Here is a 207,297-nt window from a genome sequence, read left to right as displayed (position 1 = left end):
GGCCGAGCACCTGCAGCAGGCGATCTCGTTCTTCGGCTCGGGCGAACAGGATGTGGCGGTGCGCCGGAGCGCCCACGGCGAGGCGGCGCCACGCCGCGGCCTGCGCATGGCCGCGGTCGCCGGTGCCCCGGTGCCGCGCGCCGCGGGTGCCGGCAATTTCCGTCCCTATTGAGCGGAGGTCGGCATGACAAACCCCACGTCCACGAACGCCGGTGAAACCGCTGGCGGCCAGCAATTCCTCACCTTCCTGCTGGGCAAGGAGGTGTTCGCCATGGACATCCGCACCGTGCGGGAAATCATCCAGTACGGGCCCCTCACCTCGGTGCCGCTGATGCCCGACTTCGTGCGCGGCGTGATCAACCTGCGCGGCGCGGTGGTGCCGGTGATCGACCTGCACGCGCGCTTTGGCCGCCCGGTGGCCGAGATCGGCAAGAAGACCTGCATCGTGATCTTCGACGCGGTGCGCGAAGGCGAGCGCACCGAACTGGGCCTGCTGGTCGACGCGGTCAGCGAGGTGGTCGACATTCCGTCCGGGCAGATCGAGCCGCCGCCGAGTTTCGGCACCGCGGTGCGGCGCGACTTCATCCAGGGCATGGGCAAGCTCGGCGAGCGCTTCGTGATCATCCTGGCGCCCGACAAGGCCTTCGACGTCGACGACATGGCGCGCCTGTGCGAGGCGACGCAGGAATCGGCCGCCGCCTGACCCCTTCACCGACCCGACCGCTGCCATGAACCCGCTCCGCGACGACACCTACCGCCAGATCACCGGCCTGATGCACGAGGTCTGCGGCCTGTCCTTTGCCGACAGCAAGAAGCCGCTGGTGTCCTCGCGCCTGTCGCCCCGCATCCAGCGCCTGGGCATGGGCGGCTTCGAGGACTACCTCGCCCTGATCACCAGCGGCCAGGACCAGGGCGAGCTGCAGGTGGCGATCGACCTGCTGACCACCAACGAGACCTACTTCTTCCGCGAACCGGCGCACTTCGATCTGCTGCAGCAGGAGCTGCTGGCCACCCGGCCCACGTCGCTTTCGGTCTGGAGCGCCGCATCCTCGTTCGGCGACGAGGCCTACAGCGTGGCCATGCTGCTGGCCGACCTGCAGCTGAGGACCCAGGGGCCCGCGCAGTGGAGCGTGCTGGGCACCGACATCAGCGACCGCGTGCTGCGCAGCGCCGCCCAGGCCATCTTTCCGCAGGAGCGGCTGCGCCAGGTCTCCGACGAGCGGCTGCGCCGCCACTGCCTGCGCGGCGAGGGCGAGTCCGAGGGCCTGGTGCAGATCAAGGAGAGCCTGCGCCGCCGCGTGCATTTCGGCCAGGTCAACCTGTTCCACCCGATCGAGGGCATTGGCCCGTTCGACGTGGTGTTCCTGCGCAACGTGCTGATCTATTTCGACCCGCCGACCAAGACCGCCGTGGTGGACCGCGTGCTGAAGCTGCTGCGCCCCGGCGGCCTGTTCTTCATTGGCACAGCCGAAGGCCGGGTGCCCTGCGAGACGCCGCTGCAGGTGCTGGGCCCGGGCGCCTTCCGCAAGGGCGCGGTGTCATGACGCCCACACTGTCCAGGCGCTGTCCGGCCCCGGTGGCCCGGCCCATCGTGATGCCGCCGGTGCCCGTGCACACGCTGCATCCCGGCGATGTGGCCTGCGCCGAACGCGGCGAGCAGCTGGAGACCCTGCTGGGTTCCTGTGTCGCGGTGATCCTGACCGACCCGCGCCGCACCGTCGGCGCGATGTGCCACATCGTGCACGCCCACGACCCGTCGCACCGTACCCGTCCGAGCAACGCGCACGGTCCGTCCGCGCTGGGGTCGATGGAGCGGCTGCTGATCGCGCGCGGCATACAGCCGGGGCTGTGCGAGGCCTATGTGTTCGGCGGCGGCAACATGTTCCCCGACCTCTACCGCGGCATCCACATCGGCGCCGCCAACGCCGACTGGGTGTTGCGCGCACTGGCCGAGCGGGGCGTGCGCGTGCTGCGCGACGACCTGGGCGGACGCTTCTACCGGCAGGTGCGCTGGACCGTGGGCGAAGACGAGCCGCAGGTGCGCTGCGTGCCGCTGTAGGGAGACAAGATGGCGATCCAGGTGTATGTGGTGGACGACTCGGCGGTGGTGCGGCAGACGCTGCTGCACCTGCTGCAGGGCGACCCCGAGATCCAGCTGCTGGGCAGCGCGCCCAACCCGCTGATCGCCGGCCCGGCGATCCGCAAGAACCGGCCCGACGTGCTGCTGCTGGACATCGAGATGCCCGGCATGGACGGCCTGACCTTTCTGCGCCAGATCATGGAGGAATCGCCGATTCCCACGGTGATCTGCTCGACCCTGACCTCCGACGGCAGCCGCATGGCGATGGAGGCGCTGGCCGCCGGTGCGGTGGCGGTGGTGGCCAAGCCCCGGCTGGGGCTCAAGCAGTTTCTCGAAGAGTCGCGCCGCGAGCTGCTGCAGACACTGCGCACGGCCGCGCGCTCGCGCCCGCTGCGCAGCGGTGCCGCCCCGGTGGCGCGCGCCGCACCGCTGGCCGCGCCCCGTGCGCCGCTGGCGGGCCTGCACGCACTCTCGGTCAACAAGCCCATCGTGCTGGGGGCCTCCACCGGCGGCACCCAGGCCATCGAATCGGTGCTCACCACACTGCCGGCCGACAGCCCGGGCATGGCCATCGTGCTGCACATGCCCGAGAAGTTCACCGCGATGTACGCACAGCGGCTCGACGGCCTGTGCGCGATGGAAGTGCGCGAGGCGCGCGACGGCGACCGGCTGGAGCGCGGCGTGGCGCTGATCGCCCCGGGCGGGCGCCACATGCAGCTGCGCAAGAGCGGCGGCCAGTACTACGTGAACGTGGTCGACGGCCCGCCCGTGAACCGGCACAAGCCCTCGGTGGACGTGCTGTTCCGCTCGGCCGCCGAGTGCGCCGGCCGCGACACGCTGGCCATCATCCTCACCGGCATGGGTGATGACGGCGCGCGCGGCATGAAGGCACTGCACGACAAGGGCGCGCGCACGGTGGCGCAGGACGAGGCCAGCTGCGTGGTCTACGGCATGCCCAAGGAAGCGGTGGCCCTGGGCGCGGTGGACGAGGTGATGCCGCTGGGCCAGGTGGCGCAGGCGGTCATGGCGTTCGACGCGCGGGGCTGAGCCCGCCTCACTCCCGCTCCAGTTCCAGGTACGTCCGGCTCGCGTTGCCGGGGTGCAGCTCGGCCGCGTTGAGCAGGCCCAGCCAGGCCGTTGCATCGAACGCTTTGATCGCCGCGCCGATGTCCTCGCCGGTGCCCACCGCTTTCCTCATGTGCGTGCGCAGCGCCTGCAGGTAGTCGCGCGTCTGCGCCTGCGCCATCGGCAGCTCGCACACCTCGCCATGGCCGGGCACGATGCGCGCGGGCTGAAGCGCTTCCAGCGTGGCAAAGCTCTGCAGCCAGCGGCCCGTGTGGCTGACCGGGATCACGCCCAGCATGCGGTCCACGTAGACGATGTCGCCGCTGAAAACGATCTTCTGCTGCGGCAGCCAGACCATCAGGTCGCCGGGCGTGTGTGCGCCCCCGCGGTGCTTCACCTCCACGGTCGTGCCGCCCAGGTTCAGCGCCTCGTCGTTGCCGGTCAGCCAGCGCGTGGGCAGGGTGGGCACCGTGCCGTCGAGTTTTTCTTTCAGCTCGGGTTTGAGGGCGGCGAGGTGGTCGCCGCCGCGCGCTTGCATGTCCGCCCTGGCGCTGGCGTGGGCGATCACCTCGGTGCCCTGCGCGGCGAAGTAGCCATTGCCCAGCCAGCGGTGGTCCTGCCCGCCGGTGTTGATGACCCACTTCACCGGCTGTCCGGTGACCTGCTTCACCGCCGCATGGATCTGCCGCGCGCCTTTGAAGCTCGCGCCGCTGTCGATCAGCAGCGCGCCGGCCGGCGTCACCACCAGGCCGATGTTGGCGTTCAGCCCTTCGTTGCCGTAGGTGCGGCCGGACTTTTCGCCAATGAACGCATAGACGCCCGGCGCCACCGGCTGGAACTTCACCTCGACGGCGTGGGCGATGGTGGTGGCGCTGGCCCAGACGGCACACCACAGGAGGCGCAACAGGAGACGGGTCATGGGTTCACCGGTGGCTGCTAAACATCAGTGAGTGATTATGTGTGGCCAGTGCCACCACCGGGGGTAGTGCAAAGGCAAGATGGCCTGAGCCCGTCACCGCGACTGCTGTGCCAGGGCGGCACGCGGGGCAACGCGGGGAAGCTGTTGATTTTGTTGGGGTTGAGTTCGGGCGGATGCCGGGCGGTGGGCTGGCGGCAGGATCTGTCGCACAGGCAGGCGACCCGCCGCTAGACTGGCGCGCAGACGGGAAAGGCGACCAGTCAGGTTTGTCGGATCTGTTGTGCCTGTTTATGCGTACAGCCACGTGCTCTACAGGATTGATTTCAAACAAGTTCTGGGGATGCCATGCGACTTTGTTTGACGACTGCCCGCGGTGTTATCCGCCGTTTTGCCGGTTTAAATCAAAGTTAGGCATCACATTCACATATCTTCCTGGTCGCCATGTCCTTCAGCCGAATTCTCACGAACATCTGCGCCGACGATCTCGCCGCTTCCCGTGACTTCTACGTTCGGCTGCTGGGCTTCGAAGTGAAATACGACAGTGATTGGTACGTACAGTTGAGCTCCCCAAAGCCCTTGGAACTAGAGTTCGGCATCATCAAGCGGACGCATGAGCTTGTTCCGTCTGCCTTTCAGACAGCCCCATCCGGGATGTATGTGACCTTTGTCGTGCCGAATGTCGACGAGGTCTACAAGACGGCGCAGGCAATGAGCGCAAAGGTCGTCCAGGAGCCACGAAACGAGTTCTATGGTCAACGTCGTTTCTTAGTACTAGACCCAGCAGGTTGCCTCATCGATGTGTGTTCGCCATGGAGCGAGCAGGAGAAATGAGTCGCGGTGATGCCTAACCCCTCGCTCAAGCTGACCCGCTGCGGCAGGCTGTGTAAGCCCGGCCTGTGGCACATGGTGCATCATCACAGGCGGGGCTTACACAGCCTGCCTCCGCGGGCAGCTTAGCTCGAACGTTGAGCATCATGGGCCGAGTACCGATCCACCTAGAACCGCCCGAATCACATGTTCTCGCAAGTGACTTTCGCGTGATGTCCGGCGAGTGGAGCGCCGAACCTGGCTCAGCAACGGAACTGGCAACCGTGCACCTGGCGCGAGACGGCAGCAGCTGCACTTTCATGCCAGGGCCTCTGTGGCTTGCCGAGGGGTTCTTTCCTCAGGAGACTACGACCTTCACGTTCGAGGAGGTCAACTCGCTATGCAACGCTCCGGATTCATATTGCCCGCGATCTATTTATTCGCACCGGGCGCTGCAGGCAATTCGCCGAGCCTGTACTGCGCGATGGGCGGATTGATGCTCAACCCTTCGCTGCAGCGGGCGGCTTCGCCGTCCGCTGAGCTTGCACGTAGACCGCGCACTCACAGCTCTCTCTGATCATCGGACCCACCATTCATGAGTTCTCCCAAAGAGCACGTCGAGTATCACAAGGCTGGCACTGTCCGGGCACGCGGCCAAACTGTTGACGGTGCGTTGGCGGGGTATTGGGAGTGGTTCCGTAAGGACGGAACAAAGATGCGCTCGGGGTACTTTGAAGATGGGAAGCAGGTGGGTGAGTGGACGACCTATGACAGCACGGGGGCTGTCTACAAGGTAACTCAGGTGAAGGCCAAGGAATGAGCAAGTCGTGTCCGGCGCGCCCTAACGGGGTGTTCGACACGGACGCCCGACGGCGGGCCTTCGCTTCGCTCCGTTACTTCCCGCCAGTCGCCGGTGAACTTCGACGTTAGGCCTCAATTAAGACTTCCACAACGGACATGTTCCTAATGAAGAAGCCGCCACTAGCGCCATTGATTGCGGAGATCCCACAATCGCGATTCACTTCGTCGGACGGGACCAACCCAAAGATCGGCGACATTGTGCAACTCGATCAGGGGTTCACATTCCCTGACGGCGAACCAAGCTGTCTTGTGTACCTTGTGCGAGAGAATGGCCAATTTGGCTACGAGGCCATGGTCTACGAGTCGGAAATTGGGCCTGACATTGAGGCCTAGCATTTCATATATGGACTCCCCACAACAGCAAGAGCCTGACCGATTGGGGCCCTTGTACGAGTCATGTGGCTTCCAGTTGGCCCACCAGAGCCCCGGCACGCAGTGGGGGACCGTCATCAATGAGCAGCGCTCCGAACGAGAGGCCTCGCATCCATGCTTACCATCGGCTCCACTTCGCTCACGCTGGCGGGCCTGCTGGTCGTTGTCGCGTCGCTGGCGCACCTGGCCTGCATCGCGATCGGCGCCAGGGCCTATCGGTTCATGGGCGCTGGCGAACGGATGGCTCGGGCGGTTGAGGCAGGCAAGTCCAAGCCAACGCTGATCACCCTCGGCATCGCCAGTGTGCTGCTGGTCTGGGCGGTGTATGCCTTCTCGGGAGCGGGCCTGGTGCCCCGGCTGCCGTTCACCGAACCCGCGCTGTGTCTCATCAGCGCCGTGTTCCTCGCCCGGGCCATCGCATTCCCCTGGTTGCGGCCCAGCTTTCCCGAGAACTCCACCTCCTTCTGGCGGGTGTCCTCGGGCATCTGCCTGGTGATCGGTCTGCTGTATGCGGTCGGTTTCGCGGCGCTGTGGTCAGGGCAATGATGCAAAGTGCCGCGCCTGGGCGCGGCACCGATCTGCCCGGGTCTGCCCGGGTGTCGACAGCTTGAAGACATCGCCCGGCTAAAATCGCAAGCTCTCAAGGAGCGCTGCAGTGCCACCCCCTGCGGGCTGGCGTCAGGCTTGAGACAACGGGCGTCCAACGCCCCGCCGGCCCCGCCGGCTCCAACGGCGCTCACCAGTGTTTGAACCCTTTCTGGTGAGCTCCATGTCTGCCGTTGTTCCGTCCCCCGTGTCCGCCCCTGCCACTGTTCCCCCCATGCTGCTGTCCGGCCTGGAGCCGCTGCGCATCGGCGAGGGCAGCCTGTTCGTCAACGTCGGTGAGCGCACCAACGTCACCGGCTCCAAGGCCTTCGCGCGCATGATCCTCGAAGGCCGCTACGAGGACGCGCTGGCCGTGGCCCGCCAGCAGGTGGAGAACGGCGCGCAGATCGTTGACGTGAACATGGACGAGGCCATGCTGGACAGCCAGGCCGCGATGGTGCGCTTCCTGAACCTGATCGCGGGCGAGCCCGACATCGCGCGCGTGCCGATCATGATCGACTCGTCCAAGTGGAGCGTGATCGAGGCCGGCCTGCAGTGCATCCAGGGCAAGGGCGTCGTCAACTCGATCTCCATGAAGGAGGGTGTCGACGAGTTCAAGCGCCAGGCCAAGCTGATCAAGCGCTACGGCGCGGCCACGGTGGTGATGGCCTTCGACGAAAAAGGCCAGGCCGACACCTACGAACGCAAGATCGAGATTTGCGAGCGCGCCTACCGCATCCTGGTGGACGAGGTGGGTTTCCCGCCCGAGGACATCATCTTCGACCCCAACATCTTCGCCATTGCCACCGGCATCGAGGAGCACAACAACTACGCGGTCGACTTCATCGAGGCCACGCGCTGGATCAAGCAGCACCTGCCGGGTGCCAAGGTCTCGGGCGGTGTGTCCAACGTGTCCTTCAGCTTCCGTGGCAACGACCCCGTGCGCGAGGCCATCCACACCGTGTTCCTGTACCACGCCATCCAGGCGGGCATGGACATGGGCATCGTCAACGCCGGCATGGTGGGCGTGTACGACGAGCTGGAACCCGAGCTGCGCGAGCGCGTGGAAGACGTGGTGCTCAACCGCCGGCCCGACGCCGGCGAGCGCCTGGTGGAAGTGGCCGAGACCGCCAAGAGCGGGGCCAAGGACGAGAGCAAGAAGAACGAGTGGCGCGCGCTCCCGATCCGCGAGCGCCTGACGCACGCGCTGGTGCGCGGCATCAACGAGCACATCACCGAAGACACCGAAGAGATGTGGCAGCTGATCAAGGCCGATGGCGGCCGCCCGCTGCACGTGATCGAAGGGCCGCTGATGGACGGCATGAACGTGGTCGGCGACCTGTTCGGCCAGGGCAAGATGTTCCTGCCCCAGGTGGTGAAGTCGGCCCGCGTGATGAAGCAGGCCGTGGCCCACCTGCTGCCCTACATCGAGGAAGAGAAGCGCCAGCTCGAAGCGGCCGGCGGCGACGTGAAGTCCAAGGGCAAGATCGTGATCGCCACCGTCAAGGGCGACGTGCACGACATCGGCAAGAACATCGTCACCGTCGTGCTCCAGTGCAACAACTTCGAGGTGGTGAACATGGGCGTGATGGTCCCGTGTCACGAGGTGCTGGCCAAGGCCAAGGAGGTCGGCGCCGACATCGTGGGCCTGTCGGGCCTGATCACGCCCAGCCTGGAAGAGATGCAGTACGTGGCCGGCGAGATGCAGAAGGACGCGCACTTCCGCGAGCAGGGCATTCCGCTGCTGATTGGCGGTGCCACCACCAGCCGCGTGCACACGGCGGTGAAGATCGCGCCGCACTACGACGGCCCGGTGGTCTACGTGCCCGATGCCTCGCGCAGCGTGAGCGTGGCGCAGAGCCTGATCGGCGACGCGCGCCAGCAGACCATTGCCGAGCTGAACGCCGATTACGAGCGCGTGCGCCAGCAGCACGCCAACAAGAAACAGGTGCCGCTGTGGCCGCTGGACCAGGCGCGCGCCAACGCCACGCCGGTGGACTTCGCGAAGCACCCGCCGGTGGCGCCCAAGTTCATCGGTCGCCGGGTCTTTAAGAACTTTGACCTGGCCGAGCTGGAGAAGTACATCGACTGGGGCCCGTTCTTCCAAACCTGGGACCTGGCTGGCCCGTACCCGGCGATCCTGAACGACGAGGTGGTGGGCGAGCAGGCGCGCAAGGTGTTTGCCGACGCGCAGGCCATGCTGAAGAAGATGATCGAAGGCCGCTGGCTGACGGCCAACGCGGTGATCGGCCTCTACCCGGCCAACCGCGTGACCCACGATGACATCGCGCTCTACGCAGACGAAGCGCGCCAGCAGCCGGTGCTGACCTGGCACGGCCTGCGCCAGCAGACCGAGAAGGAGACCGTGGACGGCGTGACACGCCCGAGCCGGTGCCTCGCCGACTTCGTGGCGCCCGCCGGCACGGCCGACTACGTGGGCCTGTTCGCTGTGACGGCTGGCGTGGGCGTGGAGAAGAAGGAGCAGCAGTTCCTGGCCGCGCACGACGACTACAACGCCATCCTGTTCAAAGCCCTGGCCGACCGCCTGGCCGAGGCGCTGGCCGAGTGCATGCACGCGCGCGTGCGCACCGATCTCTGGGGCTATGCGGCCGGTGAGCAGCTCACCAACGACGAGCTGATCAAAGAGAAGTACCAGGGCATCCGCCCGGCGCCGGGCTACCCGGCCTGCCCGGACCACTCGGTCAAGCGCCAGATGTTCGAGCTGCTGCAGGCCGGCGAGATCGGCATGCAGCTCACCGAGAGCCTGGCCATGAGCCCGGCCGCCAGCGTCAGCGGCTTCTACCTGGCGCACCCCGAGAGCACCTACTTCAACGTTGGCCGCATCGGCGAAGACCAGGTGGCCGACCTGGCCGCGCGCAGCGGCGTGGCGGCCAGCGAGCTCAAGCGCTGGCTCGGTCCCAACCTCTGACCCGGCGTCGCCCGTTCGCCACGGCCGCCCGACAGCCCGTCGGCGCGCCGGGCGGCGGGGCCGGGGCTTGTGCTACAACGCCAAGCCCTCACAGCTCCACCCACTGATCGTCATGGCCATCGTGTGTCCGTCCTGCGGCAAGGAAAACCGGGACCAGGCCCGGTTCTGCCGGGGTTGCGCCAGTCCGCTGGACCGGCCGGGCGGCGATGCGGGTTCGGACGAGGTGGCCCGCGAGCGCGCCAACCGCGCGCTGCGCCGTGCCCGTCGGCGCAAACGCTCGGGCCAGCGCGCCGAACAACAGCCCGCCTGGTGGCGCTGGGCCGGCGCCATGACCGCGGGCATGCTGGTGCTGGCCATCGGCTGGTGGCTCGGCGCCCACCAGTCCGCGCCGGCGCCGGCCCAGGCGGCGCCCCTGGCGGCGGTTCCCGCCGCCCTGCCAGCGGCCGCGCAAACGGCCAACCCTGCGTCTTCGGTTACCGGTGCCCCATCGGCGGTTGCGCAACCTGCGGCGGGCGCAGAGGCCGTGACACCGCCTTCCACCCCTGAAGCCGCTGCCGCGGTCGACCGGCTGCGCCATTCGGTCGAGCTGCTGGAGCAGCAGGACCGGGAGCGCGCGGCCGCCCAGGAACAGTACCGCCAGAAGCTGATGCTGGAACAGAAACGACTGGACGACGCGCGGCGGCGGGCTGGCGCAACGCCTGCGGCGGCGGCCAGCACCCATTCGGGTGCGCCCGAGCCCGCGCCCGTGGCGACGGCCGCGCCCGCGGAGCCCGCGCCGGTGGCTGCTGCAGCGCCGCCACCGCCCCCCGCCGCGCGACCGGTCGCGAGCGTCGACCAGCTGTGCGCGGGCAGCGACAACGTATTCGCGCGCGACTTCTGCCGCATCCGCGAATGCGGCAAGGCTGCGTTTGCCAACGACCCCATCTGTGTGCGCTTCCGCCAGATGGACGAGGCGCGGCGCCGCGAGGCCGAGTACCGCTGATCCCGAACGGCCCGCCCGCCAAGGCCGGTGTGTGGCGAAAAAACCAAGCCTTCGATGTGGCTTGACATGTTATGTCGAGCCTCCTATTCTTGCGCTCACCCATCAACGCCAAGGACACCGGCACCATGAAGCAGCTGCTTGAAAAACTCCAGGGACTCGACGACATGATCGCGCAGGCCACCGGCGGCATGGTGGTGAACCTGCAACCCATTGCGGGCGATGTGCCAGTGGTGCAGGTCAGCATCGAAGGGCGGCAGGAGCTGCCCATCTTCGTGACCACGTCGGACTCGCAGCTGCTGTGCATGTGCTACCTCTGGGCCGACGACGAGGTGCGCCCGGAGCGCCGGGCCGAGCTGCTGCAGACCCTGCTGGAGCTCAACCCCGCCGTGCCGCTGTCGTCCTTCGGCCGTGTGGGCGATCGCTTCGTGCTCTTTGGCGCCCTCAGCCGCCAGGCTCGCACGCAGGACATCGCCGAGGAAATCGTCGTGCTCAGCGACAACGCCCTCGACGCGCTGGATGCGCTGTCCGAATTCCTCAAGTAATTCCCCCACCCCAGGAGTACGCCATGTCCGTGATGAAAAAAGTGATGACCTTGCTGCGTGGCAGCGTGCGGGAAATCGGCGAGACCGTGGTCGACGCCAACGCCACCCGCATCTATGAGCAGGAAATCCTGGACGCCAAGCAGAGCATCGCCCAGGCCAAGGACGACCTGGCCGGCGTGATGGCCAAGGAGATGCAGAGCGCGCGCCAGATCGAGAAGCTGCAGGCCGAGATCGAGCGCTACGAAGGCCTGGCCGTCGAGGCGCTGGACAAGTCCCAGGAGGCGCTGGCCGAAGAGGTGGCCGGCAAGGTCGGTGGCCTGGAGCAGGAGCTGCAGGAGCAGACCCGCGCGCACGCCGCCTACGCGGTGCAGGTGACGCGGCTCAAGGACCTGATCAAGCAGGCCGAGGCGCGCATCCGCGAGCACGAGCGCGAGATCGGCGTGGCCAAGACCACTGAGAGCGTGTACCGCGCCACGCGGTCGATCTCCGAGAACATCGGCCAGGGCGGCTCCAAGCTAATGAGCGCACGCGAGTCGCTGGACCGCATCAAGCAGCGCCACGAGGACCTGGCCGACCGCATGACTGCGGCCGAGCAGCTGAACAACGAGTTCGGCCAGGGCGCGCTGGAGAAGAAGCTGGCGGCCGCGGGCGTGGGCGACGAGGCCAAGCGCCAGAGCGACGTGATGGCGCGCATCCGCGCCCGCCGGGCGGCCCAGGGCGGCGACCAGCCGGCCGAACCCGGCGCCCAGTGATGGTCACCCGCAAGCCGGCGCGCTGGAGCGGATCGGACGAGGCGCTGCGCGCCGTCCAGGTGGCGTTCGACGTGGAGCTGGCGGTGATGGACGCGATCCGCACCGCCGCCTTCCACAACAATCTGTCCACCTCCGACCAGATCCGTCAGGTGCTCGACCTCTCGGTGTCGACACGCCCCAAGCGCCCCCGGCTGACGGTGTCGCTGACGGCCCACGACTACACCCTGCTGGCACAGCGCTACGGGCTTGAAGAAGGAGACCGCCTGGCGATCAAGGAACGCGTGACCCAGGACCTGATTCGGTTCGCCGGCTCGGCCAGGAAGCGCTAGAACACCACCCAAGCGGCACACAACACAATAAGCCGCACAACGTTTTGACAAGAGGGAGGAGCGGATGGAGCGATTGATCGAAGCCGCCACCGGGTACCCGACAGCCGTGCTTTCCGCGCTGCTGCTGGTGGTGCTGGTGTACTGGCTGCTCGCGCTGGTGGGCTGGGTGGACTTCGAGTCGTCCGGCATCGATGTCGAGCTGCAGGCCGACGGCGACCCGGGTGAGCTGTCCGCGCTCGCCGGATACGTGATGGCGCTGGGTCTCAACGGCGTGCCGTTCTCGGTGGTGGTGAGCCTGCTGGTGCTGGTGGCCTGGACCATCAGCTGCCTGGCGGGCGAGTGGCTGATGCCCTGGGTGCCGACGCTGGTGCTGCAGCTGCTGGTGGGCACGGGTGTGCTGCTGGTCAGCGTGGCGCTGGCCATCTTCGTCACCGCGCGCCTGATCCGCCCGCTGCGTGGCCTCTTCGTCACCCACCAGGCGGTGGGCAACGCCAGCTTCATCGGCCAGCCCTGCACCATCCTCAGCCTGAAGGTGGATCAGCGCTCGGGCTATGCCCAGGTGGCGCAGCGCGGCGCGAACATCCAGATCAGCGTCTGGACGCCCGACGCCAACCGCCTGACCAAGGGCGATGTGACGCGCATCCTCGACTACGACGAAGCCTCCGGTCGCTACCTGGTCGACGCGCAGCCCTGACGCGCCGCGCCCGCTTTCTTTTTTTGTTCCCGTTTCATTTCCCAGTCAGAAGGAATCCCATGGAGCCCATCCTCGTTTCCGCCGGCATCGCAGCCTTCCTGCTGCTGTGCTTCATCGCGATGTTCGCCAAGTTCTATCGCAAGATCGAACAGGGCCACGCACTGATCATCAACACGCTGCGCGCCGAGCCCGAGGTGACCTTCACCGGGCGCATGGTCTACCCCATCATCCACAAGGCGGAGCTGATGGAGATCTCGGTCAAGACCATCGAGATCGACCGCTCGGGCAACGAGGGCCTGATCTGCCGCGACAACATCCGCGCCGACATCAAGGTGAAGTTTTTCGTGCGCGTCAACAAGACCGCCGACGACGTGCTCAAGGTGGCGCAGTCCATCGGCTGTGAACGCGCCTCCAGCCAGGAGACGCTGGAAGAGCTGTTCTCGGCCAAGTTCTCCGAGGCGCTCAAGACCGTGGGCAAGGCCATGGACTTCGTCGACCTCTACCAGGCGCGCGACCGCTTCCGCGACGAGATCATTGCCCAGATCGGCAACGACCTCTCGGGCTACGTGCTGGACGACGCCGCCATCGACTACCTGGAGCAGACGCCGCTGTCCAAGCTGGATGCCAACAACATCCTGGATGCGCAGGGCATCAAGAAGATCACCGAGCTGACGGCCACCGAACACGTGCGCACCAACGAGCTGCGCCGCAACGAAGAGCTGCAGATCAAGAAGAAGAACGTCGAGACCCAGGAATCGCTGCTGGAGCTGGAGCGCCAGGCCGCCGATGCCCAGGCTCGCCAGTCTCGCGAAGTGGCCACCGTCAAGGCGCGCGAGGAGGCCGAGACGCTGAAGATCCAGGCCGAGGAAAAAACCAAGTCCGAGCTGGCCCGCCTGCAGGCCGAACAGTCGGTCTCGGTGCAGCAGGAGAACGTGCTGCGCGAGAAGGAAGTAGCCGAGAACAACCGCAAGCGCGCGGTGGCCATCGAGGAAGAAAAGGTGATCCGGGCCCGCGAGCTGGAGGTGGTGGACCGCGAGAAGGAGGTGACGCTGCAGAAGATCGAGAAGGACAAGGCGGTCGAGGTGCAGAAGAAGGCGATTGCGGACGTGATCCGCGAGCGCATCGTGGTCGAGCGCACCGTGGCCGAGCAGGAAGAGGCCATCAAGGAACTGCGCGTGGTGGCCGAAGCCGACCGCACCAAGCAGTCGACCGTCATCATGGCCGAGGGCCAGGCCGAAGAGAAGCTGATCCTCGAGGTCAAGGCGGCCGAAGCGCAGGAGCGCAAGGCGCGCCACAAGGCGAGCGAAGAGACCACACTGGCCGAGGCGCGCCTGAAGGTCGCCGAGAAGGAGGCTGAAGCGAAGAAGCGCGAGGCCGAAGGCCTGGAGGCCATCACCGCCGCGCCGGGCCTGGCGCAGGCCAAGGTCACCATGGTCACCGCCGATGCGGTGGAGAAGCAGGGCATGGCCGACGTGCACGTGCGCGCCGCCGGTGCCGAGGCCACGCTCAAGGAAGGCCAGGCCGAAGCCCAGGTGATCGAGCTGCGCTCGCAGGCCGAGGCCGTGGGCGTGCGCGCCAAGATGGAGGCCGAAGCCACCGGCAAGGAAAAGCTGGGCCTGGCCGACGTGCAGGTGCGACTGGCCGACGCCGATGCCGTGGTCAAGGCGGGTCAGGCCGAGGCCGCGACCATCGAGGCACGCTTCCAGGCCGAGGCCAAGGGCCTGCGCGAGAAGTTCGAGGCCATGAGCGCGATGAGCGGCGAAACCCGCGCCCACGAAGAGTTCCGCATGCAGCTGGAGAAGGCGCACGTGGAAACCGTCAAGGGCATCGACGCGCAGACCTCGATCGCACGCGAGCAGGCCGAGGTGCTGGGCACGGCCCTGTCCAACGCCAAGATCGACATCGTGGGCGGCCAGGGCGACTACTTCGACCGCTTCGTGGGTGCACTGGCCGTGGGCAAGGGCATCGACGGCGTGGTGAACAAGAGCAAGACGCTGCAGGTGGCGTTCAAGGACCAGCTGGCGGGCGAGCGCGATGTGGTGCCCGACCTGCAGAACCTGCTGGGCGCGCTGGGCAGTTCGTCCGGCGAGCTGCAGAACCTCACCGTGGCCGGCCTGCTGACCAAGGTCATGCGCGAGGGCAACGACAGCCAGAAGGCCGCGCTGCAGACGCTGCTGCAGGGCATGGGCAAGTCTTGAGCGCCCAGGAGGAAGCAAGCATGGCCACCACCTACCGCTGCGTCTGTGCAGCCGCTTCCATCCTGCGCCCCGAGGCGCTGGCGCCGGGTCTGAGCGCCGACACCTGCGGCGACTGCCACGGCCACTGGCTCGCCATGGACGACTTCCGCCGCTGGGTGGCGAACCAGCCCGAGCCGGCGGCGGCCGACGACGTCGACCTGCCTGCGCTGCGTCCCGCGCCTGCCGCTGAGGACAAGGCGCGGGCTTGCCCGTCCTGCCAGCGCTGGATGGAGCGCCTGCGCGTCGGCCGCTCGCCCGACTTCCGCCTCGACCGATGCAGCGCTTGCCAGCGCGTCTGGCTGGACGATGGCGAATGGGCCGCGCTGGCCGCGGCCGGGCTGGCCACGCGCCTGGGCGAGATCCTGTCCGACGGCTGGCAGCGCCAGTTGCGCGACGCCGACGCGCAGGCGCGGCGTGAGGCGGAACTGCGCGCGCGCCACGGCGACGCCTGCATCGACGAACTGGCGCGCATGCGCGCCTGGCTGGCCACGCAGCCGCAGCGCGAAACGCTGCTGGCCCTGCTGCGCAGCGGCTGGTGAACCCCATCGCAAGAGAACCCATGTCCGACGAACACACCGCCAGCGGCGCGCCCGCTGCAACCCAGGACGACGTCGAACGCCTGGTCGCCGAAGGCGGCAGCTACGAGCTGCTGAAGAAGCGCCTGCAGACCCAGGGCGATGCGCTGCTGGGCAAGGCCCAGGCCCTCAACGAGGCGCGCCTGGCCGCCTTCGGCCGCTCGGAACAGAAGCTGCTGCTGCGCACCCGCGCGCGCACCGAGAACAACTGCGTCGCGCGCGACCTGGTGCGCATCGGCGACGTGCTGCTGTTCGGCTACAACGTCTTCATCGGCCTGAAGAAGGAGACTGCGGTGGGCGACGTGTTCGCGCTCTACCGCCTGGCCGAGCACGACGGCGCCGACGAGCTGGAGGCGGTGCCGCTGGCCGGCAGCTTCCTGGACGACCCGCGCTTTCTGGCCGACTTCCGCGAGCTGCACGCCTACTACAAACACGCCACGCTGCTGCAGCTGCGCGTGACGCAGGACAAGCTGCTCGCGGCCTTCCAGATCGGCCAGCAGCTGCACGACCTGCGCGTGTTCCGCTGGAGCATCGAGCCTGGCGGCGCGGTGCGCTACGTGGACAACCGGGGCGAGCGCGACATGGCGCTGCCGCCCACGCACGACTTCGAGTGGACCGTCGCCACGCGCGAGGACCATGTGGGCGGCAAGCACCCGCACATCAACGTGCTCGACACCATCTTCGTCGAGACTCTGGGCGGCGACCTCACGGTCAAGATCGAGAACAACACCGAGACCGGTCTGGGCATTTACAGCGAGCCGGTGGAGGACAAGCACCAGGCGCTGGTGGACGCCGAGGTGGCCTGGGCGCGCCTGGGTCTGCTGATCCTGCTGCGGATCAAGCCCTACCGCGAGTCCCAGACGCGCTACCTGGTGTTCAACACCCGCACGCAGAAGGTCGAACGCATCGACGCCATCGGCGTCTCGTGTGTGCAGCTGCCCGAGGACCACGGCATCATCTTCCCGGGCGGCATGTACCTGCAGTCGGGTGAGTACAAGCGCTTTGACCTGCCGCCGGCGCTCAGCAGCAGCCTGCGCATCAAGCGCGTGCTGCGCTCGCCGCACGGCGAAGAAGTGCTCTATGTGTTCTACCAGCCGGGCGGCGGGCACTATGTGCTGTTCAGCTACCACCTGATCAACAAGACCCTGGCCGCGCCCATCGTGGCGCACGGCTACGCGCGCTTCCCCGACGGGCGCATGCTGGTCTTCCTGGCCGACAGCGAAGAGCCCACTCGCGTGCACCCGATGCAGCTGTGGCAGACGCCGTTCGCCAGCGAGGAGCACGCCGCCTCGCTGCCGCGTGGCACCGGCTTCTTCGTCAAGGTGGGCAATGCCGAGCTGGTGCGCGGCGTGTCCGACCTGATGGGCATCGCCCGCGCGGTGCGCGAACAGGTGCCCACGCGCACCGCCTACGAAGACCTGATCCGCCAGTGCACCCGGGTGGGCGACGCCTACTTCTGGCTGGCCGAGGCCGACGCGCAGCAGATCGGCACCGAGCTGCAGGCCATCGTCGACGGTGCGCGCCAGACCCTGGCCGAGTTCGAGAAGGTCGACAGCATCCGCCGCGAGACTGCGCGCGCCCTGCAGCAGGCCGAGGGCGAGCAGCACGCGCTGCTGACCGACATCGCCAGCACGCTGTGGCGCAAACCCGATGACTTCGTGCAGGCGCTGGCCCGACTGCGCGAGCGGCGCGGCCGCCTGCAGCCGCTGCGCGAGCTGCGCTACGCCGACACCGCCGCCATCGAGGCCATGGACCAGGCACTGCAGGAGCAGCAGCAGCTGGTGGGTCAGAAGGCCATGGCCTTCCTCGCCGACAAAACAGCGTTCGACGGCCACCAGCAGGCGCTGGTGCAGGCCACCGCCGCGCTGGCCCAGGCCAGCACCTCGCCCGCACTCGGCCAGCTGCTGGCCACGCTGGACGAACAGGCCGCCGGGCTGGACCTGCTGACCGAACAACTGGGCAGCCTGCCCGGTGGCGACGCGGTGGTGCGCACCGCGATCCTGGACCGCATCTCCGGCCTCTACGCCGACATCAACCGGCTGCGCGCCGAGGCCCGCAGCCGCCGCAAGAGCCTTGGCGCAACCGAGGCTGCGGCCGAGTTCGGCGCCCAGTTCAAGCTGTTCGGCCAGGCGGTGGAAAACGCGCTGGAGTTCGCCGACACGCCCGAGAAATGCGACGAGGCGCTGACCCGCCTGCTGGCGCAGCTCGAAGAGCTCGAAGGGCGCTTCGCCGATCACGAGGTCTTCATCACCGATGTGGCGACCAAGCGCGAGGCGGTGGTGGACGCGCTGGCCGCGCGGCGCCAGACCCTGGTCGAAGCGCGCCAGCGCCGCGCCCAGGCGGTGAGCGAGGCGGCCGGCCGCATCCTCGACGGCATCCCGCGCCGCGTGGCCGGCTTCACCGACCTCGCGCAGATCCACGCCTACTTCGCGGGCGACCCGCTGCTGGCCAAGCTGCAGCAGCTGATGGCCGACCTGCGCGGCCTGGGCGCCCAGGTGCAGGCCGACGACATCGCCACCCGCCTGAAGACCGCGCGCGACCAGGCGATGCGCTCGGTGCGCGACAAGGGCGAGCTGGTGGCCGCCGACGGCAACACGCTGCGCTTCGGCCGCCACGCCTTCACCATCCAGCGCCAGCCGCTGGACCTCTCGCTGGTGCCACCCCAGGGGGGTCTGAGTTTCCAGATCACCGGCACCGACTACCTCGCGCCGGTGCAGGACCCGCGGCTCGATGCCTTGAAGGCGCGCTGGGACCAGGCCCTGGTGTCCGAGACATCCGATCTCGCGCGCGCCGAGTACCTCGCCGGTTGCGTGGTGCAGGCCGCGCTGCAGGGGCAGGGCGGTCTGGACTGGTCCGGCCTGGTCGCCGCAGCCGCCGAGCCGGGCGAGGCCGCACCTGGCAACGAGGTCGCCGCGCCGCTGCTGGCGCTGGTGCAGCGCCTGGCCGCCACGCGCTACCAGGAGGGTTACCAGAAGGGTGTGCACGACCAGGACGCCGCGCGCCTGGTTGCCGCGCTGGTGCGCATGCAGGATGCCGCCGGGCTGCTGGCCTGGGGACCGACCGAGCGCACCCTGGCCTTGCTCTACTGGCAGCACGGCCGCTTCGTGAACGAACGCGATGCGCTGCAGCGGCGCGCCCGCGCCGCCCTGCAGATGCAGCAGCTCTTCGGCACACAGGACGCGCTGCAGGCGGTGGAGGCCGACTGCGCCGCCGCGCTGCAGCGTTTTGCCGACGAGTTTGAACCCGCGCTCGGTGGCGAGACCATCGACGCCGAACAGGCCGCCACGCGCTGCGCGCAGGCCGCCGCCTACCTGGTGCGCCAGCTCGCCGCCCACGACGGCAGCACCCCCGCCTGGGTGGTGTCCGGCCCGGCGCAGGATTTGGCCGACGCGTTCAAGCGCGAGCTGGAACGCAGCGGCCGCTGGGCCGACTGGCAGCGCGACCTGGACGCCTGCTTGCCCGCCGAGCGCTGGCACCGCGCCCGCGAATGGATGGGCGCCTTTGCCAGCGCCCACGCGCCGCAAGACCAGGGCTGGGTGGATGAAGCTGCGGGCGCGCTGTGCCTGCCGTTGCCGCGCGAGCGCCTGAACGCGGTGCTGCAGCAGCGCGTGGACGGCCTGCTGGGCGAACACCCGCGCGTGGCGCAGGGCGCTCTGGACCTCAACCTGAACGACTTCTGGCGGCGCTTCCTGCACCACCAGCAGCGCATCGTGCCCGCCTTCGAGGCCTGGCACCGCGTGCGCCACGAGCTGGTGAGCGAAGAGAAGAAGCGCCTGCGCCTGCACCAGTTCCAGGCCAAGCCACTGTCCACCTTTGTGCGCAACCGCCTGATCGACGAGCTGTATCTGCCGCTGATCGGCAACAACCTGGCCAAGCAGATCGGCGCCGCCGGCGACGCCGCGCGCAGTGACCGCATGGGCATGCTGCTGCTGATCTCGCCGCCGGGCTACGGCAAGACCACACTGATGGAGTACGTGGCCGACCGGCTGGGCATGGTGTTCGTGCGCATCAACTGCCCGGCGCTGGGTCACGACGTGGTCTCCATCGACCCGGCCAGCGCCGAACACAGCGCGGCGCGCCAGGAGCTGGAGAAGCTCAACCTCGGCCTGGCCATGGGCAACAACGTGATGCTGTACCTGGACGACATCCAGCACACCAACCCCGAGTTCCTGCAGAAGTTCATCGCCCTGGCCGATGGCACGCGCCGCATCGAGGGCGTGTGGAACGGCGAGGCCCGCAGCTACGACCTGCGCGGCAAGCGCTTTGCCGTGGTGATGGCGGGCAACCCCTACACCGAGTCGGGCGACGTGTTCAAGATCCCCGACATGCTGGCCAACAGCGCCGACATCTACAACCTGGGCGATGTGCTCTCGGGCCGCGAGGCGCTGTTCGCGCTGTCCTACCTGGAGAACGCGCTCACCGCCAACCCGGTGCTGCTGCCGCTGTCCTCGCGCGACCCCAAGGACGTGCACCGGCTGGTGCAGCGCGCCGAGGGGCAGGACGTGCCGTCCACCGCCTTCTCGCACCCCTACGGCGCGGCCGAGCTGGAGGAGTTGACCGAGTTGTTCAAACGCCTGTTCCGCGCGCGCGACCTGCTGCTGAAGGTCAACCTGAGCTACATCGAATCGGCGGCGCAGCAGGACGACTACCGCACCGAGCCGCCCTTCAAGCTGCAGGGCAGCTACCGCAACATGACCAAGCTGGCGGCACAGATCACGCCGCAGATGCGCGACGACGAACTCGACGCCCTGCTGCGCGATCACTACCGCGGCGAGGCCCAGACGCTGACCACCGGCGCCGAGGAGAACCTGCTCAAGCTGGCGCAGCTGCTGGGCAGCCCCACGGCCGACGAATCGCAGCGCTGGCAAGCGATCTGCGACGAGTTCGTGCGCCAGCGCAAGCTCGGCGGCAGCGACACCGACGCGGGCACGCGCATCACCGCGGGTCTGCTGGACGTGGCGCGCGCCGTCGACAGCCTCAAAAAGCCCGAGGACGCCGGCGACGGCAAGACCTCGGAAGCGCTGCGCCTGGCCGAGGCGGTGCTGGAGATTGCGGTGACCTACCGCACCATCCTGCTGCCGCTGATCTCGGCCACCGAGCGCCGGCTGAAGATGGACCACTCCATCCGCAGCGAGGTCGAGCGCGTGGCCCACCAGCTCGAAGAGGTCAAGGCCCGGCACGCCGAGGCGCAGGCGCAGAAGCCGGGTCGGCCACCCGCGTCCCAGCCATGACGGCGCCCGCCACCACGGTGCCACAGCTGCTCGACCAGCTGCAGCGCAGCCTGGCCGATGTGCGCCTCTCCGACGACGAGAAGCGCCTGCTGACCGAATCGCTGCGCTCGGCCCGCCTGCCCGAGGAGGGCCTGCGCCAGTTGCGCAACCAGGCCTTCGACCTGGTGCGCCAGCATCTCGACGAGGTGGACGCGGCCGACCCGCTGGCCCTGGTGCGCTGGCTCGAAGGCGTTGTGCGGGCGCTGGACGTCTCGCGCACTGCCGGGGGCTCGCACCGGTCCCAGGCCTGGTTCAGCCCCGGCGACGACTGCCTGCAGGCCATCACCGGCCAGCTGCGCGCCTGCCGCCAGCGCGCCGACCTCTGCGTGTTCACCCTCTCCGACGACCGCATCAGCGCCGAGGTGCTGGCCGCGCACCGGCGCGGCGTGGCGGTGCGTCTCATCACCGACAACGAAAAGGCGTTTGACCGCGGCAGCGACGTGATCGCGCTGCGCGAGGCGGGCGTGGCGGTGCGCGTGGACCAGAGCGCCGCCCACATGCACCACAAGTTCGCGCTGTTCGACCAGCGCTGGCTGCTCAACGGCAGCTACAACTGGACCCGCAGCGCCGCCGCCGAGAACGAGGAAAACCTGGTGCTCTGCAACGACCCGGCGCTGCTGCGCCAGTTCGGAGAGGCCTTCGACAGCCTCTGGCAGCAGCTGGCCACACGATGACAGGAGACGCTCCATGACCCGCCCCGACTACGGCTGGCCACTGCCCGAGGCCATCGAGCGCCGCCTCGGGCGCGAGAGCTACGGCGCGCAGCGCGCCATCCACGAGGACGGGCACCTGCTGCTGGTGCTGCACGAGCCGCCGCAGAACGCCGGGGGTGATCGCGAGCACGCGGTGTTCCTGCGCACGCCCGATGGCGCCTGGGCGTTCCATGGGCAACCGGGCGGCGAGCAGGTTCTGCGCCGGCTGCTGGACCGCTACCAGGAACAGCTGGCGAAGGGTCTCGCCGCCTACGACCAGGCCGACGATGCGGCCGACCTTTTCGCGTTGATGGAGCGCGTGCGGCCGGTGGCGCGTGCGGCAGGCAACCTGTACGCCGCATTGCAGGCGGCGCGCGAAGCGATCAAAGGGGACGCGGAGCTGATCACCGCGCGCGACCGCGCCGTGGACCTCCAGCGCGGCCTGGAGCTGCTGTTGGCCGACGCCCAGCTGGCGCTGAACTTCCGGCTGGCCCAGCAGGCCGAGGCGCAGACCCGCGCCGCACTGGCCAACCACCGCGCCCAGGAAAAGCTGAACACCCTGGCGGCCTGGACGGCGCCGCTGATGGCGGTGGGGGCCGTGTTCGGCATGAACCTGCGCAGCGGCGGGGAGGCCATGGACGCCTGGCTGTTCTGGGCCGTGCTGGTGGCTGGGATGGTCGTGGGCTGGTGGGTCAAGGCCTGGGTGCAGCGCCCGCCGCCGCCCGAGAAGAAGAAGGCACTGTCGTCCGCCAAGGCGCGGGCAGGGGGCAAGCCGGCGCGCCGCTGAGCGCTTCGTGCGCGGGGTGCGCCGATTGACAGCTGTGCAAACCGTCTGAGCACCTCCCCCTTCATACAATTCATTACATATCGGGCGCCTGCGTCGGAGCGCCGTCTTCAGGGGGAATAGGGATGGGTGGTTGGGGTTTGGCCGCGCAGGCCTTGGGTCTGTGCCGGTGGCTGTTGCGCCTGCAGGGTGTGCTGGTGGTGCTTGCGTGCTTGGGAATGGGTGCGTCCCACGCAGCCCAAGTGAGGCCAACGAAGGCACCGACGCCTGCCTGGGTGAAACCCGTCGCGCTGGAGGTGGACGCTTCCGCCCCGGTGGAGCAGATCCGCAGTGGCGTGTACTACCTGCTGGTGGATCGCCAGACCCGGGCCTCGGGAAGCGAGCGGCATCAGTTCAACCGGGTCGCGATCAAGGTGGTGAACGAGAAGGGGATGGAGCATGCGGCGAGCATCGACATCGACTTTGATCCCAGCTTCCAGCGGCTGCAGCTGCACACCCTCGCCGTGCATCGGAATGGTCGGGCCCTCTCGCAGCTGGCGACTGTGCCGATCCGGACCCTGCAGCGCGAGAAGGAACTGGAGGCGCTCGTCCTGGACGGTCGACTGACCTCCAGCCTTCTGGTGCAGGACGTGCGCGTGGGCGATGTCGTGGAGTACGCCTATTCCGTTCGTGGCGTGCATCCGAGCATGAAAGGTGGCCACTTCGGCGGCTTCGACATGCAGTGGCGCGACCCTGTGCACGCTGTGTACCAGCGCTTGCTGTGGCCGGCCGGACGCCCGATCACGTTCAGGAACATTAACCTGGACAACCTCGCTGTCGAAAGCGAACAGGGAGGTGTTCGGCAGTATGAATGGACAGCCAGGCAGGTGCCGGGGCTGCGCGTGAGCAACAACGCGCCGGTGTGGTTCGATCCCTATCCCTCTGTGCAGTGGAGCTCGTTCCGGGACTGGTCCGAGGTGAGCCGGTGGGCGGTGCCGCTGTACGCGCCGCCTGCGGTGCCTGGCGGCGAGCTGAGCCACGAGGTCGAGCGCATCCGGCAGACGCTGTCCGATCCACGCGACCAGGTGGCGGCCGTGCTGCAGTACGTGCAGAAGAACATCCGCTACCTGAGCGTGGACGTCGGTGTAGGCTCCTACACGCCCAGTCCGCCCGCGACGGTGATGGCGCGCCGCTTCGGGGACTGCAAGGACAAGACGCTGCTGACGCTGACGATGCTCAAGGCGCTGGGCATTGAGGCGCGGGCCGCACTGGTCAACACCCGCATTCGGGAAGGGGTGGCACAGCGTGTCCCGTCACCGGGCGCCTTTGACCACGTGCTGGTGCGGGTGCAGGTCAATGGCCAGATCTACTGGATCGATCCGACACGTTATCCGCAGATGGGGCGGCTGGATGACATGGGCCAGCCGTACTTCGGCGTTGCGCTGATCATCGATCCATCCACGCAAGACCTGGAACCCATGCCACGCAGCGACGCGACACGGGACGCGCGGAGCGTCAGCACCGTGTTTGACGCAACCCAGGGACTGGGACAGCCCGTCACCGCCACCATCACCACGGACTATCAGGGGCTGAGCGCCGAATGGATGCGCGACAGGCTCTCGCGCAGCAACCGGGACGAGCTGCAGCGCCAGTACCTGAACTTTTATGCGGGCTACTACCCTGGCGTCGTGGCCGAAGGCCCGATGACTATTGAAGACGATCAGTCGGCCAATGCCATCAAGGTGGTCGAGCGCTACCGCATCGCGGACTTCTGGACCAAGGGCCACACGCCGGGTGCATTGGAGGCCAGGGTCAGGACCCCCGACATGCTCAGCCAGCTGCAAGAGCCGGACGAACAGGTGCGCAACGCGCCCTTGGCCATTGGACACATCACCGAGGTCGACAGCATCACGGACGTGCACCTGCCGGAAGACTGGCAGGTGGAATCCGACCATTCGGAGGTCCGTCATCCGGCGTTCGAATTCACCTACACGCTGACCACAACGCCGCGCCTGCTCACGCAGGTCGGTCGCTATGTGTCGCTGAGTGATCACGTCAAGACCGAGGACATGGCCGACTACGTGAAGAAACTGGAGGAGGCGCGTTCGGTCATGTGGCTGAAGCTCACCTACACCCCTGGTGCGGCAGCGACCCCTGCGGTCGACACTGAGGCATTTGCGCGACTGGAGTCGTTTGGCTGGCCGGTGGCGGTCTACTTCCTGTTGTTGGCCGCTGCGAGCTACTGGATCGCCCGCAAGATGTACCGCTACAACCCGCAGCCAGCGCTGCCCGAGTCTTCGGCTCCTGGCCAGCCGCTGGGGGGCTGGTTGATCGTTTACGGCGGCCTGCTGGCGTTCGGTGTCGCCAGCGCGCTGAAGTACTCGTGGCCATTTGTCTCGGTGTTTCTGAGCGACGTCTGGGCCGTCGTTCGCTCAGCAGGTGCGCCTGGAGAGGCGCCCAAGACCACCTGGACCGATCTTTTTTCAATAGGTGTTGTGGTGATCGTTCTGACGCCCTACGTGGTGCAGCTGCCCTTGTACTTTGCGCGCAGAACCAGCGTTCCGCGGGTGACTTTTTGGTTGCAGGGTGTGCTCAGTATCTTGGGGTTGATTCTTGTGGCCGCCGCGTTCGCCTTCGGGGACCGTTCGATGAGCGGCTCGGAACTGGCGTGGGAACTGGTGGAAGCGACCCTCGGTTTGATCGGTTGCGTTTACATCCAGCGTTCCGTACGCGCGAAAGCCACGTTTGCGCGGCGCTATGGGGTCGCGCCAGGTCTTCAGCGCGAACCCCCGGTTCAACCGGATGCCATCGGCGCCTCAGCCCCCTGACCGCAACGCCCGCCGGTACTGCACCGCCTCGGCGATGTGCGAAACCCCCACGGACTCGCTGCCCGCCAGGTCGGCGATGGTGCGCGCCACGCGCAGGGCGCGGTGGGTGCTGCGGGCGCTCCAGCCCAGACGGGCCGCTGCGGTGTGCAGGAACTTGAGCGCGGTGGGTTCGGCCATCACGTGCCGGTCCAGGGCCTGGCCCGACAGCGCCTGGTTGCTCTGGCCCTGGCGCGCCTGCGCCCGCTGCCGCGCGGCGGCCACGCGCCCGCGCACGGTGGCGCTGGGCTCGCCGGCCGGGCTGTGCAGCAGGTCTGCCGGCGGCAGAGCCGGCACCTCGATGTGCAGGTCGATGCGGTCCAGCAGCGGGCCGGACAGGCGGCCCTGGTAGCGCGCGACCTGGTCGGGCGTGTCGCGGCAGGGCTGGGTGGGGTGGCCGAGGAAGCCGCAGGGGCAGGGGTTCATCGCGGCCACCAGCTGGAAGCGCGCCGGGAACTCGCTTTGCATGGCCGCGCGCGAGATGCGGATGTGGCCGCTCTCCAGCGGCTCGCGCAGCGCTTCGAGGGCGGCGCGCGGGAACTCGGGCAATTCGTCGAGGAACAGCACGCCGTGGTGCGCCAGCGAGATTTCGCCGGGCCGGGGCGGTGAGCCGCCACCGACGAGGGCCACGGCGCTGGCGCTGTGGTGCGGCGCGCAGGTGGGGCGCAGGCCCCAGGCCTCCAGCCGGAAGCGCCCGGCCAGCGAGGCCACGGCCGCCGATTCCAGCGCCTCGGTGCTGTCCATGGGCGGCAGCAGGCCGGCAAAACGCTGCGCCAGCATGCTCTTGCCCGAGCCCGGCGGGCCCATCATCAAGAGCGAGTGCCCGCCGGCCGCCGCAATCTCCAGCGCCCGCCGCGCGCCCGCCTGGCCCTTGACATCCGCCAGGTCGGGGTAGTGCTCGCGCGCGGCCAGCGGTGTCGGCGACAGGCGCGCCCAGCCCTTGTCGTCGGGCGGTGCATCGCCCGCGCCCGCGGCCCCTTCGGGCAGGAACTGGGCCACCACGTCCAGCAGGTGGCGGGCGCGGCACACCTGGGCCTGCGGCACCAGCGCCGCTTCCTCGGCGCTGCCCGGCGGCAGCACCAGCCGCGTCGCCGCGCCAGTGGAACCATCCCGGTGCAGGGCCAGGCTCATGGCCAGCGCGCCGCGCACGGGGCGCAGCTCGCCGCCCAGCGAGAGCTCGCCCGCGAACTCCCAGCCGACCAGCTTCGCGCTGTCGATCTGGCCCGCCGCGGCCAGGATGCCCAGCGCGATCGGCAGGTCGAAGCGGCCCGAGTCCTTGGGCAGGTCGGCCGGCGCCAGGTTCACGGTGATGCGCTTGTTGCTGGGGAATTCGAGCCCGGCGTTGGCAATCGCCGAGCGCACGCGCTCGCGCGCCTCCTTCACCTCGGTGTCCACCAGACCCACCAGCGTGAAGCTGGGCAGGCCGTTGGCCAGGTGCACCTCCACCTGCACCGGCCGCGCCTCCAGCCCGATCAGCGCGCGGCTGTGCACCAATGACAAACTCATCCGGTCCTCCATCCCTGTTTCGGTGCATGGCCCGCTGGACACCGGGATGCACGTGTTTGGTGCGGCTCTGCGGCCGCGGCGCGGGGATCATGTCATGAGCGCGGGTGGGACCGCAGCCCCCGTCGGGAGGACGTTTTCCCTCTGGGGCGGCGCCTTGGCGGCGGGGTGGGTGGCCTGCTGGCACGGTCCCTGCTTCAGGCTGTAAGCGATTGCATCAACCCGTGGTGTCACCCGGCCCCGACCCGACACCGTCCCACCCTAGAAGAGGTAACACAGCATGAAAATGGTTTCCGCCATCATCAAGCCGTTCAAGCTGGACGAAGTGCGCGAAGCGCTTTCCGGCATGGGCGTGCAGGGCATCACCGTGACCGAAGTCAAGGGCTTTGGCCGCCAGAAGGGGCACACCGAGCTCTACCGCGGCGCCGAGTACGTCGTCGACTTCCTGCCCAAGGTCAAGATCGAAGCCGCTGTCGACGACGCCCTGGTCGACCGCGTGATCGAAGCCATCGAAGGCGCCGCCCGCACCGGCAAGATCGGCGACGGCAAGATCTTCGTCACCCCCCTCGAACAGGTGGTTCGCATCCGCACCGGCGAGACCGGCAAGGAAGCCCTCTGATTCCCGCACCCGCATCAGAAAGAGCACCCAAATGAAAAAACTGATCGCTTCCCTGCTCCTGGGGGCAGGCCTTATGTTCGGCGGGTTCTCCGCCATGGCCCAGGACGCCGCCAAGCCCGCCGATGCACCGGCCGCCACCGCCCCTGCTGCCGAGGCCGCTCCTGCAGCGGCCCCGGCCGCCGACGCAGCTGCGGCACCCGCCGCTGCCGAGGCTGCACCGGCTGCGGCAGAAGCCGCGCCCGCCGAAGCCGTGAAGGAAACGGTGGACAAGGGCGACGTCACCTGGATGATGATCTCCACCATCCTCGTGCTGCTGATGGTCGTGCCCGGCCTGGCCCTGTTCTACGGCGGCCTGGTGCGCAGCAAGAACATGCTGTCCGTGCTGATGCAGGTGATGGTGGTGTTCTCGCTGATCTCCGTGCTGTGGGCCGTCTACGGCTACAGCGTCGCCTTCGGCGGCGAGGGCCTGATCTACGGCAACTTCGACAAGCTGTTCCTCAAGGGCGTCACCACCGATTCGCTGGCGGCCACCTTCACGGCCGGCGTGATGATCCCCGAGTTCATATTCATCGCCTTCCAGTGCACCTTCGCGGGCATCACCTGCGCGCTGATCGTCGGCTCCTTCGCCGAGCGCATCAAGTTCGGCTCCGTGCTGCTGTTTTGCGCCATCTGGTTCACCTTCAGCTACCTGCCGATCGCCCACATGGTCTGGGGCGCGGGCGGTTACCTGTTCGACAAGGGCGCGCTGGACTTCGCCGGCGGCACCGTGGTGCACATCAATGCCGCCATGGCCGGTCTGGTGGGCGCCTACGTCCTGGGCAAGCGCATCGGCTACGGCAAGGAAGCCATGGCCCCGCACAGCCTGACCCTGACCATGGTCGGCGCCTCGCTGCTGTGGGTGGGCTGGTTCGGTTTCAACGCCGGCTCCAACCTGGAAGCCAACGGTGGCACCACCCTGGCCTTCATCAACACCCTGATGGCCACCGCCGCCGCCGTGCTGGCCTGGTGCGTGGGTGAAGCCCTGGCCAAGGGCAAGGCCTCGATGCTGGGCGCTGCCTCCGGTGCCGTCGCCGGCCTGGTCGCCATCACCCCGGCCTGCGGCACGGTGGGCGTCATGGGCGCCATCATCATCGGTCTGGTCGCCGGCTTCCTGTGCCTGTGGGGCGTGACCGGTCTGAAGAAAATGCTCGGTGCCGACGACTCGCTGGACGTGTTCGGCGTGCACGGTGTCGGCGGCATCGTCGGTGCCATGCTGACCGGCGTGTTCTCCGCCGGTTCGCTGGGCGGCGTCAAGGGCGATGACTTCTCCATCGCCAGCCAGCTGCTGGTGCAGGCCGAAGGCGTGGTCATCACCATCGTGTGGTCCTCCATCGTCGCCTTCATCGCCTACAAGATCGTCGATCTGACCCTGGGCCTGCGCGTGACCGAAGAGCAGGAACGCGAAGGTCTGGACATCAGCTCGCACGGCGAAACCGCCTACAACCGCTGATACAGCGAACGATTGCCTCCTTTGGATGTTCGACCCGCGCGCCGCAAGGCCGCGGGTCTTTTTTCGTCTGGTGAATGCATCACAGACGGGGCCCGGAACAGCCGCGAACATGGCGGGCTGTCACACACACCGGGATGGAACCCATGTCTGCACACCCGCTGCCGCGCCTGGCCCTGCTGGCGCTCAACCTGGCCGTGGCGCTGCCGCTTCAGGCTGGCGGCGCCAGCCAGACGCCCAAGACCGAGCGCCGCCCGCCGGCCCGCGTCAGCTTCATCGACGCGCCGTCCAGCGAAACGCCCGCCGCGCGCGAGAAGCGCCTGAAGCGCGAATGCCGTGGCCGCCCCAACGCGGGCGCCTGCTTGGGGCATACGCGCTGATGGTGACGGCGCCGGGATTGCAGCCGGCCGTGCAAAAAATTCAAAGGCCGTCCGGGGCCCCGCCGCTACCATGGCGGCCATGCAGAACAGCCCCACGAACGACACCCCGCACGAGCTGATCGACCAGGTCCGCGCCGCCGTCTCGGCGCGCACGCCGCTGCGCATCCGTGGCGGCGACACCAAGGCCTTTCACGGCGAACCGGTGAGCGGCCAGCTGCTGGACACGCGCGGCTTCAGCGGCATCGTGGCGCACGAACCCAGCGAACTGGTGATCACCGTGCGCGCCGGCACGCCACTGGCCGAGGTCGAGGCGGCGCTGGGCGAGAAAGGCCAGCACCTGCCGTTCGATCCGCCGCATTTCGGTGCAGGTTCGACCATCGGCGGCGCCGTGGCCGCCGGTCTCGCCGGCCCGGCACGCGCCACCGCAGGCGGCGTGCGCGACTACGTGCTGGGTGCCCAGTTCATCAATGGCCAGGCCGAATGGCTCACCTTTGGCGGTCAGGTGATGAAGAACGTGGCTGGCTACGACATCAGCCGCGCGCTTGCCGGGTCGATGGGCACGCTGGGCGTGATCACCCACCTCTCGCTCAAGGTGCTGCCGGTGGCGCCAGCCGAGGCCACGCTGGTGTTCAACATGGGCCAGCACGACGCGCTGGAGCAGCTGCACCGCTGGGGCGGCCAGCCGCTGCCGCTCAACGCGAGCTGCTGGGTGAAGGACGACACCGCACCCGATGCGCCCGAGCTGCTGTTCGTGCGCCTGCGCGGCGCCGTGGCAGCCGTCGAAGCGGCCAGCGAACGGCTGGCGCGCGAGGCCGGTGGCCAGCGCATGGACAACGCCCAGGCCGGCCCCGACTGGGCCGCCTGCCGCGACCAGACCCTGCCGTTTTTCACCGCGCCATCGCCGGACCTCTGCCTGTGGCGCCTGTCGCTGCCGCAGACCGCGCCGGTGCTGGAGCTGCCGTTTGCGCAACTGATCGAGTGGCAGGGCGCGCAGCGCTGGCTCTGGGCGCCGGCCTCAGCGGCCACGCCGATCCGTGCGGCCGCGGCCAGGATGCAGGGCCACGCGACCCTGTTCCGTGCCGATTCCGATGGCGCACCCGGCGTGTGCCGCTTCGATGCCGAGAGCCCGGCGCTGCAGACGATCACGAAACGCCTGCGCGAGGCCTTCGACCCGCTCGGCCTCTTCAACCAGAACAAGATGGGCTGAACCCACGATGCAAACCAACCTCGCCCCTGAATTCCAAGGCACGCCCGACGGCCTGGCCGCCGAAGCCATCCTGCGCAAGTGCGTGCACTGCGGCTTCTGCACCGCCACCTGCCCCACCTACCAGCTGCTCGGTGACGAGCTGGACGGCCCGCGCGGCCGCATCTACCTGATGAAGCAGGTGTTTGAAGGGGCGCAGCCCACGCGCGCCACCCAGCTGCACCTGGACCGGTGCCTGACCTGCCGCAACTGCGAGAGCACCTGCCCCAGCGGTGTGGACTACGGTCACCTGGTCGACATCGGCCGCAAGGTGGTGGACGCCAAGGTGCCGCGCCCGGCGGGCGAAAAAGCTGTGCGCTGGCTGCTGAAGGAAGGCCTGACCTCGCCCGCCTTCGGCCCCGCGATGAAGCTGGGCCAGCTGGTGCGTGGTCTGCTGCCCGAGACGCTGAAGAACAAGGTGCCCGCCAAGCAGGACGCGGGCCGCTGGCCGACCGCGACCCATGCGCGCAAGGTGCTGATGCTGGCGGGCTGTGTGCAGCCGGCCATGATGCCCAACATCAACACCGCCACCGCGCGCGTGCTGGACGCCGCGGGTATCCAGACCGTGGTCGCGCCGGAGGCGGGTTGCTGCGGTGCGGTGAAGTTCCACCTCAACGACCAGGACGGCGGCACCGCGCAGATGCGCGCCAACATCGACGCCTGGTGGCCGCACATCGAAGCGGGCGCCGAGGCCATCGTGATGAACGCGTCGGGCTGTGGTGTCACGGTCAAGGAGTACGGCCACATCCTGCAGCACGACCCGGCCTATGCCGCCAAGGCCGCGCGCATCAGCGAACTCACCAAAGACCTGAGCGAGCTGCTGCCGGCCCTGGTGCCGATCTTGAAACCCAAGCTCGCGCAGCAGCCCGATGCGAAGAAAGTGATCGGCTTTCACCCACCCTGCACCCTGCAGCACGGGCAGCAGCTCAAGGGCGGTGTCGAAACCCATCTGACTGCGCTCGGCTTCACCGTGCAGGTGGCGCGCAACGAAGCGCACCTGTGCTGTGGCTCGGCCGGCACCTACTCGGTGCTCAACCCCGAACTGGCCTACCAGCTGCGCGACCGCAAGCTGGGCCATCTGAATGAGCTGCAACCGGCGGTGATCGCCAGCGCCAACATCGGCTGCATCACCCACCTGCAGAGCGGCACCGCCACGCCGGTGCGGCACTGGATCGAGCTGCTCGACGACGCCTTGCACGTCTGACTTGCGCGCCTGAACCTCTGCGGGGCGCGGGGGTACAGTCCAGCGCATGATCCCCTCGCTCGCCACCTTGCTGGTTTGCCAACTCATTGGCGAGGCGCTGGTGCGCACCCTCGCGGTCCCCGTGCCCGGCCCGGTGGTCGGCATGGCCGGGCTGCTGCTGGCGTTGGTGTGCAAACCCGCCTGGCTGGCCGCGCTCAAGCCCACCGCCGCGACCCTGCTGCAGCACCTCTCGCTGCTGTTCGTGCCCGCGGGTGTGGGTGTGATGCTGCACCTGCAGCGCCTGGGCGATGAGGCGCTGGCCATCGGCGTGGCGCTGGTGCTGAGCACCTGGATCGGCCTGGCCAGCGCGGCCCTGACCATGGCCTGGCTGATGAAGCGCGTGGCGCCGCCGGAGCAACGCCATGAGCGCTGAAGCGCCACTGATCCAGGTGGTCGCCGGCAGCGCCATCGGCGGCCGGCTGGTGGACGTCTGGGTCTACCTCTCGACCACGCCGCTGCTGGGCCTGGCGCTCACGCTGCTGGTCTACCAGGGCGCCTTCATGCTGTACCGCCGCAGCGGCTTTCACCCGCTGGCCAACCCGGTGGCGCTGGCGGTGATTGCCCTGGGCTCGCTGCTCTGGGCCACGGGCACGCCCTATGCCACCTACTTCGAGGGCGCGCAGTTCGTGCATTTCCTGCTCGGTCCCGCCACGGTGGCGCTGGCCGTGCCGCTGTACGAGCAGCTGCCGCGCCTCAAACGCCTGTGGCTGCCCATGCTGGGCGGCCTGGTGGTGGGCACGCTGGCGGCCACGGTGAGCGCCATCGGCATCGGCTGGGCGTTGGGGGCGGGCCCGGCCACCATCGCCTCGCTGGCGCCCAAGTCGGTCACCGCGCCGGTGGCCATGGGCATCGCCGAAAAGATCGGCGGCCTGCCCACGCTGACGGCGGTGCTGGTGGTCTGTACCGGCATCCTGGGGGCGGCCAGCGCGCGCAGCCTGTTCGACCTGCTGCGCATCACCGACCCGACCGTGCGCGGCTTCGCCCTGGGCACGGCGGCGCACGGCATCGGCACCGCGCGCGCCTTTCTGGTGAGTGAAGAAATGGGGGCCTTCGCCGGCCTGGCCATGGGCCTCTCGGCCCTGTTCAGCGCGGTCGCGCTGCCGCTGGTGGCGGGTGGGCTGCTGCGCTGGCTCTGAGCCGCGTGGTCCGCACCCGTGGCGCCAGTGGCACAGCCGCGGGCACTGCCGCACACGGCGGCCCCGGACCGACCCTTTGCGACGATTTGTCATGCTTTGGTGGCACATCGGCCGTTATGCTGTCCCTCCGAGGCCGAGCGCGTCCGGCCCGACACCTCCCTTCAATCGACGCCACAGGAGCAGCAGCATGGGTTTCTTCAGCAACATCCTCGAAAAACTCGGCATGAAGGACGCGGCCGCCGCGCCGGTCATCATTCCGCCCGCCGCCGCAGCCCCCGCACCCGCCCCGGCCGCCGCACCCGCCGCGGCCCCTGCGGCACCAGCCGCGCCTGTGGTCAATCCCATCGCCATGGTGGACGTGATGGCGCTGCTGACCGACAAGGCCGCCAAGCACCCCGAAAAGCTCAACTGGAAGACCTCCATCGTCGACCTGCTCAAGCTGCTGGGCCTGGACAGCAGCCTGGCCGCGCGCAAGGAACTGGCCAAGGAGCTGTACTGCCCCGACGAGCTGATGGCCGACTCGGCCAAGATGAACATGTGGCTGCACAAGAACGTGCTGGGCCACATCGCGGCCAACGGCGGCAACATCCCGCAAGAACTGCTCTGATGCGTTGATGCAACCGCTGACAGCCTGCTGCCACAGCGCTGTCAGCAGGGGGTCCGCAGACTCCGGGTTCTGTTCAACCACACCCTGGAGTCTTTCATGGCACACACCCTCAACTGGTTCGAAATCCCGGTCGCCGACATGGACCGCGCTGTGCGCTTCTACGAGGCGCTGACCCGCCAGTCCCTCAAGCGCGAAGCCTTTGGCGGCCCCGACCAGGAGCTGGCCGTGTTCCCCGGCGAGCGCGAGACCGACGTGCGCGGTGCGCTGTTCAGGAACCCGGTGATGCGGCCCGCCGACCAGGGCACCCTGGTCTACCTCAACGCCGGCGACGCGCTGGACCCCTGGATCGCGCGCGCCGAAGCCGCGGGCGGCCGGGTGGCCCAGCCCAAGGTGACCCTGCCCGAAGGCATGGGCTGTTTCGCGCACATCATCGACAGCGAAGGCAACCGCGTGGGCCTGCACGCGCTGGCGTGAAGGCCGGCTCCGGCACCGGGGCCGGAAGGTCCCGCGGTTCACGCACAATGAGCTCGCCACGTCGGCACAGGGAGACCCGATGACCACCGCCACCCACCCATTGCGCTGCCGCTGCGGTGCACTGCAAGGCCAGATCGAACGGAGCGGGCCGACCAGTCGCATGGTGTGCTACTGCAAGGACTGTCAGGCGTTCGCCCGCTACCTCGGTCCGGCCGGGCACGTGCTGGATGCGCAGGGCGGTTCGGATGTGGTGCAGCTGGCGCCGCACCGCATCCGGTTCACCCAAGGCATTGAACACCTCGCGGTGATGCGCCTGTCGCCCAAGGGCATGCTGCGCTGGTACGCCGCGTGCTGCCGCACCCCGGTGGGCAACACCATGACCAGCCGCAACATGCCGTTCACTGGTCTGCTCGTGCAGTGTCTGGACAGCGCGCCGCTGGAGGCTGCCTTCGGGCCCGTGCTGGCGAGCGCCAACACACAGAGCGCGCTGGACAACCCCAAGCCACGGGCATTCGGCCTGCCCGGAGCCGTGCTGCGGATCTTGCGGATCGTCGCCGGCAGTCGGCTGTCGGGGGCATACAAGGCCAACCCGTTCTTCGACGCAGCAGGCCTCCCGGTGGTCGAACCCACCGTGCTGACTGCGCAGGAGCGTGCCCGACTGGACACGGTGCCGACCACGGTCTGACGCCCAGCCATGCGCCGCGCCGATCGCCTTTTTGCCCTGGTCCAGCTGATCCGTGGCCGTCGCTTGTCCACCGCCGCCTGGCTGGCCGAGCGTCTGGAGGTCTCGGTGCGCACGGTCTACCGCGACGTGGCCGACCTGCAGCTGCAGGGCGTGCCCATCGAGGGCGAGGCGGGCGTGGGCTACCGGCTCGGCAAAGGCTTCGAGCTGCCGCCGCTGATGTTCACCGTTGACGAAGCGAGGGCCCTGGCGCTGGCCACCCGGATGGCGCAACAGTGGCTGGACCCGGCGATGGCGCTGGCCGCGGCGGATGCGATGTCGCGCGTGCTGTCGGTCCTGCCCGCTGGCGTGCGGGCCGAGGTGGAACGCCAGCCCTTGCTGATCGCGCCGGTGGGGCTGGAGCCCGCGCTGGGCCAGCGCCTGCAGGCGCTGCGCGAGGCGGCGCAGGCACGCCACCGGGTGACGCTGCGCTATGTCGACCAGGGCGAGCGGCGCACCGAGCGGCTGGTGCGGCCGCTGGGCTGTTTCTACTGGGGCCGGGTGTGGACGCTGGCGGCCTGGTGCGAGCAGCGACAGGACTTTCGCAACTTCCGGCTCGACCGCATGGAGGCGGTGCAGGTGGAGGCGTCGGTGTTCCCGGTCGAGCCGGGCCGGACGCTGGCCGACCTGCTGCGCCGCGAGACCGGGCAGAGCTTCTGGCCCTGATCAGGCCCGCACCGGCACCTCGCGGCGCCGGGTGACCTCGCCCTTGCTGTTGATGCTCTCCAGCTGCACGCCAAAGCCCCAGAGCCGGGCCACGTGCTTGAGCACCTCGCCCGCACTCTCGTGCAGCGGCCGGTCGTTGTGCTGCGTGTGGCGCAGCGTGAGCGAGCGGTCGCCGCGCAGGTTGACGTCCCAGACCTGGATGTTGGGCTCGCGCGAGCCCAGGTCGTACTGGCGGGCGAGCGACTCGCGCACACGCCGGTAGCCCGTCTCGTCATGGATGGCGCTGACCTCCAGCGTGTCCTGCTGGTCGTCGTCGACCAGGGCGAATAGGCGGAACTCGCGCATCAGCCGGGGGCTGAGGTACTGGCCGATGAAGCTCTCATCCTTGAAATTGCGCATGGCGTGGTCCAGCGCCGGCAGCCAGGGCGTGCCCGCCAGGTCGGGGAACCACTGCCGGTCCTCGTCGGTGGGGTTCTCGCAGATGCGCTTGATGTCGGTGTACATCGCGAAGCCCAGCGCATAGGGGTTGAGGCCGCTGTAGCGGCGGTCGCCGACGCCGGGCTGGAAGATCACGTTGGTGTGCGACTTGATCCACTCCATCATCACGCCGTCGGTGAGGAAGCCGTTGTCGTACATCTCGCTGAGCAGGCGGTGGTGCCAGAAGGTTGCCCAGCCCTCGTTCATCACCTGCGTCTGGCGCTGCGGGTAGAAGTACTGGGCGATCTTGCGCACGATGCGGATCACCTCGCGCTGCCAGGGCTCCAGCAGCGGCGCGTTCTTTTCGATGAAGTACAGGATGTTCTCTTCCGGCTCGGACGGAAAGCGCTTGGCCGCCTGGGCGTCGCCCTCGGCCTCGGCGCGCTTTGGCAGTGTGCGCCACAGCTCGTTGACCTGCTGCTGGGCGTAGGCCTCGCGGTCCTTGCGCTCGGCCAGTTCCTGCGCCAGCGACTTGCGGCTGGGCCGGCGGTAGCGGTCCACGCCGTGGTTCTGCAGCGCGTGGCAGGAGTCCAGCAGGTCTTCCACGGCGTCGATGCCGTGCCGTTCCTCGCACTCGGCGATGTAGTTGCGTGCGTAGACCAGGTAGTCGACGATCGCGCTCGCATCGGTCCACATGCGGAACAGGTAGTTGCCCTTGAAGAAGCTGTTGTGGCCGTAAGCGGCGTGGGCGATCACCAGCGCCTGCATCGCCATCGTGTTCTCCTCCATCAGGTAGGCGATGCAGGGGTCGCTGTTGATGACGATCTCGTAGGCCAGCCCCATGTGGCCGCGCTTGTAGTTCTTCTCTGTGACGATGAATTCCTTGCCGAAGCGCCAGTGGCGGTAGTTGACCGGCATGCCGACGCTGGCGTAGGCGTCCATCATCTGCTCGGCGGTGATCACTTCCAGCTGGTTGGCGTAGGTGTCCAGGCCGAAGCGGCGCGCGGTGCGTTCGATCACCTCGTGGTAGCGCTCGATCAGCTCGAAGGTCCAGTCGCTGGGGCCGGGCAGGGGCTCGGCCGGCCGGGGCAGCATCGGCAGGGGTTGCTGGAGATTGCTCACTGGACTACCCTCCGTGCTGCGCACTGCGGGGCTGAGCGCCTTGGGAACGGCCCGGCGGCGCTCATGCCGGCGCTCCTTCCTTGCGGAACAGGTCGCGGAACACCGGGTAGATCTCGGACGCGCCCGAGACCTTGCGCAGCGCGAAATTCGGGTGCGCCTGGCTCAGTGCCTCGTAGGCCTGCCACAGGTTCTGCTCCTCTTCGGTCACCTGGATGTAGGCGTAGTAGCGGCAGGCCGGCAGCAGGCGGGCGCTCAGCAGCTCGGCGCACTTGGGCGAATCGTTCATCCAGTTGTCGCCGTCGCTGGCCTGGGCGCCGTAGATGTTCCACTCGTGCGGGTTGTAGCGCTCGCGCACGATGCGGTCCATCAGCTCCAGCGCGCTGGAGACCACGGTGCCGCCGGTTTCGCGGGCATGGAAGAACTCGTCCTCGGTGACCTCCTGGGCCTGGGTGTGGTGGCGGATGAACACCAGGTCGATCTGGTCGTAGTGCCGGGTCAGGAACAGGTAGAGCAGCACGAAGAAGCGCTTGGCCAGGTCCTTGCGCTGTTCGTCCATCGAGCCGGAGACGTCCATCAGGCAGAACATCACGGCGCGGGCGCTGGGCACCGGCACCCGCACATGGCTGCGGAACTTGAGGTCGATCGGGTCGATGTAGGGCAGGCGCTCGATGCGCCAGCGCAGCTGCTTGAGCCGCGCCTCCAGCTCGGCCACCTGGCTGCGGGCCACCGGGTCGTCGCCTTGGCGGCGCAGCTCGGCGATGCGCTCCTCCAGTTCGGCGCACTCGCGCCGCACGGCGCCGCCCAGGGCGATGCGGCGGCCGTAGGCGCCGCGCATCGAGCGCACGATGTGCAGGTTGTTGGGCGTGCCGCTGCTGGTGAAGCCGGCGCGCCGGGTCTTGAACTCGGGCACCTGCGCCAGCTGCGTGCGGACCAGGTTGGGCAGGGCCAGGTCGTCGAAGAAGACCTGCATGAACTCCTCGCGGCTGAGCGCGAAGGTGAAGTCGTCTTCGCCCTCGCCGCTGTCGCTGGCCTGGCCGCTTCCGCTGCCCTGTCCGGTGCCGCCCTGGGGCCGCTGGATGCGGTCGCCCCTCAGGTACTCGCGGTTGCCAGTGTGCACCACCTCGCGCTTGCCGCCGGTGCCGTGGCGGAACTCGGGCTCGGACAGGTCGCGCTGCGGGATGTGGACCTCCTCGCCGCGCTCGACATCGCGGATGCCGCGCCCGCTGATGGCGCGCCGCACCGCTTCGCCGATCTGCTCGCGGTAGCGGCGCAGAAAGCGCTCCCGGTTGCCGATGGATTTGTTCTTGCCCGCCAGCCGCCGATCAATGATGGACTGCAGCATGCATGTTCCTGGTGGAAGTCGGCCCCCGTGATCAGCTGGACTTGCGCACGCGCAGGTACCACTCGCACAGCAGGCGCACCTGCTTGGGCGTGTAGCCCTTGGCCACCATGCGGGTGACGAAGTCCTCGTGCTTCTTGGCCTCGTCGGCGCTGGCCTTGGCGTTGAAGCTGATCACCGGCAGCAGCTCCTCGGTGTTGCTGAACATCTTCTTCTCTATCACCGTGCGCAGCTTCTCATAGCTGGTCCACAGCGGGTTGTGGCCGGCGTTGTTGGCGCGCGCACGCAGCACGAAGTTGACGATTTCGTTGCGGAAGTCCTTGGGGTTGCTGATGCCCGCGGGCTTCTCGATCTTCTCCAGCTCGGCGTTGAGCGACTGGCGGTCGAACACCTCGCCGGTGTCGGTGTCGCGGTACTCGTGGTCCTGTATCCAGTAGTCGGCGTAGGTGACGTAGCGGTCGAAGATGTTCTGGCCGTACTCCGAATAGCTCTCCAGGTAGGCGGTCTGGATCTCCTTGCCGATGAACTCGGCGTAGCGCGGCGCCAGCTGCTCCTTGATGAAGCCGACGTACTTCTGCTCCATTTCCTGCGGGAACTGCTCGCGCTCGATCTGCTGCTCCAGCACATACATCAGGTGCACCGGGTTGGCGGCCACCTCGGTGGAATCGAAGTTGAAGACCTTGGAGATGATCTTGAACGCGAAGCGCGTGGAGATGCCGTTCATGCCCTCGTCGACACCAGCGAAGTCGCGGTACTCCTGGTAGCTCTTGGCGCGCGGGTCGGTGTCCTTGAGGTTCTCGCCGTCGTAGACCTGCATCTTGGAGTACAGGGACGAGTTCTCCGGCTCCTTCAGGCGTGTGAGCACCGAGAACTGCGCCATCATCTTGAGCGTGCCCGGTGCGCAGGTGGCCTGCGAGAGCGAGGAGTGGCGGATCAGCTTCTCGTAGATCTTCACCTCCTCGGACACGCGCAGGCAGTACGGCACCTTGACGATGTAGATGCGGTCGAGGAAGGCCTCGTTGTTCTTGTTGTTGCGGAAGGCCTTCCACTCGCTCTCGTTGCTGTGCGCCAGCACGATGCCGTCGAACGGGATGGCGCCGAAACCTTCGGTGCCCTTGAAGTTGCCCTCCTGCGTGGCGGTCAGCAGCGGATGCAGCACCTTGATGGGTGCCTTGAACATCTCGACGAATTCCATCAAGCCCTGGTTGGACAGGCACAGACCGCCCGAGTAGCTGTAGGCGTCGGGGTCGTCCTGCGCATAGGTCTCCAGCTTGCGGATGTCCACCTTGCCCACCAGAGAGCTGATGTCCTGGTTGTTCTCGTCGCCCGGCTCGGTCTTGCTGACCGCGATCTGGCGCAGCACCGAGGGGTGGCGCTTGACCACGCGGAAGCGCCGGATGTCGCCGCCGTATTCCTCCAGCCGCTTGACGGCCCAGGGGCTCATGATGCGGTTGAGGTAGCGCCGCGGGATGCCGAACTGTTCTTCCAGCAGCGGCGCGTCTTCCACCGGATCAAACAGCCCCAGTGGAGACTCGTTGACCGGCGAGCCCTTGATGGCGTAGAAAGGCACCAGCTCCATGAGCTGCTTGAGCCGCTCGGCGATCGAACTCTTGCCGCCGCCCACCGGCCCGAGCAGATAGAGGATCTGCTTCTTCTCTTCCAGACCCTGCGCGGCGTGGCGGAAGTAGGACACGACCTGCTCGATCGAGTCCTCCATGCCATAGAACTCGGCAAAGGCCGGGTAGACCTTGATGACCTTGTTGGCAAACAGGCGCGAGAGCCGCGGGTCGTTGCGCGTGTCGACCATCTGCGGTTCGCCGATGGCCTTGAGCATGCGCTCGGCCGGGGTGGCGTAGGCCAGCGGGTTGCGCTTGCATTCGGCCAGATATTCCTCCAGCGACATCTCCTCTTCGCGGGTGCGTTCGAAGCGGGCACTGAAGCTGCTGATGACGTCCATGGCGACCTCCTGTGGGGTTGCAACGTTGGATCACAACGCAGCCCTCAGGTTCACAGAAATTCGGTCGCGTGAAAAGCCCCTGGTGTTGCGTATGGCGTGAAAGATCAGACACCGTGCGACATTGCACTGCCCCGCGTTCAGGCCAGCGCGGCCTCGATGTCACCGGCCAGCTTCTCGGGTGCGTCCTGCGGTGCGTAACGTTTGATCACGCGGCCGCCCCGGCCCACCAGGAACTTGGTGAAGTTCCATTTGATGGCCTTGCTGCCGAGCAGCCCGGGCGCCTCGGCGGTGAGCCAGCGGTACAGCGGGTGGGCCTCGGCGCCGTTGACATCGATCTTGCTCATCATTGGAAAGCTCACACCGTAGTTGCGCTGGCAGAACGTGGCAATCTCGCTGTCGCTGCCCGGGTCCTGGCTGCCAAACTGGTTGCACGGAAAACCCAGCACCACCAGCCCGCGGTCGCCGTAGGTCTTGTGCAGCTGCTCCAGACCAGCGAACTGCGGCGTGAAGCCGCAGGCACTGGCGGTGTTGACGATGAGCATGGGCTGGCCGCGGTACTGCGAAAGCGGTACCGGCTTGCCGTCGATCGACTGGGCCTGGAATTCATAGATGCTGGACACCGGAAGCGCTCCTCATGGGGTGGTGGGGATGTGTGGGCCGTTTCACGCGGACCGCACAGGCTGGAACTGTGTCACGTTGCGCCGTTCTGCATGCAAACCGGAACAGAGCCCGGGACGGTCGAGCGGGCATACTCTTGGCAGTTGGGTAGTCCCTTTGTATTCGGTGGAGAGGTGAATGGCAGGCTCATTTTCGTTGGCCCTGGTCGGTTTTCCCGAGAGCGAATCGGCCACGTTCGAATCGTTCTTCCGGCTGGCGGCGCGTCGACCGCCGGCCTACGTGGTGCAGGACGAGGTGCTGGACGCCCAGGTCCTGGTGGTCAATGCCGACAACGCCCAGGCCGTGCACCTGGTGCGCCACGCCGAGCTGCAGGGCCGGGTGCTGCTGATCGGCCACACCGATGCCGGCACCGGCTGGCCGCTGCAGCGCAAGCCGGTCAAGCTGGTGGGCGTGCTGGCCGCGCTGGACGAGCTGGTCGGCGTGCGGCCGCGGCAGGCCGCGGCACCCGCCGCTGCGGTGGCGCCGCGCCAAGGGGCTGATCGCGGCTTTGCCGCCACCGAACCACTGACCGGTGCCGTGGTGGCGCCGCCTGTGGCGCGCACGCGCCGCCGCTCGCCCGACACCGAGTTCCCGGCGACGCGGCCCATGGTTCGTGAGCGCCTGCCAAGCGCCGCGCCGCCGGTGCTGCGCCGCGAGATGACGCGCATGCCGCCCACCCCGTCCCAGCCGGTCGGGGTGGTGCGGGTCACCGACTTCGGGGCGCTGGACCCGGTGCCGGCACCCCCGCCGCCTTCCCGCGCACCGGCGTCCCGCTCGATGCGTTCCCGTAACAGCCGGACGGCGGCGCCGGTGCCGGAGGTCCAGCGCGGTGATGTGCTGCTGGTGGCCGAAAGCCTGGTGGAAGGTCGCATCCTGCACAAGCGTTTCAAACGCTACGGGCTGAACATCGACTGGTCGCGCGAGGCGCCCCAGGCGCTGGCCCTGCTCAAGGAGCATCCCTACCGGCTGGTGGCGATCGACCGCATCAAGGGCGAAGCCGATGCCTACTCGGTGTGCCGCAGCGCCAAGCAGCGCAAGCTGCCCAATGGCAGCGCACCGGTGGTCATGATGTTCGCGCCCACCGCCGGCAGCATGGACCGCATCAAGGCGGGGCTGGCGGGTTGCGACGCCTACCTCTCCCGCTCAGTGGGCGAGGCCGAGTTCTACAAGGTGCTGGCGCAGCACCGGCTGGTCAATCTGGACGGCTTCGAGCGCACCAACATCAACTTCTAGCCGTGCAGATCGTCCCGGCGGGCGATCTCCAGCAGCCGCTCCAGCTCCACACCGTGGTGCCGCTGGTTGTGCTGGTGCCACTTCATGATCAGCCACATGAAGCCGGCCACGATCAGGCCGAAGATGGTGATGGCGGCGAAGGCCGAAAGGCCCATGCCGGTGGAGAAGCTGTAGAGCGCGCCCAACACCAGGATGCAGGCCTGTTCGTTGAAGTTCTGCACCGCGATGGATCGGCCCGCGCCCATGAGGTTGTGGCCCCGGTGCTGCAGCAGCGCGTTCATCGGCACCACCAGGAAACCGCCCAGGCCGCCCAGCAGCACCAGGAAGGGCGCGGCCACCCAGACGTTGTCGATGAAGTTCATCCCGATCACCAGCAGGCCCATGCCGATGCCCAGTGGCATGACGCGGGTCGCCTGGTCCAGCCGCATGCGCATCGAGGCCACCACCGCGCCCACGGCCGTGCCCAGCGCCACCACGCCCACCAGGGACGACGCCTGGGTGGTGGTGTAGCCCAGCGCGGCGCCGGCCCAGGCCAGCACGATGTATCGCAGGTTGCCGCTGACGCCCCAGAACAGCGTGGTGGTGGACAGCGAGATCTGGCCCAGGTGGTCTTTCCAGAGCCGGCCGTTGCAGCGCCAGAAATCGGGCAGCAGCTCCAGCGGGTTCTTCGGCATCGGCCGCGGTGTCACCCCGGTGAGCGGGATGCGCAGGTTGAAGGCCGCGGCCAGCGCGTACACGCTCACCAGCACCGCGATGGCGGCCTCGGCCGGGTGGTCGATGCCGGTGGTCAGCCCGGGGGCGTCGACCGACAGCAGCAGCGATGAAAGGTAGGGGCCGACGAGCTGGCCGCCCAGCAGCACGCCCAGGATGATGGAGGCGATGGTCAGGCCCTCGATCCAGCCGTTGGCCTTGACCAGCTGGGACGGTGGCAGCAGTTCGGTGAGGATGCCGTACTTGGCGGGTGAGTAGGCGGCGGCGCCCAGGCCCACCAGGGTGTAGGCCAGCAGTGGGTGCACACCCATCAGCATCAGCAGGCAGCCCGCGACCTTGATCGCGTTGCTGATGAACATCACCTGGCCCTTGGGCCGTGCGTCGGCGAAGGCGCCCACGAACGGGGCCAGGGCGACGTAGAACAGGGCGAACAGGGGGACGAGGGCCGCGCTCTGCCACTCGGGGGCGTGGCGGCTGCGCAGCAGCTCGATGGCGGCTACGAACAGCGCGTTGTCAGCCAGGGAGCTGAAGAACTGCGCCGTCATGATGGTGTAGAAGCCGCGCTTCATCGAGGGTCTTGTTGTGGCCGGCGTTCGGGGTCCGGGGGGTGGCGGCTGCGGGGGCCTCGGGCTGTCTCCAACGATGCGGCGGTTATAGCACGCCACCCGGGCCGTTCCGCCCCGGTTCGGGACGGTGTTGCGCCTGGTGGCAGCGGCGCCGCCAGGAGTGGCGCCGGGTGTGTCAGTTTGGCGCAAGACCGGGCTGGAACGGGTCTTGCGGCCAGTTTCCCCACACCAATGAGGAGACACCCCACATGATCAGCATCGACAAGGCGCTGCTGCGGCAGCTGCTGTTGATAGAGCGCCCCTGGGAAGTTCGCGACTACCGCCTGGACGTGCGCAAGCGGCGCTGCGATGTCTGGATCGGACAGGAGCCCGAGCGCGGCTGGTTCGGCCGGCCCAAGGCGGCGCCGGCGGGGGAGGTGGCGGTCTGGCAGCACCTGGCGATCGGGCCGGTCCGCTTTCATCTGCACGTGAACCTGCCGCCCGGGGTCGAATCCAGGGGCATTGGCTGGATGGGCGAACCCGGCATGCCGTTCACCCGGGCGCTGGCGGCGCGGGTGTTCGCGCTGTTTGGCGAGGGCGTGCCGCTGCAGTCGGTGTGCACCCTGCTGGACCTGAGCCTGCAGGATGTCTGGCGCTACCGCTATGCGCTGGACACCGGCCGCGCCGGGGGCGCCGAACCCGTGGCGCGTACGACGGACCCGGCGCCAGCCCCGGTGGCCACGCTCGCCGAGCCGGCCCCGGCCAGCGCCGCCGTGCCCGATGTGACCGACCCGGTCTGGCTGCGCCTGCTCGACGGCGACCTGAGTCTGGACATCAAGGTGCTCAGCCTCAAGCTGATGCTGACCAAGCTGCGCTCGCAGCTGGACCTGATCCACGACGAGGAGGTGCGCCTGCTCAAGCTCAAGGAGCTGCACCGCTACTTCGTCAAGAACGAGCGCGTGCTCGCCCACGAACTGGACCAGCTGCGGCTGGGGTGACCCGACATGAACGCTTCCCGAACCCCACCGGCACGCCCCGTCAGCGGCACGCTGATGGACCTGCAGGACGCCCTGGTGGCGATCCGTAGCGGCGCCTACCTCACGATCGCGGCCGACGAGGCCCTGCTGCGCCGCCTGCCGCCGGGCAACTGGCTGGCCGGCAGCATCCCGTACTTCATGGCCCAGGACGGTGGCGAGACCTCGCGCCAGAAGCTCTTCGTCACCGAGTTGCCCACCCACGCCGGCACGCCGCAGCTGCGCTGGTACGACGCCGCCAGCCTGCCCAAGGTGGCGCTGGACGCGCCGGCCCACGGGCTGACGGTGCTGATCGTGCCCGCCTTCTCCGACGTGCATTCGCGCTTCGCCCGCGAGGCCCCGGCCTTCGAGGACATGTACATGAAGCCGCTGGTGGGCTGGATCGCGGGCGTGCACCTGGACGACCTGGGCCAGGCCGCGCCGGTGGTGGCCAACGGCCAGACCCTGGTGTTCAGCCAGGACCGCGCGCTGGCGGTGCACATTCCGCTGCCCGAGTCGATCTATCCGCGCATCGACATCCTCAACCTGTTCCGGCCAGGCGGCGGCGATGCGATCCGTTTTCCGTCCACCGGCTTCTCGGCGCAGGAGTGCTTCGTCAATGGCCAGCTGGTGAACCTGGCGCAGTACCTGACGCAGCACCACATCGACACCCGCCTGCCGCTGGTGGCCGACTATTCGGGCGCGATGATCAACGTCTCGTTCAAGGCGGTGGACGCGGCGGCCGGGCGCGTGGATTTCTATGCCCCGGTGTTCGACGACGTGGAGTACCGCATCGCCGAGCCGGTGCCCGACTACGCGCAGGCGTTTGCGCAGTCGCTGCCGGGTGATGCGCTGGGCGCGCGCTGGAGCTGCAACTGCATCCTCAACTACCTGTACGGCGGGCTCGAAGGCCAGCGCACCGGGCCGATCACCGGTCCCATGACCTTCGGCGAGATCGCCTACCAGCTGCTCAACCAGACCATGGTCTACGTGAACCTGGAGAGGCTGTAGAAGCCGCGCTGCTTCCACATGAATCGCCCTGCGGGGCCGTGGCGCCGGAGCGGGTTTGTGCGACAGTCGTCGCTTTGCGACTTCCCTCGCGCAAGCCCATCTGCCCGGTTCCGCCATGCCCCGCCCGATCCTCGCCACCGTCCACCCCGAAGCGCTTGAACACAACCTGAACCAGGCCCGCGTGCGCGCGCCCGACGCCCGCGTCTGGGCGGTGGTCAAGGCCAACGCCTACGGGCACGGCATCGAGCGCGTGTTCCCGGCCCTGCGCAGCACCGATGGCTTTGCCATGATCGACCTGGCCGAGGCCGAGCGCCTGCGCGCGCTCGACTGGCGCGGTCCCCTGCTGCTGCTCGAAGGTGTGTTCGAGCCGCGCGACCTCGAACTCTGCTCGCGCCTGAACATCTGGCACGCGGTGCACTGCACCGAGCAGATCGACTGGCTGGCCGCGCACAAGACACACACGCCGCACCGCGTCTTCCTCAAGCTCAACAGCGGCATGAACCGCCTGGGCTTCCGGCCCGAGGCATTCCGCGCCGCCTGGGCGCGGCTGAACGCACTGCCGCAGGTGGAAGAGATCTCGCTGATGACGCATTTCTCCGATGCCGACGGCCCGCGCGGCATCGCCCACCAGGTGGCCGCCTTCGAGGCCGCCACCGCCGACCTGCCCGGTGAGCGCAGCCTGTGCAACAGCGCGGCCATCCTGCGCCACGCGAACACTCCGCTGCGCGGCGCCGGTGTCAGCATGCTGGCGGCCGACTGGGTGCGCGAAGGCATCGCACTCTACGGCGGCGCGCCCGACCATCCTGAGAACACGGCCGCTGGCTGGGGTCTCAAACCCACCATGAGCCTGACCACCAAGGTCATCGGTGTGCAGAGCCTGCAGCCCGGCGACACCGTGGGCTACGGCTCGGCCTTCACCGCCGAGCAGCCCATGCGCGTCGGCGTCATCGCCTGTGGTTACGCCGACGGCTACCCGCGCCACGCGCCCACCGGCACACTGGTGCTGGTGAACGGTGTGCGCACCCGCACCGTCGGCCGCGTCAGCATGGACATGATCACCGTCGACCTGGCGCCGCTGGACGCCGCCGGCGTGCCGGCAGGCATCGGCAGCGAAGTCGTGCTCTGGGGTGTCTCGCCGTCCACGGGGGCGGAATTGCCGGTGGACGAGGTGGCCCGTTCCGCAGGCACCATCAGCTACGAGCTGCTGTGCGCGGTCGCACCACGCGTACCGTTCGCCGAGTCGGCTTAGAGCCCGGTTACCACACAGGTTCATTTGCAGGCCCCGCCGGACACCGGGGCGGTTCCCGGAAGACAATCGATTGCATTCCCGATTGAAAGCCTGATGTGAACCCCGTTTCCGCCTTCCTGGCCGCCCCGCTGAAAACCCTGCGCGGCCTCCCCTACGTCGCCTGGATCATCCTGTACTGCGCCCTCACCTGGGGCATCTTCGGGGCGCTGCTGGGGGCGGTGACCCCCAACCTGCGTGCCCAGATGGGCGTGTCCTTCCAGCAGATGGGCTGGCTGATGGCGATCTGGAGCGCCGGCGGTGCGGTCGGCTCGCTGCTGGGCGGCGCCATCGCCAAACGCTTTCCGCCGCGCCGCCTGCTGCGCGCCTACACCGCGGCCGTGGTGGTGGCGCTGGCGGGCGTGCTGCTGGCGCCCAGCTTCGGCTGGCTGGCCTTCTTCATGGTGACCATCGCCACCTTCGAGACCGCGCTGTTCACCGTGGGCCACGGCCTGCTGGCCGAACTGAGCGACGAGCCCGAGCAGCGCGCCCGCATCATCAGCCTGGTCGACGTCGGCTACAGCCTGGGCACCATGTTCTCGCCGCTGATGGCGGCCGCGGTGCTGGCGGCCAACCCGAACTGGCGCGGCCCCTATGTGGTGTTCGGCTTCATGGCGCTGGTGATGCTGCTGATGACGCTGCAGCGCCGCTACCTGCGCAGCGTGGCTTTTCGCAGCGACCACGCGCACGCCGAGGCCACCGGACAAGTGCACCAGCCGCTGGATTACGGCGGCCTGCTGCGCCAGCCATTGGTGCGCTGGGTGCTGTTCGCCGGCGTGTGCAGCGGCCTGTGCGAGTGGGGCCAGTACTTCTGGTTCGTGAGCTTCGCCACCGAGGCGCTGGGCGAGAGCGACCAGGTGGCCCGCATGGCCCTGGGCTTCCTGATGGCCGGCATGGTCACCGGCCGGGTCTGGCAGGCCTTCGTGCACAGCCGCTGGAGCATGGAACAGAAGATCCAGGGCCTGGGCGCGCTGGCGGCGCTGGCGGTCACGGGCGTCTGGCTGAGCCCGGCCGATGCGCCCTTCGTCTGGCTGGCGCTGTGCAACTACCTCACCGGCCTGGGCGTTTCGGTGGGCTTCCCCATCCTGCTGGGCATCGCGCTGCGCGGCTTCCCGCAGGAGGCGCCGCGCCTGTCGGCCCTGCTGATGATCTCTTTCACCGTCGGGGCCCAGATCGCGGCCCTGCTGATGGGCGAACTCGCCGAACACTTCGGCCTGCGCGCCGCCTACGCGGTGCTGGTGGTGGCGGCGCTGAGCTTCTTCGGGGCGGCCTGGGTGCTGGCGCGGCAGCGCCGCTGAGACGGGGCGGCCGCCGAAAGGCGGCGGGGGTCTTGTACCCCTGGGGGTATGTATGTATACTGCGGCAGGTATAGGAGATTGCCATGCCCGTCCATGCACACGCCCCGTTGTTTTCGTCCCTGAACCCTGTCCGCTCCGCGCGCCTGCTGCTGGCCTCCGGCCTGCTCGCCATGGGCGCCGCCCAGGCCGCCGATCCGGCCCCCGCATCGGCGGGCCCCCAGGTGCCCGTGGTCGCTGTGGGTGCGCAGGCGGTGGCGGGCAGCGCCGAGTTCGACGGCAGCCTGCAGGCGGTGCGCCAGAGCGTGCTGTCGGCCCAGGCCAGCGGCCGCATCGCCACGCTGTCGGTCAAGGCCGGTGACCGTGTCCAGGCCGGCCAGGTGCTGGCCGTGATCGACGACCGTGCCACCCAGGTCGGTGTGGCGCAGGCGCAGGCCGGCGTTGCGCAGGCCCAGGCCAGCCTGGCCAATGCCAAGGCGGCCTACGAACGCACCAAGGAACTGCGCGCGCAGGGCTTCATCGCCCAGGCTGCGCTCGATTCGGCGCTGGCGCAGTACCGCGCCGCCGAAGCCGGTGCCGCCGCCGCCCGCGCCGGACAGACCCAGGCCAGCGTGGCCCAGGGCTTCACCCGCCTGACCGCGCCCTGGGACGGCTGGGTGCTGGCGACGCACGCCGAGGCCGGCGCTCTGGCCATGCCCGGTGCGCCCATCCTCACCGTCTACGCGCCGCAGCCGATTCGCGCCGTGGTGCACGTGCCGGCCTCGCAGCAGCCGCTGGCGCTGTCGGTCTCGCAGGTCGAGGTGCAACTGCCCGGCACCGACAAATGGGTCAGCCCCGCCGCCAAGACCACCGTGCCCGCCGCCGACCCGGTGTCGCAGACGGTGGAGTGGCGCCTGAACCTGAGCGAGGCCGACGGCGCCGGCCAGGTGCCGGGGCGCCAGGTGAAGGTGCGCTTCGTCGGCAGCGCCGCCCAGGCTGCGCCGCAGCGCCTGGTGGTGCCGGCCACGGCCTTGCTGCGCCGGGGCGAGCTGACCGGCGTCTACGTCGTGACCGCCAAGGGTGACGCCGCGAAAGGCTTTGCGCTGCGCGCGGTGCGCACCGGCGCCACCCACGGCGACGGCGTCGAGGTGCTGGCGGGCCTGAAGGCAGGCGACCAGGTGGCGCTCGATCCCGTGCGCGCCGGTCTGGCCGGCGCCACGCCCGTGGCGAAGTAAGAGGCCACCACCATGAGCCACCCCAACGAACCTTCCACGCTGGAGAAGCTGGGCTTCTCCGGTTCCGTGGCGCGGGCCTTCCAGGCCAACGCCATCACGCCGCTGCTGGCGCTGGTCGCGCTGCTGCTGGGCCTGTTCGCCGTGCTGGTCACCCCGCGCGAAGAGGAGCCGCAGATCAACGTGACCATGGCCAACGTGATCATCCCGTTCCCCGGCGCCTCCAGCGCCGACGTGGAGAAGATGGTCGCCGCCCCGGCCGAACACGTGCTCTCGCAGATCCAGGGCATCGAACACACCTATTCGGTCGCGCGCCCTGGCGTCGCGGTGCTGACGGTGCAGTTCAAGGTCGGCGTGCCGCGCACCGAAGCGCTGGTGCGCCTGTACGACGTGCTGAACGCCAACCAGGACTGGCTGCCGCAGGGCCTGGGCGTGCTTACCCCCATCGTGAAACCCAAGGGCATCGACGACGTGCCCGTGCTCGCGGCCACGCTGTGGACCGCCGACGCGCAGAGCGCACACGACCTGGAGCGCGTGGCGCACGCGGTCGAGACCGAACTCAAGCGCGTGCCCGGCACGCGCGAGGTGGTCACCATCGGCGGTCCCGGCCGCGCGGTGCATGTGTGGCTCAACCCCAACCAGCTGCGCGAGCGCGGCGTGAGCGTGCAGCAGCTGCACGGCGCCATCGCGGCGGCCAATCAGGCGCTGCCCTCGGGTTCGGTGGTCAACACCAACCCGGCCCCCGGCGAGCCCGGCATGCTGTCGGTGGAAACCGGCGAGTTCCTGCAGAACGAGCAGGACGTGGGCGACATCGTGGTTGGCGTGAACGCGGGTCGCCCGGTCTACCTGCGCGAGGTCGCGCGCGTCGAAGCCGGCGCCCAGCTGCCGCAGCGCTATGTGTGGTTCACGCCCGGCGTGGCCGATGCGGCGCACGCTGCCCAGCAGGGCCAGAACCACCCGGCCGTGACCATCACCGTCACCAAGAAGCCCGGCGAGAACGCGGTGGACGTGGCGCGCGGCGCGGCCGAGCGGCTGGACAACCTGAAGAACACGGTGATCCCCGACGACGTGCAGGTCAGCATCACGCGCGACTACGGCCAGACCGCGGCCGACAAGGCCAACAAGCTGATCCAGAAGCTGATCTTCGCCACCGCCAGCGTGATCGTGCTGGTCGGCCTGGCGCTGGGCCGGCGCGAGGCGGTCATCGTCGGCGCGGCGGTGATCCTCACGCTCACGGCCACGCTGTTTGCCAGCTGGGCCTGGGGCTTCACGCTCAACCGCGTGTCGCTGTTCGCGCTGATCTTCTCCATCGGCATCCTTGTGGACGACGCCATCGTGGTGGTGGAGAACATCCACCGCCACCGCATGCTCACGCCGCACGATCCGCTGTCGGTCATCATCCCGCGCGCGGTCGACGAAGTGGGCGGCCCCACCATCCTGGCCACCTTCACCGTGATCGCGGCCCTGCTGCCCATGGCCTTTGTGTCCGGGCTGATGGGCCCGTACATGAGCCCGATCCCGATCAACGCCAGCATGGGCATGGCGATTTCGCTGGCCATCGCCTTCACCGTCACGCCCTGGCTCGCGCTCAAGCTGACGAAGGCCGACGGCCATGCCGACCACGGCCCGGGCAAGCTCACCAGCGCGCTGCAGAACACCTTCACGAAAATTCTGACGCCCTTCCTGGAGAGCGCCCGCAAGCGTTGGCTGCTGCTGGCCGGCATCCTCGCGGCGCTGCTGCTGTCCGTGGGCCTGGCCGTGGTGCAGTGGGTGGTGCTGAAGATGCTGCCCTTCGACAACAAGAGCGAGTACCAGGTGGTGGTCGACATGCCCGCGGGCACGCCGCTGGAAGGGACGACCGCGGCGCTGCAGGACGTGACGGCCTGGCTGGCCACGCAGCCCGAGGTGGCCAACGTGCAGGGCTACGCTGGCACGGCCAGCCCCATCACCTTCAACGGCCTGGTGCGCCAGTACTACCTGCGCGCCGAGGCCGAAGGTGGCGATCTGCAGGTCAACCTGGTCGGCGCGCACGACCGCAGCGAAAAGAGCCACGCCATCGCCCAGCGCCACCGCCCCGAACTAGAAAAGATCGCCGCCGCCCACGGCGCGCGCGTGAAAGTGGTCGAAGTGCCGCCTGGCCCGCCGGTGATGTCGCCCATCGTGGCCGAGGTCTATGGCCCCGACCAGGCCGGCCGTGCCGAGCTGGCGCAGCGCGTGGCCAAGGCCTTTGCCGGCACGCCCGACATCGTGGGCGTGGACACCTCGCTCAAGGAGAACGCGCCGCGCGCCTTCCTGCGCATCCAGCGCCAGCGCGCCGAGTCGCTGGGCATTCCGGTGCAGGTCATCGCGCAGACGGTGTATGCCGCGCTCTCGGGTTCCGACGCCGCCTACCTGCACGACGGCCACGCCAAGTTCGCGGTGCCGGTGCGCATCCAGCTGCCGCGCGAAGCCCAGGTGGGCCTGAACGCCGTGCTGGCCCTGCCGCTGAAGGCCGCCAACGGCGCCATGGTGCCGCTGTCCGAACTGGTCACCGTCGAGCGCGGCGTGATCGACCAGCCGCGCTTCACCAAAGACCTGCTGCCCGTCACCTACGTGTTCGGCGACATGGCCGGCAAACTCGACTCGCCGCTGTACGGCCTGTTCGGTATCCGCCCGGCCATGAAGGACGCCGCGCTGCCCAACACCGGCGAGATTGGCGAGTACTGGATCAGCCAGCCCAAGGACCCGTACCGCCAGTACGCGGTGAAGTGGGACGGCGAGTGGCAGATCACGTATGAGACCTTCCGCGACATGGGCGCGGCCTACGGCGTCGGGCTGATCCTGATCTACCTGCTGGTGGTGGCGCAGTTCAAGAGCTACCTCACGCCGCTGATCATCATGGCGCCCATCCCGCTGACCATGATCGGCGTCATGCCCGGCCACGCGCTGCTGCAAGCGCAGTTCACCGCCACCTCCATGATCGGCATGATCGCGCTGGCCGGGATCATCGTGCGCAACTCCATCCTGCTGGTGGACTTCATAGAGCTGGAAATGAAACGCGGTGTGCCCTTTGCGCAGGCGGTGGTGCAGTCGGCCGCGGTGCGCGCGCAACCCATCGCGCTGACCGGCCTGGCCGCCATGATGGGCGCCTTCTTCATCCTCGACGACCCGATCTTCAACGGTCTGGCCATTGCGCTGATCTTCGGCATCGCCGTGTCGACCATGCTGACCCTGGTCGTCATCCCTGTTCTCTACTACGCCATGTACCGCAAGAAGTACGAAGCGGCGTGACCCTGTGTGCTTCCATCTTTTTCAAGGAGTCTGAAATGACCATCGAACGCCTCATCCGCATCATGGCCGGCACCGTCGTGCTGGTCTCGCTTGCGCTGGGTTACCACGGCAGCCCCATCTTCGTCAGCGAGTGGTTCCTCGCGCTGACCGCCTTCGCCGGCTTCAACCTGGCGCAGTCGGGCATCACCGGCTTCTGTCCGCCCGCCATCCTGTTCAGGAAGATGGGCGTGCCCGAGGGTGGCTCGGCCTGCGGCACCGGAAAATGCGGCTGACCTGAACCCGTGCGAGCACCGAACACCATGTCCTCACCCACGCCCCTGAAGTTCCTCATGCCCGGCTGGTTCTCGCTGGTCATGGGCCTGTGCGGCCTCGCGCTGGCCTGGCACCGCGCAGGACCCTTGCTCGGCGAGATGGCCGAGGGGCTGGCGCTGGTGGCGGGGCTGTTGGCGCTGCTCGTGTTTGCCGTGCTGCTCGTGGCCTCGCTGCTGCGCTGGCAGCGCTACCCGGCGGCGCTGGCCGAGGACCTGAAGCATCCGGTGCGCCACGCCTTCGTGGCCGCGTTCCCGGTGTCGCTGCTGCTGCTGGCGACGGTCGGGGTGGCGCTGGGTGGTGCCTCGGGCGAACTGGCGCCGGTGTGGCGCGCGCTCTGGTGGGCTGGCAGCCTGATGCAGCTCTGGGCCACGCTGTGGGTGCTGGGCCGCTGGCTCGCGCCCGCGGTGGGTGCCACGCCAGGCAACACCGGGCTGTGGCCCTCGGTCACGCCGGTGCTGCTGATCCCGGTGGTGGGCAATGTGCTCGCGCCGCTGGCCGGTGTGCCGCTGGGCCACGGTGGCTGGGCGATGGCGCAGTTCGGCATCGGGGCCTTCTTCTGGCCGGTGGTGCTGGCGCTGATGCTGGCGCGGCGCATCGCGCACAGCCCGCTGCCCGACCGCCTGCTGCCGGCGTGGATGATCACCGTCGCGCCGCCGGCCGTGATCGGCCTGGTGCTGGCGCAGCTGGTCGAGCGTGGGCAGGCGCCGCTCTGGGCGGTGCAGGGTCTGTGGGGCATCGCGCTGTTCTTCCTGCTGTGGGTGGCGCCGGTGCTCAAGCGCGCGGTGGCACAGCCCTTTGGCATTCCGTTCTGGGCCCTGTCGTTCCCGCTCGCGGCCTTCACCACACTCACCCTGCGCCTGCTGGCGCTGCAGGAGCAGTCCGGCGGTCTGCTGCAGACGGCTGCCGTGCTGCTGCTGGCCGCCACGTCCATGGTGGTGCTGTGGCTGGGCTTTGCCACCGTGCGCGGCCTGCGCGACGGCTCGCTGCTCGCGCCCGAGCCGGTGGCCGCCATCACGCCGGTGTCTGCCTGATCCCCACCGAAACCCCCCATGACCGCGCCCCGCACCCTGGCCACCGAACGCAAGGCCGAGCTCATGCACCGGCTGCGCCGCGCCGAAGGGCAGGTGCGCGGTCTGCAGAAGCTGCTGGAAGAGGGCGCCGACTGCGCCAAGATCGCCCAGCAGCTGCTGGCCACGCGCCACGCGCTGGACAGCACCTACGTGCGGCTGAACCTCTCGCTGGCCGAGCAGGAGCTGACCGCCTGCGGTGGCGCCACCGCCGACCCGCAGACGGTCAGCGAGGTGCTGGGACGCCTGCAGGACAAGCTCGGCCGCTCGCGATAGGCCGCGCGCCCGCGGGGCGATGCATCTGGTTGCAGCTCGGGAACGGGGGGCTTTGGTATGCTGGCCTCCCTCTGAAAACCGACCTGTTCCATCCATGAAGACCGTCCTCGCCGCCGCCCTGCTGCTGTCCCTGGTTGCCTGTTCGTCCACCCCCAAGGCCGAGTGGGTCAAGCCCAAGGCCAGCAAGGACGACGCCTACACCCAGCTCTCCGATTGCCAGTACCAGGTCGGCCTGGCCAAGGTGCCCGAGGACGAGCGCGAGCAGATGGTGGCCCACTGCATGCGCGGCAAGGGCTTCCGCTACGTGGCCATCCCCGCTGCCAAGTGAGCCCGGCCTGGACCTCCTGAGCTCCGCGCCGCTGCTGGCGGCCGCCGCGTTCGGCGCGGGGGCCCTCAATGCCATCGCCGGCGGCGGCAGTTTCCTCACCTTTCCTGCGCTGGTGTTCACCGGCGTGCCGCCCATCGTCGCCAACGCCACCAGCGCGCTGGCGGTGAGCCCCGGGTATCTCGGCAGCACGCTGGGCTTCAAGGCCGAATTGCGCGAACTGCCGGCGCAGCGGCTGCGGCGTGAAATGCTGATCGCGGCCATCGGCGGCGTCGCGGGTGCGCTGCTGCTGCTGGTCACGCCCGCCAAGCTGTTCACTGGCATCGTGCCCTGGCTGCTGCTGTTCGCCACCGTGCTGTTTGCGGCCGGCCCGGCCATCGCCCGCCGTGCGCAGGCCGCCTCGGCCGGCGGCCATGGCCTGGTGCGCTGGCGCGAACCCGGCCTGATGGCGGTGGCCATCTACGGCGGCTACTTCAACGGCGGGCTGGGCATCCTGCTGATGGCGCTGTACACGGTGGCCGGCGAGACGCGGCTGAACACCGTCAATGCGCTCAAGAACCTCAACTCGCTGGTGCTGTCCTGGCTGTCCGTGGCCGCCTTCGTGCTCGCGGGCGCCATCGCCTGGAAAGAAGGCCTGCTGATGATGGTCGCGGCCACGGCAGGCGGCTACTTTGGCGCGCGCTGGTCCAAGTCGCTGCCGGTGGTCTGGGTGCGGCGCGGGGTGATCGTCACCGGGCTGGTGATGAGCGCGGTGTTCTTCTCAAGGCTCTAGAGTCCGAACCAGGTGCCCATGTGCTGCCAGGCCGCGAACGCCAGGTGGCCCACCGATATGGCGTAGCCCACGCCCACCGCGCCGGTGGCCGCGGACAGCAGCAGCGCAATGCCGTCGCGGAACAGCCAGCCCAGGCTCAGCAGCATCAGGCTGGTGCCGGGCAGCACATTGCCCAGCGGCAGCGGCAGGAAGATCAGCGCCGCCATCAGCGCGATCCACAGCGCCCACCAGAACCGGGCACGGCTGTGGCACAGCGCCTGCCAGCGCGGGCACATCCAGCGCTCGGCGCGCTCGTAGGTCCAGGCGAGGCCATGCAGGCAGCGGCGGGTCCAGGTTTCGTTGAGAGTCAGCCGCGCCAGCCGATCGGGCAGGGGCAGGGTGTCCCGCCCGCGCAGCCAGGCGCCGGCCAGGGCGAAGATGCCGAGGCTGAGCACCGTGCCCGCCCCGGCGATGGGCACCGTGCTCAGCAGCGCCATCAGCATCAGCAGCACCGCGCCCGAGCCCTCGCCGTGCAGCTGCAGCAGCTCCCGCAGCGACAGGCGCAGGGCCTGCGGCGCCCCGGTGGCCGCGCCGCGCAGGCGCTGCGCGATGCCCTCGTTCACCGGACACTCCCCCGTGTGGCGTTCATGCGCCCACGGGCCTCACGCCGGTCTGCTGCGCCGTGGCGCGTCCGACCAGCCAGTGCAGCAGGCCGGCGATGGCCAGCATCGGCACCAGCACCAGGCCCCAGCCGAACCACAGCAGCGGGCCGACCCAGGCCATCAGCGCGTCGCCCGAGGGCATCACCGCGCCCAGCCATTCCACCAGCGACACCACGAACGATTGCAGCGCGGCGATTGATGCGGTGTCGATCCAGGGCTCCAGCCAGGCGGGCACGGGCGGCAGCGCCAGGCTTCCGACCGTGCCTGCCGCGCCCTGCAGCGACCCGGCTTCGATGGCCGACAGCAGCCAGCCGGTGAGCTGGTGCACGACGGCGATGAAGCCGGTCCACAAGGCCGCCAGCAGGGCGGTGAGACTCCAGATGAGGGTTTTCATGGCGTCACACCAGCACCGGTCGGCGCCACGCCGCGCTCAGTGCATCCAGCAGCTCCACCTCGCCATCGGCCAGATGACCGTCGGACAGCATCAGCGTCTCGCACTGCAGCAGGATCAGGTCCTGCAGGCCCCGGTCCGTGACCTCGCTCATCAGCTGGTCGCGGATGGCGGGGTCGACCGCGCCGGTCCACTGCCCGCCGCCGGCCAGCAGCAGGTCCTGGCAGAAGTCGTCCACCACCCCCTTGAAGGCTTCGGGGCTCAGGCCCAGGCGCTCGGGCGCCTGTTGCCGGTCGAGGGCGCGGATCTCGGTCATCGAGTACTGGCCGTCGGCCAGCATGGCCATGGCCAGCACGCGGGCGGCGGCTTCGGGGCTGTTGACGGGATAGGCTTTCATGCGGGACTCCTGGTGGGTTGGGTTGCAGAAACGCTCAGTCGTTGCCGCCGATGCCAAACAGGCTCAGCAGGCTGGTGAACAGGTTGAAGGCAGAGACGAACAGGCCGACCGTGGCCAGCACGTAGTTGGTCTCGCCGCCGTTGACGATGCGGCTGGTCTCGAACAGGATCAGGCCGACCGACAGAAGGGCCACCATGGCCGAGACGGCCAGCGCCAGCGCGGGCATGGTGAAGAAGTAGGCCACCACGGCCAGCACGATGGCGATCACCATGCCGGCGAACAGGAAGCCGCCCATGAAGCTGAAGTCGCGCCGCGTGGTCAGCACGTAGGCCGAAAGGGCGACGAAGGTCGCGCCCGTGGCGGCCAGCGCGGCCACGATGGTGCCGGCGCCGCCGGGCAGTTCCAGCGTGCGCGAGAGCAGCGGGCCGAGCGTGTAGCCCATGAAACCGGTCAGGGCGAACACGGCGGGCAGCGCCCAGCCGCTGTTCTGCAGCTTGTGCACCGCGAACAGCAGGCCGAAGTAGCCCACCGGCGTGATGATCAGCCCGGGTGCGGGCCAGCTGTTGGCGACCGCGAGGGCCGCGACGCCGGCGGCGAACAGGATGGTCAGCGACAGCAGGGCGTAGGTGTTGCGCAGGACCTTCGCGGCCTGCGGACGGTCCAGCGACAGGGAGCTGCCGGTGGACAGGGAAGGGATGCGACGGACTTGTGCCATGAGGGTTCTCCTGAAAGGGAACAAAGGGAGGCTGAAAGATAGGGTTCCCACGCTCACATAAAAAGCAGACAATGGCGAAGAGTTTTTCCCAAAAAGGCGAAGAATGAATCAGGAACTCAATTACAAGCACCTCTATTACTTCTGGGTCACGGCCAAGGAAGGCGGCATGTCGCATGCGGCGGCCCGGCTGGGCATGGCTGTGCAGACCATCAGTGCGCAGGTGCGTCTGCTCGAGCAGTCGCTGGGCCACGCGCTGTTCAAGCCGGCCGGGCGCGGGCTGGCGCTGACCGACGCGGGGCAGGCAGCGCTGCAGGTGGCCGAGCAGATCTTCCACCTTGGCGAGCATCTGCGCGCGGCGGTGCGCGACGCCACCAGCCAGACCTCGGTGCGGTTGGTGGTCGGCATCTCGGACGGGCTGGCCAAGCTGGCGGTGCGTGAGCTGCTGGCGCCGGCGCTGGAGGAGCCGCGGCTGCGCCTGGTCTGCCATGAAGACGACTTCGACGACCTGCTGGCCGACCTGGCGCTGCACCGCCTGGACGTGGTGCTGTCCGACCGGCCCGCGCCGGCGAACCCCAACCTCAAGCTCTACAGCCACGCCATGGGTTCGTCGCCGCTCGGCTGGTACGCGCCGAAGGAGTGGCTGGCGCAGGCGCGCAAGGACTTCCCGCGCTGCCTGGCCGAGGTGCCGGTGCTGCTGCCCAGCGCTCACGCCTCGGTGCGCATGCGCATCGATCAGTGGTTCGAGCAGCAGGGGGTGCTGCCCAACGTGGTCGGCGAGTTCGAGGACAGCGCGCTGCTGGTCACCTTCGGTTCCTCGGGCATGGGGGTGTTCCCCGCGTCCGAGCGCATGCGCGAGAAGCTCTCCAGCGGCTACGGCCTCGAATGGTTCGCGCCCTGCGAAGGCGTGCAGGAGCACTTCTACGCCATCGGCACGGCGCGCAAGGTGCAGCACCCGCTGGTGCAGAAGCTGCTGGCGGCGGTGGTGCCCTGAGGGCCGTGCCGTTCTCGTCCGTAGAATGTTTTGCAAAGCAACACCACGTTTTTGGGGAGCAGCTGTTGGGTTCTGGGGTCCGGTTGATTGATCCGTGCCGATGTGGGGCTTGTGCCCGATGGCTGGCGAAGGGGGTGTGATGCAGGACGCGGCTTCTGTGCTCGCGCTGGCGCCCGATGAGGCCTCCGTCAAGGCCGCACGTGGTCTCGTGGCGCCCGCCAAATGGCCCATGCTGGGTGCCGATGCCGCGGCGGTTTGGGGGGAGTGCCAAGGCAGTGGGTCCAAGCCGTATCAGACGCAAGTGGATTTGTCGGGCCCCGCGTTCCGTTGCTCCTGCCCCAGCCGGAAGTTCCCCTGCAAGCACGGGCTGGCACTGCTGCTGCTTCGGGTGAGCGACCCGGGGCGCTTTCAGGCTGCCCGGCCCGCCTGGGTGGATGAATGGCTGGCTTCCCGGGAACAGAAGGAAAAGAAGAAAGAGGAACGGGAAGAGCGCAAAGCCCATGTGCCGCTGGCCGATCCGAAGAGCGCGGCCCTGCGCGAGACCCAGCGCTGGGAGCGGATCGAAGGGGCGGTCCAGGAGCTGCAGCGTTGGATGGCCGATCAGTTGGCCCATGGTCTGGGCTTGGTGATGGCCGATTCATTGGAGGGGTGGCGAAGCATGGCCGCCCGAATGGTGGACGGCCAGGCGCCGGGTCTGGGGCAGCGGCTGCTTCAGGCGGCCGAGCGGGTTCGCCAGGATGCTGACTGGCCCGAACAGGTGATGCACCGACTGGGCCTGCTGCAACTGGCCTGTGACGGCGTGCAACGCCGCACCAGCTTGCCAGAGGAGGTGCAGGCCGATTTGCGCGAGGTGGTGGGTTGGCCCATGGACAGGGATGGTGTGCTGGCGCGTGGGGACGCCGTCGAAGACGCCTGGTCGGTGCTGGGGGTGGTGCAGGAACAGCGCGAAGCCAAGCTGGTCGAGCGGCGCGTGTGGTTGCAAGGCCAGCACAGCCAGCGGCGCGCGCTGCTGCTGGAACACGCCTACGGAGGGCGTGGATTCGAGCAGGCCTGGATGGCTGGGCGCCAGGCCCAGGCGACGTTGCATTTTTTCCCCGGTGCCGCGGGCTTGCGCGCGCTGTGCAGCGAGTCTGAGCTGCTTGGAGCGGCGCACTGGCCCAACGAGACCTTGGAACAGGAATGGGACCGCATCGCCCGGCGCGTGGCCGCCTCGCCCTGGTCCTCCACGCACCCTCTGGTGTTGCGGGACGCAACGCTTGAGCGCACGGCGACGGGATGGCGCTGCGTGGCGCAAGGTCGTGATCTGAACGTCCGCACAGACGAGGCGCTGGGCTGGCAACTGCTCGCACGCAGCGGTGGGCATCCTGTCCACCTCGCAGGCGAATGGGATGGCGAGGTCTTTTCGCCCATGAGCGCCTGGCGTGACGATCTGGCGGCACCACTCTGGGTCCGGACGCTCACATGAGTGACCGTGTGTTCGCTCCGTTGCTGCCCATGGCGCTGGTGGGCACCGATCGCCACGCAGGGGGCTGGCCCGTCTGGCCGGGGGATCATGGCGCCTTGATCGCTGAGGCGATCGGTGGAGACACCCCGCCTGCGACCGGCTTGCTGCGCGTCGCTGGTGTGTTGGCACTCTGTCATCTGGCCGGGTCCATGGGACGGCCGGTGACCGAGCAGGCCCGACCAGGGGCCGATCCGGACGTTCTTTCCCCGCTGGAGGACATGCGTCTTGTGGCGCTGATGGAGTGGGTGTTGCAACAGGGGCCTGTGCGGCTGGCCGGCGAGTGCCTGGCCACGCTCTCGCAGCGCGGGTTGCGACTGCCCGCAGCGTTGCTGCCAACGGCACTCGACGCCAGTCGGCGGGTCATGGCCTTGAGGTCATGGCTGGCACCGGTGCTGGGCACCACGGGGTGCTGGCTGGCAGCGCAGCGCGAGGACTGGAAGCATGCCGTTGGCGTGCAGACCACCAGCCAGAGCGATGAGGTGGTGTGGCTCGAAGGCAACCTGGAGCAGCGCAGTGCCTTCCTGCGGCAGGAGCGCAGCACGGCGCCGGACCAGGCCCGCGAGCGGCTGATCGCCGTTCTGCCCGAGCTGGCGGCGCGCGAGCGCCTTGAACTGGTTCAGACGCTGGGCGTGGGGCTTTCCCTGCGGGACGAGCCGCTGCTCGAACGCCTTCGAACCACCGATCGCGGGGGTGAGGTGCGCCAGGCCGCGCTGAGCCTGCTGCTCCGCCTGCCCCTGGCCGCCCACCCCCGGCGCGCCATGGCCCGGCTGGCACCGCTGGTCACCCAGCACAGGGGACTGATTCAGAAGCGCTGGGTTGTCGAAGCCCCCGCCGCCGCTGCGGCCGACTGGGCGGCCGATCAGGTGGAGGCCAAGAAGCCCGCACACGAGAGTCTGGGTGAACGCGCCTGGTGGCTGTACCAGCTGGCCCGCCAGGTTCCGCTGGGCTGGTGGACCGAACACACCGGCATGGCGCCCAAGGATCTGCTGGCCTGGAGCGTCAAGGGCGACTGGAACAAGGCGCTCACCCGGGCCTGGTTCGAGGTCCTGCTGGCCACACCCGAGCCCGACTGGGCCGATGCCTTCGTCCATGCGCCACCGGACGCGGTCAAGGGTCTGGACACCCACCGGCTGGTGCCCATGTTGTCCCGCGCTGCGCGCGATGCGCGCTGGGAACATGTGCTTCAACAGGGGGGCGCTGGGGCCGCGGCCGTGTTGCCTGAGCTGGTGGCGGCCTGCCAGTTGCAACCCGGCAATGCCATGGCACGCCTGAGCCCGGGGGTTTCGAACCGCCTGATGGCCTGGGTCCAGGACCGCCTGGCGGCACAGGACGCCCACCAGCAGTGGGTGGTGCGCAACCACCTCCCCGATCTTTGCAGCATCGTCGATGCCTCGGCATTGCCGGCCCTCAGGGCGCTGCCGCGCAGCGCCGACGAAACCGCAGCCATGGCCGAACTCATGCATGCCCTGGCGCAGATCATCGACACACGAGAAGCACTGGAAACCATACGATGAACACCCTCACATCCTCCGCCCCGTCCGAAGCCGTGATGCGGCGCCACGCCGAACAGCAATACGCCGAAGAACTCGCCGAGCTGGCGCGCCAGGACCAGCGTGCCCGCCCCGCCAACTGGGCGCTTTCGCCCTGGGGCGTGGTGCGCTACCTCATGGGTGGGCGACTGGACAATGGTTTTGAAGTCAGCCCCAAGTACGTGGGCAACGAGCGTCTGATGGAAGTGGCGGTGGCCACGCTGGCCACCGACCGCGGGCTGCTGCTCTATGGTGTGCCGGGCACGGCGAAATCCTGGGTTTCAGAGCACCTGGCTGCGGCCATCAGCGGTGACTCCACACTGCTGATCCAGGGCACGGCGGGCACCAGCGAAGAACAGTTGCGCTATGGCTGGAACTACGCCCAGCTGCTGGCCCATGGCCCGTCTGAAAAGGCCTTGGTGCCCAGCCCTCTGATGAACGCCATGCGCCTGGGCAAGATCGCGCGGGTCGAAGAGCTCACCCGCATTCCCGCCGATGTGCAGGACACCCTGATCACCGTGCTGTCGGAAAAGACCCTGCCGATCCCCGAGCTGGGTACCGAGGTGCAGGCGGTTCGTGGCTTCTCGGTCATCGCCACGGCCAACAACCGCGACAAAGGCGTCAACGAGCTGTCGTCCGCTCTCAAGCGCCGCTTCAACACCGTGGTGCTGCCCGTGCCCTCGAGCGAGGAGGAAGAGGTGGGCATCGTGATGCGGCGTGTGGCCGACATGGGGCGTGCGCTGCAGTTGCCCGCGGAGCCGCCTGCGCTCAAGGAGGTGCGGCGCATCGTGCAGATCTTCCGCGAGCTGCGCAACGGCAAGACCGAGGACGGGAAGACCCAGGTCAAGTCGCCCAGCGCCACCCTGTCCACCGCCGAGGTGATTTCGGTCATCAACAACGGGATGGCGCTGGCGGGCCACTTCGGCGACGGCGTGCTGCGGCCGCACGACATGGCCTCGGGGGTCATCGGGGCCATCGTCAAGGACCCGGTGCAGGACGCCGTGGTCTGGAACGAATACCTGGAGGCCGTCGTCAAGGAGCGCAGCGACTGGAAGGACCTGTACCGGGCCTTCCGCGATCTGGGTTGACATCGGCCTGGCCCTGGAGACCTTGTCCACGATGAGTTCCTTGCACTACTTCGGCGTGCGCCACCACGGCCCCGGCTGCGCGCGCAGCCTGCGCGAGGCGCTGCATGCCTTGCAGCCGGACTGTGTGCTGATCGAGGGGCCGCCCGAGGCCGATGCCCTGGTGTCGCTGTCCATCGCCGAAGACATGCAGCCACCGGTGGCGCTGCTGAGCTACTGCCCCGACGAACCCGGGTTCGCGGTCTACCACCCCTTTGCCGAGTTCTCTCCCGAGTGGCAGGCCATGCAATGGGCTGCACGGGCGGGCGTTCCGCTGCGGTTCATCGATCTGCCACGCGCCATTGAGTTCGGCTTGGACAAGGCGCGCAGGGAGGCGGACGCCGAAGCTCCGGCCGCAGCTGGTGAGGTAGAGCCTTCCGAAGAAGACCCGGTGGCTGCCGACGACGACCCGCTGTCCTGGCTGGCCCGGGCGGCGGGCTTTGAAGACGGTGAGGCGTGGTGGAACCACCTCATCGAGGAACGGAGCGAGGCCGGGTCGCTGTTTCCGGCGATCAACGAGGCCATGGTCGCGTTGCGGCAGGAACTGGGCGATCCCGCGCGCGGCGCCGATCGGGCGCAACGCGAGCGGTTGCGTGAGGCGCACATGCGCCAGTGCATCCGCGCGGCACAGAAAGAAGGCTTCGAGCGCATCGCCGTGGTCTGTGGCGCCTGGCACCTGGCCGGGTTGCAGGCTGACATCAAGGCGCGCGACGATGCCGCGCTGCTCAAGGCCCTTCCCAAGCTCAAGGTCCAGGCCACCTGGGTGCCGTGGAGCCATCGCCACCTCACCCGCGCCAGTGGCTACGGCGCGGGCATCCACTCGCCTGGCTGGTACGAACATCTCTGGCGCCATCCGGGTCTGCCCTTGGCGCGGGCCTCGGCCTGGCTGGCGCGAATCGCCCGGCTCATGCGCGAGCGGGATCTGGATTGCTCCTCGGCCCACCTCATCGAGGCCACCCGGCTGGCCGAAGCGCTGGCCGCCATGAGAGGTCGCCCGGCGCCCAGCCTCGAAGAGTTGCAGGAAGCCACCCGCGCCGTGTTCTCCATGGGCGACGACGCGGTGCTGAGCTTCATCCGCGACGAGTTGCTGGTTGGCGACCGCCTGGGCCAGGTGCCCGCCAGCGTGCCCACGGTGCCGCTGCAGCGCGATCTGGAGCGGGCCCAGAAATCCTTGCGGCTGAAGCCCGAGGCCTTGCAGAAGACGCTCGACCTCGATCTGCGCCAGCCCACCGATCTCGCCCGCAGCCAGTTGCTGCACCGCCTGAACCTGCTGGACATCCCCTGGGGTGCCGTGGCCACCGTGGGCCGCTCGGCGCGCGGAAGTTTTCATGAGGTCTGGCGCTTGCAGTGGCAGCCGGAGTTTGCCTTGCGCGTCATCGAGGCCAGCCGCTGGGGACAGACCATTGCGCAGGCGGCGTCGGCGCGGGCGGTGGACCGCTGCGCGGGTTTGCAGCGGCTGGATGAGCTGGCGCGGATGGTGGACGATGCCTTGCTGGCCGATCTGGCGCCGGCGGTGGACGCCGCGACGCGCGCGCTGCAGGACCGGGCGGCGGTGAGCGGTGACACGGGGCAGCTGCTGTCGGCCTTGCCGCCGCTGGCCAACGTGTTCCGTTACGGCAACGTGCGTGGCACCGATGCGGCGCTGGTGGCGCAGGTGCTCGATGGCCTCATCGTGCGCGCGGCGATCGGCCTGCCGCTGGCGGCGAGCGCCCTGGACGAAGACGCTGCGAACGCCTTGCGGGAGAGCATGCTCGCGGCGCACCAGGCCATAGGCCTGCGCGACAGCGCGGAGCAGACCCGTGTATGGCAGCGCGCGTTGCTGCAGCTGGCCGAGATGGTGGGTGTGCATCCGCTGCTGCAGGGCCTCTGTCGGCGCCTGCTGCTCGACGCCGGCGTCAGCAGCACCGACGACGTCGCGAGCGCCATGTCCCTGCACCTCTCCCGTGGCGCCGATCCGGCGAAGGCCGCTGCCTGGCTCGATGGCTTTCTCAACCGCAACGCCACGGTCCTGCTGCACGATGCTTCGGCGTGGGGGCTGCTGGACACATGGCTGTCGTCGCTCAGCGAGGACCACTTCCTGGGTGTGCTGCCTCTGCTGCGGCGCAGCTTCAGCGCGTTCGAATCCAGCGAACGGCACGAGCTTGCGCAGCGTGCCAGCCACGGCACGACCGCCAGGCCGGTGACCACCGAGCTGGGCGAATGGGATGCTGCACGGGCGCTGCTGCCCCTGCCGCTGTTGCGTCAACTGATGGGACTCGGCGCATGAACGAACACCAACCGTCCGGTGTGGCCCCCGTCTCCGAAGCCGATCGCCTGCGCCGCTGGCGCCTGGTGCTCGGGCAGGAGGCCGATCAGGCGTGTGGCCCGCTGTCGGGCGAACTCAGGGAGATGGACCGCGCCCTGTCGGCCCTGTACGACCCCACGGGGCCGGGTGGACTGGGCACCCGGTCCCGTGCGGGAGGGCGAGAAGGTTCGTCCCCCAGCGTGGCGCGCTGGCTGGGCGACATACGCCAGTACTTTCCCGGCTCGGTCGTGCAGGTCATGCAGCGTGACGCGCTGGAGCGGTTGAACATGCGCGACATGCTGCTGGAGCCCGAGATGCTCAAGAGCATGCAGCCCGATGTGCATCTGGTGGCCAACCTGATTGCGCTGTCGAAGGTGATCCCGGCCAAGACACGGGACACCGCACGCATGGTGGTGCGCAACGTGGTGGACGCCTTGCTCGCCAGGCTCGAAGAGCCCATGCGCTCGGCCGTCAGCGGCGCACTCGATCGCAGCCAGCGCAACCGGCGGCCACGGCACAACGAGATCGACTGGAACCGCACCATCCGCGCCAACCTGCGGCATTGGCAGCCCGACTTCCGGACCATCGTGCCACAGACCCTGCATGGGTACGGTCGCAAGGCGCGCAAGCCGCAGCGCGAGGTGGTGCTCTGCATCGACCAGAGCGGCTCCATGGCGGCCTCGGTGGTTTACTCCAGCATCTTTGGCGCCGTGATGGCTTCGCTGCCGGCGGTGTCCACCCGGCTGGTGGTGTTCGACACCGCGGTGGTCGACCTCAGCGAACAGCTGGACGACCCCGTCGACCTGCTGTTCGGTGTGCAGCTGGGCGGCGGCACGGACATCAACGGCGCCGTCTCCTACTGCCAGAGCATCATCCGGGAGCCGCGCAACGCGATTCTGGTGCTGATCTCCGACCTGTACGAAGGCGGGGTGGAGGCCCAGTTGCTGCGGCGGGCCAACGAGCTGATCGAGAGCGGGGTGCAGTTCATCACCCTGCTGGCTCTCAGCGACGAAGGCGCACCCAGCTACGACCACGCGCTGGCCGCCAAGCTCGCGGCGCTGGGCGTGCCCAGCTTCGCCTGCACGCCCGATGCCTTCCCCGGCCTGATGGCCGCCGCCATTCGCCGCGACGACATCCACGCCTGGGCCGCCACCCAGGGCATGGTCACCAGCCCCAAGTCGCGCTGACGAGGGCTTGAGGCGCGCAGGGCGGGTGCCTGGGTCGTCAGGCGGTGGTGTCTTTCATCAAGGTGGTGAACCAGGTGCCCATGTCCTTGAAGTTGTCCTGGCTGACCGACGCGGCCTCGGTGGCGGTGGCCGCCACGCCATTGACCACCGTCTGACCACCGCTGCTGGAGATCTTCATGCGCCGGTCGACCGGGTCGTACTGGTAGACCGCTGTGAGCCACGAGGCGCTGCTGGCGGTGATGGGCGAATAGCAGGCCGAGTTGGCCACCGGCTGCGGATCGGGCTGTGCGCCCGTCATCAGCCGCACGATCGCGTCGGCGCAGATCTTGGCTTCCTGGTTGGCCACGTGGCCGGCCTTGGGCAGGCCGCACGACGAGGCGTCGCCAATGACGTGGATGCCTTCGGCGCCCACCAGCGTGGACTCGTAGCTCAGCACATTGACCATCGCCCAGCGGCCGTCGGCGCTGTTGTTCAGGCCGGCCTGCGCCAGCCAGCCGCCGGTCTCGCTGCCCGCCGCGCGGTGCGGCACGATTGGATTGACCACCTTGGCGTTGATCACCTGGGTGCCACCGACGGCATCGACGTAGGTCACCACCTTGGTGGCCGGATCGATCTGGATACCAGTGACGTTCGGGATGTAGCGGATCACGCTGGCGTGCAGCCCGGCGAACGCGGCCTCGAAGGTGTGGCGCTCGGCCTGGACGTTGGCGTTCTCGTCGAGCACGATCACCTGGCAGTTGCCGCGACCGGAGGTCTTGAGGTGGTCGGCGACCACGCAGGCGCGTTCGTACGGCCCCGGCGGGCAGCGGTAGGGCGCCTTGGGAATGGTCATCACGAAGATGTCCTGGTCCTGCATGGCCGTGATCTGCTGGCGCAGCAGCGTGGTCTGGGCGCCGCCGCGCCAGGCGTGGGGCGTGCGTGTGTCGTAGTCCGCCTGCGTGAGGCCGTAGGCGTCGTCGAAGCTGATGCCCGGCGCCAGCACGAGCCGGTCGTAGCCCAGGCTGCTGCCGTCGGACAGCGTGAGCGAACGGGCTTGCCGGTTGATCGCCGCCAGGCTGCCGGCTTTTGAGACGACGCCGTAGCGACGGACCAGGGCTTCCCGGCTGTACTGCAGGCCGGCGATTGTGCGGCTGCCGTTGAGCACGAGGTTGCTCATGATGCTGGAGGTGTAGAGCGCGTCGGGCTCGACCAGGGTGACCTCCAGGCCCTTGCCGCCCCACAGCCGCAGGTACTTGGCCGCGGTCATCCCGGCCATGCCGCCGCCCACCACCACCACCTTTTTGCCGGTGATGGAGGTGGTGGCCAGCGGGGCCGTGGAGGTGTTGGGTCGTCTGGATGGTTTGCGCTGGTCATCGGCCCGACCCGCCAGCGGGACCAGACCGGCGGCCAGGCCGCCCGCGGCCACCGCCATCCATTGGCGGCGCGAGAGATCGCTCGTGATCTTGAAGGTGTTCATGGAGGTCTCCCGGTTCATTGCTGGAGGTAGGCGATGATCTTTTGCAGCTGCGCGGGCGTGTAGCCCTGGGCGTGCGCGGCCATGATGTCTTTGCTCGCGGTCTTGGTGAGGAACTCGGTGATCTCCTCGGCCTCGCCGCCCCGGATGCTGTCGAACCCGCCGGTGCCGTTGGTGCCGTGACACTGGAAGCAGTTGGAGGCCAGCAAGCGCCCCTCGGTGCTGGCCGCGGTGGTGGCGGCGGGTGCCGCTGTGCTGGAAAGGGCTTTGGTGGTGGACAGGGACGGGCTGGATTTGGTCGTGGCCGCGGGGTCGTCCCCGCTGCCGCCGCCGCAGGCGGCCAGGACGGCGCAGGCGGCCACAGCCACCCACAGGGCGCCTCTCCCGTGCTCAACTTGGGTTTTCATCGCTTCTCCTGTTGTTCGTCTTGCGCGACTTGCGCTAGGTGAGGCTAGGCCCGGGGCGCTTAAATAACCTTATAGAGGACGTGGATTTGAGTAACAGGTGTTTCAAGCCTATTTCCGCATGTCTTGATGAAAGGAGCGCCGTTGTGCACGACACCGCAGTGACCACTCCCACCGCCGGGATGCCCTGGCCCGTGGCCAGCCCGTTTCGCATGCGGCCGGGTCTCGCGCGCCTGAGCCCCGCGACCGAGGCGCCGCCATCGCCGCTGTTCGTGCGGGACGGGCTGGCGTCTGTCTACGCCGCCCACAAGCGGGCGGTGCTGCAGACCCAACACAGCTTGTCACACATCGGCCAGGCCGACCCGGCGGTGCTGCAGGCCATCGCCCAGGCCTACGCTGTGCAGACCGGTGTCGGCATTGCAGCGGATGCGCGCGCCCTGGCAGAAGACCTGCAGGAAGACTTCGTGGTCCTGCACGACGAGCCGGGCGACGGCTTCCGGGCGCGTTTCCTCTCGGTGTGTTTCCCCTCGAACTGGAATCCGGCCGAGAAGCTGGGCCTGGACTTCACAGCCATCCACGCCCCGGTGGCCGACAACGCGCTGCTGCAGGCGGGCGCGCGCGGCATCGTCGACATGGCCTTTCGCCAGGCGCCGATGCTGCGCCACGTCTGGCTGCTCACGCCCAACGGCGACCTGGCCCAGCACCCCGAGACGCGCCGCGCCCGCTGGGAGGACGCGCTCGCCGCGGCCGACGCACCGGGCGCCACAGGCCGCCTGATCGATCAGGTGTTCTTCCGCGTCGAACGCCAGACCACGCTGCCGCTGCCCGCGCTGCAGCGGGGCGTGTTCTTCATCCGCGTGATGGTCGCGCCGCTGGTGGAGGTGCTGGCCGTGGCGCCCGGGCGGGCGGCCGAACTGGCCGAGGCGCTGGCCTCGATGAGCGAGGCCGTGGTGGCCTACCGCGGCATGGCCGCGGTGCGCGAGCGGCTCTGCGCCGAACTCAGGCCTTCTTGACCGTCGTGCTCGGACCGTTGGTCTGGACCGATTGGATGCCGTTGTCGCGGCCCGCGGCGTCCTTGTACATCTGGCTGGTGCCGATGACCTGGTGGTTGCCGGCCTTGAGGTTGAAGTAGCAGCGGCCGTCGGACGCGTCCTTGCGCTCGTAGCGGGCCTCCTGCGGGCTGTTGGTCTGGACGGACTTGATGCCGTTCTCGGCCGACGCCTGGGTGTCGTACTGCTCGCTGCGCAGGATCACCTCGCCGTTGCCGGCCTTCAGGACGAAGGAGAACGTGCCTTTGTCGTTCGAAGAGAGTTCGTACCAGCCTGCCATGTCAGCTCCTTGAAGTGAGAGAGAGAAGGGGATGTGCCGAAGCGGGCCCATCGTAGGCCGGGCACGCGGCGCTGGGAAGACGGTGGGCGGCCGACCGTGACATCCGCCCGCCGGTTGTGGCGGGGATGGACCACGGTCACGCTGGAGGCCCGCGTGCGCGACCACCTGGCCTGGAGGCCGGGGCGCGTCAGGCGCGCTCGTCGAACAGCGTGCCGAGCATCTCCTGCTCGGTCTTCACGACCTTGAGATTGGCGGCGAAGCTGTAGAGCGCCATCTTGCCCCCGACCAGGTCGTCGGCCAGGTGGCCCAGGTCACCGCCTTCGCCCGCGGCGCGGTCCTCCCGCTCGACGCGCGCGCTCACGCCGCCCGAATCGGGGTGGGCCGTCTGCACGACCTGCTGGCGCAGGAAGTCGGGCGTCTGCGCGTTGGCGATCTTGTGAGCGCCCACGTCCAGCCGCAGCTGCGCGGCGCGCATGCCGCTCAGGCCGATGGCGGAGGCAGAGGAACCGATGGTCGTGGTCATGGCGGGGTGGGGGTGTGGCCGGGCGCAATGGCCCAAGCAAGCTATCGGCGTGCGAGCCGGAAACTGTAGGGGCGGCCGCATCCCCGCCATCACGGGGCGTGTGCGTAGCGCTCCCGCACCGCCGCCAGTTCCTCCTGCACCCGCTGCCGCAGGGCCGGTGGCGCCAGCACCTCCACCTCGCTCCCGTAGGACAGCAGGCGGCGCGCACCATGGTCCAGCGATTCGACGGGCAGTTGCACCGTGGTCCAGTCCGGTCGTGACGTCGCACCCGCCGCCGCGTCCGGCACAAAGGGGTGGCGTTCGTTGCGCAGCCATTCCAGCGCCCGCGGCGAGACACTGACCACCGCCTGCAGCGGCCGCAGATCGGACTCGAAGCGCCGGATCGAGGCCTCCCAGTACGCGGCCAGGTCGAATTGGCGCGGACGCCGGAACCGGGAGGGCAGCGGGCGCAGGGACTTCACCGCCGAGATCCGGTAGGTGCGGACCGTGTCCTGTCCGCTGGTGCGCGCCGCCAGGTACCAGGTGCCGGCCTTCATCACCAGGCCCAGCGGTTCCAGCTCGCGCTCGTCCGTGCCGCGCCAGCTTTCGTAGCACACCGCGACGCGCTGCGCGTTCCACACCGCGTTGGCCAGCGTGCGCAGGTGTTCGGGCGCTTCGCTGCGGCGGTACCAGTCCACCGGATCGATGTGCAGCCGCGCGCCCACGCGGTCGGCCTGCTGCCGCCATTCCGCCGGCAGGGACGCGACCATCTTCAGCCGGGCCGACGCGGCCGCGCGACCCAGGCCCAGGTCGGTGGCCGCTGCCGGCAGACCCGCCAGCAGCAGGGCCTGGGACTCGGACTCGGTCAGGCCCGTGAGCTTCGTGCTCCAGCCTTCGCTCAACTGGAAACCGCCGGTCCGCCCTGGTTCGCCCCAGACCGGCACGCCGGCCGCCGACAGCTGGTCGATGTCGCGCAGGATGGTGCGGGGCGACACCTCCAGCATGCGCGCCAGCGCGGGCGCCGTCAGCCGGCCGTGCGACTGCAGCAGCATCAGGATCGAGAGCAGTCGGCTCGCTTGCATGGTGGAGAGGGATCGTGCGGTCTAAAACATGACATTAGTTGGCATGGTATGCGGCGCAGCATGCGTCTGTCATCCACCACCACCACGCTGTTCCATGGACACCCTGCTTCTCTCCGATCCCTCGCACCTCTGGCTGTTCTTTGTGCTGGTGCTGGGCATCATCGCCTTGCCGGGCATGGACATGGCGTTCGTTCTGGGCTCCACGCTGGTCGACGGCCGGCGTGGCGGCGCGGCTGCGCTGGCGGGGATCGTCGCGGGCGGGGTGGCGCACACGGCCATGGCGGCCCTGGGCGTGGGCCTGATGCTGCAGGCGGTGCCCGCCCTGTTCAGGTTGATGCTGGTGGGCGGCGCGCTGTACCTGGGCTGGATCGGCTGGTCGCTGGTGCGCGGCGCGTCGGCGCTGGGCGAGGTCCAGGCCGACCGGTCGCGCCCGGCCGCGACCACCTTCCGTCAGGGGCTGCTGACCTGTCTGCTCAACCCCAAGGCCTACCTGTTCATGGTGGCGGTCTTTCCCCAGTTCGCAGGCCCCGAGCACGGGCCGATGCTGGCGCAGGCGGTGGCCATGGGCACGATCATCCCGGCCACGCAGGCGGCGGTGTACGGCGCGGTGGTGTTCGGTGCGGCCCGTGCCCGGGAGGTCCTGCGCGGCAGCGGCCGCGCGCAGGTCCTGGCCGGGCGGACGGTGGGGTTCGTGCTGTTCGGCGGCGCGCTGTGGATGCTCGGGCAAGGGCTGGTGGCCGCCTGAGGCAGCGGCGCACCCAGCCTCAGGAGGGTGGCGCCAGCCGCTCGGTGCGGGTGAGCTGCCCCAGGGGGTTGTAGTGTTCCCGGATGTCGAGCACACCGTCCAGATCGGCATCGCGGTCGACATGGTCCAGCCGGCCCAGCCGGTAGACGTCGATGCGGGTGGGGCGGCCCGAGCGCGGTTCGAGGTACTGCGTGGTGGCGAGCACACCAAAGGCAAAGGTGCTGACCGAATCGATCAGGCTGTCGCCGTCGGTGTCGACTTCTTCGGTCTGCGCCTGGTTGGCCCGGAAACGGGTGAGGGTTTCAAACACGCCGTCGAAGTCGCCGTCGCCCTCGGCCGACGTCAGCTCGCCCTGCGCGTCGTACCGGTAGACCAGGTCCATGCGACCGTCGAAATTGCGGTCGAACTCACCGCCCACCGCGAAGTTGGCCGCCGAATACGTCCAGCGCTCGTCGACCCGCCCGTCGCGGTTGTGGTCGAACTCGTTCTGGCCGACCGGCACATGCAGCCAGGCCCAGCAGAGACCGGCACCCACCACCAGGCCGCCGAGTCCCCAGCGCCAGGACGCGCGGGTCGCCGCAGCGTTCGCCCGCGGCAGCGGATCGCTCACCTGGTTGGCCTCCCAGCGCTCTATCGCGGCCCGGGCACGCTCGAAATCCGCCTCATCGACATCGAGCCGCACCAGCCCCGCCGCTGGCAGCTCACCCATGGCGCCTGGAAGGTAGCTCCCCATCACCTGCGCCGCGACGCCTTCCTGCCGGAGCACGTCGGCCAGCATGTGGGCTTCCAGGGCGTTGGCGGCTTCGTAGACTGTTTTCATGCCGCGACTCTATCGAACACCCGTCGACCTGCCAGCCAACTGGCAGCCAGAACTGGCACGATCACGGCTTCGCCCCATTGCCACCGCCACCCGAGAGACTTCCATGGAACTCCCCGCCCACCAGCTGAGCATGACCGTGCTCATGACGCCCGACACCGCCAACTTCTCCGGCAACGTGCACGGCGGCACCATCCTCAAGCTGCTCGACCAGGTGGCCTACGCCTGCGCCAGCCGCTACGCGGCCACCTATGTGGTCACGCTCAGCGTCGACCAGGTGATGTTCCGCCAGCCGATCCATGTCGGCGAACTGGTGACCTTCCTGGCCTCGGTCAACCACACCGGCACCTCGTCGATGGAGATCGGCATCAAGGTGATCGCCGAGGACATCCGCACCCAGGTCAAGCGCCACGTCAACAGCTGTTTCTTCACCATGGTCGCGGTGGACGAGGACCGCAAGCCCACGGCCGTGCCGCCGCTGCGGCCCTTCACACCCGACGAGCGCCGCCGACACGAAGGGGCGGAGCTGCGCAAGGCGATGCGGCGAGAGATGGAGCAGCGCTTCGCCGCGATCCGCTCGCAGGAACACGCTAGCGGGGCGGCGTAGGCAGCGTGGCCGGCTCGCCAGGGCAGGGCCCCATGCCGGCCGCGGCCTCGCGCAGCAGGTCGCGCAGCCAGATCAGACCCGGGTCGCGGCGGCGGTACTTGTGCCACTGCATGGACTGCTGCAGCTTCTTCATCGACAACGGCACCGGCCGCAGTGCAATGGGCAGCGTGCCCTGCAGCAGCTGCGCCAGCCGTGCGTGCGAGGTGGCGATCAGGTCGGTGCCGACCACGAGGTGCAGCATCGCGCTGAAGTTGTAGGTGGTGAGGCCGATTTCGCGGCTCAGGCCGTGGTCGTTTGCCAGCCAGGTGTCGAACACCGGCAGGCCGCCGTCGGCCGGGACCATCGCGACGTGGCGCGCCTGCAGGTAGCGCTGCATCGTCAGCTCTTCCTGCGCCAGCGGGCTGTCCTGCCAGACCACGCAGACGAAACGGTCGTCGAACAGCGGGTCCAGCGGGTGGTCCGGTGAGCAGAAGTTCGACGGAATGATCAGCAGGTCGGCCTCGCCGCGCTCCAGGCTGCGGTGGGGCTGGCCCACCTGCTGCTTGAAGTTGAAGCGCACCCGGCTGCCGCGCTGGTGGGCCAGCGCCAACATCCCGGGCATCAGCACCTCCATCGAGTAGTCGGACACGAACAGCGTGAACTCGCGCTCCGACTCGGTCGGGTCGAAGGCGGGCCGCGCCGCGACGGTGGTGTCGATGCGCACCAGCACGTCGCGCACCGCCTCGTGCAGCAGTTCGGCGCGCGGCGTCAGCTCCATGCGGCCACCGACCTGCACCAGCAGATCGTCGTCGAAATACTGGCGCAGCCGCGAGAGCGCGTTGCTCATCGTGGACTGGCTCAGGAACACGCGTTCGCCCGCCCGTGTGACGTTTCTTTCGGTCAGCAGGGCGTCGAGTGCGACGAGCAGGTTGAGGTCGAGTTTCTTGAATCGCATGGTCGGCCGGTGGCGCAGTGTGCCTCAGGCCAGGGGGGCTCCGGTGGGCCCCAACAGGGGCTCCAAGGGTTTGCCCTGATATTTCAAAAGTGGATGGAAAGGATCGGAACAATCCATTTCACAGGGTATTGCCGGCTCCATAAAGTCGCGGCTCGTTTGATCTGGATCAAGTGGTCCAGGTCGGCGACAGCCCACGACAACAAGGAGACAAGCCATGCCGAATCGAGCGAATGCCCGGCCCGCCGCCCCGCGCCGGGCGCACGGATGCCGCACCCTCACGCCCCTGCTGCTCGCCCTGCTGGCCGCCCCCGCGGCCCAGGCGATCGAGATCGACACGGGGAACCCCGACTGGACCCTGCGCTGGGACAACACCGTCAAGTACAGCCTGATGCAGCGCCTGAAGGACGCCTCGCCCACGCTGTCCGCGCAGGTGCCGCTGACCGTCAACCAGGACGACGGCGACAACAACTTCAAGAAGGGCCTGGTCTCCAACCGGCTGGACCTGCTGACCGAGCTGGACCTGGCCGGCCCGGGCTACGGCGCCCGCGTCAGCGGCGCGGCCTGGTACGACAGCGTCTACAACGGCAAGACCGACAACACCGGCTTCACCGCCAACCACCGGCCCGGCACCGCGTTCGCCCCCGAGACCCGCGACCTCATGGGCCGCAAGGGCGAGCTGCTTGACGCTTTCGTCTACGGCAAGTTCGACCTGGGTGACCGCCCCGCCTCGGCCCGCCTGGGCCGCCACACCCTGCTCTGGGGCGAGAGCCTGTTCTTCGGTGCCAACGGCATCGCCGGCGGCCAGGCGCCGCTGGACCTGATCAAGCTGCTGTCGGTGCCCAACGCCACCTTCAAGGAGGTCGCCATGCCCACCGGCAAGCTCTCCGGCCAGGTGCAGCTGACGCCCGACGTGTCGCTGGGTGCCTACCTGGCCTACGAGTGGGAGAAGACCCGCCTGATGCCGGCGGGCGCCTACCTCTCCAGCAGCGATTCCCTGGGCCCCGGCGCCGAGCGCATCCTGGCCGGCCCCACCGCCAGCTTCGAGCGCCAGCCCGACCTGGACGCCAAGGACAGCGGGCAGGGCGGTGTGCAGCTGCGCTTCCGTGCGCCCTCGCTCGACACCGACTTCGGCCTCTACGCCATCCGCTACCACGCCACCACGCCCAGCAACATCAACACCGTGCTCAACGGCGTGCCGCCCGCGCTGGTGCCCAGCAGCTACCGCTGGATGTACCACGAGGGCGTGCGCGCCTTCGGCGCCAGCTTCGCCAAGTCGGTCGGCGAGTGGGGGCTGGCGGGCGAGGTCTCGGTGCGTCAGAACACGCCGCTGGCCAGCGCGGGCCAGGCCTCGCTCGCGACCATCCGCGTCAACACCGGCCTGAACAACAACAGCAACCCGGGCTACGCCGTGGGCGAGACGGCGCACGCCCAGGTCTCGTGGATCGCGTCCCTGGGCCCGTCGTTCCTGTCGCGTGAAGCCTCGTTCGTGGGCGAGGTGGCCTGGAACACGCGGCTGAAGGTCACGCGCAACGAGCAGATGCTCAACCCCAATGCCGACAAGTCGGCCGTGGCCACGCGCCTGGTGTTCTCGCCCAGCTACCGCCAGGTGCTGCCGGGCCTGGACCTCTCGCCCACGATCGGCCTGGGCTACGCCAAGGGCAAGTCCTCGGCCGTGGGGCCGGGCTTCGGCGTGGACGGCGGTGGCGATCTGAGCCTGGGGCTCAACGCCGTCTACCTCGGGGCCTGGAACCTGGCCATCAACTACGTGCACTTCCTGGGCAAGGCCGCCCCCACGCTGGACGCCGCCAACAACGCCGTGTACCGGCAGGCGCTGAAAGACCGGAACTACCTGACCGTGTCGCTGCGCACCACCTTCTGACTGAGGAGACCACCATGAAACAACCGCAACTGTGGACAGCGGCTGCGCTGCTGCTCGCCCTGGGCATGGCCCAGGCCGGCGTGACCGCCCAGGAGGCCGCGCGCCTCAAGACCGACCTGACCCCCCTGGGCGCCGAACGCGCCGGCAACAAGGACGGCAGCATCCCGGCCTGGACCGGGGGCTACACCACCCCCATCCCCGGCTTCAAGAACGGCGGCCGCCGGGGCGACCCGTTTGCGAACGAGAAGCCGCTCTACAGCATCACGGCCGCCAACATGGCCGAGCACGCGGCCAAGCTGACCGAGGGCACCCAGGCCCTGCTCAAGAAGTACCCGCAGACCTTCCGCGTCGACGTCTACAAGACCCACCGCACCGCGGCGGCGCCGCAATGGGTCTACGACAACACCTTCAAGAACGCCACCAGCGCCAAGATCGAAGGCGGGGTCGTCACCGGCGCCTTCGGCGGCATTCCCTTCCCGGTGCCCAAGACCGGCGAAGAGGTCATGGCCAACCACGAGCTGCACTGGCGCGGCGAGGCCTGGCAGGCCGACTTCCGCGGCTACCTGGGCACGGCCAGCGGCCAGCGGGTGCTCTCCGTTGAAGGGCGCGGCGACTTCCAGATGCCGTACTACGCCAACGGCGAGGCCGACAAGTTCGGCGGCGACTACTGGATGGTCCGACTGCTCAACAGCGGCCCGCCGGTGCGGGCAGGCGAGGCCATCACCGGCCGCCAGAACCTGGACCAGGGCAAGAGCGCTTCCTGGGTCTACCTGACCGGCCAGCGCCGCGTGCGCAAGTTGCCCAACGCCTGCTGCGACACGCCCACCCCGGCCAGCGCGGGCGTGGCCAGCTTCGACGAGATCGACGTGTTCGCCGGCCGCAGCGACGGCTTCGACTGGAAGATCGTCGGCAAGCAGGAGATGCTGATCCCCTACAACAGCAACCGCCTGCACACCCCGACCAAGGACAGCGACGTGCTGCTGGCCAACCACCTGAACCCGGACCACGTGCGCTGGGAGCTGCACCGCGTCTATGTGGTGGAGGCCACGCTCAAGGCCGGCCAGCGCCACCAGGCGCCCAAGAGCCGCTACTACGTGGACGAGGACACCTGGGTGGCCGTGCTGGGTGACCGCTGGGACGCCAAGGGCCAGCTGTGGAAGACCCTCTGGTCGCACCCGGTGGTAATGCCCGATTTGCCGGCCACCACGCCGCAGCAGCAATGGGGCTTCAACGACCTGATCTCGGGCGCCTGGTACGCCAGCGGCGTGGTCAACGAGCGCAACCAGCACTACAAGATCGTGCCGCGCCGTCCGGACAGCTTCTTCACCCCCGACGCCATGGCCGGCGACGGCGTGCGCTGAGCGGGAAGCACCATGCGTCTGTCACTTCTCCTGGCCGCGGTGTGCGCGGCGACCGGTGCGGGCCCCGCGCTGGCCCGCTCGCCGGTGGGCGACGCGCTGCAGCGCCCGGCCCTGGTGGTCAAGGCGCCGCAGCGGGCCGTGCTGCTGGCGGCGGCCCAAGCCGGTGCCCGCACCGTGGCGGTGGGTGAGCGCGGCATCGTGGCCCTGAGCGACGACCGCGGCGCCACCTGGCGCCAGGCGCCCAGCCCGGTGAGCGTGACGCTGACCATGGTGCGCTTTGCCGACGAGCAACACGGCGTGGCGGTGGGCCACGGCGGCACGGTGCTGACCTCTGACGACGCGGGCGCCAGCTGGCGCCTGCGTCTGGACGGCCGGCGCCTGGCCGAGATCGCCAAGGCGGCGGCCACCACCCCCGAAGCGCAGCGGGACGCCGAGCGCCTGCTGGCCGACGGACCCGACAAGCCCTTCCTGGACGTGCTGCAGTGGGACGCGAAGCGCCTGCTCGCCGTGGGTGCCTACGGGCTCGCCTTCTACAGCGACGACGGCGGCGAGCGCTGGACGCCCTGGATGGACCGCCTGCCCAACCCCAAGGCCCTGCACTGGTACGTGGCCCGGCGCGCGGGCGACACCTTGCTGCTGGCCGGCGAGCAGGGCCTGCTGGCCCGCTCGCTGGACGGCGGCCGCAGCTTTCAACCCATGCATTCACCCTACGCGGGCAGCTGGTTCGCCGGCGAGCTTCGAGCCGACGGCCAGACCGTGCTGGCGGGCCTGCGCGGCAACGTGTGGCGTTCCACCGATGGCGGCACCCAGTGGACCCAGCTGGCCTCGCCGGTGCCGGCCACCATCACCGCCATGGCGGTGGACGCCAGCGGCGGCCTGCTGCTGGCCAGCCAGGCTGGCGCGGTGCTGCGCCTGCAGGGCGACGCGCTGGTGCCGCTGAAGGCGCCCCCGGTGCCCATGCCCTCGGCCTTGCTGCCGCTGCAGGGCGGACCGCTGCTCACGCTGGGCGTGGCCGGCGTGGTGCCTGTCGATGCAGGAGCACTTCAATGAACGCCCACGCATTCGACCCCCGCTCGGGCTCGCTGATCGAGCGCGCGCTGTTCAACCACCGCGGCGTCGTGCTGCTGCTGTGCGCGCTGGTCACGCTGCTGCTGGGCTGGCAGGCCACGCGGCTGCAGCTCAACGCCAGCTTCGAGAAGACCATCCCCACCAGCCACCCCTACATCCAGAACTATCTGACGCACCAGAACGAGCTGAGCGGTCTGGGCAACGCAGTGCGCATCGCGGTGGCCCGCCCCGAAGGCAGCATCTACGACGCGAAGTACCTCGACACCCTGCGCCGCCTCTCCGACGAGGTGTTCCTGCTGCCCGGCGTGGACCGTGCGCGCATGAAATCGCTCTGGACGCCGACCACGCGCTGGGTCGGCGTGACGGAAGACGGCCTGGAAGGCGGGCCGGTCATCCCCGCCGGCTTCGACGGCTCGCCGGCCAAGCTGCAGCAGCTGGCCGCCAACGTGGCGCGCTCGGGCGAGATCGGGCAGACCGTGGCGCGCGACGCGCAGTCGTCGGTGATCTTCGTGCCGCTGCTGGCCAAAGACGCCGAGGGCCAGGCCATCGACTACGCGCGGCTCTCGGGCCAGCTCGACGCGCTGCGCACGAAGTACGAGGCCGAAGGCGTGCGCGTGCACATCACCGGCTTTGCCAAGATCGTGGGCGACCTGATCGACGGCGTGAAGGCGGTGCTGGTGTTCTTCGCCATCGCCGTGGCCATCGCCACCGCCATGGTGTTCTGGTACACGCGCTGCGTGCGCTCCACGCTGCTGGTGGTGGTCGCCTCGCTGATCGCGGTGGTGTGGCAGCTGGGCCTGCTGCCGCTGCTGGGCTACGCGCTGGACCCGTACTCCATCCTCGTGCCCTTCCTGGTGTTCGCCATCGGCATGAGCCACGGCGCACAGAAGATGAACGGCATCATGCAGGACGTGGGCCGCGGGCTGCCCAAGCTGGTGGCCGCGCGCTTCACCTTCCGCCGCCTGTTCCTGGCCGGGCTCACGGCCCTGCTGGCCGACGCGGTGGGTTTCGCGGTGCTGCTGGTGATCGACATCCAGGTGATCCGCGAACTGGCGGTTGCGGCCTCCATCGGCGTGGCGGTGCTGATCTTCACCAACCTGATCCTGCTGCCCATCCTGCTGAGCTACACCGGCGTGAGCGCCCAGGCGGCCACGCGCAGCCTGCGCGCCGAGCAGGCCGATGCCACCGGCGCGGCCAAGCACCCGATGTGGGCCTTCCTCGACCGCTTCACCCAGCGCCCCTGGGCGACGGTGGCGGTGGTGGCCGGCTTGCTGATGGGCGTGGGCGGTTTTGCCGCGAGCACGCAGCTCAAGATCGGCGACCTCGACCCCGGCGCGCCCGAGCTGCGGGCCGACAGCCGCTACAACCGCGACGTCGCCTTCATGAACGCCGCCTACGGCGCCGGCAGCGACGTGCTGGCCGTGATGGTCAAGACACCCGAGGGCCAGTGCTCGGCCTACGACACGCTCAACAAGGTGGACGCGCTGGAGTGGGAGCTGCGCCAGATCGATGGCGTGGAAAGCACCAACACCCTGGCGCTGCTCAACCGCCGCGTGCTCTCGGGCTTGAACGAAGGCAACCCGCGCTGGTACGAGTTCCTGCCCAACCAGGACATGCTCAACACCGTCACGGCCAGCGCGCCGCGCGGTCTGTACAACGATGCCTGCGGCCTGCTGACGGTCTACGTCTACCTGCGCGACCACAAGGCCGACACGCTCAGCCGCGTGGTGGAACACGTCGAGGCCTTTGCCCAGGTCAACAACACCGCCGACACGCAGTTCCTGCTGGCCGCCGGTTCGGCCGGCATCGAGGCCGCCACCAACATCGTCGTCAAGGACGCCTGGCGCACCATGCTGCTCATGGTCTACGGCGCCGTGGTGCTGCTGTGCTTCATCACCTTCCGCTCCTGGCGCGCGGTGGTGGTGGCGGTGCTGCCGCTGGTGGTGACCTCGTTCCTGGCCGAGGCGCTGATGGTGGCGCTGGGCATGGGCGTGAAGGTGGCCACGCTGCCGGTGATCGCGCTGGGCGTGGGCATCGGCGTCGACTACGCGCTCTACATCCTGTCCATCACCCTGGCCCAGCTGCGCGAAGGCAAGAGCCTGTCCGAGGCCTATTACCGCGCCCTGCTGTTCACCGGCAAGGTGGTGATGCTGACCGGCGTCACGCTGGCCGTGGGCGTCATCACCTGGGTCGCATCGCCCATCAAGTTCCAGGCCGACATGGGCCTGCTGCTGGCCTTCATGTTCCTCTGGAACATGCTCGGCGCCCTCGTGCTGCTGCCCGCGCTCGCGCACTTCCTGCTGCGGCCTGCGCCGCTGCGCGCCGCCGCGTCCGCTCCCCTTTCCAACCCCCTCCCAGCCCACTGATCCCATGTACAAATACTTCCCCACCAACTACGTCTGGAACCTCTCGGTCAATCTCGCCATCGAGATGGGCGCGCGCATGGGCGAGATCGAGCAGATGTGCGCCCCTTTGCTGGAGGCCGCCAAGGCGCCCGACGCCGCCGGCACTGTCGCCTTCCGCGAGACCTGGGTGAGCATGGCCGACCGGCTGTGCGAACTGGCGGCCGAAGACGAGGCCAAAGGCCGCCTGCTGTCGGCCGGCGAAAAGTACCGCCGCGCGTCGGGCTACCTGATCACCGCCGAGCGCCTGCAGGCGCACGACGCGCCGGGCCGCCTGGCGATCTACCAGCGCTCGCTGGCGCTGTTCCTCCAGGGCTCGCGCCTCGTGGGCGACCGCGTGCAGCGCGTGGAGATTCCCTACGAGGGCAAGCACCTCGCAGGCCTGTACTACCCCGCCGATGGCCTCAAGCCCGGCGAGCGCGCACCGCTGTGCGTGCAGCTCAATGGCCTGGACTCGATCAAGGAGATGAAGATGCTCGTGGGCCTGCCGGCCTGGCTCGCGAAGCGCGGCGTGTCCTCGCTGGTGCTCGACCAGCCCGGCACCGGCGAGGCGCTGCGCCTGCAGGGCCTGACCGCGCGCTACGACACCGAACACTGGGCCAGCCGCGTGGTCGACTGGCTGGAGCAGCACCCCGAGGTGGACCCCAAGCGCATCGGCTGCGAAGGCGTGTCGCTGGGCGGCTACTACTGTCCGCGCAGCGTGGCCATGGAGCCGCGCTTTGCCTGCGGGGTGGCCTGGGGCGCCAACCACGACTGGCGCGACGTGCAGAAGCGCCGGCTGGAAAAGGAAGGCGACTTCCCGGTGCCGCACTACTGGGCCCACGTGTGCTGGGTCTGGGGCGCCAAGGACATCGACGACTTCATGCGCATCGCCGAAAACGTGCATCTGGACGGCGTGGTCGAGAAGATCAAGGTGCCGTTCCTGGTGACGCACGGCGAAAAGGATTCGCAGATCCCGCTCAAGTGGGCGCACCGCACCTACGAGCAGCTGGTCAACAGCCCCAAGCGCGAACTCAAGATCTTCACCGACCGCGAAGGCGGTGTGCAGCACGCCAGTTTTGACAACAGCATCAACGCCGGCCACTACATCGCCGACTGGATCGCCGAAACCCTGGGTGGCCGCACGGCCGCCTGAACCATCACACACAAGGGACACATATGAACATCATCGGACTCGACGCCCTGGTCTTTGGCGTGGACGACCTCGCCGCCTGCCGCCAGTACCTGATCGACTACGGCCTGCGTGACGTGGGCGGCGACCGCTTCGAAGCGCTCGACGGCACCGCCGTCGTGCTGCGCGCGAAGGACGACGCCACGCTGCCGCCCGGCCTGGGCACCGCCAGCATGCTGCGCGAAACCGTCTACGGCGTGGCCGACGCCGCCACGCTGGAAGCGATTGCCGCGGAGCTGTCCAAGGACCGCACGGTGACGCACGATGGCGGCGTGGTGCGCGCGCAGGACGACCTGGGTTTTGCGCTGGCCTTCCAGGTCAGCGTGCGCCGCCCGCTGGACCTGCCCGCCGAAGCCGTGAACGCGCCGGGCGCGCCGGTCCAGCGGCCGGCGAACACGGTCGCCGTGGACCAGAACGCGCCGGCCCTGCCGCGCTCGCTCTCGCACGTCGTGTACTTCGTGCCCGACACCGAAAAGGCCGAGGCCTTCTACCGGCGGCTGGGTTTTGTCTGCACCGACCGCTTCACCGGCGTCGGCCCCTTCCTGCGGCCCGGAGGCACGCAGGAGCACCACAGCCTCTTCATGATCGAGACGCCGCCCTTCATGAAAGGCTGCGAGCACTTCACCTTCCACATGGGCGGCCCCACCGAGCTGATGCTGGCGGGCACGCGCTTTGTGGAGAAGGGCTACCAGAGCTTCTGGGGCCCGGGGCGCCACAAGTTCGGCAGCAACTGGTTCTGGTACTTCAACTCGCCGCTGGGCTGCCACGTCGAGTACGACGCCGACATGGACCAGCACGACGAGCACTGGTCGCCCCGCGAGGTGCCGATCAGCGCCGACGCCTCGCAGCTGTTCCTGTTCCAGAACCGCGAGAAGTGGGCGCCCTCCGGCCCGCCGCCCGGCGCCGCCGCACACTGAAGCACCCAAGGCCACCGACCATGAGGCTGTGCCACATCGACCAGCTGCCCGACGGCGCGTCCCGGGGCTTTGACCCGCACCAGGTGGGGCAGGACACGGTGCTCGTGGTGCGCCAGGGGGAGAGGCTGTTCGCCTACCGCGACGCCTGCCCGCACCACGACACGCCCATGGCCTGGCGCAAGGACGCCTACCTCGACGGCACGGGCCGGCACATCGTCTGTGCGGCCCATGGCGCACAGTTCGACATCGCCACCGGCCTGTGCACGCTCGGGCCGTGCCTGGGCGAATCGCTCACGCCCGTCACTTTGCAGATCCACAACAACGGCGAGGTCCACCTCGCTACCAACAACACCTTGGAGACACCCACATGACCCGCTCCGCATCCCGCATCCTCATCATCGGCGGAGGCTTCTCCGGCATGTCGGCCGCCATCGAACTGCGCAAACAGGGCGCCAAAGTCGACCTGGTCGAGATCGATCCCGGCTGGCGCAGCTACGGCGCCGGCATCAGCCTGGGCGGCGCCACCCTGCGCGCCCTTCGCAGCCTGGGCGTGCTGGACGCCTTCCTGGAGCACGGCAGCGCCGCCGACGGCGTGGACATCTGCCTGCCCCATGGCCCCAAGGTGGCCGAGCTGCCCACGCCGCGCATCGCGGGGCCCGACATTCCGGGCGGCGGCGCCATCATGCGACCGGTGCTGGCCCGCATCCTGGCCGAGGCCACCCGGGCCAGCGGCACGAATGTGCGCCTGGGCTGCACCTTCACCGCCATCGAGCAGGACGCCGAGGGTGTGGAGGTGGCGTTCACCGATGGCAGCCGCCAGCGCTACGACCTGGTCATCGGCGCCGACGGCCTGTATTCCCAGGTGCGCGAGGCGGTGTTCCCGCAGGCGCCCAAGCCCCAGTACAGCGGCCAGGCCGTCTGGCGCGCGGTGTTGCCGCGTCCACCCGAAATCGAAACCTGTGTCATGTGGATGGGGCCGCGCATCAAGCCCGGCGTGAACCCGGTCTCGAAGACCGAGATGTACCTGTTCGTCACCGAGCCGCGCCCCGACAACGAGCATGTCGACCCCGCCACCTTCGCAGACCACCTGCGCGGCCTGCTGGCCGACTTCACGGCGCCCGCGCTGCAGGCCATCCGCGACCAGATCGGTCCTGATTCGCGAATCATCTACCGCCCGCTCGAAGGCCTGCTGATGCCGCGCCCCTGGTTCAACGGGCGCGTGGTGCTGATTGGCGACACGGTGCACGCCACCACGCCGCACCTGGCCTCGGGCGCCTGCATCGGCATCGAGGACGCGCTGGTGCTGGCCGAGGAGCTGGCACGAGCGACCGCGGTGGACCAGGCCCTGGCGGCGTTCGAAAGCCGGCGCTGGGAGCGCTGCCGCATGGTGGTGCAGAACTCGGCCCGCCTGGGCGAGATCGAGGTCGCCGGCGGCGACAAGGAAGAGCACGGTCGCATCATGCGCGACACGCTCATGGCCCTGGCCCAACCCATCTGACCCGGAGATGCCATGAACACACGCTCCACCAGCACCTTCGGCCATGTGGCCCTCATCGTCGCGCACTGCGCCGGCATGGTCGACCTCGTCGCGCTGCCGGTCTGGGTTGGCACGCTGATCCAGCACTACCAGCTCGACCCGCAGCAGGCCGGCGGCCTGGTCACGCTGTTCCTGGTCGGCGCCGTGCTCTCCAGCGTCTTCCTGGCCTCGCGCTTCCAGCGCGTCAAGGGGCGCTGGGTGGCCGCGGGCGGCTACGCCATCGCCGCCACCTGCTTCGGCGTGCTGTCGCAGCCGCTGGACTACACCACCATGGCGGTGCTGCACGCGGCTGGGGGTCTGGCCGCGGGTGCGGCGCTGAGCGCCACGCACGGCACCACCGCCCGCAGCGCCAACCCGCACCTGAAGTTCGCCATGGTGGGCGTGGGCCTGGGCGTGTTCGCAGTGCTGTTCCTGGGCACCTCGCCCAAGGCCATCGCCGCGGCAGGCGGCTACCTGCTGTTTGCCATCTTCGGTGCGGTGATGCTGCTGGCGGCCCTGGTCTGCGCCATCGGCTTCCCCGAGCCCGAGCGCGCCGCGGAAGATCGCCAGGGAGTGCCGGTGGCCGCCATTCCGCGTGCCGTGTGGTTCGGCATCCTGGGCATCAGCGCCATGGCCCTGGTGCAGTCCATGACCTTCAGCTTCCTGGAGCGCGTCGGCAACGACCGCGGCTTCAGCCTGAACGCCATCACAGGCGTGCTGGTGGTGCTGGGTTTTGTCAACCTGCTGCCGGCGGCGCTCGCGGCCTTCTTCGAGAAGCGCTGGAGCGCGCGCCGCGTGCTGCTGGCCGGCCCGGTGGTCCAGGCCCTGCTGGCGGCCACCATCATGATGGCGCCCGGCTTCTACGCGTACGCCGCCGCGGCCTCGGTGTTCGCCGCGGTGATGATCTTCACCCACACCTTCGCCTTCGGCCTCATGGCCCGGCTGGAACCCAGTGGCCGCGCCATGGCCGCCACACCCGCCATGCTGATGGTGGGTGCGGCCATCGGCCCGGTGCTGGGGGGCACCCTTGTCAAGACCGCCGGCTACGGCAGTCTGGGTCTGGCGGCGCTGCTCATCGGCAGCCTGGCCGTCTTGTGCATGTCCCGCCTGCCGGGGCATGCACCTTCTTCTCTCGCACAGGAGCCGGCATGAAACCGCAGCGCCGCTTCGTCGACCTCTCCATCTACCTGGAGAACGACGTGCTCTCCGACCCGCCGCCCCTGGCGCCCAAGATCACCTACCAGAAGCACCAGGACACGCTGCACGAGTTCATGGCGATGATCCCGGGCACCCAGCCCGAGGACTACCCCGACGGTGAGGCCGCGGCCGCCGAATGGGTGACGCTGACCACGCACAACGGCACCCACCTGGACGCGCCCTGGCACTTCCACTCCACGCAAGACGCCAAGAACGGCGGCAGCCGGCCCAGCATCACCATCGACCAGGTGCCGCTGGAGTGGTGCTTCCAGCCCGGTGTGAAGCTGGACTTCCGCCACTTCCCTGATGGCTACGTGGCCACCGCCGCCGATGTCGAGGCCGAGCTCGCGCGCATTGGCCACACGCTGGAGCCGCTGGACATCGTGGTGGTCAACACCCGCGCCGGTTCGCGTTACGGCCACCCGGACTTTCTGGGGGCCGGCTGCGGCATGGGCTACGAGGCCACGATGTACCTGCTCGAACGCGGCGTGCGCCTGACCGGCACCGACGCCTGGAGCTGGGACGCACCGTTTTCGTACACCGCGAAGAAGGTCGCCGAGACCGGCAACAAGGCCCTGATCTGGGAAGGCCACAAGGCCGGCCGCGACATCGGCTACTGCCACCTGGAAAAACTGCACAACCTCGAAGCCATCCCGGCCACGGGCTTCACCATCAGCTGCTTCCCGCACAAGATCCGAGGTGCGTCGGCCGGCTGGACGCGTGCGGTCGCCATTTTCGAATCATGAAGCTGGGTGGCTCGAAAGTGCCTTGGCACAAACGTCCGATGGGTGTGCGCCAGCGCTTGTGGCTGGGTGTCGGTTCGTTGGTCGCGCTGCTGCTGGTGCTGGCTTGCGGAGGCGTGTGGCAACTGCGAGAAATGGGCGATCAGCTGAACACCATCGTGCAAGGCCACGGCCAGCGCAGCGATCTCGCACATCGGCTGCATTCCGCGCAGTTGAAATGGATGGAGCGGCTGCGGGCCATGCTGGTGCTCAGCGATGCCGAAGACCTGAGAATTCTTGTGGCTGAGTTGAAAGAGGCTGAGGACCAGTATCTTGCCGCCGAGTCCGCGCTTGCTGCCGCTTTGGTCGACGCCGATGAGGCGGCAGGTATGAGTGACGCGCTGGCGGAAGTGCGTCAGCTGCGCGAATCGATCACACCGGTATACCGGTCTGCGATGAACAGTATGCAGGGTGGCGCAGGGGGGGAGGGGGCGCTGGCGCTGATGCTGCCGGCTGAAACGTCCGAGGCCCGGTGGCGTGGGCTGATCGACACACTGGTGGACAGCGCCAGCCAGGCCACCCGTGCCGAGTTTGAACGGGCCATGCAGCGCCAGCGCCTGGCGACACTCGGGCTTGCTGGCGTCGGCGCATTGGCCATCGCAGCGGCGCTGTTGATGGCCATAGGACTGGTGCGTGGCATCACGCGGCCGATTGCATCGGCCGTCGGCGTGGCTGAGTCCATCGCCGAAGGCCGGCTCGATACACCGGTCGACACCGGGCGCCTCGACGAGTTCGGCCGTCTGGCCAGCGCAATGGCGACGATGCAGGACCGCCTGCGCATGACCGTGCGTGCCATGGCGGGCTCGGCCGATGGAGTGCTGGCTGCCAGCGCCGAGATCGGGGCTGGCAGCCAGCATTTGTCTGACCGAACCGAACAGGCCGCTGCGCATCTGGCCGAGACAGCTTCAGCCGCGCGCGGTCTGCGCTCGACCTTGGCTGCGGGAGTGGACGCCGCGCGTGAGGCCGCCGCCCTTGCGGGTGGCGCGCAAAGCGATGCCCAACTGGGCCACGCTGCGGTGGCACGTCTGAAGACGCAGATGCAGTCCATCGAGGTTGCTGCGCGACGCATCACGCAGATTGTCGAAGTCATCGATGGCATTGCCTTTCAGACCAACTTGCTGGCGCTCAATGCCTCGGTCGAGGCTGCGCGTGCGGGCGAGCATGGCCGCCGCTTCGCTGTCGTGGCGGACGAGGTTCGCGAACTGGCCAAGCGCGCGGCGGGGGCCGCAGGTCAGATCAGGGGTTTGAGTGCCGAGGCGTCCGAGCGTGTGGGCCAGGGCGCGGCCAGCGTGGTTGATGTGAATGACAGCGTGGACCGCCTGGTCGAGATCTCCCGCGGCGTGGCACAAACGGTGGAGAGCGTCGCCACCAAAACGGCCCAGCAGAGCGAGGTGCTGGCCCGCGTTGACGGCGCCATACAGCAGTTGGACGGCAGTACACAGGAGAACGCGGCACTGGCCGAGCAGCTGACGGCGGCCGCTACTTCGTTGCAACAGCGGGCCGCTGAGCTGCAGGGCGTGATCGCCGGTTTTCAGATCGGAGCGCAGGAGCAGGAAGCCCTGATCGTCGACGAGGCGGAAGAAACGCCTGGGCCTCTCCCCGGCCGAACCGGGCTGGCGGCATGAACGGTGTTCATGCACTTCGGGTGCTGCTGCACCTCAACCCGCTGGGCGTGGCCCGCTACGGCACCCTTGCACAGCCCGACGCACTGGGTGATTCCGGTCGTGAGAGGGTGTTGTTCGGTCTGACGCGCATCGCAAGCCCCTACCCTTCATCCGGATTGCCTCTCTAGATGCTGCCGGACGCTTCCGGCGCTGACCGCCGCGCCGGAGTGATGCGTCTGTCGAATTTGTCCGCCCACGACCCTATTCCAAAGGAGTTCCTCATGTCTTTTCCCCCCATCCACCGCGTCGTCACCGGTCACAGCGCCGACGGCAAGGCCGTCGTCGCCAGCAACGGCCCGCTGCCCACCGTGGTTGAGATCGCCGCCATCCCGGGCACGCTGTTCCACGAGGTCTGGAGCACCGCCGCCACCCCGGCCCCGGTGGACAACGGCGCCGACCCGACGCTCGGCCCGCTGATGCTGCCGCCGCCCAAGAACGGCACGCGCATGCGCTTCGTCGACATCCCGCCCGACACGGCCGAGTTCCTGTCGCAGGGCGCCGGGAAGATGAAGGGCGCCTTTGCCCAGATCGGCGACGAGAAGGCCTCGACCGTCAAGGCCGATTCGCCGCACCCGCTGATGCACCGCACCGAGAGCGTGGACTACGGCGTCGTCATCGAAGGCGAGATGACCCTGGTGCTCGACGAGGGCGAGGTGCAGCTCAAGCCCGGCAGCGTGGTCGTGCAGCGCGGCACCAACCACGCCTGGGCCAACCGCTCGGGCCAACCCTGCCGCATGCTGTTCGTGCTGATCGACGGCGTCTACGACCCGGCCATCGCCCAGTCCCTGGCCTGATGGCATTGAAGGACCTCCCATGAAATTCGCTTCCCTGCGCGACGGCCGCCTGCTGCTCGTCTCCCGTGACCAGACCCGCGCGGTGCACGCCGCCCCCGTGGCCAGCAGCCTGCTCGACGCCCTGCAGCGCTGGGACGCCGTGGTGCTGCCGCTGACCGGTCTGTACGAATCGCTCAACGCCGGTACCGCCGCTGGCGCGTTTGATTTCGACCCAGGCGCCTGCACGGCGCCCTTGCCCCGCAGCCCGCAGTGGCTCGACGGCTCGGCCTTCCTGAACCACGGCCGCCTGATGGAGCAGGCCTTCAACTCGCCGCCCATCCCGCTGTTCGACAGCGTGCCGGTGATGTACCAGGGCGCGAGCGACGACTTCCTGGGCCCGCACGACGACGTCCCGCTGCCCAGCGAGGCCGACGGCATCGACTTCGAGGGCGAGTTCGGTGTGGTCACCGGGCCGGTGCCGATGGGCGTGTCGCCGGAGGCGGCGCTGGCCTGCGTGCGCCTGGTGGTGCAGATCAACGACTGGAGCCTGCGCGCGCTGGGTCCGCACGAGATGAAGACCGGCTTCGGCTTCCTGCAGGCCAAGCCCTCCACCGCCTTCGCGCCCGTGGCGGTCACGCCCGACGAGCTGGGCGATGCCTGGCGCGACGGGCGGGTGCAGATGCGGCTGCAGGTGCAGTGGAACGGCGAGCGCTTTGGCGAGCCACACGGCGGCGAGATGAACTTCCACTTCGGCCAGCTGGTGGCACACGCCGCCCGCACGCGTCGGCTGACCGCGGGCTGCATCGTCGGTTCGGGCACGGTGAGCAACGTGGCGCGCGCCGCGGGCTCGGCCTGCATCGCCGAACGCCGCGTGATCGAGAAGATCGACCAGGGCGAGATCCGCACCGGCTTCATGAAGTTCGGCGACCGCGTGCGCATGCAGGCGCTGTTCGAGGACGGCCGGCCCGGCCCCTTCGGCGTCATCGACCAGCGCGTGGTGTCGGTGTGACAGAGGTCTTCTCATGCATGTGCTGATCACCGGTGCGGCGGGTTTTCTGGGGCGGGCGCTGGCGCAGCGCCTGGTGCCCGGCAGCCTGCTGGGCGGCCGGACCGTCGCTCGGCTCACGCTGCTGGACCTGGCGCTCGACGGCACTGCGCCGGCGGGCGTGCGGCACTGCGAAGGCGACATGGGCGACGCGGACTGGCTGCGCGGCGCGCTGGAGAAGGAGCCGCCCATCGATGCGCTGTTCCACCTCGCCAGCATTCCTGGCGGCACCGCCGAACAGGACTACCCGCTGTCCCGCCGCGTGAACCTCGACGCCACGCAGACCCTGCTGGAGCACGGCCGGCAGCAGGTGACCGCGGGCCACGCCGCGCCGGTGTTCGTGTTCGCCAGCTCCATCGCGGTGTTCGGCCACATGCCGGCGCTGGTGGACGACGACACGCCCACCCACCCGCAGATGACCTATGGCACCCAGAAGCGCGTCGGCGAGCTGTGGGTCGAAGACTTCAGCCGGCGCGGCTGGATCGATGGCCGGGCGGTGCGCATCCCGGGCGTGCTGGCCCGCCCGCCCGCGCGCACCGGCCAGCTCTCGGCCTTCCTCAGCGACCTCATCCGCGAACTGGCGGCGGGCCGCGCCTTCACCTGCCCCACCGCGCCCGGCGCCACCACCTGGGCGTCCTCGCTGCCCTGCGTGGTCCGCCAGCTGCTGCACGCGGCCACCTTCGACGTGGCCGCCAGCGGAGGACATCGCGTGCTGACGCTGCCCACCCTGCGCTTTGCCATGGACGATCTGGCGCGCGCGGTCGGGCGGGTGTACGGCACGCCCGCCGCCGACCTGGTGCGCTGGGCACCCGACGAGCGCATCGAGACCCTGTTCGGGCGCTTCCCACCGCTGGTCACACCCCATGCCGAGGCCGCGGGTTTCCGGGCGGACGCGGACCTGGAGACCCTGGTGCGGCAGGCGTTGCCGCTGGACTGAAGGAGGGCGGTTGCAGACCATCCTGGACGCCAAGTGGCACCTGTTCGCGAAGGTCGCGGAACTGGGCCGCCTCTCGCGCGCCTCGGCGGCGCTGGACCTGCCGCAGTCGGTGGTCAGCCGGCACATCGCGCAGCTGGAGACCGAGTCCGGCAGCCGGCTGTTCCGCAGGACCGGGCGCGGCGTGGTGCTCACCGAGCTGGGCGAGCGCATCTACCCCCGCGTCAAGGCGCTGATCCGCGAGGCTGAGCAGCTCGCCGACGACATCCGCACCAGCCGGGGCGTCCCCATGGGCGAGGTCCGCCTCGGCCTGTTGCCCTCGACCGTGGCGCTTCTGGCCGGCCCGCTGTTTGCCGAGGCCCGCCAGCGCTTTCCCGAGGTGCAGCTGCACATCACCGAAGGGTCCAGCGCGCAGCTGGAGGAGTGGCTCAACGAAGGCCGCCTGGACCTCGCGCTGCTGCTGCGGGAGGACAACACCGCGCGAGCGGACGAGCCGGTGCTGACCACGCTGCCGCTGCTGCTGATCGTGCCTCAGGGCCACGGGCTCGCGGGGCGCCAGTCCATCGCTTTCAGGGACGTGCTGGCGCTGCCGCTGGTGCTGCCCTCTCACCCCCACCCACTGCGCGCGCGGCTGGAGACCCTGGCGCGCCAGCACGGCGCTGCGCTGACCGTCGCCGCGGAAGCCGATTCCATCCACCTCCAGCACGAGATCGTGGCGCACGGCGGCGGCCTGGCCATCACCGCCGGCCGGCTCAGCGCGAACGAGCGCCAGCGGCTGGCCACCCTGCTCATCGTCGACCCTGTGCTGCCGCGCGCGGTGGTGCTGGGCACCACGCTGCACCGGCCCTCCACCCAGGCCCTGCGCGAGGTGTCGCGGTTGGTGCAGGAGATGGCGCCGGCTGTGCTGACGCCGTAAGGCCCGGGCCTGCAGCCGTCCGGATTCCGGATAGCTGCTTTCGCGTCCGCAGGCTCGCTCAGAGGAGCCTCCATCCCTAGCATGCGTCTCCATTCACAGGAGACATGCCTTGGGAACCACCCACCCCGACGCGGCCCTCGCGGTGCCGCCGACCCTCTTCCTTTCCGACGCCGACGTGGCCGGCCTGACCGACTGGCCCTCGGCCATCCATGCGCTGCGCCAGGCCTACGCCGCCAGCGTGCACCCGGCCATGGTGCCGCCGCGCTCCATGGCCCGCGGCGACGGCCTGTGGCTGCGCGCGCTGACCGCCGTGTCGCCCTCGGGCGGGCACCTGGGCTGCAAGCTGATCTCGGCGTCGACGACGCACCGCCGGGCCAGTTACCTCATTTCGCTCTTCGACCAGACCACGATGGGCCTGAGCGCCCTGATCGACGGCAACCGGATCACGGGCATCCGCACCGCCGCCACGGCCGCAGTCACCGTCGACCAGGCCGCGCCCCGGCGGCCGCTGCGCGTGGCCGTCATCGGCTCGGGCTTTGAGGCCCGCGGTCTGCTGCTGGCGCTGGCCTCCATCCGTGCTCTGGCGGGCGCCAGGGTCTTCAGTCCCACGCCCGCCAGCCGCGAGCGCTTTACCGCCGACCTGCGCAGCCAGGCGTCTCTGGATGTGGTACCCGTCGCTTGCGCGCAAGACGCGGTGCACGGCGCCGACGTGGTGCTGTGCGCCGCGCGCAGCCGCGACGAATCGCCCGTGCTGCGGGGCGAGTGGCTGGAGCCCGGCATGACCGTGGTGTCCGTCGGCTCCACCCTGCCCGAGCAGCGGGAGGTGGACGAACAGGTGCTGGCACGCGCCAGCCTCATCGTCGCCGACATGGTCGATGAGGTCGCGCACGACACCGGCGACCTGCTGGCCGCCAGCCGGGCCGGCATCGATGTGTCTTCGCGGCTGGTCTCGCTCGGCGACTTCGTCTCGGGAAAGGCCGCTCGCCAGAGCGCCGCCGACATCGTGGTCTACAAGTCGGTCGGCTCGGCCCTGCAGGACGTGGTCACCGCCGAGATGCTGCTGGCCCGCGCCCGCGCACAGGGTGTCGGCACACCGCTCGCCCACAGCATCGTCCCGGTCTCCAAGTAACCCCCTTCGCCTCCACAAGGAACACCATGGCTTCGTACCAACGCAAAGACGCCCGCGCCTGGGCCCGTGAACATCTGGTGGGCTGCTCCGCCGTCACCATCCCGTCCTACTCGGCCGACCTCAGCCGGCTCAACGAACGCGGCATCCGCCACGACATCGGGCTGGCCAAGAAGCTGGGCTACACCTACACCCTGCTGTGTTCGGAAGTGGCGATCACGCCGGAAGAGAACGCGCAGTTCACGGCCTGGGCCCGGGAGACCGGTGGCCCGGACTTCGGCCTGTTCTTCCACGCGGCCTTCGGCACGCTGGCCGAGAACATCCGCGCGGTGAAGCTGGCCGAACAGGCCGGCGCCGACATCGTGCTGCTGTCCTACCCGCCCCAGTTCTGGCCCACCACCGAACAGGAGATCCACGACTACACCAAGCAGTTCTGCGACGCGACCGACCTGGCCGTGATGCTGTTTCCGATTCCGCTGTGGGGCTTCGAGCGCGTGGACCCGGCGGGCATCTCCGTGTCGCTGGTGCGCCGCCTGCTCAAGGACTGTCCCAACATCGTGGCCATCAAGTCGGAGCAGGGCTTCCCGCTGCCGGCCGGCATCTGTGAGATGTACCACCACTTCCGCGACGAGGTGGTGATCAGCTGCCCCATCGAGGGCGACGCGATTCCGCTGATGAGCCTGATGAAGCTGCAGTTCTCGGGCACCAGCAACACGCAGTGGATGAGCGACTACTACCCCCGGGCCTTCGAGCTGGCCCGCCAGGGCGAGTGGGAAGCGGCCATGGCGCTGTACTGGAAGGTCAACCCCGCGCGCAGTGCCAACGGCGCGGCCGCGGCCTCGTACGCCGGCGGCACCGGGGTGTTGAACCGGACCATGTGGAAGTACCAGGACTGGCTGACCGGCTTCAACGGCGGTCCCCTTCGCGCGCCGGCCATGCGCATCCCCGACCGCTTCATGAAGCCGCTGCGGCAGGGCCTGGTGGCGTCCGGCCTGCCCGTGACCGACGACCCCGACAGCCAGTTCATGGTCGGCCGCTTTCCCTGCTGAACCGGGGGCAGAACATGAAGACATTGCTCAAAGACGCCGGCCTGTGGCGCGAAGCCGCGCTGATCGACGGCCAATGGATCACCGACACGCCGCACGGGGCCTCGGATCTCTTCAATCCGGCGGATGGCGCGCTGCTCGCTCGGCTTCCGCGCTGCAAGGAAGCCGAAACCACGCGCGCCGTGGAAGCCGCGGACCGGGCCTGGCGCAGCTGGCGCAAGACCACGGCCAAACACCGTTCCCAAATCCTGTACCGCTGGTGGCAGCTGATCGTCGAACACAAGGACGACCTGGCCACGCTGATCACGCTGGAGGAGGGCAAGCCCCTGGCCGAAGCCGGCGGCGAGATCGACTACGCCGCCGGTTTCGTGCAGTGGTTCGCCGAAGAAGCCAAGCGCGTGCGCGGCGATGTGGTCCCCGCCCCCAAGGAGACCCAGCGCATCGTCACGCTCAAGCAGCCCGTGGGCGTGTGCGCGGCCATCACGCCCTGGAACTTCCCGGCGGCGATGATCGCCCGCAAGGCCGGTCCGGCGCTCGCCGCGGGCTGCACCATGGTGGTCAAGCCCGCCAGCCAGACGCCGCTGACCGCGCTGGCCCTGGGCGAACTCGCCCTGCGCGCGGGCGTGCCCGGCGGCGTGTTCAACGTGCTCACCGGCAGCGACACGCGCGCCATCGGCGGTGTGCTGACCTCGCATCCCCTGGTGCGCAAGATCACTTTCACGGGGTCCACGGAAGTGGGGCGTGTGTTGCTGCAGCAGTCGGCCGCCACCATCAAGAAATGTTCGATGGAACTGGGCGGCAACGCACCCTGCATCGTGTTCGACGACGCCGACCTGGACCTGGCCGTCGAGGGCATCCTGGTGGCCAAGTTCCGCAACACCGGCCAGTCCTGCATCGCGGCCAACCGCGTGATGGTGCAGGACGGCGTGCACGACGCACTGGCCCGGCGCCTGGCCGCGCGGGTGGCGGGCCTGAAGGTCGGCCACGGGCTGGAGGAGGGGGTGCAGATCGGTCCGATGATCGACGCGGCCGCCGTGCGCAAGGTCGAGGCGCACGTGGCCGACGCCGTCGCCGCGGGTGCGCGCGTGCTCACCGGCGGGCGGCGCCACGTCCTGGGCGGCGGCTTCTACGAACCCACGGTGCTGGCCGACGTGAGGCCCCACATGGCCGTGGCCATCGAGGAGACCTTTGGCCCCGTGATGCCGCTGATCCGCTTCGGCACCGACGACGAGGCGATCGCCATGGCCAACGACACCGAGTTCGGCCTGGCGTCCTACCTCTTCAGCCGGGACGCCGCGCGCATCTGGCGCACGGCCGAGGCCATCGAGTCCGGCATGGTGGGCATCAACACCGGCCTGATCTCCACCGAAGTCGCGCCCTTCGGCGGCGTCAAGCAGAGCGGGCTGGGCCGCGAAGGCTCCCAGTACGGCATCGACGAGTTTCTTGAAATCAAGTACCTCTGCTGGGACGGCATCGGCCCCGTTTGACCGGCACGCGCATCCACCAATCCAACAAGGAGACTTCCATGACCCACACGTCCCGGCGCGACCTGCTGAAAACACTCGCCAGCGCGGCCGCGCTGGTTGCAACGGCTTCGGCCTCTGCGCAATCCGGCACCGGCCCCGCCATCATCAAGGTGGTCGTGCCCTTCGTGGCCGGTGGCATCACCGACCAGGTGGCACGCGGCATTCTGGACCGCGTGTCGAAATCGCTGGCGCAGACCATGGTCATCGAGAACCGGCCGGGTGCTGGCTCGCGCATCGGCTCGGAAGCCGTCATGCGCGCCGACCCCGACGGCACGACCCTGCTGTTCACCAACCCCAGCTATTCCATCCTCCCGGTCACGGACCCGGCGGTGAAGTACGACCCGGCGAAGGCGCTGGCGCCGGTGGCCCTGGCGGGCACGTACGGCCTGCCCGTGGTGGTGAGCGCCCGCCTGCCCGTCAACACCCTGGGCGAGTTCATCGCCCACGCCCGGAAGAACCCCGGGCAGCTGAGCTACGGCAGCGCGGGCAGGGGCAGCGGCGCCCACTTTGCCGGCGAGTTCTTCCAGCGGCTGACGGGCACGGAGATGGTCCATGTGCCGTACAAGTCCACCTCTGCCGCGCTCATCGATGTGGCCGGCGGGGTGATGGACCTGACCTTCGACGCCACCGCCAAGGCCTACGCCGACGCGGGCAAGGTGAAGATCGTTGCGGTCACGGGCAGCCACCGCGACCCGCGCCTGCCCAACGTCCCCACGGCGGCGGAAGGCGGCCTCCAGGACTTCGTTCTGGGTTCGTGGCTGGGCCTGTTCGCCCCGGTCGGCACGCCGGCCCCGGTGATGGACCGGCTCAACTAGGCGGTGCTGGCGGCGCTGGCCGACCCCGCGCTGGTCCGGCAGATGGCGGACCTGGGCATCACGCCCGCCAGCGGTGCGCCCTCGGCCCTGGCCGCCGCGGTCCGGCAGGACATGGTGCTCTACCGGCGGATCGCCACCGAGGCCCGGCTGACGTTCAAGGAATAGGCGGAATACGGCCGGCGGGTCAGGGCGCCAGGCCCAGCTGGCGGCGCACATGCGCCAGCAGCCCCTCGCTGCCGTCCTCCACCAGGTCGAGCACGTGCTCGAAGCCGTCCGGCCCCCCCTGGTAGGGGTCGGGCACGATGGGGCTGTCGTGCCGTTCGCAGAACTCGGCGAAGCGGCGCAGCTTGCGGGCGTGCTTCGGCGGGCACAGCCGCTCGGCCGCCACCTGGTTCTCCCAGTCCATCACCAGCACCAGGTCGAAAGCCTCGAAATCGTCCGCCGTGAGCTGGCGCGCGCGCTGGTTCGAGAGGTCGTAGCCGCGCCGCTGGGCGTGTGCCTGGCTGCGTTGGTCGGGCGGGGCGCCCACGTGGTAGTTGTGCGTGCCGGCCGAATCGACCTCGACACGCTCGGTCAGGCCGGCTTCGCGCACCTTGGCCTCGAACACGCCGTGGGCGGTGGGGCTGCGGCAGATATTGCCCATGCAGACGAACAGGATGCGGTAGAGGGAAGGGGTCAAAGCGGTCATGGCCTGCATTTGAACCGCAAACGCGTGACTTTTCCGGGTATTCAACCCCCGGGGCTCGGGGCTATGCTGTCCACTGGGCTTGGCTCGCCGCTGCGGTGTGCCGGCTTGGGCTTTCTCTTTTCTTTCTGACACCGGGACCGACATGGCCAGCGATCTGGACACGGTGCGCGTGCTGCGCGCCCTCTTCAACGACCTGCCGCGCGCGCCGCAAGGCCTGTCGCACGAGGCGACGATGGACTGGATCCGTCGCACCATGACCGACTACCCCGGCGGCGACCTGGCCTACACGCTGGAACACATCACCCGCAACTCGCTGCTGGACATCGTGCTGCGCCTGCGCGAGGACGGTTACCTCAAGGACGACGCCGCCTTCGACCAGGCGGTCGAGCAGCTGTCCAAACCCGAAGGCCGCAAGACCTTCATGGACTGGATCATCAACGCGCAGAAAAGTGTAGACGCCACCGCGCGCCTGCTCAACCGCGCCAAGCGCGCCTGGAGCGAACCCGAGCCGCTGTGCGTGGCCGACCCGGTGGCGGTCAACCGCTTCATCGACAACCGCCCGACCGGGCCGGGCGCCATGTTCACCGAGTTCTCGATGCGCGACGACGCGCGCGAGGTGGGCGTGTTCGACACCGAGCCGGACGCCATCCATGAGTTCGACTGGGGTTTCATCGCCGAGGAGCCCGGCGCCTGGAACATCTACGTGGCCGAGATCTGGCGCAAGGGGACGGTGGGTCACTTCGACCGCATGCTCGGCGCCTGGCGCCTGGAAACCACCCACGCCCTGCCCGAAGGCCAGCTGCGCGCACCCCACGTGCCGCTGGGCCTGACCGAGGACATCGGCATCACCCGCTTCTGCGCCTTCACCCTGCACGCCAAGACCAACCCGGCCGACCCAGCGGTGCGCCGCTGGGTCGGCGAGGTGTTCCTCACCCACATGCTGCCGGTGATGGCGGCGCGCGCGCTGGACGAGAACTACGACTTTCCGGCCAGAGTCATGGAGCTGAACTAGGCCCCCACGCTCCGCCGCTGCGCGGGTCGCTGCCCCCCGAGGGGGCGCGAATCCAGCTTGGGGCGGCCCGGCGCTGGATTCTTGGGCCTCACGCCTCGTACAGCTCCAGCGGCAAGCCGTCCGGATCGCTGAAGAACGTGAAGCGTCGGCCGGTGTATTCGTCCACCCGCACGGGCTCCACCGTCACGCCCAGCGACTCCAGCCGCGCCTTGCAGGCCGGCACATCGTCGACCACAAACGCCAGATGCCGCAGGCCCTGCGCTTCGGGGTAGGACGGGCGCGGCGGCGCGCCGGGGAAAGAAAACAGCTCCACCTGCGACCCGTCGGGCAGACCCAGGTCCAGCTTCCACGAATTGCGCGCTTCGCGGAAGTGCTCGGCGATCACCGTCAGGCCCAGGACCTCGGTGTAGAAGCGCCTGGAGCGCTGATAGTCGGAGCAGATGATGGCGGCGTGGTGGATGCGGGTGAGCATGGGCGTGAACAAGAGAGGATGCGCGGGTGAAAGCCTGGTTCAGGCCTCGCTTGCCTGCATTGGATAGAAGTGGCGGCAGCCGCGCCACTCCTGAACAGGCTGATCATCGATGTACGCGGTTGGCTTCGGGAGGAATCCGGTGAAGCAGTCCGAGAGACCCAGTTCCTGTGCAGTCTCCCGGCAATAGTCGCTTCCGCCCGAGCTCCACAGAAACAAGGTAGCGCCCTCTGCATGCAGCCGGCGCACCTGGGCGACAACCGATGGCATGGGAATCCGTTTGGTTCCGACGGATCTGACCAGAGTTTCGTCGACATCGATGAACACGACTTGCTGCTTCATGGGGGGCTCAGTTGGGGTTTTGAACGGCCAGTTCCTGGCGCAGTCGCTCCAGCAAGTGACCGAGCCGATTCTGCCCGGAGCCATCCTGACCGGCGCCCCAGAAGTGATCGAATGGCGAGGCCTCAACCAAGGGCCGACCCATCGTGCCCAGCAAGAGTGCTTGCAGCTCCGGCCGCTGGAATTTGAGGCGCAGCGCCTGGTACATCACGTCTTCGCGAACCGCCTCCCAGTCGGCGCGAATCGGAATGGCACGGCTCTGCCCCAGTGCTCGCGCGTTTCTTGGGCTGGACGCGCGCCGGATCCGTTCCCGGTGCTCAGGGGCGAGGAACTTCTGCGCTTGAAAGAAGTGCTCCATCGTTGGCCAGTAGACGCCGGCGCATTCGAATCCGAACGGAGCGAAGTTGGACAGTTCGTAGAAGGGGTCGTTCTTTGTGTAGAAGTACACGGGCTCTATCGTCATTCGTTCACCCTCGACCGTCAGCGGGCAGCGTGGCGTATCCGTCGGTAGGTTGTTGGAGACACTGGAGTGGGGGCTTCAGGCCACTGGATGGCCGAGGCGAGCGGCCTCGCCTTCGAACCACTGGAGAAAGGCGCGAATGGAGGCGGACACCGGAAACATCGAGGCGCGCAGAACGATGCCCTTGGGCGGAGGAAGGGACAGATTCAGGATGCGGACCTGCTGCTCGGGGGTACACACGATGAAAGATTTGCCGTCCCGATCGAACTGTTCGCCCCAGTTGGTAAGGAAGTTGAATCGGCCATAGGTCTGCGCATCCTGGATGAGCTGCTCCATCGTGCGGTTGTCTTCGATGGCGACATCTCCTTGATAGCCGTAGAGCTTTTCGTCCAGCAGATTCCAAAGGTCTCGGTCGGGCAAGTCGGCAAACTCTGCGCGCCACAGCGAATGGAGATTCGCCAGAAGTGACCGGAAGCTGTCATAGCTGTCGTACAAGCCGCAATGCTCTTCGGCAAAGTCGCCGATGCGGACATCCTCACACCAGATGCACAAGCGGCCCCACATCGCCGATGGTGCTTGCAGGTGTGGCTCCACCATGGCTTCTATTGCAAAGGTGCTTCGGTCTCCGAATAGCATGCTCAGATGGGGTGTTGTGCTGAACTGATTGTCACCCCCACACCGCATCCAGCGCCCCCAGCGCCGCCGCAATCACCGGCTCGCCCGCCCGCTCGGCCAGGCAGATGAAGCTCAGGTCGCATTCCAGCGCCACCTGATCCGCCACCACCAGCCCGTGCGCCTGCGCCTCGCGCATGGCTATCGCATCGCGCACCAGTGACAGGCCGACACCGCTCTTGACCAGGTCGAGCATCGACGCCTCCTGATCCACCAGCGCCACGCGCCTGGGCTCCAGTCCGGTCAGGGAGCCGGGGCCGAACACGCGGCGTTGCAGCCGGTGGTGCGCGCTGGCCGGGGGCGTGGCGAGCCAGGGCAGGGCGGCGAGGGCCTTCCAGTCTTTGCCTTTGACCTGCGGCCCCCAGCCGGCGGGCGCGAGTACGCGGTAGGTGAAGCGGGTAAGGGCGCGCAGCCGGTAGGGCGGGCCGAGCGGGTCGGCCGGCAGGTCGAGGAAGAAGCCGACGTCGAGTTCGCCGCGCGCGATGCGCGCCAGCACGTCGCCGCTCATGCTCTGGCCCAGTTCGGTGTGGACCTGCGGCGCGCTTTCCACCAGCTGCTTGAGGAAGGCGCCCAGGCGGGTGAACTCGGGGTCGAGGATGGTGCCGATGCGCAGCGTGCCGCGCACCGTCTGGTGCAGCGCGGCGGCGGCCTGGCCGAAGTCGGACAGGGCCGCCAGCGCGCGGTCGGCCAGCGGCAGCAGGGCGGCGCCGTCGCGCGTGAGCGCCATGCCCTGCGGCGTGCGGGTGAAGAGCTGCAGGCCGGTGGCTTCGGCCAGGGTCTTGAGCTGCAGGCTGACCGCCGGCTGGCTCAGGTGCAGGCGCAGCGCGGCGCGCGAGACATTCCCTTCGCGCGCCACGGCGACGAAGGCGCGCAGGGTCTGCGGGTCGGTGGCGGGCAGGCGGGCGGGGCGGGGGCTATTCATTATTTGGCGAGCTTATACCTGGGCTTGCCACTTTTCATTGGAAATCCATGTGCCAATCGGGCAAAGTGCTCGGCATTCAGCGGGTCGCATCATGAGCCCGGCCAATGAACAACGAGGAGACCTTGCGCATGAGCGACGCCACCACCTTTGACTATGTGATCGTCGGCGCGGGCACGGCCGGTTGCCTGCTGGCCAACCGGCTCAGTGCGGACCCATCGAAACGCGTGCTGCTGATCGAAGCCGGGCGCAAGGACGATTACCACTGGATCCACATCCCCGTCGGCTACCTCTATTGCATCGGCAACCCGCGCACCGACTGGCTCTACCAGACCGAGGCCGACCCGGGTCTGAACGGGCGCAAGCTGCGTTACCCGCGCGGCAAGACGCTGGGCGGGTGTTCGAGCATCAACGGGATGATCTACATGCGCGGCCAGGCGCGCGACTACGACCAGTGGGCGCAGCTGACCGGCGACAGCGACTGGAGCTGGAACCGCTGCCTGCCGGACTTCAAGGCGCACGAAGACCACCACCGGCTCGACCGCTACACCGAAGGCCAGGGCGACGCGGCCTTCGCCGCCCTGCACGGGCACCGAAGCGTGGCCAGCACCGGCGAGTGGCGCATCGAGAAACAGCGCCTGCGCTGGGACGTGCTGGACGCTTTCGCGCAGGCGGCGCAGCAGGCCGGCATCCCGGCCACGGACGACTTCAACCGCGGCGACAACGAGGGTGTGGGCTATTTCGAGGTGAACCAGAAAGCCGGCTGGCGCTGGAACGCGAGCAAGGCTTTTCTGCGCCCGGTGCAGCACCGGCCCAACCTCACGGTGTGGACGCAGACCCAGGTGGAGCGCCTGCGGCTGGAGCGGGACGCGGCGGGCGCGCTGCGCTGCACCGGCGCCGATCTGGTGACGCACGGCCAGCGCGTGCGCGTGGCCGCTGCGCGCGAGGTGGTGCTCAGCGCCGGCAGCATCGGCTCGGTGCAGATCCTGCAGCTCTCGGGCATCGGCCCGGCGCCGGTGCTGCAGGCCGCGGGCGTGGCGCCGGTGCACCAGCTGCCCGGCGTGGGCGAAAACCTGCAGGACCACCTGCAGATCCGCTCGGTCTACAAAGTGCAGGGCGCGAAGACCCTCAACACCCTGGCCAACTCGCTCTGGGGCAAGGCCATGATCGGGCTCGAATACGCGCTCAAGCGCAGCGGGCCGATGAGCATGTCGCCCAGCCAGCTCGGCGCCTTCACCAGGAGCGACCCGTCGTTGCCGTACGCCAACCTCGAATACCACGTGCAGCCGCTGAGCCTGGACGCCTTCGGCGAGCCGCTGCACGCCTTCCCGGCGTTCACCGCCAGCGTCTGCAACCTCAACCCCAGCAGCCGCGGCCACGTGCGCATCAAGAGCCCGCGTTTCGAGGACGCGCCGGCCATCGCGCCCAACTACCTGGCCACAGAGGACGACCGCAAGGTGGCGGCCGACAGCCTGCGCGTGACGCGCCGCATCGTGGCCCAGCCGGCGATGGCGAAGTACCAGCCCGAGGAGTTCAAGCCCGGCGTGCAGTACCAGAGCGACGAGGAGCTGGCCCGCCTGGCCGGCGACATCGCCAGCACCATCTTCCACCCCGTGGGCACGACCAAGATGGGGCGTGAGGACGACCCGCTGGCGGTGGTGGACAGCCATCTGCGCGTGCGCGGCGTGGCCGGGCTGCGCGTGGTGGACGCGGGCGTGATGCCGACCATCACCAGCGGCAACACCAACAGCCCGACGCTGATGGTTGCGGAGAAGGCCGCACGCTGGATCGTCGCCGGAAGGTAAAGATCCGGACACAGGCCCGCGGGTGCCGGGCGTGCTGCCTACACTGGCGCCCTCGCGGGCGCGATGTGGCTGTCCGCCCGGTTGCGCCCATGTCCGACTCCTCCGCTCCCTCCGCTTCCCCGATCCGCTGCCTGCTCGTCGACGACGACCCCAGCATCCGCGAACTGCTCACCGGTTTTCTCCAGCCCTTCGGCATGCGGCTGGATGCCGTCGCCGACGGAGCGGGCCTGCGCCAGCGCCTGCCCTCGGCCGATGTCGACGTGCTGCTGCTGGACCTGATGCTGCCCGGCGAGAGCGGGCTGGACCTGTGCCAGTGGGTCAAGCGGGTGCAGCCCGGTCTGCCGGTGATCATGCTCACCGCGCAGGGCGACACGCTCTCGCGCGTGCTGGGCCTGGAGCTGGGCGCCGACGACTACCTGCCCAAACCGTTTGAACCGCGCGAGCTGGTGGCGCGCATCCGCGCGGTGCGGCGCGGCACCTGGGCGCAACCCCAGGCCACGGCGTCGGCGTCCGTGCTCATCGGAGGCTGGCGTTTCGACCGCGTGCAGCGCCGGCTTTACGACCCCGAGGGCGTGATGCACACGCTCTCGGCGGCCGAGTACCGGCTGCTGGTGGCCTTTGTTGACCACCCCGACCAGGCGCTCTCGCGCGACCGGCTGCTGGAACTGACCCGCGCGCCGGGTGTCGAGGCCAACGAGCGCAGCATCGACCTGGCGGTCTCGCGCCTGCGCCACAAGCTGGGCGACAACGACGCGCAGCACGGCCTCATCCGGACCCTGCGCGGCACGGGCTACCTGTTTGCACCCCGGAGGGCCGCGCCGTGAACCTTTCTGCCTGGCGCGAGCGCCTGCGCCGCATCGACACCCTGTTCCTGCGCCTGTTCCTGCTGATGTGGGTGACCCTGGTGATCAGCCACCTGTTCGCGTTTTCGGTGGTGTCGCCGGCTGGCATGGGCTGGGTGGCCCGGCTGCCGTCCGAGGGCGTGTCGGCCCTGCCGCCGCTGCCCTCGCTCCCGCCGTTCGGGCCGCTGGATGCCGGCGGGCCGGGCGAGGGCGCGCCGCCCCCGCCCGGGGCCGCGCAGAGGCCCGCGCCGCGCGAAGGCGCACCCGGGCAGGGCATGCCCGCGCGCAGCCTCTGGCTTGATTTCGCGCTGCGCGCGCTGCTCATCGGCGTGGGCGCGGCCCTCGGCGCGCGCTGGCTGTCGGCGCCCATGCGGCGCCTGGCCCAGGCTTCGGCCACGCTGTCCCAGGGTTTGTCCGAAGGGCGCGATCCGCCCGCGCTGGACGAGCGGCGCGGCACCGCCGAGGTGCGGGCGTCGGCGCAGGCCTTCAACCGCATGGCGCAGGCGCTCAAGCAGCAGTTCGAGCAGCGCAGCCTGCACATGGCCGCCGCCTCGCACGACCTGCGCACGCCGCTCACCCGGCTGCGCCTGCGGCTGGAGCAGCTGCCACCGGCGGCGGCACAGGCGGCGGCGCAGGACATCCGCGCCATGGACGAGCTGATCGATGCCTCGCTGGCCGTGGTGCGCGAGCAGTCCACCGGCGCGCCACCCGCCCTGATGGACCTGGGTGCGCTGCTGCAGTCGCTGGTCGACGACCGCGCCGAGCAGGGGCAGGCGGTCACGCTGGCCGAACCTGCCGGCGATGCGCCGCCGCTGCGGGTGCGTGCGCACCCGGCTTCGCTGCGCCGCATCGTGGACAACCTGGTCGACAACGCGTTGCGCTACGGGCGTGTCGCGCGGCTGGACGCCACCGGGGCGGGCGGCGAGGTGCGGGTGACGGTGGACGACGACGGCCCGGGCATCGCACCCGAGCTGGTCCCGCAGGTGTTGCGTCCCTGGGTGCGGCTGCCGGGGGGCGAGGGCGCTGCCGGTCCTGCGGGCAGCGGTCTGGGCCTGGCCATTGCCCACGACCTGGCGCAGCGCGAGGGCGGTCGTCTGCTGCTGGAGAACCGGGCCGAAGGCGGTCTGCGCGCCACCCTGGTCCTGCCGGCGGCCTGACGCGTCTCGGCGGTGGGCGGCCTGTGTCCGGCCGGACACAAAGTGCCGATATCCGCTTCACAGGCGCGGACCAGCATGCGGGGCATGAACACCGTGCCCCATGCCTTCCCTCCCATCACCTTCCGTGAGGCCCCCGCCGTCGCAATTCGCCCGCCCAGGGCGTTGCTGGCGGTGCAGCCCACGCACCGCCCCTACCCGGTGCGCGAGTTCGTCGATGCGTCACCGGCGCGTGGCAGCGACCTGGCCCACCAGAGCCCCGGCGTGCCGCTGACGCTGGCGCTGCGCCTGCAGGACAGCAGCGGCCAGGCGGTCCAGCGCGCAGCGGTCTACATCTGGCACTACGACCCCTGCTGCTGGACCCTGGACACGGCGGCCGACGACCTGCGCACGGTGGCGCTGATGCGGGGTGTGCAGCTGAGCGACGAACAGGGTGAGCTGCGCTTCCACACCGTCTACCCCGGCCGCTACCTCGACAACAGCGTGCCGGTGTATCTGCGCGTCTATTTCAACGACGGGCGGCACGTGGTCGCGCGCGCCGACGGCTGCCTGCTGCTGCCCTCGCTGCCGCCGGAGGAGGACGAGGCGCTGCAGATCGCGCCGCTGGCCCTGCCCACGCTGCGCAAGCCGCCGTGTCTGGACATGCAGCACACCCGCACGCTGCGGCCGGACCGTTTGGTGGCCGATGGCGGCGGCGGCGGACTGCGCGCCGAGCTGACCCTGGGCCTCGCCCTGGACCATGCACCCGCCCCGCGCCACCACTGATGCGACCGGAACCTGAGATGAATTCGATGACCCCCCATGGATTGAGACACGACCTGGACACCCTGGCGCGGCAGCGCATCGACCGGCGGCGCAGCCTGCGCTGGCTCTCGGGCACGGTGCTGGGGGCCGCCCCGCTGCTGGCCTTGCCAGGCTGCGGCGGTGGCGACACCGAGGACGACCTCCTCGACTCGGGCATCGCCGGCAGCTGCAGCACCACGCCCGGCGAGACCGCCGGACCGTACCCCGCCGACGGCACCAGCGCCTCCGGCCAGCGCCTGAACGCACTGACGCTCAGCGGCATCGTGCGCAGCGACATCCGCCGCAGCGTGGGGGGCGCCGACGGCCTGGCCCTCGGGGTGCCCCTGACCGTGCAGCTCACCCTGGTCGATGTGTCGGCGTCGTGTGCGCCGCTGGCCGGCCGGGCGGTCTACCTCTGGCACTGCACGCGCGACGGCAGCTATTCCCTGTATTCGGGCGGGCACACGCAGGAGAACTACCTGCGCGGGGTGCAGGTCAGCGACGAGAACGGCGTGGTGCGCTTTTCCACCATCTTCCCGGGCTGCTACAGCGGCCGCTGGCCGCACATCCACTTCCAGGTCTACGACAGCCTGGACGACGCACTGGACGACACCACCACCGGCGACCACGGCCTGGTGTCCCAGCTGGCGCTGCCGGCCGGGGCCTGCGAGCAGGTGTACGGCGAGGCCGCGGGTTATGCGGCCAGCGTGAACCACTTCGCCGGCGTCTCACTCGCCAGCGACAACGTGTTCGGCAGCGACCGCGCGGTGCGCCAGCTCGCCACCGTCGAGGGCAGCGTCGGCGACGGATTCGTGGCGACGCTGCAGGTGGCCCTTATCTGAGGCGGCCGATGTAGCGCGCGCTGGGGTCGCCGGGCGTCAGGGGCGCGGGTGCCGACACCGGCGCGCTGTGCCGGCGCACCGGGATCACCAGCGACTCCAGCCGCTCGGCCAGGGGCAGCAGCTCCTCGAAGCCGTCCTCGTGCGCCCGCTGGCGGGCGAAGCTCACGACGGCCTGCGCATATTCCACGTTGTTCACCATCCACTCGGTGTCGGTCACGCGGCCGGTCTTGCGGCGCAACAACACGTGCAGGTGGGCGGCGGCGGCGAATGCATCGTTTTGCGACATGGTGTTTTCCTCTTCCAACGACACACCCTGCGCTGCATTTCCTGTGCCATCGGCTGTGGGCACCAAGGGAAAGCCCGTATGCACGGGTCTGGTGCGGGCGGCTACAGTACCGCCACTCGCAAACGGCGCCAGACGCCGCGACCGCGGGGGACCGAGGAGACAACCCAGTCCTATCAGAACAAATCCTTCAGCGTCCCAAGAGATGCACCGAATCATCAGCCGACCCCTGCGGGTCGGCTTTTTTTTGTCCGCTCGGCGGGCAGGGTGTAATTTTTGGGGTGGAAGACTATCTTCCAATTTGTTTCTGAAACCGGAAGGTTACTGAATACCCTGAGCGGTGGAAGGCGGCGGTGTCCTGCGTGTCTTTGAAAAAATTTGTTTCCTGACAAGGTCTTACGAGCCGCTGTTGGTGTTTTCCCTTGGTGGCCGGATCGTGGCCCGCGGATTGCGAACGGTCACACACCTGCCCATTCCCCTGAGGATGCGGGCGGGACCCGGATCCGCCCCACACAGCCCACGGAGACACCACAAGATGGAAACCTTTTACGAGGTCATGCGCCGCAAAGGCATTTCGCGCCGCAGTTTCATGAAGTACTGCTCGCTCACCGCCACCTCGCTGGGGCTGGCTCCGAGCTTCGTGCCCCAGATCGCGCACGCCATGGAAAACAAGCCGCGCACCCCGGTGCTCTGGCTGCACGGTCTGGAATGCACCTGCTGCACCGAAGCCTTCATCCGTTCGGCCCACCCCCTGGCCAAGGACGTGGTGCTCTCCATGATCAGCCTGGACTACGACGACACCCTGATGGCCGCCGCCGGCCACCAGGCCGAGGCCATCCTCGAAGAGATCATGACCAAGTACAAGGGTCAGTACATCCTGGCGGTGGAAGGCAACCCGCCGCTGAACGAAGACGGCATGTTCTGCATCCAGTCGGGCAAGCCGTTCATCGACAAGCTCAAGCACGTCGCCAAGGACGCCAAGGCCATCATCGCCTGGGGCTCCTGCGCCAGCTGGGGCTGCGTGCAGGCCGCCAAGCCCAACCCGACGCAGGCCACCCCGATCCACAAGGTCATCACCGACAAACCCATCATCAAGGTGCCGGGCTGCCCGCCGATTCCCGAGGTGATGACGGGCGTGATCACCTACATGCTGACCTTTGACCGCATCCCCGAGCTGGACCGCCAGGGCCGCCCGAAGATGTTCTACAGCCAGCGCATCCACGACAAGTGCTACCGCCGCCCGCACTTCGACGCCGGCCAGTTCGTCGAAGCCTGGGACGACGAGTCCGCGCGCAAGGGTTACTGCCTCTACAAGGTTGGCTGCAAGGGCCCGACCACCTACAACGCCTGCTCCACCGTGATGTGGAGCGAGGGCACGAGCTTCCCGATCAAGGCCGGCCACGGCTGCATCGGCTGTTCGGAAGACGGCTTCTGGGACAAAGGCTCGTTCTACGACCGCCTGACCGACATCCACCAGTTCGGCATCGAGGCCAACGCCGACGAGATCGGCGGCAAGGCCGCGGCGGTGGTGGGCGCTGCGGTCGCCGCGCACGCCGCCATCTCGGTGGCCAAGCGGGCGCGCGACACGTCCAAAGAGAAATCGAAGAACCACGCCTGAGGCCAGGAGAACACGACATGGGTGCTTACGAAACACAGGGCTTCAAGCTCGACAACACTGGCCGCCGCGTGGTGGTCGACCCGGTGACCCGCATCGAGGGCCACATGCGCTGCGAGGTCAACCTCGACAGCAACAACGTGATCCGCAACGCCGTCTCCACCGGCACCATGTGGCGCGGTCTGGAGGTGATCCTCAAGGGCCGCGACCCGCGCGACGCCTGGGCCTTCGTGGAGCGCATCTGCGGCGTCTGCACCGGCTGCCACGCGCTCACCTCGGTGCGCGCGGTGGAAGACGCGCTGGGCATCAAGATCCCGCTGAACGCCCACCTCATCCGCGAGATGATGGCCAAGACCCTGCAGGTGCACGACCACGCGGTGCACTTCTACCACCTGCACGCGCTGGACTGGGTGGACGTGGTCTCGGCACTGAACGCCGACCCCAAGAAGACCAGCGACCTGCAGCACCTGGTCTCGCCCTCGCACCCGATGAGCTCGCCCGGCTATTTCCGCGACGTGCAGAACCGTCTGAAGAAGTTCGTCGAATCCGGCCAGCTGGGCCCGTTCAGCAACGGCTACTGGGGCAGCAAGGCCTATGTGCTGCCGGCCGAGGCCAACCTGATGGCCGTGACCCACTACCTCGAAGCCCTGGACCTGCAGAAGGAATGGGTGAAGGTGCACACCATCTTCGGCGGCAAGAACCCGCACCCGAACTACATGGTCGGCGGCGTGCCCTGCGCGATCAACCTCGACGGCGACGGCGCCGCCGGCGCGCCCATCAACATGGAGCGCCTGAACTTCGTTGAAGCCCGCATCAAGGAGATGATCGAGTTCAACAACAACGTCTACATCCCGGACGTGCTGGCCATCGGCACCATCTACAAGAACGCCGGCTGGCTCTACGGCGGCGGCCTCAGCGCCACCAACGTGGCCGACTACGGCACCTACGAGAAGGTGCCCTACGACCACAGCACGCACCAGCTGCCCGGCGGTGTGATCCTGGACGGCAACTGGGACAAGATCCACGAGATCGACCCGCGCGACCCCGAGCAGGTGCAGGAGTTCGTGACCCACAGCTGGTACAAGTACGGCGACAACAACCAGGGTCTGCACCCCTGGGACGGCGTGACCGAGGCCAACTACCAGCCCGAGGGCCCGAATTTCAAGGGCACGCGCACCAAGATCGAGCAGCTCGACGAATCCGCCAAGTACTCGTGGATCAAGTCGCCGCGCTGGCGCGGCCACGCGGTCGAGGTCGGCCCGCTCTCGCGCTACATCCTGGGCTACGCCCACGCGATGCAGGGCAACAAGTGGTGCCAGCGCGTCAAGGAACAGGTGGACGCCTCGGCGGTCGCCATCAACAGCGCCATCCCCAAGGCCCTGGGTCTGCCGGAGACCCAGTACAGCGCCAAGCAGCTGCTGCCCACCACCATCGGCCGCACCCTGGCGCGCGCGCTGGAAAGCCAGTACGCCGCCGAGATGATGATGGACGACTTCCGCCAGCTGGTGCAGAACATCAAGGCCGGCGACACGTCCACCGCCAACGTCGAGAAATGGGACCCCGCCACCTGGCCCAAGGAAGCCAAGGGCGTGGGCACGGTGGCCGCGCCGCGCGGCATGCTGGGTCACTGGATCAGGATCAAGGACGGAAAGATCGAGAACTACCAGTGCGTGGTGCCCACCACCTGGAACGGCTCGCCGCGCGACGCCAAGGGGCAGATCGGCGCCTTCGAGGCCTCGCTGATGAACACGCCCATGGTCAACCCCGAGCAGCCGCTGGAGATCCTGCGCACCCTGCACAGCTTCGACCCCTGCCTGGCCTGCTCCACCCACGTGATGAGCGAAGACGGCCAGGAGATGGCCAAGGTCACGGTGCGCTGAACCCACGGAACAACGAGGAGAAACACATGCAAGCGAAACACATCCGTCGCGTGGCAGCGGCCGCGCTGCTGGCCGGTCTGGCCGGCGCTGCCCAGGCCCACACCGGCCACGGCACCCACAGTCTGATGGAAGGCCTGGTCCACCCCTTCGGCCTGGACCACCTGCTGGCCATGGTGGCCGTGGGCGTCTGGTCGGTGTCCGCCCTGCCGCAGGGCAAGGCCTGGCAAGGGCCGGCCACCTTCCTGCTGGCGCTGGTCATCAGTGCGGCGCTGGGCGCGGCCGGTGTCACCGTGCCGTACCTGGAGCACGCCATCTCGCTGAGCGTGGTGCTGTTCGGCCTGATGCTGATCGTCGCCCAGCGGGCGATGCCGGTGGTGCTGGGTCTGGGGCTGATCGCCGCAGCCTCGTCGCTCCACGGCCTGGCCCACGGCGCCGAAACGCCCGAGACCGGCTTCGCGGGCTACGCCGCCGGTTTCATGCTGACCACCGCGGTGCTGCACATCAGCGGCGTCGGGGTCGGCCTGGCCATCCGGCGCTGGCTGGCCGAGCGCTGTGGCGCTGTGCTGGGAGGTCTGGGTGCCGCCGTCGGCGCCGCCGGGCTCTACCTGTTCGGCCAGCTGGCCGCCTGACCGCCACCCCCTCGCACAGGAGATCACCATGTCCTCCCTGTCTGCACAAGAACTGGCGCAGCAGCGCCTGGCCGATGTCACGGGCATCGACGAGAGCGCCGTCTCGCACGGCCAGACCACCAAGTCGGTCTATGTGTACGAAGCGCCCGTGCGCATCTGGCACTGGGTCAACGTCGCCGCCATCACCGTGCTGTGCCTCACCGGCTACTTCATCGGCAAACCGCTGCCGACCATGCCCGGCGAGGCCAGCGCGAACTACCTGATGGGCTACATCCGCTTCGCGCACTTCACGGCCGGCTACATCCTGGCCATCGGCCTGCTGGGCCGCGCCTACTGGGCCATCGTGGGCAACCACCACGCGCGCGAGCTGTTCTGGGTGCCGCTGTTCCAGAAGGCCTACTGGGGCGAGATCTTCACCATGCTCAAGTGGTACGCCTTTCTGATCCCGCGGCCCGGCCGTTATGTGGGCCACAACCCGCTGGCGCGGCTGGCGATGTTCTCGGGCTTCCTGGTGCTGATGATCTTCATGATCCTGACCGGCTTCGCGCTCTACAGCGAGGGCTCGCAGGCCGGCTCGTGGCAGGACACGATGTTCGGCTGGGTCATTCCGCTGTTCGGCCAGAGCCAGGACGTGCACACCTGGCACCGCCTGGGCATGTGGGCCATGATCATGTTCATCACCCTGCACGTCTACGCCGCGATCCGCGAAGACATCATGGGCCGCCAGTCCATCGTTTCCACGATGATTTCGGGCCGCCGGACCTTCAAGGACTGATGCCGTGAAGAAAGTGGCCGTCAGCTGGTCGATCCCCCCGCGCGGTGTGCCGGTGCGTGCGCCGCTGCACCCGGGTCGCCTGCTGGCGCGCACCTGCCTGGCGCCGCTCTCGCTCAACCAGAGCGAGGCGGCCCGGCTGCTGGGCCTCTCGCGCCGCCGCCTGCACGAGCTGGTGCATGGCCAGCGCGCGATGTCGCCCGACACCGCCATCCGCTGCGCCCGTCAGTTCGGCATCGACGCCGGCTTCTGGCTCGCGCAGCAGGCCGCCTGGGACAGCTTCCACGCCTGGAAGCGCCTGTCCTCGGGCTCGGCCACGTCCCCTTCCCCCCGCTGAATTCACACAGGTTTGCCTGCCATGCGCACCACTCCGACCGAATCCACCTGTCACCCCAGTGGTGACACCCCGCCGGCCCGCATCGTCGTGCTGGGCATCGGCAACCTGCTCTGGGCCGACGAAGGCTTTGGCGTGCGCTGCATCGAAGCCCTGCAGCGCCGCTGGGAGTTTGCCGACCACGTGCAGCTGATCGACGGCGGCACCCAGGGTCTGTACCTGATCCAGCACGTGCAGGAGGCCGACGCACTGCTGATCTTCGACGCCATCGACTACGGCCTGGAACCCGGCACGCTGAAACAAGTGCGCGACGACGAGGTGCCGCGTTTCATGGGCGCCAAGAAGATGAGCCTGCACCAGACCGGTTTCCAGGAAGTGCTGTCGCTGGCCACGCTGACTGGCAAGTACCCGCAGCAGGTGTTGCTGATCGGCTGCCAGCCGCAGGAGCTGGAGGACTACGGCGGCAGCCTGCGGCCGGTCGTCAAGGCCGCGATGGAAGACGCGCTGGCGCTGGGTGTGGCCGAACTCGAACGCTGGGGTGCGCGCCCCGTTGAACGACAGACCCCGCTGGCCGCGCGCGAAGCCGTGACGCTGGACGAGCTGGCGCTGACGGCCTACGAAGCGCAGCGACCCGCCGCAGAGGAAGCCTGCCGCATCGGCGACGACCGGTTCCTGGTGAAGGACCTCTGACATGTGCATCGGCATCCCCATGCAGGTGATCGAGGCCGACGGCCGCTTCGCACTGTGCGAAGGCCGCGGCGAGCGGCGCCGCATCAACACCGCCCTGGTCGGCGAGGTCTCCAGCGGCGACTGGCTGCTGGTCTTCCTCGACGACGCGCGCGAAGCCATCGACGCCGACCGCGCGATCGAGGTGAACGCCGCGCTGGACTTGGTGCTCGGCGCCATGCAGGGTCTGGAGGCGCAGGAAGACGCGGGCTTCGCGCTGCCATCGCAGATGAGCCCCGAACAAATGAAAGCCCTCACGGGCGCCTGAACACAAGGAGACACCATGATTGAAACCACAGAAGCCCACGCCCCCCTGGTCCAGCGCCTCGCGCGCGAATTCGGCGCCACCTGGGTCGACGAGACCAGCGTGGCGGAATGGAGCGCCGGTGGCGGCGACCGCGTCGTGCTGCTGGCCGGCGACCCGGTGCGTTTTCCCGAAGGTGTGGACGTGGCGGCGGTGCTGCCCGAACTCATGAAGTCGTTCCCGAACCGCTTCCGGATCGCCGTGGTGCCGCGCGACAGCGAGGACGCGGTGGCGCGCCGCTACGGCTCGCAGCGCTGGCCCACGCTGCTGTTCTTCCGCGACGGCCAGTACGTGACGGCCATCGCCGGCATGCAGGACTGGGACGTCTACCTCAGCGGTGTCGCCGCCGCGCTGGCCATGCCGCCTTCGCGCCCGCCCACCATCGGCATTCCTGTCGTCAGCCAGACCGGCGGCAGCAGCTGCCACTGACCCCACCGACCACGCCCCACCGCCGCACCAGGAGCCTCTGATGAAAGCCTTTCCCATTCCCGTGGTCGCCCTCGGCCCCGGCACCCAGACCGAGGACGAGCACCTCGACTACCTGCCCATGCCCAAGGACATGGACACCTACCGCGCGCCCATGCTGCCCGAGCCGGAGGAGATCGCCGGCCGCGCGGCCGCGCGCGAGGTCCTGACCCGGGTGCTGGCGCTGCTCGACCAGGCCGCCGACGGCGGGGCGGGCGGGCAGGTGGGCCTGCAGGCCCTGCCGTCCGAAGACCGGCAACTGATCAACCAGGTGATGGGCGAGGGCGAGGCCAGCGCCATCGTGCGCGAGGAATCCTCGACGCTGGAGGTGCGCATCCAGGAATCGGTGTTCGCCGGCGTCTGGCGCCTGATGACCTTCAGCGACGGCGCGCTGGTCGACGACGTGGTCGAGGTCGGTCCGGTGCCGGCCCTGCTGCGGGTGGTGGCGGAAGAAGACGCCGAGCGCGAGTACCGGCCCTGGCTCGGACCGCTGCCGCCCAATGTGCAGAACGCCCCGCTGCTGGTGGACGAGGTGCGCGACCAGGTGGCGCGCTGGCAGCCGGGCCATACCTCGCACGTGGTCAACCTGACGCTGCTGCCGGTGACGCCCGAAGACATCGGCTTCCTCGATCACCAGCTGGGCACCGGCCGCGTGCTGCTGCTCTCGCGCGGCTACGGCAACTGCCGCATCTCCAACACGCGCCTGCCGCACTGCTGGCGCGTGGTGTACTACAACTCCATGGACAAGGTGATCCTCAACACGGTCGAGGTGGTGGACATGCCCGAGGTCGCGATGGCCGCGCCGGAAGACCTGCGCGATTCGCACGATCGGCTGCAGGACGTGCTGGGCTATCTGGAGCAGGCATGAGCGGCTTCGACGGCCAGGGCTTCGAAGGCTCGTACCTCGGCAACCGCGAGGTGCTGCGGCCCGGCTCGCGCCTGGAGTGCAAGATCTGCTGGTGGGTCTACGACCCGGCGGTCGGCGACCCGCAGTGGCAGATCCCGCAGGGCACGCCGTTTGCCGAACTGCCGCCGCACTGGCGCTGCCCCAACTGCGACTGCGATGCCGAGCAGTTTCTTCTGTTGCCGGACTGAGACCATGGAACACCGCGTGTCCGCCCTGGTGCAGTTCTACCGCCTCGTGCAGACCGAGCGCATGCAGGGCGTGCCCATCCTCAACCCGGCGCTGTCCGTCGAGGCGGTCGGCTTCCAGTGGGGCGACGACGAGCAGACCGTCGCCGAGGGCGTGCTGATCACGCCCTGGTTCATGAGCCTGGTGCGCCTGCCGCGGGCGGTGGAAGGCCATGGCGGCCGCGTCGCGCGCAAGGCGGTGCACGGCTTCGGCAGCGAGCGCTTCGAGTTCATTGGTGCGCACGACCCGGCCGTGGGCTACCACGAGACCTGCGCACTGTTCTCGCCCATGGGCGGCTTCACCACGCAGGCGCAGGCCGTCGAAACCGCCGAGGCCTCGCTGGCCCTGCTGCGGCCGGCGCCCACACCCGCGCCCGCCGCAGAACCCGTGCCCGCGCGCCGCGCCTTCTTCACCGGCCGCCGCGCCGCGCCCGGAGCCGCGGCATGAGCGCCGCGCTGGATCTGGCCGGCCGCCTGTGCGTGCGCCCCGGCGCACCGCTGGCGCAGGCGCTGCACAGCAGCCGGCGCGACTGGGCCGGGCGGCTCGGCCAGGGCCAGCCGGCCACCGCGCTGCCGGGCCTGCTGGCCAGCCTGTTCAACCTGTGCAGCCACGCGCACCGGCTCTGCGCCCAGCTGGCGATCCACGCGGCCCGCCCCGGCGCCGGGCCCGCACCCGCGGACGTGGCGCAGCGCCTGCGCCACGAGACCGCGCAGGAACATGTGCGCCGCATCGGCCTGGACTGGCCGCGCCTGCTCGGCCCCGCCGACGGCACCACCCAGGGTGCCGCGCTGCAAGCGCTTCAAACCTGCCCGTTGCTGCGGCCGGCGGCCAACGGCGACGAGCCCTGGCCGCAGGCGCAGGAGTGGCTGCAGCGCGAGTGCCTGCACATGCCGGCGGCCACCTGGCTGCGCGCATGGCAGGCCTGCGGCGCCGACTGGCTGCTGGACTGGAGCACGCGCCACGACGGCTGGCTGCCGGCCCTGGTGCGCAGCGCGCGCGAGGCCGACAGCGGGCGGGCGCTTGACATGGCGCGGGCCCTGCGCGCGCACGGCCAGGACGACCAGCTGCGCACGCTGGCCGCTGCGCTCGCGCTCAAGCCGGGTTTTGCCCTGCAGCCGCTGTGGCACGGCGCCTGCGCCCACACCGGCCCCTGGGCGCGCCTGCACAGCGCCGACGATGGCCTGCCGCTCACGCCCTGGACCCTGCTGGGCAGCCGCCTGGCCGAACTGGTGCGGCTGTGCCTGCCGGACGGCCCTGGGCAGGGCGACGGCTGGCTGCGCCATGGCGCGCTGCACACGGCCGACGGCCAGGGCCTGGCCTGGGTCGAGATGGCGCGCGGCCTGCTGGTGCACCAGGTGGAGCTGGAGCCCGATGTGCCGGTGGTGCACGCCTGCCGCGTGCTGGCGCCGACCGAGTGGAACTTCCACCCGGCCGGCGAGGTGGCCCGCCGCATCTCGGCGCTGGACAACACGCTGCCCGCCGCGCTGCGCACGCGCCAGCTGCACCTGCTGATGGCGGCGTTCGACCCCTGCGTGCCGTTCGAGGTGGACGCAGCGCCTGCGGTGGAAGGGGAGGTGGCCCATGCATGAAGCGAGTCTGGCCGGCGGCGTGCTGCAGCTGGTGGAAGACACCGCACGTCGCGAAGGTTTTGCACGCCTGCTGGAACTGCGGCTCGAAGCCGGTCAGCTGGCCGGTGTGGACATCCGCGCGCTGCGCTTCGCGCTGGAGAGCCTGGCGCCCGGCACCCTGCTGGACGGCGCGCGCATCGAGATCGACGAGCCGCCGGGGCAGGCCTGGTGCATGGCCTGCGCGCAGACCGTGGCCATCGCGCAGCGCGGCGACGCCTGCCCGGCCTGCGGCGGTTACCAGCTGCAGCCCACGGGCGGCATGGAATTGCGCGTGGTGGACATGCGCGTGAGTGATGATTGAAGCAGCGTTGAAGGAGACCGACCATGTGTGTCGTGTGCGGATGCAGTGACAACAGCCCGGCCCATGCCCGGCATGTGCAACAGAGCGCGGGCAGCGAGCCCGGCGTGATCACGGTCAACCCGGCCAACGGCGACCTGCACTTCGGCGCCGGCGCGGCCCGCGTGTCGGTGCCCGGCATGAGCCAGGAGCGCGCCATCAAGCTGGAGACCGACATCCTGGGCGCCAACAACCGCGTGGCGCAGCAGAACCGCGCGCACTTCGAGTCGCACGGTGTGACCGCGCTGAACTTCGTCTCCAGCCCCGGTTCGGGCAAGACCACGCTGCTGTGCGCCACCATCGAGGCGCTCAAGGCGCGCCAGCCCGGCCTGCACGTGGCCGTGATCGAGGGCGACCAGCAGACCAGCTTCGACGCCGACCGCATCCGCGCCACCGGCGCACCCGCGATCCAGGTCAACACCGGCAAGGGCTGCCACCTCGACGCGCCCATGGTGGCCGAGGCGTTTGCGCAGCTGCACAGCCACGAGCACTCGCACGACCATGGGCATGACCACCACGACCATGCACATGATCACGGCCACTCGCATGACCACCATCACCACCACGGCGACGACCACAGCCTGCTATTCATCGAGAACGTGGGCAACCTGGTCTGCCCCGCCGTGTGGGGCCTGGGCGAGGCCGCCAAGGTGGCCATCCTCTCGGTGACCGAGGGCGAGGACAAGCCGCTGAAGTACCCCGACATGTTCGCGGCCTCGCAGCTGATGATCCTGAACAAGATCGACCTGCTGCCGCACGTGAAGTTCGACGTGGCCCGCTGCATCGATCTGGCGCGGCGCGTGAACCCGGCGATTGAAGTCATCCAGTTGTCCGCCACCACGGGTGAGGGCATGGACGCCTGGCTCAATTGGTTGGATGGCGCCGTACACACCCACTGAACCATGTCCACCTCCGTGCTCGCCGTCGGCGCCTGGCTGAAAAACGCGGCCTGCCTTGTGCTGGACGGTCGCGTGCACTGGTCGCCGGTGCACGGCGACCTCAGCGACCCGGCGGCCTGCGACGCGCTGGAGCGCTCGGTGCAGGCGCTGGCGCGGCAGGCCGAGGCTGCTGCTGCGCCGGTGCAGGCCATTGCACACGACCTGCACCCTGACTTCTTCAGCACCCGGCTGGCGATCGCCACCGCCGACGCGCTGGGCGTGCCCGCCATCGGCGTGCAGCACCACCACGCACACCTCGCGGCGGTGGTCGCCGAACACGGCATCGACGGCCCGGTGGTCGGGCTTGCGCTCGACGGTGTCGGCCTCGGAACGGACGGCAACCCCTGGGGCGGCGAACTGCTCTGGCTCGACGGCCCGCGCTGGACGCGCCTGGGCCACCTGCAGCCGCTGGCCCTGCCGGGCGGCGACCGCGCCGCGCGCGAACCCTGGCGCATGGCGGCGAGCGCGCTGCATGCGCTGGACCGCGCAGACGAGATCGTGCCGCGCTTCGCGCCCGTGGTGGGCGAGGCCGTGGCGGCGGGCGTGCGTCAGATGCTGGACAAGGGCCTGAACTGCCCGCTGACCAGCAGCGCCGGCCGATGGTTCGACGCCGCGGCGGGTGCGCTGGGCCAGTGCCACCACCAGCAGGACGAGGCGCAGGCCGCGATCGCGCTGGAACAGGCCGCGGCTCGCGCTCTCTCGGTCCGGCCCGATCTGCCGCCGCTGGCCGGGGCGCTGCAACACGACGACGGCCGCATCGACCTGCGCCCGGTGCTGGCGCAACTGTTCGACGCGCCCGATGCCGACGTGACCGCCGCTGGCTTCCACCTGGCGCTGGCCGACGCGCTGGCCGGGGCATTGATCGCCGTCGCGCGCGGGCGCGGCGTCCACACCACCGTGCTGGGCGGTGGCTGCTTTTTCAACCGCATCCTGCGCGATCGCACCGTGCGACGCCTGGTGGATGCGGGACTGACCGTGTACCTGCCCGGTCCGCCCGGCTGCGGCGACGCCGGGCTGGCCATCGGCCAGGCCTGGGTGGCGGCGCAGCAGCTTCAGACATCACAGACAACATCCCCCGTTGAGGAGACCACCCCATGTGCCTAGCCATTCCCGCGCGCCTTGTCGAGAAGCGCGACAACGACCAGGCGGTGGTCGATCTGGGCGGCATCCGCAAGCCCATCTCCATCGCCCTGGTGCCCGAGGCCGAGGTCGGCGACTACGTGATCGTGCACGTGGGCCACGCCATCGGCATGATCGACCGGGAGGAGGCCGAGAAGACCCTCGCCTTGTTCGCCGAGATGCAGGCCATGACCGGTGCGGAGGTACAGCCATGAAATACATCGACGAATTCCGCGATGGCGAGCTGGCCAAACAGATCGGCGAGCGCATCTGCGCCGAGGCCGACCCGCAGCGTTCCTACAGCTTCATGGAGTTCTGCGGCGGCCACACGCACGCCATCAGCCGCTACGGCGTGCTCGAACTGCTGCCGTCCAACGTGCGCATGGTCCACGGCCCCGGCTGCCCGGTGTGTGTGCTGCCCATCGGCCGCATCGACCTGGCGATCCGCCTCGCGCTGGAGCGCGACGCCATCGTCTGCACCTACGGCGACACCATGCGCGTGCCGGCCAGCGACAGCCTCTCGCTCATCAAGGCCAAGGCGCGCGGCGGTGACATCCGCATGGTCTATTCGGCGGCCGACGCGCTGGCCATCGCCCGCGCGAATCCGCAGCGCGAGGTGGTGTTCTTCGCCATCGGCTTCGAGACCACCACACCGCCCACGGCGCTCGCCATCCGCGACGCGCAGCGCGAAGGCCTGGCCAACTTCAGCGTGCTGTGCTGCCACGTGCTCACGCCCTCGGCCATCACCCACATCCTCGAATCGCCCGAGGTGCGCCAGTTCGGCACCGTGCCCATCGACGGCTTCGTCGGCCCCGCCCACGTGAGCATCGTGATCGGCTCCGCGCCCTACGACTACTTCGCCGAGGAATACCGCAAGCCGGTGGTCATCGCCGGCTTCGAGCCGCTGGACGTGATGCAGGCCATCCTGATGCTGGTGCGCCAGGTCAACCGCGGCGCCGCCCATGTGGAAAACGAGTTCACCCGCGCCGTCACGCCCGAGGGCAACCTGCGCGCGCAGGCCCTGGTGTCCGAGGTGTTCGAGCTGCGGCCCAGCTTCGAGTGGCGCGGCCTGGGCGAGGTGCCCTACAGCGCGCTCAAGATCCGCGAGGCCTTCGCGGCCTTCGACGCCGAGCGCCGCTTCGACCTGGCCTACCAGTCGGTGCCCGACAACAAGGCCTGCGAGTGCGGCGCCATCCTGCGCGGCGTGAAACGGCCGACCGACTGCAAGATTTTCGGCACCGTCTGCACACCCGAGAACCCGGTCGGCTCCTGCATGGTGTCCAGCGAAGGCGCCTGCGCCGCGCACTACACCTACGGGCGCTTTCGCGACATTCCCATCGTCGCCGCCACCGCCACCGAGGAGGTCACCCCATGAGAACCGAACACGACCAGGCCGGTGCCGGTGAGGCGCCCGCCCCCAAACCCGTGAAGAAGAACTACATTCGCCCGTTGGACATCAAACACGGCCGCATCGACATGGGCCACGGCGCGGGCGGCAAGGCCGCGGCGCAGCTGATCGAGGAGCTGTTCCTGGCGGCCTTCGACAACCCATTCCTGCGCCAGGGCGACGACGGCGCGGTGCTGGCGCTGCCGGCCTTCGACCCGGCCGAGGGGCGGCTGGTGATGGCGACCGATGGCCACGTGATCTCGCCGCTGTTCTTCCCCGGCGGCGACATCGGCTGCCTCTCGGTGCACGGCACGGTCAACGACGTGGCCATGAGTGGTGCGAAGCCGCTGTACCTGAGCGCGAGCTTCATCATCGAAGAAGGCTTCCCGCTGGTCGACCTGCAGCGCATCGTGCAGAGCATGGCCGCGGCGTCGCGCGAGGCCGGCGTACCGGTGGTCACCGGCGACACCAAGGTGGTGGAGCAGGGCAAGGGCGACGGCGTGTTCATCAGCACCACCGGCGTCGGCGTGCTGCCGCCAGGCGTGTCCATCAGCGGTCGCAACGCGCGGCCGGGCGACGTGGTGCTGGTCTCGGGCAGCATCGGCGACCATGGCGTGGCCGTGCTCTCGCAGCGCGAGTCGCTGGCCTTCGAGACCACCATCGAGAGCGACACCGCTGCCCTGCACACCCTGGTCGCCGCCATGCTCGCGGCGGCACCCGGCGCGGTGCGCGTGCTGCGCGACCCCACGCGCGGCGGCCTGGCGACCACGCTCAACGAAGTCGCGCGCCAGTCCGGCGTGGGCATGCTGCTGCAGGAGGCGGCGATTCCGGTCAAGCCGCAGGTGGACGCCGCCTGCGAGCTGCTGGGCCTGGACCCGCTCTACGTGGCCAACGAAGGCAAGCTGATCGCGGTGGTTGCGCCCGAGTCGGCCGAGGCCGTGCTGGCCGCCATGCGCGCGCACCCGCTGGGGCAGGACGCCGCGTGCATCGGCGAGGTCACTACCGACCCACACCACTTCGTGCAGATGGCCACGCGCTTCGGCGGGCGGCGGGTGGTGGACTGGCTGAGTGGGGAGCAACTGCCCAGAATTTGTTGACCCCCCTGCGCCGCTGTGCGGCTTCCCCCCGCTCTGGCGCGCCTTCGGCGCTGGGCAGGGGGACGGCACCTGAGGCCCGGCGGAGCCGGTTCCTCGGTGCCCCTCGAAGGGGCACCTCGCTCTGGGCGGGGTCGGATGAAAACAAGAGACGAGGAGACGTGGGATGTCGAGTCTGGTGTTTCGCAAGACCGAAAGCGGCAAGGCCGAGATCGCGCAGCGGCAGGCCGGGCTGGCACCGGCCACACGGCAGCTGCTGATCCTGGTGAACGGCGTGGACAGTGTGCAGGCCCTGCTGACCAAGGGGTTGGGCGATGTGCGCGGGCATCTGGACACGCTGCTGTCGCTGCGCCTGATCGAGCCGGTGCCTGCGGCGCCCAGGGCCGCTCCATCACCACCACCTGCCGCGGCGGCACCCGTCCCATCAACCGATCCGTCGCCCGCCCCTGTGGTCGAAGCGGACGACCCGCAGCGCCTGCTGGCCCTGCAGCGCCGCGCCTGGCAGACCCTGCAGCCGCACTTCGGCCCCGACACGCCCACCGTGGCGCAGGACCTGCTGGCCGCGCGCAGCATCGCGCAGTACCTCGCATCGCTGGACGCCATCCAGGCCAAGCTGGCCATCTACATGGGGCGCAAGCAGGCCGAGCGCGAGGTGGACGCCCTGCGCCGCTGAACACCCCGAACCCCACGCCATGTCCCTGCGCATCCTGCTGCTCTGTCACAGCTTCAACAGCCTCAGCCAGCGGCTGTACGCCGAGCTGCGCGCGCGCGGCCACTTGCTCAGCGTCGAGCTGGACATCGCCGACAGCGTGACCGAGGAGGCGGTGGCCCTGTTCCGGCCCTACCTGGTGCTGGCGCCGTTTCTCAAGCGCCGCATCCCGGCCTCGGTCTGGCCGCGCGTGCCCTGTTTCGTGGTGCACCCCGGCCCGCCTGGCGACCAGGGGCCGAGCGCGCTGGACTGGGCGGTGCGCGACCGCCAGCCGCACTGGGGCGTGACCGTGCTTCAGGCCGACGGCGAGTTCGACGCCGGCCCGGTCTGGGCCCACGCCGCGTTCGACATGCGCCCGGCCACCAAGGGCAGCCTGTACCGGCGGGAGGTGACACGCGCCGCGCTGCAGGCCACGCTGGAAGCGGTGGAGCGCTTCGCGGGCGGCGAGCGCACGGCGCCGCCGTCGGACCTGCCCACGCCGACATGGAATCCGCCCATGAAGCAATCCGACCGAGCGGTGGATTGGTCGCACGACGACACCGCCACCGTGATGGCCAAACTGCGCTGCGCCGACGGCCAGCCCGGCGTGCTGGACGCGCTCTGGGGCCAGGCCTGTTACCTCGGTGATGCGCACGAGGCCAGCGCCGCAACCCTGGCCGAATTCGCCGACCGCACACCGGGCGAACTGCTGGCGGTGCGCGACGGCGCGCTGCTGCGCCGCACGGTCGATGGCGGCGTGTGGATTGGCCAGGCCAGGCTCGCCGACCCGCCCGGCACCGCGCCGGGCCAGGGCCATTTCAAACAGGCGGCGGCCGAGCTGTTCGCCACCGATGCGTCGGCGCTGCCGCAGCGCCCCGCGCCGCTGGTGCGGCCCGACGACGAATGGGCCGAGCTGCGCTACACCGAACACGGTCCCGAGGGCGCGCGCGTGGGCTGCCTGAGCTTCGACTTCTGCAACGGCGCGATGGGCACCGAGCGCTGCGAACGCCTGCGCGCCGCCCTGCTGGCCGTACGCGAGCGCCCCACGCAGGTGCTGCTGCTGATGGGCGGCGAGGGCTTCTTCAGCAACGGCATCGACCTCAACCGCATCGAGGCCGCCGCGCACCGCGCGGGCGACAGCGCGGCCGACGAATCCTGGCGCAACATCCAGGCCATGGACGACGTGGCGCTGGCCGTGCTGCAGACCACCGACCGCCTCACGGTCAGCGTGATGCGCGGCAACGCCGGCGCGGGCGGCGTGTTTCTGGCGCTCGCGGCCGACCAGGTCTGGGCGCACGAGGGCGTGGTGCTCAACCCGCACTACAAGAACATGGGCAACCTCTATGGTTCGGAGTACTGGACCTACCTGCTGCCGCGCCGCCTGGGCGAGGCCGGCGCGCGCGAGCTGATGGCCGGCCGCCTGCCGCTGCGGGCCGCCGACGCGCAGCGTTTGGGCTTGATCGACGCCTGCGACGACGGGCTGCGCGAGGGCTACGAAAACCGCGTCATTCAACGTGCGCTGGCGCTGGCCGGCTCCTACAATCATTCCGAACAGGTGGCGGCCAAACAGGCCCGGCGGGCCGCCGACGAGGCGCACTGCCCGCTGGCCCGCTACCGCGAACAGGAACTGGCGCGCATGCACCGCAACTTCTACGGCTTCGATCCCAGCTACCACGTGGCCCGGCACCACTTCGTGCACAAGCTGCCGCACGCCTGGACGCCGCGCCACCTCGCCACCCACCGATGACCCCACCCCCGTTCCACGACCTCTTGCCCACCGTGCTGGTGGTCGACGACGAAGTGCGCTCCCAGGACGCGCTGCGCCGCACGCTGGACGAGGACTTCACCGTGTTCACCGCCAGCAGCGCCGACGAGGCGCGCGGCCTGCTGCAGCGCCAGCCGGTCAGCGTGATCCTGTGTGACCAGCGCATGCCCGGCATGACCGGCGTGAACTTCCTCAAGGAAGTGCGCGAGCAGTGGCCCGACATCGTGCGCATCGTCCTCTCGGGCTACACCGACAGCGAAGACATCATCGCCGGCATCAACGAGGCCGGCATCTACCAGTACATCCTCAAGCCCTGGTCGCCCGACCACCTGCTCGACGCGGTGCGCAACGCGGTGGAGGCCCAGGTGCTGCAGCAGCAGACCAGCCGGCTCGACCTGGAGCTGCGCACCAGCACCCGCGTGCTGCGCCAGCGCACCGCCACGCAGATGGCGCAGGCGAAGAGCCACTTCGGGTTCGAGCGCATCGTGCGCGCGCCCGGCAGTCCGCTGGACCTGCTCTGCCGCATGGCCGAGCGTGCCGCGCGCTACGACATCCCGGTGCTGGTGCTGGGCGAGTCGGGCACCGGCAAGGAGCTGCTGGCGCGCGCCATCCACTACGCGAGCCCGCGCCTGACCGGCCCCTTCGTGGTGGAGAACTGCGCGGCCATCCCCGACACCCTGCTCGAATCCGAGCTGTTCGGCCACAAGCGCGGCGCTTTCACCGGCGCCTTCGAAGACCACGCCGGCCTGTTCCAGCGCGCCGACGGCGGCACCGTCTTCCTCGACGAAATCGGCGAGACCTCACCCGCTTTCCAGGTCAAGCTGCTGCGCGTGCTGCAGGAGGGCGAGGTGCGGCCCGTGGGCGCGGCGCGGCCGGTGCCGGTGGACGTGCGCATCATCGCCGCCACACACCGCAACCTCGAACAGCGGGTGCGCGAAGGCCTGTTCCGAGAAGACCTGTACTACCGTCTCTCGGCCGTGACGCTCACGGTGCCGCCGCTGCGCGAGCGTGTGGCCGACATCCCGCCGATCGCGCGCCAGATCGTGCAGGACGTGGCGGGCGAACTCGGCCACCCGGGCGCTGCGCTCACCGACGAGACCCTGGCCTGCCTGCTGGCCTATCCCTGGCCAGGCAACATCCGCGAGCTGCGCAACGAGATCGGCCGCGCGCTGGCGCTGCACGAAGGCACCGAGCTGCCACCCGAGGCGTTTTCGCCGCGCGTGCTGCAGGGCCGCGCGGCCGGTGGCGGCGGTGACCTCACGGCGGCCCTGCCGGCCAGCGGCAGCCTGACCGACCGCCTGGACGTGATCGAGGCCATGGTGCTGCGCGAAACCCTGCTGCGCCACCGCTGGAACAAGACGAAGGCGGCGGCGGAACTGGGTTTGTCCCGTGTCGGGTTGCGCGCCAAGATGCAACGCTTCGGCCTGGACAAGCCATGAACCCCCACGCTCCACCGCTGCGCGGGTCGCTGCCCCCCGAGGGGGCTGATCCGGCTTGGGGCGGCCCGGCGCCGGATCGCGCGTTGTACTCACACTTCGTCGCAGCCGACGCGGTGCTGGCGCGCTGGCAGCACGATCCGCACGCTCTGGTGCAGGTGCTGCGCGAAACGCAGGCGCAGACGCACTGGCTGCCGCGCGAACTGCTGGGCCACATCGGCCGTGCGCTGGGCCTGACCCTAGCCCATGTCGAAGGCGTGGCCAGCTTCTACCGCTTCTTCCACCTGCGGCCCGTGGGCCGGGTGCGTGTGCTGTTCTCCGACAACATCACCGACCGCATGGCGGGCAGCGACGCGCTGATGGCGCGGCTGTGCGAGCGCCTGGGTGTGGCCCCCGGCCAGGTCGATGCGCAGGGCCGCTTCAGCGTGGACCGCTGCTCCTGCACCGGCCTGTGCGACCAGGGGCCGGCCCTGCTGGTCAACCACCACCAGGTGGTGACGCGGCTGGACGCGGGACGCATCGACCAGCTGGCCGAGCTGCTGCTGGCCGGTGTGCCGCCCAAAGACTGGCCGGCCGAATTGTTCGCGGTGCAGGACCACATCCGGCGCGCCGACGTGCTGCTGCAGGGCCTGCCTGCCGATGCACCATCACCGCCGACCGTGCTCGCCCGCGCACCCGCCGAGCTGCTGGCCGAGGTCGAACGTTCGGGCCTGCGCGGCCGCGGTGGCGCGGGGTTCCCGACCGCGCGCAAGTGGCGCGCCTGCGCCGAGGCCGACGCGCCCGACGGCCAGCGCTGTGTGGTCTGCAACGCCGACGAAGGCGAGCCCGGCACCTTCAAGGACCGCGTGCTGCTCAGCCGCCACGCCGACGAGCTGTTCGACGGCATGACCGTGGCCGCACGCGCCATCGGCGCGCAGACCGGACTCGTCTACCTGCGCGGCGAATACCGCTTCCTGCTGCCGCAGCTCGACGCCGCGCTGCAGCGCCGCCGCGCGGACGGCCTGCTGGGGCGCAACGCGGGCGGTGTGGCCGGGTTTGATTTCGACATCGCCATCCACCTCGGCGCGGGCGCCTACGTCTGTGGCGAGGAGTCGGCGCTGATCGAGTCGCTGGAAGGCAAACGCGGCACGCCGCGCATCCGCCCGCCCTTCCCGGTGCAGCGCGGCTACCTCGGCCGACCGACCGTGGTCAACAACGTCGAGACCCTGGTGGCGGTGGCCCACATCGCGCGCCGCGGCGGCGCCTGGTGGGCCGGCCTCGGCACGCCCGGGTCCACCGGCACCAAGATCCACTCGGTCTCTGGCGACTGCGAGCGCCCCGGTCTCTACGAATACCCGCTGGGCACGCCGCTGGCGCAGATCCTGGCCGACTGCGGCGCGCGGAACCCGCAGGCGGTGCAGGTGGGTGGTCCTTCGGGCAGTTGCGTGCCGGTCAGCGGCTTCGATCGTGCCATCGCCTTCGAGGACCTGCCCAGCGCCGGCGCCCTGATGGTGTTCGATCAGACGCGCGACCTGTTCGAGGTCGCGCGCCACTTCGCGCGCTTCTTCGCGCACGAAAGCTGCGGCCTGTGCACGCCCTGCCGCGTCGGCACCGAACTGGTGGTGCGCCGGCTGGACAAGCTCGCCCACGAACGCGGGGCAGGCCGCGGCTCGGCCTTCGACATCGCGCGCCTGCACGAGCTGGACGCGCTGCTGCACAGCGGCACGCACTGCGGCCTGGGCGTGTCGGCCTGCAACCCGCTGCGCGACACCCTGGCCCACTTCGGCCAGGCCTACGCACAGCGCAGCACGGCGGCGCAGTTCCAGCCCGGGATCGACCTCGACGCCGAGCTGTCATCGGCGCGTCGGGTGACCGGGCGGACCGACACCGGTGCGCATCTCAGCACGGAGCACGGCGCATGACGACCTTCGACTTCGACGGCCAGCCCGTGCCGCTGCAGCCCGGCGACACCATCCTGCAGGCCGCCGAACGCGCCGGCCACGAGTTGCCGCACCTGTGCTGGCACGAAGGCGTCTCGGCCAGCGCGTCCTGCCGGCTGTGCACCGTGGTGGCCGACGGCCGACCGGTGGCGGCCTGCGTCACGCCCGCGGTCGCGGGGCAGCGCGTGGAATGCCAAACCGAGGCCTTGAAGACGCGGCGCCTGCACCTGCTGCAGATGCTGTTCGTCGAGGGCAACCACTTCTGCCCCGGCTGCGAAAAGAGCGGCAACTGCCAGCTGCAGCACCAGGCCGAGCGCGCCGGCATGACCGACCTGCACTACGAGCCGCTGCACCCCGAGCGCCCGGTGGACGCCAGCCACCCCGACGTCTGGTTCGAGCCCAACCGCTGCATCCTCTGCCAGCTTTGCGTGCGCGCCAGCGACGAGCTCGACGGCAAACGCGTGTTCGCCATCGGCGGTCACGGCATCGGCGCGAAGCTGCTGATCGATAGCGAAAGTGGCCGGCTCGGCGACAGCGCGTTGTCGGTGGACGACCGCGCGGCCCACATCTGCCCGGTGGGTGCGCTGCTGCCCAAGCGCGTGGGTTTTGCCCAGCCCTACGGACAGCGGACCTTCGACGACGCGGAGACGCGCGGATGAACACCGAAGCCACCCCCCGCAAATGGCGCGTCGCCACGGTTTCGCTGGCCGGCTGCTTCGGTTGCCACATGTCTTTTCTCGACATCGACGAGCGCCTGTTCGGCCTCATCGAACACATCACCTTCGACCGCTCGCCGCTGACCGACATCAAGACGGTCGGCCCCTGCGACATCGGTCTGATCGAGGGCGGCCTGTGCAACGCCGAGAACGTGGAGGTGCTGCGCGCCTTCCGCGACCAGTGCCGGGTCCTGGTGGCCGTGGGCGCCTGCGCCATCACCGGTGGCCTGCCGGCGCTGCGCAACCACCTGGACGTGGGCGAGATGATGAAGGCCGTCTACGGCGAGGTGCCGAACGACCCCGAGCTGCCGCTGCCGCTCAACCGCGTGCGGCCCATCCACGAGGTGGTGCCCATCGACCATGCGCTGCCCGGCTGCCCGCCGCCGGCCGATGCCTTCTGGCAGCTGCTGCAGGACCTGATGGCCGGGCGCGAGCCTCAACTCAACAAGGGCTTGATCCGCTATGACTGACGCCGCCCGCCCGCTCGAAACCGCGGCCGACCCGCAGGGCCTGCGCCGCATCGTCATCGACCCGGTCTCGCGCGTCGAAGGCCACGGCAAGGTCACGCTGCTGCTGGACGAGCAGCAACGCCTGCAGCAGGTGCGGCTGCACATCGTCGAGTTCCGCGGCTTCGAGCAGTTCATCGTCGGCCGGCCCTACTGGGAGGCGCCGGTGATGGTGCAGCGCCTGTGTGGCATCTGCCCGGTCTCGCACCACCTGGCCGCGTCCAAGGCGCTGGACCGCGTGGTCGGCGGCTGGCCGGTGCCCGAAGCCGCGGATCGCATCCGCCGCCTGATGCATTACGGCCAGATCGTGCAGAGCCATGCGCTGCATTTCTTCCACCTGTCCTCGCCCGACCTGCTGTTCGGCTTCGATGCCGAGGTCGCGCAGCGCAACATCGTGGGCGTGGCCCTGGCCCACCCCGAGGCCGCGCGCCAGGGCGTGATGCTGCGCAAGTTCGGTCAGGAGGTGATCCGCATCACGTCGGGCAAGCGGGTGCACGGCACCGGCTCGGTGCCCGGCGGCATGAACCGCGCCGTCACGCGCGAAGACCGCGACACGCTGCGCGCGCAATTGCCCGAGGTGCTGGCCTGGGCCGAGGCGGCGGTGGACCTGGCGCAGCGCCTGCACACCGGTCTGCCGCCCTCCTACGAGCACTTCGGCGAAACGCCTGCGGCCATGATGTCGCTCATCGGCCCCGGCGGCGCGATGGAGCTGTACGACGGCGCGCTGCGCCTGCGCGAGGCCGACGGCCGCATCGCGGTGGACGGCTTCGAGGACCAGCGCTACCGCGAGCTGATCGACGAGGCGGTCAAGCCCTGGACCTACATGAAGTTCCCCTACCGCCGTGCGCTCGGGCCCGAGGCCGGCTGGTACCGCGTCGGCCCGCTGGCCCGGCTGCAGAACTGCGACCACATCCCCACACCGCGCGCCGAGGCGCGCCGCCAGGCCTTCGTGGCCGCGCACGGCAGCCACCCGGTGCACGCCGTGCTGGCCACGCACTGGGCGCGCATGATCGAGCTGCTGCACGGCGTGGAGGTGATCGCGCAGCTGCTGGACGACCCGGTCATCCTCGGCGGCCCGCTGCAGGCCACGGGCGAGCGCCAGCGCGGCGGCGTCGGCATCATCGAGGCGCCGCGCGGCACGCTGATCCACGAGTACGAAGTGGGCGACGACGATCTGGTGACGCGCTGCAACCTGATCGTCTCGACCACCCACAACAACCAGGCCATGAACGAGGCGGTGCGATCGGTCGCGCTGCAGTACCTGGACGGCCAGACCATCACCGAGCCGCTGCTCAACCACCTCGAAGTCGCCATCCGCGCCTACGACCCCTGCCTGTCCTGCGCCACGCACGCGCTGGGCCAGATGCCGCTGTCGGTGACGCTGCGCGGACCGGATGGCGAGGTGCTCGACCACGTGCTGCGCTCGTCCACCGGCGAGACGCAGCGCGGCGCCATGCCACACCCCATGGAGCGCGCGCAATGAACGACCCGGTGGCGCCGCTGCTGGTGCTCGCCTGGGGCAACCCCAGCCGCGGCGACGACGCGCTCGGGCCGCTGCTGGCCGAGCGCCTGCAGGTCCATGCGGAGGCGGCTTCTATGGCCGGCCGCGTCGAGGTGCTGACCGATTTCCAGTTGCAGGTCGAACACGCGCTGGACCTGGTGGGTCGGGAGCGCGTGCTGTTCGTCGACGCCGCGCTCGACCTCGCAGAGCCGTTCACCGTGCGCCCGCTGCAGGCCGCGCGCGGCGGCGGCATCGGCAGCCACGCGCTGGCGCCCGAGGCGGTGCTGCAGGTGTACGAGGACCTGCATGGCCACGCGCCACCAGCCTCGACCCTGCTCGCCATCCGAGCGTCCGCGTTCGAGCTGGGCACCGCTCCGAGTGCTGAAGCGCTGGCCGATCTGGATCTGGCCATCGCCTGGGCCTGCCGCTGGCTATCCGGTGAACCCATCGCCGAGGAGGTGTCCGCATGAACGTCCTGTGGCTGCAATCGGGGGGCTGCGGCGGCTGCAGCATGTCGCTGCTGTGCGCCGACACCACCGACTTCCAGGGCCATCTGCGCGACGCGGGCATTCACATGCTCTGGCACCCCTCGCTGTCGCTCGCCAGTGGCGAGGACGTGCTGGCACTGCTGCAATCGGTCATCGACGGCGGGACGCGTCTGGACGCGCTGTGCGTCGAAGGCTCGCTGCTGCGCGGCCCCAACGGCACCGGCCGCTTTCACATGCTCGCGGGCACCGGCCTGCCCATGATCCACTGGGTTCGTGAGCTCGCTGTGAAAGCGCGCCACGTGCTGGCCATCGGCAGCTGCGCGGCCTGGGGCGGCATCACCGCCGGTGGCGACAACCCCACCGACGCCTGCGGCCTGCAGTACGAGGACGACCGCCCCGGTGGTCTGCTGGGGGCGGACTTCCGCAGTGGCAGCGGCCTGCCGGTGATCAACGTGGCCGGCTGCCCCACGCACCCGAGCTGGGTCATCGACACGCTGATGGCGCTGGCGTCCGACGCCTTCGGCGCCGAGGACCTCGACCCGCTGGCGCGCCCGCGCTTCTACGCCGACCAGCTGGTGCACCACGGATGCACCCGCAACGAGTACTACGAGTTCAAGGCCAGCGCCGAGAAGCCCTCCGACCTGGGCTGCATGATGGAACACATGGGCTGCAAGGGCACGCAGGTGCACGCCGACTGCAACATCCGGCCCTGGAACGGCGAGGGCAGCTGCACCCGCGGTGGCTACGCCTGCATCGCGTGCACCGAGCCGGGCTTCCAGGAGCCCGGCCACCCCTTCCACCAGACGCCCAAGATCGCCGGCATCCCGGTCGGCCTGCCCACCGACATGCCCAAGGCCTGGTTCGTGGCGCTGGCCTCGCTGTCCAAGAGCGCGACGCCGAAACGGGTGAAGCACAACGCCACCGCCGATCACCTTGTGGAGAAACCGGCGATCCGCCGGACCCGCCTCAAATGACAACACGTCTGCTCGTCGGCCCGTTCAACCGCGTCGAAGGTGATCTCGAAGTCGCGCTGACCATCGAGGGCGACCGTGTGCGCGAGGCCCAGGTCAACGCCACCATGTACCGCGGCTTCGAGCAGATCCTGCAAGGCAAGGCGCCGCACGACGCGCTGGTCTATGTGCCGCGCATCTGCGGCATCTGCTCGGTCTCGCAGTCGGTGGCGGCGGCGCGCGCGCTGGCCGACCTCGGCGGCATCGCCATGCCGCCCAACGGGCAGCATGCGACCAACCTGATCCTGGCGACCGAGAACCTGGCCGACCACCTGACGCACTTCTACCTGTTCTTCATGCCCGACTTCGTGCGCCCGGTCTACGCCGACCGGCCGTGGCACGCCGAGGCGGTACGGCGCTTCGCGCCCGACAGCGGTGAGCAGGTGCGCGCGGCCACGGCGGCGCGCCAGCGCTGGTTCACGCTGCTGGGCACGCTGGGCGGCAAGTGGCCGCACACGCAGTCGGTCGAACCCGGCGGGTCGACGCGGCCCATCGACGCCGCCGAGCGCGTGCGGCTGCTGGCCAAGCTGCGCGAGTTCCGCGGCTTCCTGGAGCGGCAGCTGATCGGCGACGCGCTCGAAGCCTTCACCGCGCTGGACGGCGAAGACGCGCTCTGGGCCTGGCACGCGCGCGATCCGCTGGGCAGCGACCTGCGCTTCTTCCTCACCCTGGTGCAGGACCTGTCGCTGCAGGCTTTGGGTCCGGGGCCGGGGCGCTACCTGAGCTTCGGCGCCTACGCGCAACCGGATGGCTCCCATGCGCTCGCCCAGGGCCTGTGGCGCAGCGATGCACAGCGGCTGGACGAGGTCGACGCGCACGCCATCACCGAAGACGCCACCCACGCCTGGCTGGCGCAGGCGCGCGAGCCGCTGCACCCGCTGCACGGCTTCACCCGGCCCGAGCCCGACAAGGCCGGCGCCTACACCTGGAACAAGGCGCCGCGCCTGGGCGGAGAGGTGGTCGAGACGGGTGCCATCGCGCGCCAGCTCGCCAGCGGCCACCCGCTGCTGCGCGACGTGGTGGCGCGCCACGGCGGCACTGTGTTCACGCGCGTGCTCGGCCGCGTGCTCGAGCTCGCGCGCGTGCTGCCGATGATGGAGGGCTGGCTGCAGGCCATCCGTCCGACCGAGGCCTTCTGTGTGCCCACCGACCTGCCCGACGAAGGACACGGCGTGGGCCTGTCCGAGGCCGCGCGCGGCGCGCTGGGCCACTGGCTGGTGGTGCGCGGCGGGCGCCTCGCGAACTACCAGATCGTCGCGCCCACGAGCTGGAACTTCTCGCCCCGCGACGCGCAGGGCACGCCCGGCGCGCTGGAGCAGGCGCTGGTGGATGCGCCTGTCATGGACGGGGAGAAGACCCCCGTCTCTGTCCAGCACATCGTCCGATCCTTCGACCCTTGCATGGTCTGCACGGTGCACTGAGATGAGCAAAGACCGCGCACCCAGCCCGCTGCCCACCGCGCCCATGGAGGGCGTGGACGAATCGACCTGGCTGGACGTGATCCAGAAGATGGACGAGGTCTACACCCGGCTCATCGACGACGAGGTGGAGCTGGAGAAGAAGAACAGCGAACTGGAGCAGTCGCAGCAGTTCATCTTCAGCGTGCTCAGCGCCATGTCGGACGTGCTCATCGTCTGCGATGAGCGCGGCCTGATCGAGCAGACCAACGCCGCCCTGTGCGAGCTGGTGGGACGGCGCGACGAACAGCTGCGCGGCACCAGCCTGGCCGACCTGCTGGCCGACGCCGCCAGCGTGCAGGCGGCGCGCGCCGCCATGGACCGCGGCGAGGCGCCGCACGGCGGCCAGGGCATCGAGCTGAACCTGCTGGACCGACAGGGACAGCCGGTGCCGGTGGACGCCAACTGCACACCGCGCATCGGTGCCAACGGCAAGCGCCTGGGCACGGTCTGGGTCGGGCGGCCGACGGCCGAGCTCAAGCGCGCCTACCAGGAGATGCGCACCGCCCACGAAGCCTTGAAGCGCACCCAGCAACAGCTGCTGCATTCGGAAAAGATGGCCTCGCTCGGCCAGCTGGTGGCCGGCGTGGCGCACGAGCTGAACAACCCGATCAGCTTCGTGCTGGGCAACGTGCATGCGCTCAACAAGTACAGCCAGCGCCTGCGCAGCTACATCGCCGCCTTTCACGCCCACGAGCCCGAAGCCGTGCTGCAGCAGCAGCGCGAGAAGCTGCGCATCGACCACCTGCTGGCCGATCTGCCCTCGCTGATCGACGGCACGCTCGAAGGCGCGCAGCGCACCGCCGACATCGTGCACGGCCTCAAGCGCTTCTCGGCCATGGACCCGGAGGAGCGCAAGCCGGTGAACCTGGTCGAGGTGATCGAGCGCGCCATCCACTGGGTGCAGAAGGGCAGGGCGGTGCCGGTGCCGGTGCGCTGGGCTCCGCTGCAGGCCTGCACCGTGCTGGGCAGTGCCGGCCAGTTGCAGCAGGTGATGATGAACCTGCTGCAGAACGCCTTCGACGCGCTGTCGTCTGTGCCCGAGCCCATGGTCTGGGTCGAGATGGGCTGCACCGGCGAGTCCGACAGGCCCACGGTTCGCGTCACGTTGCGCGACAACGGCCCGGGCATTCCGCCCGAACACCTGCTGCGCATCTTCGACCCCTTCTTCACCACCAAGCCGGTGGGCAAGGGCACGGGCCTGGGCCTGTCGATCAGCTACGGCATCGTGGAGCAGCACGGCGGCCACCTGAGTGCGCGCAACGCTGAGAGCGGCGGCGCGGAGTTCGTGCTGGAGCTGCCGCGGGCTTGATCGGGCCGGCGGCGACAATCGCCGAATGGAGATCTTTCTTGTTTCGCTGGCCTCGTTGTTTGCCGGCTTCGTCGATTCGATCGTGGGTGGTGGTGGCCTGATCCTCACGCCCACCCTGTTCGCGATCTTTCCCACCACCCACCCGGCCACCCTGTTCGGCGTCAACAAGAGCGCGTCGATCTGGGGCACGGCCGCCGCCGCCGCGCAGTACGCGCAGCGCGTGCAGATGCCCTGGCATGCGCTGCTGCCCGCGGTGGCGGTGTGTTTTGCAGGGGCCATGGCGGGCGCCTGGACCGTGACGGTGATCTCGCCCGATTTCCTGCGCAAGGCGCTGCCGCTGATCCTGCTGCTGGTGCTGGGCTACACCCTGATGCGCAAGGACCTCGGCCGCCACCACACGCCGCGCTTCTCCGCCCGTGGCGAGATGCTGGCGGCCTGCACGCTCGGCCTGCTGATCGGTTTCTACGATGGATTCTTCGGCCCCGGCACCGGCAGCTTCTTCGTCTTCCTGTTCGTGCGCTGGCTGGGCTACGACTTCCTGCACGCCAGCGCCAGCGCCAAGCTGCTCAACACCGCGTCCAACCTAGCGGCGCTGATCCTGTTCTCGCTCAAGGGCCACATCTGGTGGCACTACGTGCTGCCTCTGGCAGCGGCCAACGTCATCGGCAGCCTGCTGGGCACGCGGCTGGCGCTCAAGCACGGCAGCGGCTTCGTGCGCCTGGCCTTCATCGTGGTGGTGTCGGCGCTGATCCTGAAGACGTCCTACGACGCCTGGCTCCGCTGAGACCTCAGGGGCTGTCCCAGGGGACCTCGCTGGCCTTGAGCGGCGTGCCGATGGGGGCGCCGGCTTCGCCCTTCTGCACCGCGGCCAGGTCCTGCGGGTTGGGGTACTGGTCCATCAGCAGGTAGCCGAACACGCGCCGCGCGATCGGCGCCGCGGCGGCCGCGCCGAAGCCCGCGTTCTCGACCACCACGGCCAGCGCCACGGAGGGGTTCTCAAGCGGTGCGAAGGCCAGGTAGAGCGAGTGGTCGCGCTGGTGTTCTTCGAGCTTGCGCGCGTCGTAGCGGTCCTTCTGGCCGATGGTCACCGCCTGGGCCGTGCCGGTCTTGCCGCCGCTGAGGTAGCCGGCGCCGGCGAACACCCGCGTCGAGGTGCCTTCGACAGTGACGCCGTGCATGGCGCGCAGCACGGTGTCGATGTTCTGGCGCTTGAACCCCAGGTTGACTTCGGTGGGCGTGGGCAGCGGCGTGCGCTCGCGCGTCACCACGTTCTCGGTGGCCAGCGTCAGGTGGGGCGTGCGCTTGACGCCGCCGCCCGCCAGCGTGGCCATGGCGTGGGCCAGCTGCAGCATGGTGAAGTTGTTGTAGCCCTGGCCGATGCCCAGCGAGATGGTTTCGCCCGCGTACCACTTCTGCTGCTCGGGCCGCTTGTAGGTCTTGCGCTTCCACTCCTGGTTGGGCAGCACGCCACGCACCTCGCCCTTGAGGTCGATGCCGGTGATCTGACCGAAGCCCAGTGGTGCCATGAAGTCGTGCATGGCATCCACACCCATCTCGTTGGCCAGCGAGTAGTAGTAGACGTTGCTCGACTTGACGATGCTGCGGTGCATGTCGACCGCGCCCAGGCCGCCGTCGCCGTGGCTTCGGAAGCGGTGGTTGCCGAACATCCAGTAGCCCGGGTCGTTGATGACGGTGCTCGCGCTGCGGGTACCGGTCTCCAGCGCACCCAGGGCCATGAAGGGTTTGTAGGTGGAGCCGGGCGGGTAGGTGCCGCGCAGGGCGCGGTTGAGCAGGGGCTTGTCCAGCGACTCGTTGAGGGTCTTCCAGTTCTCCGAGTCGATGCCCTCGACGAACAGGTTGGGGTCGAAAGTGGGCTTGGACACGAAGGCCAGCACCTCGCCGTTGCGCGGGTCGATGGCCACCAGCGCGCCGCGGCGCTCGCCGAACATGTCCTCCACCAGCTTCTGCAGCTTGATGTCGATCGCCAGCACCACGGTGTTGCCCGGGGTGGCCGGCGTATTGGCCAGCGAGCGCACCGCGCGGCCACCGGCCGAGGTCTCGACGCGGTCGAAGCCGGTGACGCCGTGCAGCTCGCGCTCGTAGTGCTGCTCGGTGCCCAGCTTGCCGATGTAGTCGGTGCCGCGGTAGTTGGCCTGGTCCTCTTCCGGCCACTCCTCGATGCTTTCCTTCTCCCGCTGGTTGATGCGGCCGATGTAGCCGATCACATGGCTGGCCACCTCGCCGTGGGGGTAGTGGCGGATCAGGCGGGCGCGCACGTCCACCCCGGGGAAGCGGTAGCGCTGTGCGGTGAAGCGCGCGACCTCGTCGTCGGTCAGGCGGGTGCGGATGGGCAGCGAATCGAAGCGCCGCGATTCTTCGAGCAGCTTGCGAAAGCGCCGCTTGTCGCGCGGCTGGATGTCCACCAGCTCGCCCAGTGCCTCGATGGTGCTGTCCAGGTCCTCGACCTTGGAGGGGGTGATCTCCAGCGTGTAGGCCGAGAAGTTGGTGGCCAGCACGCGGCCGTGCCGGTCCAGGATCTGGCCACGGTTGGGCACCACCGGCAGCACCGCGGTGCGGTTGCTCTCGGCCTGGGCGTCGAAGTCCTCGTGGCGCAGCACCTGCAGGTAGACCATGCGCGCGGCCAGCAGGCCGAATGCGAACAGCACCGCCAGTCCCGCCACCACCACCCGGGTGCGGAACTGCGCCAGGTCGGCTTCGACATTGCGAAGTTCGGTCATGTCAGAGCGGGCGGTTGTCGTCCGGGTCCGGTGCGCGGCGCTGGGGTGCCAGCAGCAGCACCGAGGCCACCGGCCACAGTGCGGCCTCGATCACCGGGGCCAGCAGGTGGCTCCAGTCCGGGAGGCCGTCGCCGGCGATCAGCCGCACCAGCCACTCCAGCGCGTGCACCGCGAAGAACAGCGGCAGCACCTGCACCGCCTGCGTCGGCACGTCGAACCACAGCAGGCGCCGGTGCATGAACACCGCGAAGTAGCCGAGCACGGTGTAGGCCAGGGCGTGCTGGCCCAGCAGCGCACCCTGGTGCACGTCGATCACCAGGCCGAAGAAGAAGGCCGTGCCCACGCCGATACGCAGCGGCTGGTGCACGCTCCAGAACACCAGGGCCACGATCAGCAGGTCGGGCGTCCATGCGGCGCGGCCCCACAGGCCCATGTTCATGAGGATGTTGATCAGGAGCGCGCCGAACAGGCTGCTCCAGATGAACACCGGGTTGGCCGGCAGCAGCAACTGCTGCCCGGGTCGCATGATCATGGCGCCCTCCCTCGGTCGGACGGGGCGGCGGCAGGGGGCGCACCCTTGCCGGCAGCGGCCTGGCCTGCTGGCGGTGCGGGCAGCGACTGTCCCACGGGCGTGAGCACCAGCACGTGCAGGGCGCCCTGCATGCGGGCCACCGGCGCGCAGTTGACACGGGTGAACGAAGACTCGGCGCGTCGCTCGACCTTGGTGATGCGCCCCACGGGCAGACCGGCCGGGTAGACCCCGTCGACGCCACTGGTGGTCAGCAGGTCGCCCTCGTTGATGTCGGCGTTGGCCAGGGTGTAGCGCAGCTCCAGCCCGTCACCGTCTTCGCCGGGCTGGCCGTAGACCACGCTGCGCACGCCGGTGCGGGTGTTGAGCACCGGGATGGCCTGGTCGCGGTCGATCAGCATCGTGACTTCGGACACCAGGGGGTAGACGCGCGTGACCTGGCCCAGCACGCCGCTGTCGTCGATCACGGGCGAGCCCGGCACGATGCCGTGGGTCTGGCCGCGATCGATCACCACCTTGCGCGAATAGGGGTCGGCCGCGTCGTAGAGCACCTGTGCACCCGTGGCGGGCGTGGTGATGCGCTCGCGCATCACCAGCAGTTCGCGCAGGCGCAGGTTTTCCAGCATCAGCTGTTCAACCTGCAACGCGCGCTCGGCCTGCTGGGCCAGCCGCTGGCGGGCGTCTGCTTCGTCCTGCTGGGCGGTGTGCAGGCTGGTGAAGTAGCCGCCGGCCTGGCGGGCGGCGTCCACCGGCTGCATCACCAGCCACTGCACCGGGTACAGGGCCGTGGCGAGCGCGGCTCGCAGCGGCGTGGTGATGCGAAAGCGGGTGTCTGCGACCATCAGGAACAGCGCGATCGCGCTGAACACCATGAGCTTGGACAGGGCCGACGGCCCCTGTTTGAAAAACGGGGGCGGTGTGCGGTCCAGGGTGCCCAGTGGCATGGCGGGATGGGCTCTCGACGGGGCCGGTGATCCGGCGCGCGCTTATTCGCTGGTGAAGATGGTGCCCAGGCGTTCCATGCGCTCCAGGGCCATGCCGCAGCCACGCACCACGCAGGTCAGCGGCTCTTCGGCCACCAGCACCGGCAGTCCGGTTTCTTCGGCCAGCAGGCGGTCCAGGTCGCGCAGCAGGGCGCCACCGCCGGTCAGCATCATGCCGCGCTCGGCGATGTCGGCCCCCAGCTCGGGCGGCGTCTGCTCCAGCGCGCTCTTGACGGCCGAGACGATGCTGTTGAGCGGGTCGGTCAGGGCTTCGAGGATCTCGTTGCTGGAGATGGTGAAGCTGCGCGGCACGCCCTCGGAGAGGTTGCGGCCCTTGACTTCCATTTCCTTGACTTCGCTGCCGGGGAAGGCCGAGCCGATGTTCTTCTTGATCGCTTCGGCGGTGGGCTCGCCGATCAGCATGCCGTAGTTGCGGCGGATGTAGGCAATGATGGCGTCGTCAAAGCGGTCGCCGCCGACGCGCACGCTGCCCTTGTAGACCATGCCGCCCAGCGAGATCACGCCCACTTCGGTGGTGCCGCCGCCGATGTCGACCACCATCGAGCCAGAGGCGTCGGACACCGGCAGGCCGGCGCCGATGGCCGCGGCCATGGGTTCTTCGATCAGGTAGACCTCGGAGGCACCGGCGCCCAGGGCGGATTCGCGGATGGCACGGCGCTCGACCTGGGTCGAGCCGCAGGGCACGCAGATGATGATGCGCGGGCTCGGCTTGAACATCGAGCGCGGGTGCACCATCTTGATGAACTGCTTGAGCATCTGCTCGGTGACGGTGAAGTCGGCGATCACGCCGTCCTTCATCGGGCGGATCGCCTCGATGTTGCCCGGCACCTTGCCCAGCATGGCCTTGGCCTCGTGGCCCACGGCCTGGATGGTCTTCTTGCCCTGGGGACCGCCCTCGTGGCGGATCGAGACCACCGAAGGCTCGTCGAGCACGATGCCCTTGCCGCGGACGTAGATCAGGGTGTTGGCGGTGCCGAGGTCAATGGCCAGGTCGGTCGAGAAACTCCGACGGAACGCTTCAAACATGGTGCGAAAAATCCTGTGGGGCGCGACCGCCGCTTCGTGTGGCCGCCGCCGGGTGCGGGTCGGAGGAAATCCGGTTAAGTCCTTGATTCAGCGACAAAAACGGCCCGATGGGCGGTCGGGGTCGCCAAACCTTGGATAATACCGTATCCCCTGTGCATAACTGCGCGCAACGGGGGCGAAATCATCTCCTTTACAGGCCGTTTCAGCCGCCTCGCGGTGCGCCCGGGCCTGATTTCTTTCGACTGACCGTCCCGGAATTCCCCGTCATGTCCCTGACCCTGACCGACATCGGCCGCATCGCCAACCTGGCCCGGCTGGAAATGCCCCCTGCCCAGGCCGAGCGCATGCTCACCCAGCTCAACGGCTTTTTCGACATCGTCGAACAGATGAACGCGGTGGACACCACCGGCGTGGAGCCGCTGGCCCACCCGACCGCCGTCATCGATCACGTCAGCCTGCGCCTGCGCCCGGACGTGGCCAGCGAACCCAACAACCGCGAGGCCAACCAGAAAAGCGCCCCCGCCGTCGAGCGCGGCCTGTTCCTCGTGCCCAAGGTGATCGAATGAGCGTTCAAGACCTGCATCAGATGGGGGTGGCCGAACTGGCTGCGGCCATTGCCGACAAGAAGACCTCCGCCGTGGAAGCCGCGCAGACCCTGCTGGGCCGCGCGAAGCAGCATGAGAACCTGGGTGCCTACCTGGCCTTCAACGAAGACCTGACCCTGTCGCAGGCGAAGGCTGCCGACGCGCGCATCGCCGCCGGCGAGCGCGGCCCGCTGCTGGGCGTGCCGCTGGCGCACAAGGACATCTTCGTGACGCAGGGCTTCCCCAGCACCGCGGGCAGCAAGATGCTGGAGGGCTACCAGAGCCCCTTCGACGCCACCGTGGTCGCCAAGCTCGCACAAGCTGGCGCCGTGACCCTGGGCAAGCTCAACTGCGACGAATTCGCCATGGGCGGCAGCAACGAGAACTCGGCCTACGGTGTCGCCCGCAACCCCTGGGACACAGACCGTGTGCCTGGCGGTTCCTCGGGCGGCTCGGCCGTGGCGGTCGCGGCGCGCCTGGCGCCGGCCGTCACCGGAACCGACACCGGCGGCTCCATCCGCCAGCCGGCCAGCTTCTGCAACGTCACCGGCATTAAGCCCACCTACGGCCGCTGCTCGCGCTACGGCATGATCGCCTTCGCCTCCAGCCTGGACCAGGCCGGCCCGATGGCGCGCAGCGCCGCCGACTGCGCCACACTGCTGAGCGCGATGGCTGGCCCCGATATCGACCGCGACTCCACCAGCCTGGACCACCCGGCCGAGGACTACACGCGCCTGCTCGGCACCCCGCGCGAAGGCGCAACCGCCGCGCAGCCGCTCAAGGGTCTGCGCATCGGCCTGCCCCAGGAGTTTTTCGGCGAAGGCTGCGCCCCCGACGTGGTGGCCGCCGTGCGCGCCGCATTGAGCGAGTACGAGAAGCTGGGCGCCACGCTGATCGACATCTCGCTGCCGCGCACCCAACTGTCCATCCCGGTCTACTACATCATTGCGCCGGCCGAAGCCTCGTCCAACCTGAGCCGCTTCGACGGCGTGAAGTTCGGCCACCGTGCCGCGCAATACAGCGACCTGGTCGACATGTACAAAAAGTCGCGCAGCGAAGGTTTCGGCCCCGAGGTGCAGCGCCGCATCATGATCGGCACCTATGTGCTGAGCCACGGCTACTACGACGCCTATTACCTCAAGGCGCAGCAGATCCGCCGCCTGATCGCGCAGGACTTCCAGCAGGCCTTCTCCCAGTGTGACGTGATCGCCGGCCCCGCCGCGCCGACCACCGCATGGAAGATCGGCGAGATGAGCGACGACCCGGTGGCCAACTACCTGGCGGACATCTTCACGCTGCCGGCCTCGCTGGCGGGACTTCCGGGCATGAGCGTGCCAGCGGGCTTTGGTACGGGCGGCTTGCCCGTCGGCCTGCAGCTGATCGGCAACTATTTCAAGGAAGGCGAACTGCTGCAGACCGCACACGCTTTCCAGCAGGCCACCGACTGGCACACGAAGACGCCGGAGGGCTTCTGAACATGAGCGAGAAAAAACAAGCTTCCCTGCTGGTGCAAGGCTATGAGGTCGTGATCGGCTTCGAGACCCACGCGCAGCTGGCCACGAACAGCAAGATCTTCAGCCGCGCGCCCACGGCCTTCGGTGCCGAGCCCAACACCCAGGCCTGCGCGGTGGACCTGGCGCTGCCGGGCACGCTGCCGGTGATGAACCGCGAGGCGGTGGCCCATGCCATCCGCCTGGGGCTGGCGCTGGGCTCGCACATTGCCGAGCAGAGCGTGTTCGCGCGCAAGAACTACTTCTACCCCGACCTGCCCAAGGGCTACCAGATCAGCCAGTTCGAGATCCCGGTGGTGCAGGGCGGCGAGGTGAGCTTCTTCCTCGGCGACGAGAAGAAGACGGTGCGCCTGGTGCGCGCCCACCTGGAAGAAGACGCGGGCAAGAGCCTGCACGAGGACTTCATTGGCCAGAGCGGCATCGACCTCAACCGCGCCGGCACGCCGCTGCTGGAGATCGTGACCGAGCCCGACATCCGCTCCAGCGCCGAAGCCGTGGCCTACGCGAAAGAGCTGCACAAGATCGTGACCTGGATCGGCGTCTGCGACGGCAACATGCAGGAAGGCTCGTTCCGCTGCGACGCCAACGTTTCGGTGCGCAAGCCTGGCGCGCCGCTGGGCACGCGCCGGGAGATCAAGAACCTGAACTCGTTCAAGTTCATGCAGCAGGCGATCGACTACGAGATCCGCTGGCAGATCGAGCAGATCGAAGACGGCTTCGAGATCCAGCAGGCCACGGTGCTGTTCGACCCCGACACCGGCGAGACGCGCGCCATGCGCACCAAGGAAGACGCGGCCGATTACCGCTACTTCCCCGACCCCGACCTGCCGCCGCTGGTGATCGCGCGTTCGTGGGTCGATGAGGTGAAGGCCAGCATGCCCGAGCTGCCGCGCCAGATGGCCGAGCGCCTGGTGCAGGCCTACGGCCTGCCTGAGTACGACGCGACCACGCTGACGCAGAGCCCGGCAATGGCGGCCTACTTCGAGACCGCCGCCAAGGCCAGCGGCCAGGCCAAGATGGCCAGCAACTGGATCACGGGCGAGGTCTCGCGCCGCCTGAACAACGAAGAGAAAGACATCGCCCAGGTGCCGGTGAGCGCAGAGACGCTGGCCGCTCTGCTCAAACGCATCGCCGACGGCACGGTGTCCAACAACGCTGCCAAGCAGGTGATGGATGCGCTGTGGGCGGGCGAGGGCAGCGACGTGGACGCCGTCATCGAAGCCAAGGGCCTCAAGCAGATGAACGACAGCGGCGCGCTGGAAAAGATCATCGACGAGGTGATGGCTGCCAACGCGCCCATGGTCGAGCAGTTCCGCGCCGGCAAGGACAAGGCCTTCAACGCGCTGGTGGGTCTGGTCATGAAGGCCAGCAAGGGCAAGGCCAACCCGCAGCAGGCCAACGAGCTGCTCAAGCAAAAGCTCGGCTGAGAAGGCTGCGCCGTGTCAGCGGCGCAGCGGAGTCACCGTTTCGTCCAGAGCGTGCGCAGCTTGGCCAGCTCTTCGTCGAACCGGGCGTTGATTCGCTGCTTCTCCAGGTTCTGGTCGCTCAGGAAGCGGTTCTGCACCTGAACCTGCTGGGTGTTGTCCTCCAGCTTGCGCTGCAGCCAGGCCGGCGCCTTCTTGGGGTCGCCCTGATAGAACTCCAGCTCCTGGTCAATCTCCTGGCGTTGCTTGCCCAGCTCGGTCACGCGCTTTTTCACCGCGTCGATGACCTCGTCGATCTGCTTGAGCGCTTCTGCGCGCTCTTTGTCGTGCATGGCCTGGTTGGGGTAGCGGATCAGCAGGGCCCGCTCGCGCCGCCGCTCTTCGGCGATCCGCGAGCGCTCCAGCTCCTCCGCACGGCGCTGTTCTTCGAGGCGGGCTCTCTCTTCCGCTGTGTAGCTGGGCGGCACGACCCGCCGGACCGTGCCTGAGGAGCCCAGTTCCTTCTGTTCGCGGTCCAGGCAGTCGACGATGGGGCGGTCCGAGGTGAGGCGCCGGCCCTTGCTGTCCACGCAGCTGTAGATGCCGCCGCTGTTCTTCTCCTGGGCCACGGCCATCGGGGCCGTCAGGGCCAGCAACAGCAGGCCTACACCGGCCAGGCAGTGGCAACAGGCAGTGGCGGCGGTGGACACAGATCGGATCAAGGCGTTTCCTCAGGCAACGCCGTAGCGTTCGCGGTAAGCCAGCACGCGGTCCCGGTGCTGGTTCAGTTCGGCTCCCGTATGGCCCGTCAGATACTGCAGCAAATCCTCCAACCTCGCAATGGCGCAGACCTTGAGCCTCAGGGCGTTCTGCACATACTGCACGGCGCTGTGGTCCACATCCCGCACCGTGCCGTCGGCGGCCTTCTCGGTGGCCTTCTCCTGCCGGTCCAGTGCGATGGCCACGGCGTGTGCGGTGGCGCCAGCGGCCTGGATCAGGGCGATCGACTCGCGCGCGGCGGTGCCGGCGCTCATCACATCGTCGACGATGAGCACCCGGCCCTTGAGCGGCGCACCGACCAGCGTGCCGCCCTCGCCGTGGTCCTTGGTTTCCTTGCGGTTGTAGGCAAACGGCACGTTGCGGCCCAGGCGGGCCAGCTCGATGGCCACGGCGGCGCCCAGCGGAATGCCCTTGTAGGCGGGGCCGAAGATCATGTCGAACTCAATGCCACTGGCGATCAGGGCCTGTGCATAGAATTGCGCAAGCCGGCCGAGCTTGGCGCCGTCGTCGAACAGCCCGGCGTTGAAAAAGTAGGGCGAGAGGCGCCCGGCTTTGGTCTTGAACTCGCCAAAGCGCAACACGCCCGAGTCCACGCAGAACTGCACGAAGTCCTGCGCCAGTGAATCTTCTTTTGCATCGGCGCCCGCGGCGCCCGCATCCAACGACATGGGGAAATCCTTGTTCAAACTGACCAGCCTCAATCTCAACGGCATCCGTTCGGCCAGCAACAAAGGGCTGGAAAACTGGCTCGCCGGGCATTCGCCGGATTGTATTTGTGTGCAGGAAGTCAAGGCCCAGGCCGCAGACGTGGCCGGTCGGTTCGAGGAGATGGTTGGCCTCAAGGGCCATTTCCATTTCGCGGAAAAGAAGGGCTACTCGGGCGTGGCGGTCTACACCCGGCACGAGCCCAGCGACGTGGTCATCGGCTTTGACGGCGGCGAATTCGACGCCGAGGGCCGCTGGGCCGAGTTGCGCTTCGACACGCCCAAGCGCAAGTTCTCGGTCATCAGCGTCTACTTTCCCAGCGGCTCGTCCGGCCCCGAACGGCAGGAAGCCAAGTACCGCTTCCTGGACCTGATGTACCCGCACCTGATGGCGCTGAAGCAGACGCGCGACTTCGTGATCTGCAGCGATGTCAACATCGCCCACCAGGAAAAAGACCTGAAGAACTGGCGCAGCAACCAAAAGAACAGCGGCTTCCTGCCCGAAGAGCGCGCCTGGATGACGAAGCTGCTGAACGAGGGTGGGTTGATCGACGTCTACCGCCGGCTGCAGCCCGACACCACGGACACCTGCTACACATGGTGGAGCAACCGGGGTCAGGCGTATGCCAACAACGTGGGGTGGCGGCTGGACTACCACCTCGCGACCCCGGCCTTCGCCGAGACCGCGCGCAGCGAGGCGATCTACAAGGGCGAGAAGTTCAGCGACCACGCCCCGATCACCATCGAATACGACTTCAAGCTCTGAGCCGCTGCTCAGAACCCGGGGCCACACCGCGGGTGAGCGGTGTTGCGGACGACCGTGCTGGCCTGGTGGGGCGCTGACTGACCGCTTTTGGCGGGCAGGACGGGTATCCGCTGGGGTGGGTGTATTGAACGCGGGGCAGGGTCATCTGTCCAATACAGAGCATTCACACTGCCATCTCGAAATCAGATGGATCGGTGCTCGAGATGGAACTCAGACAGTTGCGCTATTTCGTTGCGATCGCCGACAGTGGCAGCGTCACCAAGGCGGCCGAACGCGTGTTCGTGGCGCAGTCGGCGCTGAGCCACCAGCTCGCGCAACTGGAGGCGGAACTGGGTGTGAGCCTGTTTGAGCGTTCCCGCCGGGGCGTGGGGCTGACCGAGGCCGGGCAGCGGTTCTTTCCGCACGCCGTGTCGATCCTTCGCCAGGCCGAGGAAGCCGTGGCCAGTGCCCGCAGCACCCGCCAGGAGCCCGAGGGCACGGTGGTGTTCGGCCTGCCGCACAGCGCCTCCAGCGCCCTGGCGCTGCCGCTGCTGCGCGAGGTGAGGCAACGCTTTCCCCGGGTGACGCTGGAGCTGACCGAGGAACTCACCGGGAACCTGTCGCGCCAGCTGCGCACCGGCCAGATCCAGCTGGCGGTGCTGTTTGACGATGGCCAGCTCGGGGGCTTTTCGGTGACCCCTGTGCTGAGCGAGCAGCTCTGCCTGATCGAGCCGGCCAGCGCGCCCAGGACGGGGCGCCGCGGTCGCGCGCTGACTCTGCAGCAGGCACTGGCGCAGCCGCTGATCCTGCCGGCCAGCCCGCATGGTGTGCGCCCGATCATCGAGGCGGCTGCCGCCGCAGCGGGCCTGCCACCACCGAGGGTCGAGGCGGATATCAGTTCGATCAGCATCCTGCGCACCACGCTGCTGGCCGGCCTGGGCCGCACGCTGCTGCCGGTCATGCCCCTGCAGGCCGACATCGACACGGGCCTGCTGCGCGCCACGCCGGTGGGCCCTCCGCCCCTGGAGCGGGTGCTGGCGGTGTGCAGCTCGGCCCACATTCCGCGCTCCACGGCCTGCCAGGCGGTGGCCGCACTGGCGGTGGAGACGATGCAGCAGCTCTGTCGCCACGGGCACTGGGTGGGCGCGCGGTCCCTGGTTGGCTGACCGGGGTGAGGGAAAATCTGGTGCGGGGCAGCCGCCTCACCGACTATCGCGCTGCCGACCCACCATGTTCCGTTACCAGACCATCCCCGTCACCGCCTTTGCCCAGAACTGCTCCATCGTCTGGTGCGATGAAACCCGCGACGCCGCCGTGATCGACCCGGGCGGCGACCTCGACCGGCTGGTCGACGCGGCGAAGCAGCTGGGCGTTGCGCTCAAGGCCATCTGGCTGACCCATGCCCACATCGACCACGCGGGTGGCACGGCCGAACTGGCCGAGCGGCTGGGCCTGCCCATCATCGGCCCGCACCCCGGCGACCAGTTCTGGATCGACGGCCTGCCGCAGCAGAGCCGGATGTTCGGCTTTCCGCCGGCGGGCCACTTCACGCCGACCCGCTGGCTGGCCGACGGCGACACGGTGCAGATCGGGCGCTGCACGCTCCACGTGCGGCACTGCCCGGGCCACACGCCGGGCCACGTGGTGTTCCACTCGCCTGAGGCGCAGCGGGTTTTCGTGGGCGATGTGCTGTTCGCCGGCAGCATTGGCCGCACCGATTTCCCTCAGGGCAACCACGCGCAGCTGATCGCCAGCATCAGGGAGCGGCTCTGGCCCATGGGGGACGACACAGTCTTCATCCCGGGGCATGGGCCGGAGAGCACGCTGGGCGAGGAGCGGCGTTTCAACCCCTACGTCAAGGCGGCCTGAGCGGCCCGCCCGGACACGGCCCGCTTAGAGGCCGAGCATCTTCTTGGCTTCGCCGAGCGCCTTCATGGACTCGTCGTGCTTACCTTCCTTGTGCATCTTTTCTCCTTGCGCGCGCAAGGACTTCACCTTGTCCATGTCGGCCGCGGACAGGCTCGGGCTGGCGCCGAGCTTGGCATCGATCGCCTTCATTTCGTTGGGGCAGTTGTGGGCAAAGGCCGCCGAGCAGAACAGCAGGGCGGACGCGGTCACCAGGGCTTTCATGGCGTGTCTCCTTAGGGTGGGCGTCGGCGGTCGCCGACGGGCGGATGCTAGCCCCGCCGGGCCTGCTCGTACAGCCCTTGCACCTTCGGCACATTCGCCTGCAGCTGCTTGATCCGATCCGGACCGCTGGGGTGGGTCGAGAGGAAGGCGATGCCGTTGCCGCCACCGGCCTTGGCCATCTTCTGCCAGAGGCTGACGCTGGCATTGGGCTGGTAGGCGCCGCGCGCCGCCAGCTCCAGGCCTACCAGATCGGCCTCGCTCTCGTCTTCGCGGCTGAACTTGAGCGTCAGCAGCTGTGAGCCCATGTCGGCGGCAACCGCGCCCAGGTTGCCCAGGCCCAGCAGTTCGGCGCCCAGGCGCAGGCCGAGGTTGGTGGCGCTGCTCTTGGCCAGGCGCTCGCGCGCGTGTTCGCGCAGTGCGTGGGCCATTTCGTGGCCCATGATCATCGCGGTCTCGTCGTCGCTGAGCTGCAGCTTGTTCAGGATGCCGGTGTAGAAGGCGATCTTGCCGCCGGGCAGGCAGAAGGCGTTGATCTGGTCGCTGTTGATCAGCGCCACCTGCCACTGCCAGTCCTTCGCCCGCGGGTTCCAGGCGGCGGTGAACGGAATGATCTTCTTCGCGATGGCGTGCAGGCGCTTGGTCTGCGGGTGGTCGGCGGGCATCAGCGCGTTCTGCTTCTTCGCCTCCTGCACCGTGGCCACGAACTGCTGGGCACCAGCTTTTTCAATGGTTTCGGCGGGCACCAGCTTGCGCATGCTCGACGCCTTGCCAACATCGACCTGGGCCATGGCCGGCGCGGCTGCCGCCGCGGACGCGGCGAGCAGGAAGGCGCGCCGGGCCTGCCAGGGACCGGCGGCCGGGGCATCGGGGGAGCGCTGTTTGAGGTCGCAGAGAAAGCACATGGGCCAATAATAGGCAAAGCCCCCGTCGCCTGCCACGGGTCCGCCGCTTGGCCTCGCGCCCACCCTGTTCATGAACCAGCCATCCGTCACGCCAGCGTCGCCCGACACCCACGCCACGCCCCCCCGGCCCAGCTGGGGCGATACCCTCAAGGCCTACCTGGAGCCGGCCAGCCTGCGCATGTTCGCGCTCGGGTTTTCGGCTGGCCTGCCGCTGCTGCTGGTGCTGGGCACGCTGAGCTTCCGCCTGCGCGAGGCGGGGCTGGACCGCACCACCATCGGTTACCTGAGCTGGGTGGGTCTTGCATACGGTTTCAAGTGGGTCTGGTCGCCGCTGGTCGACCGGCTGCCGATCCCGCTGCTGACCCACGCCATGGGGCGCCGCCGCAGCTGGCTGTTGCTGTCGCAACTCGCGATCATGGTGGCGCTGGCGGGCATGGCGTTCGCCGATCCGCGCAGCCAGCTGAACCTGGTGGTCTGGTGTGCGCTGGCGGTGGCCTTCGCCTCGGCCACGCAGGACATCGCGCTGGACGCCTACCGCATCGAGTCGGCCGACGCCGCGCATCAGGGCGCGCTGGCCGCGACGTACCAGACCGGCTACCGGCTGGCCATGATCTGGGCTGGCGCCGGCGTGCTCTGGCTGGCGGCGCGGGCCGAGGTGGCGCCTGTGGCAGCCCAGGCGGCGGCTGCGGTGGCCGGGGCTGTCGAGGCCACCAAACCGGCGCCCGGCGCGCTCTACCAGAACGCCGCCTGGGCCACGGCCTACCTGGTGATGGCGGCGAGCATGCTGGTCGGCGTGGTGACGGTGCTGTTCTCGCGTGAGCCGGCCCAGGTGGCGCTGCCGCCCAGCCGCAACGCGGCCGAGTGGTTCCGCGGCGCCTTCGTCGAGCCGTTTGCCGATTTCCTCAAGCGCTACGGCATGCACGCGCTGCTGATCCTGGCGCTGATCGGCGTCTACCGCATCAGCGACGTGGTGATGGGCATCATGGCCAACCCGTTTTATGTGGACATGGGCTACACCAAAGACGAGGTGGCCGCGGTCACCAAGGTCTACGGCGTGATCATGACCCTGGTGGGCGCCTTCGTCGGCGGCGCGCTCTCGCTGCGGCTGGGCGTGATGCGGGTGCTGATGCTGGGCGCCATCCTATCGGCCGCGAGCAACCTGCTGTTCGCCTGGCTGGCCGGCCACGGCCACGACGTGACGGCGCTGATCGCCGTGGTCTCGGCCGACAACCTGAGCGCTGGCGTGGCGTCGGCGGCCTTCATCGCCTACCTGTCGAGCCTGACCAACGTCAGCTACTCGGCCACGCAGTACGCGCTCTTCAGTTCCATGATGTTGCTGGCGCCCAAGTGGCTGGCGGGCTACTCCGGTGCCTTCGTCGACGCCTACGACTACCCGACCTTCTTCACCGCCACCGCGCTGCTCGGGCTGCCGGTGCTGGTGCTGATCTGGCTGGCCACCCGCGTCAGTTCGCCGGCGGCGTCTCCAGCAGCGCCTTGAGTGCTGCCTTCTGGACCTTGCCCAGCGCAGTGCGCGGCAGGGCCTCCAGCAGCACCCAGCGGCGCGGCCACTTGTAGCGCGCCAGCCGGCCGTCTAGGAAGGCGCGCAGCGACGCGTCCCAGTCGTCGTCTGCCGACGCATCGCGCAGCACCACCACCGCCACCGCCACCTCGCCCCAGCGCGCGTCGGCCTGCCCGACCACGCTGCATTCGGCCACCGCCGGGTGGGTGGCGATCAGGTTTTCGATCTCGGCCGGGTAGATGTTCTCGCCGCCCGAAATGATCATGTCCTTGGCGCGGCCGACCACGGTGAAGCTGCCGTCCGCCGCCTGCTGCGCCAGGTCGCCGCTGTGGAAGAACCCGTCTGCGTCGAGGGCGGGCTTGTCGGGCCAGTAGGTGGCGACCACATTGGGCGCCCGCACTGCGATCTCGCCGACCTGTCCAGTGGCCACAGGCTGGCCAAGGCCGTCCAGCAGCCGGATCTCCACACCCGGCGCCGGCCAGCCGCAGGAGCCGATGTGGGTAGCGGCGTGCTCCGGCGGCAGGGCGATGGAAAACGGGCCAGTCTCGGTGCTGCCGTAGACGTTGCTCACCGGCACGCCACGCGCCATGAAGGCCTTGAGCGGCTCGGGTGACAGCACCGAAGACCCGGCCCAGACCGTGCGCAGGCACGAAAGGTCGGTGGCGGTCCAGCCGGGGTGGGCGGTCAGCGCCTGCAGGGTGGCGGGTACCTGCAGCGTCAGGCTGGGCCGTTCGACGGCAATGGCCCGCAGCGTGGCCGCGGGATCGAAGCGGCTGTGCAGCAGCACGGTGGCACCGACCGAGAGTGCCGGCAGGGTCTGGATGCACAGGCCGCCCACGTGGAAAAGTGGGAGCACGGTCAGCACCGTGTCCTCCGCCGTCAGGCCCTGCACCTGCGCGGCGATGGCCATGTTCGCCAGCAGGTTGCCCTGGGTGTGCACGGCGGCCTTGGGCGCGCCGGTGGTGCCCGAGGTGTAGACCAGCAGCACCGGGCGGTCCAGAGCCTCGGCCGGGGCTTCCGGCAGCAGGGTGGACGGCGCGCACGCGAGCAGGTGGTCGAGCATGAGGTCGACCGGGCGACCGGGGCCATCGCAGAGCACGCCCGCCGCCTCGCTGAACGAGGTGTCGTGCACCAGCAGCTTGGGCGTGCAGTCGCCCAGCACCGCGGCCCACTCCGTCGTCGCCAGCCGGGTGTTCAGCGGCACCAGCACCGCCTCCAGGCGCCCGAGCGCGAACAGCGCGGCGATCAGCGCCGGGTGGTTCAGCCCCAGCCAGGCGACCCGGTCGCCCCGGCGCACACCCAGCACCATGAAGCACCTGGCCAGCGCATCGGCCTCGGCGTTCAGCCGGGCGAAGTTCCAGTCGCTGCGCTCGCCCGTCGTGGTATCGAGCCAGCGAACGGCCGGGGTGTCGGGCCGGGTCTGCGCCAGGCCGTGCAGCAGACCGGGCAACGAGCGGGCGGGCAGGGCGGGGACGTCGGGCTTGAACATGGCGGTAACTTTACGTGAGCGAGACAAACGGTTCACGCGCATGGGAGACCATGCATGGTTCAGGTCTATAAACTGACTGCATGAACGCCCCGACCTCCACCCGCCTCCTGATGATCGAAGACGATGCGCGTCTGGCGCAGATGGTCACCGAGTACCTGGCCCAGTCTGGTTACGAGGTCACCCATGCGCCCGACGGCGAGAAAGGTCTGGAGCAGCTGCCGCTGCTGCAGCCCGAGCTGGTGATCCTGGACCTGATGATGCCGGGCATCGACGGCCTGGAGGTCTGCCGCCGCATCCGGGCCCTGCCCAATGGCAACGCCCGCGTGCCGGTGCTGATGCTGACGGCCAAGGGCGACCCGATGGACCGCATCATTGGCCTCGAACTGGGCGCCGACGACTACCTGCCCAAGCCCTTCGAGCCGCGCGAACTGCTGGCGCGCATTCGCGCCGTGCTGCGCCGCCGCGGAGAGGTGACTTCCGCTGCGGCCACGACGCGCGCCACGCCGGTGCTGCGCTTCGGCTCGCTGGAGATCGACCGCGACGCGCGCACGGTGCAGGTGGCGGGCAAGGCCTGTGAGCTGACCTCCTACCAGTTCGATCTGCTGGTGGCGCTGGCCGAACGCGCCGGTCGCGTGCTCACGCGCGACCAGATCATGGAGGCGGTGCGCGGGCGCGAGCTCGAAGCCTTCGACCGCAGCATCGACGTGCATATCGGCCGCATCCGCAACGCCATCGAGGCCGACAGCAAGGAGCCCAAGCGCATCCTGACGGTGCGCGGCGTGGGCTACGTTTTCGCGAAACAGCAAGACTGATGAAAAGCCTGCTGGGTCAGAAGCTGTACCTGCGCATCTGGCTGGCCATCGTGGCCGCCGTGGCGGTGCTGACCCTGGTCGTCGGCTGGCTCTGGCAGATGGCGCTGGATCGCGACCGCGAGGAGCGCGACGCGCGGATCGCGCGCGAGATCGTGCTGCGCAATGGCGCCGGGGAGATCCTGGGTGAGGCGCCGGCGCAGGCCGTGCGTGTGCCCGGCCAGGGGCTGGAGTTCCAGGTGCAGATGAAGGATGGCCAGACGCTGTACATCCAGCTGCCGCGCCCGAACCGCCAGCCCGGCAGCCCCGCGCCGGGGCGGCGCAGCCTGTTCGGCCTGCAGTCGCCGATTGGCTTTGCCTGGCTGCTGGGCCTGGTCGGGCTGGCGGTGGCGCTGGGCGCCTACCCCATCGTGCGGCGCCTGACCCAGCGGCTGGAACGGCTGCAGCGCGGCGTCGAGCGCTGGGGGCAAGGCGACCTCAGCGCCCGCCTGCCGGTCAGCGGGCAGGACGAGGTGGCGTTTCTGGCCGAGCGCTTCAACGCGGCGGCCGAACGCGTGCAGACCCTGATGCTCTCGCACAAGACCCTGCTGGCCAATGCCTCGCACGAGCTGCGCTCGCCGCTGGCCCGTATCCGCATCGGACTGGAGCTGCTGGGCAACGACCCGGCGCGGGCGCCGCAGCGGGCCGAGATCGCGCGCAACATCGACGAACTGGATCAACTGATCGACGAGATCCTGATGGCCAGCCGGCTGGACCTGCGCGATGCCTGCGAGGCCTCGGCGCTGGGCCCGACCGAGGAGGTCGACTTGGTGGGGCTGGCGGCCGAGGAGTGCGCGCGCACCGGCGCCGACCTGGATGTGGCCGAAGGCATCTCGCCGGTGCTGGTGCAGGGCTACCCCAAGCTGCTGCGCCGCCTGCTGCGCAACCTGCTGGAGAACGCGCGGCGCTACGGCCACCGGCCGGAGGCAGGAGGAGTCGCCGAACCGGCCCGTCTGGGCATCGACCGCGTCACGTCGCCGGGCGGGCAGGCGCTGGTCCGGGTGAGCGTCGAGGACCATGGGCCGGGCGTGCCGCCCGAACTGCGGGAACGCATCTTCGAGCCGTTCTACCGTTTGCCAGGTGCCAGCGAGAGCGTGGGCGGGGTGGGCCTGGGCTTGTCCCTGGTGCGGTCGATCGCCCTGCGGCACCAGGGCAGCGTGCGCTGCGAAGACCGCGCTGGGGGTGGCGCCCGCTTTGTGGTCGAATTGCCACTGTAACGGGCTGTAAATTTTGTTGGCTGCTGGGGTGTGCAATTTGTCACAGCACTGTGACCCTGGCAGCATTTCGTGCTGATTTGCTGCCTCGTTTTTGAGCGAATTGCAACAAAGGTCCACAGTTCTCCCCCAAACAGGGGATGGTCGGAAACCGTGTCGCAACGCACAATTTGCGGGTTGCTGTCACAACAAAGCGAGTGACGGCTTACATCCAAAACCAAAACGTCGCTCGCACTGGTCTCCCAACGACGTCCTTCCAAGGACTTCAAAGCCACCGCAAGGTGGCTTTTTTTTGGCCGGTGCACGGTAACTCAGAGTTCGACGATGCCGTGGGCCGTGGTGGTCTTGCCCTGCCGCAGGGCCTGGCGCGCCGCCTGTTTGTTGCGCACGCGTTCGTCCGGGTGGGCATAGTCGCGCCGGTGTTCCAGATGCAGCACTGGGGCCGAGTACCGCAGGTGGACCCCCCGGATGCCCGCGTTGTTGAGGCGGAAGCCCAGCTCAATGTCCTCGGCGCCGTAGCCGAAGTTCTCGTCGAATCCGTTCACCCGGATCAGGTTGATGCGCGCCGTGGAACTGTTGCCGCCGTTCCAGGTGCGGCGCACGGTGGTCAGGCGCTCGGCCAGGAGCGAGGCCCAGGGCGGGTAAAGGCCGGCCTTGAGCCGGGCGCTGGTGCTGCGCAGGGCGTCGTGTGATGCGAGCCAGGACGGCGTGAAGACCTCGCCCGAGTCGACCCCCGGCGCCAGCACCGCCTCGCTGGCGGCCAGGGTGAGCCGGATCACCCCGCCGGTGCAGAAGCGCCGGGGCCGCGCCAGCGCCAGGTGGCGTGCCACGAAGTGCTCGGACGGCAGGCAGTCGCCGTCCAGGAAGACCAAGTAGTCTGCGGTCGAGCTGGCAATCGCCTTGTTGAGGATGCGGTTCTTGCGGAAACCGCGGTCTGCCTGCCAGATGTGGCGCAGCCGGAGCCCCAGGCGTTGCTGCCACGCGGCGATCAGTTCGGCCGTCTGCGGCCCCGAGCCGTCGTCGGCGACACAGATCCGGAAGTCCGGCTGGCTCTGCCGCAGCAGCGCATGCAGCACCAGGTCCAACGCGCTGGGGTGGTTGTAGGTCGAGACCACCACCTCGACGCCGCCCACCGTCCTCATGTTCAGTGACCGTGCGCCACCACTTCGCCGGCCTTGAGGGCGTACACCGTGCCGCAGTAGGGGCAGCGGGCCTGGCCCGTACGGGCCACGTCCAGGAACACCTTGGGGTGGCTGTTCCAGAGCTTCATGTCGGCCTTGGGGTTGGGGCAGAACACCCCGCCCTGCGGGTTCAGGTCCTTGGCGGCCAGTTCGATCTTGGAAGAAGTGCTCATGGAATGTTCCTCAGACCTTTGTCAGCCAGTGCGCGTACTTGGGATTGCGGCCGCCGACGATGTCGAAGAAGGCGCTCTGGATTTTCTCGGTGATCGGACCGCGGCTGCCTTCACCCAGGGTGATGCGGTCGAGCTCGCGGATCGGGGTCACTTCGGCGGCGGTGCCGGTGAAGAAGGCCTCGTCGGCGATGTAGACCTCGTCGCGGGTGATGCGCTTCTGCACGATCTCCAGGCCCAGGTCCTTGGCGATGTGGAACACGGTGTTGCGGGTGATGCCGTTCAGGGCGCCGGCCGACAGGTCGGGCGTGTAGATGACGCCGTTCTTGACCACGAAGATGTTCTCGCCCGCGCCTTCGGACACGAAGCCCGAGCTGTCCAGCAGCAGGGCCTCGTCGTAACCCTCGTCGGTCACTTCCATGTTGGCCAGGATGGAGTTGGTGTAGTTGCTCACCGCCTTGGCCTGCGTCATGGTGATGTTGACGTGGTGGCGGGTGTAGCTGCTGGTCTTGACGCGGATGCCGCGTTTCAGACCCTCTTCACCCAGGTAGGCGCCCCATGCCCAGGCCGCGACCATCAGGTGGATGGTGTTGCCCTTGGGGGACACGCCCAGCTTCTTGTCACCGATCCAGGTCAGCGGGCGCAGGTAGCAGCTCTCCAGCTTGTTCTCGCGCACCACGGCCTTCTGGGCCTCGTTCACCTGTTCCTTGGTGAAGGGGATGGCCATGCGCAGGATCTTGGCGCTGTTGAACAGGCGGTCGGTGTGTTCTTCCAGGCGGAAGATGGCGGTGCTGCCGTCGGCCGTCTTGTAGGCGCGCACGCCCTCGAAGGCGCCGCAGCCGTAGTGCAGTGTGTGGGTCAGCACGTGGATCTTGGCGTCGCGCCAGTCCACCATCTGGCCGTCCATCCAGATCTTGCCGTCGCGGTCGGACATCGAGGGAATCACGGGGCTCATGCGGGGTCCTTTGAAAATGGGTGTCTCAAGCGCGGTCTTGCGCCGCAGAAACACGCATTTTAGGTGCCCGCCCCAGGCCCCGAGGCGGGTGCTTTCAGCCTTCGGCCGGCGGGCGCTGCAGTTCCCAGACGGTCACGCGGCCACCCTGCAGGGTGACGGTGACGGTGGATCCGCCGTTGTCGGTCCAGCGGTAGCGCTCGGGCTGTTCGCCCTCGGCACTGAGGCGCTCGCCCAGCGAACGGGTCATGGCGATCACGTGCATCAGGTTCACACCCGGCTTGAGCTTGGCGTTGAGCATGACCGCACTGGCGACCCAGCCGATGGGCCGGTGGGCGGCTCGCTTCATCACCGTCATCATCCGCGTCCAGTGCAGCAGCAGCCACATCACCAGGCCCCCGCCCACGGCGGCCACACCCGCCCAGCCGTACTGGCGCCCGGCAAAGACGAGCAGACCGATGACAAGCAGGGGGACGGCGATGCGCTGGAAGTTCATGCAGGAATTGTCCGCAGTGGGCAGTCAGTTTCGGTGGCGGTTTGTACGTATGGTTGTGGCGCGAGGGCTTCGTCCAGAGATGCCGTGGAACCGGCTCTGCCGGGCCCCTGGCATCGCCCCCCTGGCAGGGGGGTGACGCCGAAGGCGGCGCGGGGGGTCAAGCCAAACTCCGCGCCAGTTCCATGGCCTCTTCTATGCGGTCCACGCCGTGGATGGTCAGACCCTCGAAGGCCTTGTCGTTCTTCTTGGGCGCATTAGCCTTGGGCACCACCGCGACGGAGAAGCCCAGCTTGGCCGCTTCCTTCAGGCGCTCCTGGCCGCGCGGGGCCGGGCGCACCTCACCCGCCAGACCCACCTCGCCGAAGGCGATGAAGCCCTTGGGCAGGGCGCGGCCGCGCAGGCTGCTGGTGATTGCCAGCATCACGGCCAGGTCGGCCGCGGGCTCGCTGATGCGCACGCCGCCGACCGCGTTGACGAACACGTCCTGGTCCATGCAGGCCACGCCCGCGTGGCGGTGCAGCACGGCCAGCAGCATGGCGAGGCGGTCGCGGTCCAGGCCGACGGACAGGCGCCGTGGCGAGGGGCCGCCGCTGTCCACCAGGGCCTGGATCTCCACCAACATGGGCCGTGTGCCCTCCAGCGTCACCATCACGCAGCTGCCGGGCACCGGCTCGCTGTGCTGGCTGAGGAAGATGGCGCTGGGGTTGCTCACGCCCTTGAGGCCCTTTTCAGTCATGGCGAAGACGCCGATCTCGTTGACCGCGCCAAAGCGGTTCTTGATGGCGCGGATCAGGCGGAAGCTGCTGTGTGTGTCGCCCTCGAAATACAGCACGGTGTCCACCATGTGCTCCAGCACGCGCGGGCCGGCCAGGGCGCCTTCCTTGGTCACGTGGCCCACCAGCACGATGGCCGTGCCGCTGGCCTTGGCCGCGCGTGTGAGGTGGGCCGCGCATTCGCGCACCTGCGCCACCGAACCCGGCGCGCTGGTCAGCTGCTCGGAATACACGGTCTGGATCGAGTCGATCACCGCGATGGCCGGCTTGTGCGCCGACAGCGTGGCCAGGATCTTCTCCAGCTGGATCTCGGCCAGCACCTGGACCTGCGAACCGTCGAGCCCGAGCCGGCGTGAGCGCAGCGCGACCTGGGCACCCGACTCTTCGCCCGTGACGTAGAGCGTTTTCTGATTCGCGCGCTGCAGCGCATCCAGCGCCTGCAGCAGCAGGGTGGACTTGCCGATGCCGGGGTCACCGCCGATCAGCACCACACCGCCTTCGACCACGCCGCCGCCCAGCACGCGGTCGAGTTCGCCGATGCCGGTGGGCGAGCGCGCCACGTCGGTGGCTTCGATGTCGGCCAGGGTGGCGACCGCGCTGGCCGGCGCCAGCGAGGCGAAGCGGTTCTTGCCGGCGCCGGCGCTCTCGGCGACCGATTCCACCAGCGTGTTCCAGGCGCCGCAGCTCGGGCACTTGCCCAGCCAGCGCGGGCTGGTGCCGCCACATTCGTTGCAGGTGTATTGGGTCTTTTCTTTGGCCATGTGGCCGGCAATATAGTCGACACCCCGACGGGCCGGTCCATGCCCGGTCCTTCGCCCGCCGCCGTGTCCGCCACCCGTTCCCCTTCTTCCTCGCACCGCATCGTCCCCGCCACCGCCCTGCAGGCGCTGGCGCCGGATGAGCAGCCGCTGTCGGCCGCGGCCCGCGCCTTCAACCTGCAGCTGAGCCGCGTCGACAAGCTGCGTGCGCAACTGGACGAACTCGACGCGCTGGGTCAGGAACACCGGGCCGAGCGGCACCGCTGGCTCTCACCCCTTCAGCGGCAGCGGCGCGAGCGAATGCGCGCCCTGGCCCTGGCGCTGGAGGGGCACCTGCAGGGCAAGGCGCTGAGCCGCCTGCAGCAGGAGACGGCCACCGAGGCGCTGTGCGCGCTGGCGCAAACCCTGGCGGACGAAGGCGAGGCCGACATGGTGGCCCTGCACGACCGGCACAGCCGCCAGAGCCTGGCGCAGAAGAAGCAGGCCGCGGCCGACGCGATGCGCGCCCGTCTGGAGGCCGCGCTGGGCGAGCCGCTGGCCGGTGACGATGAGGACCTGTCCATGGACGAGCTGGTGCGCGCCGGCATGGCGCGGCTGCGCGAGGCGCGCGACGAAGAGCAGGCGCGCCGCCAGGCCAGGGCACAAGCCCGCAAGGCGCGCAAACAGCCGGGCACGCAGCAGGCCGAAGCGCAGGCGGCCGACGCCGAGACCCAGCTGCGCACCCTGTTCCGCCAGCTGGCCAGCGCCCTGCACCCCGACCGCGAGCCCGACGAAACCGAGCGCCAGCGCAAGACCGCGCTGATGAGCGAGGCCAACACCGCCTACGCCCGCAAGGACCTGGTGACGCTGATGCAGATCCAGCTGCGCGCCGAGCTGGCCGACCCGGCCGCGGTCTCGCGCCTGGCGGACGACCGGCTGGCCGCGCTGACGCTGTTGCTCAAGCAGCAGGTGGCCGGGCTGGAACGCGAGCGCGCCGCCCGTCAAGGGCAGCTGGCCGCCGAGTTCGAGCTGCCGCCGGGCCAGGTGGCCAACCCGAACACGCTCAGGCAGCAGCTGCTGAACCAGGTGGGCGTGCTGGAGGCGGCGGTGGCCCGGCTGGCGCAGGACCTGGCCCAGGTGCAGGAGCCGGCCGGTCTCAAGCGCTGGCTCAACCGCCTGCGCGAAACGCCGCGCCCTGGCGACGGGGACCCCGGCTGGGTCTAGGCAAACCCCTGGAGCAGCGCGGCCGTGATGTCCGCGGCCGGTGCGCTGCGGCAGCCGCTGGCGTTCTGCCCGCTCCATAGCGGCGAGAAGTCGCCGCTGCCCTGCTTCTCCCAGTGCGCGCGCAGCGGCGCGATGGCTGCGGTGGCGGTGGGGAAGGCGGGCGCGGCCGGGTTCAGCGGGCCGAGCTCGCGCATCACGCGGTTGGGGATGCCGCGCGCCGGCCGGCCGGTGAACAGGGTGGTGAGCTGCGTGTGGCGCGCCGCCTCGCTCTGCAGCGCGGCGCGGTGCAGGGCCGAGGTGGTGGCCTCGTTGCTGCACAGGTAGGCCGTGCCCACCTGCACGCCCGAGGCGCCGAGCGTCAATGCGGCCCGCACGCCCGCCACGTCGGCGATGCCGCCGGCCGCGATCACCGGGACCTTCACCGCGGCCACGATCTGCGGCAGCAGGGCGAAGGTGCCGACCTGCGTCGTGAGGTCCTCGGTGAGGAACATGCCGCGGTGGCCGCCGGCCTCGACACCCTGCGCGATCACGGCGTCCACGCCCTGGGCTTCGAGCCACAGCGCCTCGTCCACCGTCGTTGCCGACGACAGCACCATGCTGCCCCAGCCCTTCACACGCGCCAGCAGGTCGGGCGCGGGCAGGCCGAAGTGGAAGCTCACGATGGGCGGGCGGAACGGCTCCACCAGGTCGGCCACCGCGTGGCTGAAGGGCACACGCCCCGCGCCGGCCGGCACGGCCGCGATGTCCAGGCCCAGCTCGGCGTAGTACGGCGCCAGCGCCTCGCGCCAGCGGGCTTCGCGCGCGGCGTCGGGCACGGGTGCCGTTTGGCAGAAGAAGTTGAGGTTCCACGGTCCGCCGGTGCCTTGCGTGAGCGTGGTGAGTTCCTGGGCCAGGGCCTCGGGCGTGAGCATGGCGGCGGGCAGGGCGCCGATGCCGCCGGCCCCGCAGACCGCCAGCGCCAGGGCCGAGCCCTGCGAGCCGGCCATGGGCGCCTGCAGCAGCAGGCGATCGACGTTCAGGCGTTGGGCGAGCGTGTTCATGCCGCAATTGTCGGCCGGTCCCTGGGGACAAGGGTTAACCCCTGTTTGGTGATAGTTGGGAAAACATTTAACATATTAAATAAATTGCACAGAACCATGGCCATCGACGACAGCTCCCCTTCTTTTGTTCACCGCAACCTGCCGCGCCTGCTGCTGGAGGCGCGTGAGGCGGTGATGCAGCACACCCGGCCCAGCCTGCGCGAGCACGGCCTGTCGGACCAGCAGTGGCGCGTGCTGCGCGTGCTGGGCGAACACGCCCGCGACCCGGCGGGTGTGGAGACCGGCCGCGTGGCGCGCGATGCGTTGCTGCTCGGCCCCAGCCTGACCGGCGTGCTCAACCGCATGGAGCGCGACGGCCTGATCACCCGCAACCGCTGCCCGCAGGACGCGCGGCGCACCGTGGTGCGCGCCACGCCCGCCGGCCTGAAGCTGGTGCGCAAGCTGTCGCAGACCATCGAGTCGCATTACCAGTGGATGGAAGCGCAGCTGGGCTCCGACCGGCTCGCGCAGCTCTACGACCTGCTGGACAACGTGATCGCGCTCGAAGCGCCCGGCGGCGTCGAGGTCGACGACATCGAGGAATGACACCCCCATGAAAACGAACCCCTACCTTCCCGGCGGCACCGTCTACGGCACGCTGCTGAACTACCAGCGCGAACACGCGCTGTGGGCGCCGCGCATGCACGAAGCGCCCTACAAGGCGCCGCCGAATGCGCCGGTGCTCTACATCAAGACCGCCAACACCTTCACCCGCAGCGGCCAGGCCATCACCCTGCCCAAGGGCGTGGCCGAGATCGAGGTGGCCGCCAGCCTGGGGCTGGTGGCGGGCGAGGGCGGCCGCGTGGCCGGCGCCGTGCTGCTCAACGACGTGGCGATTCCGCACGAGAGCTACTACCGCCCGCCGGTGAAGTTCCGCTGCGTGGACGGCTTCCTCGGCGTGGGCGATGCGGTGCGGCCGGTGAACTCGTTAGCCGAACTCGCCTCGCTGGTGCTGGAACTGCGCGTGGACGGCGTGATGCGCCAGCGCACCGCCCTGGCCGACCTGGTGCGCGACGCCGCCACGCTGTGGGCCGACGTCAACGCCTTCCAGTCGATGCGGCCGGGCGATGTGCTGATGGTCGGCACCGACTGCCTGGACGACGGCACGCGGCCGCGCGCCAAGGCCGGCGATTCGGTCGAGATCACCGCCACCGGCTTTGCTCCGCTGGTCAACCATTTCGTGCAGGAGGCCGCATGAAGCACGCCCGCATCGCCTGGGCCGGCGCGGTCCACGACGCCGTTGAAAAAGACGGCCAGCTCGAACTGCTCACGCCCGCCTTCAAAGGCCACCGCGCGTCCTTCGACGAGGTGGTCTGGCTGCCCCCGCTCGCGCCGCTGGACCGCCCACGCACCGTGCTGGCCCTGGGCCTGAACTACGCCGACCACGCCAAGGAACTCGCCTTCAAGGCGCCCGAAGAACCGCTGGCCTTCGTCAAGGGCGAGGCCTCGCTGACGGGGCACAAGGCCTTCACCGTGCGGCCCGATGGCGTGAACTTCATGCACTACGAGTGCGAGCTGGCGGTGGTCATCGGCCAGCCCGCCAAGCGCGTGAAGAAGGCCGACGCGCTGCGCTACGTGGCCGGTTACACGGTGGCCAACGACTACGCGATCCGCGACTACTTGGAGAACTGGTACCGCCCCAACCTCAAGGTCAAGAACCGCGACACCTGCACGCCGCTGGGCCCCTGGCTGGTGGACGCGGCCGATGTGCCCGATCCGCAGGCGCTGGCGCTGCGCACGATGGTCAACGGCAAGGTCACGCAGCAGGGCAGCACGAAAGACATGATCTTCGACGTCGCCACGCTCATCGCCTACTTCAGCGGCTTCATGACCCTGATGCCGGGCGACCTCATCCTCACCGGCACGCCCGACGGTGTCGTCGACTGCCAGCCCGGCGACGTGGTCGTCACCGAGATCGACGGCATCGGCTCGCTCATCAACACAATTTCCACGGAAAGCAAGGCATGACGCAACGCATCGACCACCTCATCAACGGCAAGACCGTTGCCGGCTCCGACTACTTTGAAACGATCAACCCGGCCACGCAGGGCGTGCTGGCCGAGGTGGCCTCGGGCACCGAGGCCGAGGTCAACGCCGCGGTCCAGGCCGCGAAGGATGCCTTTCCCGCCTGGGCCGGCCTGCCGGCGACCGAGCGCGCGAAGAAGGTGCGCGCCCTGGGCGACCTGATCGCGAAACACGTGCCCGAGATCGCGAAGACAGAGACCGAAGACACGGGCCAGGTGATCGCGCAGACCGGCAAACAGCTGATCCCGCGCGCGGCGGACAACTTCTATTACTTCGCCGAGATGTGCACCCGCACCGACGGCCACACCTACCCCACGCCCACGCACCTGAACTACACACTGTTCCACCCGGTCGGTGTGTGTGCGCTCATCAGTCCGTGGAACGTGCCCTTCATGACCGCCACCTGGAAGGTCGCGCCGTGTCTGGCCTTCGGCAACACCGCGGTGTTGAAGATGAGCGAACTCAGCCCGCTGACCGCCGCGCGCCTGGGTGAGCTGGCGCTGGAAGCCGGCATCCCGGCCGGTGTGCTCAACGTGGTGCACGGCTTCGGCAAGGAAGCGGGCGAGCCGCTGTGCGCCCACCCCGACGTGCGCGCCATCAGCTTCACCGGCTCCACCGCCACCGGCAACCGCATCGTCAAGACCGCGGGCCTGAAGAAGTTCAGCATGGAGCTGGGCGGCAAGAGCCCGTTCGTGATCTTCGACGACGCCGATCTGGACCGCGCGCTCGATGCCGCACTCTTCATGATCTTCAGCAACAACGGCGAGCGCTGCACCGCCGGCTCGCGCATCCTGGTGCAGCAGAGCATCTACGCCGACTTCGCCGCCAAATTCGCCGAGCGCGCCAAGCGCATCGTGGTGGGCGACCCGCTGGATGAGAAGACCACCATCGGCCCGATGATCAGCAAGGCCCACCTGGCCAAGGTGCGCAGCTACATCGATCTGGGGCCGAAGGAAGGCGCGACGATGTTGTGCGGCGGGCTGGACCGGCCGAGTTATGCGGCCGAGCTGCCGTCGCATGTGGCGGCTGGCAACTACGTGTGGCCGACGGTGTTTGCCGACGTGGACAACCGAATGAAGATCGCGCAGGACGAGATCTTCGGCCCCGTCGCCTGCCTGATTCCGTTCAAGGACGAGGCGGACGCGATCCGCATTGCCAACGACATCCAGTACGGGCTGTCGAGCTATGTCTGGACCGAGAACATCGGCAAGGCGCACCGCGTCGCCGCTACGGTGGAAGCGGGCATGTGCTTCGTGAACTCGCAGAACGTGCGGGATCTGCGGCAACCGTTCGGTGGCACCAAGGCATCGGGGACCGGGCGCGAGGGCGGTACCTGGAGCTACGAGGTGTTCCTTGAGCCCAAGAATGTGGCGGTGTCCATGGGGTCGCACCACATTCCTCATTGGGGTGTGTGACGTGCACTCTGCGGTTTCACGCAGCTACCTGGGCGGGCTTGGAGGACCGGGGTACCCGGTTCCGCTCATGTCCCCCGAAACGGGCTTTGCCCGTTTCTCCTCCTTTACTTCGCTGCACCGGGTACCCCGATCCTCCAAGCCAGAAGTGATGTGGGCACTCCACTGTTCGAGCACCGATGCGCAGCGAGAGAAGGCGAGGTGGGTGGTGTGCCGCAGCGAAGTAAAGGAGGAGGGCTTTGCGCAGAAAAGCCCGGGGGACATGAGCGGAGGTATACCACCCACCTCGCCTTCCACCAAACACCTCAGCCGAGAAAAGAACCACCAACGGAGACAAGCCAAATGGGCAAAGTAGCACTGGTCGGCAAGATCACCCACGTCCCCTCGATGTACCTCAGCGAGCTTGACGGCCCGCGCAAAGGTACCCGCCAGGACGCCATCGACGGCCACAAGGAAATCGCGCGCCGCTGCAAAGAACTGGGGGTAGACACCATCGTCGTCTTCGACACCCACTGGCTCGTCAACGCCACCTACCACCTCAACTGCGCCGAGCATTGGCAGGGCACCTACACCAGCAACGAGCTGCCCCACTTCATCAGCAACATGGGCTACGCCATCCCCGGCAACCCGGAGCTGGGCCAACTGCTGGCGAAAGTCGCCAGCGAACACGGTGTCGAAACCCTGGCCCACCACGCCACCACGCTGCAGCCCGAATACGGCACCCTCGTGCCCATGCGCTACATGAACGCCGACCAGCACTTCAAGGCGGTGTCGGTCTCGGTGCTGTGCACCTCGCACTACCTCAACGACAGCGCGCGCCTGGGCTGGGCCATGCGCAAGGCCGTGGAAGACCACTACGACGGCACCGTCGCCTTCCTCGCCAGCGGCTCGCTCAGCCACCGCTTCGCGCAGAACGGGCTGGCGCCCGAATTCGCGTTCAAGGTCTGGAGCCCTTTCCTGCAGCACCTGGACGACGAGGTCGTGCGCATGTGGCAGGCCGGCGCGTGGAAGGACTTCTGCGAGATGCTGCCCGAGTACGCCGCCAAGGGCCACGGCGAAGGCTTCATGCACGACACGGCCATGATGCTCGGCGTGCTGGGCTGGAGCGAATACACCGGCCAGGCCGAGATCGTCACGCCGTACTTCGGCGCCAGCGGCACCGGCCAGATCAACGCGCTGTTCCCGGTGCTGCCGGTCAGCGGCTCGGCCATCCCGCAGCCCGTGGCTTCGCGCGCCGACGGCTTCTCCACCATCGCCACGCGCCTGTAAACCGGAAGCACCCCATGCCCCACCTCGTCATCCTCTACACCCCCAACCTCGACAAGCCGGCCTCCGAGGGCGGCGTCGACATGACCGGCCTGTGCCGTGCGCTGGCCGACGCGATGCTGGCCGTGCGCGACGAGCAGGACAAGCAGGTCTTTCCCACCGGCGGCACGCGCGTGCTGGCCTACCCGGCCGCGCACAGCGCCATCTCCGACGGCGGCGCGGCGGGTGTCGCCGCCGGCCTGGGCGGCGACTACGCCTTCATCTACATGAACCTGCGCATGGCCAAAGGCCGCAGCGCCGCCGTGCACCAGCGCGTGGGCGAGGTGCTCAACGCGGTGGTGAAAGAACGCTTCGCTGAACAGCTGGCGAAGCGCCCCATCGGCATCACCGTGCAGGTCGACGAAGGCCACGAAGTCTTCGACGCCAAGAACAGTTCCCTGCATCCGCTTTTCAACAGGACATAAAGAAACCATGTTCGACGACGCCCTCGTTCAGCAGCTCGCCGCCGAGCTGCAGCGCTCCCAGCAGACCCGCACCCAGGTCGAGCACTTTTCAAAGCGCCACCCCGGCATGACGGTCGAAGACGGCTACCGCATCGGCCGCGCTTGGGTGGATCTGGAGAAGGCCGCCGGCAAGAAGGTGATCGGCCACAAGATCGGCCTGACCAGCCGCGCCATGCAGATCAGCAGCCAGATCGACGAGCCCGACTACGGCACCCTGCTCGACGACATGCTCTATGTCGCCCACGCCGGCGAGGTGCTGGAGATTCCGGTGAAGAACTTCATCGCCCCGCGCGTCGAGGTCGAGCTGGCCTTCGTGCTCAAGGCGCCGCTGGCCGGCCCGAACGTCACGGTGGAAGACGTGCTGGCCGCCACCGACTACATCACGCCCGCCATCGAGATCATCGATGCGCGCATCGAGCAGTTCGACCGCCACACCAAGGTGATGCGCAAGGTCTACGACACCATCAGCGACAACGCGGCCAATGCCGGCATCGTCATCGGCGCGGGCGACCCGGCCTTCCGTGCCGACCCGCACACCACCAACCGCCCCTGGTGCGGCGCCATCCTGCGGCAGAACGGCGCGGTGGAAGAGACAGGTCTCGCTGCCGGTGTGCAGGGTGACCCGGCCATCGGCATCGCCTGGCTGGCCAACAAACTGGCGCCCTGGGGCGAGACGCTGCAGGCCGGCGAGATCGTGCTCGCCGGCAGCTTCACGCGGCCTGTGGCGGCTAAGGTGGGCGATTTGTTCGAGGCGGACTACGGCCCGCTGGGTTGCCTGAAGTTCAAGTTCATCTGATCGACCGAAGGAGACTCCATGGCCTACGCCTTCCTCAAACCCGCCCGCTTCAGCGACGCCGAATGGCAGGCGCGCGTGCAGCTCGCCGCCTGCTACCGCATCTTTGCCCACATGGGCTGGACCGAGCTGATCTACAACCACATCTCGCTGCGCGTGCCGGGGCCGGACGACCACTTCCTCATCAACCCCTTCGGCCTGCACTACACCGAGGTCACCGCGTCCAACCTGGTCAAGGTCGATGTCGACGGCAACATCATCGGCAACGACGACTGGCCCATCAACCCGGCCGGCTTCACCTTCCATGGCGCCATCCACGCCACCCTGCCCGACGCGCACTGCTTGATGCACGTGCACACCACGCCTACCATGGCCGTCTGCTGCAGCGAAGAAGGCCTGAGCTACACCAACTTCTACGCCGCCCAGCTGCACAACCAGGTGGCGTACCACGACTTCGAGGGCATCACCGTGCACCGCGAAGAGGGCGCGCGCATCCTCGCCAGTGCGGGCGGCAAGCGCGTGCTGCTGCTGCGCAACCACGGCCCGGTGGTCATCGGCCACACGCTTCCGCAGGCCTTCAACATCCTCTGGCTGGTGCAGCGCGCCTGCGAGATCCAGGTCGCCTCGTCCACGCTCGGCCAGCTCCGGCACATTCCGGCACCGGTGCTCGAAGGCTGCGTGCGTGACTCGCTCAACTTCAACCCCAAATACGGCGCCGGTGAGGATTCGTTTGCTGCTATGCAGCGCCTGATCGACCGCATCGACCCGGGGTACCGTGCATGACTGATTCGACAAGCTTCAAGAAGATCGCCGTTGTCGGCGTCGGCGCCATCGGCGGCCTGTTCGCCGGCTGGCTCGGTTCGCGCCTGCCGGCTGGCCAGCTGCAGCTCTCGGCCGTGGCGCGCGGAGACACCCTGCGTGCGCTGCGCGAGCGCGGCCTGACCTGGGTCGACGCCGATGGTGCTGAACACAGCGTGCCGGTCAACGCCAGTGACGACGCGGCCAGCCTGGGCGTGCAGGACCTGGTGATCGTCTCGGTCAAAGGCCCGGCCATGCCGCAGGTCGCGCCCGCCGTGCGCGCGCTCATGGGCCCGCACACGGTCGTGCTGGTCGCCATGAACGGCGTGCCCTGGTGGTTTTTCGACGGCCTGCCGGGCGAGGCCGCGGGCCTGCAGCTCAAGGCGGTGGACCCGCTGGGCCTGACGGCGCAGAACATCCCCACATCGCAGGTCATCGGCTGCGTGGTGCACGCCAGCGCCGCCGCGCCCCAGCCCGCGCGCATCGAACGCATCAAGAACAACCAGCTCATCATCGGCGAGCCCGCGGGCGGCACGTCTGCGCGCGTGCAGGCGCTGGGCGAGCTGCTCACGCAGGCCGGTTTCGGCGTCACCGTGTCCGAGCGCATCCAGCGCGACATCTGGTTCAAACTCTGGGGCAACATGACCATGAACCCTGTCTCGGCCATCACCGGCGCGCCCTGCGACCGCATCCTCGACGACGAGCTGGTGCGCGGCTTCTGCAGCGCCGTGATGCGCGAGGCGCAGGCCATCGGTGCGCGCATTGGCATTCCCATCGACCAGCAACCCGAAGACCGCCACGCCGTCACGCGCAAGCTCGGCTCCTTCAAGACCTCGATGCTGCAGGACGTGGAAGCGGGCCGCCCCATCGAGCTCGACGCCCTGGTCGGCGCGGTGCGCGAAATCGGTCAGCACCTCGGCGTGGCCACGCCGAACATGGACGCGCTCATGGGCCTCACGCGCCTCATGGGCCAGATGAAACACCTGTACCCCGACACCCCATGAAGATCCCCCAGAACACCTTCCGCGACGCCCTCAAGGCCGGCAAAGCCCAGATCGGCTGCTGGGTCGGCTTCGCCTCGCCCGACGTGGCCGAGGCCCTGGCCGGCTGCGGCTTTGACTGGCTGCTCATCGACGGCGAACACGCGCCCAACGACCCGCGCACCGCCCTCGACCAGCTGCGTGCGGTTGCGCCTTACAGCAAGACCCACGCAGTCGTGCGCGCGGTGCAGGCCGACGTCGCTCTCGTCAAGCAATACCTCGACATTGGCGCGCAGACCTTGCTGATCCCGATGATCGACACCGCCGAACAGGCCGCGCTGATGGTGCAGGCCATGCGCTACCCGCCCGAAGGCATCCGCGGCATGGGCGCGGCGCTCGCGCGCGCCTCGCGCTGGAACCAGGTCGACGACTACCTCAACCAGGCCAACGACCAGATGTGCCTGCTGGTGCAGGCCGAGACCGTGACCGCGGTGAACAACCTGAAAGCGATTGCCGAGACCGAGGGCGTGGACGGCGTGTTCTTCGGCCCGGCCGACCTGTCGGCCAGCATGGGTTATCGCGGCCAGCCCGGCCACCCCGAGGTGCAGAAAGTCATCCTCGACGGCATCGCCACCGTGCGCGCCGCCGGCAAGGCCGCCGGCATCCTCGCGACCGACCCGGCGCTGGCGCAGCAGTACCTCGACGCGGGCGCGCTGTTCGTGGCAGTGGGGGTGGACACGACGCTGCTGGTGAAGGCGGCGTCGGGGTTGGTGCAGCGTTTCGCAAGCGCTGCACCTGCTTCGTCTACTTCTCCTTCCGGGGGCTACTGAATCAAGCGCGGTTTCCGGCACCGCCCCCAGCTCACTTCCCCGCCTCAGCCTGGGCTGCCGCGGCGTCCATCTGCCGGGCCAGATCGTCCGGCACCTGGTTGTTGATGACCACGCCGTAGAGCAGGACCATCAGCACGACCAGCACACCGCCCACCCAGGCCACGGAGCGCGTCTTCATGTGGTTGAGCAGGCCGCGGAAGTTGAAGCTCAGGTGGGCGATCACAGAGACGATCATCAGCAATCCGAACAGCTTGTGCACAGGGTGCATCTGGATCGTGAACGAGGGCTTCTCGATCACGAACATCATCATCCCGGAGCTGGCCATCGCCAGAAATGAGACGAATAGACCGACGGCGGCCAGCTTGCGGATCATGGGTGACTCCTGTTGAAGTGAAAGAAAACGGTGGTAGGCGCCAGGCCCGTCAGGGGGTGACGGCGCGTCAGCCGAACTCCAGCCGGAACAGGGCGCCCGGCTGACGCGTGTGCGCTGTCAATTGCCAGCGGTGGGCGTTGGCGATTTCCCTGCAGATCGCCAGGCCCAGGCCCGCGCCGTGGCTGCGGCGCTCGGGGTGGCGCCAGAAGCGATCGAACACATGCGCCACGTGCGCAGGGTCGATGCCTGGGCCCTGGTCGATCACCTCCAGCGATTGCGCGTTCAGCACGAGCGTAACGGTGCTGTGGGCAGGGGCGAAGTTCAGAGCGTTCTCCACCAGGTTTCTCAGCAGCGCGAACAGCGCCATGCGATCACCCGCCACCATCGTTCGGGCATCCGAGAAGTGAAGGTCCAGCCTGACGCCACGTTGCCTGGCCAGCGGTTCCAGAAAGCCCAGCACCTCGTGCGCCAGCGGCATGAGGTGGATGGTTTCGCTCTTGAAGTTGCTGGGCTCGCTCACCTCGGCCAGCAACAGCAGCTGCTGCACCTGCCGCGCCAGCTGGTCCACATCGGCGAGCAACTGCTCGGTCTGGTGCGCGCCGCCCAGCTCGATCTGCCCGCGCAGCAGGGCCAGCGGCGTCTTCAGTTCGTGCGCGGCATTGGCCAGAAAGCGCTGTTGGTGTCGAAAGCCCGTCTCCAGGCGGTCCAGCACCTGGTTGAAGGCGCGCACCAGCGGCTTGAGTTCGCCGGGCAGGTCGTCCTCCTCCAGACGCAGCGACAACTGCTGCGGGTTGATCTGCATGGCCTGGGCGGAGGCCTCGCGCAGCGGGCGCAGCAGCCGCTGGATGACGACCCACAGCACCGCGCCCAGCAGCAGGATGGACATGCCGGCGGTCGCCAGCGCCACACCACGCAGGTGGTGGTCGGCGCTGAGGTGAATCAGGTCGATCAGGCGTTGGCTGACCGTCGCATGCACTTCCCAGGTCTGTCCGGCGTGTTCGATCAACAGCGTGTGGCCTTCGAGCGGGTGCGGAGGCTCCGGCTGCACCCCGACGGCCGTCGTCGAGGAGAGGAACACGCGGCCCTGGCGGTCGCTGACGCGGTAGGAAAAATCGTCGGGCAGCGCCCTGGTCAGCCATTCCAGCCTGTCCATGCCGTCGATGCGCTGCGGCCGTCCCTGCGCGTCGAACACCAGCGAATCGCCCAGCAACCGGGTCAGGCGCTGCGCGTTGCGAAACGAGCTGTCGGCGGGCTGGAACTGCAGGGCCACCCACACCGCAACGCCGACCAGCGCAGCGGCCAGCCCCCAGGCCAGCAGGTACGAGACCATCAGCTTGAACGCCAGGCTCTGGCGCCAGTCAACGAGCCACTGCGGCATAACCGACCCCTCGAACATTGGAGATCTGCAGGCTGGAGCCCAGCACGTCGAGCTTGCGGCGCAGCCGGTGCAGCGCGACGTCCAGCGCATTCGGCGTCACGGCTTCCTGCGAGCCCCAGGCGGCCGCTTCCAGGGCCGACCTCCGCACCGGCAGGCCCTCGTGCCTGAACAGCGCCAGCATGATCTGCATCTCCGTGCGCGGCAGTGGACAGCTGATGCCCCGCCGCGACATCGTGCCCTGCTCGGGGTGCAGTTGCACATCGCCCCAGCTCGGGCTCAGCCGCACCTGCTGTGGCGGACGGCGCAGCAGCGCCCGCACGCGCGCCACCAGCTCGGCCATCGGAAACGGCTTGCTCAGGTAGTCGTCCGCGCCGGCTTCGAGCCCGTCCACGCGGTCGTGCAGCGCGTCGCGGGCGGTCAGGATCAGACAGGGCACGAACCGCTGGGCCGAACGCAGGCGGCGCACCAGCTCCAGACCGTCGCCGTCGGGCAGCCCCCGGTCGATGATCGCGGCGGCGTAGTCCACCGTCTGCAGCGCGGACCACGCCTGGCTGGCGCTGGCCACCGTGTCGCAGGCCAGGCCCGCGCCCTCGATCGCCTGGCGCACCAGCGCGGCCAGGCGGTCATGGTCTTCCAGCAGCAGCACGCGTTGCATCGTGGGTCGGGCTTGTTGGGCGGTTCAGAAACGGAAGATGTAGGCAGCGCGCACCGCCGACACGCCGCTCCGGTCCACCAGCGGGCTGTTCTTGATGCCCGAGCCGAGCAGGGTGTGGGTCAGCCCCATCATCACGCTGTGTCCGGGCGCCAGCGGCACCATTACCTGCAGACCGAGCTCGGTGTTGAGCGTCGATTTTCCGGCGTAGGCCGCGCGCCCCGGGCGCGACTCCTGCTGGCCGACACCGTAGTAATAGTCGACCATCGAACGGTCCTGCCACACCAGGCCGATGTGCGGCCTCACGCTCACCCCGCCGAGCGGAAAGCGCTGGCTGGCCTCCAGCTTGAACTGCTGGCCCCCGCTGCGGTCGCTGGCGTCCGCCAGCCACTCTCCGGACAACTGCCCCCAGGGCTGGCGCCAGTCCGCCCGGCCGCCCAGCCAGAAGCCGCCCTTGCGCTCGGCCATGCCCGCAAGCTCCGCCGCGTCGCTCGCCTTGTAGCCCTGGTCCGAATAGCGCGCCCGCAAGGCCCACGACACGGCGCCGGTGGAAGGCAGCTTCACGTCCAGCGACGGGCCGAACAGGCGCACATGGGCGTTTTCGAAAGCCAGCACGGGAAGCGCCTTGGTTTCCGTGTCCACTCCCCGGTAGGGCGATGTTTCGCTCCCCACGCCCAGACCGAGGCTCCACGAGGCGCCCTGGCCCTCCTGGCCCGGGCCGTCGGCCTGTGCCGCTGTCGTGAACAGTGCCAGTCCAACGGCACTGGCGCACAGGTGTGCAGAACGAAACATTGTTTGCATGGGGGGCCTTCGGTGTTGAAAAGCCCATGCTACGGAACCTTGTCTTACCCGATTGTTACTGGGAGGCCTATGGCGATGCCTCGCTGGACATGGGCCATTCCAACCGCTATCCGCCCGAAGGCATCCTCGCCACCGCCCGGCTGCGCTCACTCGGGCAGATGGCAGACCGCTTCGATGTTGTTGCCCTCGGGGTCGATCACGAAAGCACCGTAGTAGTTGGGGTGGTAGTCCGGGCGCAGGCCGGGCGCGCCGTTGTCCTTGCCGCCGGCGGCGATGGCCGCCTTGTAGAAGGTGTCCACCTGCGCGCGGCTTTGTGCGCGCCACGCCAGATGGCAACCCGTGGTGGCCGCCGGCCCGCCGTAAGGCGATGGCCCGTCGATGAACCACACATCCGCCTTTTTGCCGTCGGGCTCGGCGGCGTCCGGGTAGGCCAGACCGAGGATGTTGGAACCGTAGTTCCCTTCAAAGCAGACGCTGTAACCCAGCGGCGCCAGGGCCGCACTGTAGAAGGCCTTGGCTTGGGCGATGTTGGTCACGCGAAACGTCATGTGGTCGAGCATGTGGGGCCTCTCATGTGGTGTGGTGGTCGGAGAATGTACTGTACATCCATACAGTTTTAACAACAAGTGACCTACCGGGCAAAGCTGAATCTTCTACTCCCGTTGCTCTGTTTAGGACGCCTGTCCTATACTGCCTAGGCCAATCGTCCTAGAAACACCCGCCCACCATGCCCTCACCATCATGAGCGCTGCCGAAGCCACACCCACCACCCGAGCGCGCATCGTCGACGCGGCGGACACCCTGTTCTACCAACGGGGGTTCGAGAAGACCTCCTTCGCCGACATCGCCGACGCCGTCGGCCTCTCGCGGGGCAACTTCTATTACCACTTCAGAACCAAGGACGACATCCTGGGCGCGGTCATCGCGCTGCGTTCGGTGCGAACCCAGTCCATGCTGGACACATGGACGCGGGACGCCGCAACACCGCAGGACCGGCTGCGCTGCTTTGCGGAGATGCTGGTGCGCAACCGGCACGACATCCAGCGCTACGGCTGCCCGGTAGGAACGCTGTGCGCCGAACTCGCCAAGCTCGACCACCCCGCGCAGGGCGACGCCGGAATGATCTTTGGCCAGTTCCGCGACTGGCTGCGCACCCAGTTCGAGGCCCTGGGCCATGCGCCGCGCGCCGACGAACTGGCGCTGCACCTGCTCGCGCGCAGCCAGGGCGTCGCCATGCTGGCCAACACCTTCCACGACGAAACCTTCATCCAGCGCGAAGTGGACGCGGTGGCCGAGTGGCTTGCCAGCTTCGTTCCCAACCCGGCGGCCGCGAACCGGCCCAGACGAAAGACCGCCCCATGAACCCTCACAGCACCACCGTGTTCATCGTCTTTTTGCGATTCGGCCCCAACCGCGCACAGGCCGGCCAGTGGATGGCCGGGCACAAACAATGGATCCAGGACGGCATCGCCGACGGCAGCTTCCTGCTGGCCGGCTCGCTCGACCAGGGGCAGGGCGGCCTGGTGATCGCCGTGGGCACCGATGCCGCCGCCGTTCATGCCCGCATCGCGCAAGACCCCTTCGTCGTGCACGGCGTGGTGACGGCCGACATCCACCCCGCCGCCCCGTCCGTGATGGCGTCAGGCGTGGCTGCGCTCCTCGCCGGCAGCGAGAGCGCCGCATGAGTAAAGCCCAGACCGTGACCGGCAGCGACGGTCAGCCGCGTTGCCGCTGGTGCGCCGCCACGCCCGAGTACGAGGCCTACCACGACCAGGAATGGGGCTTCCCGGTGGGCGACGACATCCGCCTGTTCGAGAAGCTCTGCCTGGAGAGCTTCCAGTCGGGCCTGAGCTGGCGAACCATCCTCGCCAAGCGCGAGAACTTCCGAAAGGCATTCGACGGATTCGACTTCCACCGCATGGCGGGCTACGGCGAGCGCCAGGTTGCCCGCCTGTTGCAGGACGAAGGCATCGTCCGTCACCGCGGCAAGATCGAAGCCGTCATTCACAACGCCGGCCGCGCCGTCAACCTTCAGGCCGAGTGCGGCTCGCTCGCGGCCTACTTCTGGCGCTACGAACCGGGCCGCGCCCACGCCGCGCCCCCACAAACCGTGACGACCTCTCCCGAGGCGGTGGCCCTGGCGAAAGACCTGAAGAAGCGCGGCTGGAAATTTGTCGGGCCCACCACCGTCTACGCCTTCATGCAGGCCATGGGCCTGCTGAACGACCACGTGCCCGGCTGCATCGTGGCCCCACAGGTGGATCGGGCGCGGGCGGCGTTCAAGATGCCGGTGCCTTGCTAACCATGTGGAATGGAGGTTGGTGCGCTTGATGCACACTCCCCGTTTCCAAACAAATGTGTAGAAGGGGGCTGTGATGGGGCTTGGTCTGATGGTGGGCTATCTCGCAGATGTACGGCGGGAAGACCCGGAGTTCGCTGATGAATTCATTCAAAGCATCAAAGCAGTCGGTGCATGTCTCGAACGCCAGGGACTTTCGGGGTATTCCGAGCCACCAGAGCTCCCAGAAGACGATTGGTTTTCCTGCGAGATGTATGGATATTCGGGCCTTCACCACCTGCGGCGGCTTGCTGCGTATGTTGCTTTGGATCAATCGCTCTATGCGCCATCTAGCGAAGCCCCTGACGACGATCCGGTTGTGGAGAAGTACTACGAGGCGGTAGGCGATGGCGATATCAGTGATTTGCCGTTTCAGCATCTGATGCTGCACGGCGACGCCGAAGGGTTCTATGTGCCCGTGGACTTCGCCCAGGTGATCGATCCCGGGGAGTTGTCTGACCGTGTCGGGGGGGCGATCGGATCTGCTCACCGCCTACTTGCGGAGTGCAAGGCTCTTGCTCGTGTGCTTGAACTTCCGGAAGACCTGAATTGCGAGTCGGACGAAGTTTGGGAAGCCGCCGGAGCACCCGGGGCAGGGCAGGTGCGCTGGCAACAGTTTGGCATTGAGTCGTTCAGCTGCATCCGACTGATTCGGGGTTGCGAGGCGTCCATCAAAACCGGAGCGGCTTTGGTGTTTTGCTGATCGCATACGTGTGTTGGGAACCCGCCTTAAAAATCAACGCGGACATTGAGGTCCGGCACGCAACTCTCGGTTGATCGACGATACCTTCGCTTCGGAGGAAGGTGTGGAGCATGGACGCCTGAAGCTCTCAAGGCGAACCAATTCGAAAACAGCAAAGTTACTGTGCTGATTGATAGACCACCACTTCGGTTGACCACGCGTCCCCACCGCAAAAGTGCGCTGAAAGCCAACCACCCACCTCCAGCGCACAAGCCTTCGTCAACCCGCCCGTGATCACCAGATCCCCCGCCTCCAGCCGCTGACCATTCGCAGCCAGCTCCCGCACCAGCCGCGCCACCGCATCCAGCGGGTGCCCGTCGGCGTCGGCGCCCACGCCCTGGCCCAGCGTTTGGCTGCCGTCGCTCAGTTGCACCACCACGGTGTCGAGCGCCATCAGGTCGGTTACCGGCAAGCGCGGCCCGACAACCACCTGGCCGGCGGACGCGTTGTCGGCGGTGTTCTGTTCGAGGTTGAAACGGTAGCCGGTCCAGGTGGAGTGCACGACTTCAAGGCAGGTGTAGGCGCCTTCCACGGCGGCGGCCACGCTGTGGCGGTCGACGGGCGCGTGCCGCGCGTCGAGGGCGGTCTTCAGGCGCAGCCCGATCTCAGGTTCCACGCGCGGCTGCACCAGGCGCTCGTGCACCGCGTCGCCCGAACCGAGCAGCATCCAGTCGGTCAGCGGCCCGATGTTGGGCCGGGCTATGCCCATCTGGCGGCGCATCACCTCGGAGGTGTAGCCCAGCTTCCAGCCGACCACGCGCTCGCCGGCGGCCAGGCGCAGCGCGAGCAGCGCGCGCTGGATGGCGTAGGCGGTGGCGAGGTCGGGGGTGCCGATGGTGGCCTCGGCGTCGAGCGTGTGACCGGCCTGGCGGGCGGCCCAGATGCGTTCGGCAGATTGCGCAACGGGGTCGTCCATGGGTGTGCTCCGGTCAGGACAGGTCGGGCGTGCCCAGCAGCGCGTGGCCCTGGCCGATCAGGGCCTCGATGCCGAGCGCGATGCCGATCAGCCGCGCTTCGGCGCGCGGCGGCCCCATCAGCTGCAGGCCCACCGGCATGCGGTTCGCATCCAGCCCCACGGGCATGGTCAGCGCGCACCAGCCGAACAGGTTGCTGATGGCGGTGTTGCGCATGGCCCTCATGTTGGCCAGCGCGTAGGTCTCCACCGTGCCGATGTCGGCCAGCCGCGGCGGCGAGGCGGGCACGGTGGGCGTGAGCAGCACGTCGACGTCGTCGAACACCCGGACCGCGCCCGCGCCGCAGCGCTGCAGCACGGCCTTGCGCCGCAGGTACTCGACGGAAGACACCTGCTCGGCCCAGCGCACGCGGTCGCGCACCACCGGGTCCAGCCGCTCCACCTTGTGCGGAAAATTCAGGTCCATGTAGGCCGCGAGTTCGGACGCCGCCAGGCCGCCGCGGCGGAAGATGTCGAAGGCTTCTTCGCAGTGCGGCAGCGGCAGGCGGACCACCTGTGCGCCGGCCTGCGCGAGGCGTTCGATGCTGGCCTCCACCACGGCGCCGATGCTCGGGTCGATGTCGTCCCAGAAGTGGTTCGTCGGCACGCCGACGCGCAGGCCCTGCAGGCGCGCCGGGGCGGGCGCGGGTAGGCCCTGGTGTTCGGGGCCGAGCGCGGCGAAGGCGTAGGCCAGGTCTTCCACCGTGCGGGTGAGCACGCCCGCGGTGTCGAGCGAAGACGACAGGGGCACGATGCCCTCGACCGGCCAGCGCCCCACCGTGGTCTTCAGGCCCACCTGCCCGGTCATGGACGCGGGCACGCGCACCGAGCCCGCCGTGTCGGTGCCCAGCGCCAGCAGGGCGCTGCCCTGCACCAGCGAAACGCCCGCGCCCGCGCTCGACCCGCCGGGCACGCGGTGTTCGTCGCGCGACCAGGGGTTCCAGGGCGTACCCCAGTGGGCGTTGACGCCGAGGCCGCCGAACGCGAACTCGACCGTGTGCGTCTTGCCGACCACGATGCCCAATTGCTGCTGCAGCCGCGCGACCAGCGGCCCGGCTGCTTGCCAGGCTTCGGGCAGGGCCTCGTCGCTGCCGGCAAACACCGGCAGGCCGGGCACGCCGTACAGATCTTTCACCGACACCGGCAGGCCCATCAGCGGGCCCAGGTCCATGCCCTGGTCCAGCAGGGTGTCGACCGCCGCGGCGGCGGTGCGGGCGCGTTCGCCGTCCCAGGTCTTGTAGGCGTTGAGTCGGGGCTCGGTGCGCGCGTGGTTCTGTGCGCAGGCGTCGATCAGCGCCACCGCCGTCGTTTCACGGCGGCGCAGGCGGGCGGCGATCTCGGCCAGTGACAGGTGGGGAGCGGTCATCAGTCTTCTCCTCGGGGTGCGGTGAACAGGGTGTGCACCATTGTCACCAGCCGGTGGAAAGACCCGAAGCCCTCAGCCGATGGCGCCGCCGCCCACGAACAGCACCTGGCCGGTGATGTACGAGGCCTCGGGCGCGCCCAGGAAGCCGATGGCCGCGGCGATCTCCTCCGGCGTGCCCAGGCGGTTCATCGGCGTGTCGCGCAGCGACTGGGTGTAGATCGCTTTCATCCAGCCGGTTTCCGCCTCGCTCAGCGGCTGCGGGTTGCGCGGCACGATGCGCTGGCCGTTGTCGATGGCGCCGGGCGAGACGCAGTTGACGCGCACGCCGAACTCGGCGAGTTCCATCGCCATGGCCACGGTCATCGCGTGCACGCCCCCCTTGGCCGCGGCGTAGGGCACGCGGTAGATGCCGCGCGTGGCGATGGAGCCGACATTCACGATGGCGCCCTGGCCCTGGCGCTTCATCAGCGCGGCCATCTCGCGGCAGCACCACAGCGTGGGCCAGAGCGAGCGGCTGATCTCGCGCTGCATCTCGTCGGGCGTGTACTCCCAGAACGGCTTGGCCCAGATGGTGCCGCCCACGTTGTGCACCGACACGTCGACGCGGCCGTGGGCCTGCAGGGCCGCCTGCACCACGGCCTGCGCGCCCTCGTGCTGCTCCAGGTCGGCCGCCACAAGCAGGGCATCGCCGCCGTGGGCGGTGATCTGGTCGCGCACCGCTTCGCAGGGGCCGGCGGCGCGGTCCACCAGCACCACGCTTGCGCCCTCTGCCGCCATGCGCAGCGCGCAGGCCCGGCCGATGCCCTGCGCGGCGCCGGTCACCACGACCACGCGCCCGTCGTAGCGGTGGACGGCGATCGGTGCCATGGTCAGCGCCCGAGGTCCTTGGCGCTGACGCCCGCGATGCCCCAGTTCTCCTTGGGCATCTCGTGGATCCAGACGCGGATGGTTTCCTTCTTCGCGTCAGTCGCCTCGTGCAGCGCCTGGGTGACCTTTTCGATCACGGCCTTCTTCTGCTCGGGCGTGCGGCCTTCGAGCATGTAGATCTGTGCGAACGGCATGGTGCGGTCTCCTCAGGCGGCTTTTTTCTGCAGGCGCACATCGCGCTCGCGCGCCATGGTCATGGCGGTGTCTTCGATCATGTCTTCCTGGCCGCCGACCATCTTCTTGCGGCCCAGCTCGACCAGGATGTCGCGCGCCGACAGGCCGTACTTCACGGCGGCGCGTTTGGCGAACAGCAGGAAGCTGCCGTACACGCCGGCGTAGCCCAGCGTGAGCGCGTCGCGGTCGATGCGGATCGGGAAGTCCATGATGGGGGTGACGAGGTCTTCGGCCACGTCCTGGATCTTCCAGACGTCCACGCCGGTGTTCACGCCCATGCGGTCGAGCACGGCGACCAGCACTTCCATGGGGGTGTTGCCCGCGCCCGCGCCCAGGCCGGCGGCGGCCGCGTCGATGCGCGTGGCGCCGCACTCGATGGCGGCGACCGAGTTGGCCACGCCCATGGCCAGGTTGTGGTGGCCGTGGAAGCCCAGCTCGGTCTCGGGCTTGAGCGCGTCGCGCACGGCCTGCAGGCGGGCCTTCACGTCGGCGGGCAGCATGTAGCCGGCCGAGTCGGTGACGTAGATGCAGTTGGCGCCGTAGCTCTCCATCAGCCTGGCCTGCGTGACCAGGCCTTCGGGGCTGTTCATGTGGGCCATCATCAGGAAGCCGACGGTGTCCATGTCGAGCTTGCGCGCGTAGGTGATGTGCTGTTCGCTCACGTCGGCTTCGGTGCAGTGCGTCGCCACGCGGATGGTGTGCACGCCCAGGCCGTGCGCCATCTTCAGATGGTCGACGGTGCCGATGCCCGGCAGCAGCAGGGCCGAGACCTTGGCCTGCTTCATCAGCGGGATCACGGTGCCCAGGTACTCCTCGTCGCTGTGGGCCGGGAAGCCGTAGTTGACGCTGGAGCCGCCCAGGCCGTCGCCGTGCGTGACCTCGATCAGCGGCACACCGGCGGCGTCCAGGCCGCAGGCGATGCTCTTCATCTGGTCGAGCGTCATCAGGTGGCGCTTGGGATGCATCCCGTCGCGCAGGGTCATGTCGTGCAGGGTGATTTTTTTCTGGCTCATGGTGGGGCTCCGGGTCAGGCGGCCACGGGTTCGAGCACCAGCTCGCCCTTGAGGATTTCTTCGGCAAACATTTCGGCCGTGCGCGCGGCGGCGGCGGTCATGATGTCCAGGTTGCCGGCGTACTTGGGCAGGTAGTCGCCCAGGCCCTCGACCTCCATGAAGACCGAGACGCGCTGGCCGTCGAAGACGGGGCCGTTGACCAGCTTGTAGCCCGGCACGTACTTCTGCACTTCCTTGATCATGTCGTGGACCGACTTCGTGATGGCGGCCTCGTCGGGCTTGCCCTCGACCAGGCAGTGCACCGTGTCGCGCATGATCAGCGGCGGCTCGGCCGGGTTGATCACGATGATGGCCTTGCCCTTCTTGGCGCCGCCCACCTTCTCGACCGCGCCGGCCGTGGTGCGGGTGAACTCGTCGATGTTCTTGCGCGTGCCGGGGCCGACGGATTTGCTGGACACGGTGGCGACGATCTCGCCGTAGCTCACGGGCTGCACGCGGCTGACCGCGTAGACCATGGGGATGGTGGCCTGGCCACCGCAGGTGACCATGTTCACGTTCATCTCGCGCTGGCCGACGTGCTGCTTGAGGTTCACGGGCGGTACGCAGTAGGGGCCGATGGCCGCGGGCGTGAGGTCGATCATCATCGCGCCCTGTTCGTTGACCTTGCGCGAGTTCTCGGCGTGCACATAGGCGCTGGTGGCGTCGAAAACGATCTGCACACCGTCGGCCTTCATGTGAGGGATCAGGCCGTCCACGCCCTCGGCGGTGGTCTTGATGCCCATCTCTTTCGCGCGTTTGAGGCCGTCTGAGTTGGGGTCGATGCCGACCATCCACACGGGTTCGAGCACCGGGCTGCGCTGCAGCTTGGCCAGCAGGTCGGTGCCGATGTTGCCGGGCCCGATCAGGGCGCATTTGATCTTCTTGCTCATGGCTGTCTTTCTCTGAACTTCAAATGAAACGGAGGCCCGTGCTGCCCATGCCTTGCACTTTCAAGGTCACCGAGTCGCCCGCGGCAACGGACACGGCCTCGGTGATGCCACCGGACAGGATCAGCGTGCCGGCGGGGATCTCTTCGCCCCGCGCGCCCAGGTGGTTGGCCAGCATGGCAATCGCAGTTGCGGGGTGGCCAAGCACGGCGGCGCCGGCGCCGAAGGCCACGGGCAGGCCGTTCTTCTCCATCACGATGCCGACTGTGCGCAGGTCCTGGCCGTCCACCTTCATGGGCTGGCCGCCGACCACGAAGCGCGCGGCCGAGGTGTTGTCGGCGATCACGCTCTTGAGGTCGAACTTGAAGTCGCGGTAGCGGCTGTCGATCACCTCAATGCCGGGCAGCACGAAGTCGGTCGCGGCGAGCACGGTGCCCATGTGGCAGCCCGGGCCGCTGAGCGCGCGCTTGAGCACGAAGGCGATCTCGGGTTCGACCTTGGGGTGGATGAGTTCGCTGGTCTTGACCTCGCCGCCGTGCGGCACGGCGTAGTCCTCGGTCATGAAGCCGAACACGGGCGAGGCCACGCCCATCTGCTTCATCTTGGCGAACGAGGTCAGGCCGGCCTTGAGCCCCGCGAGCTTCAGGCTGCGCCCCTGCTTGCGCGCCAGGATGGCGGCCTGGATGGCGTAGGCGTCCTCCCAGTCCATGTCCGGGTGCTCGTCGGTGATCTTGGTGGTGTCGCGGGCCTGCAGCTGGCAGTTCTCCAGGTGCTCGGCCAGGGCGGCGATGGTGGCTTGCTTGAGGTTCATGGTGAGGGGCTCCGCAGGATCAGTGGAAGCGCACCGAGCACTCGCCCAGCCCGCCGATGGAGACACGGAAGAAGTCGCCCTTGGCGGCTGGGAACATGGCGGCCAGCGCGCCCGAGAGCACCACCTCGCCGGCCTTGAGCGGAATGCCCAGGCGGCCCATGGTGTTGGCCAGCCAGGCCACGGCGTTCAGCGGCGAGCCCAGGGCCGCGGCGCCCGCGCCGGTGGCGACGACCTCGCCGTTCTTCTCCAGCACCATGCCGCAGGTTTGCAGGTCCAGCGCCAGCGGGCTGACCGCGCGGTCGCCCAGCACGAACACGCCACACGATGCGTTGTCGGCCACGGTGTCGGTGATCTTGATCTTCCAGTCGCGGATGCGCGAGTCGACGATCTCGAAGCAGGGCATCACGCACTCGGTGGCGGCCAGCACGTCGGACACACCCACGCCCGGGCCCATCAGGTCGCGCTTGAGCAGGAAGGCGATCTCGCCTTCGGCCTTGGGCTGGATCAGCGTGGAGATGTCGATGGCCTCGCCCTGGTTGACCACCATGGCGTCGGTCAGGTAGCCGAAGTCCGGCTGGTGCACGCCCAGCATGTTCATCACGGCGGCCGAGGTCACGCCGATCTTCTTGCCGATGATGCGCTCGCCGGCCTGCAGGCGCCGCTTCAGCATGCGCTCCTGGATGCGGTAGGCCTGCTCGATGGTGATGTCGGGGAAGCGGTTGGAGAGGGGCTCGACGACCTGACGGTCGCGCAGCGCGGTGTAGAGCTCGTCGCCCAGGGTGTCGATGGAGATCATGGTGGGTGTGCCTTATGGGGAGGTCTTGGCGGACTGGGCATCGGCTTCGGCGAGGAAGTTCGACACCAGCTGGGCGAAGCGCGCGGCGTGTTCGATCTGCGTCCAGTGGCCGCAGTGGCCGAACACGTGGAGCTGGCTGTTGGGAATCCACTGGCTCAGCGTGAGCGAGGTCTGCAGCGGGATCACTTTGTCTTCGCGACCGTGCACGATGAGTGTTTCGTGCGGCAGTGCGCGGATCGCGGCTTCCGGACTGGCCATGGCGTCGACCCAGCGCTGGCGCGGGGCGGGGAACATCGCCGAGAAGGACTCCTGGAAGCCGGGGCGGATGCTGGCCTGGTAGCGCAACTCGGCCAGCTCGTCCGTCACCAGCGCGCGGCTGTGGGCAAAGATGTCCAGCAACTGTTTCATGGTGGCCAGCGAGGGCTCGTAGCCCCAGACGGCGTCCAGGCCCGGCGTGATCGGGAAGGGCACACCGACCGAGCCCATGAGCACCAGGCGGCGCACACGCTGCGGCGCGCGAACGGCCAGCGCCAGCGAGAGCGCACCGCCGAAGCTGTTGCCCACCACGTCGGCCTGCGCCACGCCCATGGCGTCCATCACGTCCAGCGCCTGCTGGACCCAGGTGTCCATGGTGTAGGTGATGCCGGCCGGGCGGTCGGTGTAGCCGAAGCCCACCATGTCGGGCGCGATCACGCGGCGCTCCTGCGCGATGACGGGCATCGCCAGGCGCCAGTTGGCCCAGGCGCTCACGCCCGGCCCGGAGCCGTGGATGAACAGCACCGGCGGCTGGCCTGGCTTGGAGGCGCCGAGGTCGTGCACGTTGCTGTGGAAGGCGCCCGTGCGGACGCTGCGGGCGATTTCGGGGTTGTGCGGAGCGTTCACAGTTTCACCATCACGTTGCGGAGCTCGGTATAGAACTCGAGCGAGTGCACACCGCCTTCGCGGCCGATGCCCGAGGCCTTGGCGCCGCCGAAGGCGGTGCGCAGGTCGCGCAGGAACCAGCTGTTGATCCAGCACAGGCCAACCTCGATGGCGGCGGCCATGCGGTGGGCCTTGCCGAGGTCCTGTGTCCAGACGGTGGTGGCCAGGCCGTAGTCGGTGGCGTTGGCCAGCGCGACGGCTTCCTCTTCCGTGTCGAAGGGGGCGATGTGACAGCAGGGGCCAAAGATCTCTTCGCGGATCACGCTGGCGCTCTCGGGCAGGCCGGTCCAGATGGTGGGCTGCACGAAGTGGCCGTTGGCGTATTCGCCCGTCATGGCCGGCTCACCGCCGCCGGTGACCACGGTCGCACCCTCGGCCTTGGCCTTGGCGTAGTAGCCCATGACCTTCTGCTTGTGTTCGGCCGAAATCAGCGGGCCGATGCCCACGCCGGGCATGTCGGGGCCGCCGATCTTCAGGCCCTCGGCCTTCTCTTTCAATGCAGAGACGAACTTGTCGAAGATCGGGCGCTGCACGTAGACGCGCTCGGTGCCCAGGCAGACCTGGCCGCAGTTCTCGAAGGCGCTGCGCGTGATGCCGGCGATGGCCTTGTCGAAGTCGGCGTCGGCGAACACGATGCCGGCGTTCTTGCCGCCGAGCTCGAACGAAACCGGGCGCACGCCCTTGGCGGCCGCGGCCATGATGGCCTCGCCGGTGCGGGTCTCACCGGTGAAGGTGATGCCGTTGACGCCCGGGTGTTTGGTGATGAACTCGCCGGCCGAGCCGGGTCCGAAGCCGTGCAGCACCTGGTACACGCCCTTCGGGATACCCACGGTGTTCATGACCTCGCCCAGCAGCGTGGCGGTGGCGGGGGTCTCTTCGGAGGGCTTGACGATCACGGTGTTGCCGCAGGCCAGGGCCGGGCCGACCTTCCAGGTCATCAGCAGCAGCGGCAGGTTCCAGGGGCAGATCACGCCGACCACGCCCAGGGGCGTGCGCACACCGTAGCTGATGGCCGTGCCGCCGTCGGGCGTGGTCATCTGGAAGCTTTCGGTCGGCACGTTCTTGACGATGTCCGCGAAGATCTTGAAGTTGGCCGCGCCGCGCGGGATGTCGATGTGCGAGGCCAGCGAGCGCGGTTTGCCGGTGTCGGCCAGCTCGGCGGCGAGGAAGTCGTCGAAGCGGCGGTTGATCTCGTCGGCCACCGCGTGCAGCAGCTCGGCGCGGCGCACCACGCTCATCCGGCCCCACTCGCCCTTGAGCGCCGCGCGGCCGGCGGCCACGGCCGCGTCGACCTCGCGCTGGCCGGCCTCGTGCACCTGGCCCACCACGGCGTTGGTGGCCGGGTTGCGGTTGTCGAAGGTTTTGTCGGTGGCGACAAATTCGCCATTGATGAAGTTCAGGAACTGTTTCATGGTGCGTGAGGAGAGAAAAGAAAAATCAGTCGAGACCCAGGGCTTGCAGGCCGGCGCAGGCGCAGGCTTCGTCCTGTTCGGCCGAGCCGCCGGACACGCCGATGCCACCGATGCGTTGGCCCTCGGCCACGATGGGCAGGCCGCCACCGAACAGCACCAGGCGCTGGCGCTGGTTCAGGCCGATGCGCAGCAGTTCGTCGTCGCCGATCACGCCACCCCACTGCGAAGTGGGGAAGCCGAAGCTGGCCGCTGTGTAGGCCTTGTCGATCGCGATGTCGATCGAATGCAGAAAGGCATTGGGCATGCGCAAGAACGCGGCCAGCGTGCCCGAGGCATCGGTCACGGCCACGTTGATGCGAATGCCCAATGCCTCTGCATGCGCCAGCGCCGCCTGACAGGCCAGAGAGGCGGCCGACGCGGTGATGACAGAAGCAGGAACAGAAAGAACGAGTGACATGAAAGGAAGAGCGGTGAGCGTGAAGTGACTTCAATCCAGGGGCATCGAGGGTCCGGCTCCGCCGGCCCAAGATGCCGTCCCCCCTCCCAGCGCCGCAGGCGCGCCAGAGAGGGGGGAAGCCGCGTCAGCGGCGCAGGGGGGAGATCAGGTGTACACATCGGTGAAGCTGGGAACAGCTTCACCGGTGTGATAGAAAATCCCGCTCCACAACTGGTCCTCCGTCCAGGTCGTCACCGGCCGGTCGCGCTGGGCCAGGTAGCCCAGGCCAGCGAAGGTCTCGTTGCGGTTGCCGCTGGGGTCGAAGAAGTAAATCGTCTCGCCGCGCGTGATGCCGTGGCGCGTCGGGGCGACGTCGATCTTGGTCTTGTTCTTGGCCATCACGTCGGCCGACTTCAGCACGTCGTGCCACGAGTCGAGGAAGAAGGCGATGTGGTGCAGGCCGCTCTTGGCGCCGCCCACGAAGGCGATGTCGTGCGGCGTGGTGGTGCGGGCCATCCAGGTGGCGGCCTGCATGTTGCCTTCGGGGCCGACCAGCACCTGCTCGGTCAGGAAGAAGTCCAGCGCCTCGGTCATGAAGCGGGTGTTGTCGGCCACGGTGTTGATGCCCTCGGGCGGGTTCATCTCGCACATCAGCAGCAGGTGGTCCAGCCAGTGCACGCCCGCGCCCTTGAGGCCGTCCGGCCACGGGTCGGGGTTGGTGGTGCCCACTTCCGTGCCCACGTATTCCTTGGTGGCGTACAGGCGCATCTCGTGGCCGCTGGGCAGGTTGAACTGCAGCATGCGGCCGGTGGAGGGCAGGGTGCCCTCGTCCAGCAGGACGGTCTTCACGCCCCAGGCCTCGACCTTCTTCTGCAGCTCGTCGAGGTCGCTGTCCTTCTCGACCTTGTAGGCCACGTGGTTCAGTCCGGCCTGGTCGGAGGGGGTCAGGATCAGCGAGTACTTGTCCCACTCGTCCCAGCACTTGAGGTAGACGTTGCCCGCCTTGTCCTTCATGGTGGTCTTGAGGCCGAGCACGTTCTCGTAGTGCCTGACCGCGGCGTCCATGTCCATCACTTTCAGGCTCGCGTGCCCGATGCGCATCACACCCATGTCGTGTCTCCTGGTGGTTGGTTACTGCTGTTGAGGAAGGGGGCTTGCAGTCGCAGACCCTGCGCGCCCTTTTGAAAACGGTTTGTTCAGCTTGCCGGCGACTTCGAGGTTCACCGGCGTCTGGGGCGCGACGCGGCAGGCCAGCGTGTAGCCCTGGCACTCTTCGTCGGCGCTCACTTGGGCGCGGCTGATCGGGCCCAGGGCCTTGATGTCGCCAGCCAGGATGCGGACCTTGCAGACGCCGCAGCCGCCATTGACGCAGCCGACCGGGATGCCCTTGCGGCCCAGGCGCACCATGCCGGTGAGCAGGCTTTCGTTGCCAGCGCAGGGAAAGGTCTCGTCCGTCTGCGCCACATGCACTGCGAACTTGGGGCGGGAATCGAAGATCGACATGGCGGTCAGACCCTCTGGAACAGGGGGCTGCGCGTGGCCTGCGCATCGGCCGCCGAGAGGAACTTCTCGGTGTAGATGTCGCGCTCGAACAGGCGCCCCTGCATCAGCGTGGAGATGCAGGCCTCGATCATGGGCGGCGGTCCGCACAGGTAGGCCTTCTGGCCCGCGAAGCTGCCACCGAAATGCGCCTTGGCCGCCTCGTGCACGAAGCCGCGCAATCCGTCCCAGTCCGAACCTTCGGGCTCGTGCGACAGCGCGGGAACGTAGGTGAAGTTCGGATGCTGCGCGGCGAGCGCGCGGAACTCGGCGTCGTAGTACAGCTCCTCGCGCGAACGCTGCCCGTAGACCAGGGTGATCGGTAACGTGCAGCCGCGCGAGAGCAGGTCCGTGATCATCGAGCGCGGGCTCGACAGGCCCGAGCCGCCGGCCATGAACAGCAACGGTTGCTGCGCCGACTCGCGCACGAAGAAGCGGCCATACGGCCCGGCCACGCGCAGGCGGTCGCCCACCTTCAGCTGCTGGTGCAGCCAGGTGGTGCCGGCGCCGCCGGGCAGCTGGCGCACGTTCAGCTCGATGCTGGTCGTGGCCTTCACCGCGGCCGGATCGTTGGCGATAGAGAAGGCGCGGCTGCCCACGCCCGGGATCTCCACCTGCACGTATTGCCCCGCCTGGAAATCGATGACTTTGTCGAGCGCCAGGTGGATCGCCTTGATGGTCGGCGTGAGGTCCTCGATACGAGCGACCGTGGTGGCGAAGTCGCGCACCGGGATCACGCGCGCATCGGGTTCCTCGTCGATGTCGGCCTCGATGGTGGTGTCGGCCTGCAGCGTGGCGCAGCAGGCCAGGGTCTTGCCGTCGTCGCGTTCGAAGTCCATCAGCGCGAACGGGTTGGCCGCGCCGTGGTCCACCTCGCCGCCGCAGACCTGCACCTTGCAGGTGCCGCACAGGCCGTGGCCGCAGGCGTGCGGCAGGTAGATGCCCTGCCGCAGCGCCGCGTCCAGCACCGTCTGGCCCTCTTCGACCTCGATGGTCGCGCCCAGCGGCTCGATCGTCAGTTGGTAGCTCATGACCGGATCAGCTGAACGAACCCTTGATGCCGGTGAGGCCGGGCGTGCGGAAGCGGATCGCGTCCTTGTGCACCAGGCCGTTCTCGGCCAGCGACTTGGCCGGGTCGGGCGTCCAGGGCTGGCCGTTCTTCTTCCACTCGGCCTGGCTCCAGTCGATCCGGGCCCAGTCGGGGTGGTAGCCGTAGATGCCGGGCAGCACCGCCGCCGACAGGGCGCCGAACGGGGTGTCCGGCGGCAGCGGCAGGCAGAAGGGTGCGCAGAACATCAGGTGGTCTTCCCAGCCGATGTAGAGCAGCGGCGCGGGGAAGTTCTCGCGCACATCCTGCGGCGTGAACTCGTAGGGGGCGATGGCAACGACGCTCATTTGGCTTCTCCTTTCCACATCGCAAAGTTCTTCTGGTCTTCCGAACCTTCGAAGTCGAAGTTGTCGCGGCCGACCTCCATCTCGTAGTACTTGAGCACAGCCATCAGCGGGTCGAAGCCCTCGGCGGTCGGGTCGGTGCCTTCGGGGAAGCAGTGGCCCTGGTAGATCTGGTGCACCGGCAGCCAGCTCTGCACGTACTTCTCGGGCTCGTGGTCGAAGATGCTCTTGCAGTGGTCGCTGCAGAAGTGGTACTTGTAGGCCTTGTAGTCGCTCTCGCGGTAGCAGATCTTGCTGGCGTCGCCCTCTTCGGTGAACAGCATCGGGATCTGGCAGGTGGTGCACAGCATCGGCAGCGTCTTGTTGTAGTAGCGGTTGCCGGCCTGCTGCTGCTCGCGGAAGAACTCGAAGCGCGGGCGGTAGTAGGTGTCGAAGGTCTCGGGGTACTTCTCCGACAGCCAGGCCATTTCCTCGTCGCTGGGAATCCAGGTGTGGAAGGGCGCGGCGGCGTTGTAGTTGTAGAAGGTGTTCCAGGCCTGGTGGCTGATGTGGTCCTTGCCTTCGCAGGCCTGCTTCCAGCCGGCGGGTTCGCGGATGCCGTAGCGCGCCAGGTCCTTGAACAGGGCGCCGCCGTTTTCTTCGGCGTACATCTCCCAGGCTTCCTTCCAGCTCATCACGCGCTTGGGCAGCATGTAGTCCTGCATCATGGCCACGAGGGTCAGCAGGCGGTAGCCGCGCCAGAACCACTTGTCGATCCAGCGCTGCACGATGGGCACGTTGTCCGGGTCCTGCTCCAGCAGGAACTTGATGCACTCGATGCCCAGCGTCATGTGACGGCTCTCGTCGCTCTGCGCCGAGAAACCGAAGGTGACGGTGCTCATGTCGCCGTTGTGCGCCGCGCCGCTCATGAAGGGCACGAACAGCAGGTTGGTCAGCACGTATTCGAAGCTGAAGCTGACGGCCGTGAGGAACTCGAACGGGCCACCGGTGCAGGCGTCTTCGAAGAAGGACTTCGGCACCGAGAGGTACCACACGCGGTCGAACCAGTGGTTCGAGTGGTGCATGCCGTTGAAGTACTTGTTGTAGTGCGAGATCGCGTGCGTCTCGGTCTGGTAGTGGCGAAGCTCGTCGATGGACTGCATTTGCGCGGCGACGCGGGCGCCTTCACCGGTGAACTGGCGGCCCACATGGGCGAAGCCACGGTGCGCGTAGTACTCCAGCGGTGTCACGCCCTGGATGAACAGCTTGAGCGCGTTGACGTAGCGCGCATCGGCCACGCCGAGCTGGCCGTTGTTCTGCGCGAAGGCTTCGATGACGGCGTAGAGCTTCTTTTCCTTCTCGCCCTGGTACTTCCAGTAGGCGTCCATGGTCAGGCGGAACGGGTCCTGCCACTTGTCCCAGTCGTGGATCTTGATGCCCTCGTACTTGTCGTACGGGAACACCTTGTCCATCGGCTGGTAGCTGGTTTCCCAGCCCAGGCCGCGCGTCATGGCGGCGTAGCGTTCCTTCAAGCCGAGCTTCTTGCTCGCAACACGGGTGTCCATGCGTTGTCTCCTTCTGCGTTGTGTTCAGTGCGACCAGCTCAGCGTGAGCTGGTCGTCGTCTTCGTCGATGTGGCCCGAGAGGGTGACGAGGTTGACGTGGATGGCCTGCAGGTCGTAGGGCCGGCCGGTCAGGCCCTCGATGGTTTCGCGGCGGATGGTCAGGCTGCCGGGCGCGTTGATCTTGACCAGGCCGGTGGGGTGGGTCAGCACCGCGTTGGGGTTGTCGGCCACGATGGCGTCGATCACCACGCGGGACTCTTCGTTGTGCTGGAAAGCGATGAATACGTCGGACATTTGGGTCTCCTGTTCAGGCCTGGTCAGGCGGCCACGCCGGTCTTGGCCAGGCGCGCCTGAAGCTGCACGCGGGCGTCGCTGAGCACGGTCTCGCCGACGTCGCCCAGGGCGAGGCGGGCGATGGGCGAGAGGGCGGCCTGGGCGCGGTCCATCCAGTGGCCGGTCCAGGTGCGCAGCAGCTGGCGGTTGGCGTCCGACTCGGCACCGGCGGCCTTGATGACGGCGTCGACCCAGCGCGCGCTCTCGTCGTGCCACTCGGGCATGAAGCTGGTCAGCATGGCCACCGCGGTGCCGCCCTGCAGCGCGACGTGGTCGTCCACGAAGCCGCCGTAGATCAGCGGGTACAGCAGGCCGTCGAGCGCGAAGTTCTGCGCCACGAACAGCTCGACCGGGTCGCTGACCACGAAGCTGTCTTCGACCAGCCGGCGCAGGCCCTGCCACTCGGGCGCATCCAGCCAGGCCTGCTTGCCGTCTTCGAGCGACTGCGGTTCGCCCAGCACCAGGCCCAGGCGGGTGAGGTACTGCGCCACCCCCAGGTTGTCCATCGCGTGGAACATGGCCGGCGCGGTGAACGCAGTGCCAAAACCGTAGGCGCAGATGGACGCGTTGTTCATGTTGGCGCCCCAGGCCGCGTGGCGCAGCGGCATCAGCACCGTCAGCGCCTTCTCGCGGATCGCGTCGGGCATCTTGCCGACCATGGCGCGCTGCTCGACGAACTGGAAGTTGGCCTCCATCGCGTCCTGCTGCCGGGCGCGGGCCATGGTCCAGGTCGCGTAGTAGAACTGGCGCGGGTCCTTGAGCACGTACCAGTCGGCCAGCACGATCTTCGAACGGCTGGCGTCGAAGAGCTCATGGCCCGGGTCCCAGGTCGGCCGGTAATGGAAGTTGGTCATCGGCTGCGCGCCGAAGGTGGCCTCTTGGTAACGGCTGGCGGCCTTGTCGCCGCCGATGTATTTCGCCACGTGGGCGTAGGTCTGGCGCAGCGGCGTGATCTCCCGCGCCTGCAGGTCGATGTTCATCGGTGCTTGTCTCCGTGGTGGGTTGTTCGAACAGCTCTCGGGAACTCAGGTGTCCAGACGCTGCACCCGGTTGTTGGCGCAGAAGGCCTCGAAGGCCGGGGCGGGCAGCATCAGCTCCACCGCCAGCTCCGGCCAGCCGATCGAGAACTCGAAGGCGACCAGGCCGTCGGCACGGCGTTCGATCACCCGCACGAAACGCAGCGAGGTGTCGACGGCGGGCAGGGGGGTGTCGGTGGTCTGGGGCATGGTGCTGGGGGCGGTCGGTGCGTTGTCGGACGCGTCCCCTTTCGCAGATGGCGTGCCAGCTCGCACCGGTTTTGCCAAAAATCTCGATATTTCAGGGAAATCCCTGAGAAAAGAGCTGGTGTGCAGTGCAACATCCAGATCGCTGCACGCCTTCCGATAGCCTGTTCCTTCGGTTTTTGCGGCGCAGCATGCGGAAGAAATCACGATTTGGAGAGGCGATTTCGGCCCGGATTGATCAAATGATCAACTTCTGGTGCTGCGTCGCCGGCTTGCCGACCTGGGGGCACATCGCGGAAAATATCGAGATTCCAGTCGCCACAGAGCGACCCCACCGGAGACACTTTTGGACCCCCACCTGACCTACCCGCCCGACAACGACCTGCGCCGCCTGCTGCGCTTCGAGCCGCACAGCGGCGCCATCTGGCTGGGCGAGCGGCGCATGGTGCTGCTGCACACCGCGGCGCTGACGGCGCTGCGCCACGACCTCATCACCTCGGTCGGCAAGGACCACGCGCGGCGCCTGCTCACGCGCATGGGCTACGCCTGCGGCCTGCACGACGCGGGCTTCGCGGCCAAGACGCGCGGCAAGAAGACGCTGGAAGACATGTTCCTGGTCGGGCCGCAGCTGCACATGCTCGAAGGCGCGGCGCGTGTGACGCCGGTGCGGCTGGAGATGGACGCCGCGGCGGGCCGTTTCGAGGGCGTGTTCCGCTGGGACGACTCGTGGGAGGCGCACGCGCACCGCCTTCAATACGGCGTGGTCGACGAGCCGGCCTGCTGGACCCTGCTGGGCTACGCCAGCGGCTACACCAGCGCCTTCATGGGCCGGCTGATCCTGTTCAAGGAAATCAGGTGCTCGGCCTGCGGCGACGACCACTGCCTGATCGAGGGCCGCCCGATCGACGACTGGCCCGACGGCGACGCGCACCGCCAGTACTTCGAAGACGACTCGCTGCTGGAGAAGATGGCCGCGCTGAGCCAGCAGGTCGAGGCGCTGAAGAACACCCTGGAGCCGGCCGAGTCGGGCGGCATGCTGGTCGGCGCCTCGGCGGGCTTCCAGCGCGCGCACGACCTGATGCGCCGTGCCGCGGCCACGCAGGTGACGGTGCTGCTGACCGGCGAGACCGGCGTGGGCAAGGAGCGCTTCGCGCGTGCGCTGCACGAGCACTCCGAGCGTGCGGCCGGCCCGTTCGTCGCGGTCAACTGCGCGGCGCTGCCGGCCGAGCTGATCGAGGCCGAGCTGCTCGGCGTCGAGAAGGGCGCCTTCACCGGCGCGCACGCCGCGCGGGCCGGCCGCTTCGAGCGCGCCGAAGGCGGCACGCTGTTCCTCGACGAGGTGGGCGATCTGCCGCTGCCGGCGCAGGCCAAGCTGCTGCGCGTGTTGCAGGAGGGTGAGATCGAGCGCCTGGGCAGCGAGAGCGCGCGCAAGGTCAACGTGCGCCTGGTGGCGGCGACCAACGTCAACCTGGAAGCAGCGGTGGAGCGCGGGCAGTTCCGGCGCGACCTGTTCTACCGCCTCAACGTCTACCCGATCTGCATTCCGCCGCTGCGCGAACGCAGCAGCGACATCGAACCGCTGGCGCGGCACCTGCTGGCGCGCTTCACCGCCCTGCACCAGAAGCGCCTGGGCGGCTTCAGCGACCGCGCGTTGCAGGCGCTGGCGCGCCACAGCTGGCCGGGCAATGTGCGCGAGCTGGAGAACCTGGTCGAGCGCGGCGTGATCCTGGCGGCGCAGGGCGGCGTGATCGAGGCCGAGCACCTGTTCCCCAACCAGTCCGAACCCGTGCAGGACGGCATCGACCCGCAGGGCCGGCTGGCGCGCCGCGCGCCCGAGGACGAGCTGCGCCTGTGCGAGCAGGTGCTGGACGCCGGCGTGCCCATCGAGACCCTGGAGGCGCAGGTGCTGGCCCTGGCGGTCGAGCGCAGCCGCGGCAACCTGGCCGGTGCCGCCCGCATGCTGGGTCTGAGCCGCGCCCAGCTGGCCTACCGGCTCAAACGCGCCCAGTCACCCGAACCCGAGTGAGCTTTGCCATGCTGCAAGACCTGCTTCGACCCGATCACGCCGCCGGCCCGGCGCCGCGCAGCGACGAACCCGAACCACGCACGCTCACCGAACGCGCCTACCGCGCGCTGCGGCATCACATCGTGTGCGGCGATCTGCAGCCGGGCCAGCGCCTGCGCGTCGAGCACCTCAAAGACCACTACGGCGTGGGCGCCGGCACGCTGCGCGAGGCGCTGGCGCTGCTGGTGTCCGACGCGCTGGTGACGGTCGAAGGCCAGCGCGGCTACCGCGTCAGCGCCGTGTCGCTGGACGACCTGCGCGACTTGACCGACACCCGCGTGCGGCTCGAGACCGAGGCGCTGCGCCAGTCGATCCGGCTCGGCGACGCGGCCTGGGAGGCGGCGGTGCGCGCAGCCTTTGCGCAGCTCAGCGCGGCCGAGGAGGGCGGCGCCGGCCGCGACCCGGACCAGTGGGAGCGCGCCAACCGCCACTTCCACGAAACCCTGATTGCGGGCCACAGCTCACCCTGGACACGGCACCTGCTGGACATCCTCTACCGCCACGGCGAGCGCTACCGCCACATCGCGATCCGCATCGGCGCGACGCCGGGGTTTGACCGCGACGTGCACGCCGAGCACGAGGGCATCTTCCTGGCGGCCATGGTGCGGCAGGAGGCTCGCGCCGCGCTGGCGCTGGAAGCCCACATCCGCCTGACCTGCGACATCCTGACGCGGCACGCGGCCGAGTCGGGCCGGCCGCTGCCTACCGCCGGAGGGGGCTAGGCGCCCAGTGCCGGGAACAGCTTGACCAGCCCGGCGGCCATCACCTCCACCGCCAGCGCCGCCAGGATCAGGCCCATCAGCCGCGTCATCACGTTGATGCCGGTCTGGCCCAGGAAGCGGGCAATGGGCTTGGCTGCGGCAAAGCACACGGCGGTGGCCAGCGCGATCACCACGCCATAGCCCACCAGGGCGGCGTGCTGGAAAAAGGTCTTGGCCTGGTCGGCGTAGATCACCACGGTGGACATGGTGGCCGGGCCGGTGAGCAACGGAATGGTCAGCGGCACGACCGCGATGGACGCCTTGGTGCCGGCGTCGTCCACCTCGCTCTTGGTGGCCTTGGCCTCGGCCGGCTGGGCGTTCAGCATGGACAGCGCCGAAGTGAGCAGCAGCATGCCGCCGCCCACCTGGAAGCTGGCGAGCGAGATGCTGAAGAACTCCAGGATCTGCAGGCCGATCACCGCGCAGGTGGCAATGACCGCAAACGCGCTGAACGAGGAAATCAGGATGGTGCGCTTGCGCTGCGCCGAGCTGAAACCCTGCGTGTAGTGAATGAAGAAGGGCACGATGGCCAGCGGGTTGACGATGGCCAGCAGCGTGATGAGGGGCTTGAAATCCATCCCGCTATTGTGCGGCTGACCGGTCGATCCGGCGCCGGGCCGCCCCAAGCCGGATCAGCCCCCGTGGGGGGCAGCGACCCGCGCAGCGGCGGAGCGTGGGGGCTCCTTCAATCTGAACATGCCGTAGCCCTCCATGTGGAGAACTTTCTCATCGTGCTGGTTGAACATCTCCCAGATCGTGCGCACCAGGCCCACGTCAGGGCGCTTGCTCATGGGCCGCTTCTCGGTGATGGTGTGCTGCAGCCGCAGCACGTCGCCGGGGTAGACCGGCTTGGTCCACTTCAGGCTTTCCAGCCCTGGCGAGCCCAGGCTGGAGGTCTCGTGCAGGAAGTTGGTGACCATCAGCCGCATGGCCATGGCGCAGGTGTGCCAGCCGCTGGCGCTCAGGGCGCCGAACACCGAGGCCTTGCCGCCTTCTTCGCTCAGGTGGAAAGGCTGCGGGTCGAACTGGCTGGCGAAGGCGATGATCTCTTCCTTCGTCGGCGAGATCGTGCCCAGGTCGCGCGTCTGGCCGACCTCCAGGTCTTCCCACCAGATCTGGATGTGGGGGCTCTGTTCGGGGGTGGTGGCGGTCATGGGTTCTTTCTGTCTTTTGATTCAGCGGCCGCCGGAGACATCCAGCAGGCTCATGGTGGTGTAGCTGGCCGCCGGTGACAGCAGCCAGAAGATGGCCTGCGCCACCTCGTCGGCCGTGCCGCCGCGCTGCATCGGCACCAGGTGCTTGAGGTCGTTGACCCGGTCGGGCAGTCCGCCCGAGGCGTGGATCTCGGTCTCGATCAGGCCCGGCCGCACCGCGTTGACGCGGATGCCCTCGGCCGCGACCTCCTTGGCCAGGCCGAGGGTGAAGGTGTCGATGGCGCCCTTGCTGGCCGCGTAGTCCACGTACTGCCCGGGCGAGCCGATGCGCGAGGCGGCGCTGGAGACGTTGACGATGGCGCCGCCCTCGCCGCCGTGGCGCGTGCTCATGCGGCGCACCGCCTCGCGCGCGCACAGGAAGCTGCCGAACACGTTGATGTCGAACATGCGCTTGAAGCGCGCCGCGCTCATCTCGTCGACCCGCGCCGTCACGTCCACCACGCCAGCGTTGTTCACCAGCCCGGTCAGGCGCCCGAGCTTGGCGTCCACCTTCTCGAACATGCGCAGCACCTGGGCCTCGTCAGCCACGTCGGCCTGCACCGTGATCGCGCGGCCGCCGTCGGCGCGGATGCTGCGCACCACCTCGTCAGCGGCCAGCGAGTTCGCGCTGTAGTTCACCGCCACCGCCCAGCCCTGCCGGGCCGCCAGCTGCGCGGTCGCGGCCCCGATGCCCCGGCTGGCGCCGGTCACCAACAGCACACCTGCGTGACTTGTGTCCATCCATGCTTCCTTCCGGATTGTTCGTTTGCGGTTACAACATGCGTCTGTCGAAACTTAACGCAGGTTGCCGCCGCGCACCCGTCGCGAACCGGGCCTGCCCCATACCAACGTTCGGAGACACCATGGGCAGCTTTGTACAAGTCACTTCCGCCGACGGATTCAAGTTCCCCGCCTACGTGGCCCAGCCCGCGGTCCAGTCCAGGGGCGGGCTGGTCGTGCTGCAGGAAATCTTCGGCGTCAACAGCCACATCCAGGCCGTGGCCGACGGCTATGCGGCCGAAGGCTATTTCGTGGTGGCTCCGTCCACCTTCCACCGGGTGCGGCAAGGCGTGGAGCTGGGCTACACCGAGGCCGACATGGGCGAGGGCATGGCCCTCAAGACCGCGGTCGAGGCCCTGCCCCCACCGGGCGTGATGGCCGACATCCAGGCCGCGATCCAGCTGGCGGCGCAGGGCGGCAAGGTCGGCATCGTGGGTTACTGCTGGGGCGGCCTGCTGACCTGGCGCTCGGCCTGCACGCTGCAGGGGCTGTCGGCGGCGGTGCCGTACTACGGCGGCGGCATGACCACACCGGACGAGATGGCGCGCAAGGAGCAGGTCCCGACGCTGGCGCACTTTGCCGAGCAGGACCGCTGGATTCCTCTGGACGGCGTCGAGGCGTTCCGTCAGGCGCATCCCGCGGTGACGGTGCACCTCTATCCGGCGCACCACGGTTTCAACTGCGACCAGCGGGGCTCCCGGGATGCGCCCTCGGCTGCGCTGGCCCGGGAACGCACGCTCGCCTTCCTTGCACAACACCTGGGCTGAGGCCGGCATGCGCGACCTGCTGCGACGGGGCCTGTTGTGGCTGGCCTGTGGCGCGGCGCCTGCGATGGCGCAGACCCCTTATGCGGGGCCGCTGTTCGACGCCCATCTGCACTACAACGACGAGGCCTGCGTGCAGGACGCGCCCGACCCAGGCTGCCCGCACCCGCTGACCGATGTGCTGGCCCGCATGCAGCGCAACGGCGTGCGCGCGGTGCTGGCCAATTCGCGCCCCAATGCCGGCACCCTTGCCCTGGCCGGCGCGCGCGAGGCCACCCATGCCGCGGGCGTGACCGTGGTGCCCTTTGTGCGCCTGTACAGGAACCGTGCCGACTACAGCGGCTGGTTCCAGGACGAGAGCATCGTCGAGCTGGTGACCACCGAACTGGCGCGCGGCACGCCGGCCGGCCCCTACCGGGGCCTGGGGGAGTTCCACCTCTACGACAGCGCCAACGCCAACGGACCGGTCGCGCGGCGGCTGATGGCCCTGGCCGAGGAGAAGGGGCTGGCCGTGCTCGCGCACGTCGACGACGTGGCGATCGATCTGCTGATGGCCGCCACGCCCAGCCAGGGGCAGAAGATGCGCCTCATCTGGGCGCACACGGGCATCGGTGGGGCTTCTGTCGAACGCGTCGACGCGCTCATGGCGCGCTACCCCCTGCTGATGGGTGAGCTGTCCTACCGGCCGGGGCTGACCTGCGGCGACGGGCAGCTCTGCCCCGAGTGGCACAGCCTGCTGCTGAAGTACCCCGAACGGTTCGTGATCGGATCGGACACCTGGGTCAACCAGCGCTGGCTCTATTACGACGAGCTCATGCAGTCTTACAGGCACTGGCTGGGCGGGCTGCCGGCCAGCGTGGCCCGCCGCATCGCCTGGGACAACGCTGCAGCGCTGTTCGGAGTGGCGCACAACAACGGCCGGCCCTGAGGCCCCGACGCGCTGGGCCGCGCCGTCAGCGTCCGCTGCGCGCCAGGTAGCGCTTGCGCCAGAACACCACGCTCAGCCCGGCCGCGATCAGGACCATCGACCCCATGGCCCACCAGAAGCCGGCGTTGTCATGCAGCAGCGGGATGAAATCGAAGTTCATGCCGAAGATGCCGGCGATCAGGTTCAGCGGCAGGAAGATGGCGGTCAGCGCGGTGAGCGTGCGCATGATGTCGTTCGTGCGGTTGCTCTGCGCCGAGAAGTGCATCTGCACCGCGGTCTCCGCGTTCTGCTCCAGGCGCCGCACGTGGTGGATCACACGCTCGATGTGCTCCAGCACGTCGCGGCTGCGCACCTTGAGCAGTTCCAGGCCCTTGTGGCCACCGAAGTGATCGCTCTTGCCCTCGACCACCTCCCAGCCCGCCAGCGCCTCGATCCAGTCCTGAACGGCGGCACGCTGGTCCTCGCAGATCTCGTCGAGCTGGTGCAGCGAGATGCGCGCGTCCAGCAACGAGCTCCAGTTGTTGAAGCGGGTGGACGGGTGCAGCAGTTCGGCCTGCCAGTGGTCCAGCTGGCGCGTGAGTTCGCGCCGCAGCTCCAGGTAGCCGTCGACCATCTGGTTGACGATGCGCAGCATCAGGTCGGCCGGGCCGGCGGGCAGATTCACACCAGCCGCCCGCGCAGCACTCGTGCCCGCGCCCAGCAGGCGGGTGGCGTAGTGGTCCAGCACCGTGCAGCCGGCCGGGTGCACCGTCAGCAGCACCCGGTCGAACACCGCGAAGCCCACCGGGCTGGTGTCGATGCGGCGCAGCACCGGCGGTCCGCCGCGGCGGGTGGGTTGCGTGAGCACCTGGCCCGGGTGGGACAGGTCGGTTTCGCTGTGCCCGGCGGCCAAGCGGCGGAACACCAGCAGGTCGTACTGCGAGGTGTAGTCGAAATGCGAGGGCAGCTGGTTGTTCAGCAGGTCGGAGATGTGCAGGTCCACCAGCGGCACGCTGCCCAGCGCCTGCAGTGTGGACTGCACGTGGCCCTGCTCCAGCTCGAATTCCCGCCGGCCGCAGGCGATCCAGATGAACCCGGTGGCCGGCGGCTGTGTGGGCAGATCAGCCGATTCGGTGACCGAGGTCGTCTGGATGTGGAAGACGCGCATGCGAGGACTTGCTTCAGCCGCGCAGCAGACGAGCGGCGTCGCGGGCGAAATAGGTCAGGATGCCGTCGCAGCCCGCGCGCTTGAAGGCCATCAGGCTTTCCATCATCACGGTGTCGTGGTCGAGCCAGCCGTTCTGCGCGGCGGCCTTGAGCATGGCGTATTCGCCGCTGACCTGGTAGGCGAAGGTCGGCATGTGGAATTCGTCCTTCACCCGGCGCACGATGTCCAGGTAAGGCATGCCGGGTTTGACCATCACCATGTCGGCGCCTTCGGCGATGTCCAGCGCCACTTCGCGCAGGGCCTCGTCGCTGTTGCCCGGGTCCATCTGGTAGACCTTCTTGTCGGCCTTGCCCAGGTTGGCGGCCGAGCCCACCGCGTCGCGGAACGGACCGTAGAAGGCGCTGGCGTATTTGGCGCTGTAGGCCATGATGCGCGTGTGCACCTGACCGGCGGCTTCCAGCGCCTGGCGAATGGCGCCGATGCGGCCGTCCATCATGTCGCTGGGCGCGACCATGTCCACGCCGGCGGCGGCCTGGGTCAGCGCCTGCTGCACCAGGATCTTCACCGTCGGGTCGTTCAGGATGTAGTTGTGTTCGTCCAGCACACCGTCCTGGCCGTGGCTGGTGTAGGGGTCCAGGGCCACGTCGGTCATGACGCCCAGGCTGGGGAATTCCTTCTTGAGCGCCCGCACCACCCGCGGCACCAGCCCTTCAGGGTTCATGGCTTCCTGACCGTCCGGCGTCTTGAGCGACTGGTCGATCACCGGGAACAGCGCCATGTAGGGAATGCCCAGCTTCACGCAGTCCTCGGCCACCGGCAGCAGCAGGTCCAGGCTCAGGCGTTCGACGCCCGGCATGGATTTGACGGCCTCGCGCCGGCCGGCACCGTCGAGCACGAACACCGGGTAGATGAAGTCGGCGGGGCTCAGCCGGTGCTCGCGCACCAGGTCGCGTGTGAAGGCGTCGCGGCGCAGGCGGCGCGGGCGGGACAGGGGGTAGGGGGCGGGTGTGTGCATGAGGCTATTGTGGCAAACCGGTCAACCGTGCAGTAATTTGCGATGGCACCTGCGCGTGGTGCCTGATCGGTTGTTGCAAATCGTAAAAAAAGCACGATGATTAAGAACGGCGGAGCGATATGTTGATCTCCGTGTAATAAGAAAATACCGAAGCTTCTGCGACCTTCAGGAATGCAGTAGGAATCTTTCACTCAAGGCACTGTCATGCAGCCCACCAGATCCAGTCCATCCAACCAGACCTCCAACCCCAAGCCAGGCGCTCCGGCCGAGGCCGATGCATGGAAGCTGGAGGACCACTGGCAGGAGCTGGTGTCTGCGCTGGCCGACCAGTTCACCGAGGGTGTGAGCAGTCTCCAGAGCCAGATTGACCAGTTGCTGGCCAAGGGCCGGATCACCAAGATGGAACACCGGGCGCTGAACATTCCCGCCGAGCGCATCAAGCTGGCAGGGCTCAGCGCCCAGCAGATCCACCGCATGTACGGAGGGCGCATCCGCCAGTCGCACGAGAAGGTGAACATGGCCGATCTAGTGGAGGGCGTGCTGCAGGAGCGCAAGCAGGAGCTGGGCATCTTGGGCATCGCCCTGCGCCGCAAACTCAAGCCAGTCGAGGTGCTCATCGATCCGACGGTGGCGCATTCCTTCGTCAACGCGGTGCTCGACTGGGGCATTCCGTTCGGCAACCGGGTGGACGTGAGGGTGGATCTCAATGCCTGGCCGCAGCACGCGCGGCTGCAGATGCGCGTGGCCAACGACGGCGTGCCTCCCTCCAGCAGCACATCGTCCGACAGCCTCAGCTGGATGCTGATCCGCCAGATCGCGGCCGCCTCGGGCGGTATCGACCTTGAGCGCGACGTGACCGCCGAGGGTGTCAGCTTTACGGCGATGTTCAGCCGCACCGTGGTTCAGGCGGTCGACGGGATTTCGACTGTCGACCTGTCGGACGAGCACTCGTCGATGTTCAAGTCGCTCTCGGGCACCTATGTGCTCACGATTTCCCCGAGTCTGCAAATCCGTGCCGACGTGCGAGACGCGCTGCGTGAAATCGGGATCACCTCCGACAGCGTGGTCGACTTCCACCAGGCGCGTGACGCCGTCAAGGCCCGCATGCCCAACCTGATCGTGGTCGATTCGGAGCTCAAGGACGAAGAGTTCGATCGCTTCCGAAACGAGCTGCTGCGCGAGGTTTTCGAGTTTCCGTTCGTGGAGATTTCACCCGACGACAGTTCGTTTGATATGTCGGGTTTTGGCGAATTTTCGATGGCCAAGGTCGGACGAGGGAACATCCGTGAGGCGCTGGGCACGGCCGTGATGTTCGAACTGGCCAAGATGATGTAATGCTTTTGAATCTACTTTTTGGCCAACGTGCAGACCCTGTCAAAGCTGACAGGGTTCCGCTTCACATCCAATGTGATTTGTTGTAACATCAGTCCCGAGCGCGTCCTTGGACCGCTCCCCGCTTTTCCTCCCTGAGCGGGTGCCTTAGTGTGTGACAGCAAAAAGGCTTCCTAACCCGGCCCTGTGGGCCGGGTTTTTTTTGTGCCGCGCGATCCTGAGTCCCCGCGGCAGCGGCGCAGATAAACTGCCCGCATGCTCTGGGTCAAATCCTTCCACATCGTCTTCATCGCCAGCTGGTTCGCAGGCCTGTTCTATCTGCCGCGCATCTTTGTGAATCTGGCCATGGTTCCCCCCGAAAGCGTGGCCGAGCGCGAACGGCTGATGCTGATGGCCGAAAAGCTGTTCCGTTTCACCACCATGCTGGCTGTCCCTGCGCTGGCACTGGGGCTGTGGCTCTGGCTGGGGTACGGGATCGGCCTGGGTGCCGGCAACGGCTGGATGCATGCCAAGCTTCTGCTGGTGGTTCTGATCCTGGGCTATCACCACGCATGTGGGAAGCTCCTGAAGTCCTTCAGGACCAACGCCAATCGACGCCACCATGTCTGGTTCCGTTGGTTCAACGAGGCGCCGGTGATCATGCTGGTGCTGGTGGTCGTTCTGGTGGTCGTCAAGCCATTCTGATGACCGGGCGCGCTGTGGCGAGCCGATCCTCTGCCATTCCGCTGTCGCTGCTGTTTGCGGCGCTGGTCGTGTATGCCAGTCTCTACCCTTTCGAGGGCTGGAAGTGGTCAGGCGGACCAGTCTGGGCGTTTCTGAATGCGCCCCTTCCCAGGTACTGGACCAAGTTCGACGTATTGGCCAACCTGGTGGGCTATGTGCCTCTTGGGTTTCTGGCGGCGCTGGGGCTGCTGCGGTCGGGTTGGGGGCGCTGGGCGTGGCTGTTTGCGGTGCTGTTGCCGGCCATTCTGTCGCTGTCGCTGGAGACTTTGCAGAATTTTCTGCCCATGCGGGTTCCGTCCAACCTGGACCTGGGACTCAACATCGCGGGGGGCGTACTGGGCGTCTGTTTGGCCTGGTTGGTCGAGCGGCTGGGTGTGATGCGGCAATGGACACAGTTCCGCCGGCACTGGTTTGCGCCTCATGCGCACGCGTCGCTGGTGTTGCTGGCGCTCTGGCCGTTTGCCCTCTTGTATCCGGTGTCGGTACCGTTCGGTCTGGGGCAGGTCTGGGGTCAGCTGGAGGAGGCGTTGTCTGGCCTGCTGGTGGACACTCCCTTTCTGGTCTGGTTGCCCTTGCAGTCGGAAGCGGCCGTGCCTCTGAGCCCGCTGGCGCAGGCGCTGTGCGTGGCGCTGGGTCTGCTGGCACCGCTGATGCTGGGGTATGCGGATGTGCCTGCACCCTGGCGCCGGCTGGCGCTGCTGGCTGCGCTGCTCTTCTCGGCCCTGGGCGCCGCTGGATTTTCGGCGGCCATGACTTACGGGCCGGACCACGCTTGGGCCTGGGTGGACATGCCGGCGCTGCTGGGCATGGCTGTCGCGGCGGTGGTGGCGCTGGCCACGTTGCGGCTGCCATCGCGGGTGTGCCATGTGGGCCTTCTGCTGACGCTGGCGGTGTCGCTGAGTCTTCTCAATCGTGCGCCAGTGAGCGCCTACTTTGACCAGTCGTTGAACGTCTGGGAACAGGGGCGTTTCATCCGCTTCCACGGCCTTTCGCAGTGGCTGGGCTGGTTGTGGCCGTTTGCCGCTCTGGTGTATGCCGTGCGTGCAGTGACCCAGGTCCCCGTCGAGCGCCAGGTCGACCACTAGAATCCAGGCATGTCAGAGAACCGATCTTCCTACTACGAGCGCCACATCTTTTTCTGCCTGAACCAGCGCGACAGCGGCGAAAACTGCTGTGCGCAGCACAAGGCGCAGGCGGCCTTTGATCGGTGCAAGAGCCAGTCCAAGGCGCTGGGTTTGCTGGGTCCCGGCAAGGTGCGGGTGAACAAGGCTGGCTGCCTTGATCGCTGTGCTGGTGGCCCTATTGCCGTCGTCTACCCCGAGGCTGTCTGGTACAGCTATGTGGACGAACAAGACATCGACGAGATCGTGCAGTCGCATCTCAGGGACGGGGTGGTGGTCGAGCGTTTGCGAACGCCACCGGAAGTTGGGCGCTGAGATGCCCGGATTCCCGGGTTGGTAGCACGACGACGTGAACGCACACACCGAGCATCTTTTTCAGGTGGGGCCCTCCGGGCAGTTGGAGGCGGCCATCGACCGTCCTGTCGGGCCTTCCTGTGGGATGGCTGTCATCGCGCACCCCCACCCGTTGCATGGGGGGACTCTGACCAACAAGGTGGTGCAGACCCTTGCGCGCGCTTTTGTCCTCTGCGGCTGGTCGGCCGTGCGCTTCAACTTCCGTGGTGTGGGCGCGAGCGAGGGTGTCTACGACGAAGGGCGCGGGGAGCTGCAGGACATGCTGGCGGTTGTCCGGTCACAGGCGCCCGATGGCCCGCTGTGTCTTGCTGGTTTCTCGTTTGGCGGTTTCGTTGCAAGCCAGGCTGTGGCCGCACTGCACGGCCAGCGGGACATCCAGAAGGTGGTGCTGGTCGGTACTGCCGCCAGCCGGTTCGATGTTGCCGTCATTCCGGATGAACTTCGCCTGCGCACATTGGTCATCCATGGTGAGCACGACGACACCGTGCCGCTGCAGTCCGTGATGGATTGGTCGCGCCCGCAATCCCTGCCTGTGCTGGTGGTGCCTGGCGGGGGGCACTTCTTTCACGGGCAGTTGCCCTTGTTGCGAGAACTGGTGCAGCGGCATCTCGCCGCCTGAACTCGGGTCGCCTCGACCCTGGTCTTCTTTCTTCTTTTTCATATCCATGCTGTTTGAACGAATCTTGCGCAAAGGCGGTCTGTTGGCCGCTTTCTTTCTGAGTTGGCAACTGGCTGCCTCGGCGGCGGTTCCGCAACCTCCCGAAGTGGCGGCGCGGGCGTACCTTCTTCTGGATGTGTCGTCCGGGCAGGTCCTGGCAGCCAAGGACCAAGACAAGCCAGTCGAACCCGCTTCGCTGACCAAGCTGATGACGGCCTATCTCGTGTTCGATGCCCTCAAGTCCGGCAAGCTCGACCTCAAGCAGACGCTTTCGGTGAGCGAGCGGGCCTGGAAGATGCCGGGCTCTCGCATGTTCATCGACCCCAAGATGAAGGTGCCGGTGGAGGACCTCATCAAGGGCATGATCGTCCAGTCGGGCAATGACGCCACCATGGCCCTTGCCGAGGGCGTGGGCGGAAGTGCGGAGCAGTTCGTCGAAATGATGAACCGCCAGGCCAAGGCGCTGGGAATGAACGCCAGCAGCTTCAGGAACCCGGAAGGTCTGACCGTTCCGGGACACACCACCACGGCCCGGGATCTGGCGACGCTTGCGACCCGGCTGATGCGCGACTTCCCGGAATACGTTCCTTATTACGCCATTCAGCGCTACCGCTATCCGGGCACCCCTGCAGCCAACGACACCAACCGGAACCTTCTGCTGTTCCGCGACCCCACGGTGGATGGTCTGAAGACCGGGCACACCGATGCTGCGGGCTATTGCCTCGTCGCGACAGCGCGCCGACCGAGTGCCTTGCTGGGTGCCGGGCCAGAGGGGCAGCGCAGGCTGCTGAGCGTCGTGTTGGGAGCTGCAAGTGAAAACTCACGAGCAGCGGAGAGTCAGAAGCTGCTGAACTGGGGTTTCACGGCCTATGAGGCGGTCCGGTTGAGTTCCGCGGGCGGTGCGGTGGTTACTCCCCGTGTCTGGAAAGGTCGAGCAGACCAGGCCAAGCTGGGGCGCCCCGAGGGTGTAGTGGTATCCGTTCCGGCAGGAACCGGTGCCGGGCTCAAAACCGAAGTCACCCGTCCGGACCCGTTGGTGGCGCCTCTTCTCAAGGGGCAGCAGGTGGGGACGCTTCGCGTGCGCACCGCGGGTGGTGAGTTGGTTGCCGAGGTCCCTTTAACGGTGCTGGAGGCTGTTGATGAGAGTGGCATTTTCGGGCGGGCCTGGGATGCACTGCGGCTGTGGATCCAGTGATCATGCAGTGGGACTGCATGATCAAAAAATACTGACTTGGTCTTTCAATAGGCCCGTGATACAGTAGAGGGCTTTTCGGAATTTTCCGAAGGGTTTCGCTTTTTCGCTCATCAAACGTTTAGGGACGTTTCTTTCATGCCAACCATCAATCAACTCGTGCGCCACGGCCGGGAGGTCGAAAAGACCAAATCCAAGAGCCCGGCCATGGAAAACTCGCCGCAGCGTCGTGGCGTGTGCACCCGCGTGTACACCACGACCCCCAAGAAGCCCAACTCCGCTCTGCGTAAGGTTGCTAAGGTGCGCCTGACCAACGGTTTTGAGGTGATCTCCTACATCGGTGGTGAAGGCCACAACCTCCAGGAGCACGGTGTGGTGCTGGTCCGTGGTGGTCGTGTCAAGGATCTGCCTGGTGTGCGTTACCACATCGTTCGCGGTTCGCTGGACCTGCAAGGCGTGAAAGACCGCAAGCAGTCGCGCTCCAAGTACGGTGCGAAGCGTCCCAAGAAGGCCTGATCTTCCTGAGATAACGGTGTTTGCTCCGCCTGGCAGGTGGTGTGAACGTAGTGACCCCAAACACGGGCTGTTCCGTGCGGGTCGAGTAAGTGAGAGCTCCGGATGGCTCTCGCGGTGTCTGAAAAGACGCCAACTGAAGCAATGCAGAGGTAAAAAATGCCACGTCGTCGCGAAGTCCCTAAACGTGAAATCCTGCCGGATCCCAAGTTCGGTAATGTCGAGCTTTCCAAGTTCATGAACGTGATCATGGAAGGCGGAAAAAAGGCGGTTGCCGAGCGCATCATTTATGGTGCTCTCGAGCAGATTGAGAAGAAAACCGGCAAAGACCCGGTGGAAATCTTCTCGACCGCCATCAACAACGTCAAGCCCATGGTGGAAGTCAAGTCCCGCCGCGTGGGTGGTGCCAACTACCAGGTGCCCGTTGAAGTGCGCCCCGTCCGTCGTCTGGCGCTGTCGATGCGCTGGATCAAGGAAGCGGCCCGCAAGCGCAGCGAAAAGTCCATGGCCCAGCGCCTGGCCAATGAGCTGGTCGAAGCCACCGAAGGCCGTGGCGGCGCCATGAAGAAGCGTGACGAAGTGCACCGCATGGCCGAAGCCAACAAGGCGTTCAGCCACTTCCGCTTCTGATTTCTGCAGGCCTTCTGGGCCTGCCTTTCCCATCGGAAGCGAGCCCGCGGGCCCCATAAGGGTCGCGGGCTTTGGTACTTAATTTTGGAGAATTTTCATGGCACGCAACACGCCCCTTGAGCGTTACCGCAACATCGGTATTTCGGCCCACATCGATGCCGGCAAGACCACCACGACCGAGCGCATCCTGTACTACACCGGTGTGAACCACAAGATCGGTGAAGTGCACGACGGTGCCGCCACCATGGACTGGATGGAGCAGGAGCAGGAGCGTGGCATCACGATCACCTCCGCTGCCACGACCTGCTTCTGGCGCGGCATGGACAACTCCTTCCCCGAGCACCGCTTCAACATCATCGACACCCCCGGTCACGTGGACTTCACCATCGAGGTGGAGCGCTCCATGCGCGTGCTGGACGGCGCCTGCATGGTGTACTGTGCAGTGGGTGGCGTGCAGCCCCAGTCGGAAACCGTCTGGCGCCAGGCCAACAAGTACCGCGTGCCCCGTCTGGCCTTCGTGAACAAGATGGACCGCACCGGCGCCAACTTCTTCAAGGTTCATGACCAGATGAAGCTGCGCCTGAAGGCCAACCCGGTGCCGATCGTGATTCCCATCGGCGCCGAAGAGCACTTCACTGGCGTGGTCGATCTGCGCAAGATGAAGGCCATCATCTGGGACGAGGCTTCCCAGGGCATGAAGTTCACCTTCGAAGACATCCCTGCCAACCTGGTCGAGCTGGCCAAGGAATGGCGCGAGAAGATGGTGGAAGCTGCGGCCGAAGCCTCTGAAGAGCTGATGAACAAGTACCTCGAAGAGGGTGACCTGTCCGAAGCCGAGATCACCGCCGGTCTGCGTGCCCGCACGCTGGCTTGCGAAATTCAGCCCATGTTGTGTGGCACCGCGTTCAAGAACAAGGGTGTGCAGCGCATGCTGGACGCCGTGGTCGAGCTGCTGCCTTCGCCTGTGGACATTCCCCCCGTTGGTGGCACGGACGAAGACGAACAGCCGACCAACCGCAAGGCCGACGACGAAGAGAAGCTGTCCGCTCTGGCGTTCAAGCTGATGACCGACCCGTTCGTGGGTCAGCTGACCTTCGTGCGTGTGTACTCTGGCGTGCTGAAGAAAGGCGACACCGTCTACAACGCGGTCAAGGGCAAGAAGGAGCGCATCGGCCGCATCGTGCAGATGCACGCCAACAATCGCCAGGAAGTGGAAGAGATCCGCGCTGGCGACATCGCCGCCTGCGTGGGTTTGAAGGATGTGACCACCGGTGAAACCCTGTGCGACCCGTCCGCGATCATCACGCTGGAGCGCATGGTGTTCCCGGAGCCCGTGATCGCCCAAGCCGTGGAGCCCAAGTCCAAGGCCGACCAGGAGAAGATGGGCATTGCCCTGAACCGCCTGGCCGCCGAAGACCCGTCGTTCCGCGTGCGTACCGACGAAGAATCCGGCCAGACCATCATCGCCGGCATGGGCGAGCTGCACCTGGAAATCATTGTTGACCGCATGAAGCGCGAATTCGGCGTGGAAGCCAACGTCGGCAAGCCGCAGGTGGCCTACCGCGAAACCATCCGTGGCACCGTGGAAGAAGCCGAAGGCAAGTTCGTGCGCCAGTCGGGCGGTAAGGGCCAGTACGGTCACGTCGTGCTCAAGATCGAGCCGCAGGAAGCCGGCAAGGGCTTCGAGTTCGTGGATGCCATCAAGGGTGGCGTGGTGCCGCGCGAGTTCATCCCCGCGGTGGAAAAGGGCGTCAATGAAGCCCTGACTCAGGGCGTGCTGGCCGGTTACCCGGTGGTGGACGTCAAGGTCACGCTGCACTTCGGTTCGTACCACGACGTGGACTCGAACGAACTGGCGTTCAAGATGGCCGCCATCTTCGGCTTCAAGGAAGGCTGCAAGAAGGCCCAGCCGGTCATTCTGGAGCCCATGATGGCCGTGGAAGTGGAAACGCCGGAAGACTATGCCGGTACGGTGATGGGCGACCTGTCCAGCCGTCGTGGCATGGTGCAGGGCATGGAAGACATGGTTGGTGGCGGCAAGGCCATCAAGGCCGAAGTGCCCCTGTCCGAAATGTTCGGCTACTCGACCTCGCTGCGCTCGGCAACGCAAGGCCGTGCGACCTACACGATGGAGTTCAAGCACTACTCGGAAGCCCCGCGCAACGTGCAGGAAGCCATCATCTCGGCACGCGCCAAGTAATTCGAACCTGTCTTCGGCACCGCCTTGTGCGGTGGGGTGGCTGCCCGTGGCTGCCCCCTGCCGGAGACGTTAAACACTCACGGGTTTTGTTCTTTCAACAGAGGTATTTGCAA

General features: G+C 68.6%; 214 protein-coding genes and 1 riboswitch. Of the genes, 145 read left to right on the top strand and 69 right to left on the bottom strand.

Features of this window, described 5'->3' with window-relative positions:
- Window positions 1-184: 184 nt before the first annotated feature.
- From HFL01S_RS06995 to HFL01S_RS06980, 4 genes are read left to right on the top strand one after another with little or no spacing between them, the layout of a single operon-like run.
- On the top strand, window positions 185-703 hold the full coding sequence (locus tag HFL01S_RS06995) for a chemotaxis protein CheW (protein ID WP_066256572.1): 519 nt from the start codon (window positions 185-187) through the stop codon (window positions 701-703).
- Between the two features lie 25 nt (window positions 704-728).
- On the top strand, window positions 729-1,544 hold the full coding sequence (locus HFL01S_RS06990) for a CheR family methyltransferase (protein WP_066256569.1): 816 nt from the start codon (window positions 729-731) through the stop codon (window positions 1,542-1,544).
- Window positions 1,541-2,059: a chemotaxis protein CheD gene (locus tag HFL01S_RS06985; protein WP_084383133.1), complete on the top strand. Its 519-nt coding sequence runs from the start codon at window positions 1,541-1,543 to the stop codon at window positions 2,057-2,059. The genes HFL01S_RS06990 and HFL01S_RS06985 overlap by 4 nt, the downstream gene beginning before the upstream one ends.
- Window positions 2,060-2,068: 9 nt before the next feature.
- The gene (locus tag HFL01S_RS06980) at window positions 2,069-3,127 is read left to right on the top strand and encodes a protein-glutamate methylesterase/protein-glutamine glutaminase (protein ID WP_066256565.1); all 1,059 of its coding nucleotides are present in this window, start codon (window positions 2,069-2,071) and stop codon (window positions 3,125-3,127) included.
- A 7-nt stretch (window positions 3,128-3,134) separates the two neighbouring features.
- Here HFL01S_RS06980 and HFL01S_RS06975 read toward each other — a convergent pair whose 3' ends face one another.
- Entirely contained in the window at window positions 3,135-4,064 is a 930-nt protein-coding gene (locus HFL01S_RS06975) for an MBL fold metallo-hydrolase (RefSeq protein ID WP_066256562.1), read from the bottom strand.
- 441 nt (window positions 4,065-4,505) lie between these two features.
- On the opposite strand from HFL01S_RS06975, the gene HFL01S_RS06970 reads away from it, so the two are divergent.
- The 15 genes from HFL01S_RS06970 to HFL01S_RS06895 all read left to right on the top strand — a co-directional run bounded on the left by HFL01S_RS06970 (window position 4,506) and on the right by HFL01S_RS06895 (window position 25,282).
- Entirely contained in the window at window positions 4,506-4,895 is a 390-nt protein-coding gene (locus tag HFL01S_RS06970; RefSeq protein WP_066256559.1) for a VOC family protein, read from the top strand.
- A 571-nt stretch (window positions 4,896-5,466) separates the two neighbouring features.
- A complete protein-coding gene (locus HFL01S_RS06965) occupies window positions 5,467-5,691 on the top strand; it encodes a toxin-antitoxin system YwqK family antitoxin (protein ID WP_066256556.1) in 225 nt (74 codons plus the stop codon).
- 527 nt (window positions 5,692-6,218) lie between these two features.
- Window positions 6,219-6,650 carry a hypothetical protein gene (locus tag HFL01S_RS06955; protein ID WP_066256549.1) on the top strand — a complete coding sequence of 144 codons (432 nt, stop codon included), beginning with the start codon at window positions 6,219-6,221 and terminating at the stop codon, window positions 6,648-6,650.
- A 90-nt stretch (window positions 6,651-6,740) separates the two neighbouring features.
- Window positions 6,741-6,849, top strand: a riboswitch (S-adenosyl-L-homocysteine riboswitch).
- A gap of 24 nt (window positions 6,850-6,873) precedes the next feature.
- Window positions 6,874-9,618, top strand: coding sequence for a methionine synthase (gene metH, locus HFL01S_RS06950; protein ID WP_084383136.1), 2,745 nt, complete (start codon window positions 6,874-6,876; stop codon window positions 9,616-9,618).
- A gap of 112 nt (window positions 9,619-9,730) precedes the next feature.
- Complete coding sequence (locus HFL01S_RS06945; protein ID WP_157538785.1) at window positions 9,731-10,600, top strand: zinc ribbon domain-containing protein; 870 nt, start codon at window positions 9,731-9,733, stop codon at window positions 10,598-10,600.
- Window positions 10,601-10,689: 89 nt separating this feature from the next.
- Window positions 10,690-11,142 carry a YjfI family protein gene (locus HFL01S_RS06940; protein WP_245644747.1) on the top strand — a complete coding sequence of 151 codons (453 nt, stop codon included), beginning with the start codon at window positions 10,690-10,692 and terminating at the stop codon, window positions 11,140-11,142.
- A gap of 23 nt (window positions 11,143-11,165) precedes the next feature.
- Window positions 11,166-11,894, top strand: coding sequence for a PspA/IM30 family protein (locus HFL01S_RS06935; protein ID WP_066256541.1), 729 nt, complete (start codon window positions 11,166-11,168; stop codon window positions 11,892-11,894).
- Window positions 11,894-12,223 carry a hypothetical protein gene (locus HFL01S_RS06930; RefSeq protein ID WP_066256538.1) on the top strand — a complete coding sequence of 110 codons (330 nt, stop codon included), beginning with the start codon at window positions 11,894-11,896 and terminating at the stop codon, window positions 12,221-12,223. The genes HFL01S_RS06935 and HFL01S_RS06930 overlap by 1 nt, the downstream gene beginning before the upstream one ends.
- Window positions 12,224-12,287: 64 nt before the next feature.
- Window positions 12,288-12,917, top strand: coding sequence for a ubiquinone biosynthesis protein (locus tag HFL01S_RS06925; protein WP_066256535.1), 630 nt, complete (start codon window positions 12,288-12,290; stop codon window positions 12,915-12,917).
- Between the two features lie 59 nt (window positions 12,918-12,976).
- Window positions 12,977-15,115, top strand: coding sequence for a hypothetical protein (locus HFL01S_RS06920; RefSeq protein WP_066256532.1), 2,139 nt, complete (start codon window positions 12,977-12,979; stop codon window positions 15,113-15,115).
- A gap of 20 nt (window positions 15,116-15,135) precedes the next feature.
- Window positions 15,136-15,693: a TFIIB-type zinc ribbon-containing protein gene (locus tag HFL01S_RS06915; protein WP_066256529.1), complete on the top strand. Its 558-nt coding sequence runs from the start codon at window positions 15,136-15,138 to the stop codon at window positions 15,691-15,693.
- Between the two features lie 20 nt (window positions 15,694-15,713).
- Window positions 15,714-20,960: a DNA repair ATPase gene (locus HFL01S_RS06910; protein WP_066256526.1), complete on the top strand. Its 5,247-nt coding sequence runs from the start codon at window positions 15,714-15,716 to the stop codon at window positions 20,958-20,960.
- Window positions 20,957-21,673: a phospholipase D-like domain-containing protein gene (locus HFL01S_RS06905; RefSeq protein ID WP_066256523.1), complete on the top strand. Its 717-nt coding sequence runs from the start codon at window positions 20,957-20,959 to the stop codon at window positions 21,671-21,673. Before HFL01S_RS06910 ends, HFL01S_RS06905 begins: the two co-directional genes overlap by 4 nt.
- Window positions 21,674-21,686: 13 nt before the next feature.
- A complete protein-coding gene (locus tag HFL01S_RS06900; protein WP_066256520.1) occupies window positions 21,687-22,478 on the top strand; it encodes a hypothetical protein in 792 nt (263 codons plus the stop codon).
- A 332-nt stretch (window positions 22,479-22,810) separates the two neighbouring features.
- Window positions 22,811-25,282 carry a DUF3857 domain-containing protein gene (locus HFL01S_RS06895; protein WP_169802314.1) on the top strand — a complete coding sequence of 824 codons (2,472 nt, stop codon included), beginning with the start codon at window positions 22,811-22,813 and terminating at the stop codon, window positions 25,280-25,282.
- On the opposite strand, the gene HFL01S_RS06890 is transcribed toward HFL01S_RS06895, so the two are convergent.
- The gene (locus HFL01S_RS06890) at window positions 25,271-26,824 is read right to left on the bottom strand and encodes a YifB family Mg chelatase-like AAA ATPase (RefSeq protein ID WP_066256511.1); all 1,554 of its coding nucleotides are present in this window, start codon (window positions 26,822-26,824) and stop codon (window positions 25,271-25,273) included. The two genes, HFL01S_RS06895 and HFL01S_RS06890, sit on opposite strands and share 12 nt — an antisense overlap.
- 277 nt (window positions 26,825-27,101) lie before the next feature.
- On the opposite strand from HFL01S_RS06890, the gene HFL01S_RS06885 reads away from it, so the two are divergent.
- From HFL01S_RS06885 to HFL01S_RS06835, 11 genes are all read left to right on the top strand, one after another.
- Entirely contained in the window at window positions 27,102-27,440 is a 339-nt protein-coding gene (locus HFL01S_RS06885) for a P-II family nitrogen regulator (RefSeq protein WP_066256508.1), read from the top strand.
- Window positions 27,441-27,471: 31 nt separating this feature from the next.
- Window positions 27,472-28,929, top strand: a complete 1,458-nt coding sequence (locus HFL01S_RS06880) for an ammonium transporter (protein ID WP_066256505.1) — start codon at window positions 27,472-27,474, stop codon at window positions 28,927-28,929.
- Window positions 28,930-29,072: 143 nt separating this feature from the next.
- Window positions 29,073-29,306 carry a hypothetical protein gene (locus HFL01S_RS06875; RefSeq protein WP_066256502.1) on the top strand — a complete coding sequence of 78 codons (234 nt, stop codon included), beginning with the start codon at window positions 29,073-29,075 and terminating at the stop codon, window positions 29,304-29,306.
- A gap of 70 nt (window positions 29,307-29,376) precedes the next feature.
- The gene (gene glcE, locus HFL01S_RS06870; protein WP_066256499.1) at window positions 29,377-30,513 is read left to right on the top strand and encodes a glycolate oxidase subunit GlcE; all 1,137 of its coding nucleotides are present in this window, start codon (window positions 29,377-29,379) and stop codon (window positions 30,511-30,513) included.
- Between the two features lie 7 nt (window positions 30,514-30,520).
- The gene (glcF, locus tag HFL01S_RS06865; protein ID WP_066256497.1) at window positions 30,521-31,753 is read left to right on the top strand and encodes a glycolate oxidase subunit GlcF; all 1,233 of its coding nucleotides are present in this window, start codon (window positions 30,521-30,523) and stop codon (window positions 31,751-31,753) included.
- 46 nt (window positions 31,754-31,799) lie between these two features.
- Window positions 31,800-32,165 carry a CidA/LrgA family protein gene (locus tag HFL01S_RS06860; RefSeq protein ID WP_066256491.1) on the top strand — a complete coding sequence of 122 codons (366 nt, stop codon included), beginning with the start codon at window positions 31,800-31,802 and terminating at the stop codon, window positions 32,163-32,165.
- Entirely contained in the window at window positions 32,155-32,928 is a 774-nt protein-coding gene (locus HFL01S_RS06855; protein WP_066256489.1) for an LrgB family protein, read from the top strand. The genes HFL01S_RS06860 and HFL01S_RS06855 overlap by 11 nt, the downstream gene beginning before the upstream one ends.
- Window positions 32,929-33,115: 187 nt before the next feature.
- Window positions 33,116-33,535: a DUF3597 domain-containing protein gene (locus tag HFL01S_RS06850; protein ID WP_066256487.1), complete on the top strand. Its 420-nt coding sequence runs from the start codon at window positions 33,116-33,118 to the stop codon at window positions 33,533-33,535.
- 96 nt (window positions 33,536-33,631) lie between these two features.
- Window positions 33,632-34,009: a VOC family protein gene (locus HFL01S_RS06845; protein ID WP_066256484.1), complete on the top strand. Its 378-nt coding sequence runs from the start codon at window positions 33,632-33,634 to the stop codon at window positions 34,007-34,009.
- Between the two features lie 79 nt (window positions 34,010-34,088).
- On the top strand, window positions 34,089-34,694 hold the full coding sequence (locus HFL01S_RS06840; RefSeq protein WP_066256481.1) for a DUF6151 family protein: 606 nt from the start codon (window positions 34,089-34,091) through the stop codon (window positions 34,692-34,694).
- Between the two features lie 9 nt (window positions 34,695-34,703).
- The gene (locus tag HFL01S_RS06835) at window positions 34,704-35,396 is read left to right on the top strand and encodes a helix-turn-helix transcriptional regulator (protein ID WP_066256477.1); all 693 of its coding nucleotides are present in this window, start codon (window positions 34,704-34,706) and stop codon (window positions 35,394-35,396) included.
- On the opposite strand, the gene HFL01S_RS06830 is transcribed toward HFL01S_RS06835, so the two are convergent.
- From HFL01S_RS06830 to HFL01S_RS06815, 4 genes are all read right to left on the bottom strand, one after another.
- On the bottom strand, window positions 35,397-36,908 hold the full coding sequence (locus HFL01S_RS06830; RefSeq protein WP_157538790.1) for a SpoVR family protein: 1,512 nt from the start codon (window positions 36,906-36,908) through the stop codon (window positions 35,397-35,399).
- Between the two features lie 88 nt (window positions 36,909-36,996).
- Entirely contained in the window at window positions 36,997-38,277 is a 1,281-nt protein-coding gene (locus HFL01S_RS06825; RefSeq protein ID WP_218008604.1) for a YeaH/YhbH family protein, read from the bottom strand.
- 31 nt (window positions 38,278-38,308) lie between these two features.
- Window positions 38,309-40,231, bottom strand: a complete 1,923-nt coding sequence (locus HFL01S_RS06820; protein WP_066256472.1) for a PrkA family serine protein kinase — start codon at window positions 40,229-40,231, stop codon at window positions 38,309-38,311.
- Window positions 40,232-40,368: 137 nt separating this feature from the next.
- The gene (locus HFL01S_RS06815; protein ID WP_066256470.1) at window positions 40,369-40,851 is read right to left on the bottom strand and encodes a glutathione peroxidase; all 483 of its coding nucleotides are present in this window, start codon (window positions 40,849-40,851) and stop codon (window positions 40,369-40,371) included.
- A 175-nt stretch (window positions 40,852-41,026) separates the two neighbouring features.
- On the opposite strand from HFL01S_RS06815, the gene HFL01S_RS06810 reads away from it, so the two are divergent.
- Window positions 41,027-42,121, top strand: coding sequence for a response regulator transcription factor (locus tag HFL01S_RS06810; RefSeq protein ID WP_066256468.1), 1,095 nt, complete (start codon window positions 41,027-41,029; stop codon window positions 42,119-42,121).
- On the opposite strand, the gene lplT is transcribed toward HFL01S_RS06810, so the two are convergent.
- Window positions 42,118-43,401, bottom strand: a complete 1,284-nt coding sequence (lplT, locus tag HFL01S_RS06805) for a lysophospholipid transporter LplT (RefSeq protein ID WP_066256465.1) — start codon at window positions 43,399-43,401, stop codon at window positions 42,118-42,120. The genes HFL01S_RS06810 and lplT overlap by 4 nt on opposite strands.
- Window positions 43,402-43,646: 245 nt before the next feature.
- Here lplT and HFL01S_RS06800 point away from each other — a divergent pair, with 245 nt between their 5' ends.
- The 11 genes from HFL01S_RS06800 (at window position 43,647) to HFL01S_RS06755 (ending at window position 55,214) form a co-directional block, all read left to right on the top strand.
- Entirely contained in the window at window positions 43,647-44,375 is a 729-nt protein-coding gene (locus tag HFL01S_RS06800; protein WP_218008603.1) for a hypothetical protein, read from the top strand.
- A gap of 6 nt (window positions 44,376-44,381) precedes the next feature.
- A complete protein-coding gene (locus HFL01S_RS06795; RefSeq protein ID WP_066256463.1) occupies window positions 44,382-45,401 on the top strand; it encodes a DUF6976 family protein in 1,020 nt (339 codons plus the stop codon).
- Window positions 45,402-45,516: 115 nt separating this feature from the next.
- Window positions 45,517-46,650 carry an alanine racemase gene (alr, locus tag HFL01S_RS06790; protein ID WP_066256460.1) on the top strand — a complete coding sequence of 378 codons (1,134 nt, stop codon included), beginning with the start codon at window positions 45,517-45,519 and terminating at the stop codon, window positions 46,648-46,650.
- Between the two features lie 95 nt (window positions 46,651-46,745).
- Window positions 46,746-47,984 (top strand): MFS transporter, encoded by a 1,239-nt coding sequence (locus HFL01S_RS06785; RefSeq protein WP_066256458.1) that lies wholly within the window; start codon window positions 46,746-46,748, stop codon window positions 47,982-47,984.
- Window positions 47,985-48,067: 83 nt separating this feature from the next.
- Window positions 48,068-49,195, top strand: a complete 1,128-nt coding sequence (locus tag HFL01S_RS06780; protein WP_245644746.1) for an efflux RND transporter periplasmic adaptor subunit — start codon at window positions 48,068-48,070, stop codon at window positions 49,193-49,195.
- A gap of 12 nt (window positions 49,196-49,207) precedes the next feature.
- Window positions 49,208-52,462 (top strand): efflux RND transporter permease subunit, encoded by a 3,255-nt coding sequence (locus HFL01S_RS06775; RefSeq protein WP_066256455.1) that lies wholly within the window; start codon window positions 49,208-49,210, stop codon window positions 52,460-52,462.
- A gap of 35 nt (window positions 52,463-52,497) precedes the next feature.
- Window positions 52,498-52,734, top strand: coding sequence for a YgaP family membrane protein (locus HFL01S_RS06770; protein WP_066256453.1), 237 nt, complete (start codon window positions 52,498-52,500; stop codon window positions 52,732-52,734).
- Window positions 52,735-52,761: 27 nt separating this feature from the next.
- Entirely contained in the window at window positions 52,762-53,805 is a 1,044-nt protein-coding gene (locus HFL01S_RS06765) for an SLAC1 anion channel family protein (protein ID WP_066256451.1), read from the top strand.
- Window positions 53,806-53,823: 18 nt separating this feature from the next.
- Window positions 53,824-54,117: a metal-sensing transcriptional repressor gene (locus HFL01S_RS06760; protein ID WP_084383130.1), complete on the top strand. Its 294-nt coding sequence runs from the start codon at window positions 53,824-53,826 to the stop codon at window positions 54,115-54,117.
- A gap of 94 nt (window positions 54,118-54,211) precedes the next feature.
- Window positions 54,212-54,445, top strand: a complete 234-nt coding sequence (locus tag HFL01S_RS25365) for a hypothetical protein (protein WP_169802313.1) — start codon at window positions 54,212-54,214, stop codon at window positions 54,443-54,445.
- Window positions 54,446-54,461: 16 nt separating this feature from the next.
- The gene (locus HFL01S_RS06755) at window positions 54,462-55,214 is read left to right on the top strand and encodes a sulfite exporter TauE/SafE family protein (protein WP_066256597.1); all 753 of its coding nucleotides are present in this window, start codon (window positions 54,462-54,464) and stop codon (window positions 55,212-55,214) included.
- On the opposite strand, the gene HFL01S_RS06750 is transcribed toward HFL01S_RS06755, so the two are convergent.
- Genes HFL01S_RS06750 through HFL01S_RS06735 form a run of 4 tightly spaced genes read right to left on the bottom strand, consistent with a single transcriptional unit; the run spans window position 55,211 to window position 57,358 of the window.
- Window positions 55,211-55,816 (bottom strand): exopolysaccharide biosynthesis protein, encoded by a 606-nt coding sequence (locus HFL01S_RS06750; RefSeq protein ID WP_066256448.1) that lies wholly within the window; start codon window positions 55,814-55,816, stop codon window positions 55,211-55,213. The two genes, HFL01S_RS06755 and HFL01S_RS06750, sit on opposite strands and share 4 nt — an antisense overlap.
- Window positions 55,817-55,838: 22 nt before the next feature.
- On the bottom strand, window positions 55,839-56,249 hold the full coding sequence (locus HFL01S_RS06745; protein WP_066256445.1) for a hypothetical protein: 411 nt from the start codon (window positions 56,247-56,249) through the stop codon (window positions 55,839-55,841).
- A gap of 4 nt (window positions 56,250-56,253) precedes the next feature.
- Window positions 56,254-56,643 (bottom strand): hypothetical protein, encoded by a 390-nt coding sequence (locus tag HFL01S_RS06740; RefSeq protein ID WP_066256443.1) that lies wholly within the window; start codon window positions 56,641-56,643, stop codon window positions 56,254-56,256.
- A 34-nt stretch (window positions 56,644-56,677) separates the two neighbouring features.
- A complete protein-coding gene (locus tag HFL01S_RS06735) occupies window positions 56,678-57,358 on the bottom strand; it encodes a Bax inhibitor-1/YccA family protein (RefSeq protein ID WP_066256442.1) in 681 nt (226 codons plus the stop codon).
- 103 nt (window positions 57,359-57,461) lie between these two features.
- Here HFL01S_RS06735 and HFL01S_RS06730 point away from each other — a divergent pair, with 103 nt between their 5' ends.
- From HFL01S_RS06730 to HFL01S_RS06705, 6 genes are all read left to right on the top strand, one after another.
- Window positions 57,462-58,349, top strand: a complete 888-nt coding sequence (locus HFL01S_RS06730; RefSeq protein ID WP_066256439.1) for a LysR substrate-binding domain-containing protein — start codon at window positions 57,462-57,464, stop codon at window positions 58,347-58,349.
- 157 nt (window positions 58,350-58,506) lie between these two features.
- Window positions 58,507-59,814 carry an SWIM zinc finger family protein gene (locus tag HFL01S_RS06725; RefSeq protein ID WP_245644745.1) on the top strand — a complete coding sequence of 436 codons (1,308 nt, stop codon included), beginning with the start codon at window positions 58,507-58,509 and terminating at the stop codon, window positions 59,812-59,814.
- A complete protein-coding gene (locus tag HFL01S_RS25895) occupies window positions 59,811-61,367 on the top strand; it encodes a DUF5691 domain-containing protein (RefSeq protein WP_157538782.1) in 1,557 nt (518 codons plus the stop codon). Before HFL01S_RS06725 ends, HFL01S_RS25895 begins: the two co-directional genes overlap by 4 nt.
- On the top strand, window positions 61,364-62,470 hold the full coding sequence (locus tag HFL01S_RS06715; RefSeq protein WP_066256433.1) for an AAA family ATPase: 1,107 nt from the start codon (window positions 61,364-61,366) through the stop codon (window positions 62,468-62,470). The genes HFL01S_RS25895 and HFL01S_RS06715 overlap by 4 nt, the downstream gene beginning before the upstream one ends.
- Before the next feature lie 31 nt (window positions 62,471-62,501).
- A complete protein-coding gene (locus HFL01S_RS06710; protein WP_066256431.1) occupies window positions 62,502-64,772 on the top strand; it encodes a DUF5682 family protein in 2,271 nt (756 codons plus the stop codon).
- A complete protein-coding gene (locus HFL01S_RS06705) occupies window positions 64,769-65,977 on the top strand; it encodes a vWA domain-containing protein (RefSeq protein WP_066256430.1) in 1,209 nt (402 codons plus the stop codon). Before HFL01S_RS06710 ends, HFL01S_RS06705 begins: the two co-directional genes overlap by 4 nt.
- Before the next feature lie 37 nt (window positions 65,978-66,014).
- Here HFL01S_RS06705 and HFL01S_RS06700 read toward each other — a convergent pair whose 3' ends face one another.
- Window positions 66,015-67,433 (bottom strand): FAD-dependent oxidoreductase, encoded by a 1,419-nt coding sequence (locus HFL01S_RS06700; RefSeq protein ID WP_066256429.1) that lies wholly within the window; start codon window positions 67,431-67,433, stop codon window positions 66,015-66,017.
- A 14-nt stretch (window positions 67,434-67,447) separates the two neighbouring features.
- On the bottom strand, window positions 67,448-67,837 hold the full coding sequence (locus HFL01S_RS06695) for a c-type cytochrome (RefSeq protein ID WP_084383128.1): 390 nt from the start codon (window positions 67,835-67,837) through the stop codon (window positions 67,448-67,450).
- 158 nt (window positions 67,838-67,995) lie between these two features.
- Here HFL01S_RS06695 and HFL01S_RS06690 point away from each other — a divergent pair, with 158 nt between their 5' ends.
- Window positions 67,996-68,847, top strand: a complete 852-nt coding sequence (locus HFL01S_RS06690) for a heme-dependent oxidative N-demethylase subunit alpha family protein (RefSeq protein ID WP_157538781.1) — start codon at window positions 67,996-67,998, stop codon at window positions 68,845-68,847.
- On the opposite strand, the gene HFL01S_RS06685 is transcribed toward HFL01S_RS06690, so the two are convergent.
- The 3 genes from HFL01S_RS06685 to HFL01S_RS06675 form a co-directional block, all read right to left on the bottom strand.
- Window positions 68,834-69,163, bottom strand: coding sequence for a YegP family protein (locus tag HFL01S_RS06685; protein ID WP_066256421.1), 330 nt, complete (start codon window positions 69,161-69,163; stop codon window positions 68,834-68,836). The two genes, HFL01S_RS06690 and HFL01S_RS06685, sit on opposite strands and share 14 nt — an antisense overlap.
- Window positions 69,164-69,350: 187 nt before the next feature.
- Complete coding sequence (locus HFL01S_RS06680; RefSeq protein WP_066256420.1) at window positions 69,351-69,686, bottom strand: hypothetical protein; 336 nt, start codon at window positions 69,684-69,686, stop codon at window positions 69,351-69,353.
- A gap of 89 nt (window positions 69,687-69,775) precedes the next feature.
- Window positions 69,776-70,747: a helix-turn-helix transcriptional regulator gene (locus HFL01S_RS06675; RefSeq protein WP_066256417.1), complete on the bottom strand. Its 972-nt coding sequence runs from the start codon at window positions 70,745-70,747 to the stop codon at window positions 69,776-69,778.
- Between the two features lie 94 nt (window positions 70,748-70,841).
- Here HFL01S_RS06675 and HFL01S_RS06670 point away from each other — a divergent pair, with 94 nt between their 5' ends.
- Window positions 70,842-71,492, top strand: coding sequence for a LysE family translocator (locus HFL01S_RS06670; RefSeq protein WP_066256415.1), 651 nt, complete (start codon window positions 70,842-70,844; stop codon window positions 71,490-71,492).
- Window positions 71,493-71,511: 19 nt separating this feature from the next.
- Here HFL01S_RS06670 and HFL01S_RS06665 read toward each other — a convergent pair whose 3' ends face one another.
- Window positions 71,512-72,312: a putative signal transducing protein gene (locus tag HFL01S_RS06665; protein ID WP_066256412.1), complete on the bottom strand. Its 801-nt coding sequence runs from the start codon at window positions 72,310-72,312 to the stop codon at window positions 71,512-71,514.
- A gap of 103 nt (window positions 72,313-72,415) precedes the next feature.
- Here HFL01S_RS06665 and HFL01S_RS06660 point away from each other — a divergent pair, with 103 nt between their 5' ends.
- Window positions 72,416-72,916, top strand: coding sequence for an acyl-CoA thioesterase (locus HFL01S_RS06660; protein WP_066256410.1), 501 nt, complete (start codon window positions 72,416-72,418; stop codon window positions 72,914-72,916).
- Here HFL01S_RS06660 and HFL01S_RS06655 read toward each other — a convergent pair.
- Window positions 72,900-73,850, bottom strand: a complete 951-nt coding sequence (locus HFL01S_RS06655; protein WP_066256407.1) for a LysR family transcriptional regulator — start codon at window positions 73,848-73,850, stop codon at window positions 72,900-72,902. The two genes, HFL01S_RS06660 and HFL01S_RS06655, sit on opposite strands and share 17 nt — an antisense overlap.
- Before the next feature lie 214 nt (window positions 73,851-74,064).
- Here HFL01S_RS06655 and HFL01S_RS06650 point away from each other — a divergent pair, with 214 nt between their 5' ends.
- From HFL01S_RS06650 to HFL01S_RS25890, 21 genes are all read left to right on the top strand, one after another.
- The gene (locus HFL01S_RS06650) at window positions 74,065-75,729 is read left to right on the top strand and encodes a DUF1302 domain-containing protein (protein ID WP_066256403.1); all 1,665 of its coding nucleotides are present in this window, start codon (window positions 74,065-74,067) and stop codon (window positions 75,727-75,729) included.
- A gap of 14 nt (window positions 75,730-75,743) precedes the next feature.
- Window positions 75,744-77,090, top strand: a complete 1,347-nt coding sequence (locus HFL01S_RS06645) for a DUF1329 domain-containing protein (RefSeq protein WP_066256401.1) — start codon at window positions 75,744-75,746, stop codon at window positions 77,088-77,090.
- A gap of 12 nt (window positions 77,091-77,102) precedes the next feature.
- Window positions 77,103-78,140, top strand: coding sequence for a WD40/YVTN/BNR-like repeat-containing protein (locus tag HFL01S_RS06640; RefSeq protein ID WP_066256399.1), 1,038 nt, complete (start codon window positions 77,103-77,105; stop codon window positions 78,138-78,140).
- On the top strand, window positions 78,137-80,524 hold the full coding sequence (locus HFL01S_RS06635) for an efflux RND transporter permease subunit (RefSeq protein WP_066256397.1): 2,388 nt from the start codon (window positions 78,137-78,139) through the stop codon (window positions 80,522-80,524). The genes HFL01S_RS06640 and HFL01S_RS06635 overlap by 4 nt, the downstream gene beginning before the upstream one ends.
- A gap of 4 nt (window positions 80,525-80,528) precedes the next feature.
- Complete coding sequence (locus HFL01S_RS06630; protein WP_066256395.1) at window positions 80,529-81,695, top strand: alpha/beta hydrolase family protein; 1,167 nt, start codon at window positions 80,529-80,531, stop codon at window positions 81,693-81,695.
- Between the two features lie 23 nt (window positions 81,696-81,718).
- Window positions 81,719-82,648, top strand: coding sequence for a VOC family protein (locus tag HFL01S_RS06625; protein WP_066256391.1), 930 nt, complete (start codon window positions 81,719-81,721; stop codon window positions 82,646-82,648).
- A gap of 20 nt (window positions 82,649-82,668) precedes the next feature.
- Window positions 82,669-83,019, top strand: a complete 351-nt coding sequence (locus HFL01S_RS06620; RefSeq protein WP_066256387.1) for a Rieske (2Fe-2S) protein — start codon at window positions 82,669-82,671, stop codon at window positions 83,017-83,019.
- Window positions 83,016-84,146, top strand: a complete 1,131-nt coding sequence (locus HFL01S_RS06615; RefSeq protein ID WP_066256384.1) for an FAD-dependent oxidoreductase — start codon at window positions 83,016-83,018, stop codon at window positions 84,144-84,146. Before HFL01S_RS06620 ends, HFL01S_RS06615 begins: the two co-directional genes overlap by 4 nt.
- Before the next feature lie 12 nt (window positions 84,147-84,158).
- The gene (locus HFL01S_RS06610) at window positions 84,159-85,316 is read left to right on the top strand and encodes an MFS transporter (RefSeq protein WP_066256379.1); all 1,158 of its coding nucleotides are present in this window, start codon (window positions 84,159-84,161) and stop codon (window positions 85,314-85,316) included.
- A complete protein-coding gene (locus HFL01S_RS06605) occupies window positions 85,313-86,107 on the top strand; it encodes a cyclase family protein (RefSeq protein WP_066256375.1) in 795 nt (264 codons plus the stop codon). The genes HFL01S_RS06610 and HFL01S_RS06605 overlap by 4 nt, the downstream gene beginning before the upstream one ends.
- Window positions 86,104-87,768 (top strand): methyl-accepting chemotaxis protein, encoded by a 1,665-nt coding sequence (locus HFL01S_RS06600; RefSeq protein WP_084383127.1) that lies wholly within the window; start codon window positions 86,104-86,106, stop codon window positions 87,766-87,768. Before HFL01S_RS06605 ends, HFL01S_RS06600 begins: the two co-directional genes overlap by 4 nt.
- Window positions 87,765-87,935 (top strand): hypothetical protein, encoded by a 171-nt coding sequence (locus HFL01S_RS25010; protein ID WP_157538780.1) that lies wholly within the window; start codon window positions 87,765-87,767, stop codon window positions 87,933-87,935. The genes HFL01S_RS06600 and HFL01S_RS25010 overlap by 4 nt, the downstream gene beginning before the upstream one ends.
- Window positions 87,936-88,028: 93 nt before the next feature.
- The gene (locus HFL01S_RS06595) at window positions 88,029-88,601 is read left to right on the top strand and encodes a cupin domain-containing protein (protein WP_066256370.1); all 573 of its coding nucleotides are present in this window, start codon (window positions 88,029-88,031) and stop codon (window positions 88,599-88,601) included.
- Between the two features lie 19 nt (window positions 88,602-88,620).
- Entirely contained in the window at window positions 88,621-89,589 is a 969-nt protein-coding gene (locus tag HFL01S_RS06590; RefSeq protein ID WP_066256368.1) for a fumarylacetoacetate hydrolase family protein, read from the top strand.
- A gap of 13 nt (window positions 89,590-89,602) precedes the next feature.
- Window positions 89,603-90,562, top strand: a complete 960-nt coding sequence (locus HFL01S_RS06585) for an NAD-dependent epimerase/dehydratase family protein (protein ID WP_066256365.1) — start codon at window positions 89,603-89,605, stop codon at window positions 90,560-90,562.
- A 10-nt stretch (window positions 90,563-90,572) separates the two neighbouring features.
- Window positions 90,573-91,475, top strand: a complete 903-nt coding sequence (locus tag HFL01S_RS06580; protein WP_066256362.1) for a LysR family transcriptional regulator — start codon at window positions 90,573-90,575, stop codon at window positions 91,473-91,475.
- A 109-nt stretch (window positions 91,476-91,584) separates the two neighbouring features.
- Complete coding sequence (locus HFL01S_RS06575) at window positions 91,585-92,604, top strand: ornithine cyclodeaminase family protein (RefSeq protein WP_084383126.1); 1,020 nt, start codon at window positions 91,585-91,587, stop codon at window positions 92,602-92,604.
- A 26-nt stretch (window positions 92,605-92,630) separates the two neighbouring features.
- Window positions 92,631-93,650: a dihydrodipicolinate synthase family protein gene (locus HFL01S_RS06570; RefSeq protein ID WP_066256359.1), complete on the top strand. Its 1,020-nt coding sequence runs from the start codon at window positions 92,631-92,633 to the stop codon at window positions 93,648-93,650.
- Between the two features lie 14 nt (window positions 93,651-93,664).
- Window positions 93,665-95,134 carry an NAD-dependent succinate-semialdehyde dehydrogenase gene (locus HFL01S_RS06565; RefSeq protein ID WP_066256358.1) on the top strand — a complete coding sequence of 490 codons (1,470 nt, stop codon included), beginning with the start codon at window positions 93,665-93,667 and terminating at the stop codon, window positions 95,132-95,134.
- 38 nt (window positions 95,135-95,172) lie between these two features.
- Window positions 95,173-95,988, top strand: a complete 816-nt coding sequence (locus HFL01S_RS06560) for a Bug family tripartite tricarboxylate transporter substrate binding protein (RefSeq protein ID WP_066256355.1) — start codon at window positions 95,173-95,175, stop codon at window positions 95,986-95,988.
- Window positions 95,989-96,030: 42 nt separating this feature from the next.
- Window positions 96,031-96,153: a hypothetical protein gene (locus HFL01S_RS25890; RefSeq protein WP_281179898.1), complete on the top strand. Its 123-nt coding sequence runs from the start codon at window positions 96,031-96,033 to the stop codon at window positions 96,151-96,153.
- 19 nt (window positions 96,154-96,172) lie between these two features.
- On the opposite strand, the gene HFL01S_RS06555 is transcribed toward HFL01S_RS25890, so the two are convergent.
- Complete coding sequence (locus HFL01S_RS06555) at window positions 96,173-96,676, bottom strand: low molecular weight protein-tyrosine-phosphatase (RefSeq protein WP_066256590.1); 504 nt, start codon at window positions 96,674-96,676, stop codon at window positions 96,173-96,175.
- A 142-nt stretch (window positions 96,677-96,818) separates the two neighbouring features.
- Here HFL01S_RS06555 and HFL01S_RS06550 point away from each other — a divergent pair, with 142 nt between their 5' ends.
- Complete coding sequence (locus HFL01S_RS06550) at window positions 96,819-97,688, top strand: hypothetical protein (protein ID WP_066256353.1); 870 nt, start codon at window positions 96,819-96,821, stop codon at window positions 97,686-97,688.
- Between the two features lie 88 nt (window positions 97,689-97,776).
- On the opposite strand, the gene gloA2 is transcribed toward HFL01S_RS06550, so the two are convergent.
- The 5 genes from gloA2 to HFL01S_RS06525 all read right to left on the bottom strand — a co-directional run bounded on the left by gloA2 (window position 97,777) and on the right by HFL01S_RS06525 (window position 100,550).
- Window positions 97,777-98,160 carry an SMU1112c/YaeR family gloxylase I-like metalloprotein gene (gloA2, locus tag HFL01S_RS06545; RefSeq protein ID WP_066256587.1) on the bottom strand — a complete coding sequence of 128 codons (384 nt, stop codon included), beginning with the start codon at window positions 98,158-98,160 and terminating at the stop codon, window positions 97,777-97,779.
- Between the two features lie 39 nt (window positions 98,161-98,199).
- Entirely contained in the window at window positions 98,200-98,499 is a 300-nt protein-coding gene (locus tag HFL01S_RS06540) for a DUF705 domain-containing protein (protein WP_066256350.1), read from the bottom strand.
- A 7-nt stretch (window positions 98,500-98,506) separates the two neighbouring features.
- Window positions 98,507-98,944, bottom strand: a complete 438-nt coding sequence (gene ybiA / locus HFL01S_RS06535; protein WP_218008602.1) for a riboflavin biosynthesis intermediates N-glycosidase — start codon at window positions 98,942-98,944, stop codon at window positions 98,507-98,509.
- Window positions 98,945-99,034: 90 nt separating this feature from the next.
- Window positions 99,035-99,592, bottom strand: a complete 558-nt coding sequence (locus HFL01S_RS06530; RefSeq protein WP_500778578.1) for an Imm42 family immunity protein — start codon at window positions 99,590-99,592, stop codon at window positions 99,035-99,037.
- A 31-nt stretch (window positions 99,593-99,623) separates the two neighbouring features.
- Window positions 99,624-100,550: a LysR family transcriptional regulator gene (locus HFL01S_RS06525; RefSeq protein WP_066256340.1), complete on the bottom strand. Its 927-nt coding sequence runs from the start codon at window positions 100,548-100,550 to the stop codon at window positions 99,624-99,626.
- A 128-nt stretch (window positions 100,551-100,678) separates the two neighbouring features.
- On the opposite strand from HFL01S_RS06525, the gene HFL01S_RS06520 reads away from it, so the two are divergent.
- The 5 genes from HFL01S_RS06520 to HFL01S_RS06500 all read left to right on the top strand — a co-directional run bounded on the left by HFL01S_RS06520 (window position 100,679) and on the right by HFL01S_RS06500 (window position 105,973).
- The gene (locus HFL01S_RS06520) at window positions 100,679-102,352 is read left to right on the top strand and encodes a GMC family oxidoreductase (RefSeq protein ID WP_157538779.1); all 1,674 of its coding nucleotides are present in this window, start codon (window positions 100,679-100,681) and stop codon (window positions 102,350-102,352) included.
- An 89-nt stretch (window positions 102,353-102,441) separates the two neighbouring features.
- Complete coding sequence (locus HFL01S_RS06515) at window positions 102,442-103,176, top strand: response regulator (RefSeq protein WP_066256335.1); 735 nt, start codon at window positions 102,442-102,444, stop codon at window positions 103,174-103,176.
- Window positions 103,173-104,351, top strand: a complete 1,179-nt coding sequence (locus HFL01S_RS06510; protein WP_066256331.1) for an ATP-binding protein — start codon at window positions 103,173-103,175, stop codon at window positions 104,349-104,351. The genes HFL01S_RS06515 and HFL01S_RS06510 overlap by 4 nt, the downstream gene beginning before the upstream one ends.
- A gap of 84 nt (window positions 104,352-104,435) precedes the next feature.
- On the top strand, window positions 104,436-105,113 hold the full coding sequence (locus HFL01S_RS06505; RefSeq protein WP_169802312.1) for a peptidase associated/transthyretin-like domain-containing protein: 678 nt from the start codon (window positions 104,436-104,438) through the stop codon (window positions 105,111-105,113).
- Between the two features lie 17 nt (window positions 105,114-105,130).
- Window positions 105,131-105,973: a dioxygenase family protein gene (locus HFL01S_RS06500; protein WP_066256324.1), complete on the top strand. Its 843-nt coding sequence runs from the start codon at window positions 105,131-105,133 to the stop codon at window positions 105,971-105,973.
- Here the strand turns inward: HFL01S_RS06500 and HFL01S_RS06495 are convergent.
- Window positions 105,966-106,259 carry a hypothetical protein gene (locus tag HFL01S_RS06495; RefSeq protein WP_084383135.1) on the bottom strand — a complete coding sequence of 98 codons (294 nt, stop codon included), beginning with the start codon at window positions 106,257-106,259 and terminating at the stop codon, window positions 105,966-105,968. The two genes, HFL01S_RS06500 and HFL01S_RS06495, sit on opposite strands and share 8 nt — an antisense overlap.
- 532 nt (window positions 106,260-106,791) lie before the next feature.
- On the opposite strand from HFL01S_RS06495, the gene HFL01S_RS06490 reads away from it, so the two are divergent.
- The 30 genes from HFL01S_RS06490 to HFL01S_RS06345 all read left to right on the top strand — a co-directional run bounded on the left by HFL01S_RS06490 (window position 106,792) and on the right by HFL01S_RS06345 (window position 134,198).
- Window positions 106,792-107,874: a hydrogenase small subunit gene (locus HFL01S_RS06490; RefSeq protein WP_066256319.1), complete on the top strand. Its 1,083-nt coding sequence runs from the start codon at window positions 106,792-106,794 to the stop codon at window positions 107,872-107,874.
- Between the two features lie 17 nt (window positions 107,875-107,891).
- Window positions 107,892-109,751: a nickel-dependent hydrogenase large subunit gene (locus HFL01S_RS06485; protein WP_066256316.1), complete on the top strand. Its 1,860-nt coding sequence runs from the start codon at window positions 107,892-107,894 to the stop codon at window positions 109,749-109,751.
- 26 nt (window positions 109,752-109,777) lie between these two features.
- Window positions 109,778-110,380, top strand: a complete 603-nt coding sequence (locus HFL01S_RS06480) for a HupE/UreJ family protein (RefSeq protein WP_066256313.1) — start codon at window positions 109,778-109,780, stop codon at window positions 110,378-110,380.
- A 28-nt stretch (window positions 110,381-110,408) separates the two neighbouring features.
- Entirely contained in the window at window positions 110,409-111,155 is a 747-nt protein-coding gene (gene cybH / locus HFL01S_RS06475) for a Ni/Fe-hydrogenase, b-type cytochrome subunit (RefSeq protein ID WP_066256310.1), read from the top strand.
- 4 nt (window positions 111,156-111,159) lie between these two features.
- Window positions 111,160-111,489, top strand: a complete 330-nt coding sequence (locus HFL01S_RS06470) for a HigA family addiction module antitoxin (protein WP_245644744.1) — start codon at window positions 111,160-111,162, stop codon at window positions 111,487-111,489.
- A 21-nt stretch (window positions 111,490-111,510) separates the two neighbouring features.
- Window positions 111,511-112,176 carry a HyaD/HybD family hydrogenase maturation endopeptidase gene (locus tag HFL01S_RS06465; RefSeq protein WP_066256307.1) on the top strand — a complete coding sequence of 222 codons (666 nt, stop codon included), beginning with the start codon at window positions 111,511-111,513 and terminating at the stop codon, window positions 112,174-112,176.
- Between the two features lies 1 nt (window position 112,177).
- Entirely contained in the window at window positions 112,178-112,480 is a 303-nt protein-coding gene (locus HFL01S_RS06460; RefSeq protein ID WP_066256305.1) for a HypC/HybG/HupF family hydrogenase formation chaperone, read from the top strand.
- Window positions 112,481-112,495: 15 nt separating this feature from the next.
- Window positions 112,496-112,945, top strand: coding sequence for a thioredoxin domain-containing protein (locus tag HFL01S_RS06455; RefSeq protein ID WP_066256302.1), 450 nt, complete (start codon window positions 112,496-112,498; stop codon window positions 112,943-112,945).
- Between the two features lie 40 nt (window positions 112,946-112,985).
- Complete coding sequence (locus HFL01S_RS06450) at window positions 112,986-113,849, top strand: hydrogenase expression/formation protein (protein WP_066256299.1); 864 nt, start codon at window positions 112,986-112,988, stop codon at window positions 113,847-113,849.
- Window positions 113,846-114,076 carry a rubredoxin gene (locus HFL01S_RS06445; RefSeq protein WP_066256296.1) on the top strand — a complete coding sequence of 77 codons (231 nt, stop codon included), beginning with the start codon at window positions 113,846-113,848 and terminating at the stop codon, window positions 114,074-114,076. The genes HFL01S_RS06450 and HFL01S_RS06445 overlap by 4 nt, the downstream gene beginning before the upstream one ends.
- A 4-nt stretch (window positions 114,077-114,080) precedes the next feature.
- The gene (gene hybE / locus HFL01S_RS06440; RefSeq protein ID WP_066256293.1) at window positions 114,081-114,560 is read left to right on the top strand and encodes a [NiFe]-hydrogenase assembly chaperone HybE; all 480 of its coding nucleotides are present in this window, start codon (window positions 114,081-114,083) and stop codon (window positions 114,558-114,560) included.
- Window positions 114,557-115,702 (top strand): hypothetical protein, encoded by a 1,146-nt coding sequence (locus HFL01S_RS06435; RefSeq protein ID WP_066256291.1) that lies wholly within the window; start codon window positions 114,557-114,559, stop codon window positions 115,700-115,702. The genes hybE and HFL01S_RS06435 overlap by 4 nt, the downstream gene beginning before the upstream one ends.
- Window positions 115,695-116,042, top strand: a complete 348-nt coding sequence (locus tag HFL01S_RS06430) for a hydrogenase maturation nickel metallochaperone HypA/HybF (RefSeq protein WP_066256288.1) — start codon at window positions 115,695-115,697, stop codon at window positions 116,040-116,042. Before HFL01S_RS06435 ends, HFL01S_RS06430 begins: the two co-directional genes overlap by 8 nt.
- A gap of 23 nt (window positions 116,043-116,065) precedes the next feature.
- Window positions 116,066-116,977, top strand: a complete 912-nt coding sequence (hypB, locus tag HFL01S_RS06425; protein ID WP_066256285.1) for a hydrogenase nickel incorporation protein HypB — start codon at window positions 116,066-116,068, stop codon at window positions 116,975-116,977.
- Window positions 116,978-116,980: 3 nt separating this feature from the next.
- Window positions 116,981-118,120 carry a Kae1-like domain-containing protein gene (locus HFL01S_RS06420; RefSeq protein ID WP_066256283.1) on the top strand — a complete coding sequence of 380 codons (1,140 nt, stop codon included), beginning with the start codon at window positions 116,981-116,983 and terminating at the stop codon, window positions 118,118-118,120.
- Window positions 118,111-118,350 carry a HypC/HybG/HupF family hydrogenase formation chaperone gene (locus HFL01S_RS06415; protein WP_066256280.1) on the top strand — a complete coding sequence of 80 codons (240 nt, stop codon included), beginning with the start codon at window positions 118,111-118,113 and terminating at the stop codon, window positions 118,348-118,350. The genes HFL01S_RS06420 and HFL01S_RS06415 overlap by 10 nt, the downstream gene beginning before the upstream one ends.
- The gene (gene hypD / locus HFL01S_RS06410; RefSeq protein WP_066256277.1) at window positions 118,347-119,510 is read left to right on the top strand and encodes a hydrogenase formation protein HypD; all 1,164 of its coding nucleotides are present in this window, start codon (window positions 118,347-118,349) and stop codon (window positions 119,508-119,510) included. The genes HFL01S_RS06415 and hypD overlap by 4 nt, the downstream gene beginning before the upstream one ends.
- Entirely contained in the window at window positions 119,507-120,619 is a 1,113-nt protein-coding gene (gene hypE, locus HFL01S_RS06405; RefSeq protein WP_066256275.1) for a hydrogenase expression/formation protein HypE, read from the top strand. Before hypD ends, hypE begins: the two co-directional genes overlap by 4 nt.
- Before the next feature lie 163 nt (window positions 120,620-120,782).
- Complete coding sequence (locus tag HFL01S_RS06400; RefSeq protein WP_066256272.1) at window positions 120,783-121,289, top strand: hypothetical protein; 507 nt, start codon at window positions 120,783-120,785, stop codon at window positions 121,287-121,289.
- Window positions 121,290-121,308: 19 nt separating this feature from the next.
- Window positions 121,309-123,051 carry an enoyl-CoA hydratase-related protein gene (locus tag HFL01S_RS06395; protein ID WP_066256269.1) on the top strand — a complete coding sequence of 581 codons (1,743 nt, stop codon included), beginning with the start codon at window positions 121,309-121,311 and terminating at the stop codon, window positions 123,049-123,051.
- Window positions 123,048-124,508 carry a sigma-54-dependent transcriptional regulator gene (locus tag HFL01S_RS06390; RefSeq protein WP_066256266.1) on the top strand — a complete coding sequence of 487 codons (1,461 nt, stop codon included), beginning with the start codon at window positions 123,048-123,050 and terminating at the stop codon, window positions 124,506-124,508. Before HFL01S_RS06395 ends, HFL01S_RS06390 begins: the two co-directional genes overlap by 4 nt.
- Window positions 124,505-126,406 (top strand): NAD(P)H-dependent oxidoreductase subunit E, encoded by a 1,902-nt coding sequence (locus HFL01S_RS06385; protein WP_084383124.1) that lies wholly within the window; start codon window positions 124,505-124,507, stop codon window positions 126,404-126,406. The genes HFL01S_RS06390 and HFL01S_RS06385 overlap by 4 nt, the downstream gene beginning before the upstream one ends.
- Entirely contained in the window at window positions 126,403-127,083 is a 681-nt protein-coding gene (locus tag HFL01S_RS06380) for a 2Fe-2S iron-sulfur cluster-binding protein (protein ID WP_066256261.1), read from the top strand. Before HFL01S_RS06385 ends, HFL01S_RS06380 begins: the two co-directional genes overlap by 4 nt.
- Complete coding sequence (locus HFL01S_RS06375; protein WP_066256255.1) at window positions 127,080-127,610, top strand: NADH-quinone oxidoreductase subunit B family protein; 531 nt, start codon at window positions 127,080-127,082, stop codon at window positions 127,608-127,610. The genes HFL01S_RS06380 and HFL01S_RS06375 overlap by 4 nt, the downstream gene beginning before the upstream one ends.
- The gene (locus HFL01S_RS06370; RefSeq protein WP_066256253.1) at window positions 127,603-129,129 is read left to right on the top strand and encodes a Ni/Fe hydrogenase subunit alpha; all 1,527 of its coding nucleotides are present in this window, start codon (window positions 127,603-127,605) and stop codon (window positions 129,127-129,129) included. The genes HFL01S_RS06375 and HFL01S_RS06370 overlap by 8 nt, the downstream gene beginning before the upstream one ends.
- A complete protein-coding gene (locus HFL01S_RS06365; RefSeq protein WP_066256246.1) occupies window positions 129,126-129,617 on the top strand; it encodes a hydrogenase maturation protease in 492 nt (163 codons plus the stop codon). Before HFL01S_RS06370 ends, HFL01S_RS06365 begins: the two co-directional genes overlap by 4 nt.
- Window positions 129,614-130,609, top strand: coding sequence for an NADH-quinone oxidoreductase subunit B family protein (locus HFL01S_RS06360; RefSeq protein WP_066256244.1), 996 nt, complete (start codon window positions 129,614-129,616; stop codon window positions 130,607-130,609). Before HFL01S_RS06365 ends, HFL01S_RS06360 begins: the two co-directional genes overlap by 4 nt.
- A complete protein-coding gene (locus HFL01S_RS06355; RefSeq protein ID WP_066256241.1) occupies window positions 130,606-132,066 on the top strand; it encodes a nickel-dependent hydrogenase large subunit in 1,461 nt (486 codons plus the stop codon). The genes HFL01S_RS06360 and HFL01S_RS06355 overlap by 4 nt, the downstream gene beginning before the upstream one ends.
- A 1-nt stretch (window position 132,067) precedes the next feature.
- The gene (locus tag HFL01S_RS06350) at window positions 132,068-133,414 is read left to right on the top strand and encodes a PAS domain-containing sensor histidine kinase (RefSeq protein WP_066256239.1); all 1,347 of its coding nucleotides are present in this window, start codon (window positions 132,068-132,070) and stop codon (window positions 133,412-133,414) included.
- A 25-nt stretch (window positions 133,415-133,439) separates the two neighbouring features.
- Window positions 133,440-134,198, top strand: a complete 759-nt coding sequence (locus HFL01S_RS06345; RefSeq protein WP_066256237.1) for a sulfite exporter TauE/SafE family protein — start codon at window positions 133,440-133,442, stop codon at window positions 134,196-134,198.
- Between the two features lie 4 nt (window positions 134,199-134,202).
- Here the strand turns inward: HFL01S_RS06345 and mrdA are convergent, their stop codons facing one another.
- The 4 genes from mrdA to HFL01S_RS06325 are packed head-to-tail and all read right to left on the bottom strand — an operon-like array spanning window position 134,203 to window position 138,711.
- On the bottom strand, window positions 134,203-136,152 hold the full coding sequence (mrdA, locus tag HFL01S_RS06340) for a penicillin-binding protein 2 (RefSeq protein ID WP_066256235.1): 1,950 nt from the start codon (window positions 136,150-136,152) through the stop codon (window positions 134,203-134,205).
- A gap of 1 nt (window position 136,153) precedes the next feature.
- The gene (gene mreD, locus HFL01S_RS06335; protein ID WP_066256233.1) at window positions 136,154-136,684 is read right to left on the bottom strand and encodes a rod shape-determining protein MreD; all 531 of its coding nucleotides are present in this window, start codon (window positions 136,682-136,684) and stop codon (window positions 136,154-136,156) included.
- Entirely contained in the window at window positions 136,681-137,625 is a 945-nt protein-coding gene (mreC, locus tag HFL01S_RS06330) for a rod shape-determining protein MreC (protein ID WP_066256230.1), read from the bottom strand. Before mreC ends, mreD begins: the two co-directional genes overlap by 4 nt.
- Window positions 137,626-137,667: 42 nt before the next feature.
- A complete protein-coding gene (locus HFL01S_RS06325) occupies window positions 137,668-138,711 on the bottom strand; it encodes a rod shape-determining protein (RefSeq protein WP_066256228.1) in 1,044 nt (347 codons plus the stop codon).
- A gap of 266 nt (window positions 138,712-138,977) precedes the next feature.
- Between HFL01S_RS06325 and gatC the strand changes: the two genes are divergently transcribed.
- The 3 genes from gatC to gatB are packed head-to-tail and all read left to right on the top strand — an operon-like array spanning window position 138,978 to window position 142,233.
- On the top strand, window positions 138,978-139,277 hold the full coding sequence (gatC, locus tag HFL01S_RS06320) for an Asp-tRNA(Asn)/Glu-tRNA(Gln) amidotransferase subunit GatC (RefSeq protein WP_066256225.1): 300 nt from the start codon (window positions 138,978-138,980) through the stop codon (window positions 139,275-139,277).
- The gene (gene gatA, locus HFL01S_RS06315) at window positions 139,274-140,770 is read left to right on the top strand and encodes an Asp-tRNA(Asn)/Glu-tRNA(Gln) amidotransferase subunit GatA (RefSeq protein WP_066256223.1); all 1,497 of its coding nucleotides are present in this window, start codon (window positions 139,274-139,276) and stop codon (window positions 140,768-140,770) included. Before gatC ends, gatA begins: the two co-directional genes overlap by 4 nt.
- Before the next feature lie 2 nt (window positions 140,771-140,772).
- A complete protein-coding gene (gatB, locus tag HFL01S_RS06310; RefSeq protein WP_066256221.1) occupies window positions 140,773-142,233 on the top strand; it encodes an Asp-tRNA(Asn)/Glu-tRNA(Gln) amidotransferase subunit GatB in 1,461 nt (486 codons plus the stop codon).
- A 32-nt stretch (window positions 142,234-142,265) separates the two neighbouring features.
- On the opposite strand, the gene HFL01S_RS06305 is transcribed toward gatB, so the two are convergent.
- Window positions 142,266-142,931, bottom strand: a complete 666-nt coding sequence (locus HFL01S_RS06305; protein ID WP_245644743.1) for a DUF4124 domain-containing protein — start codon at window positions 142,929-142,931, stop codon at window positions 142,266-142,268.
- A 9-nt stretch (window positions 142,932-142,940) separates the two neighbouring features.
- Window positions 142,941-143,657 carry an orotate phosphoribosyltransferase gene (pyrE, locus tag HFL01S_RS06300; protein ID WP_066256219.1) on the bottom strand — a complete coding sequence of 239 codons (717 nt, stop codon included), beginning with the start codon at window positions 143,655-143,657 and terminating at the stop codon, window positions 142,941-142,943.
- A 10-nt stretch (window positions 143,658-143,667) separates the two neighbouring features.
- Between pyrE and HFL01S_RS06295 the strand changes: the two genes are divergently transcribed.
- From HFL01S_RS06295 to HFL01S_RS06285, 3 genes are all read left to right on the top strand, one after another.
- On the top strand, window positions 143,668-144,459 hold the full coding sequence (locus HFL01S_RS06295) for an exodeoxyribonuclease III (RefSeq protein ID WP_066256217.1): 792 nt from the start codon (window positions 143,668-143,670) through the stop codon (window positions 144,457-144,459).
- Between the two features lie 203 nt (window positions 144,460-144,662).
- Window positions 144,663-145,604, top strand: a complete 942-nt coding sequence (locus tag HFL01S_RS06290; protein ID WP_066256580.1) for a LysR family transcriptional regulator — start codon at window positions 144,663-144,665, stop codon at window positions 145,602-145,604.
- 64 nt (window positions 145,605-145,668) lie between these two features.
- Entirely contained in the window at window positions 145,669-146,307 is a 639-nt protein-coding gene (locus tag HFL01S_RS06285; RefSeq protein WP_066256215.1) for an MBL fold metallo-hydrolase, read from the top strand.
- 24 nt (window positions 146,308-146,331) lie between these two features.
- On the opposite strand, the gene HFL01S_RS06280 is transcribed toward HFL01S_RS06285, so the two are convergent.
- Together HFL01S_RS06280 and HFL01S_RS06275 are read right to left on the bottom strand one after the other, a co-directional pair.
- Window positions 146,332-146,568 carry a PA2433 domain-containing protein gene (locus tag HFL01S_RS06280; protein ID WP_066256212.1) on the bottom strand — a complete coding sequence of 79 codons (237 nt, stop codon included), beginning with the start codon at window positions 146,566-146,568 and terminating at the stop codon, window positions 146,332-146,334.
- Between the two features lie 47 nt (window positions 146,569-146,615).
- On the bottom strand, window positions 146,616-147,470 hold the full coding sequence (locus HFL01S_RS06275) for a M48 family metallopeptidase (RefSeq protein ID WP_066256211.1): 855 nt from the start codon (window positions 147,468-147,470) through the stop codon (window positions 146,616-146,618).
- A 70-nt stretch (window positions 147,471-147,540) separates the two neighbouring features.
- On the opposite strand from HFL01S_RS06275, the gene HFL01S_RS06270 reads away from it, so the two are divergent.
- Window positions 147,541-148,968, top strand: coding sequence for an AmpG family muropeptide MFS transporter (locus tag HFL01S_RS06270; RefSeq protein ID WP_157538777.1), 1,428 nt, complete (start codon window positions 147,541-147,543; stop codon window positions 148,966-148,968).
- Here the strand turns inward: HFL01S_RS06270 and HFL01S_RS06265 are convergent.
- Entirely contained in the window at window positions 148,934-150,478 is a 1,545-nt protein-coding gene (locus tag HFL01S_RS06265) for a class I adenylate-forming enzyme family protein (protein ID WP_066256205.1), read from the bottom strand. The two genes, HFL01S_RS06270 and HFL01S_RS06265, sit on opposite strands and share 35 nt — an antisense overlap.
- 80 nt (window positions 150,479-150,558) lie before the next feature.
- Between HFL01S_RS06265 and HFL01S_RS06260 the strand changes: the two genes are divergently transcribed.
- Both HFL01S_RS06260 and HFL01S_RS06255 read left to right on the top strand, forming a co-directional pair.
- On the top strand, window positions 150,559-151,290 hold the full coding sequence (locus HFL01S_RS06260) for a response regulator transcription factor (RefSeq protein WP_066256202.1): 732 nt from the start codon (window positions 150,559-150,561) through the stop codon (window positions 151,288-151,290).
- On the top strand, window positions 151,290-152,543 hold the full coding sequence (locus HFL01S_RS06255) for an ATP-binding protein (RefSeq protein ID WP_066256200.1): 1,254 nt from the start codon (window positions 151,290-151,292) through the stop codon (window positions 152,541-152,543). The genes HFL01S_RS06260 and HFL01S_RS06255 overlap by 1 nt, the downstream gene beginning before the upstream one ends.
- A gap of 308 nt (window positions 152,544-152,851) precedes the next feature.
- Here the strand turns inward: HFL01S_RS06255 and HFL01S_RS06250 are convergent, their stop codons facing one another.
- The 5 genes from HFL01S_RS06250 to radA all read right to left on the bottom strand — a co-directional run bounded on the left by HFL01S_RS06250 (window position 152,852) and on the right by radA (window position 156,873).
- The gene (locus HFL01S_RS06250; RefSeq protein ID WP_066256197.1) at window positions 152,852-153,682 is read right to left on the bottom strand and encodes a glycosyltransferase; all 831 of its coding nucleotides are present in this window, start codon (window positions 153,680-153,682) and stop codon (window positions 152,852-152,854) included.
- 2 nt (window positions 153,683-153,684) lie between these two features.
- Window positions 153,685-153,894 (bottom strand): zinc-finger domain-containing protein, encoded by a 210-nt coding sequence (locus tag HFL01S_RS06245; RefSeq protein WP_066256194.1) that lies wholly within the window; start codon window positions 153,892-153,894, stop codon window positions 153,685-153,687.
- 10 nt (window positions 153,895-153,904) lie between these two features.
- Window positions 153,905-154,846: a branched-chain amino acid transaminase gene (locus HFL01S_RS06240; protein ID WP_066256191.1), complete on the bottom strand. Its 942-nt coding sequence runs from the start codon at window positions 154,844-154,846 to the stop codon at window positions 153,905-153,907.
- Between the two features lie 94 nt (window positions 154,847-154,940).
- The gene (locus tag HFL01S_RS06235; protein WP_066256188.1) at window positions 154,941-155,339 is read right to left on the bottom strand and encodes a glycerate kinase; all 399 of its coding nucleotides are present in this window, start codon (window positions 155,337-155,339) and stop codon (window positions 154,941-154,943) included.
- Window positions 155,340-155,496: 157 nt separating this feature from the next.
- The gene (gene radA / locus HFL01S_RS06230) at window positions 155,497-156,873 is read right to left on the bottom strand and encodes a DNA repair protein RadA (protein ID WP_066256185.1); all 1,377 of its coding nucleotides are present in this window, start codon (window positions 156,871-156,873) and stop codon (window positions 155,497-155,499) included.
- Window positions 156,874-156,912: 39 nt separating this feature from the next.
- Between radA and HFL01S_RS06225 the strand changes: the two genes are divergently transcribed.
- Window positions 156,913-158,073 carry a hypothetical protein gene (locus HFL01S_RS06225; RefSeq protein WP_066256182.1) on the top strand — a complete coding sequence of 387 codons (1,161 nt, stop codon included), beginning with the start codon at window positions 156,913-156,915 and terminating at the stop codon, window positions 158,071-158,073.
- On the opposite strand, the gene HFL01S_RS06220 is transcribed toward HFL01S_RS06225, so the two are convergent.
- Entirely contained in the window at window positions 158,070-159,113 is a 1,044-nt protein-coding gene (locus tag HFL01S_RS06220; protein WP_066256181.1) for an NAD(P)H-dependent flavin oxidoreductase, read from the bottom strand. The genes HFL01S_RS06225 and HFL01S_RS06220 overlap by 4 nt on opposite strands.
- A gap of 96 nt (window positions 159,114-159,209) precedes the next feature.
- On the opposite strand from HFL01S_RS06220, the gene hpaR reads away from it, so the two are divergent.
- The 10 genes from hpaR (at window position 159,210) to hpaI (ending at window position 167,759) form a co-directional block, all read left to right on the top strand.
- Window positions 159,210-159,698, top strand: a complete 489-nt coding sequence (hpaR, locus tag HFL01S_RS06215; RefSeq protein ID WP_066256180.1) for a homoprotocatechuate degradation operon regulator HpaR — start codon at window positions 159,210-159,212, stop codon at window positions 159,696-159,698.
- 7 nt (window positions 159,699-159,705) lie between these two features.
- Window positions 159,706-160,350, top strand: a complete 645-nt coding sequence (locus HFL01S_RS06210; protein WP_066256176.1) for a fumarylacetoacetate hydrolase family protein — start codon at window positions 159,706-159,708, stop codon at window positions 160,348-160,350.
- Entirely contained in the window at window positions 160,347-161,120 is a 774-nt protein-coding gene (locus tag HFL01S_RS06205; protein WP_066256174.1) for a fumarylacetoacetate hydrolase family protein, read from the top strand. Before HFL01S_RS06210 ends, HFL01S_RS06205 begins: the two co-directional genes overlap by 4 nt.
- Window positions 161,117-162,592, top strand: a complete 1,476-nt coding sequence (hpaE, locus tag HFL01S_RS06200; protein ID WP_066256171.1) for a 5-carboxymethyl-2-hydroxymuconate semialdehyde dehydrogenase — start codon at window positions 161,117-161,119, stop codon at window positions 162,590-162,592. Before HFL01S_RS06205 ends, hpaE begins: the two co-directional genes overlap by 4 nt.
- Window positions 162,593-162,931: 339 nt before the next feature.
- Window positions 162,932-163,858 (top strand): 3,4-dihydroxyphenylacetate 2,3-dioxygenase, encoded by a 927-nt coding sequence (hpaD, locus tag HFL01S_RS06195; protein ID WP_066256168.1) that lies wholly within the window; start codon window positions 162,932-162,934, stop codon window positions 163,856-163,858.
- A gap of 14 nt (window positions 163,859-163,872) precedes the next feature.
- Window positions 163,873-164,319, top strand: a complete 447-nt coding sequence (locus HFL01S_RS06190; RefSeq protein WP_066256164.1) for a 5-carboxymethyl-2-hydroxymuconate Delta-isomerase — start codon at window positions 163,873-163,875, stop codon at window positions 164,317-164,319.
- A 7-nt stretch (window positions 164,320-164,326) separates the two neighbouring features.
- Window positions 164,327-165,154, top strand: a complete 828-nt coding sequence (gene hpaH / locus HFL01S_RS06185) for a 2-oxo-hept-4-ene-1,7-dioate hydratase (RefSeq protein ID WP_066256163.1) — start codon at window positions 164,327-164,329, stop codon at window positions 165,152-165,154.
- A gap of 18 nt (window positions 165,155-165,172) precedes the next feature.
- Entirely contained in the window at window positions 165,173-165,934 is a 762-nt protein-coding gene (locus HFL01S_RS06180; protein ID WP_066256158.1) for a class II aldolase/adducin family protein, read from the top strand.
- On the top strand, window positions 165,931-166,953 hold the full coding sequence (locus tag HFL01S_RS06175; RefSeq protein WP_066256156.1) for a 2-dehydropantoate 2-reductase: 1,023 nt from the start codon (window positions 165,931-165,933) through the stop codon (window positions 166,951-166,953). Before HFL01S_RS06180 ends, HFL01S_RS06175 begins: the two co-directional genes overlap by 4 nt.
- Complete coding sequence (gene hpaI, locus HFL01S_RS06170) at window positions 166,950-167,759, top strand: 4-hydroxy-2-oxoheptanedioate aldolase (RefSeq protein WP_066256154.1); 810 nt, start codon at window positions 166,950-166,952, stop codon at window positions 167,757-167,759. Before HFL01S_RS06175 ends, hpaI begins: the two co-directional genes overlap by 4 nt.
- 31 nt (window positions 167,760-167,790) lie before the next feature.
- Here the strand turns inward: hpaI and HFL01S_RS06165 are convergent, their stop codons facing one another.
- The 5 genes from HFL01S_RS06165 to HFL01S_RS06145 form a co-directional block, all read right to left on the bottom strand.
- Window positions 167,791-168,132 (bottom strand): DUF4405 domain-containing protein, encoded by a 342-nt coding sequence (locus HFL01S_RS06165; RefSeq protein ID WP_066256151.1) that lies wholly within the window; start codon window positions 168,130-168,132, stop codon window positions 167,791-167,793.
- 67 nt (window positions 168,133-168,199) lie between these two features.
- Window positions 168,200-169,510 carry a sensor histidine kinase gene (locus tag HFL01S_RS06160; RefSeq protein ID WP_066256149.1) on the bottom strand — a complete coding sequence of 437 codons (1,311 nt, stop codon included), beginning with the start codon at window positions 169,508-169,510 and terminating at the stop codon, window positions 168,200-168,202.
- Window positions 169,491-170,165 (bottom strand): response regulator transcription factor, encoded by a 675-nt coding sequence (locus HFL01S_RS06155; RefSeq protein WP_066256147.1) that lies wholly within the window; start codon window positions 170,163-170,165, stop codon window positions 169,491-169,493. Before HFL01S_RS06155 ends, HFL01S_RS06160 begins: the two co-directional genes overlap by 20 nt.
- Window positions 170,166-170,189: 24 nt before the next feature.
- Window positions 170,190-170,963, bottom strand: a complete 774-nt coding sequence (locus tag HFL01S_RS06150) for a MipA/OmpV family protein (RefSeq protein WP_084383122.1) — start codon at window positions 170,961-170,963, stop codon at window positions 170,190-170,192.
- A 146-nt stretch (window positions 170,964-171,109) separates the two neighbouring features.
- Entirely contained in the window at window positions 171,110-171,523 is a 414-nt protein-coding gene (locus HFL01S_RS06145) for a VOC family protein (RefSeq protein WP_066256142.1), read from the bottom strand.
- Window positions 171,524-171,704: 181 nt separating this feature from the next.
- Here HFL01S_RS06145 and HFL01S_RS06140 point away from each other — a divergent pair, with 181 nt between their 5' ends.
- The 4 genes from HFL01S_RS06140 to HFL01S_RS25005 all read left to right on the top strand — a co-directional run bounded on the left by HFL01S_RS06140 (window position 171,705) and on the right by HFL01S_RS25005 (window position 174,004).
- Window positions 171,705-172,325 (top strand): TetR/AcrR family transcriptional regulator, encoded by a 621-nt coding sequence (locus HFL01S_RS06140; protein ID WP_066256139.1) that lies wholly within the window; start codon window positions 171,705-171,707, stop codon window positions 172,323-172,325.
- Entirely contained in the window at window positions 172,322-172,648 is a 327-nt protein-coding gene (locus HFL01S_RS06135; protein ID WP_245644742.1) for a YciI family protein, read from the top strand. Before HFL01S_RS06140 ends, HFL01S_RS06135 begins: the two co-directional genes overlap by 4 nt.
- Window positions 172,645-173,265, top strand: a complete 621-nt coding sequence (locus HFL01S_RS06130; RefSeq protein ID WP_066256137.1) for a DNA-3-methyladenine glycosylase I — start codon at window positions 172,645-172,647, stop codon at window positions 173,263-173,265. Before HFL01S_RS06135 ends, HFL01S_RS06130 begins: the two co-directional genes overlap by 4 nt.
- A 73-nt stretch (window positions 173,266-173,338) precedes the next feature.
- Window positions 173,339-174,004: a putative DNA-mimic protein gene (locus tag HFL01S_RS25005; protein ID WP_157538775.1), complete on the top strand. Its 666-nt coding sequence runs from the start codon at window positions 173,339-173,341 to the stop codon at window positions 174,002-174,004.
- A gap of 157 nt (window positions 174,005-174,161) precedes the next feature.
- On the opposite strand, the gene HFL01S_RS06120 is transcribed toward HFL01S_RS25005, so the two are convergent.
- The 19 genes from HFL01S_RS06120 to HFL01S_RS06030 form a co-directional block, all read right to left on the bottom strand.
- Window positions 174,162-174,959: a 2-keto-4-pentenoate hydratase gene (locus tag HFL01S_RS06120; RefSeq protein ID WP_066256133.1), complete on the bottom strand. Its 798-nt coding sequence runs from the start codon at window positions 174,957-174,959 to the stop codon at window positions 174,162-174,164.
- A 13-nt stretch (window positions 174,960-174,972) separates the two neighbouring features.
- Entirely contained in the window at window positions 174,973-176,361 is a 1,389-nt protein-coding gene (locus HFL01S_RS06115) for an amidase (RefSeq protein WP_066256131.1), read from the bottom strand.
- A 72-nt stretch (window positions 176,362-176,433) separates the two neighbouring features.
- A complete protein-coding gene (locus tag HFL01S_RS06110) occupies window positions 176,434-177,228 on the bottom strand; it encodes a 1,6-dihydroxycyclohexa-2,4-diene-1-carboxylate dehydrogenase (RefSeq protein WP_066256128.1) in 795 nt (264 codons plus the stop codon).
- Between the two features lie 2 nt (window positions 177,229-177,230).
- The gene (thmT, locus tag HFL01S_RS06105; protein WP_066256127.1) at window positions 177,231-177,422 is read right to left on the bottom strand and encodes a 2-hydroxymuconate tautomerase; all 192 of its coding nucleotides are present in this window, start codon (window positions 177,420-177,422) and stop codon (window positions 177,231-177,233) included.
- Between the two features lie 12 nt (window positions 177,423-177,434).
- The gene (gene dmpG / locus HFL01S_RS06100) at window positions 177,435-178,475 is read right to left on the bottom strand and encodes a 4-hydroxy-2-oxovalerate aldolase (protein ID WP_066256122.1); all 1,041 of its coding nucleotides are present in this window, start codon (window positions 178,473-178,475) and stop codon (window positions 177,435-177,437) included.
- Between the two features lie 14 nt (window positions 178,476-178,489).
- Window positions 178,490-179,404, bottom strand: a complete 915-nt coding sequence (locus HFL01S_RS06095; RefSeq protein ID WP_066256120.1) for an acetaldehyde dehydrogenase (acetylating) — start codon at window positions 179,402-179,404, stop codon at window positions 178,490-178,492.
- Window positions 179,405-179,423: 19 nt separating this feature from the next.
- Window positions 179,424-180,212, bottom strand: a complete 789-nt coding sequence (gene dmpH / locus HFL01S_RS06090) for a 2-oxo-3-hexenedioate decarboxylase (RefSeq protein ID WP_066256118.1) — start codon at window positions 180,210-180,212, stop codon at window positions 179,424-179,426.
- Between the two features lie 19 nt (window positions 180,213-180,231).
- Window positions 180,232-181,008 carry a 2-oxopent-4-enoate hydratase gene (dmpE, locus tag HFL01S_RS06085; RefSeq protein ID WP_066256115.1) on the bottom strand — a complete coding sequence of 259 codons (777 nt, stop codon included), beginning with the start codon at window positions 181,006-181,008 and terminating at the stop codon, window positions 180,232-180,234.
- A 12-nt stretch (window positions 181,009-181,020) separates the two neighbouring features.
- Window positions 181,021-181,890 carry an alpha/beta fold hydrolase gene (locus HFL01S_RS06080; protein ID WP_066256114.1) on the bottom strand — a complete coding sequence of 290 codons (870 nt, stop codon included), beginning with the start codon at window positions 181,888-181,890 and terminating at the stop codon, window positions 181,021-181,023.
- Window positions 181,887-183,341: a 2-hydroxymuconic semialdehyde dehydrogenase gene (locus HFL01S_RS06075; protein WP_066256112.1), complete on the bottom strand. Its 1,455-nt coding sequence runs from the start codon at window positions 183,339-183,341 to the stop codon at window positions 181,887-181,889. Before HFL01S_RS06075 ends, HFL01S_RS06080 begins: the two co-directional genes overlap by 4 nt.
- Window positions 183,342-183,366: 25 nt before the next feature.
- Window positions 183,367-183,798 (bottom strand): GlcG/HbpS family heme-binding protein, encoded by a 432-nt coding sequence (locus HFL01S_RS06070; protein WP_066256110.1) that lies wholly within the window; start codon window positions 183,796-183,798, stop codon window positions 183,367-183,369.
- A gap of 144 nt (window positions 183,799-183,942) precedes the next feature.
- Window positions 183,943-184,887 carry a catechol 2,3-dioxygenase gene (locus HFL01S_RS06065; RefSeq protein WP_066256108.1) on the bottom strand — a complete coding sequence of 315 codons (945 nt, stop codon included), beginning with the start codon at window positions 184,885-184,887 and terminating at the stop codon, window positions 183,943-183,945.
- Between the two features lie 21 nt (window positions 184,888-184,908).
- Entirely contained in the window at window positions 184,909-185,280 is a 372-nt protein-coding gene (locus tag HFL01S_RS06060; protein WP_066256106.1) for a 2Fe-2S iron-sulfur cluster binding domain-containing protein, read from the bottom strand.
- Window positions 185,281-185,285: 5 nt separating this feature from the next.
- Entirely contained in the window at window positions 185,286-186,347 is a 1,062-nt protein-coding gene (locus HFL01S_RS06055) for an NADH:ubiquinone reductase (Na(+)-transporting) subunit F (RefSeq protein WP_066256103.1), read from the bottom strand.
- A gap of 7 nt (window positions 186,348-186,354) precedes the next feature.
- Window positions 186,355-186,711 carry a phenol hydroxylase subunit P4 gene (locus tag HFL01S_RS06050; RefSeq protein ID WP_066256100.1) on the bottom strand — a complete coding sequence of 119 codons (357 nt, stop codon included), beginning with the start codon at window positions 186,709-186,711 and terminating at the stop codon, window positions 186,355-186,357.
- Entirely contained in the window at window positions 186,708-188,252 is a 1,545-nt protein-coding gene (locus HFL01S_RS06045; protein ID WP_066256097.1) for an aromatic/alkene/methane monooxygenase hydroxylase/oxygenase subunit alpha, read from the bottom strand. The genes HFL01S_RS06050 and HFL01S_RS06045 overlap by 4 nt, the downstream gene beginning before the upstream one ends.
- Before the next feature lie 24 nt (window positions 188,253-188,276).
- On the bottom strand, window positions 188,277-188,546 hold the full coding sequence (locus HFL01S_RS06040; RefSeq protein ID WP_066256096.1) for an MmoB/DmpM family protein: 270 nt from the start codon (window positions 188,544-188,546) through the stop codon (window positions 188,277-188,279).
- 23 nt (window positions 188,547-188,569) lie between these two features.
- Window positions 188,570-189,565 (bottom strand): aromatic/alkene monooxygenase hydroxylase subunit beta, encoded by a 996-nt coding sequence (locus tag HFL01S_RS06035; protein ID WP_066256091.1) that lies wholly within the window; start codon window positions 189,563-189,565, stop codon window positions 188,570-188,572.
- Window positions 189,566-189,610: 45 nt separating this feature from the next.
- Entirely contained in the window at window positions 189,611-189,811 is a 201-nt protein-coding gene (locus HFL01S_RS06030) for a phenol hydroxylase subunit (RefSeq protein ID WP_066256088.1), read from the bottom strand.
- Window positions 189,812-190,154: 343 nt separating this feature from the next.
- Between HFL01S_RS06030 and HFL01S_RS06025 the strand changes: the two genes are divergently transcribed.
- Together HFL01S_RS06025 and HFL01S_RS06020 are read left to right on the top strand one after the other, a co-directional pair.
- Window positions 190,155-191,834 carry a sigma-54-dependent Fis family transcriptional regulator gene (locus HFL01S_RS06025; RefSeq protein WP_066256085.1) on the top strand — a complete coding sequence of 560 codons (1,680 nt, stop codon included), beginning with the start codon at window positions 190,155-190,157 and terminating at the stop codon, window positions 191,832-191,834.
- An 8-nt stretch (window positions 191,835-191,842) separates the two neighbouring features.
- Entirely contained in the window at window positions 191,843-192,595 is a 753-nt protein-coding gene (locus HFL01S_RS06020; protein ID WP_066256574.1) for a GntR family transcriptional regulator, read from the top strand.
- Here HFL01S_RS06020 and HFL01S_RS06015 read toward each other — a convergent pair.
- From HFL01S_RS06015 to HFL01S_RS06005, 3 genes are read right to left on the bottom strand one after another with little or no spacing between them, the layout of a single operon-like run.
- A complete protein-coding gene (locus HFL01S_RS06015) occupies window positions 192,592-193,212 on the bottom strand; it encodes a MarC family protein (protein WP_066256082.1) in 621 nt (206 codons plus the stop codon). The two genes, HFL01S_RS06020 and HFL01S_RS06015, sit on opposite strands and share 4 nt — an antisense overlap.
- A 54-nt stretch (window positions 193,213-193,266) precedes the next feature.
- Window positions 193,267-193,788, bottom strand: coding sequence for a MaoC family dehydratase (locus tag HFL01S_RS06010; RefSeq protein ID WP_066256079.1), 522 nt, complete (start codon window positions 193,786-193,788; stop codon window positions 193,267-193,269).
- A 21-nt stretch (window positions 193,789-193,809) separates the two neighbouring features.
- A complete protein-coding gene (locus HFL01S_RS06005; protein ID WP_066256074.1) occupies window positions 193,810-194,568 on the bottom strand; it encodes an SDR family oxidoreductase in 759 nt (252 codons plus the stop codon).
- Window positions 194,569-194,690: 122 nt separating this feature from the next.
- Here HFL01S_RS06005 and HFL01S_RS06000 point away from each other — a divergent pair, with 122 nt between their 5' ends.
- Together HFL01S_RS06000 and HFL01S_RS05995 are read left to right on the top strand one after the other, a co-directional pair.
- Window positions 194,691-195,374 carry a dienelactone hydrolase family protein gene (locus HFL01S_RS06000; RefSeq protein ID WP_066256072.1) on the top strand — a complete coding sequence of 228 codons (684 nt, stop codon included), beginning with the start codon at window positions 194,691-194,693 and terminating at the stop codon, window positions 195,372-195,374.
- Between the two features lie 7 nt (window positions 195,375-195,381).
- Window positions 195,382-196,299: an amidohydrolase family protein gene (locus HFL01S_RS05995; RefSeq protein WP_066256070.1), complete on the top strand. Its 918-nt coding sequence runs from the start codon at window positions 195,382-195,384 to the stop codon at window positions 196,297-196,299.
- Window positions 196,300-196,324: 25 nt separating this feature from the next.
- Here the strand turns inward: HFL01S_RS05995 and HFL01S_RS05990 are convergent, their stop codons facing one another.
- Together HFL01S_RS05990 and hemB are read right to left on the bottom strand one after the other, a co-directional pair.
- On the bottom strand, window positions 196,325-197,446 hold the full coding sequence (locus tag HFL01S_RS05990; protein ID WP_066256067.1) for a magnesium transporter CorA family protein: 1,122 nt from the start codon (window positions 197,444-197,446) through the stop codon (window positions 196,325-196,327).
- 13 nt (window positions 197,447-197,459) lie between these two features.
- Window positions 197,460-198,461: a porphobilinogen synthase gene (gene hemB, locus HFL01S_RS05985; RefSeq protein ID WP_066256065.1), complete on the bottom strand. Its 1,002-nt coding sequence runs from the start codon at window positions 198,459-198,461 to the stop codon at window positions 197,460-197,462.
- Between the two features lie 204 nt (window positions 198,462-198,665).
- On the opposite strand from hemB, the gene HFL01S_RS05980 reads away from it, so the two are divergent.
- From HFL01S_RS05980 to fusA, 9 genes are all read left to right on the top strand, one after another.
- Entirely contained in the window at window positions 198,666-199,796 is a 1,131-nt protein-coding gene (locus HFL01S_RS05980) for a hypothetical protein (protein ID WP_066256062.1), read from the top strand.
- 252 nt (window positions 199,797-200,048) lie between these two features.
- Window positions 200,049-200,477: a CopD family protein gene (locus HFL01S_RS05975; RefSeq protein ID WP_066256060.1), complete on the top strand. Its 429-nt coding sequence runs from the start codon at window positions 200,049-200,051 to the stop codon at window positions 200,475-200,477.
- Window positions 200,477-201,601 (top strand): VanZ family protein, encoded by a 1,125-nt coding sequence (locus tag HFL01S_RS05970; protein WP_066256058.1) that lies wholly within the window; start codon window positions 200,477-200,479, stop codon window positions 201,599-201,601. Before HFL01S_RS05975 ends, HFL01S_RS05970 begins: the two co-directional genes overlap by 1 nt.
- A gap of 9 nt (window positions 201,602-201,610) precedes the next feature.
- Window positions 201,611-201,952, top strand: coding sequence for a (2Fe-2S) ferredoxin domain-containing protein (locus HFL01S_RS05965; protein WP_066256055.1), 342 nt, complete (start codon window positions 201,611-201,613; stop codon window positions 201,950-201,952).
- Between the two features lie 34 nt (window positions 201,953-201,986).
- Window positions 201,987-202,610, top strand: coding sequence for an alpha/beta hydrolase (locus HFL01S_RS05960; protein ID WP_066256052.1), 624 nt, complete (start codon window positions 201,987-201,989; stop codon window positions 202,608-202,610).
- A gap of 46 nt (window positions 202,611-202,656) precedes the next feature.
- A complete protein-coding gene (locus HFL01S_RS05955; RefSeq protein WP_066256050.1) occupies window positions 202,657-203,844 on the top strand; it encodes a D-alanyl-D-alanine carboxypeptidase family protein in 1,188 nt (395 codons plus the stop codon).
- A gap of 135 nt (window positions 203,845-203,979) precedes the next feature.
- Window positions 203,980-204,357, top strand: coding sequence for a 30S ribosomal protein S12 (gene rpsL / locus HFL01S_RS05950; protein ID WP_066256048.1), 378 nt, complete (start codon window positions 203,980-203,982; stop codon window positions 204,355-204,357).
- A 156-nt stretch (window positions 204,358-204,513) separates the two neighbouring features.
- Window positions 204,514-204,984: a 30S ribosomal protein S7 gene (gene rpsG, locus HFL01S_RS05945; protein ID WP_066160156.1), complete on the top strand. Its 471-nt coding sequence runs from the start codon at window positions 204,514-204,516 to the stop codon at window positions 204,982-204,984.
- A gap of 97 nt (window positions 204,985-205,081) precedes the next feature.
- Window positions 205,082-207,184, top strand: a complete 2,103-nt coding sequence (gene fusA, locus HFL01S_RS05940; RefSeq protein WP_066256046.1) for an elongation factor G — start codon at window positions 205,082-205,084, stop codon at window positions 207,182-207,184.
- Window positions 207,185-207,297 lie beyond the last annotated feature (113 nt).

Source organism: Hydrogenophaga flava NBRC 102514 (assembly GCF_001571145.1).
Lineage (GTDB): Bacteria > Pseudomonadota > Gammaproteobacteria > Burkholderiales > Burkholderiaceae_C > Hydrogenophaga > Hydrogenophaga flava.
Note: the sequence above shows the minus strand (reverse complement) of the source record. Positions and strands in the feature narration are given on the sequence as shown.

What these genes read in the sequence shown, in the direction of transcription:
- HFL01S_RS06995 (WP_066256572.1), top strand. Translation starts at nt 185, where the DNA reads ATGACAAACCCCACGTCCACGAACGCCGGTGAAACCGCTGGCGGCCAG.
- HFL01S_RS06990 (WP_066256569.1), top strand. Translation starts at nt 729, where the DNA reads ATGAACCCGCTCCGCGACGACACCTACCGCCAGATCACCGGCCTGATG.
- HFL01S_RS06985 (WP_084383133.1), top strand. Translation starts at nt 1,541, where the DNA reads ATGACGCCCACACTGTCCAGGCGCTGTCCGGCCCCGGTGGCCCGGCCC.
- HFL01S_RS06980 (WP_066256565.1), top strand. Translation starts at nt 2,069, where the DNA reads ATGGCGATCCAGGTGTATGTGGTGGACGACTCGGCGGTGGTGCGGCAG.
- HFL01S_RS06975 (WP_066256562.1), bottom strand. Translation starts at nt 4,064, where the DNA reads ATGACCCGTCTCCTGTTGCGCCTCCTGTGGTGTGCCGTCTGGGCCAGC.
- HFL01S_RS06970 (WP_066256559.1), top strand. Translation starts at nt 4,506, where the DNA reads ATGTCCTTCAGCCGAATTCTCACGAACATCTGCGCCGACGATCTCGCC.
- HFL01S_RS06965 (WP_066256556.1), top strand. Translation starts at nt 5,467, where the DNA reads ATGAGTTCTCCCAAAGAGCACGTCGAGTATCACAAGGCTGGCACTGTC.
- HFL01S_RS06955 (WP_066256549.1), top strand. Translation starts at nt 6,219, where the DNA reads ATGCTTACCATCGGCTCCACTTCGCTCACGCTGGCGGGCCTGCTGGTC.
- metH (WP_084383136.1), top strand. Translation starts at nt 6,874, where the DNA reads ATGTCTGCCGTTGTTCCGTCCCCCGTGTCCGCCCCTGCCACTGTTCCC.
- HFL01S_RS06945 (WP_157538785.1), top strand. Translation starts at nt 9,731, where the DNA reads ATGGCCATCGTGTGTCCGTCCTGCGGCAAGGAAAACCGGGACCAGGCC.
- HFL01S_RS06935 (WP_066256541.1), top strand. Translation starts at nt 11,166, where the DNA reads ATGTCCGTGATGAAAAAAGTGATGACCTTGCTGCGTGGCAGCGTGCGG.
- HFL01S_RS06930 (WP_066256538.1), top strand. Translation starts at nt 11,894, where the DNA reads ATGGTCACCCGCAAGCCGGCGCGCTGGAGCGGATCGGACGAGGCGCTG.
- HFL01S_RS06925 (WP_066256535.1), top strand. Translation starts at nt 12,288, where the DNA reads ATGGAGCGATTGATCGAAGCCGCCACCGGGTACCCGACAGCCGTGCTT.
- HFL01S_RS06920 (WP_066256532.1), top strand. Translation starts at nt 12,977, where the DNA reads ATGGAGCCCATCCTCGTTTCCGCCGGCATCGCAGCCTTCCTGCTGCTG.
- HFL01S_RS06915 (WP_066256529.1), top strand. Translation starts at nt 15,136, where the DNA reads ATGGCCACCACCTACCGCTGCGTCTGTGCAGCCGCTTCCATCCTGCGC.
- HFL01S_RS06910 (WP_066256526.1), top strand. Translation starts at nt 15,714, where the DNA reads ATGTCCGACGAACACACCGCCAGCGGCGCGCCCGCTGCAACCCAGGAC.
- HFL01S_RS06905 (WP_066256523.1), top strand. Translation starts at nt 20,957, where the DNA reads ATGACGGCGCCCGCCACCACGGTGCCACAGCTGCTCGACCAGCTGCAG.
- HFL01S_RS06900 (WP_066256520.1), top strand. Translation starts at nt 21,687, where the DNA reads ATGACCCGCCCCGACTACGGCTGGCCACTGCCCGAGGCCATCGAGCGC.
- HFL01S_RS06890 (WP_066256511.1), bottom strand. Translation starts at nt 26,824, where the DNA reads ATGAGTTTGTCATTGGTGCACAGCCGCGCGCTGATCGGGCTGGAGGCG.
- HFL01S_RS06885 (WP_066256508.1), top strand. Translation starts at nt 27,102, where the DNA reads ATGAAAATGGTTTCCGCCATCATCAAGCCGTTCAAGCTGGACGAAGTG.
- HFL01S_RS06880 (WP_066256505.1), top strand. Translation starts at nt 27,472, where the DNA reads ATGAAAAAACTGATCGCTTCCCTGCTCCTGGGGGCAGGCCTTATGTTC.
- HFL01S_RS06875 (WP_066256502.1), top strand. Translation starts at nt 29,073, where the DNA reads ATGTCTGCACACCCGCTGCCGCGCCTGGCCCTGCTGGCGCTCAACCTG.
- glcE (WP_066256499.1), top strand. Translation starts at nt 29,377, where the DNA reads ATGGCGGCCATGCAGAACAGCCCCACGAACGACACCCCGCACGAGCTG.
- glcF (WP_066256497.1), top strand. Translation starts at nt 30,521, where the DNA reads ATGCAAACCAACCTCGCCCCTGAATTCCAAGGCACGCCCGACGGCCTG.
- HFL01S_RS06860 (WP_066256491.1), top strand. Translation starts at nt 31,800, where the DNA reads ATGATCCCCTCGCTCGCCACCTTGCTGGTTTGCCAACTCATTGGCGAG.
- HFL01S_RS06855 (WP_066256489.1), top strand. Translation starts at nt 32,155, where the DNA reads ATGAGCGCTGAAGCGCCACTGATCCAGGTGGTCGCCGGCAGCGCCATC.
- HFL01S_RS06850 (WP_066256487.1), top strand. Translation starts at nt 33,116, where the DNA reads ATGGGTTTCTTCAGCAACATCCTCGAAAAACTCGGCATGAAGGACGCG.
- HFL01S_RS06845 (WP_066256484.1), top strand. Translation starts at nt 33,632, where the DNA reads ATGGCACACACCCTCAACTGGTTCGAAATCCCGGTCGCCGACATGGAC.
- HFL01S_RS06840 (WP_066256481.1), top strand. Translation starts at nt 34,089, where the DNA reads ATGACCACCGCCACCCACCCATTGCGCTGCCGCTGCGGTGCACTGCAA.
- HFL01S_RS06835 (WP_066256477.1), top strand. Translation starts at nt 34,704, where the DNA reads ATGCGCCGCGCCGATCGCCTTTTTGCCCTGGTCCAGCTGATCCGTGGC.
- HFL01S_RS06830 (WP_157538790.1), bottom strand. Translation starts at nt 36,908, where the DNA reads ATGCTGCCCCGGCCGGCCGAGCCCCTGCCCGGCCCCAGCGACTGGACC.
- HFL01S_RS06825 (WP_218008604.1), bottom strand. Translation starts at nt 38,277, where the DNA reads ATGCTGCAGTCCATCATTGATCGGCGGCTGGCGGGCAAGAACAAATCC.
- HFL01S_RS06820 (WP_066256472.1), bottom strand. Translation starts at nt 40,231, where the DNA reads ATGGACGTCATCAGCAGCTTCAGTGCCCGCTTCGAACGCACCCGCGAA.
- HFL01S_RS06810 (WP_066256468.1), top strand. Translation starts at nt 41,027, where the DNA reads ATGGCAGGCTCATTTTCGTTGGCCCTGGTCGGTTTTCCCGAGAGCGAA.
- lplT (WP_066256465.1), bottom strand. Translation starts at nt 43,401, where the DNA reads ATGAAGCGCGGCTTCTACACCATCATGACGGCGCAGTTCTTCAGCTCC.
- HFL01S_RS06800 (WP_218008603.1), top strand. Translation starts at nt 43,647, where the DNA reads ATGATCAGCATCGACAAGGCGCTGCTGCGGCAGCTGCTGTTGATAGAG.
- HFL01S_RS06795 (WP_066256463.1), top strand. Translation starts at nt 44,382, where the DNA reads ATGAACGCTTCCCGAACCCCACCGGCACGCCCCGTCAGCGGCACGCTG.
- alr (WP_066256460.1), top strand. Translation starts at nt 45,517, where the DNA reads ATGCCCCGCCCGATCCTCGCCACCGTCCACCCCGAAGCGCTTGAACAC.
- HFL01S_RS06780 (WP_245644746.1), top strand. Translation starts at nt 48,068, where the DNA reads ATGCCCGTCCATGCACACGCCCCGTTGTTTTCGTCCCTGAACCCTGTC.
- HFL01S_RS06775 (WP_066256455.1), top strand. Translation starts at nt 49,208, where the DNA reads ATGAGCCACCCCAACGAACCTTCCACGCTGGAGAAGCTGGGCTTCTCC.
- HFL01S_RS06770 (WP_066256453.1), top strand. Translation starts at nt 52,498, where the DNA reads ATGACCATCGAACGCCTCATCCGCATCATGGCCGGCACCGTCGTGCTG.
- HFL01S_RS06765 (WP_066256451.1), top strand. Translation starts at nt 52,762, where the DNA reads ATGTCCTCACCCACGCCCCTGAAGTTCCTCATGCCCGGCTGGTTCTCG.
- HFL01S_RS06760 (WP_084383130.1), top strand. Translation starts at nt 53,824, where the DNA reads ATGACCGCGCCCCGCACCCTGGCCACCGAACGCAAGGCCGAGCTCATG.
- HFL01S_RS25365 (WP_169802313.1), top strand. Translation starts at nt 54,212, where the DNA reads ATGAAGACCGTCCTCGCCGCCGCCCTGCTGCTGTCCCTGGTTGCCTGT.
- HFL01S_RS06745 (WP_066256445.1), bottom strand. Translation starts at nt 56,249, where the DNA reads ATGAAAACCCTCATCTGGAGTCTCACCGCCCTGCTGGCGGCCTTGTGG.
- HFL01S_RS06740 (WP_066256443.1), bottom strand. Translation starts at nt 56,643, where the DNA reads ATGAAAGCCTATCCCGTCAACAGCCCCGAAGCCGCCGCCCGCGTGCTG.
- HFL01S_RS06735 (WP_066256442.1), bottom strand. Translation starts at nt 57,358, where the DNA reads ATGGCACAAGTCCGTCGCATCCCTTCCCTGTCCACCGGCAGCTCCCTG.
- HFL01S_RS06730 (WP_066256439.1), top strand. Translation starts at nt 57,462, where the DNA reads ATGAATCAGGAACTCAATTACAAGCACCTCTATTACTTCTGGGTCACG.
- HFL01S_RS25895 (WP_157538782.1), top strand. Translation starts at nt 59,811, where the DNA reads ATGAGTGACCGTGTGTTCGCTCCGTTGCTGCCCATGGCGCTGGTGGGC.
- HFL01S_RS06715 (WP_066256433.1), top strand. Translation starts at nt 61,364, where the DNA reads ATGAACACCCTCACATCCTCCGCCCCGTCCGAAGCCGTGATGCGGCGC.
- HFL01S_RS06710 (WP_066256431.1), top strand. Translation starts at nt 62,502, where the DNA reads ATGAGTTCCTTGCACTACTTCGGCGTGCGCCACCACGGCCCCGGCTGC.
- HFL01S_RS06705 (WP_066256430.1), top strand. Translation starts at nt 64,769, where the DNA reads ATGAACGAACACCAACCGTCCGGTGTGGCCCCCGTCTCCGAAGCCGAT.
- HFL01S_RS06700 (WP_066256429.1), bottom strand. Translation starts at nt 67,433, where the DNA reads ATGAACACCTTCAAGATCACGAGCGATCTCTCGCGCCGCCAATGGATG.
- HFL01S_RS06695 (WP_084383128.1), bottom strand. Translation starts at nt 67,837, where the DNA reads ATGAAAACCCAAGTTGAGCACGGGAGAGGCGCCCTGTGGGTGGCTGTG.
- HFL01S_RS06685 (WP_066256421.1), bottom strand. Translation starts at nt 69,163, where the DNA reads ATGGCAGGCTGGTACGAACTCTCTTCGAACGACAAAGGCACGTTCTCC.
- HFL01S_RS06680 (WP_066256420.1), bottom strand. Translation starts at nt 69,686, where the DNA reads ATGACCACGACCATCGGTTCCTCTGCCTCCGCCATCGGCCTGAGCGGC.
- HFL01S_RS06675 (WP_066256417.1), bottom strand. Translation starts at nt 70,747, where the DNA reads ATGCAAGCGAGCCGACTGCTCTCGATCCTGATGCTGCTGCAGTCGCAC.
- HFL01S_RS06670 (WP_066256415.1), top strand. Translation starts at nt 70,842, where the DNA reads ATGGACACCCTGCTTCTCTCCGATCCCTCGCACCTCTGGCTGTTCTTT.
- HFL01S_RS06665 (WP_066256412.1), bottom strand. Translation starts at nt 72,312, where the DNA reads ATGAAAACAGTCTACGAAGCCGCCAACGCCCTGGAAGCCCACATGCTG.
- HFL01S_RS06660 (WP_066256410.1), top strand. Translation starts at nt 72,416, where the DNA reads ATGGAACTCCCCGCCCACCAGCTGAGCATGACCGTGCTCATGACGCCC.
- HFL01S_RS06655 (WP_066256407.1), bottom strand. Translation starts at nt 73,850, where the DNA reads ATGCGATTCAAGAAACTCGACCTCAACCTGCTCGTCGCACTCGACGCC.
- HFL01S_RS06650 (WP_066256403.1), top strand. Translation starts at nt 74,065, where the DNA reads ATGCCGAATCGAGCGAATGCCCGGCCCGCCGCCCCGCGCCGGGCGCAC.
- HFL01S_RS06645 (WP_066256401.1), top strand. Translation starts at nt 75,744, where the DNA reads ATGAAACAACCGCAACTGTGGACAGCGGCTGCGCTGCTGCTCGCCCTG.
- HFL01S_RS06640 (WP_066256399.1), top strand. Translation starts at nt 77,103, where the DNA reads ATGCGTCTGTCACTTCTCCTGGCCGCGGTGTGCGCGGCGACCGGTGCG.
- HFL01S_RS06635 (WP_066256397.1), top strand. Translation starts at nt 78,137, where the DNA reads ATGAACGCCCACGCATTCGACCCCCGCTCGGGCTCGCTGATCGAGCGC.
- HFL01S_RS06630 (WP_066256395.1), top strand. Translation starts at nt 80,529, where the DNA reads ATGTACAAATACTTCCCCACCAACTACGTCTGGAACCTCTCGGTCAAT.
- HFL01S_RS06625 (WP_066256391.1), top strand. Translation starts at nt 81,719, where the DNA reads ATGAACATCATCGGACTCGACGCCCTGGTCTTTGGCGTGGACGACCTC.
- HFL01S_RS06620 (WP_066256387.1), top strand. Translation starts at nt 82,669, where the DNA reads ATGAGGCTGTGCCACATCGACCAGCTGCCCGACGGCGCGTCCCGGGGC.
- HFL01S_RS06615 (WP_066256384.1), top strand. Translation starts at nt 83,016, where the DNA reads ATGACCCGCTCCGCATCCCGCATCCTCATCATCGGCGGAGGCTTCTCC.
- HFL01S_RS06610 (WP_066256379.1), top strand. Translation starts at nt 84,159, where the DNA reads ATGAACACACGCTCCACCAGCACCTTCGGCCATGTGGCCCTCATCGTC.
- HFL01S_RS06605 (WP_066256375.1), top strand. Translation starts at nt 85,313, where the DNA reads ATGAAACCGCAGCGCCGCTTCGTCGACCTCTCCATCTACCTGGAGAAC.
- HFL01S_RS06600 (WP_084383127.1), top strand. Translation starts at nt 86,104, where the DNA reads ATGAAGCTGGGTGGCTCGAAAGTGCCTTGGCACAAACGTCCGATGGGT.
- HFL01S_RS25010 (WP_157538780.1), top strand. Translation starts at nt 87,765, where the DNA reads ATGAACGGTGTTCATGCACTTCGGGTGCTGCTGCACCTCAACCCGCTG.
- HFL01S_RS06595 (WP_066256370.1), top strand. Translation starts at nt 88,029, where the DNA reads ATGTCTTTTCCCCCCATCCACCGCGTCGTCACCGGTCACAGCGCCGAC.
- HFL01S_RS06590 (WP_066256368.1), top strand. Translation starts at nt 88,621, where the DNA reads ATGAAATTCGCTTCCCTGCGCGACGGCCGCCTGCTGCTCGTCTCCCGT.
- HFL01S_RS06585 (WP_066256365.1), top strand. Translation starts at nt 89,603, where the DNA reads ATGCATGTGCTGATCACCGGTGCGGCGGGTTTTCTGGGGCGGGCGCTG.
- HFL01S_RS06570 (WP_066256359.1), top strand. Translation starts at nt 92,631, where the DNA reads ATGGCTTCGTACCAACGCAAAGACGCCCGCGCCTGGGCCCGTGAACAT.
- HFL01S_RS06565 (WP_066256358.1), top strand. Translation starts at nt 93,665, where the DNA reads ATGAAGACATTGCTCAAAGACGCCGGCCTGTGGCGCGAAGCCGCGCTG.
- HFL01S_RS06560 (WP_066256355.1), top strand. Translation starts at nt 95,173, where the DNA reads ATGACCCACACGTCCCGGCGCGACCTGCTGAAAACACTCGCCAGCGCG.
- HFL01S_RS25890 (WP_281179898.1), top strand. Translation starts at nt 96,031, where the DNA reads ATGGCGGACCTGGGCATCACGCCCGCCAGCGGTGCGCCCTCGGCCCTG.
- HFL01S_RS06555 (WP_066256590.1), bottom strand. Translation starts at nt 96,676, where the DNA reads ATGACCGCTTTGACCCCTTCCCTCTACCGCATCCTGTTCGTCTGCATG.
- HFL01S_RS06550 (WP_066256353.1), top strand. Translation starts at nt 96,819, where the DNA reads ATGGCCAGCGATCTGGACACGGTGCGCGTGCTGCGCGCCCTCTTCAAC.
- gloA2 (WP_066256587.1), bottom strand. Translation starts at nt 98,160, where the DNA reads ATGCTCACCCGCATCCACCACGCCGCCATCATCTGCTCCGACTATCAG.
- HFL01S_RS06540 (WP_066256350.1), bottom strand. Translation starts at nt 98,499, where the DNA reads ATGAAGCAGCAAGTCGTGTTCATCGATGTCGACGAAACTCTGGTCAGA.
- HFL01S_RS06530 (WP_500778578.1), bottom strand. Translation starts at nt 99,592, where the DNA reads ATGCTATTCGGAGACCGAAGCACCTTTGCAATAGAAGCCATGGTGGAG.
- HFL01S_RS06525 (WP_066256340.1), bottom strand. Translation starts at nt 100,550, where the DNA reads ATGAATAGCCCCCGCCCCGCCCGCCTGCCCGCCACCGACCCGCAGACC.
- HFL01S_RS06520 (WP_157538779.1), top strand. Translation starts at nt 100,679, where the DNA reads ATGAGCGACGCCACCACCTTTGACTATGTGATCGTCGGCGCGGGCACG.
- HFL01S_RS06515 (WP_066256335.1), top strand. Translation starts at nt 102,442, where the DNA reads ATGTCCGACTCCTCCGCTCCCTCCGCTTCCCCGATCCGCTGCCTGCTC.
- HFL01S_RS06505 (WP_169802312.1), top strand. Translation starts at nt 104,436, where the DNA reads ATGAACACCGTGCCCCATGCCTTCCCTCCCATCACCTTCCGTGAGGCC.
- HFL01S_RS06500 (WP_066256324.1), top strand. Translation starts at nt 105,131, where the DNA reads ATGAATTCGATGACCCCCCATGGATTGAGACACGACCTGGACACCCTG.
- HFL01S_RS06495 (WP_084383135.1), bottom strand. Translation starts at nt 106,259, where the DNA reads ATGTCGCAAAACGATGCATTCGCCGCCGCCGCCCACCTGCACGTGTTG.
- HFL01S_RS06490 (WP_066256319.1), top strand. Translation starts at nt 106,792, where the DNA reads ATGGAAACCTTTTACGAGGTCATGCGCCGCAAAGGCATTTCGCGCCGC.
- HFL01S_RS06485 (WP_066256316.1), top strand. Translation starts at nt 107,892, where the DNA reads ATGGGTGCTTACGAAACACAGGGCTTCAAGCTCGACAACACTGGCCGC.
- HFL01S_RS06480 (WP_066256313.1), top strand. Translation starts at nt 109,778, where the DNA reads ATGCAAGCGAAACACATCCGTCGCGTGGCAGCGGCCGCGCTGCTGGCC.
- cybH (WP_066256310.1), top strand. Translation starts at nt 110,409, where the DNA reads ATGTCCTCCCTGTCTGCACAAGAACTGGCGCAGCAGCGCCTGGCCGAT.
- HFL01S_RS06465 (WP_066256307.1), top strand. Translation starts at nt 111,511, where the DNA reads ATGCGCACCACTCCGACCGAATCCACCTGTCACCCCAGTGGTGACACC.
- HFL01S_RS06460 (WP_066256305.1), top strand. Translation starts at nt 112,178, where the DNA reads ATGTGCATCGGCATCCCCATGCAGGTGATCGAGGCCGACGGCCGCTTC.
- HFL01S_RS06455 (WP_066256302.1), top strand. Translation starts at nt 112,496, where the DNA reads ATGATTGAAACCACAGAAGCCCACGCCCCCCTGGTCCAGCGCCTCGCG.
- HFL01S_RS06450 (WP_066256299.1), top strand. Translation starts at nt 112,986, where the DNA reads ATGAAAGCCTTTCCCATTCCCGTGGTCGCCCTCGGCCCCGGCACCCAG.
- HFL01S_RS06445 (WP_066256296.1), top strand. Translation starts at nt 113,846, where the DNA reads ATGAGCGGCTTCGACGGCCAGGGCTTCGAAGGCTCGTACCTCGGCAAC.
- hybE (WP_066256293.1), top strand. Translation starts at nt 114,081, where the DNA reads ATGGAACACCGCGTGTCCGCCCTGGTGCAGTTCTACCGCCTCGTGCAG.
- HFL01S_RS06435 (WP_066256291.1), top strand. Translation starts at nt 114,557, where the DNA reads ATGAGCGCCGCGCTGGATCTGGCCGGCCGCCTGTGCGTGCGCCCCGGC.
- HFL01S_RS06430 (WP_066256288.1), top strand. Translation starts at nt 115,695, where the DNA reads ATGCATGAAGCGAGTCTGGCCGGCGGCGTGCTGCAGCTGGTGGAAGAC.
- hypB (WP_066256285.1), top strand. Translation starts at nt 116,066, where the DNA reads ATGTGTGTCGTGTGCGGATGCAGTGACAACAGCCCGGCCCATGCCCGG.
- HFL01S_RS06420 (WP_066256283.1), top strand. Translation starts at nt 116,981, where the DNA reads ATGTCCACCTCCGTGCTCGCCGTCGGCGCCTGGCTGAAAAACGCGGCC.
- HFL01S_RS06415 (WP_066256280.1), top strand. Translation starts at nt 118,111, where the DNA reads ATGTGCCTAGCCATTCCCGCGCGCCTTGTCGAGAAGCGCGACAACGAC.
- hypD (WP_066256277.1), top strand. Translation starts at nt 118,347, where the DNA reads ATGAAATACATCGACGAATTCCGCGATGGCGAGCTGGCCAAACAGATC.
- hypE (WP_066256275.1), top strand. Translation starts at nt 119,507, where the DNA reads ATGAGAACCGAACACGACCAGGCCGGTGCCGGTGAGGCGCCCGCCCCC.
- HFL01S_RS06400 (WP_066256272.1), top strand. Translation starts at nt 120,783, where the DNA reads ATGTCGAGTCTGGTGTTTCGCAAGACCGAAAGCGGCAAGGCCGAGATC.
- HFL01S_RS06395 (WP_066256269.1), top strand. Translation starts at nt 121,309, where the DNA reads ATGTCCCTGCGCATCCTGCTGCTCTGTCACAGCTTCAACAGCCTCAGC.
- HFL01S_RS06390 (WP_066256266.1), top strand. Translation starts at nt 123,048, where the DNA reads ATGACCCCACCCCCGTTCCACGACCTCTTGCCCACCGTGCTGGTGGTC.
- HFL01S_RS06385 (WP_084383124.1), top strand. Translation starts at nt 124,505, where the DNA reads ATGAACCCCCACGCTCCACCGCTGCGCGGGTCGCTGCCCCCCGAGGGG.
- HFL01S_RS06380 (WP_066256261.1), top strand. Translation starts at nt 126,403, where the DNA reads ATGACGACCTTCGACTTCGACGGCCAGCCCGTGCCGCTGCAGCCCGGC.
- HFL01S_RS06375 (WP_066256255.1), top strand. Translation starts at nt 127,080, where the DNA reads ATGAACACCGAAGCCACCCCCCGCAAATGGCGCGTCGCCACGGTTTCG.
- HFL01S_RS06370 (WP_066256253.1), top strand. Translation starts at nt 127,603, where the DNA reads ATGACTGACGCCGCCCGCCCGCTCGAAACCGCGGCCGACCCGCAGGGC.
- HFL01S_RS06365 (WP_066256246.1), top strand. Translation starts at nt 129,126, where the DNA reads ATGAACGACCCGGTGGCGCCGCTGCTGGTGCTCGCCTGGGGCAACCCC.
- HFL01S_RS06360 (WP_066256244.1), top strand. Translation starts at nt 129,614, where the DNA reads ATGAACGTCCTGTGGCTGCAATCGGGGGGCTGCGGCGGCTGCAGCATG.
- HFL01S_RS06355 (WP_066256241.1), top strand. Translation starts at nt 130,606, where the DNA reads ATGACAACACGTCTGCTCGTCGGCCCGTTCAACCGCGTCGAAGGTGAT.
- HFL01S_RS06350 (WP_066256239.1), top strand. Translation starts at nt 132,068, where the DNA reads ATGAGCAAAGACCGCGCACCCAGCCCGCTGCCCACCGCGCCCATGGAG.
- HFL01S_RS06345 (WP_066256237.1), top strand. Translation starts at nt 133,440, where the DNA reads ATGGAGATCTTTCTTGTTTCGCTGGCCTCGTTGTTTGCCGGCTTCGTC.
- mrdA (WP_066256235.1), bottom strand. Translation starts at nt 136,152, where the DNA reads ATGACCGAACTTCGCAATGTCGAAGCCGACCTGGCGCAGTTCCGCACC.
- mreD (WP_066256233.1), bottom strand. Translation starts at nt 136,684, where the DNA reads ATGATCATGCGACCCGGGCAGCAGTTGCTGCTGCCGGCCAACCCGGTG.
- mreC (WP_066256230.1), bottom strand. Translation starts at nt 137,625, where the DNA reads ATGCCACTGGGCACCCTGGACCGCACACCGCCCCCGTTTTTCAAACAG.
- HFL01S_RS06325 (WP_066256228.1), bottom strand. Translation starts at nt 138,711, where the DNA reads ATGTTTGAAGCGTTCCGTCGGAGTTTCTCGACCGACCTGGCCATTGAC.
- gatC (WP_066256225.1), top strand. Translation starts at nt 138,978, where the DNA reads ATGTCCCTGACCCTGACCGACATCGGCCGCATCGCCAACCTGGCCCGG.
- gatA (WP_066256223.1), top strand. Translation starts at nt 139,274, where the DNA reads ATGAGCGTTCAAGACCTGCATCAGATGGGGGTGGCCGAACTGGCTGCG.
- gatB (WP_066256221.1), top strand. Translation starts at nt 140,773, where the DNA reads ATGAGCGAGAAAAAACAAGCTTCCCTGCTGGTGCAAGGCTATGAGGTC.
- pyrE (WP_066256219.1), bottom strand. Translation starts at nt 143,657, where the DNA reads ATGTCGTTGGATGCGGGCGCCGCGGGCGCCGATGCAAAAGAAGATTCA.
- HFL01S_RS06290 (WP_066256580.1), top strand. Translation starts at nt 144,663, where the DNA reads ATGGAACTCAGACAGTTGCGCTATTTCGTTGCGATCGCCGACAGTGGC.
- HFL01S_RS06285 (WP_066256215.1), top strand. Translation starts at nt 145,669, where the DNA reads ATGTTCCGTTACCAGACCATCCCCGTCACCGCCTTTGCCCAGAACTGC.
- HFL01S_RS06280 (WP_066256212.1), bottom strand. Translation starts at nt 146,568, where the DNA reads ATGAAAGCCCTGGTGACCGCGTCCGCCCTGCTGTTCTGCTCGGCGGCC.
- HFL01S_RS06275 (WP_066256211.1), bottom strand. Translation starts at nt 147,470, where the DNA reads ATGTGCTTTCTCTGCGACCTCAAACAGCGCTCCCCCGATGCCCCGGCC.
- HFL01S_RS06270 (WP_157538777.1), top strand. Translation starts at nt 147,541, where the DNA reads ATGAACCAGCCATCCGTCACGCCAGCGTCGCCCGACACCCACGCCACG.
- HFL01S_RS06265 (WP_066256205.1), bottom strand. Translation starts at nt 150,478, where the DNA reads ATGTTCAAGCCCGACGTCCCCGCCCTGCCCGCCCGCTCGTTGCCCGGT.
- HFL01S_RS06260 (WP_066256202.1), top strand. Translation starts at nt 150,559, where the DNA reads ATGAACGCCCCGACCTCCACCCGCCTCCTGATGATCGAAGACGATGCG.
- HFL01S_RS06255 (WP_066256200.1), top strand. Translation starts at nt 151,290, where the DNA reads ATGAAAAGCCTGCTGGGTCAGAAGCTGTACCTGCGCATCTGGCTGGCC.
- HFL01S_RS06250 (WP_066256197.1), bottom strand. Translation starts at nt 153,682, where the DNA reads ATGAGGACGGTGGGCGGCGTCGAGGTGGTGGTCTCGACCTACAACCAC.
- HFL01S_RS06245 (WP_066256194.1), bottom strand. Translation starts at nt 153,894, where the DNA reads ATGAGCACTTCTTCCAAGATCGAACTGGCCGCCAAGGACCTGAACCCG.
- HFL01S_RS06240 (WP_066256191.1), bottom strand. Translation starts at nt 154,846, where the DNA reads ATGAGCCCCGTGATTCCCTCGATGTCCGACCGCGACGGCAAGATCTGG.
- HFL01S_RS06235 (WP_066256188.1), bottom strand. Translation starts at nt 155,339, where the DNA reads ATGAACTTCCAGCGCATCGCCGTCCCCCTGCTTGTCATCGGTCTGCTC.
- radA (WP_066256185.1), bottom strand. Translation starts at nt 156,873, where the DNA reads ATGGCCAAAGAAAAGACCCAATACACCTGCAACGAATGTGGCGGCACC.
- HFL01S_RS06225 (WP_066256182.1), top strand. Translation starts at nt 156,913, where the DNA reads ATGCCCGGTCCTTCGCCCGCCGCCGTGTCCGCCACCCGTTCCCCTTCT.
- HFL01S_RS06220 (WP_066256181.1), bottom strand. Translation starts at nt 159,113, where the DNA reads ATGAACACGCTCGCCCAACGCCTGAACGTCGATCGCCTGCTGCTGCAG.
- hpaR (WP_066256180.1), top strand. Translation starts at nt 159,210, where the DNA reads ATGGCCATCGACGACAGCTCCCCTTCTTTTGTTCACCGCAACCTGCCG.
- HFL01S_RS06210 (WP_066256176.1), top strand. Translation starts at nt 159,706, where the DNA reads ATGAAAACGAACCCCTACCTTCCCGGCGGCACCGTCTACGGCACGCTG.
- HFL01S_RS06205 (WP_066256174.1), top strand. Translation starts at nt 160,347, where the DNA reads ATGAAGCACGCCCGCATCGCCTGGGCCGGCGCGGTCCACGACGCCGTT.
- hpaE (WP_066256171.1), top strand. Translation starts at nt 161,117, where the DNA reads ATGACGCAACGCATCGACCACCTCATCAACGGCAAGACCGTTGCCGGC.
- hpaD (WP_066256168.1), top strand. Translation starts at nt 162,932, where the DNA reads ATGGGCAAAGTAGCACTGGTCGGCAAGATCACCCACGTCCCCTCGATG.
- HFL01S_RS06190 (WP_066256164.1), top strand. Translation starts at nt 163,873, where the DNA reads ATGCCCCACCTCGTCATCCTCTACACCCCCAACCTCGACAAGCCGGCC.
- hpaH (WP_066256163.1), top strand. Translation starts at nt 164,327, where the DNA reads ATGTTCGACGACGCCCTCGTTCAGCAGCTCGCCGCCGAGCTGCAGCGC.
- HFL01S_RS06180 (WP_066256158.1), top strand. Translation starts at nt 165,173, where the DNA reads ATGGCCTACGCCTTCCTCAAACCCGCCCGCTTCAGCGACGCCGAATGG.
- HFL01S_RS06175 (WP_066256156.1), top strand. Translation starts at nt 165,931, where the DNA reads ATGACTGATTCGACAAGCTTCAAGAAGATCGCCGTTGTCGGCGTCGGC.
- hpaI (WP_066256154.1), top strand. Translation starts at nt 166,950, where the DNA reads ATGAAGATCCCCCAGAACACCTTCCGCGACGCCCTCAAGGCCGGCAAA.
- HFL01S_RS06165 (WP_066256151.1), bottom strand. Translation starts at nt 168,132, where the DNA reads ATGATCCGCAAGCTGGCCGCCGTCGGTCTATTCGTCTCATTTCTGGCG.
- HFL01S_RS06160 (WP_066256149.1), bottom strand. Translation starts at nt 169,510, where the DNA reads ATGCCGCAGTGGCTCGTTGACTGGCGCCAGAGCCTGGCGTTCAAGCTG.
- HFL01S_RS06155 (WP_066256147.1), bottom strand. Translation starts at nt 170,165, where the DNA reads ATGCAACGCGTGCTGCTGCTGGAAGACCATGACCGCCTGGCCGCGCTG.
- HFL01S_RS06150 (WP_084383122.1), bottom strand. Translation starts at nt 170,963, where the DNA reads ATGCAAACAATGTTTCGTTCTGCACACCTGTGCGCCAGTGCCGTTGGA.
- HFL01S_RS06145 (WP_066256142.1), bottom strand. Translation starts at nt 171,523, where the DNA reads ATGCTCGACCACATGACGTTTCGCGTGACCAACATCGCCCAAGCCAAG.
- HFL01S_RS06140 (WP_066256139.1), top strand. Translation starts at nt 171,705, where the DNA reads ATGAGCGCTGCCGAAGCCACACCCACCACCCGAGCGCGCATCGTCGAC.
- HFL01S_RS06135 (WP_245644742.1), top strand. Translation starts at nt 172,322, where the DNA reads ATGAACCCTCACAGCACCACCGTGTTCATCGTCTTTTTGCGATTCGGC.
- HFL01S_RS06130 (WP_066256137.1), top strand. Translation starts at nt 172,645, where the DNA reads ATGAGTAAAGCCCAGACCGTGACCGGCAGCGACGGTCAGCCGCGTTGC.
- HFL01S_RS25005 (WP_157538775.1), top strand. Translation starts at nt 173,339, where the DNA reads ATGGGGCTTGGTCTGATGGTGGGCTATCTCGCAGATGTACGGCGGGAA.
- HFL01S_RS06120 (WP_066256133.1), bottom strand. Translation starts at nt 174,959, where the DNA reads ATGGACGACCCCGTTGCGCAATCTGCCGAACGCATCTGGGCCGCCCGC.
- HFL01S_RS06115 (WP_066256131.1), bottom strand. Translation starts at nt 176,361, where the DNA reads ATGACCGCTCCCCACCTGTCACTGGCCGAGATCGCCGCCCGCCTGCGC.
- HFL01S_RS06110 (WP_066256128.1), bottom strand. Translation starts at nt 177,228, where the DNA reads ATGGCACCGATCGCCGTCCACCGCTACGACGGGCGCGTGGTCGTGGTG.
- thmT (WP_066256127.1), bottom strand. Translation starts at nt 177,422, where the DNA reads ATGCCGTTCGCACAGATCTACATGCTCGAAGGCCGCACGCCCGAGCAG.
- dmpG (WP_066256122.1), bottom strand. Translation starts at nt 178,475, where the DNA reads ATGAGCCAGAAAAAAATCACCCTGCACGACATGACCCTGCGCGACGGG.
- HFL01S_RS06095 (WP_066256120.1), bottom strand. Translation starts at nt 179,404, where the DNA reads ATGAGCAAGAAGATCAAATGCGCCCTGATCGGGCCCGGCAACATCGGC.
- dmpH (WP_066256118.1), bottom strand. Translation starts at nt 180,212, where the DNA reads ATGAACCTCAAGCAAGCCACCATCGCCGCCCTGGCCGAGCACCTGGAG.
- dmpE (WP_066256115.1), bottom strand. Translation starts at nt 181,008, where the DNA reads ATGATCTCCATCGACACCCTGGGCGACGAGCTCTACACCGCGCTGCGC.
- HFL01S_RS06075 (WP_066256112.1), bottom strand. Translation starts at nt 183,341, where the DNA reads ATGAAACAGTTCCTGAACTTCATCAATGGCGAATTTGTCGCCACCGAC.
- HFL01S_RS06070 (WP_066256110.1), bottom strand. Translation starts at nt 183,798, where the DNA reads ATGTCACTCGTTCTTTCTGTTCCTGCTTCTGTCATCACCGCGTCGGCC.
- HFL01S_RS06065 (WP_066256108.1), bottom strand. Translation starts at nt 184,887, where the DNA reads ATGGGTGTGATGCGCATCGGGCACGCGAGCCTGAAAGTGATGGACATG.
- HFL01S_RS06060 (WP_066256106.1), bottom strand. Translation starts at nt 185,280, where the DNA reads ATGTCGATCTTCGATTCCCGCCCCAAGTTCGCAGTGCATGTGGCGCAG.
- HFL01S_RS06055 (WP_066256103.1), bottom strand. Translation starts at nt 186,347, where the DNA reads ATGAGCTACCAACTGACGATCGAGCCGCTGGGCGCGACCATCGAGGTC.
- HFL01S_RS06050 (WP_066256100.1), bottom strand. Translation starts at nt 186,711, where the DNA reads ATGAGCGTCGTTGCCATCGCCCCCTACGAGTTCACGCCGCAGGATGTG.
- HFL01S_RS06045 (WP_066256097.1), bottom strand. Translation starts at nt 188,252, where the DNA reads ATGGACACCCGTGTTGCGAGCAAGAAGCTCGGCTTGAAGGAACGCTAC.
- HFL01S_RS06040 (WP_066256096.1), bottom strand. Translation starts at nt 188,546, where the DNA reads ATGTCCGACGTATTCATCGCTTTCCAGCACAACGAAGAGTCCCGCGTG.
- HFL01S_RS06035 (WP_066256091.1), bottom strand. Translation starts at nt 189,565, where the DNA reads ATGAACATCGACCTGCAGGCGCGGGAGATCACGCCGCTGCGCCAGACC.
- HFL01S_RS06030 (WP_066256088.1), bottom strand. Translation starts at nt 189,811, where the DNA reads ATGCCCCAGACCACCGACACCCCCCTGCCCGCCGTCGACACCTCGCTG.
- HFL01S_RS06020 (WP_066256574.1), top strand. Translation starts at nt 191,843, where the DNA reads ATGCTGCAAGACCTGCTTCGACCCGATCACGCCGCCGGCCCGGCGCCG.
- HFL01S_RS06015 (WP_066256082.1), bottom strand. Translation starts at nt 193,212, where the DNA reads ATGGATTTCAAGCCCCTCATCACGCTGCTGGCCATCGTCAACCCGCTG.
- HFL01S_RS06010 (WP_066256079.1), bottom strand. Translation starts at nt 193,788, where the DNA reads ATGACCGCCACCACCCCCGAACAGAGCCCCCACATCCAGATCTGGTGG.
- HFL01S_RS06005 (WP_066256074.1), bottom strand. Translation starts at nt 194,568, where the DNA reads ATGGACACAAGTCACGCAGGTGTGCTGTTGGTGACCGGCGCCAGCCGG.
- HFL01S_RS06000 (WP_066256072.1), top strand. Translation starts at nt 194,691, where the DNA reads ATGGGCAGCTTTGTACAAGTCACTTCCGCCGACGGATTCAAGTTCCCC.
- HFL01S_RS05995 (WP_066256070.1), top strand. Translation starts at nt 195,382, where the DNA reads ATGCGCGACCTGCTGCGACGGGGCCTGTTGTGGCTGGCCTGTGGCGCG.
- HFL01S_RS05990 (WP_066256067.1), bottom strand. Translation starts at nt 197,446, where the DNA reads ATGCGCGTCTTCCACATCCAGACGACCTCGGTCACCGAATCGGCTGAT.
- hemB (WP_066256065.1), bottom strand. Translation starts at nt 198,461, where the DNA reads ATGCACACACCCGCCCCCTACCCCCTGTCCCGCCCGCGCCGCCTGCGC.
- HFL01S_RS05980 (WP_066256062.1), top strand. Translation starts at nt 198,666, where the DNA reads ATGCAGCCCACCAGATCCAGTCCATCCAACCAGACCTCCAACCCCAAG.
- HFL01S_RS05975 (WP_066256060.1), top strand. Translation starts at nt 200,049, where the DNA reads ATGCTCTGGGTCAAATCCTTCCACATCGTCTTCATCGCCAGCTGGTTC.
- HFL01S_RS05970 (WP_066256058.1), top strand. Translation starts at nt 200,477, where the DNA reads ATGACCGGGCGCGCTGTGGCGAGCCGATCCTCTGCCATTCCGCTGTCG.
- HFL01S_RS05965 (WP_066256055.1), top strand. Translation starts at nt 201,611, where the DNA reads ATGTCAGAGAACCGATCTTCCTACTACGAGCGCCACATCTTTTTCTGC.
- HFL01S_RS05955 (WP_066256050.1), top strand. Translation starts at nt 202,657, where the DNA reads ATGCTGTTTGAACGAATCTTGCGCAAAGGCGGTCTGTTGGCCGCTTTC.
- rpsL (WP_066256048.1), top strand. Translation starts at nt 203,980, where the DNA reads ATGCCAACCATCAATCAACTCGTGCGCCACGGCCGGGAGGTCGAAAAG.
- rpsG (WP_066160156.1), top strand. Translation starts at nt 204,514, where the DNA reads ATGCCACGTCGTCGCGAAGTCCCTAAACGTGAAATCCTGCCGGATCCC.
- fusA (WP_066256046.1), top strand. Translation starts at nt 205,082, where the DNA reads ATGGCACGCAACACGCCCCTTGAGCGTTACCGCAACATCGGTATTTCG.